The 221,043-nt window shown below is 68.3% G+C and carries 217 protein-coding genes, 2 tRNA genes, 3 pseudogenes and 1 riboswitch (2 of these 223 only partly in view); of the genes and pseudogenes, 120 read left to right on the top strand and 102 right to left on the bottom strand.

Going from position 1 to position 221,043, the window contains the following annotated elements; genetic code table 11:
* The 5 genes from ACSQ2B_RS17825 to ACSQ2B_RS17805 all read right to left on the bottom strand — a co-directional run.
* On the bottom strand, window positions 1–1,246 hold the 5' portion of the coding sequence (locus tag ACSQ2B_RS17825; RefSeq protein WP_436051887.1) for a 2-oxoglutarate dehydrogenase E1 component. Its footprint begins 1,706 nt before the window's first position; only the first 1,246 of its 2,952 coding nucleotides appear in the window; it begins with the start codon at window positions 1,244–1,246; its stop codon lies off the left edge, out of view.
* 83 nt (window positions 1,247–1,329) lie between these two features.
* A complete protein-coding gene (gene sucD / locus ACSQ2B_RS17820; protein ID WP_436051886.1) occupies window positions 1,330–2,208 on the bottom strand; it encodes a succinate--CoA ligase subunit alpha in 879 nt (292 codons plus the stop codon).
* Window positions 2,208–3,407: an ADP-forming succinate--CoA ligase subunit beta gene (gene sucC / locus ACSQ2B_RS17815; RefSeq protein WP_436051884.1), complete on the bottom strand. Its 1,200-nt coding sequence runs from the start codon at window positions 3,405–3,407 to the stop codon at window positions 2,208–2,210. Before sucC ends, sucD begins: the two co-directional genes overlap by 1 nt.
* Window positions 3,408–3,628: 221 nt before the next feature.
* Entirely contained in the window at window positions 3,629–6,982 is a 3,354-nt protein-coding gene (locus tag ACSQ2B_RS17810; protein WP_436051883.1) for a glycosyltransferase, read from the bottom strand.
* 83 nt (window positions 6,983–7,065) lie between these two features.
* Window positions 7,066–7,569 (bottom strand): DUF2306 domain-containing protein, encoded by a 504-nt coding sequence (locus tag ACSQ2B_RS17805; protein ID WP_436051881.1) that lies wholly within the window; start codon window positions 7,567–7,569, stop codon window positions 7,066–7,068.
* A 97-nt stretch (window positions 7,570–7,666) separates the two neighbouring features.
* On the opposite strand from ACSQ2B_RS17805, the gene ACSQ2B_RS17800 reads away from it, so the two are divergent.
* From ACSQ2B_RS17800 to ACSQ2B_RS17790, 3 genes are all read left to right on the top strand, one after another.
* Window positions 7,667–8,461 (top strand): LytTR family DNA-binding domain-containing protein, encoded by a 795-nt coding sequence (locus ACSQ2B_RS17800; RefSeq protein WP_436051880.1) that lies wholly within the window; start codon window positions 7,667–7,669, stop codon window positions 8,459–8,461.
* A 165-nt stretch (window positions 8,462–8,626) separates the two neighbouring features.
* On the top strand, window positions 8,627–9,826 hold the full coding sequence (locus tag ACSQ2B_RS17795) for a hypothetical protein (RefSeq protein WP_436051879.1): 1,200 nt from the start codon (window positions 8,627–8,629) through the stop codon (window positions 9,824–9,826).
* Between the two features lie 76 nt (window positions 9,827–9,902).
* The gene (locus ACSQ2B_RS17790; RefSeq protein ID WP_436051877.1) at window positions 9,903–10,640 is read left to right on the top strand and encodes a lysozyme inhibitor LprI family protein; all 738 of its coding nucleotides are present in this window, start codon (window positions 9,903–9,905) and stop codon (window positions 10,638–10,640) included.
* Window positions 10,641–10,732: 92 nt separating this feature from the next.
* On the opposite strand, the gene ACSQ2B_RS17785 is transcribed toward ACSQ2B_RS17790, so the two are convergent.
* A complete protein-coding gene (locus ACSQ2B_RS17785) occupies window positions 10,733–11,722 on the bottom strand; it encodes a malate dehydrogenase (RefSeq protein ID WP_436051875.1) in 990 nt (329 codons plus the stop codon).
* Window positions 11,723–11,867: 145 nt separating this feature from the next.
* Here ACSQ2B_RS17785 and ACSQ2B_RS17780 point away from each other — a divergent pair, with 145 nt between their 5' ends.
* Entirely contained in the window at window positions 11,868–12,287 is a 420-nt protein-coding gene (locus ACSQ2B_RS17780; RefSeq protein ID WP_436051873.1) for an HIT domain-containing protein, read from the top strand.
* Between the two features lie 16 nt (window positions 12,288–12,303).
* On the opposite strand, the gene opgC is transcribed toward ACSQ2B_RS17780, so the two are convergent.
* The 3 genes from opgC to ACSQ2B_RS17765 form a co-directional block, all read right to left on the bottom strand.
* On the bottom strand, window positions 12,304–13,518 hold the full coding sequence (gene opgC, locus ACSQ2B_RS17775; protein WP_436051871.1) for an OpgC domain-containing protein: 1,215 nt from the start codon (window positions 13,516–13,518) through the stop codon (window positions 12,304–12,306).
* A 295-nt stretch (window positions 13,519–13,813) separates the two neighbouring features.
* On the bottom strand, window positions 13,814–14,365 hold the full coding sequence (locus ACSQ2B_RS17770) for a hypothetical protein (RefSeq protein ID WP_436051869.1): 552 nt from the start codon (window positions 14,363–14,365) through the stop codon (window positions 13,814–13,816).
* Between the two features lie 18 nt (window positions 14,366–14,383).
* Complete coding sequence (locus ACSQ2B_RS17765) at window positions 14,384–15,247, bottom strand: HpcH/HpaI aldolase/citrate lyase family protein (protein ID WP_436051867.1); 864 nt, start codon at window positions 15,245–15,247, stop codon at window positions 14,384–14,386.
* Window positions 15,248–15,306: 59 nt separating this feature from the next.
* Here ACSQ2B_RS17765 and ACSQ2B_RS17760 point away from each other — a divergent pair, with 59 nt between their 5' ends.
* Entirely contained in the window at window positions 15,307–15,690 is a 384-nt protein-coding gene (locus ACSQ2B_RS17760) for a DUF2237 family protein (RefSeq protein ID WP_436051865.1), read from the top strand.
* A 29-nt stretch (window positions 15,691–15,719) separates the two neighbouring features.
* Here ACSQ2B_RS17760 and thpR read toward each other — a convergent pair whose 3' ends face one another.
* A complete protein-coding gene (thpR, locus tag ACSQ2B_RS17755; protein WP_436051863.1) occupies window positions 15,720–16,253 on the bottom strand; it encodes an RNA 2',3'-cyclic phosphodiesterase in 534 nt (177 codons plus the stop codon).
* 181 nt (window positions 16,254–16,434) lie between these two features.
* Here thpR and ACSQ2B_RS17750 point away from each other — a divergent pair, with 181 nt between their 5' ends.
* The gene (locus tag ACSQ2B_RS17750; RefSeq protein WP_436051861.1) at window positions 16,435–17,184 is read left to right on the top strand and encodes a Bax inhibitor-1/YccA family protein; all 750 of its coding nucleotides are present in this window, start codon (window positions 16,435–16,437) and stop codon (window positions 17,182–17,184) included.
* Window positions 17,185–17,270: 86 nt separating this feature from the next.
* Here ACSQ2B_RS17750 and ACSQ2B_RS17745 read toward each other — a convergent pair whose 3' ends face one another.
* From ACSQ2B_RS17745 to acnA, 3 genes are all read right to left on the bottom strand, one after another.
* Complete coding sequence (locus ACSQ2B_RS17745) at window positions 17,271–17,606, bottom strand: DUF2794 domain-containing protein (protein ID WP_436051859.1); 336 nt, start codon at window positions 17,604–17,606, stop codon at window positions 17,271–17,273.
* 332 nt (window positions 17,607–17,938) lie between these two features.
* Complete coding sequence (locus ACSQ2B_RS17740) at window positions 17,939–18,634, bottom strand: DUF1223 domain-containing protein (protein WP_436051857.1); 696 nt, start codon at window positions 18,632–18,634, stop codon at window positions 17,939–17,941.
* Window positions 18,635–18,810: 176 nt separating this feature from the next.
* Window positions 18,811–21,498 carry an aconitate hydratase AcnA gene (gene acnA, locus ACSQ2B_RS17735; RefSeq protein ID WP_436051855.1) on the bottom strand — a complete coding sequence of 896 codons (2,688 nt, stop codon included), beginning with the start codon at window positions 21,496–21,498 and terminating at the stop codon, window positions 18,811–18,813.
* Window positions 21,499–21,697: 199 nt separating this feature from the next.
* On the opposite strand from acnA, the gene ccmA reads away from it, so the two are divergent.
* From ccmA to ACSQ2B_RS17690, 9 genes are all read left to right on the top strand, one after another.
* The gene (ccmA, locus tag ACSQ2B_RS17730; RefSeq protein WP_436051853.1) at window positions 21,698–22,300 is read left to right on the top strand and encodes a heme ABC exporter ATP-binding protein CcmA; all 603 of its coding nucleotides are present in this window, start codon (window positions 21,698–21,700) and stop codon (window positions 22,298–22,300) included.
* A gap of 157 nt (window positions 22,301–22,457) precedes the next feature.
* Window positions 22,458–23,123, top strand: coding sequence for a heme exporter protein CcmB (ccmB, locus tag ACSQ2B_RS17725; protein ID WP_436051852.1), 666 nt, complete (start codon window positions 22,458–22,460; stop codon window positions 23,121–23,123).
* A 91-nt stretch (window positions 23,124–23,214) separates the two neighbouring features.
* Window positions 23,215–23,727 (top strand): Spy/CpxP family protein refolding chaperone, encoded by a 513-nt coding sequence (locus ACSQ2B_RS17720; RefSeq protein ID WP_436051850.1) that lies wholly within the window; start codon window positions 23,215–23,217, stop codon window positions 23,725–23,727.
* Between the two features lie 101 nt (window positions 23,728–23,828).
* Window positions 23,829–24,374 (top strand): Spy/CpxP family protein refolding chaperone, encoded by a 546-nt coding sequence (locus tag ACSQ2B_RS17715; protein ID WP_436051848.1) that lies wholly within the window; start codon window positions 23,829–23,831, stop codon window positions 24,372–24,374.
* Window positions 24,375–24,414: 40 nt separating this feature from the next.
* Entirely contained in the window at window positions 24,415–25,137 is a 723-nt protein-coding gene (gene ccmC / locus ACSQ2B_RS17710; protein ID WP_436051846.1) for a heme ABC transporter permease CcmC, read from the top strand.
* A gap of 7 nt (window positions 25,138–25,144) precedes the next feature.
* Window positions 25,145–25,291, top strand: a complete 147-nt coding sequence (gene ccmD, locus ACSQ2B_RS17705; protein WP_436051844.1) for a heme exporter protein CcmD — start codon at window positions 25,145–25,147, stop codon at window positions 25,289–25,291.
* A complete protein-coding gene (locus ACSQ2B_RS17700; RefSeq protein ID WP_436051842.1) occupies window positions 25,288–25,803 on the top strand; it encodes a DsbE family thiol:disulfide interchange protein in 516 nt (171 codons plus the stop codon). Before ccmD ends, ACSQ2B_RS17700 begins: the two co-directional genes overlap by 4 nt.
* A 62-nt stretch (window positions 25,804–25,865) precedes the next feature.
* Entirely contained in the window at window positions 25,866–26,129 is a 264-nt protein-coding gene (locus ACSQ2B_RS17695; protein WP_436051840.1) for a hypothetical protein, read from the top strand.
* A gap of 106 nt (window positions 26,130–26,235) precedes the next feature.
* On the top strand, window positions 26,236–26,436 hold the full coding sequence (locus tag ACSQ2B_RS17690) for a hypothetical protein (RefSeq protein ID WP_436051839.1): 201 nt from the start codon (window positions 26,236–26,238) through the stop codon (window positions 26,434–26,436).
* 9 nt (window positions 26,437–26,445) lie between these two features.
* Here ACSQ2B_RS17690 and ACSQ2B_RS17685 read toward each other — a convergent pair whose 3' ends face one another.
* The 3 genes from ACSQ2B_RS17685 to ftsY all read right to left on the bottom strand — a co-directional run bounded on the left by ACSQ2B_RS17685 (window position 26,446) and on the right by ftsY (window position 28,646).
* Window positions 26,446–27,012, bottom strand: coding sequence for a MarR family winged helix-turn-helix transcriptional regulator (locus ACSQ2B_RS17685; protein ID WP_436051837.1), 567 nt, complete (start codon window positions 27,010–27,012; stop codon window positions 26,446–26,448).
* 111 nt (window positions 27,013–27,123) lie between these two features.
* Window positions 27,124–27,705, bottom strand: a complete 582-nt coding sequence (locus tag ACSQ2B_RS17680; RefSeq protein ID WP_436051835.1) for an inner membrane-spanning protein YciB — start codon at window positions 27,703–27,705, stop codon at window positions 27,124–27,126.
* Window positions 27,702–28,646 carry a signal recognition particle-docking protein FtsY gene (ftsY, locus tag ACSQ2B_RS17675; protein WP_436051834.1) on the bottom strand — a complete coding sequence of 315 codons (945 nt, stop codon included), beginning with the start codon at window positions 28,644–28,646 and terminating at the stop codon, window positions 27,702–27,704. Before ftsY ends, ACSQ2B_RS17680 begins: the two co-directional genes overlap by 4 nt.
* A 57-nt stretch (window positions 28,647–28,703) precedes the next feature.
* On the opposite strand from ftsY, the gene ACSQ2B_RS17670 reads away from it, so the two are divergent.
* Window positions 28,704–29,330: a trimeric intracellular cation channel family protein gene (locus tag ACSQ2B_RS17670; RefSeq protein WP_436051833.1), complete on the top strand. Its 627-nt coding sequence runs from the start codon at window positions 28,704–28,706 to the stop codon at window positions 29,328–29,330.
* A gap of 5 nt (window positions 29,331–29,335) precedes the next feature.
* Here the strand turns inward: ACSQ2B_RS17670 and ACSQ2B_RS17665 are convergent, their stop codons facing one another.
* From ACSQ2B_RS17665 to dapF, 3 genes are read right to left on the bottom strand one after another with little or no spacing between them, the layout of a single operon-like run.
* Window positions 29,336–29,797, bottom strand: coding sequence for a GFA family protein (locus ACSQ2B_RS17665; protein ID WP_436051831.1), 462 nt, complete (start codon window positions 29,795–29,797; stop codon window positions 29,336–29,338).
* Entirely contained in the window at window positions 29,794–31,188 is a 1,395-nt protein-coding gene (gene mtaB, locus ACSQ2B_RS17660) for a tRNA (N(6)-L-threonylcarbamoyladenosine(37)-C(2))-methylthiotransferase MtaB (RefSeq protein ID WP_436051830.1), read from the bottom strand. The genes ACSQ2B_RS17665 and mtaB overlap by 4 nt, the downstream gene beginning before the upstream one ends.
* A complete protein-coding gene (dapF, locus tag ACSQ2B_RS17655) occupies window positions 31,185–32,006 on the bottom strand; it encodes a diaminopimelate epimerase (protein ID WP_436051829.1) in 822 nt (273 codons plus the stop codon). The genes mtaB and dapF overlap by 4 nt, the downstream gene beginning before the upstream one ends.
* A 139-nt stretch (window positions 32,007–32,145) precedes the next feature.
* Between dapF and ACSQ2B_RS17650 the strand changes: the two genes are divergently transcribed.
* Window positions 32,146–32,900 (top strand): IS5 family transposase gene (locus tag ACSQ2B_RS17650; RefSeq protein WP_436049019.1). Its coding sequence is split into 2 segments (ribosomal slippage): window positions 32,146–32,479 and window positions 32,479–32,900, totalling 756 coding nucleotides; the frame shifts between segments, so codons are not numbered across the junction.
* 13 nt (window positions 32,901–32,913) lie between these two features.
* Here ACSQ2B_RS17650 and ACSQ2B_RS17645 read toward each other — a convergent pair.
* From ACSQ2B_RS17645 to ACSQ2B_RS17635, 3 genes are all read right to left on the bottom strand, one after another.
* The gene (locus tag ACSQ2B_RS17645; RefSeq protein WP_436051828.1) at window positions 32,914–33,594 is read right to left on the bottom strand and encodes a hybrid sensor histidine kinase/response regulator; all 681 of its coding nucleotides are present in this window, start codon (window positions 33,592–33,594) and stop codon (window positions 32,914–32,916) included.
* Complete coding sequence (locus ACSQ2B_RS17640) at window positions 33,584–34,183, bottom strand: hypothetical protein (RefSeq protein WP_436051826.1); 600 nt, start codon at window positions 34,181–34,183, stop codon at window positions 33,584–33,586. Before ACSQ2B_RS17640 ends, ACSQ2B_RS17645 begins: the two co-directional genes overlap by 11 nt.
* Window positions 34,184–34,337: 154 nt before the next feature.
* Entirely contained in the window at window positions 34,338–35,234 is an 897-nt protein-coding gene (locus ACSQ2B_RS17635; protein WP_436052605.1) for a hydrogen peroxide-inducible genes activator, read from the bottom strand.
* Window positions 35,235–35,383: 149 nt separating this feature from the next.
* Here ACSQ2B_RS17635 and ACSQ2B_RS17630 point away from each other — a divergent pair, with 149 nt between their 5' ends.
* Entirely contained in the window at window positions 35,384–35,722 is a 339-nt protein-coding gene (locus tag ACSQ2B_RS17630) for a hypothetical protein (RefSeq protein WP_436051824.1), read from the top strand.
* A gap of 4 nt (window positions 35,723–35,726) precedes the next feature.
* Here the strand turns inward: ACSQ2B_RS17630 and ACSQ2B_RS17625 are convergent, their stop codons facing one another.
* From ACSQ2B_RS17625 to ACSQ2B_RS17615, 3 genes are read right to left on the bottom strand one after another with little or no spacing between them, the layout of a single operon-like run.
* Window positions 35,727–36,137 (bottom strand): EVE domain-containing protein, encoded by a 411-nt coding sequence (locus ACSQ2B_RS17625; RefSeq protein ID WP_436051822.1) that lies wholly within the window; start codon window positions 36,135–36,137, stop codon window positions 35,727–35,729.
* Window positions 36,138–36,197: 60 nt separating this feature from the next.
* Window positions 36,198–37,049: a glutamate racemase gene (locus tag ACSQ2B_RS17620; RefSeq protein ID WP_436051820.1), complete on the bottom strand. Its 852-nt coding sequence runs from the start codon at window positions 37,047–37,049 to the stop codon at window positions 36,198–36,200.
* Between the two features lie 48 nt (window positions 37,050–37,097).
* Entirely contained in the window at window positions 37,098–38,015 is a 918-nt protein-coding gene (locus ACSQ2B_RS17615) for a LysR substrate-binding domain-containing protein (RefSeq protein WP_436051818.1), read from the bottom strand.
* Between the two features lie 111 nt (window positions 38,016–38,126).
* On the opposite strand from ACSQ2B_RS17615, the gene ACSQ2B_RS17610 reads away from it, so the two are divergent.
* The gene (locus tag ACSQ2B_RS17610; protein ID WP_436051816.1) at window positions 38,127–38,714 is read left to right on the top strand and encodes an FMN-dependent NADH-azoreductase; all 588 of its coding nucleotides are present in this window, start codon (window positions 38,127–38,129) and stop codon (window positions 38,712–38,714) included.
* A gap of 6 nt (window positions 38,715–38,720) precedes the next feature.
* Here ACSQ2B_RS17610 and ACSQ2B_RS17605 read toward each other — a convergent pair whose 3' ends face one another.
* The 5 genes from ACSQ2B_RS17605 to ACSQ2B_RS17585 all read right to left on the bottom strand — a co-directional run bounded on the left by ACSQ2B_RS17605 (window position 38,721) and on the right by ACSQ2B_RS17585 (window position 45,086).
* Window positions 38,721–40,295 (bottom strand): tetratricopeptide repeat protein, encoded by a 1,575-nt coding sequence (locus tag ACSQ2B_RS17605; RefSeq protein WP_436051814.1) that lies wholly within the window; start codon window positions 40,293–40,295, stop codon window positions 38,721–38,723.
* Window positions 40,296–40,381: 86 nt separating this feature from the next.
* Window positions 40,382–41,434 carry a DNA polymerase III subunit delta gene (gene holA, locus ACSQ2B_RS17600; RefSeq protein ID WP_436051812.1) on the bottom strand — a complete coding sequence of 351 codons (1,053 nt, stop codon included), beginning with the start codon at window positions 41,432–41,434 and terminating at the stop codon, window positions 40,382–40,384.
* Window positions 41,435–41,444: 10 nt separating this feature from the next.
* A complete protein-coding gene (lptE, locus tag ACSQ2B_RS17595; protein ID WP_436051810.1) occupies window positions 41,445–41,957 on the bottom strand; it encodes an LPS assembly lipoprotein LptE in 513 nt (170 codons plus the stop codon).
* Between the two features lie 20 nt (window positions 41,958–41,977).
* Window positions 41,978–44,557, bottom strand: coding sequence for a leucine--tRNA ligase (gene leuS, locus ACSQ2B_RS17590; RefSeq protein WP_436051808.1), 2,580 nt, complete (start codon window positions 44,555–44,557; stop codon window positions 41,978–41,980).
* A gap of 85 nt (window positions 44,558–44,642) precedes the next feature.
* Complete coding sequence (locus tag ACSQ2B_RS17585; protein WP_436051807.1) at window positions 44,643–45,086, bottom strand: DUF3576 domain-containing protein; 444 nt, start codon at window positions 45,084–45,086, stop codon at window positions 44,643–44,645.
* Between the two features lie 289 nt (window positions 45,087–45,375).
* Between ACSQ2B_RS17585 and ACSQ2B_RS17580 the strand changes: the two genes are divergently transcribed.
* Complete coding sequence (locus ACSQ2B_RS17580) at window positions 45,376–45,762, top strand: NtrZ family periplasmic regulatory protein (RefSeq protein WP_436051805.1); 387 nt, start codon at window positions 45,376–45,378, stop codon at window positions 45,760–45,762.
* Between the two features lie 12 nt (window positions 45,763–45,774).
* Here ACSQ2B_RS17580 and ACSQ2B_RS17575 read toward each other — a convergent pair whose 3' ends face one another.
* Window positions 45,775–46,344 carry a thiamine phosphate synthase gene (locus ACSQ2B_RS17575; RefSeq protein WP_436051803.1) on the bottom strand — a complete coding sequence of 190 codons (570 nt, stop codon included), beginning with the start codon at window positions 46,342–46,344 and terminating at the stop codon, window positions 45,775–45,777.
* Between the two features lie 49 nt (window positions 46,345–46,393).
* Between ACSQ2B_RS17575 and ACSQ2B_RS17570 the strand changes: the two genes are divergently transcribed.
* Window positions 46,394–47,071: a YggS family pyridoxal phosphate-dependent enzyme gene (locus ACSQ2B_RS17570; protein ID WP_436051801.1), complete on the top strand. Its 678-nt coding sequence runs from the start codon at window positions 46,394–46,396 to the stop codon at window positions 47,069–47,071.
* 584 nt (window positions 47,072–47,655) lie between these two features.
* On the opposite strand, the gene ACSQ2B_RS17565 is transcribed toward ACSQ2B_RS17570, so the two are convergent.
* A complete protein-coding gene (locus ACSQ2B_RS17565) occupies window positions 47,656–48,159 on the bottom strand; it encodes a L,D-transpeptidase family protein (protein WP_436051799.1) in 504 nt (167 codons plus the stop codon).
* Window positions 48,160–48,214: 55 nt separating this feature from the next.
* Here ACSQ2B_RS17565 and ACSQ2B_RS17560 point away from each other — a divergent pair, with 55 nt between their 5' ends.
* Entirely contained in the window at window positions 48,215–48,898 is a 684-nt protein-coding gene (locus ACSQ2B_RS17560) for a response regulator transcription factor (RefSeq protein WP_436052603.1), read from the top strand.
* A 40-nt stretch (window positions 48,899–48,938) separates the two neighbouring features.
* Here the strand turns inward: ACSQ2B_RS17560 and ACSQ2B_RS17555 are convergent, their stop codons facing one another.
* Window positions 48,939–49,745 carry an exodeoxyribonuclease III gene (locus tag ACSQ2B_RS17555; RefSeq protein WP_436051797.1) on the bottom strand — a complete coding sequence of 269 codons (807 nt, stop codon included), beginning with the start codon at window positions 49,743–49,745 and terminating at the stop codon, window positions 48,939–48,941.
* 228 nt (window positions 49,746–49,973) lie between these two features.
* Window positions 49,974–50,609 (bottom strand): LolA family protein, encoded by a 636-nt coding sequence (locus tag ACSQ2B_RS17550; protein ID WP_436051796.1) that lies wholly within the window; start codon window positions 50,607–50,609, stop codon window positions 49,974–49,976.
* 152 nt (window positions 50,610–50,761) lie between these two features.
* Here ACSQ2B_RS17550 and ACSQ2B_RS17545 point away from each other — a divergent pair, with 152 nt between their 5' ends.
* From ACSQ2B_RS17545 to ACSQ2B_RS17515, 7 genes are all read left to right on the top strand, one after another.
* Window positions 50,762–51,091, top strand: coding sequence for an ArsR/SmtB family transcription factor (locus ACSQ2B_RS17545; RefSeq protein WP_436051794.1), 330 nt, complete (start codon window positions 50,762–50,764; stop codon window positions 51,089–51,091).
* Window positions 51,084–51,524, top strand: coding sequence for an SRPBCC family protein (locus tag ACSQ2B_RS17540; protein ID WP_436051792.1), 441 nt, complete (start codon window positions 51,084–51,086; stop codon window positions 51,522–51,524). The genes ACSQ2B_RS17545 and ACSQ2B_RS17540 overlap by 8 nt, the downstream gene beginning before the upstream one ends.
* Before the next feature lie 98 nt (window positions 51,525–51,622).
* Entirely contained in the window at window positions 51,623–52,309 is a 687-nt protein-coding gene (locus tag ACSQ2B_RS17535) for a DUF899 family protein (RefSeq protein WP_436051790.1), read from the top strand.
* Window positions 52,310–52,454: 145 nt separating this feature from the next.
* Window positions 52,455–53,057 (top strand): GbsR/MarR family transcriptional regulator, encoded by a 603-nt coding sequence (locus ACSQ2B_RS17530; RefSeq protein ID WP_436051789.1) that lies wholly within the window; start codon window positions 52,455–52,457, stop codon window positions 53,055–53,057.
* Entirely contained in the window at window positions 53,050–54,477 is a 1,428-nt protein-coding gene (locus tag ACSQ2B_RS17525) for a cytochrome ubiquinol oxidase subunit I (RefSeq protein WP_436051787.1), read from the top strand. Before ACSQ2B_RS17530 ends, ACSQ2B_RS17525 begins: the two co-directional genes overlap by 8 nt.
* Window positions 54,474–55,481 (top strand): cytochrome d ubiquinol oxidase subunit II, encoded by a 1,008-nt coding sequence (gene cydB, locus ACSQ2B_RS17520; RefSeq protein ID WP_436051786.1) that lies wholly within the window; start codon window positions 54,474–54,476, stop codon window positions 55,479–55,481. The genes ACSQ2B_RS17525 and cydB overlap by 4 nt, the downstream gene beginning before the upstream one ends.
* Entirely contained in the window at window positions 55,481–55,591 is a 111-nt protein-coding gene (locus ACSQ2B_RS17515) for a DUF2474 family protein (RefSeq protein ID WP_436051784.1), read from the top strand. The genes cydB and ACSQ2B_RS17515 overlap by 1 nt, the downstream gene beginning before the upstream one ends.
* Before the next feature lie 159 nt (window positions 55,592–55,750).
* On the opposite strand, the gene ACSQ2B_RS17510 is transcribed toward ACSQ2B_RS17515, so the two are convergent.
* On the bottom strand, window positions 55,751–58,111 hold the full coding sequence (locus ACSQ2B_RS17510; protein ID WP_436051782.1) for a DNA translocase FtsK 4TM domain-containing protein: 2,361 nt from the start codon (window positions 58,109–58,111) through the stop codon (window positions 55,751–55,753).
* Window positions 58,112–58,259: 148 nt separating this feature from the next.
* Between ACSQ2B_RS17510 and ACSQ2B_RS17505 the strand changes: the two genes are divergently transcribed.
* On the top strand, window positions 58,260–58,673 hold the full coding sequence (locus ACSQ2B_RS17505) for a hypothetical protein (protein WP_436051780.1): 414 nt from the start codon (window positions 58,260–58,262) through the stop codon (window positions 58,671–58,673).
* Window positions 58,674–58,756: 83 nt separating this feature from the next.
* Here the strand turns inward: ACSQ2B_RS17505 and ACSQ2B_RS17500 are convergent, their stop codons facing one another.
* Window positions 58,757–59,626, bottom strand: a complete 870-nt coding sequence (locus ACSQ2B_RS17500) for a dienelactone hydrolase family protein (RefSeq protein ID WP_436051778.1) — start codon at window positions 59,624–59,626, stop codon at window positions 58,757–58,759.
* A gap of 107 nt (window positions 59,627–59,733) precedes the next feature.
* Here ACSQ2B_RS17500 and ACSQ2B_RS17495 point away from each other — a divergent pair, with 107 nt between their 5' ends.
* The 8 genes from ACSQ2B_RS17495 to ACSQ2B_RS17460 all read left to right on the top strand — a co-directional run bounded on the left by ACSQ2B_RS17495 (window position 59,734) and on the right by ACSQ2B_RS17460 (window position 66,311).
* Complete coding sequence (locus tag ACSQ2B_RS17495) at window positions 59,734–60,198, top strand: hypothetical protein (RefSeq protein ID WP_436051776.1); 465 nt, start codon at window positions 59,734–59,736, stop codon at window positions 60,196–60,198.
* A 167-nt stretch (window positions 60,199–60,365) separates the two neighbouring features.
* Complete coding sequence (dnaK, locus tag ACSQ2B_RS17490; RefSeq protein WP_436051775.1) at window positions 60,366–62,309, top strand: molecular chaperone DnaK; 1,944 nt, start codon at window positions 60,366–60,368, stop codon at window positions 62,307–62,309.
* A 167-nt stretch (window positions 62,310–62,476) separates the two neighbouring features.
* The gene (gene dnaJ, locus ACSQ2B_RS17485; RefSeq protein WP_436051774.1) at window positions 62,477–63,646 is read left to right on the top strand and encodes a molecular chaperone DnaJ; all 1,170 of its coding nucleotides are present in this window, start codon (window positions 62,477–62,479) and stop codon (window positions 63,644–63,646) included.
* Window positions 63,647–63,836: 190 nt separating this feature from the next.
* Window positions 63,837–64,574: a sulfotransferase gene (locus tag ACSQ2B_RS17480; protein ID WP_436051773.1), complete on the top strand. Its 738-nt coding sequence runs from the start codon at window positions 63,837–63,839 to the stop codon at window positions 64,572–64,574.
* Between the two features lie 60 nt (window positions 64,575–64,634).
* Window positions 64,635–64,711, top strand: a tRNA-Arg gene (locus ACSQ2B_RS17475).
* A 654-nt stretch (window positions 64,712–65,365) separates the two neighbouring features.
* Entirely contained in the window at window positions 65,366–65,512 is a 147-nt protein-coding gene (locus ACSQ2B_RS17470) for an antitoxin Xre/MbcA/ParS-like domain-containing protein (protein WP_436051772.1), read from the top strand.
* Window positions 65,513–65,558: 46 nt separating this feature from the next.
* Window positions 65,559–65,984, top strand: a complete 426-nt coding sequence (tnpA, locus tag ACSQ2B_RS17465) for an IS66-like element accessory protein TnpA (RefSeq protein ID WP_436049130.1) — start codon at window positions 65,559–65,561, stop codon at window positions 65,982–65,984.
* Window positions 65,985–66,032: 48 nt separating this feature from the next.
* Window positions 66,033–66,311 (top strand): DUF6429 family protein, encoded by a 279-nt coding sequence (locus ACSQ2B_RS17460; RefSeq protein WP_436047505.1) that lies wholly within the window; start codon window positions 66,033–66,035, stop codon window positions 66,309–66,311.
* Here ACSQ2B_RS17460 and tnpC read toward each other — a convergent pair.
* The 3 genes from tnpC to tnpA (ACSQ2B_RS17445) form a co-directional block, all read right to left on the bottom strand.
* Window positions 66,266–67,858: an IS66 family transposase gene (gene tnpC / locus ACSQ2B_RS17455; RefSeq protein WP_436047503.1), complete on the bottom strand. Its 1,593-nt coding sequence runs from the start codon at window positions 67,856–67,858 to the stop codon at window positions 66,266–66,268. The two genes, ACSQ2B_RS17460 and tnpC, sit on opposite strands and share 46 nt — an antisense overlap.
* 91 nt (window positions 67,859–67,949) lie before the next feature.
* Window positions 67,950–68,315 (bottom strand): IS66 family insertion sequence element accessory protein TnpB, encoded by a 366-nt coding sequence (tnpB, locus tag ACSQ2B_RS17450; RefSeq protein ID WP_436047501.1) that lies wholly within the window; start codon window positions 68,313–68,315, stop codon window positions 67,950–67,952.
* Entirely contained in the window at window positions 68,312–68,776 is a 465-nt protein-coding gene (gene tnpA / locus ACSQ2B_RS17445; protein ID WP_436047500.1) for an IS66-like element accessory protein TnpA, read from the bottom strand. The genes tnpB and tnpA (ACSQ2B_RS17445) overlap by 4 nt, the downstream gene beginning before the upstream one ends.
* Here tnpA (ACSQ2B_RS17445) and ACSQ2B_RS17440 point away from each other — a divergent pair.
* On the top strand, window positions 68,711–68,896 hold the full coding sequence (locus ACSQ2B_RS17440) for an antitoxin Xre/MbcA/ParS-like domain-containing protein (protein WP_436051770.1): 186 nt from the start codon (window positions 68,711–68,713) through the stop codon (window positions 68,894–68,896). The genes tnpA (ACSQ2B_RS17445) and ACSQ2B_RS17440 overlap by 66 nt on opposite strands.
* A 274-nt stretch (window positions 68,897–69,170) precedes the next feature.
* On the opposite strand, the gene ACSQ2B_RS17435 is transcribed toward ACSQ2B_RS17440, so the two are convergent.
* Together ACSQ2B_RS17435 and ACSQ2B_RS17430 are read right to left on the bottom strand one after the other, a co-directional pair.
* Window positions 69,171–70,613, bottom strand: a complete 1,443-nt coding sequence (locus ACSQ2B_RS17435) for a UvrD-helicase domain-containing protein (protein WP_436051769.1) — start codon at window positions 70,611–70,613, stop codon at window positions 69,171–69,173.
* A complete protein-coding gene (locus tag ACSQ2B_RS17430; RefSeq protein ID WP_436051768.1) occupies window positions 70,606–72,357 on the bottom strand; it encodes an ATP-dependent nuclease in 1,752 nt (583 codons plus the stop codon). Before ACSQ2B_RS17430 ends, ACSQ2B_RS17435 begins: the two co-directional genes overlap by 8 nt.
* Window positions 72,358–72,545: 188 nt before the next feature.
* Between ACSQ2B_RS17430 and ACSQ2B_RS17425 the strand changes: the two genes are divergently transcribed.
* Together ACSQ2B_RS17425 and ACSQ2B_RS17420 are read left to right on the top strand one after the other, a co-directional pair.
* Window positions 72,546–73,808, top strand: a complete 1,263-nt coding sequence (locus ACSQ2B_RS17425; protein WP_436051766.1) for a metallophosphoesterase family protein — start codon at window positions 72,546–72,548, stop codon at window positions 73,806–73,808.
* Window positions 73,808–77,281, top strand: coding sequence for an AAA family ATPase (locus tag ACSQ2B_RS17420; protein WP_436051764.1), 3,474 nt, complete (start codon window positions 73,808–73,810; stop codon window positions 77,279–77,281). Before ACSQ2B_RS17425 ends, ACSQ2B_RS17420 begins: the two co-directional genes overlap by 1 nt.
* A gap of 16 nt (window positions 77,282–77,297) precedes the next feature.
* On the opposite strand, the gene ACSQ2B_RS17415 is transcribed toward ACSQ2B_RS17420, so the two are convergent.
* The 5 genes from ACSQ2B_RS17415 to ACSQ2B_RS17395 all read right to left on the bottom strand — a co-directional run bounded on the left by ACSQ2B_RS17415 (window position 77,298) and on the right by ACSQ2B_RS17395 (window position 81,337).
* Entirely contained in the window at window positions 77,298–77,729 is a 432-nt protein-coding gene (locus tag ACSQ2B_RS17415) for a hypothetical protein (protein WP_436051762.1), read from the bottom strand.
* Between the two features lie 389 nt (window positions 77,730–78,118).
* Window positions 78,119–78,733: a DUF3800 domain-containing protein gene (locus ACSQ2B_RS17410; RefSeq protein WP_436051760.1), complete on the bottom strand. Its 615-nt coding sequence runs from the start codon at window positions 78,731–78,733 to the stop codon at window positions 78,119–78,121.
* A gap of 37 nt (window positions 78,734–78,770) precedes the next feature.
* Complete coding sequence (locus tag ACSQ2B_RS17405; RefSeq protein WP_436051758.1) at window positions 78,771–79,286, bottom strand: helix-turn-helix domain-containing protein; 516 nt, start codon at window positions 79,284–79,286, stop codon at window positions 78,771–78,773.
* Between the two features lie 450 nt (window positions 79,287–79,736).
* Entirely contained in the window at window positions 79,737–80,423 is a 687-nt protein-coding gene (locus ACSQ2B_RS17400) for a hypothetical protein (protein WP_436051756.1), read from the bottom strand.
* Window positions 80,424–80,515: 92 nt separating this feature from the next.
* Window positions 80,516–81,337: a hypothetical protein gene (locus ACSQ2B_RS17395; RefSeq protein ID WP_436051754.1), complete on the bottom strand. Its 822-nt coding sequence runs from the start codon at window positions 81,335–81,337 to the stop codon at window positions 80,516–80,518.
* 276 nt (window positions 81,338–81,613) lie between these two features.
* Here ACSQ2B_RS17395 and qatA point away from each other — a divergent pair, with 276 nt between their 5' ends.
* Genes qatA through qatD form a run of 4 tightly spaced genes read left to right on the top strand, consistent with a single transcriptional unit; the run spans window position 81,614 to window position 86,538 of the window.
* The gene (gene qatA / locus ACSQ2B_RS17390) at window positions 81,614–83,542 is read left to right on the top strand and encodes a Qat anti-phage system ATPase QatA (RefSeq protein ID WP_436051752.1); all 1,929 of its coding nucleotides are present in this window, start codon (window positions 81,614–81,616) and stop codon (window positions 83,540–83,542) included.
* A complete protein-coding gene (gene qatB, locus ACSQ2B_RS17385) occupies window positions 83,542–84,402 on the top strand; it encodes a Qat anti-phage system associated protein QatB (protein ID WP_436051750.1) in 861 nt (286 codons plus the stop codon). Before qatA ends, qatB begins: the two co-directional genes overlap by 1 nt.
* The gene (gene qatC, locus ACSQ2B_RS17380; protein WP_436051749.1) at window positions 84,399–85,766 is read left to right on the top strand and encodes a Qat anti-phage system QueC-like protein QatC; all 1,368 of its coding nucleotides are present in this window, start codon (window positions 84,399–84,401) and stop codon (window positions 85,764–85,766) included. The genes qatB and qatC overlap by 4 nt, the downstream gene beginning before the upstream one ends.
* A 7-nt stretch (window positions 85,767–85,773) precedes the next feature.
* Entirely contained in the window at window positions 85,774–86,538 is a 765-nt protein-coding gene (qatD, locus tag ACSQ2B_RS17375) for a Qat anti-phage system TatD family nuclease QatD (protein WP_436051747.1), read from the top strand.
* 228 nt (window positions 86,539–86,766) lie between these two features.
* Here qatD and ACSQ2B_RS17370 read toward each other — a convergent pair whose 3' ends face one another.
* The 3 genes from ACSQ2B_RS17370 to ACSQ2B_RS17360 all read right to left on the bottom strand — a co-directional run bounded on the left by ACSQ2B_RS17370 (window position 86,767) and on the right by ACSQ2B_RS17360 (window position 89,770).
* The gene (locus ACSQ2B_RS17370; RefSeq protein WP_436051746.1) at window positions 86,767–87,300 is read right to left on the bottom strand and encodes a hypothetical protein; all 534 of its coding nucleotides are present in this window, start codon (window positions 87,298–87,300) and stop codon (window positions 86,767–86,769) included.
* Between the two features lie 411 nt (window positions 87,301–87,711).
* Window positions 87,712–88,143, bottom strand: a complete 432-nt coding sequence (crcB, locus tag ACSQ2B_RS17365) for a fluoride efflux transporter CrcB (protein ID WP_436051744.1) — start codon at window positions 88,141–88,143, stop codon at window positions 87,712–87,714.
* 72 nt (window positions 88,144–88,215) lie between these two features.
* Window positions 88,216–88,278: riboswitch (Fluoride riboswitch) on the bottom strand.
* A gap of 331 nt (window positions 88,279–88,609) precedes the next feature.
* Window positions 88,610–89,770: an IS110 family transposase gene (locus tag ACSQ2B_RS17360; RefSeq protein WP_436051743.1), complete on the bottom strand. Its 1,161-nt coding sequence runs from the start codon at window positions 89,768–89,770 to the stop codon at window positions 88,610–88,612.
* Between the two features lie 218 nt (window positions 89,771–89,988).
* Here ACSQ2B_RS17360 and ACSQ2B_RS17355 point away from each other — a divergent pair, with 218 nt between their 5' ends.
* Both ACSQ2B_RS17355 and ACSQ2B_RS17350 read left to right on the top strand, forming a co-directional pair.
* Window positions 89,989–91,092, top strand: coding sequence for an IS110 family transposase (locus tag ACSQ2B_RS17355; RefSeq protein WP_436051741.1), 1,104 nt, complete (start codon window positions 89,989–89,991; stop codon window positions 91,090–91,092).
* 479 nt (window positions 91,093–91,571) lie between these two features.
* Complete coding sequence (locus ACSQ2B_RS17350; protein ID WP_436051739.1) at window positions 91,572–93,560, top strand: ParB/RepB/Spo0J family partition protein; 1,989 nt, start codon at window positions 91,572–91,574, stop codon at window positions 93,558–93,560.
* A gap of 209 nt (window positions 93,561–93,769) precedes the next feature.
* On the opposite strand, the gene ACSQ2B_RS17345 is transcribed toward ACSQ2B_RS17350, so the two are convergent.
* Together ACSQ2B_RS17345 and ACSQ2B_RS17340 are read right to left on the bottom strand one after the other, a co-directional pair.
* A complete protein-coding gene (locus ACSQ2B_RS17345; protein WP_436051737.1) occupies window positions 93,770–94,993 on the bottom strand; it encodes an ATP-binding protein in 1,224 nt (407 codons plus the stop codon).
* A 146-nt stretch (window positions 94,994–95,139) separates the two neighbouring features.
* Window positions 95,140–95,547 (bottom strand): hypothetical protein, encoded by a 408-nt coding sequence (locus ACSQ2B_RS17340; protein ID WP_436051735.1) that lies wholly within the window; start codon window positions 95,545–95,547, stop codon window positions 95,140–95,142.
* A 91-nt stretch (window positions 95,548–95,638) separates the two neighbouring features.
* Here ACSQ2B_RS17340 and ACSQ2B_RS17335 point away from each other — a divergent pair, with 91 nt between their 5' ends.
* The 25 genes from ACSQ2B_RS17335 to ACSQ2B_RS17215 all read left to right on the top strand — a co-directional run bounded on the left by ACSQ2B_RS17335 (window position 95,639) and on the right by ACSQ2B_RS17215 (window position 115,874).
* Window positions 95,639–95,890, top strand: a complete 252-nt coding sequence (locus tag ACSQ2B_RS17335) for a helix-turn-helix domain-containing protein (RefSeq protein WP_436051733.1) — start codon at window positions 95,639–95,641, stop codon at window positions 95,888–95,890.
* Window positions 95,891–96,322: 432 nt separating this feature from the next.
* A complete protein-coding gene (locus ACSQ2B_RS17330) occupies window positions 96,323–96,634 on the top strand; it encodes a DUF736 domain-containing protein (RefSeq protein ID WP_436051731.1) in 312 nt (103 codons plus the stop codon).
* Between the two features lie 67 nt (window positions 96,635–96,701).
* A complete protein-coding gene (locus ACSQ2B_RS17325) occupies window positions 96,702–97,049 on the top strand; it encodes a DUF2958 domain-containing protein (protein WP_436051729.1) in 348 nt (115 codons plus the stop codon).
* Between the two features lie 154 nt (window positions 97,050–97,203).
* Window positions 97,204–97,365: a transcriptional regulator domain-containing protein gene (locus ACSQ2B_RS17320; protein ID WP_436051728.1), complete on the top strand. Its 162-nt coding sequence runs from the start codon at window positions 97,204–97,206 to the stop codon at window positions 97,363–97,365.
* On the top strand, window positions 97,304–97,891 hold the full coding sequence (locus tag ACSQ2B_RS17315; protein ID WP_436052602.1) for a DUF7011 domain-containing protein: 588 nt from the start codon (window positions 97,304–97,306) through the stop codon (window positions 97,889–97,891). Before ACSQ2B_RS17320 ends, ACSQ2B_RS17315 begins: the two co-directional genes overlap by 62 nt.
* Before the next feature lie 87 nt (window positions 97,892–97,978).
* A complete protein-coding gene (locus ACSQ2B_RS17310; protein ID WP_436051726.1) occupies window positions 97,979–98,206 on the top strand; it encodes a helix-turn-helix transcriptional regulator in 228 nt (75 codons plus the stop codon).
* Between the two features lie 7 nt (window positions 98,207–98,213).
* Window positions 98,214–99,152: a replication initiator protein A gene (locus ACSQ2B_RS17305; protein ID WP_436051724.1), complete on the top strand. Its 939-nt coding sequence runs from the start codon at window positions 98,214–98,216 to the stop codon at window positions 99,150–99,152.
* A 208-nt stretch (window positions 99,153–99,360) separates the two neighbouring features.
* Entirely contained in the window at window positions 99,361–99,999 is a 639-nt protein-coding gene (gene parA, locus ACSQ2B_RS17300) for a ParA family partition ATPase (RefSeq protein ID WP_436051722.1), read from the top strand.
* A complete protein-coding gene (locus ACSQ2B_RS17295; RefSeq protein ID WP_436051720.1) occupies window positions 99,996–100,262 on the top strand; it encodes a hypothetical protein in 267 nt (88 codons plus the stop codon). Before parA ends, ACSQ2B_RS17295 begins: the two co-directional genes overlap by 4 nt.
* Window positions 100,259–100,723: a DUF2840 domain-containing protein gene (locus ACSQ2B_RS17290; protein ID WP_436051719.1), complete on the top strand. Its 465-nt coding sequence runs from the start codon at window positions 100,259–100,261 to the stop codon at window positions 100,721–100,723. Before ACSQ2B_RS17295 ends, ACSQ2B_RS17290 begins: the two co-directional genes overlap by 4 nt.
* Window positions 100,720–101,226, top strand: coding sequence for a S26 family signal peptidase (locus ACSQ2B_RS17285; protein WP_436051718.1), 507 nt, complete (start codon window positions 100,720–100,722; stop codon window positions 101,224–101,226). Before ACSQ2B_RS17290 ends, ACSQ2B_RS17285 begins: the two co-directional genes overlap by 4 nt.
* Window positions 101,214–101,798, top strand: coding sequence for a lytic transglycosylase domain-containing protein (locus tag ACSQ2B_RS17280; protein ID WP_436051716.1), 585 nt, complete (start codon window positions 101,214–101,216; stop codon window positions 101,796–101,798). The genes ACSQ2B_RS17285 and ACSQ2B_RS17280 overlap by 13 nt, the downstream gene beginning before the upstream one ends.
* Window positions 101,799–102,018: 220 nt before the next feature.
* Entirely contained in the window at window positions 102,019–103,956 is a 1,938-nt protein-coding gene (locus ACSQ2B_RS17275) for a DUF3363 domain-containing protein (RefSeq protein ID WP_436051714.1), read from the top strand.
* Between the two features lie 187 nt (window positions 103,957–104,143).
* A complete protein-coding gene (locus ACSQ2B_RS17270; RefSeq protein ID WP_436051712.1) occupies window positions 104,144–106,138 on the top strand; it encodes a conjugal transfer protein TraG in 1,995 nt (664 codons plus the stop codon).
* A complete protein-coding gene (locus tag ACSQ2B_RS17265) occupies window positions 106,135–106,638 on the top strand; it encodes a CopG family transcriptional regulator (protein ID WP_436051711.1) in 504 nt (167 codons plus the stop codon). The genes ACSQ2B_RS17270 and ACSQ2B_RS17265 overlap by 4 nt, the downstream gene beginning before the upstream one ends.
* A gap of 35 nt (window positions 106,639–106,673) precedes the next feature.
* Window positions 106,674–107,606 (top strand): P-type conjugative transfer ATPase TrbB, encoded by a 933-nt coding sequence (gene trbB, locus ACSQ2B_RS17260; RefSeq protein WP_436052600.1) that lies wholly within the window; start codon window positions 106,674–106,676, stop codon window positions 107,604–107,606.
* Window positions 107,603–107,944 carry a TrbC/VirB2 family protein gene (locus ACSQ2B_RS17255; protein ID WP_436051710.1) on the top strand — a complete coding sequence of 114 codons (342 nt, stop codon included), beginning with the start codon at window positions 107,603–107,605 and terminating at the stop codon, window positions 107,942–107,944. The genes trbB and ACSQ2B_RS17255 overlap by 4 nt, the downstream gene beginning before the upstream one ends.
* Entirely contained in the window at window positions 107,944–108,204 is a 261-nt protein-coding gene (locus ACSQ2B_RS17250) for a VirB3 family type IV secretion system protein (protein WP_436051708.1), read from the top strand. Before ACSQ2B_RS17255 ends, ACSQ2B_RS17250 begins: the two co-directional genes overlap by 1 nt.
* A 4-nt stretch (window positions 108,205–108,208) precedes the next feature.
* The gene (gene trbE, locus ACSQ2B_RS17245; RefSeq protein WP_436051707.1) at window positions 108,209–110,632 is read left to right on the top strand and encodes a conjugal transfer protein TrbE; all 2,424 of its coding nucleotides are present in this window, start codon (window positions 108,209–108,211) and stop codon (window positions 110,630–110,632) included.
* Window positions 110,633–110,635: 3 nt separating this feature from the next.
* Window positions 110,636–111,361: a P-type conjugative transfer protein TrbJ gene (gene trbJ / locus ACSQ2B_RS17240; RefSeq protein ID WP_436051706.1), complete on the top strand. Its 726-nt coding sequence runs from the start codon at window positions 110,636–110,638 to the stop codon at window positions 111,359–111,361.
* A gap of 2 nt (window positions 111,362–111,363) precedes the next feature.
* On the top strand, window positions 111,364–111,678 hold the full coding sequence (locus tag ACSQ2B_RS17235) for a hypothetical protein (RefSeq protein WP_436051704.1): 315 nt from the start codon (window positions 111,364–111,366) through the stop codon (window positions 111,676–111,678).
* A 3-nt stretch (window positions 111,679–111,681) separates the two neighbouring features.
* The gene (gene trbL / locus ACSQ2B_RS17230) at window positions 111,682–113,031 is read left to right on the top strand and encodes a P-type conjugative transfer protein TrbL (protein ID WP_436051703.1); all 1,350 of its coding nucleotides are present in this window, start codon (window positions 111,682–111,684) and stop codon (window positions 113,029–113,031) included.
* Window positions 112,946–113,668: a conjugal transfer protein TrbF gene (gene trbF, locus ACSQ2B_RS17225; RefSeq protein ID WP_436051701.1), complete on the top strand. Its 723-nt coding sequence runs from the start codon at window positions 112,946–112,948 to the stop codon at window positions 113,666–113,668. Before trbL ends, trbF begins: the two co-directional genes overlap by 86 nt.
* Window positions 113,665–114,651, top strand: a complete 987-nt coding sequence (trbG, locus tag ACSQ2B_RS17220; protein WP_436051699.1) for a P-type conjugative transfer protein TrbG — start codon at window positions 113,665–113,667, stop codon at window positions 114,649–114,651. The genes trbF and trbG overlap by 4 nt, the downstream gene beginning before the upstream one ends.
* A 56-nt stretch (window positions 114,652–114,707) precedes the next feature.
* A complete protein-coding gene (locus ACSQ2B_RS17215; RefSeq protein ID WP_436051698.1) occupies window positions 114,708–115,874 on the top strand; it encodes a TrbI/VirB10 family protein in 1,167 nt (388 codons plus the stop codon).
* On the opposite strand, the gene ACSQ2B_RS17210 is transcribed toward ACSQ2B_RS17215, so the two are convergent.
* The 3 genes from ACSQ2B_RS17210 to ACSQ2B_RS17200 all read right to left on the bottom strand — a co-directional run bounded on the left by ACSQ2B_RS17210 (window position 115,853) and on the right by ACSQ2B_RS17200 (window position 118,729).
* Entirely contained in the window at window positions 115,853–116,743 is an 891-nt protein-coding gene (locus ACSQ2B_RS17210; RefSeq protein WP_436051696.1) for a LysR family transcriptional regulator, read from the bottom strand. The two genes, ACSQ2B_RS17215 and ACSQ2B_RS17210, sit on opposite strands and share 22 nt — an antisense overlap.
* Window positions 116,744–117,122: 379 nt before the next feature.
* Window positions 117,123–117,932 carry a hypothetical protein gene (locus ACSQ2B_RS17205; protein ID WP_436051694.1) on the bottom strand — a complete coding sequence of 270 codons (810 nt, stop codon included), beginning with the start codon at window positions 117,930–117,932 and terminating at the stop codon, window positions 117,123–117,125.
* Window positions 117,933–118,099: 167 nt separating this feature from the next.
* On the bottom strand, window positions 118,100–118,729 hold the full coding sequence (locus ACSQ2B_RS17200; RefSeq protein WP_436051692.1) for an FMN-binding negative transcriptional regulator: 630 nt from the start codon (window positions 118,727–118,729) through the stop codon (window positions 118,100–118,102).
* 83 nt (window positions 118,730–118,812) lie between these two features.
* On the opposite strand from ACSQ2B_RS17200, the gene ACSQ2B_RS17195 reads away from it, so the two are divergent.
* Entirely contained in the window at window positions 118,813–120,282 is a 1,470-nt protein-coding gene (locus tag ACSQ2B_RS17195; RefSeq protein WP_436051690.1) for a PLP-dependent aminotransferase family protein, read from the top strand.
* A gap of 68 nt (window positions 120,283–120,350) precedes the next feature.
* Window positions 120,351–120,449, top strand: a pseudogene (locus tag ACSQ2B_RS17190) (hypothetical protein); the annotation flags it as partial.
* A 5-nt stretch (window positions 120,450–120,454) separates the two neighbouring features.
* Here the strand turns inward: ACSQ2B_RS17190 and ACSQ2B_RS17185 are convergent.
* Window positions 120,455–120,601, bottom strand: coding sequence for a hypothetical protein (locus ACSQ2B_RS17185; protein WP_436051689.1), 147 nt, complete (start codon window positions 120,599–120,601; stop codon window positions 120,455–120,457).
* Between the two features lie 133 nt (window positions 120,602–120,734).
* Window positions 120,735–121,631, bottom strand: coding sequence for a LysR family transcriptional regulator ArgP (locus tag ACSQ2B_RS17180; RefSeq protein WP_436051687.1), 897 nt, complete (start codon window positions 121,629–121,631; stop codon window positions 120,735–120,737).
* 72 nt (window positions 121,632–121,703) lie between these two features.
* On the opposite strand from ACSQ2B_RS17180, the gene ACSQ2B_RS17175 reads away from it, so the two are divergent.
* The 3 genes from ACSQ2B_RS17175 to ACSQ2B_RS17165 all read left to right on the top strand — a co-directional run bounded on the left by ACSQ2B_RS17175 (window position 121,704) and on the right by ACSQ2B_RS17165 (window position 124,587).
* Window positions 121,704–122,330 carry a LysE/ArgO family amino acid transporter gene (locus ACSQ2B_RS17175; protein WP_436051685.1) on the top strand — a complete coding sequence of 209 codons (627 nt, stop codon included), beginning with the start codon at window positions 121,704–121,706 and terminating at the stop codon, window positions 122,328–122,330.
* A gap of 81 nt (window positions 122,331–122,411) precedes the next feature.
* Entirely contained in the window at window positions 122,412–123,554 is a 1,143-nt protein-coding gene (locus ACSQ2B_RS17170; RefSeq protein WP_436051683.1) for a trans-sulfuration enzyme family protein, read from the top strand.
* 166 nt (window positions 123,555–123,720) lie between these two features.
* Window positions 123,721–124,587, top strand: a complete 867-nt coding sequence (locus tag ACSQ2B_RS17165; RefSeq protein WP_436051681.1) for an MOSC N-terminal beta barrel domain-containing protein — start codon at window positions 123,721–123,723, stop codon at window positions 124,585–124,587.
* A gap of 46 nt (window positions 124,588–124,633) precedes the next feature.
* On the opposite strand, the gene ACSQ2B_RS17160 is transcribed toward ACSQ2B_RS17165, so the two are convergent.
* From ACSQ2B_RS17160 to ACSQ2B_RS17145, 4 genes are read right to left on the bottom strand one after another with little or no spacing between them, the layout of a single operon-like run.
* Complete coding sequence (locus ACSQ2B_RS17160) at window positions 124,634–125,446, bottom strand: NAD(P)-dependent oxidoreductase (RefSeq protein ID WP_436051680.1); 813 nt, start codon at window positions 125,444–125,446, stop codon at window positions 124,634–124,636.
* Window positions 125,443–126,270, bottom strand: coding sequence for an NAD(P)-dependent oxidoreductase (locus ACSQ2B_RS17155; RefSeq protein ID WP_436051678.1), 828 nt, complete (start codon window positions 126,268–126,270; stop codon window positions 125,443–125,445). The genes ACSQ2B_RS17160 and ACSQ2B_RS17155 overlap by 4 nt, the downstream gene beginning before the upstream one ends.
* Window positions 126,271–126,321: 51 nt before the next feature.
* A complete protein-coding gene (locus tag ACSQ2B_RS17150; RefSeq protein ID WP_436051676.1) occupies window positions 126,322–127,113 on the bottom strand; it encodes an SDR family NAD(P)-dependent oxidoreductase in 792 nt (263 codons plus the stop codon).
* Window positions 127,114–127,115: 2 nt separating this feature from the next.
* Window positions 127,116–128,267 (bottom strand): sulfotransferase family protein, encoded by a 1,152-nt coding sequence (locus ACSQ2B_RS17145; protein WP_436051674.1) that lies wholly within the window; start codon window positions 128,265–128,267, stop codon window positions 127,116–127,118.
* 259 nt (window positions 128,268–128,526) lie between these two features.
* Between ACSQ2B_RS17145 and ACSQ2B_RS17140 the strand changes: the two genes are divergently transcribed.
* Complete coding sequence (locus tag ACSQ2B_RS17140; protein ID WP_436051672.1) at window positions 128,527–129,780, top strand: alkyl sulfatase dimerization domain-containing protein; 1,254 nt, start codon at window positions 128,527–128,529, stop codon at window positions 129,778–129,780.
* Here ACSQ2B_RS17140 and ACSQ2B_RS17135 read toward each other — a convergent pair.
* Window positions 129,777–130,628, bottom strand: a complete 852-nt coding sequence (locus ACSQ2B_RS17135; RefSeq protein ID WP_436051670.1) for a helix-turn-helix transcriptional regulator — start codon at window positions 130,626–130,628, stop codon at window positions 129,777–129,779. The genes ACSQ2B_RS17140 and ACSQ2B_RS17135 overlap by 4 nt on opposite strands.
* 488 nt (window positions 130,629–131,116) lie before the next feature.
* Here ACSQ2B_RS17135 and ACSQ2B_RS17130 point away from each other — a divergent pair, with 488 nt between their 5' ends.
* The 4 genes from ACSQ2B_RS17130 to ACSQ2B_RS17115 all read left to right on the top strand — a co-directional run bounded on the left by ACSQ2B_RS17130 (window position 131,117) and on the right by ACSQ2B_RS17115 (window position 135,129).
* Complete coding sequence (locus ACSQ2B_RS17130; RefSeq protein ID WP_436051668.1) at window positions 131,117–132,604, top strand: hypothetical protein; 1,488 nt, start codon at window positions 131,117–131,119, stop codon at window positions 132,602–132,604.
* Between the two features lie 213 nt (window positions 132,605–132,817).
* The gene (locus ACSQ2B_RS17125) at window positions 132,818–133,342 is read left to right on the top strand and encodes a hypothetical protein (RefSeq protein ID WP_436051666.1); all 525 of its coding nucleotides are present in this window, start codon (window positions 132,818–132,820) and stop codon (window positions 133,340–133,342) included.
* A gap of 246 nt (window positions 133,343–133,588) precedes the next feature.
* On the top strand, window positions 133,589–134,788 hold the full coding sequence (locus ACSQ2B_RS17120; RefSeq protein ID WP_436051665.1) for an aromatic ring-hydroxylating oxygenase subunit alpha: 1,200 nt from the start codon (window positions 133,589–133,591) through the stop codon (window positions 134,786–134,788).
* A complete protein-coding gene (locus ACSQ2B_RS17115) occupies window positions 134,785–135,129 on the top strand; it encodes a hypothetical protein (protein WP_436051663.1) in 345 nt (114 codons plus the stop codon). Before ACSQ2B_RS17120 ends, ACSQ2B_RS17115 begins: the two co-directional genes overlap by 4 nt.
* A gap of 172 nt (window positions 135,130–135,301) precedes the next feature.
* On the opposite strand, the gene ACSQ2B_RS17110 is transcribed toward ACSQ2B_RS17115, so the two are convergent.
* Entirely contained in the window at window positions 135,302–136,198 is an 897-nt protein-coding gene (locus ACSQ2B_RS17110; RefSeq protein WP_436051661.1) for a LysR family transcriptional regulator, read from the bottom strand.
* A gap of 104 nt (window positions 136,199–136,302) precedes the next feature.
* On the opposite strand from ACSQ2B_RS17110, the gene ACSQ2B_RS17105 reads away from it, so the two are divergent.
* From ACSQ2B_RS17105 to ACSQ2B_RS17090, 4 genes and pseudogenes are all read left to right on the top strand, one after another.
* Window positions 136,303–138,429: an FAD-dependent oxidoreductase gene (locus tag ACSQ2B_RS17105; protein WP_436051659.1), complete on the top strand. Its 2,127-nt coding sequence runs from the start codon at window positions 136,303–136,305 to the stop codon at window positions 138,427–138,429.
* 20 nt (window positions 138,430–138,449) lie between these two features.
* Window positions 138,450–139,268 carry an SDR family oxidoreductase gene (locus tag ACSQ2B_RS17100; RefSeq protein WP_436051657.1) on the top strand — a complete coding sequence of 273 codons (819 nt, stop codon included), beginning with the start codon at window positions 138,450–138,452 and terminating at the stop codon, window positions 139,266–139,268.
* Between the two features lie 159 nt (window positions 139,269–139,427).
* Window positions 139,428–140,357, top strand: a pseudogene (locus tag ACSQ2B_RS17095) (TIGR03619 family F420-dependent LLM class oxidoreductase).
* Window positions 140,354–140,554: an SDR family NAD(P)-dependent oxidoreductase gene (locus ACSQ2B_RS17090; RefSeq protein WP_436051655.1), complete on the top strand. Its 201-nt coding sequence runs from the start codon at window positions 140,354–140,356 to the stop codon at window positions 140,552–140,554. The pseudogene ACSQ2B_RS17095 and the gene ACSQ2B_RS17090 overlap by 4 nt, the downstream one beginning before the upstream one ends.
* Before the next feature lie 104 nt (window positions 140,555–140,658).
* Here the strand turns inward: ACSQ2B_RS17090 and ACSQ2B_RS17085 are convergent, their stop codons facing one another.
* Window positions 140,659–142,458, bottom strand: coding sequence for an HWE histidine kinase domain-containing protein (locus ACSQ2B_RS17085; protein WP_436051653.1), 1,800 nt, complete (start codon window positions 142,456–142,458; stop codon window positions 140,659–140,661).
* A gap of 402 nt (window positions 142,459–142,860) precedes the next feature.
* Here ACSQ2B_RS17085 and ACSQ2B_RS17080 point away from each other — a divergent pair, with 402 nt between their 5' ends.
* The 6 genes from ACSQ2B_RS17080 (at window position 142,861) to ACSQ2B_RS17055 (ending at window position 156,005) form a co-directional block, all read left to right on the top strand.
* Entirely contained in the window at window positions 142,861–145,164 is a 2,304-nt protein-coding gene (locus ACSQ2B_RS17080) for a glycoside hydrolase family 3 N-terminal domain-containing protein (protein WP_436052599.1), read from the top strand.
* A 291-nt stretch (window positions 145,165–145,455) separates the two neighbouring features.
* Complete coding sequence (locus ACSQ2B_RS17075) at window positions 145,456–146,229, top strand: SGNH/GDSL hydrolase family protein (protein ID WP_436052597.1); 774 nt, start codon at window positions 145,456–145,458, stop codon at window positions 146,227–146,229.
* Window positions 146,230–146,635: 406 nt separating this feature from the next.
* Complete coding sequence (locus tag ACSQ2B_RS17070; protein ID WP_436051651.1) at window positions 146,636–147,250, top strand: TetR/AcrR family transcriptional regulator; 615 nt, start codon at window positions 146,636–146,638, stop codon at window positions 147,248–147,250.
* 162 nt (window positions 147,251–147,412) lie between these two features.
* Window positions 147,413–149,653, top strand: a complete 2,241-nt coding sequence (locus ACSQ2B_RS17065) for a glycoside hydrolase family 3 N-terminal domain-containing protein (protein WP_436051649.1) — start codon at window positions 147,413–147,415, stop codon at window positions 149,651–149,653.
* A complete protein-coding gene (locus tag ACSQ2B_RS17060) occupies window positions 149,574–152,333 on the top strand; it encodes a TonB-dependent receptor (protein ID WP_436051647.1) in 2,760 nt (919 codons plus the stop codon). The genes ACSQ2B_RS17065 and ACSQ2B_RS17060 overlap by 80 nt, the downstream gene beginning before the upstream one ends.
* 333 nt (window positions 152,334–152,666) lie before the next feature.
* Window positions 152,667–156,005 (top strand): glycosyl hydrolase, encoded by a 3,339-nt coding sequence (locus ACSQ2B_RS17055; RefSeq protein WP_436051645.1) that lies wholly within the window; start codon window positions 152,667–152,669, stop codon window positions 156,003–156,005.
* A gap of 685 nt (window positions 156,006–156,690) precedes the next feature.
* Here ACSQ2B_RS17055 and ACSQ2B_RS17050 read toward each other — a convergent pair.
* The 7 genes from ACSQ2B_RS17050 to ACSQ2B_RS17020 all read right to left on the bottom strand — a co-directional run bounded on the left by ACSQ2B_RS17050 (window position 156,691) and on the right by ACSQ2B_RS17020 (window position 168,340).
* Window positions 156,691–157,014, bottom strand: coding sequence for a DNA-binding protein (locus ACSQ2B_RS17050; RefSeq protein ID WP_436051643.1), 324 nt, complete (start codon window positions 157,012–157,014; stop codon window positions 156,691–156,693).
* A 1-nt stretch (window position 157,015) separates the two neighbouring features.
* A complete protein-coding gene (locus tag ACSQ2B_RS17045) occupies window positions 157,016–157,384 on the bottom strand; it encodes a type II toxin-antitoxin system RelE/ParE family toxin (protein ID WP_436051641.1) in 369 nt (122 codons plus the stop codon).
* A gap of 29 nt (window positions 157,385–157,413) precedes the next feature.
* A complete protein-coding gene (locus ACSQ2B_RS17040) occupies window positions 157,414–158,796 on the bottom strand; it encodes a tyrosine-type recombinase/integrase (RefSeq protein WP_436051639.1) in 1,383 nt (460 codons plus the stop codon).
* A 445-nt stretch (window positions 158,797–159,241) separates the two neighbouring features.
* Window positions 159,242–160,948: an N-acetylglucosamine-specific PTS transporter subunit IIBC gene (nagE, locus tag ACSQ2B_RS17035; protein ID WP_436051637.1), complete on the bottom strand. Its 1,707-nt coding sequence runs from the start codon at window positions 160,946–160,948 to the stop codon at window positions 159,242–159,244.
* Complete coding sequence (gene ptsP, locus ACSQ2B_RS17030) at window positions 160,948–163,455, bottom strand: phosphoenolpyruvate--protein phosphotransferase (protein ID WP_436051636.1); 2,508 nt, start codon at window positions 163,453–163,455, stop codon at window positions 160,948–160,950. Before ptsP ends, nagE begins: the two co-directional genes overlap by 1 nt.
* Window positions 163,445–165,535 (bottom strand): family 20 glycosylhydrolase, encoded by a 2,091-nt coding sequence (locus ACSQ2B_RS17025; protein ID WP_436051635.1) that lies wholly within the window; start codon window positions 165,533–165,535, stop codon window positions 163,445–163,447. The genes ptsP and ACSQ2B_RS17025 overlap by 11 nt, the downstream gene beginning before the upstream one ends.
* Window positions 165,536–165,667: 132 nt before the next feature.
* Window positions 165,668–168,340 (bottom strand): TonB-dependent receptor, encoded by a 2,673-nt coding sequence (locus ACSQ2B_RS17020; protein ID WP_436051633.1) that lies wholly within the window; start codon window positions 168,338–168,340, stop codon window positions 165,668–165,670.
* Window positions 168,341–168,561: 221 nt separating this feature from the next.
* Here ACSQ2B_RS17020 and ACSQ2B_RS17015 point away from each other — a divergent pair, with 221 nt between their 5' ends.
* From ACSQ2B_RS17015 to ACSQ2B_RS17000, 4 genes are all read left to right on the top strand, one after another.
* A complete protein-coding gene (locus ACSQ2B_RS17015) occupies window positions 168,562–169,308 on the top strand; it encodes a GntR family transcriptional regulator (protein ID WP_436051631.1) in 747 nt (248 codons plus the stop codon).
* 76 nt (window positions 169,309–169,384) lie between these two features.
* Entirely contained in the window at window positions 169,385–170,386 is a 1,002-nt protein-coding gene (locus ACSQ2B_RS17010; protein WP_436052595.1) for an SIS domain-containing protein, read from the top strand.
* Entirely contained in the window at window positions 170,386–171,522 is a 1,137-nt protein-coding gene (nagA, locus tag ACSQ2B_RS17005; protein ID WP_436051630.1) for an N-acetylglucosamine-6-phosphate deacetylase, read from the top strand. Before ACSQ2B_RS17010 ends, nagA begins: the two co-directional genes overlap by 1 nt.
* A gap of 55 nt (window positions 171,523–171,577) precedes the next feature.
* Complete coding sequence (locus ACSQ2B_RS17000) at window positions 171,578–172,840, top strand: acyltransferase family protein (protein ID WP_436051628.1); 1,263 nt, start codon at window positions 171,578–171,580, stop codon at window positions 172,838–172,840.
* Window positions 172,841–172,922: 82 nt separating this feature from the next.
* Here ACSQ2B_RS17000 and ACSQ2B_RS16995 read toward each other — a convergent pair whose 3' ends face one another.
* The 8 genes from ACSQ2B_RS16995 to ACSQ2B_RS16960 all read right to left on the bottom strand — a co-directional run bounded on the left by ACSQ2B_RS16995 (window position 172,923) and on the right by ACSQ2B_RS16960 (window position 179,257).
* On the bottom strand, window positions 172,923–173,792 hold the full coding sequence (locus ACSQ2B_RS16995) for an SDR family NAD(P)-dependent oxidoreductase (RefSeq protein ID WP_436051626.1): 870 nt from the start codon (window positions 173,790–173,792) through the stop codon (window positions 172,923–172,925).
* 56 nt (window positions 173,793–173,848) lie between these two features.
* Window positions 173,849–174,970, bottom strand: a complete 1,122-nt coding sequence (locus ACSQ2B_RS16990) for a CaiB/BaiF CoA transferase family protein (protein ID WP_436051624.1) — start codon at window positions 174,968–174,970, stop codon at window positions 173,849–173,851.
* A gap of 3 nt (window positions 174,971–174,973) precedes the next feature.
* Window positions 174,974–175,312 carry a nuclear transport factor 2 family protein gene (locus tag ACSQ2B_RS16985; RefSeq protein ID WP_436051623.1) on the bottom strand — a complete coding sequence of 113 codons (339 nt, stop codon included), beginning with the start codon at window positions 175,310–175,312 and terminating at the stop codon, window positions 174,974–174,976.
* A 28-nt stretch (window positions 175,313–175,340) separates the two neighbouring features.
* Window positions 175,341–176,168, bottom strand: a complete 828-nt coding sequence (locus ACSQ2B_RS16980) for a coniferyl-alcohol dehydrogenase (RefSeq protein WP_436051622.1) — start codon at window positions 176,166–176,168, stop codon at window positions 175,341–175,343.
* A gap of 13 nt (window positions 176,169–176,181) precedes the next feature.
* Entirely contained in the window at window positions 176,182–177,000 is an 819-nt protein-coding gene (locus ACSQ2B_RS16975) for an NAD(P)-dependent oxidoreductase (RefSeq protein ID WP_436051621.1), read from the bottom strand.
* Window positions 177,001–177,019: 19 nt separating this feature from the next.
* On the bottom strand, window positions 177,020–177,757 hold the full coding sequence (locus ACSQ2B_RS16970; RefSeq protein ID WP_436051620.1) for an SDR family oxidoreductase: 738 nt from the start codon (window positions 177,755–177,757) through the stop codon (window positions 177,020–177,022).
* A gap of 222 nt (window positions 177,758–177,979) precedes the next feature.
* Window positions 177,980–178,897, bottom strand: a complete 918-nt coding sequence (locus ACSQ2B_RS16965) for an MBL fold metallo-hydrolase (RefSeq protein WP_436051619.1) — start codon at window positions 178,895–178,897, stop codon at window positions 177,980–177,982.
* A 117-nt stretch (window positions 178,898–179,014) separates the two neighbouring features.
* Window positions 179,015–179,257: a hypothetical protein gene (locus ACSQ2B_RS16960; RefSeq protein ID WP_436051618.1), complete on the bottom strand. Its 243-nt coding sequence runs from the start codon at window positions 179,255–179,257 to the stop codon at window positions 179,015–179,017.
* A 179-nt stretch (window positions 179,258–179,436) separates the two neighbouring features.
* Here ACSQ2B_RS16960 and ACSQ2B_RS16955 point away from each other — a divergent pair, with 179 nt between their 5' ends.
* Complete coding sequence (locus ACSQ2B_RS16955; RefSeq protein WP_436051617.1) at window positions 179,437–179,928, top strand: flavodoxin family protein; 492 nt, start codon at window positions 179,437–179,439, stop codon at window positions 179,926–179,928.
* A gap of 130 nt (window positions 179,929–180,058) precedes the next feature.
* Window positions 180,059–180,520: a chemotaxis protein CheW gene (locus ACSQ2B_RS16950; RefSeq protein ID WP_436051616.1), complete on the top strand. Its 462-nt coding sequence runs from the start codon at window positions 180,059–180,061 to the stop codon at window positions 180,518–180,520.
* A gap of 23 nt (window positions 180,521–180,543) precedes the next feature.
* Here ACSQ2B_RS16950 and ACSQ2B_RS16945 read toward each other — a convergent pair whose 3' ends face one another.
* Window positions 180,544–180,921: a VanZ family protein gene (locus tag ACSQ2B_RS16945; RefSeq protein WP_436051615.1), complete on the bottom strand. Its 378-nt coding sequence runs from the start codon at window positions 180,919–180,921 to the stop codon at window positions 180,544–180,546.
* A gap of 238 nt (window positions 180,922–181,159) precedes the next feature.
* On the opposite strand from ACSQ2B_RS16945, the gene ACSQ2B_RS16940 reads away from it, so the two are divergent.
* Entirely contained in the window at window positions 181,160–181,462 is a 303-nt protein-coding gene (locus ACSQ2B_RS16940; protein ID WP_436051614.1) for a 4a-hydroxytetrahydrobiopterin dehydratase, read from the top strand.
* A gap of 1 nt (window position 181,463) precedes the next feature.
* Here the strand turns inward: ACSQ2B_RS16940 and ACSQ2B_RS16935 are convergent, their stop codons facing one another.
* Complete coding sequence (locus ACSQ2B_RS16935; RefSeq protein ID WP_436051613.1) at window positions 181,464–181,847, bottom strand: Tat pathway signal protein; 384 nt, start codon at window positions 181,845–181,847, stop codon at window positions 181,464–181,466.
* Window positions 181,848–181,956: 109 nt separating this feature from the next.
* Here ACSQ2B_RS16935 and pseB point away from each other — a divergent pair, with 109 nt between their 5' ends.
* The 3 genes from pseB to ACSQ2B_RS16920 all read left to right on the top strand — a co-directional run bounded on the left by pseB (window position 181,957) and on the right by ACSQ2B_RS16920 (window position 185,803).
* Entirely contained in the window at window positions 181,957–183,009 is a 1,053-nt protein-coding gene (gene pseB / locus ACSQ2B_RS16930) for a UDP-N-acetylglucosamine 4,6-dehydratase (inverting) (RefSeq protein ID WP_436051612.1), read from the top strand.
* Window positions 183,006–184,169, top strand: coding sequence for a UDP-4-amino-4,6-dideoxy-N-acetyl-beta-L-altrosamine transaminase (gene pseC, locus ACSQ2B_RS16925; RefSeq protein WP_436051611.1), 1,164 nt, complete (start codon window positions 183,006–183,008; stop codon window positions 184,167–184,169). The genes pseB and pseC overlap by 4 nt, the downstream gene beginning before the upstream one ends.
* A gap of 98 nt (window positions 184,170–184,267) precedes the next feature.
* Window positions 184,268–185,803 carry a glucan biosynthesis protein gene (locus ACSQ2B_RS16920; protein ID WP_436051610.1) on the top strand — a complete coding sequence of 512 codons (1,536 nt, stop codon included), beginning with the start codon at window positions 184,268–184,270 and terminating at the stop codon, window positions 185,801–185,803.
* Window positions 185,804–185,810: 7 nt separating this feature from the next.
* Here ACSQ2B_RS16920 and mdoH read toward each other — a convergent pair whose 3' ends face one another.
* Complete coding sequence (mdoH, locus tag ACSQ2B_RS16915) at window positions 185,811–187,811, bottom strand: glucans biosynthesis glucosyltransferase MdoH (RefSeq protein WP_436051609.1); 2,001 nt, start codon at window positions 187,809–187,811, stop codon at window positions 185,811–185,813.
* 316 nt (window positions 187,812–188,127) lie between these two features.
* The gene (locus ACSQ2B_RS16910) at window positions 188,128–189,771 is read right to left on the bottom strand and encodes a hypothetical protein (RefSeq protein WP_436051608.1); all 1,644 of its coding nucleotides are present in this window, start codon (window positions 189,769–189,771) and stop codon (window positions 188,128–188,130) included.
* Between the two features lie 202 nt (window positions 189,772–189,973).
* On the opposite strand from ACSQ2B_RS16910, the gene ACSQ2B_RS16905 reads away from it, so the two are divergent.
* The 5 genes from ACSQ2B_RS16905 to ACSQ2B_RS16885 are packed head-to-tail and all read left to right on the top strand — an operon-like array spanning window position 189,974 to window position 193,420.
* Window positions 189,974–190,690 (top strand): response regulator transcription factor, encoded by a 717-nt coding sequence (locus ACSQ2B_RS16905; protein ID WP_436051607.1) that lies wholly within the window; start codon window positions 189,974–189,976, stop codon window positions 190,688–190,690.
* Window positions 190,659–192,257 (top strand): stimulus-sensing domain-containing protein, encoded by a 1,599-nt coding sequence (locus tag ACSQ2B_RS16900; RefSeq protein WP_436051606.1) that lies wholly within the window; start codon window positions 190,659–190,661, stop codon window positions 192,255–192,257. Before ACSQ2B_RS16905 ends, ACSQ2B_RS16900 begins: the two co-directional genes overlap by 32 nt.
* A complete protein-coding gene (locus tag ACSQ2B_RS16895; RefSeq protein ID WP_436051605.1) occupies window positions 192,254–192,688 on the top strand; it encodes an HPr kinase/phosphorylase in 435 nt (144 codons plus the stop codon). Before ACSQ2B_RS16900 ends, ACSQ2B_RS16895 begins: the two co-directional genes overlap by 4 nt.
* Before the next feature lie 52 nt (window positions 192,689–192,740).
* A complete protein-coding gene (locus tag ACSQ2B_RS16890) occupies window positions 192,741–193,145 on the top strand; it encodes a PTS sugar transporter subunit IIA (RefSeq protein ID WP_436051604.1) in 405 nt (134 codons plus the stop codon).
* A complete protein-coding gene (locus ACSQ2B_RS16885) occupies window positions 193,142–193,420 on the top strand; it encodes an HPr family phosphocarrier protein (protein ID WP_436051603.1) in 279 nt (92 codons plus the stop codon). Before ACSQ2B_RS16890 ends, ACSQ2B_RS16885 begins: the two co-directional genes overlap by 4 nt.
* A 6-nt stretch (window positions 193,421–193,426) precedes the next feature.
* Here ACSQ2B_RS16885 and ACSQ2B_RS16880 read toward each other — a convergent pair whose 3' ends face one another.
* The 11 genes from ACSQ2B_RS16880 to nth form a co-directional block, all read right to left on the bottom strand.
* Entirely contained in the window at window positions 193,427–194,017 is a 591-nt protein-coding gene (locus tag ACSQ2B_RS16880) for a hypothetical protein (RefSeq protein WP_436051602.1), read from the bottom strand.
* Between the two features lie 188 nt (window positions 194,018–194,205).
* A complete protein-coding gene (locus ACSQ2B_RS16875; RefSeq protein ID WP_436051601.1) occupies window positions 194,206–195,600 on the bottom strand; it encodes an aromatic ring-hydroxylating oxygenase subunit alpha in 1,395 nt (464 codons plus the stop codon).
* Between the two features lie 165 nt (window positions 195,601–195,765).
* Window positions 195,766–196,089, bottom strand: coding sequence for a phosphoribosyl-ATP diphosphatase (locus tag ACSQ2B_RS16870; RefSeq protein ID WP_436051600.1), 324 nt, complete (start codon window positions 196,087–196,089; stop codon window positions 195,766–195,768).
* A complete protein-coding gene (hisF, locus tag ACSQ2B_RS16865; protein WP_436051599.1) occupies window positions 196,086–196,859 on the bottom strand; it encodes an imidazole glycerol phosphate synthase subunit HisF in 774 nt (257 codons plus the stop codon). Before hisF ends, ACSQ2B_RS16870 begins: the two co-directional genes overlap by 4 nt.
* Entirely contained in the window at window positions 196,859–197,581 is a 723-nt protein-coding gene (gene hisA / locus ACSQ2B_RS16860; protein WP_436051598.1) for a 1-(5-phosphoribosyl)-5-[(5-phosphoribosylamino)methylideneamino]imidazole-4-carboxamide isomerase, read from the bottom strand. Before hisA ends, hisF begins: the two co-directional genes overlap by 1 nt.
* Complete coding sequence (gene hisH, locus ACSQ2B_RS16855; RefSeq protein WP_436051597.1) at window positions 197,578–198,213, bottom strand: imidazole glycerol phosphate synthase subunit HisH; 636 nt, start codon at window positions 198,211–198,213, stop codon at window positions 197,578–197,580. The genes hisA and hisH overlap by 4 nt, the downstream gene beginning before the upstream one ends.
* Window positions 198,214–198,219: 6 nt before the next feature.
* Window positions 198,220–198,810: an imidazoleglycerol-phosphate dehydratase HisB gene (gene hisB / locus ACSQ2B_RS16850; protein WP_436051596.1), complete on the bottom strand. Its 591-nt coding sequence runs from the start codon at window positions 198,808–198,810 to the stop codon at window positions 198,220–198,222.
* 2 nt (window positions 198,811–198,812) lie between these two features.
* Window positions 198,813–199,802 (bottom strand): adenosine kinase, encoded by a 990-nt coding sequence (locus tag ACSQ2B_RS16845; RefSeq protein ID WP_436051594.1) that lies wholly within the window; start codon window positions 199,800–199,802, stop codon window positions 198,813–198,815.
* 67 nt (window positions 199,803–199,869) lie between these two features.
* Window positions 199,870–200,016 (bottom strand): hypothetical protein, encoded by a 147-nt coding sequence (locus ACSQ2B_RS16840; protein ID WP_436051592.1) that lies wholly within the window; start codon window positions 200,014–200,016, stop codon window positions 199,870–199,872.
* 89 nt (window positions 200,017–200,105) lie between these two features.
* A complete protein-coding gene (gcvA, locus tag ACSQ2B_RS16835; protein ID WP_436051590.1) occupies window positions 200,106–201,020 on the bottom strand; it encodes a transcriptional regulator GcvA in 915 nt (304 codons plus the stop codon).
* 1 nt (window position 201,021) lies between these two features.
* Complete coding sequence (nth, locus tag ACSQ2B_RS16830) at window positions 201,022–201,720, bottom strand: endonuclease III (protein ID WP_436051589.1); 699 nt, start codon at window positions 201,718–201,720, stop codon at window positions 201,022–201,024.
* A 240-nt stretch (window positions 201,721–201,960) separates the two neighbouring features.
* Between nth and ACSQ2B_RS16825 the strand changes: the two genes are divergently transcribed.
* On the top strand, window positions 201,961–202,434 hold the full coding sequence (locus ACSQ2B_RS16825; RefSeq protein WP_436051587.1) for a DUF2244 domain-containing protein: 474 nt from the start codon (window positions 201,961–201,963) through the stop codon (window positions 202,432–202,434).
* 124 nt (window positions 202,435–202,558) lie between these two features.
* Here ACSQ2B_RS16825 and hslU read toward each other — a convergent pair whose 3' ends face one another.
* Window positions 202,559–203,863: an ATP-dependent protease ATPase subunit HslU gene (gene hslU / locus ACSQ2B_RS16820; protein WP_436051585.1), complete on the bottom strand. Its 1,305-nt coding sequence runs from the start codon at window positions 203,861–203,863 to the stop codon at window positions 202,559–202,561.
* Between the two features lie 162 nt (window positions 203,864–204,025).
* Window positions 204,026–204,577 (bottom strand): ATP-dependent protease subunit HslV, encoded by a 552-nt coding sequence (hslV, locus tag ACSQ2B_RS16815; protein ID WP_436051584.1) that lies wholly within the window; start codon window positions 204,575–204,577, stop codon window positions 204,026–204,028.
* 85 nt (window positions 204,578–204,662) lie between these two features.
* On the opposite strand from hslV, the gene ACSQ2B_RS16810 reads away from it, so the two are divergent.
* Both ACSQ2B_RS16810 and ACSQ2B_RS16805 read left to right on the top strand, forming a co-directional pair.
* Window positions 204,663–205,409 carry a HesA/MoeB/ThiF family protein gene (locus tag ACSQ2B_RS16810; protein ID WP_436052594.1) on the top strand — a complete coding sequence of 249 codons (747 nt, stop codon included), beginning with the start codon at window positions 204,663–204,665 and terminating at the stop codon, window positions 205,407–205,409.
* A complete protein-coding gene (locus tag ACSQ2B_RS16805) occupies window positions 205,406–206,056 on the top strand; it encodes an O-methyltransferase (protein WP_436051583.1) in 651 nt (216 codons plus the stop codon). The genes ACSQ2B_RS16810 and ACSQ2B_RS16805 overlap by 4 nt, the downstream gene beginning before the upstream one ends.
* Before the next feature lie 37 nt (window positions 206,057–206,093).
* Here the strand turns inward: ACSQ2B_RS16805 and ACSQ2B_RS16800 are convergent, their stop codons facing one another.
* Complete coding sequence (locus ACSQ2B_RS16800; RefSeq protein WP_436051581.1) at window positions 206,094–207,080, bottom strand: 2-hydroxyacid dehydrogenase; 987 nt, start codon at window positions 207,078–207,080, stop codon at window positions 206,094–206,096.
* A gap of 108 nt (window positions 207,081–207,188) precedes the next feature.
* Here ACSQ2B_RS16800 and ACSQ2B_RS16795 point away from each other — a divergent pair, with 108 nt between their 5' ends.
* The 5 genes from ACSQ2B_RS16795 (at window position 207,189) to ACSQ2B_RS16775 (ending at window position 212,012) form a co-directional block, all read left to right on the top strand.
* Complete coding sequence (locus tag ACSQ2B_RS16795) at window positions 207,189–207,743, top strand: SH3 domain-containing protein (protein WP_436051579.1); 555 nt, start codon at window positions 207,189–207,191, stop codon at window positions 207,741–207,743.
* A gap of 56 nt (window positions 207,744–207,799) precedes the next feature.
* Entirely contained in the window at window positions 207,800–208,336 is a 537-nt protein-coding gene (gene fabA / locus ACSQ2B_RS16790) for a 3-hydroxyacyl-[acyl-carrier-protein] dehydratase FabA (protein ID WP_436051578.1), read from the top strand.
* A 34-nt stretch (window positions 208,337–208,370) separates the two neighbouring features.
* Window positions 208,371–209,582 (top strand): beta-ketoacyl-ACP synthase I, encoded by a 1,212-nt coding sequence (gene fabB / locus ACSQ2B_RS16785; protein WP_436051576.1) that lies wholly within the window; start codon window positions 208,371–208,373, stop codon window positions 209,580–209,582.
* A 247-nt stretch (window positions 209,583–209,829) separates the two neighbouring features.
* Entirely contained in the window at window positions 209,830–210,645 is an 816-nt protein-coding gene (locus ACSQ2B_RS16780; protein WP_436051575.1) for an enoyl-ACP reductase FabI, read from the top strand.
* 116 nt (window positions 210,646–210,761) lie between these two features.
* Window positions 210,762–212,012, top strand: a complete 1,251-nt coding sequence (locus ACSQ2B_RS16775) for a UbiH/UbiF/VisC/COQ6 family ubiquinone biosynthesis hydroxylase (protein ID WP_436052593.1) — start codon at window positions 210,762–210,764, stop codon at window positions 212,010–212,012.
* 123 nt (window positions 212,013–212,135) lie between these two features.
* Here ACSQ2B_RS16775 and ACSQ2B_RS16770 read toward each other — a convergent pair whose 3' ends face one another.
* From ACSQ2B_RS16770 to ACSQ2B_RS16755, 4 genes are all read right to left on the bottom strand, one after another.
* The gene (locus tag ACSQ2B_RS16770; RefSeq protein ID WP_436051573.1) at window positions 212,136–212,339 is read right to left on the bottom strand and encodes a Trm112 family protein; all 204 of its coding nucleotides are present in this window, start codon (window positions 212,337–212,339) and stop codon (window positions 212,136–212,138) included.
* A gap of 10 nt (window positions 212,340–212,349) precedes the next feature.
* Window positions 212,350–213,012: an LON peptidase substrate-binding domain-containing protein gene (locus tag ACSQ2B_RS16765; protein WP_436051571.1), complete on the bottom strand. Its 663-nt coding sequence runs from the start codon at window positions 213,010–213,012 to the stop codon at window positions 212,350–212,352.
* A gap of 19 nt (window positions 213,013–213,031) precedes the next feature.
* Window positions 213,032–213,937 carry a tetratricopeptide repeat protein gene (locus ACSQ2B_RS16760; protein WP_436051570.1) on the bottom strand — a complete coding sequence of 302 codons (906 nt, stop codon included), beginning with the start codon at window positions 213,935–213,937 and terminating at the stop codon, window positions 213,032–213,034.
* A gap of 67 nt (window positions 213,938–214,004) precedes the next feature.
* Entirely contained in the window at window positions 214,005–214,526 is a 522-nt protein-coding gene (locus ACSQ2B_RS16755) for a prolyl-tRNA synthetase associated domain-containing protein (RefSeq protein ID WP_436051569.1), read from the bottom strand.
* Between the two features lie 315 nt (window positions 214,527–214,841).
* Here ACSQ2B_RS16755 and ACSQ2B_RS16750 point away from each other — a divergent pair, with 315 nt between their 5' ends.
* Window positions 214,842–215,585, top strand: a complete 744-nt coding sequence (locus ACSQ2B_RS16750) for a DUF6065 family protein (protein WP_436051568.1) — start codon at window positions 214,842–214,844, stop codon at window positions 215,583–215,585.
* Window positions 215,586–215,668: 83 nt separating this feature from the next.
* Window positions 215,669–215,743, top strand: a tRNA-Gly gene (locus ACSQ2B_RS16745).
* A gap of 143 nt (window positions 215,744–215,886) precedes the next feature.
* On the opposite strand, the gene ACSQ2B_RS16740 is transcribed toward ACSQ2B_RS16745, so the two are convergent.
* Window positions 215,887–216,486, bottom strand: a complete 600-nt coding sequence (locus ACSQ2B_RS16740; protein ID WP_436052592.1) for a GFA family protein — start codon at window positions 216,484–216,486, stop codon at window positions 215,887–215,889.
* A 6-nt stretch (window positions 216,487–216,492) separates the two neighbouring features.
* Window positions 216,493–216,749 (bottom strand): annotated as a pseudogene (locus ACSQ2B_RS16735) (DUF3313 family protein); the annotation flags it as partial.
* A gap of 547 nt (window positions 216,750–217,296) precedes the next feature.
* Between ACSQ2B_RS16735 and ACSQ2B_RS16730 the strand changes: the two are divergent.
* The 3 genes in view from ACSQ2B_RS16730 to ACSQ2B_RS16720 are tightly spaced (at most 8 nt apart) and all read left to right on the top strand, a layout consistent with a single transcriptional unit that may run on beyond the window.
* The gene (locus ACSQ2B_RS16730) at window positions 217,297–219,426 is read left to right on the top strand and encodes a TonB-dependent siderophore receptor (protein WP_436051566.1); all 2,130 of its coding nucleotides are present in this window, start codon (window positions 217,297–217,299) and stop codon (window positions 219,424–219,426) included.
* A gap of 8 nt (window positions 219,427–219,434) precedes the next feature.
* A complete protein-coding gene (locus ACSQ2B_RS16725; protein WP_436051564.1) occupies window positions 219,435–219,755 on the top strand; it encodes a hypothetical protein in 321 nt (106 codons plus the stop codon).
* Window position 219,756: 1 nt separating this feature from the next.
* Window positions 219,757–221,043: the 5' portion of a PepSY-associated TM helix domain-containing protein gene (locus tag ACSQ2B_RS16720; protein WP_436051563.1), read on the top strand. 273 nt of this gene lie beyond the right edge of the window; only the first 1,287 of its 1,560 coding nucleotides appear in the window; its start codon is at window positions 219,757–219,759; its stop codon lies off the right edge, out of view.

The following is a 221,043-nucleotide window of genomic DNA, read 5'->3' as shown; positions in this document are numbered from 1 at the left end:
CGTAGCCCTTCAGGCCGGACAGGGCGAAGCACTCGGCCACCACGCCCTGGCCGGCGAAGGCCGCGTCGCCGTGCATCAAGAGCGGCAGCACATGGCCGCGGCCCGCGGTCGGGGTCTCACGCAGGGTGAAGGCCTGTTTGGCGCGGGCCTTGCCGATCACCACCGGATTGACGATCTCGAGGTGCGAGGGGTTGGCGGTGAGCGACAGGTGGACGCTGTTGCCGTCGAACTCGCGGTCCGACGAGGCGCCCAGGTGGTACTTCACGTCGCCGGACCCTTCCACGTCCGACGGAAGCGACGAGCCGCCCTGGAACTCGTGGAAGATCACCTGGTAGGGCTTGCCCATGACGGCGGCCAGCACGTTCAGCCGGCCGCGGTGCGGCATGCCGACGACGATGTCCTTCACGCCCATCGCGCCGCCGCGCTTGATGATCTGCTCCAGCGCCGGGACCATCGACTCGCCGCCGTCCAGGCCGAAGCGCTTGGTGCCGGGGAACCGTCGGTGGAGGAAGCGTTCGAAGCCCTCGGTCTCGATCAGCTTCTTGAGGATGGCGACCTTGCCGTCCTTGGTGAAGGTGATTTCCTTGTCGCGGCCCTCGATCCGCTCCTGCAGCCACGACTTCTCCTTGGGATCGGAGATGTGCATGTACTGCACGCCGATGTTGCCGCAGTAGGTGCGGCGCAGGATCGCCAGGATCTCGCGAAGCGTCGAGGTCTCGAGACCCAATACATAGTCGAGGAAGATCGGCCGGTCGTAGTCGGCTTCCGAGAAGCCGTAGGTCGCCGGGTCGAGCTCGGAGGCGTCGCCGGGCGTGGTGGCGATGCCGAGCGGGTCGAGGTTGGCCTTCAGATGCCCGCGCATCCGGTAGGCGCGGATCATCATGATCGCGCGCAGGGAATCCAGGGTGGCGGCGCGCACCGCGTCGCCGGTGACTTCAGGCTGGCGCTCGGCGATCTTGGCGCCGACCTTGGCCTGCACCGCCGGCCACAGGCCGTCGAGCGCGGGAAGCCATTCGGGCCGGGGCAGCGGGACGCTCGGCCGGATCCAGGCCGGCTCGGCGACGGCGCGCGTCGCATCCTCGGCGCGGTCGCCCAGCGTCGAGAAAAAGGCGCGCCAGGACGGCTCGACCGAATTCGGATCGGCCGCCCACTGCGCGTAGAGGTCCTCTACGAAGGCTGCATTGCCGCCGTAGAGGAATGAGGTCTCGGCGAGAACCTCGTTGATCAGGCCTGCGTCGTCCGCCATCTCATCCGCCTTCCGGGATCCGGCCGCGGAGCTTCTGATGAAAGGAGCCGAGGCGCGGACCGCCCTTTACGCTAAATTACCGTTCAGGCGCCTTTCAGCACCTCAAGCAGGGTCTCGCCCAGCTTCGCGGGCGACGGAGACACGCGGATACCCGCCGCTTCCATCGCCGCAATCTTATCTTCAGCCCCGCCCTTGCCGCCGGAGATGATCGCGCCAGCGTGACCCATCTGGCGGCCCGGAGGCGCCGTACGGCCCGCAATAAAGCCGACCATAGGCTTCTTGATGGGTGAATTCTTGATGAATTCCGCTGCGGCTTCCTCGGCCGAGCCGCCGATTTCACCGATCATGATGATCGACTCAGTCTCCGGGTCGTCCAGGAACATCTGCAGGACATCGATGAACTCAGTCCCCTTCACCGGGTCGCCGCCGATGCCGACAGCCGTCGTCTGGCCGAGGCCGACGTTGGTGGTCTGGAAGACCGCTTCGTAGGTAAGCGTGCCGGAGCGCGAAACAACACCCACCGAGCCGCGCTTGAAGATATTTCCCGGCATGATGCCGATCTTGCACTCGTTCGGCGTCAGCACGCCCGGGCAGTTCGGGCCGATCAGGCGCGACTTGGAGCCGGACAGCGAGCGCTTCACCTTGACCATGTCGGCCACCGGGATGCCCTCGGTGATGCAGATGATCAGCGGGACCTCGGCGTCGATGGCCTCGAGGATGGCGTCGGCCGCGAAGGGCGGCGGCACATAGATCACGCTGGCGTCGGCGCCGGTCTCGTTGACGGCTTCCTGGACGGTGTCGAACACCGGCAGGCCGATGTGCTTCGTCCCGGATTTGCCCGGCGAGGTTCCGCCGACCATCTTGGTCCCGTAGGCGATCGCCTGTTCGGAGTGGAAGGTGCCCTGCTTGCCAGTGAAGCCCTGGCAGATGACCCTGGTGTCTTTACCGATCAGAACTGACATTAGGCGGCCCCCTGCACGGCCTTGACGATTTTTTCCGCGCCATCGGAGAGGTCGTTGGCGGCGATGACGTTCAGGCCGCTCTGATTGATGATGTCCTTGCCGAGCTGGGCGTTGGTGCCTTCCAGCCGGACCACGAGCGGGACCGACAGCCCCGTCTCCTTGACCGCCTCGACCACGCCCGTGGCGAGCACGTCGCAGCGCGCGATGCCGCCGAAGATGTTGACCAGGATGCCCTTCACGTTCGGGTCGGCCATGATGATCTTGAAGGCCGCGGTCACCTTCTCCTGCGAGGCGCTGCCGCCGACGTCGAGGAAGTTGGCCGGCTCGGCGCCGTAGAGCTTGATGATGTCCATGGTCGCCATGGCCAGGCCGGCGCCGTTGACCATGCAGCCGATGGTGCCGTCGAGGGCGATGTAGGAGAGGTCGTACTTGGACGCCTCGATCTCCTTGGAGTCCTCTTCGCTCTCGTCGCGAAGCTCCTTGATGTCCGGATGGCGGTAGAGGGCGTTGCCGTCGAACGACACCTTGGCGTCCAGCACGCGCAGCTGGTCGTCGGCGGTGACGATCAGCGGATTGATCTCCAGCATGGCCATGTCCTTGGCCAGGAAGGCTTCGTAGAGCTGGCCAAGCAGCTTGGTCGCCTGCTTCTTCAGATCACCCGTCAGGCCCAGCGCCTTGGCCAGCGCCTGGCCGTGGTGCGGCCACACGCCGGTCGCCGGATCGATGGTGAAGGTGATGATCTTCTCGGGCGTCGCGTGGGCGACGTCCTCGATGTCCATGCCGCCTTCGGTCGAGGCCACGACCGAGACCCGGCTCGAGTCACGGTCGACCAGCAGCGACAGGTAGAATTCCTTGGCGATCGCGGCGCCTTCCTCGATGTAGAGGCGGTTCACCTGCTTGCCGACGGGGCCGGTCTGGTGCGTGACCAGCACGCGGCCGAGCATCTCGGCGGCGTTGGTCTTCACGTCTTCGACCGTCTTCAGGACGCGAACGCCGCCCTTGGCGTCGGGGCCGAGACCCTCGAACTTGCCCTTACCGCGGCCGCCCGCATGGATCTGGGACTTCACGACGAACACCGGGCCACCGAGCTGCTCGGCGGCCTTGACGGCTTCATCGACAGTGAACGCGGGATATCCGCGCGGGACGGCTACGCCGAACTCTTTGAGGACGGCTTTGGCTTGGTGTTCGTGAATGTTCATGGGGCGCGGGCGCTTGCCTATTGACATCGCCGGGTCGGCGAGTGGCGCGCGTTATAGGCGCCATGCCTGAGGCTGGCAACCGCGTGAGCTGCGGTTTTTGACGCTCTGCGCATGATCATTTTGCGCTGCAGCGACTCAGGGCCCCAAGCACGACTTCAGGGCGCCGCGCAATCGGGCGCCCGCCGGTCGCGATCGGGATTCTGCGCAGTCTTGAGGCGCCGCTAGCCGGCCCCCTCGACCGCCGCCGTCGCCCGCCGTTCCAGCTTTCCCCAGCCGACGCGGACGCCATGCAGGGCCGCGCGGATCGACTTCACCACCACGTAGTACATCAGCTGGCGGTAGCCGAACCGCTGGACCGGCATCCACACCAGATCCCCCCAGGGCGCGCGTCGCTCCAGCGCCATGCCGATGGCGCCCGCCGAGAGATCCAGGAAGATGAAGGCCGCCCAGTAGAAGAGCGGCCGCATGAGGTCGTCCGCCGACCACTCGATCGGATGGAAGGTCCAGCTGTAGAGCGCCGAAAGCGCGCTCCAGACGATGGCCAGGTCGACCACCGGGGCGAGGGCCGTGAGGAAGATCTGGAACAGCCAGATCTGCGGCAGCGCCACAAAACCAAGCACCGGCCGTTGCGGGTTGAAGAGGGCGGCGCGATGCTTCCATAGGCACTGCAGGGTGCCGAAGGACCAGCGGAAGCGCTGTTTCAGCAGGCCCGCGACGGTTTCCGGAGCCTCGGTGTAGGCCCGCGCCTCGGGGTCGAACTCGACCCTCCAGCCGGCGCGCTGCACGGCGATCGTCAGGTCCTGGTCCTCGGCCAGGGTGTCCGCCGGATAGCCGCCCAGCGCCTCCAGCGCGGACCGGCGCCAGGCGCCCACCGCGCCGGGCACCACGGTCACCGCGCCCAGGGCCGCCAGCGCCCGGCGCTCCAGGTTCTGGGCGGTGACATACTCCAGCGCCTGCCAGCGGGTGATCAGGTTGCGGCGGTTGCCGACGATGGCGTTGCCGGCGACGGCGCCCACCTGCGGGTCGGCGAACCAGCGCACCAGCGCCGGAATGGTGTCCGGCGGGAACAGAGTGTCGGCGTCGAGGGCGACGACGATCTCGCCCCTGGCCTCGGTGAGGCCGCGGTTGAGGGCCCGGGCCTTGCCGCCGTTCTCGAAACGCCGCAGCCGCACCCGCGGCTCGCACGCGAAGGCCTCGGCGACCACCTTCGCAGTGCCGTCCGACGAGCCGTCGTCCAGCACCAGGACGTCCAGCCTTGGCCAGTCCGAGGCGAGGATGCGGCGCACCGAGGCGACGATCACCTTCTCCTCGTTGAAGCAGGGGATCAGCACACTGACCGTCGGGCCCCGGGCGGGATCGGGCATCGGCGGGGTGCGACGCTCGATCTTCATCCGGTGCGCCAGGGCCAGGGCGGCCAGGAACACCAGCCTGAGAACGCCCAGCACGATGGCGGTGATGAACAGCGCCTGCAGCACCACCTCGGCGCCGTGCAGGAAGCCGAAGCCTATCCGGTCGAGCAGCAGCTCGACGGAATTGCGCGAGGTCGGCGGCATCGCCTGGGCGGCGGTCATCCCGGCGAGCTGAGCGACGGTGACCAGGGTGTAGCCATGGGCGCGGATCTCGTCGATCAGCTGCGGCAGGGCCGCGACGGTGCGGCTGCGGTCGCCGCCGGAGTCGTGCAGCAGCACGATCTGGCCCGGGCGGTTGGCGTCCTGCAGCCGGGCGATGGTGGTGTCGACGATGTGGTCCGGGTCCGGCTTCTTCCAGTCGTCCGGATCGATGCGCAGGCCGACGGTCAGATAGCCCTGCTGCTGGGCGGCCAGAAGCGGCGCCACCTCGCGCGGGGTCGAGGGCTCGGCGTCGCCGAAATAGGGCGGGCGGAAGAGGCGCTGGGAGCGGCCGGTGATGGTCTCGAACAGCCGCTGAGTGGCGTTCAGCTCGACCACCGTCTGGGCGGTCGGCGTCTCGCCGATGTTGGGGTGGGTCCAGGTGTGATTGCCGACGTCGTGGCCTTCGCGCACCTCGCGGGCCACCAGCTCAGGCTCGCGCGACATGTTCTTGCCGATGACGAAGAAGGTCGCCGGCGCGTGCTTCTGCTTGAGGATGTCGAGGATCTGCGGCGTCCAGCGGGCGTCCGGCCCGTCGTCGAAGGTCAGCGCCACCCAGCCGGGTCGCCAACCGTAGCGCTGCACCACATAAGAGGTCGGCAGCACGTCGTAGAGCTCGCCGGAGATCAGGCCGGTGTCCGGATCGATCTCCAGCTTGCGGTGACCGGGCTTGGGCGTGTCCTCCACCCGCAGGACCTCGCCTTCGCCGTCGAACTCCACGTCCTGGCCCGGCCTCAGCTCTTCCAGCCCCGCTGCGCTGGCCTGGCCGAAGTCATGGCGCATCAGCTTCCAGACCAGCTGGTCCTCGCCGCCCATGCGCCACAGCGCATAGCCCATCGGCCGGAAGCCGTCGGCGACCCGCATCTGGTTGAACAGGGTGGCGGCGTCCAGATACCAGACCGAATGCTTGCGCCCGACGTCGTCGACATAGCCGTAGCTGGGATTGAGGCTGGCTTCGTCCATCTGCGGCTGGGCGCCGGAATCGTGCGCCGTCTGGGTCGCCTCGATGAAGGTCACCGCGTCCGCCGAGCCCGGCTTGCCCTTCTGCGGCAGGGTCCAGTCGTAGCCGTAGGAGCCGAGCGCGATGACCGTGCGCGCCGGGTCCAGCTGCTCCATGTCCTTGGCGAGCCAGGTCTCGAACCAGTCCTGGCCGGCGGCGGGGCCTGGGTCGCCCGTGCCGTAGTGCTGGTCGTAGGCCATGACCACGACGGCGTCCGCGGCGGCCTGCATGCGCTTCAGCGGCCAGTGCTCGTCGAACGGCACGGTCACCCACACTTCCCGTCCGCTCGGCGCCAGCGCCGCGCGCGCCTTGGCGATGAAGTCGGGGTAACGCTGGACCGAGGCGGCCGAGAGATTCTCCAGGTCGAAGACATAGCCGGCGTAGCCGCGCTTCTGCGCCTGGTCGACCAGGGTGGCGATCAGGGTCTGCTGGGCGGCCGCATTGGCCAGCAGGGCGTCGGCGGCGCGACCGTTCCAGACGCCGTCACGGGCGTTGAACACGCCGGGCAGGATCGACGGCGGCTTCTTGGCCGCGGCGATGATGGCGCGGGCCTCAGGGTCGGCGGTGAAGTCGACCTTCCCGCTTGCGCCGTTCAGCTGCACCCACTGTGGCGAGACCACGTCCAGCTCGTTGACGTGCTCGGCCAACGATCCCCGCGAGGTCTCGTCCCAGGACACGTAGAAGCCGACCGACAGCGGCTTGGCGACCCCGCCCGGCGCCGCCGCGGTCCGCGGGTGCGGAATCTTGGTCCAGTGCTGATGGCCCTTGATCTTGTGGGCGGTCTCCACGTGCAGCGCCTGCAGCGCCCTCGGATCCTTCAGGGAGACGCCCGGCAGGCGCGGCGCGATGGCCAGGGTGGCGAAGAAGGCCGCGAGAAGCAGCGCGCCCAGCGCGACCAGCAATCCCGAGAAAAGCCGCACCTTGCGGGCCCGTCGCCCCGTGGGATCGTGGAAAACCAGATCGTGCATCGGCCCTCAGGCTCGGAAACATTCTGCTGGCAGCGTGCACGCCGAACGTGACGGAAGTTGGCTCCAGCTCAAGCTTGATTAGCTCAACCGAAGACCAGCATCCACAGCGTCCTGCCGGGCATGAAGGCGATGAACAGGTTGAAGGCGAACCCCCCGTAGAACAGCCCCATCATCGTGCGCCGGTGCCGGACCACGTCATGCCGCCTGGCCCAGAACACCGCGAGCGGCAGGACGATCAGGGTCCACCCCGTGAGCAGATGAAGGACCGAGTAGCGGCCCGGTGTGATGCTGGTGATGAACAGCGACGAGCCCGCGACGAGGGCGACCAGGCCTGCCCAGGCCCAGCCGGCGATCCGGTGAAACGTCCGCCCCTTGCGGATCAGCATCAGCGCGGCGCCCAGCGCCAGGGCCGCCAGGGCGGCGGCGAGATGGACCGCGATCACCGGCGGGATCCGCGCGATCGCTTCAGCCGTCGGCAGGTGCGGGCGCGCGCCGGCGGCCATCCCCAGGATCGCGACGACGGCCAGGCCGACGAGGATGGCGGCGCGTGGCCTGGCGCGCGCCGGGGTTTGCGGGGTCGAGGGCATCAACGTATCTCCAGCTTGTCAGCCGCGGCGGCCGTTCGCCGGCGGCGGAGCCAGGGCTGAGGGTTCGGCTTTCGATGCGCCAGCGCCGATACGTGCAATGACGCGCCCACTTCGTGAAGCGCCGCCGGCCGCCGTTCGCGCTTCGCCGACGGCCTGGCCCGGCCGGGCCGCCGTCGGGCGCACCGCTCTGGCCGGCGCCGTCGTCGGCCTTTTCCTGGGCCTGGTCGGGGCCTACGGCAGCGAGGCCGTGCCGATCGTTCCGCGCACGCTGGAGATGGTGGCGATCGCGGTGACCGCGAGCCTGATGGGCATGGCCGTCTTTGTCCTGACGGGGCGCCATCCGGCGATCGCCGCCCGCTGGTGGCTGCATGGTCTCGCAGCGGCCCTGGTGATGACGGCGCCCATGGCGGTGGTGGTCTGGATCGCGCTCCAGGCGGTCATGCGTCCGGGCCCGCCGGCGACGACCATCCCGGGCTTCCTGCCGACCTCCGCCGTGACCTCGGCCTTCTTCTGCCTCTGGGTGGCCTACCAGCGGCGGCGGCGCATGGCGCCGAACGCCGCGGCGGCCGCGCCGGCGGCCCCGAAGATCCTCGACCGGCTGCCGCCAAGGCTGCGCGGCGCAGAGCTCTGGGCGGTGGAGGCGGAGGATCACTACCTGCGTCTGCACACCTCGCTGGGCCAGGACCTGATCCTGCTGCGCTTCTCCGACGCGCTCGGCGAGCTCGAGGGGTTGGAGGGGACCCAGGTCCACCGGTCGTGGTGGGTCGCGCGCGGCGCCATCCTCGAGGCGAGGCGCGCCGACGGCCGCGCGGTGCTGAAGCTGAAGGGCGGCGTGCAGGCGCCGGTCAGCCGCACCTTCGCGCGCGGCCTGCGCAGCCGCGGCTGGATCTAGGGTGACCTGAGACGATCTGCCCATGGCGCTGCTCTGGCGCGCGCGCCAAGATTATGCCTCAATCGCACCCGGGAGAGCGCGAGACGGGAGCAGGTTCGGCCAGGGGCGTGGCCGGGCCGGATCTTGTCGCGCGTCGAGGGATCTTTCGAAGTTTCGGGATCCGTCATGCCGTTCGATCGCCGCCTCTCAGACCGCACCCGGGACCCTGCCGCCGACCCGCTGGTCAGCCGGCCGCACCGGGTCTCGCCGCCGCTGATGCTGGCGGGGGTGGCGGGCGCCTGCCTGCTGGGCGCAGGCCTGGGCCTCTGGGCCCGTCCCTCCGCCGCCGAACGGGAGCTGGCGCCGCGCCGCTTCCCCGCCGCCCCGGCCCAGGCGAGCGCCCCGCGCCAGATCGAGATCCGCGTCGATCATCCGCCGGCCCCGCCCGTTCTGGCGGAGCCGGCCGCAGCGCCGGTCGCGCCGCAGCCGCCCGCCCCGGCGCAGACGCCGGCCGCCCCGGCCGAGCTGCTGGCGCCCAAGGCGCCCCCAGAGGGGCTGATGCGGGTGCACGCCGTCGCGCCTGAGCGTCTGGCCGAGGCGTCGCGCCCGGTGCGATCGACCAAGCCCGCCCCCACCGCCGAGGCCGTCACGGAGAGCCGCAAGGCCGCCGACCTGGCCGCGCGGAAGGCGGCCGAGGCCCATGCTCGGGCCGATGCGGCGCGCAAGGCCGAGGCCGAGCGAAAGGCCGCGGAGGCGCGGGAAGCCCGCGCCGAGGCCAAGGCGGCCGCCGCCCGCAAGGCCCGGCGCGAAACGGCCCGCATCGCCGCCGCGGCGGAAGCCAAGGCTCACGACAAGGCCGAGCGTCGTCTCGCCGAACTCAAGGCGACGGAGCGTCGGCTCGCAGACCAGAAGGCCGAGGTGCGCAAGCGGACCCAGCTCGCCGAGGCCAAGGCCGCCAAGCTCGCCAAGGCGGCGGCGGCCACGCGACTGGCCGAGGCGAAGGCCGCCAAGACCGCGAAAGTCGCGGCCGCGCGCCGGGCCGAAGACAAGTCCGCTCGCCTGCTGCAGGCGAAAGCCGCCGCGTCCCGTCCCGCCAAGCCGGTGCGGCTGGCCCAGGCCGCCCCGCGCTGCGCCTCGTCCGATCCCGGCGCCGCGCTCGCCTGCGCCGATCCGGCGCTGGGCGCGGCGGATCGCCAGCTGGGACGCGCCTATCGTCAGGCCCAGGCCGCCGGCGTGTCGCAGGAACGGCTTGAACGCCAGCAGCAGCGCTGGTTGGCGGCGCGCGCCAACGCGGCGCGCCAGGCGCCCTGGGCCGTGCACGACATCTACCTCGCCCGCATCGCCGAACTGCAGGACCAGACGCGCCAGGCCTCGGACGGCGACTGAAAGCGCGGACCATGCAACCGACGGGGAAAGCCGGGGATTAGATCGGCCGAGGGATTGTCCTTGCGAGACCTGTTTCATGCCGATCGACCGCACCGGGGATCCCTGGCCCAGGACCGCCGACAAGGACTTCTCCGGCGGCCCTCCGCGCCGAAGGGCGCTGCTGATCGGCGGCGTGGCCGCAGCCCTCCTGCTGGGCCTGCTGTTCGGCCTCTGGGCCCGGCCGCAGCTGACCGGTTCGAAGCCGACGTCCGGGGCCGCCCCGTCGGCCGCCGATCTCGCCACGCCCAGCGCCAGCCAGGTGCCGATCACCGTCAATCCACCGCCCGCGCCGGAGCCCCTGCCCCGGGCGCCGGGCCGGCTCGAGACCCTGCCGCCGGAGATGGCGGCCGCCGCCCGCGAGCAGGCCGAGGCGCTCGCGCCGAGCCTGCCGCCCCTTGCAAACGTGGCGCCGGGCGCGCCTGACGCGTCCCTGCCGGCCCCGCCGGAGATCGCCCCCGTCCCGCCGGCGGCGAGCGAGCCCGCCCCGGTCCCCGGCGTGCGGGCCAGCTTCGACTGCGCGACGGCCGGGCCGGGCGCCGAACAGATGGTCTGTGCGGATCCGGCGCTGGCCTCGGCCGACCGGCAGATGGCGCGGACCTATCGGCGCGCCCTGCGCGCCGGCGCCGAGCCTGACGTCCTGCGCCAGGAGCAGCGCGACTGGGCAGCGATCCGCGAGGACGCCGCCCGTCATTCGCCTCGCGCCCTGGCCCAGGTCTATGACCAGCGCATCCGGGAGCTGAACCAGATCGCCGACGAGGCGCCGGGCGGGGAGTAGGGCCGGAAAACAAAAGGGGCGCCCGCTTTGCTGCGAACGCCCCTTCAAGCTGCCAGCTCCCCCTGCAAGCGGGGGAGCAGTTCGCCCAGGCCTTAGCCCAGCATGTCCTTCACGGTGTCGCGCTCGCCGACCAGCTCGTCATTGGTGATGGCGATCTTGCTCTTGGCGAAGTCGTCCATCTCGTAGCTGGTGATGACTTCATACGCGCCCGGCGCGGTGGTCTTCACCGGCATGCCGGCCCAGACCCCTTCGGAGAAGCCGTAGCGGCCTTCCGAGTTGATCCCCACCGAGTGGATCGCGCCCGGGGTGACCAGGTCGCGGACGTGGTCGACCAGGGCGTTGGCCGCCGAGGCCGCCGAGCTCTGGCCGCGGGCGTCGATGATCGCCGCGCCGCGCTTGCCGACCGTCGGCAGGTAGTCGTTCTTCAACCAGGCTTCGTCGCCGATCACCTCGGCGGCCGACTTGCCGCCGATCTTGGCGTGGGTGAAGTCGGCGAACATCGTCGGCGAGTGGTTGCCGTAGATGAACAGCTCGCTGACGTCGTTGATCGAGACGCCGGCCTTCTTCGCCAGCTGGGCGCGGCCGCGGTTCTCGTCCAGGCGCACCATGGCGGTGAACCGGTCGGGGGCCAGGCGCTTGGCCTGGCTGGCGGCGATCATCACATTCGTGTTGCAGGGGTTGCCGACCACCGCGACGCGGGCGTCGTCAGCGGCCACGGCGTCGATCGCCCGGCCCTGGGCGATGAAGATCTTGCCGTTATCCTTCAAGAGGTCGGCGCGCTCCATGCCGGGGCCGCGCGGCTTGGAGCCGACCAGCACGCACCAGTTGGCGTCCTTGAAGGCGACGTTGGCGTCGTCGGTCAGGATCATGTCCTGCAGCAGCGGGAAGGCGCAGTCCTCCAGCTCCATCGCCACGCCCTTCAGCGCCTTCTGGGCGCCTTCGGTCGGGATTTCGAGCAGCTGCAGGATGATCGGCTGGTCGGCGCCCAGCATGGCGCCCGACGCGATACGGAAGAGAAGGGCGTAACCGATGTTGCCGGCGGGGCCGGTCACCGCGACGCGGATCGGCTTCTTGGTCGCCATGGGTGCTGCTCCAGTAGCTTGAATGGATGGGCCGCCGATGCGGTCGGCGGGTCCCGTAGCTCACACGCGGCCATGCCGCAATGCCGCAGGCGGGTGATTCGCAAGGCTGCTTGGCTCTTCTGCATAAGCGTGGTGAGAGCGAGGCATGTTCCAGCTCGATCCCGCCTTCCTCGCCACCTCCGAAGCGCTCGGCGATCTGGCGCTCTGTCACGCCCGGCTGCAGGCCGACGCGCGCTATGCCTGGATCGTGCTGCTGCCCCGGATGGCGGACGCCCGCGAGCTGGAGGACCTGGCCCCGGACCAGCGCGTCCGGCTGATGGACGAGATCCTCGCCGCCGGGGCGGCGGTGCGCGCGGCAGGCGCCGCCCTCGGCCGGCCCGTCGCCAAGCTCAACGTCGGCCAGCTCGGCAACGTCACCCCGCAGCTGCATGTCCACGTGGTCGGCCGCCGCCCGGACGACGCGGCCTGGCCAGGGCCGGTCTGGGGGCATGGGACGGCGCAGCCCTATGCGGCCAACGCGCTGGCGACGGCCGTCGGAGCGGCGAAAACCGCCCTTGGCCTCTAACGAGACAGGGCGCCGTTCAATCAACCGAAGCAAGCGGCGCCGTCGCCAGCGCTCCCGCCTGTTTGGCTGCGGCTTTTTTCGCCTTCTCGCGACGCTGGACCTGAGCATGCAGCCACGCGGGAATGTAGAGTGAAAGAACGCACAGGATGAGCAGGCCGTTCGCAAGCAGGGGAGCGGGCGGGCGCCCCTTGAACGCAATGTCGATGCCGTAGACCACCAGCATGTGAAAGGCGAACACCTGCAGCGAATGCTGCCCCAGGAACACCAGCGCCTTATGGCTGAAGACCGAATGAACCACGCGTGCAGCGCCCCGGATGAGCCGCACGGGCGAATTGATCCCGGCGACCAGAAGCCAGGTCACGACGAAGAGGTCCGCCAGGAACGCCACGAAGTAGATGTCGGCGAACACCCCCCGGTCGGTCCGCGCCAGGAAGGCCGCCGAAAAGCCCGGCGAAATCAGTTCGTTGAAGATGATCCGGTCGAAAATCCCGAGTGCGACGATGGTCGCCATGCCGATATAGGCCGCAAACGTCCATTGCGGCTGCTTAAGCCAGTCGAGGTTCAGTTTTCCATTCGCGAGCCTGTAGCCGACAAACAGACCCATTGTGAATAGGACTTGCCAGCCAAAGATGTTGAAGAAGATCGAGAACTTCATCTTGACGCCGTAGTGGGCGACGAAGGCCTCCAAGGCGCGCTGGATCGTCTCCAGCATCCCCGTCTGGGCGAAGATCCACAGACTCAAGGACACAATCACGACAGGGGCGATGTATCCGCGCTTGAACGCCATGAGGAAGAGAGGCGTCGCCATAAAAAAGTAGATGTACATTGGCAGAATGCCCATGTGCATAGAGGCGCTGATCAGCGTGGCGCTAGCAAGCGTAAAATACGCCGGCTCCGTAGCGTAGCTCTTGAGAACATCGGCATTAGAGAAGACCGTTAGAGCCCCGAGTAAAAACAGCAATATCAATGCAATGTGGTATTTGTATATCTCACCACATCGCTTGAATACCGCCTTCCATAGAGCGGATGGGCCTTTTTTGTCGAGGATCCCGCCGTAGACAAGCCCGACGACGAGACCGGATAGAAATATGAATCCCTGAGCGTCCTCTACCCAGCCGAAATAGTGATGATTGAACCTACCGAGGGCCGCATTCAGCGTCAGGTTGGAATGGACGATGACCATGAAAACTAGGAAAAATCCTCGAAAGCCGTCTAGAATTCTGTAACGCATGGCCTTACCCATCCCCTAGTGACTGACTATCCGGATTGCGAGAAGCTACAAACACTCGCAACCGCGCCGTTGGGCTCCTGGGCTGAGCCCTGACCCAAGGCGAAGCGCGCCGACGCAAGGCTCGAACGGCGGCCCCTCGGAACCTTCGGCCCGCAACGACGACTCCGGGCCCGAGGACACGAGGTTGCGCGAAGCTCGAATGACTCCGTAGCACGCCCTCCCCCCCGATTTCATCGCTCCGCGAGGTCGGCGAAGCCTGATCTGCGACGGCGACGCGATTCGAGGCGCCTTCGCCTCAGGGGAGGGACCTCGCCGCTGCGACCTTCGGCATCCGCCGCAGCGTCACCTTCGTCCGCTTTCCGTCCTGCTCCAGCTCGCCATGGAGGTCGGGACGCAGCCTGACGGTCACCGGGGCCTGGCCGGTCGGCGTGAAACGGATCAACAATCCTGGCGGCGCCCGCTGGACCATCTCGAGCACCCCGGAGGCCGACGGGTCGCCAGATCTGCGCGGGTCGCGCCAGGCGCCCTCCACAGCGGTCTGCTTGTCGACCAGCTGGAGGGCGTAGAGATCCTTCTTCTTCCTCGCCAGCGTCCAGCCGCCGTCGAGCGGGCCCTGGAACTGCTCGGCCGAAGCCGCGGAGGAGATGATCCGGGAATCGTAGGCCAGGTCCGGCACGGTCTTCGGCGGCTCGGGCAGCTTCCCGGGGGACTCGACATGCGGGCCGGGCGGGCCCGGAACCACGACCGGCAGGGGCGGAATGGCTGACGGGGGATTGGTCTGGGCGAAGGCTGCAGGCCCTCCCGCAACCGCCAGAGCCAGCCAGATCCCCGCGAACGCTCGCTTCATCGCTTCACTCTTGCCCCGTCACCCTTGCAAAGCGGCGATCGCCTCCGAAATGGCGATCAGCCGCTCGGCCTCGGCCAGGTGAAGACGCTCCACCATCTTGCCGTCCACCTTAAGAACGCCCTTGCCAGTGTTTTCGGGCGCCGCAAACGCCGATGCGACCGTGCGCGCCCAGGCCACACCCTCAGCAGTGGGCGTGAAGGCGCGGTTGGCGGCCTCCAGATGCGTCGGATGGATCAGGCTCTTGCCGTCCATGCCGAGGTCGAGGCCCTGCTCGCACTCGCGCGCCAGGCCCTCGAGGTTGGGGATGTCGTTGTAGACGCCGTCGAGGATGGCCACGCCGTTGGCGTGGGCGGCCATCACCGCCAGCGACAGGGCCGGGACGAGCGGCGCCCGGTCAGGCCGCGCCCGGCAGCGCATCTCCTTGACCAGGTCGTTGGAGCCGACGATCCAGACGTCGTTCTTCGCCGAGGGCGCGGCGCGGCCCAGCGCATCCAGGGCGAAGATGGCGGCGCAGGTCTCGATCATCGCCCAGAGCCGGGTCTTCCCCTGCAACGGCGCGGCGTAGTGGGCGAGGTCGTCGGGGCTCGCCACCTTGGGGACCAGCACCGCGTCGGCGCCAGCCGCGGCCGCGGCGCCCAGGTCGGCGGCGCCCCAGGGCGTGTCGCGGCCGTTGATCCGGATCACCACCTCGCGCGCGCCAAAGCCGCCGGCCTTCACCGCCTCGACCGCCAGCTGGCGGGCTTCGGCCTTGGCCTCGGGCGCGACCGCGTCCTCCAGGTCGAGGATCACGACGTCGCAGGCCAGCGTCTTGGCCTTCTCGATGGCGCGCGCGTTGGAAGCGGGCATATAAAGGGCGCTACGGCGCGGACGGTTGGCGGTCATCGGGACGGGCCCTCCTGGGCAGGTGGCGGACGCCCCCTCTTAGCGATTAGAATGAGACCATGACCACCCGTTATGATGCCGGCGCGAAGAACGTCCTTGGCGGCGAGCTGCAGGCCTGCTCCCTCGAACCGATCACCGGCTTCTTTCGCAACGGCTGTTGCGAGACCAGCCACGAGGATCTCGGCATGCACACCGTCTGCGCGGTGATGACGGCCGAGTTCCTCGCCTACTCCAAGTTGGCCGGCAACGACCTGTCGACGCCCATGCCCGAATATGGCTTCGCGGGCCTGAAGCCCGGCGACCGCTGGTGCCTGTGCGCCCCGCGCTGGAAGGAAGCTCTCGACGCCGGCGCCGCGCCCCAGCTGGTGCTGGAGGCCACCCACGAGGAGACCCTGGCCATCGTCCCGCTGGGCGTCCTCAAGGATTACGCCGTGGAGGCTTGAGCGCCCTCCCTCCCCATTAAGGGAGGGAGTTATAAGGCATACTCCGCCTCCAGCCGGTACAGCGCGCCCTCGCCGCCCAGGAAGCTGGAGTAGAGGCCGAAGCGGTCGACCCAGACCGGCGGAGACTTCAGGAGGTTGTTGGCCTGGATCCAGGCGGCGACCTCGGCCGGCGCCGGATGGCGCAGATAGGCCAGGGTGACGTGGGGCCGGTAGTGGCGCTTGTCGGGCTTCAGGCCGACGCGCCGGGCGGCGGCCTCGCAGGCCTTGGCCAGCCGCCGCAGCTGCGCGTTCTCGGCGACGCCGGCCCAGATCGTGTTGACGTCGCCGCCTTCGCCGAAGGCCCCCACGCCCTCCAGCACGATCTCGAACGGCCCGCCGCCGAGGGTCGATAGCTCGAGGTCGAGGTCGCGGGCCAGATCCTCCCGCACCTCGCCGAAGAACCGCAGGGTCAGGTGCAGCTGGGCGGCCGTGCGCCAGCGCGCGCCCTCCAGGCCGGTCTGACGGCGCGCCAGGGCGGGGACGATCTCGTCGGGCACGGGAACGGCGGCGAACAGGCGGATCATGTCGCGAACCTAGCGCGCGCCGTCGCGGCTCGCCACGGTCGGCGGCCGCAGGCGCGGCCGCCGACACCTCGCGCCGCGAGGGTTAATTCCCCTTAATCTGTAGGGCCTTGCGTCGGCCGCTCGGGCGCACGATATTTCGGGGGCGTCCAACAGGGGGCGCCAGCCAAGGGCTTTGCCTCAGATGAGCGACTTCAACCGCGGCTACACGCGCACGATCCCGGTCGATCGCGCCGACATGTCGGTGGACGCGGGACTTCGCAGCTTCATGCTCGGCGTCTACAACAAGATGGCGCTGGGCCTCGTCCTTTCCGCAGCTCTGGCCTGGGTGACGGCCGACTTCGCCCCGGTCCAGCAACTGCTCTACGTCATGACGCCCGAGGGGCGCTTGGCCGGCTTCACCCCGCTCGGCACGATCATCCGCTTCGCCCCGCTGGCGGTGCTGCTGGGGGCCATGTTCATCCGCAACCCGAGCCCGCGCGCGGCCGGCATCGTCTACTGGTCGGTGGTTTCGGGCATCGGCGCGGGCCTGGGCGTCTGGCTCCTGGCCTACACCGGCGTCTCGGTGGCGACGACCTTCCTGATCACCGCCGCCTCGTTCGGCGCGCTGAGCCTGGTGGGCTACACCACCAAGAAGGACCTGACCGGCTTCGGCAGCTTCCTGACCATGGGCCTGTTCGGCCTGATCCTCGCGTCGCTGGTCGGCATGTTCCTGAAACTGCCCGGCCTGACCTTCATCATCAACGTGGCGGGCGTGCTGATCTTCGCCGGCCTCATCGCCTACGACACCCAGCGCCTGAAGATGACCTACTACGAGCTGGGCGGCGACCAGGGTTCGATGGCGGTGGCCACCAACTACGGCGCGCTCAACCTCTATCTGAACTTCATCAACCTCTTCCAATTCCTCCTGCAGTTCACCGGCAGCCGCCGCTAACCGCACCAGGATCGCAGACACGGAAACCCCGGCGGGAAACCGCCGGGGTTTTTTGTACCTCCCGCCGCTACGCGGGGGAGGTAGGGCTAATCCACCACCCGGAACCGGCCCTTGTCGAAGACGCGCAGCACCTGCTCCAGCTCTTGGCCGCGCCGCAGGATGACGCCGCCCTGGCCGATGACCGCCCAGGCGCCCTGGCGCCGCGCCAGCGCCGGCCGCTTCTCGATGCGATAGAGGGGCTGTTCGGACGCCCTGCGGAAAACCGAGAAGACCGCGACGTCGCGCAGCCCATCGATCGCATAGTCACGCCACTCGCCCGCCGCCACCATTCGCCCGTAGAGGCTGAGCAGCCGCACCAGTTCGCGACGCTCGAAGAAGGTGCGGGCCCCGCCGGGCGCGGCATAGGACGGATCGAAAGCCATCGACGTCGAGCCTAAACCGAATCCGCGCGTTAAGGCGAGACCCGGCCCCGGGGCGCCTCAGGTTAAGAGAGATTAATCTCGCGCCCTGAAATGACCTTATTTCGGTCCCCTGCGCGCCTGATGCGGAGGGCCTTATGCTGCCTGTCGGTTGGCCACATTCGTTGGTCCCGGATCCTGAACAGCCCCCCCAGCCCCCCTGGACCTGCGGGTTGGTCGACCGACACACAGATCGCCCAATACCTGAGCCCGCGCGGACCTCTCCAGCCGCGCGGGTTCTTGTATTTTCGGCCTGTGCGAACGGAGGCTGGGCTAGCCGGGACGGGCGCCCGGGTTCAGTTCTTGGCGCGAGCGACGGCGAGGATGCGCCCGCCGCGGGCCCCCTGCAGGATGATGGCGGTCTCCAGCCCCTCTTCCGAGGCCTCGGGCAGGCGGTAGGCCACAGCCCGGCCGCGCCAGCCGCCCAACCGCTTCATCTCCCGCACGACGTTCTTCTGCACCACTGTCTGGCCGCGGTTGTCGCCGCTCTTGATGACGACCTCCTGGTCGCGCGGATCGTAGCGCACCAGCCAGACCTCGGCGGAGCTGCGCTGGGCGCGGCCGGTGCCCACGTCGACGCGGCGCTGGTTGACGAAGCGGATCTGCGGCGGGTCGGCCGGGGCGCGGATCGCCTCGCGCACCAGCTTGTCCACCCGGTCCGGCTTCAGGCCCGGCGCCTGGGCGCGGCCGTCGACGATGACCTGGGGGGTGTAGGGTTCGCGCAGGGCGAGCTTGGCCACATAGGCCTTCTGGCGCTCGGCGTACTCGGGCTTGGCGAAGGTGTCGGACCAGCCGAGGTAGTCCCAGTAGTCGACCGGGAAGGTCAGGACCAGGACGCCCGGGCGCTCGGCCAGCTTGGCGGCGTAGGCGTTGGCCTCGCCACAGGAGGCGCAGCCCTGGGCGGTGTACAGCTCCACCACCACCGGCGGCTTCGCCGCCGCGGCCGCCGGGAGGGCAAGCAGAACAAGACTGAAGACCGCGCCCTTCCGCATCGTGGCGAGGCTTAAGCGGAGTTCCCCGCGCTGTAAATCACAAGAAGGCGTGAGAGCGAGCACGGCAGGCCCCCTCCGCCGCTTCGCGGTCCCCCTCCCCCAATGGGGGAGGAGAATCGCAGCTTCAACTTCACCCTCTCCTCCCCCTCAGGGGGAGGAGGCCGCAGAGGCTCGGATCAGGCCTGGCGCGCGAGGTTGCGCAGGACGTAGTTCAGGACGCCGCCGTTCTTGAAGTATTCAAGCTCGGTCGGGGTGTCGATCCGGCAACGGACCGGGAAGCGGGCGATGCGGCCGTCGGTCGGACGGTACATCTCGACGATCAGCTGCTTGCGGGGCGCGAGCTCCGTCAGACCACGGATGGTGACGATCTCTTCGCCCGTCAGGCCGAGTTTATGCCACCCCTCTTGCGTGAACTGTAAGGGCAGCACGCCCATGCCGACCAGGTTCGAGCGGTGGATGCGCTCGAAGCTCTCGGCCACGACCGCGCGGACGCCCAGCAGCTTGGTGCCCTTGGCCGCCCAGTCGCGCGACGAACCGGTGCCGTATTCCTTGCCCGCAAAGACCACCAGCGGCCGGCCTTCCGCCTGGTAGCGCATGGCCGCGTCGTAGATCGACATGGAGTCGCCCGAGGGGAAGTGCTTGGTCACGCCGCCTTCGATCTCCGGCGTGATCTTGTTGCGGATCCGGATGTTGGCGAAGGTGCCGCGCATCATGATCTCGTGGTTGCCGCGACGCGCGCCGTAGGAGTTGAACTCCGAGGTCGGCACCTGGTGGTCACGCAGATAGACGCCCGCCGGGGAGGTCGACTTGATCGAGCCGGCCGGGGAGATGTGGTCGGTGGTGATCGAGTCGCCGAAGACGCCCAGCACCCGGGCCTCGACGATGTCCGTCACCGCCGCCGGCTCCATCTGCATGTCCTGGAAGTAGGGCGGGTTCTGAACGTAGGTCGAACCCATGTCCCAGGCGTAGGTCTGGCCGCCGGCGACCTTGATGCCCTGCCAGTTCTTGTCGCCCTTGAAGACGTCGGCGTAGCGGGTGGCGAACATCTTGTTCGTCACGTGCTTGCGCTGAAGGGTCGCGACCTCTTCGCTCGTCGGCCAGATGTCCTTCAGGAAGACCGGCTCGCCGTCCTTGCCCACGCCGAGCGGCTCGTTGACCAGGTCGATCTGCATCGAGCCGGCCAGCGCATAGGCGACCACCAGCGGCGGCGAGGCCAGGTAGTTGGCGCGCACGTCGGGGTTCACCCGGCCTTCGAAGTTGCGGTTGCCGGAGAGAACGCTGACCGCGACGAGGTCATTCTTCTGGACCGAGTCCGAGATCGCCTCGGGCAGCGGGCCGGAGTTGCCGATGCAGGTGGTGCAGCCGTAGCCGACCAGGTTGAAGCCGAGCGCGTCGAGCGACTTCGTCAGGCCGGCGGCCTTCAGATAGTCGGTGACCACCTGCGATCCGGGGGCCAGCGAGGGCTTCACCCACGGCTTCACGGTCAGGCCCTTTTCGACCGCCTTCTTGGCGACCAGGCCCGCGGCGATCAGCACGCTGGGGTTGGACGTGTTGGTGCAGGAGGTGATGGCCGCGATGACCACGTCGCCGTGGCCGACGTCGAAGGTCTCGCCCTCGACCACATAGCGCTGGCTGGCGGTGTCGGCCTTGCCGAAGTCGCCGGCCAGGGCCTGCTTGAACTCGACGGCGGCGTTCGACAGCAGCACCCGGTCCTGGGGACGCTTCGGGCCGGCCAGCGACGGCAGAACCCCGGCGAGGTCGAGCTCGAGGGTGTCGGTGAACACCGGCTCCGGATCGGTCGGCTCGCGCCACAGACCCTGTTCCTTGGCGTAGGCCTCGACCAGGGCGACGCGGTCGGCGTCACGGCCGGTGGCGGTCAAGAAGTCGATGGTGGCGCGGGTGACCGGGAAGAAGCCGCAGGTGGCGCCGTATTCCGGGGCCATGTTGGCGATCGTCGCCTGGTCTTCCAGGGTCAGGTAGGCGAGGCCCTCGCCGTAGAACTCGACGAACTTGCCGACCACGCCCTTCTTGCGCAGCATCTGGGTGACGGTGAGCACCAGGTCGGTGGCGGTGGCGCCTTCCGGCAGCTTGCCGTCCAGGCGGAAGCCGATGACTTCCGGGATCAGCATCGGGATCGGCTGGCCGAGCATGGCCGCTTCCGCCTCGATGCCGCCCACGCCCCAGCCCAGCACGGCCAGGCCGTTGATCATGGTGGTGTGGCTGTCGGTGCCGACGACGGTGTCCGGATAGGCCACGGTCGGGCCTTCATCCGAATTCGTCCAGACGGTCTGGGCGAGATACTCGAGGTTCACCTGGTGGCAGATGCCGGTGCCCGGGGGCACCACGCGGAAGTTGTTGAACGCCGAGGAGCCCCAGCGCAGGAAGCGGTAACGCTCCATGTTGCGCTCGTACTCGCGCTCGACGTTCTCGCCGAAGGCCTTGGAGGTGCCGAAGTAGTCGACCATCACCGAGTGGTCGATGACCAGGTCGACCGGGTTCAGCGGGTTGATCTTCTCGGGGTTGGCGCCCAGCGCCACCATGGCGTCGCGCATGGCGGCGAGGTCGACCACCGCCGGAACGCCGGTGAAGTCCTGCATCAGCACCCGCGCCGGGCGGAAGCTGATCTCGTGCTCGACGGAGCCCTTGTTGTCGATCCAGGCGGCGATCGCCTTCAGGTCATCGGGGCCGACCGAGTCGCCGTCCTCGTTGCGCAGCAGGTTCTCCAGTAGAACCTTCATCGAGATCGGCAGGCGCGAGACGCCCGAAAGTCCAGCTTCCTCCGCCGCGCGAAGGCTGTAGTAAGCGTAGGTCTTATCGCCCACCACGAGCTCGCGGCGGGTGTTCAGGCTGTCGGCAGACGCCATAATGGGGGATCCTCTCTCTGTTCCCAGCCGTCCAAAGACGCCTTCGGGGATCGCGCGCTTTTGAAGGCGGACTCACAGGTTCCGCCCCCGCGCGGCGTACGCCCCCCGGGGCGACGACGGCCGCGGGCTTCATAGACCTGAGTCCCCCGCCCGTCCATGCACGCGCGATTCATAGTCAGGCTGGAAGCAGGATCTGGCCGTGATCGGGCAGTTGGACCTCACCGACGTCGCCATCCGCCGCGGGGGCCGGCGCCTGTTCGCCGACGTCTCCCTGACGCTCAGGGCCGGCGAGGCCTGCGCGCTGACCGGACCGAACGGAGTCGGCAAGACCAGCCTGCTGCGGGCGGTCGCCGGCCTGGTGGGCCTCGAGGCCGGCGAGATCGGCTTCGGCGGGACCGAGCCGGCCCAGGCGCGGGCGGAGGGGCTGCATTTCCAGGGTTACCAGGACGGGCTGAAACCGGCGCGGACGGCGCGCGAAGAACTCGCCTTCTGGAGCCGCTGGAACGGCGCCGACGCGGCCTGGACGGCCGAGGCGGCCGAGACCCTGTCGCTGGAGCCCCTGCTCGACCTGGAGATCCGCCGGCTCTCGGCGGGCCAGCGGCGACGCCTCGCCCTCGCCCGCCTCTTGACCGCGCCGCGGCCGCTCTGGCTGCTGGACGAGCCGCTCAGCCCGCTCGACGCCGGCTGGCGCGCCCGCTTCGGCGAGATCATGCGCCGGCACCTCGACACCGGCGGCCTGATCCTGGCGGCGGTCCACGACCCCCTGCCGGTCGCCTCGCGCGCCCTGGAGCTGGCGTCGTGATCGCGGCCGGCGCCCGAACGCCCCCTCCGTCTCGCTGCGCGAGCCACCTCCCCCGCTGCGCGGTGGAGGATCTGGGCCGAAGATGCTCCACCGCTTGCGGGGGAGCTGTCGCGAAGCGACTGAGGGGGCGTTCGGGCGCCGGCTCGGAGGCGCTCCGATGAGCCGCCTCTCCGCCCTCGTCGCGCGCGAGACCGCCCTGGCCTGGGGCCGGGGCGGCGGGCCGCTGGTCAGCGTCGGCTTCTATACGGGCGTGGCGACCCTGATGCCGCTGGCCATCGGCCCGGAGGCGCAGCGGCTGGCCGCCGTGGCCGCCGGCGTCGCCTGGGTGGCGCTGGCGCTCGCCAGCTTGCTGTCGCTCGAACGGCTGTTCGAGCGTGATTACGAGGACGGGGCGCTCGATTTGCTGGTCCTCTCGCCGGCGCCGCTGGAGCTGAGCTGCGCGGCCAAGTGCCTGGGCCAGTGGCTGGCCGCCGGCGCCCCCTTGGCCCTGGCCGCGCCGATCGCGGCGCTTGGCCTGGGCGCGAAGGTCGAGCTGGCCCCGATGATCTTCGCCTGCGCCCTCCTTGGCGGGCTGGCCTTCGCCTTTCTCGGCGGAATCGGGGCGGCGCTGAGCCTGGGCGCGCGGCGCGGCGGCCTGCTCACGGCGGTGATCGTCCTGCCGCTCTTCGTGCCGCCGGTGATCTTCGGCGGCGGCGCGCTCGACGCCCTGGCCGCCGGCCTGCCCTGGAAGGCCGGCTTCGCCCTCCTGGGCGCCTATGCCGCCGCCGCGGTGGCGCTGGGGCCGCTGGCGATGGCCGCGGCCTGCCGCAACGCCCTGTCCTGAGGCGTCTGTCCTGAGGCGCCCCTCGGGCCGCGACGGATCTTCGCCGCGCCCGCGTGCAAGGGGGTGAGGGACGACGAACAAGGACTTCTCAATGAAACTCTCCACGCTGGCGCTCGCGGGCGCGATCGCCCTTTCCGCCGCGGGGGCCAGCCTCGCCCAGCCGGCTCCGCCGCCCGGCGGCCCCGCGCCGGCCGACGCGCGCCGGCACGACCCGGCGAAGATGGCCGAGCAACACGCCCAGCGACTGCGCGCGGTGCTGCAGCTGCGCCCCGACCAGGAGCCCGCCCTGCGCGCCCTGGTCGACTCGATGAAGCCCGCTCCAGGGACGAGGGAACGCCGCCGCGACGAACACGATGAGATGCGCAACCTGCCGACGCCCCAGCGGCTCGACCGCATGCAGGCCAGGATGAGCGAGCGCCAGACGCGGTTCGCCCGGCGCGCCGACGCCGTCAAACGCTTCTACGCCCAGCTGACGCCGACCCAGCAGCGCGCCTTCGACGCCCTGCACGACGGCCCCGGCGGCATGCGCGGCGGCAAGGGCCATGGCCACGGGCGCGGTCACGGGCCCGAGCGCGGTCCGGGCGGACCCCACGGCAAAGGCTAGGCTTACCAAAGCTTAAGGCGCGGCGCCCCGCCTCGGGCGCCGTTTCGCCACAATTGGGGACGCCCGTGGCGGTCTCGACAAGAAAAAAATGGAGGAACGCCATGCGTCAGCGAATTCAGGGTCTTTTCGCGGGCGGGGCCTTCGCCCTCTACCTCGCCATGGGCGCCGCCGCCTTCGCCCAGCCGATGGCGGGCATGCCGGGGATGGCCGGCGACGGGCGGGGCGACATGGCCCACGGCAAGATGATGACGGCGCACGCCCCAAGCCCGGCGGAACGGGCCGGGAGGCTGCGCGACCTCCTGCAGCTGCGTCCCGCCCAGGAACCGGCGCTGCAGAGCTTCGTGGCGGCGCTCGACGCGGCCCACAAGGGCGTGAGCGGGGGCGGCATGGACAAGTCCGCGCCGATGCCGCGCACCACGCCTGAGCGGCTGGCGCGAATGCAGCAGATGATGGCCCAGCACCAGACCGCCGCGACCGCGATGATGGACGCCGTCCGCAAGTTCTACGACCAGCTCGACGCCGGCCAGAAGCGGGCCTTCGACGCCTTGCCGATGATGATGCACGGCGGCATGGGCATGAGGGTCCACATGGGTTCGATGAGGGGTCCGATGGGTGAGCCGCCGCCGCCGCCTCCGACTGGGCGCTAGGCCGCTTGCTCGCCCGAGGCCGGGGAGCTAAGCCCGCCACATGATCCCGGCGCCCGCCTTCCTGGCCAATCCCGAGCGGTTCATGGCGTTTTCGCGCTGGGCCGCGCCGCTGTTGGGCGCCGTGGCGGTGGCCCTGGCGGTGGCGGGTCTGTGGCTCGGCTTCTCCGCGCCCGAGGACTACCAGCAGGGCGCGACGGTCCGGATCATGTTCATCCATGTGCCGGCCGCGATCATGGCGATGTTCGTCTATGTCTGCCTCGGGATCGCCAGCCTGCTGGCGCTGGTCTTCCGCCACGTCCTGGCCGACGCCGCCGCCCAGGCCGCCGCCCCGCTGGGCGCCGGCGTGACCTTCCTGGCCCTGGTCACCGGCTCGCTGTGGGGCCGGCCGATGTGGGGCGCCTGGTGGGTCTGGGACGCGCGCCTGACCTCGGTGCTGGTCCTCTTCCTCTTCTACATCGCCTATCTGGCGCTCCGGGCCTCGATCGACGACGAGACCAAGGGTGCGCGCGCCGCGGCGATCCTGGCGCTGGTGGGCCTGGTCAACCTGCCGATTGTCCATTTCAGCGTTTACTGGTGGAACACCCTGCACCAGGGCTCCTCGATGTTCACCAAGGGCGCGCTGGCGCCAGTCTATGCGACCCCGCTCTATCTGATGATGCTCGCCTATCTGACGGGCTTCGGCTCGCTGTGGCTGGTGCGGATCCGCGGCGAGGTGTGGCGCCGGCGCGCCGAGGCCGCGGCGCTCCGCGCGGCGAGGGCTTGAGCTGCACATGCCGGATCTGAATTTCGGAAAGTACGCCGCCTACATCTGGCCGGCCTACCTCATCACCGCCGCGGTGTTCGGCGGCCTGATCATCGAATCCCTGCGCCACGCCCGCATCTGGCGCCGGCGCGCGGAGGCGGCGCGGCGCCCGTGAGCCGCTGGCTGTCCCTTGCGCCGCTGGTGGTGCTGGCCGCGCTCGCCGCCCTGTTCGGCCTCTACGCCCTGAACCACGACCCGCAGGTCCAGCCGCGGGCCCTGGTCGGCCGGCCGATGCCCGACCTGACCCTGCCCGCCCTGGAGGACGGCCAGCCGGTGCGGCTGCGCGAACTGACCGCCAAGGGGCCGGTGATCGTCAACTTCTTCGCCTCCTGGTGCGCCCCCTGCGAGGTCGAGGCCCCGCAGCTCAATGCGCTGGCCGCCAAGGGCGTCCGCATCGTCGGGATCGCCTACAAGGACGCTCCGGAGAAGACGCAAGCCTTCCTGGCCCGACTGGGCGACCCCTACGTCCAGCGGCTGACCGACCGCGACGGCCGCGCCGGCGTCGAGTTCGGGACGACCGGCGTGCCCGAGACCTATCTGGTCGGCCGCGACGGGGTGATCCTCGACAAGCACACCGGCCCGATCGAGGCCGCCGACGTCGAAGACCTGGCCCTGCGCGCGCGTTAACCTTTTACTAACCGTGTCAGCCGGACGGTAAGCCCTGGTTAACCACGTTGCGGGGACCGCCGGTGAACCCGATCCGCCCGAGCCTGCCGCCTGCGGCTTCGCCGAACGCCGCACCAAATGCGTCGGAGACTACGCGCAGCGCGGCCCAGAAGGCCTTCTTCGACCTCGCCCTGGGCAAGACCCCGGCGCCCGCCGCCGCCGCTCAGGCCAGCGCGCCGACAGCGCCGAAGCGCGCCGCCCCGCCCGTGCAAGGCGCCGCGCAAATGCCGGCGGAACCGGGCGCGCGCCCGCTGCGGCCGGGCTCGATTCTCGACATCCGAGTCTGAACCTCGGCGCAAGCCGCGCCTAAGCCTTTCAAACTTAACTTTGTTTTATCGGGAACGGGTTTTCATGGCGGGAGTTTGCCTGCCCATGACGCAAGAGACGGTTCCCATGAGCACCCGCAAGAAGCGGATCGAATCCGAGGCGGCCGCCCTCTGGCGCCAGCTTTACCACGAGCCGCCGCCCACGCTGGACGCCAGCGAAATGCTCGATCAGATGCTGAGCCGGCTGCCGACCCCCTCGTACGACAGGCTGAACTCGCCGTTCCTGCGTCGTTCGGACATGAGCTGGCCGAAGCGCAGCGCACGCTGAGCCAGGCCGCTAAGCGGCCTGCTTCTTCGGCTTCTTCTTTTTCTTCTTCAGCAGGGTTTCGACGGAGACCACGCGCGCGGTCTTGGCCGGCTTGGCGACCGCCTTCTCGCGCTTGCGCTCCTGCGCCTCGGCGCCGGCGATCAGGTCCTGCAGCAGACCGACGAAGGTCTGACGGCGGCCCCCGCCGGAGATCAGCTTGAGCAGCCGGGCGTCGGCCGCGGTCATCTTCGGCCGGACATCCTCCAGCATGGCGCGGCCGGCCTCGGTCAGGCTGACTGCATTCGCCCGCGCGTCGAACGGCGAGCGCCGGCGTTCCAACAGCCCCTTGGCGATCAGGCGCGCCGCCATTTCCGCCATGGTCGAGCGGTCGATGCCGGTGATCCGCACCAGATCCGTCTGGGTGGCTCCGTCATGCTCGGCGGCTGCGGCCAGGACGGCGAACTGGCGCTGGGTGATCGACCCCGAGCCGAGCTCCTCGGCGTAGACGTCGAGCGCCAGTTGCACCGCCCGGTGCAGCAGATGGCTCGGCGAGCGGTCGAGCGCCGCGGCGCTCTTGGGGGACTTGCTCTTGGCCATGCAGCAGCCCTTCGGTGATGACGCGGCGGAAATTAGTGCGCCAATGCGTCTGTTTGACGACAGACGATATCGGCCCCGCAATTCGACGCCGCCCGGAGCCTGTTCGACAGCCTATTCGACCGGCGGCGGCGGCAGTTCATCGCCCTTCATGTACTTCATCAGGAGCGGCGCCTGGGCGACGCTGAAGACGAGGGTGATGAGCACCAGTCCGGGGAAGCGGAACAGCACCCAGGTCTGTTCGCTCTGGGTGCGCCAGACGACCTCGTTCAGCCCCGCCAGGGCGGCGAAGAAGATACCGTAGCGCAGGGTGAGCTTGCGCCAGGCGTCGTCCGGCATCTCGAAGGCCTCGCCCAGCAGCAGCTTCAGCGGATGCTTGCGCAGGATCAGGCCGCCGAACATCAGGACGGCGAAGATCAGGTTCATCACCGTCGGCTTCACCTTCAGGAAGCGGGCGTCATGGAAGGCCAGCGTCAGGCCGCCGAACACCAGGGCCGCACCGCCGGCGATCGCCGGGAAGGGGGCGAGCCTGCGCTCCACCGCGAACCCGACGACCAGGGCGATGGCCGAGCCGCCGACCAGGGCCCAGGTCGCCTGCTGCAGGTCCTTGCCCGAGATGAAATAGCCGATCAGCCAGGCGGCGAGCGCGAAATAGTCGACGAACCAGGTGACCCACTTGCGGCCCTGCTCGCTCATTGCGCCGGCTCCTCGAGCCCCACCAGCGAGCGGGCGAAGGCGCGGGCGTCGAAGGGCTGCAGGTCCTCGATCCCCTCGCCCACCCCGATCAGCTTGATCGGCGAGTCCGAGGCCTGGGCGACCGGCACCAGCACCCCGCCGCGCGCGGTGCCGTCCAGCTTGGTCATGACGATGCCGGAGACCCCGATCTGGTTGCCGAAGATGTTCTCCTGGGCCAGCGCATTGCGGCCGACGGTGGCGTCCAGCACCAGCAGGGTCTCGTGCGGCGCCTCCGGATCCAGCTTCTTCACCACCCGGATGATTTTCAGGAGCTCGTCCATCAGCCCCTGCTTGTTCTGCAGCCGGCCGGCGGTGTCGATCAGGACGACGTCGTAGCCCTCCGCCTTGCCGCGGGCGACCGCGTCATAGGCCAGGCCCGCGGCGTCCGATCCGGTCGGCCGCGACATGAAGTCGGCCTGGGCGCGGTCGGCCCAGACCTTCAGCTGCTCCACGGCGGCGGCGCGGAAGGTGTCGCCGGCGGCGATCAGCACCTTGGCCCCGCGGCCGGTCAGGTCGGCGGCGATCTTGCCGAGCGTCGTGGTCTTGCCCGAGCCGTTCACCCCGATGAACAGGACGATGTAGGGCTTGGGCCCGGTGAGCGGGGTGAAGTCGCCCTGCCGTTTGGACAGCTCGTCGCCGATCGCCTGGGCCAGGGACTCCTTGATCTCCTGCTCGTCGACGTTCTTGCCGAACTTCTCGGCGGCGAACTGGGCTGTGATGCGGGCGGCGGAGTGCGGGCCGAGATCGGCCTCGATCAGCATCTCTTCCAGCTCGTCCAGCTTGGCCTGGTCGAGCGGCGCCTTGGCGACGAAGACACTGGTGATCTGCTCGCCCATCTGTTTGGACGAGCGCGACAGCCCTTGCGTAAGCCGCTGGAACCAGCCGCGTTTGGGTTCGGTCATGGGCGCCTTCTAACCGGCCCCTTGCGCCACGTCACGCGCGCTTCCAGGCTGCCGCATATGGATGGGCTCGCCGACCTGCTCTCGCTGCTGGACTACGCCGCCGTCGCCGTGTTCGGCGCGTCGGGCGCGCTGGCGGCGGCGCGGCGCAAGCACGACATCGTCACCTTCAGCTTCTTCGCCGCCGTCACCGGCGTCGGCGGCGGCACCCTGCGCGACCTGTTGATCGGCGCGCCGGTCTTCTGGGTGGCGCGGCCGGCCTATCTCGGCGTCTGCGTCGCCGCGGCGGGCGCGGTATGGATCTTCGGCTGGGGCCGGGGGCGCGAGCGGGTGCTGACCTGGCTCGACGCCGTGGGCATGGCCGCCTACGCCGTGGTCGGCGCGCTGAAGGCGGTGTCCCTGGGCGCGCCGCCGCTTTCGGCCATCGTCATGGGCGTGCTGACCGCGACCTTCGGCGGGATCATCCGCGACGTGCTGGCGGAGGAGCCGTCCGTCCTGCTCCGCCGCGAGCTGTACGTCACCGCCGCCCTGGCCGGCGCGAGCGGCTTCGTGCTGTTGCAGTTGCTGGGCGCGCCGCTCATGGCCGCCGGCCTGGCGGGCTTCGCCCTGGCCTTCGCCGTGCGCGCCGGCGCGATCCTGTTCGGCTGGAGCCTGCCGGCCTTTCCAGGGCGAGCGCCGCCGAACTAGGGGAGCTAGGCCCGCGGCGGCCACTCGGCCGTGTCGTGGTCCGGGTGCTGGCAGGAGACGATGCCGGCGTCGTGGGCTTCGACCTGCGGGCCGCCGGCGATCGGCAGGTCGGAGACGTCGCGGGTCCAGGGCAGAGCCTGGTCCGCGCGCAGCTGGACGGCCGGCGCGAGCTCGGCCGCGCGGTCGAAGGCGCAGATCGCGAGGTCGATCTTGGCCGCGTCCCACTCAAAGGTCAGCGGCGTGCCGCAGGCGTTGCAGAAGCCGCGCGAGACCTTGTTCGAGCTCTGGAAACGGCTGCGCACGCCGCGGGTCCAGACCAGCTGGTCGATCGGCACGGTCACCAGGGCGCCATAGGGCGCGGCGAAGGCCTTCTGGCACATGCGGCAATGGCAGACGCTGGGTCGGCCGAGTTCGCCCTCGACGCGGAAGCGGACCGCCCCGCACTGGCAACCGCCGGTCCAGCTCACGCGGCGGCCTCGCGCAGCGCCGGCCGGGCGAGCGCGCGCTTGCCGTCGTGGCCGGTCACCGTGAGGTCGATGATCTCGCCGGGCGCGCCGTCGCCCTCGAAGGCGATCTCAGTGAAGTCCTCGGCGCGCGCGACGCCCGCACGCTCGACCAGGGCCTGGAGCGTGCGGCCGACCTGGCGCGCCAGATGCCGCTGCAAGCCTGCCTCGCCGGCCGCGCGGAGCCGCGCGGCGCGCGCCTTCACCACGGCCTTGGCCAGCTGCGGCATGCGCGCCGCCGGCGTGCCGGGCCTCGGGCTGAAGGGGAAGACGTGCAGGAAGGCGAGGCCCGCCGCCTCGACCAGGGCGAGGGTGTTTTCGAACATCTCCTCGGTCTCGGTCGGGAAACCGGCGATCAGGTCGGCGCCGAAGGCCGTGTCGGGGCGAACGGCGCGGACCTCGGCGACGAGCTTCAGCGCGTCGGCGCGGGTATGCCGCCGCTTCATCCGCTTGAGGATCATGTCGTCGCCCGCCTGCAGCGACAGATGCAGATAGGGCGTCAGCCGCGGCTCCTCGGCGAAACAGCGCAGCAGGTCCGGGTCGATCTCGGCGGCGTCGATCGACGACAGCCTGAGCCTCGGCAACTCCGGGACCAGCTTGAGGATCCGCGCCACCAGCTGGCCCAGCGTCGGCTGGCCCGGCAGGTCGGCGCCCCAGCTGGTGACGTCGACGCCGGTGAGCACCACTTCCTTGTAGCCTTGGGCCGTCAGCCGGCGGACCTGTTCGACCACCTCGCCCGCGGCCGCCGAGCGCGAGTTCCCGCGGCCGTAGGGGATGATGCAGAAGGTGCAGCGGTGGTCGCAGCCGTTCTGCACCTCGACATAGGCCCGCGCCCGGTCCTTCAGCCCGTCGATCAGGTGGCCGGCGGTCTCGCGCACGCTCATGATGTCGTTGACGCGGACGCGGGGCGCCTCGGGCTGGTCGACATAGGCGCCGGCCTGGCTCTTCTCGGCATTGCCGAGCACCAGGTCGACCTCGGCCATGCCGGCGAAGGCGGCGGGATCGATCTGGGCGGCGCAGCCGGTGACGATCAGCCTGGCGTCGGGACGTTCGCGCCGAGCCTTGCGGATCGCCTGGCGCGCCTGGCGCACCGCCTCGCCGGTGACGGCGCAGGTGTTGAAGACCACCGCGTCGGACAGCCCGTCCTCGGCCGCGCGCTTGCGGATGACCTCGCTCTCGTAGGCGTTCAGCCGGCAGCCGAAGGTGACGATCTCGACCGTAGAGGCCCCCTCCGTCTCGGCGCCTTGCGCCGATCCACCTCCCCCGCTTCGCAGGGGAGGAGCGAGGTCCGCTGCTCCCCTGCCTGCGGGGGAGCTGTCCGCGAAGCGGACTGAGGGGGCGTCCGGCCGGCTCACTTGAGCTCGCCCGCGAAATCGACCGCCGCCGGGCCGGTCATGATCACGTGGCCGTCTTCGCGCCATTCGATGAACAGCTCGCCGCCGTCCAGCTCCAGGGTCGCGGCGCGGTCGATGAGATCGCGGCGGGCGGCGGCGACCATGGCCGCGCAGGCGCCGGTGCCGCAGGCCTTGGTCAGGCCCGCGCCCCGCTCCCACACCCGAAGCCGGATGCGGCCGCGGTCCTTCACCTGGGCGAAGCCGACGTTGACGTGCTCGGGAAACAGCGGATGCCGCTCGATCACCGGTCCGGCCTCGGCGATCGGCGCGGTCTCGATGTCCGAAACGAAGAAGACCACGTGCGGATTGCCCATGGAGACGCAGCCCGGCGCGAGGCTCAGCGCCGGATGGTCGTAGAGGCCGACGTCGAGCGCGCGGGTGTCCTGCGCCTGGGCCAACGGGATCTGCGACCAATCCAGGCCCGGCGGGCCCATGTCGACGCTGACCAGCCGCTCGCCGGCGCGGGTGGCGAGCAGCCGGCCGGCCTTGGTCTCGATGACGATCTCGTCCTTGCCGCTCGACTGCATCAAGAGCCAGCCGACGCAGCGGGAGCCGTTGCCGCAGGCCGACACCTCTTCGCCGTCGGCGTTCCAGAAGCGCACGAACGCGTCGGCGTCTTCCGCAGGCCCGACGGAGATCAGCTGGTCGCAGCCGACGCCGCTCGCCCGATCGGCGATGGCGCGCACCTCCGCCGCCGTGGGGGCGAAGGGTGCGGAGCGGGCCTCGACGACGACGAAATCGTTGCCGAGCCCATTCATCTTGAGGAACGGGCGGGTCATGGCCGCGGACATATAGTCGAGAACGGCCTGGAAGGCACGTCGGGCCGGCGAACGGCCTCTAGGAGCTGTGGACTCTTAGGATTCCCTGCGACTCCGAAGCGTGATTCAAGACTGCTTTTTGGGGGCAGTCTTGGGGGTGATGGACCGCTTGGTGCTTAGCGACGACCAGTGGGAGCGGATCGCCCCGCTGGTCATCGGCCGTCCGGATCAGAAGGGCTCGACGGGCCGGGACAACCGGATGTTCGTCGAAGGCGTGCTGTGGGTGGTGCGCACCGGTTCGCCGTGGCGGGATCTTCCGGAGGTGTTCGGCGACTGGAACAGCGTCTGGCGGCGGTTCAGCCGCTGGAGCGCCAAGGGGATCTGGTGGCGCATCTTCGAGGCGCTCTCGAATGATCCCGACTTCGAGTACCTGATCGTCGACTCGACCATCGTCCGCGCTCACCAGCACGCGGCGGGGGCGAAAAAGGGGGGCCTGAAGATCAGGCCATTGGCCGCTCCCGCGGGGGCTTGAGCACCAAGATCCACATGGCCGTGCGAGGGTTGGGCTGTCCCGTGCGGTTCACGCTCACCGCTGGCCAGCGCGGCGACGCGCCCCAGGCCGGCCCGCTGATCGAAGGCCTGCCAGCCCAGGCCGTAATGGCCGACACCGCCTACGACTCCGACCGCCTGCGCCAGGCGATCGCCGAGAAGGGCGCGGTCGCGGTGATCCCCAACAACCCGTCCCGATCCCGCAAGCACCCGCTCGACAAGCACCTCTACGCCCAGCGCCACCTGGTCGAGTGCTGCTTCAGCAGGCTCAAGCAGTTCCGGCGCGTCGCTACACGCTTCGAGAAGACCGCCAGGAACTATCTCGCCATCGTCACCCTCGCAGCCATCGTCCTCTGGCTACGCTAAGTGTCCACAGCTCCTAGGCCGCGGATCGGCCCTGCCCGCGGACGCCGTCGGCCGGTCCGCAGACCAGCACGGCGTCGATGACCTTCGCCAGCTGGGCCAGCTGGATCGGCTTGGGCGCCAGCCCGTCCATGCCGGCGTCCATATAGTCGGAGACCTGCTGGCTGGTGGCGTCGGCGGTCACCGCGATGATCGGCGTCCGCGGACGCCCTTCGGCGGCCTCGGCCGCGCGGATGGCGCGCGTGGCGGCGAAGCCGTCCATTCCCGGCATGCGGATGTCCATCAACACCAGGTCCCACGGCGCGGAGGCCCAGGCGCAGACCGCCTCCTCGCCGTCTCCGACGATGTGCACGTCGATGCCGAGCTGCTCCAGCAAGGTCCTCAGGACGAGCTGGTTGATGGGATTGTCCTCGGCCGCGAGGACCCGCAGACGGGCCTCGCCAACGGCGAGCGGGCCGGACGCGTCCTGCGCCTGCCCGATGAGGGGCGGGACGTCCACGTCCTCGCAGCCCAGGTCGACCTTGACCTTCTCGCTCTGACAGATGTCGAGCACGTCGTTCAGCAGACGGAGGAGAAGCTCGCCGGAGTGGCGGAGCACATCCAGGCGCTCGCGCTGCTCGGCGGTCAGCTCGTGCCCCTCCATCGCCTGCGCCATGCCCAGCACGCCGTTCAGCGGCGTCCTCAGCTCATGGGTCATGGCGCCCAGAAAGTCGCTCTTGGCCTGGCTGGCGACCTCGGCGAAGGCGTTCGCCGTGCGCCTCCTGCAGGGCGCGCTCGACCCGCCGCGCGCTCGCAACGCTATGCCGGCCGGCGGCGACGAGATGGAGGACGAACAGGGTGGCGGCGACGGCGGTCATGCCCATGACCCCGCGCTCGGGCCCCGTGCTCATGAAGAATGAAATCAGCGGCAGAGCCTGCAGCAGCACCATGAAGGGGGCGCAGCCAACCCACAGCAGCCGCGACGAGGCGCCGGCCTGCAGGGCGACGTTCACCGCTCCGCCCGCCAGGATGATGACGGCGACGAGCCGCTCGCCCCAGCCGCCGTGCAGCCAGAACAGGATCCCGCAGGAGGCGAAGACCGCAGCGCTCACGGCGACGCTGGCGAAGAACAGGCGCTCGCGCCGGCGCGACACGGGAAAGTCCGGATCGCGGCGCATCGGCTCGGTGATCAGCAGGCTGAGGAACTGGGAGGCCGCCGTCGCGGCGAGCCAGAGCCCCGGCCAGGCGGAGCCGGGCTCTACGAACTGACCCGCCAGGGCGACGAAGATGGAGAAGACCATCCGCATCCGCACGTCTCGCGCGCGCAGCGCGGCGATGTCATGCCAACTGGCGACGCGGGCTGAATTCTTCCTCCCCATATTGGGTAGGCTGCCGAGTCATTCGTTAAAAATGGCTGATCTTGTGTCGGCCGCCGGACAGACGCGGCTCGCGGCTTGGGCGTCAGGGCCTGCGCAGAGTCTCGGCCAGCAGCTTTCCCTCGACCCCGCGGTTCGAGCCGGCGCGCCAGGCGACGACGATCTCCCGGCTGGGGTTGGCGGCGTCGATCCGCCGCACCGCGACCGGCGCGGCCTTGGCGAGGCCCGCCTCCACCGCCATGGCCGGAAGGAAGGTGACGCCCAGGCCCGAGCCCACCATCTGCACCAGGGTCGGCAGCGAGGTGGCCGCGAAATTTTCCTCGTCCGCGGCCTTCGGCGGCTTCAGCCCGCAGGCGGCGAGCGCGTGCTCGCGCAGGCAGTGGCCGTCCTCCAGCAGGATCAGGCCCTCGCGCTCCAACTCCTCGGGCGTGGCGGACTCCTGACGGGCGAGGAAATGGTCGGCCGGCACCGCCGCGAACAGCTCGTCGTCGCTGACATGGGCCCAGTTGAGCCCGCTCATGTCGTAGGGCAGGGCGATCAGGGCGGCGTCCAGCTGGCCGGCCTTCAGCGAGGCGATCAGGCGCTGGGTCAGGTCCTCGCGCAGGAACATCCGCAGCTTGGGGAAGCGTTCGCGCAGCAGCGGCAAGGCCACCGGCAGCAGAAAGGGGGCGATGGTCGGAATGACCCCCAGCCGGAACCGGCCGGTGAGCGGCTGGCCGGCGTTCTTGGCGGCCTCCACCAGCTCTTCCGCCTCGTTGAGGATGACGGTGGCGCGCCGGAGCGCCTCTTCGCCGACGGCGGTCAGGATGACGCCGGAGCGGGCGCGATCGACCACCGGCGCGCCGAGGGTGCGCTCCAGCTCCTGGATGCCCGCCGACAGCGTCGGCTGGGTGACGTGGGCGGACTCGGCGGCGCGGCCGAAGCTGCCCTGTTCGGCGAGAAGCTTGAGGTACTGGAGCTGACGCAGGGTGGGCAGGAGCATGTCGGAGATATAGGCGTTCTCTATCGATCCGGCAAAAGCCAGTGGCCGACCCTGCAGGGCGCAGGCCGGCGCGCGCATTTCCGATTGCCGCTTCCATGCGAACATGGATGAACACTCCGGGGCGCCGCTACGGGTAGTTTGAGGTGACAATGACCAGCGGTCGTTTCCGGCGCCGGCTGTGGCCAGCCCTGCTGACATCCGGACTGTTGCTCTCCGGCGCCTCGGCGACGGCGGACAGTGCGCCGCCCGCGATCCCCGAAGCCGCGCGCAAGAAGCTGGTCGGCCTGCCGCTCGATTGCCAGCAGGCCTATGCGAAGATGCGGGCGTGCATGGAAAAGACCATGGCCGCCGGCGCGCCCGCTTCCTTGCGCCCCCAGTGGGAAAGTCAGTTGGATGATGTGCTGACCAGCTGGCAGGCCCTGAGGGGTCAACCGGCCGTGCTGCAGCTGTGCCGGGAAATCGCCGCCGACCCCGAGTGCGCCAATTAGCCCCCTAGGCTTCGCCCGCCAGCTTGAGGATCGTCCTCCATTCCTCGGGCCGCACCGGCGAGACCGACAGGCGCGACTGGCGGATCATCTCCATGGCGGCGAGCTTCGGCTCGGCCTTCATCTCGGCCAGGATGACGGGGCGTTTCAGCGGCCGCACGGGCGCCAGCTCGACGGCGACGAAGCGGCCGGAGGGGTCGCTCGCGTCGGGAAACGCCTCCTTGGCGACCTTGGCGACGCCCACCACCGCCTTGCCCTCCTGCGAGTGGTAGTACAGCACCTCGTCGCCGGTCTTCATGGCCTTGAGATGGAGGGCCGCCGCATTGTTGCGCACGCCGTCCCAGACCGTGCGGCCGTCGCGCTCCAGGTCGGCGTAGGCGTAGGTCGTGGGCTCGGACTTCACCAACCAGTAGGCCATCGGCTCCTCCGCGTTCCGCTCACGACCCTGCCATCGATCCAGGCAGAATACAGCCTAAGTCTAGGCCGCCTCGAAAGTCAGCGCCGCGCCCCAGAAGGTCTCGACCAGGCTGTGCTGAACGCCTGGATTGCCCGTCGTGAGGAAGCGCCGCTCGCCGCTTGTGCCGGGCCTGAGGTCCGGATGGCGCTCCAGATAGCGGGCCAGCGCGTCGGCGGTGGCGTCCGGCTGGTGGATCAGCGGCGTGCCCGGCGGCAGGGCCGCGCGGAACATGTCGGCGATGATCTCATAGTGGGTGCAGCCCAGGATCGCCCGGTCCGGCGCCCGGCCGATGCGTTTCGACAGGGCCGAGACGTGGCCTTCGACGGCGGCGGCCAGCTCGACCACGCCGGCGCCGGCCTCGATCATTCGCGCCAGGTCCGGGCAGGGCTCGGCGAAGACCGCGACGTCCTGCCGGCGCTTGTCGATCTCGATCTCATAGACCCGGCTCGCCGCCGTCGCCGGGGTGCAGAAGACCCCCAGGACGTCGAGCTTCTCGACCTTGTCGCCGCGCCGTTCGGCCTCGTGCTCCCAGGGCAGGCCGGTCGCCGCCTCGATGGTCGGCACGATGATGCCCAGGACGTTCACCGGCCGGCCGAGTTCGCGCCGATAGCCGGGCAGCCAGGTCTGCTGCAGCCGCCGCAGCGCCACCGACGCGGCCGTGTTGCAGGCCAGCACCACCAGGTCGCAACCTACGTCGAACAGCCGCTCGCAACCCGCCCGGGTGAGGTTGACGATCTCCTCGCCAGGCTTGCCGCCGTAGGGCGCGTTCTCCTGGTCCGCGAGATAGACGAGATCAGCGGTCGGAAACCGCTCCACCAGCCGGTGGTGGACGGTCAGCCCGCCCACGCCGGAATCGAAGACGCCAATGGCCATGTCCTGGTGTTAGCCGGCGCGCGCTGCGTCGCCTAGGCCTGAGCAGGCTCAGATGTCGATCTCCCATGTCGCACCGCACGGCCGCAGCGCCTCGGCCGCAAACTCGATCACGGCGCGCACGCCGGGGAGCTGAGCGCGCCCCGCGGTGAACACCAGGTGCAGGACGCCCTGGCGCGAGCCCCAGTCCGGAAGGATTCGCACGAGCCGGCCGTCCTCAAGCGCCTCGCGGCAGGACAGCTCCGGCAGCAGGGCGAGGCCCACGCTGTCGATCGCCGCCTGCCTGAGGATCGGGAAGGTGCTGGCCGACAGCCGCGGTTCGTGCAGGACCGTCGCCTCCTCCCCCGCCGGGTTCACCAGGGTCCAACGTTCGACGCCGGGCCGGTCCGTGTGGCCGAGCGTCGGCAAGGCCGCGATCTCAGCCGGCGTCGCGGGCTCGCCGTGCGCGTCCAGGAAGCCCGGGCTGGCGACCAGCAGCGATCCGACGCGCGCGATGATCCTCAGCTGGAGGTCCGGGTCCGTGTCGAGCGTCTCGCGCACGCGGATGGCGATGTCGACGTTCTCCTCGACCAGGTCGATCCTGCGGTTGGTGACGATCACCTGCACGCGAAGCCGCGGGTGCCGCGCGAGGAATTCCGGCAAGGCGGCGCCCACGATCCGGTCGGCGTCCAGCGGACAGCTGATCCGCACCAACCCCTGGGGTTCGGCGGTCAGGCGCGCGACGACGTGATCGATCGCCTCGGCCTCGGTCAGCGCCGCCCGGGCGTGCCGATAGACCTCCTCGCCGACCTCCGTGACCTTGAAGCGGCGGGTGGAGCGCTCGACCAACCGCACGCCGAGCTGCCCCTCGAGAGCCGCCACGCGACGGCTGATCCTGGACTTCGGAACCCCCGTCGCCCGGGCGGCCGCCGAGAAGCCGCCGTTGGCGACCACCGCGGCGAAGAAGCTCAGGTCGTTGAGGTCGCGCATCGATCCATCGTTCTAAACTTGCAACGATCTGTCGCAAATTAAACCTCTACCGGCGCCATTGTCGCAGCACCAGCTTCACTTCCGTCATTCAACTCCGTTCGGAGACGCAAGATGAAGTTGCTGCACATCGACGCCGGGATCACCGGGGAAGGCTCTGTCAGCCGGCAGGTTTCGGCCGCGGTGGTCCAGGCCGCCCGCGACGCGATCCCGGCCCTGGAGGTCGTCCGGCGCGACCTCGACGCCGACGCCATCCCCCACCTCGGCAGCCAGCACCTCGGCACCGCCGAGGGCGCCGGCGTGCTTCAGGAATTCCTCGACGCCGACGTGATCGTCATCGGCGCGCCGATGTATAACTTCACCATTCCCTCCCAGCTGAAGGCCTGGTTCGACCGCATCGTCGTCGCCGGCAAGACCTTCCGCTACACCGAGGCTGGGCCCGAAGGGCTGGCGGGCGGCAAGAAGATCATCGTCGCCTCGGCCCGCGGCAATCTCTACGCGCCCGGCACGCCCCTGGCGGTGAACGACTTCCACGAACCCTACCTGCGAGCCGTCTTCAAGTTCATCGGCATCGACGACGTCACCATCCTGCGGGCGGAAGGCGTCGCCTTCGGACCCGAACAACGTGAAGCCGCGGTGCAAGTCGCCCTGGCGGCGGCCCCGGCGGTGGTGGCGGAGCTGCGGACGGCGCTCGCCGCCTGATGCGGCTCAGGCTGCGGTCATGGCCGGCAGATCCGCTGCGAGCTTTTGCAGCGGGTCGCGCCAGTCGCCGCGGCGAGTCTGCCGATAGATCTGCATGCCCTCGTACCAGGGCGTGCTCGCCGCGTTGAGGCCCCAGCGCCAATCCGGCTCGGTGGGCAGCAGCAGCGACGTCGGCCGGCCGATCGCGCCGGCCAGGTGCGCCACGCTGGTGTCGACGCTCACCACCCGGTCCATCAGCTGGGCCAGGGCGGCGGTGTCGGCGAAGTCGTGGATGGCCTCGGCCCAGACCCGCACGTCCGGGCGCGCCGCCAGGGCGTCGCGGTCGGCCGGGCGCAGCTCCTTCTGCAGGAGATGATACTCCAGGCCCGCCGGCAGGTGCGGGGCGAGGGTCTCGAACGACAGGCTGCGTTGCAGGTCGTTGCCGTGCGTCGGGCTGCCGCTCGCCACAAGGCCGATGCGCGGGGCCGCCTTCGGACCCAGGCGTTCGGTCCAGGCCGCCAGGCGCCCGGCGTCGGCGCGCAGATAGGGCTGGGGTTCCGGCGCGGGCGCCGGCTGGCCGAGCGCCAGGGGCAGGCTCATCAACGGGCAATGGAGCTCGAACGGCGGCGTCGGATCGCCGCGGCGCACCAGCTGGCTTACGCCGGCCAGGCCTTCGAACAGCGGCGCCAGCGTCGCGTAGACTTCGAGGATCACGATCGCGCCGCGGTCGGCGACCTGGCGCGCGTAGCGGGCGAACTGGATGCAGTCGCCCAACCCCTGTTCGCCGTGCAGCAGGATGGTGCGGCCGGCGAGGTCCTCGGCGCCGAGCCAGAGCGGCTCGACGCAACCCCGGGGCTGGGTCTCTCGCACCCCGCGCCGCCAGCGCCATTCATAGCCCTGCCAGCCGGCCGCATAGTCGCCGATCAGCAGGTGGCAGAGACCGCGGTTCCAGTGGGCGTCGATCGACCCCGAATCCAGGGCGATGGCCTCGTCATAGGCGGCCAGGGCCTCGACGTGCCGGTCGACGCGCTGCAGCACATTGCCCCGATTGACGTGCGCCGTCGCCAGCCGCGGCGCGAGCGCCAGCGCCCGGTCCAGGCTCCGCAGGGCCTCGGCCGGCCGCTCCAGGGCGTTGAGCACGTTGGCGAGGTTGACGTGCACGTCGGCGTCGCGCGGGGTCAGCATCAAGGCGGCCTTGAAGGCCTCCAGCCCCTCGCTGGGCCGCCCGAGGCGCAGCAGGGCGTTTCCGCGGTTGTTGTGCGCTTCCGAATAGGTCCGCCGCAAACGCAGGGCCTGGTCGGCGTTGACCAGGGCGGCTTCGTAGTCGCCGGTCTCGAAGGCGCAGGCGCTGAGCACGTTGAAGACGACGGGGTCGCTGTCGTCGAGCAGGGCTGCGTCCTCCAGCGGCGCCCGCGCCTCCTGGTAGGCGCCCCGGGTCGCCAGGAGCAGGCCAAGCTGGGTGTTGACCTCGACGTTCGTCTTGGTGATCGCGCGCAGGCCGCGGAAGATCTCCTCGGCGTCGCCGGGGCGCCCGGCGTCGAAGGCTTCCTTGCCCATCGTCACCAGCTCGGCGATCTGCGCCTGAACCTCCGCAACTTCCATCGCCGCCGCTCCGCCCTACCCTTGCGGGCGTGAGTCTACGTGAGTCGCCTTAGGGGCGGCATCTGTGGCCCAAAGCCCCAGGCCGCTCAAAGACCGAGGCGGCGCGCCCTGGACGCGATGGTCAGCGCCAGGCGCTCGGCGATCAGGTGGTCGGGGGAGCCGGTGGTCTTGCAGGCGCGGTCGGCGGCCAGGACCTCCGGCTGGACGCGGTCGAGCTCCTCGAGATTCCAGCTGCGCGCCTGGCGCAGGAATTCCCGCTCCTGCTTCCAGAAGACGCCGGAGGCCTTGGCGGCCTCCTGCAGGCCCGCGCCGGCCTTGTGCAAGGTCAGCACGCGGCGCAGCCGGCCCAGGTGCTGGCCGATGGCGCGCACAGCGGCGGGACCGGCCTCGCCCTCCTGGCGCGCGCGGCGAATGCCGGCCTGGGCCTCGGCGATCCGGCCGCCGAAGGCGTCCACCGCGGCGTCGAACAAGGAGGCTTCGGGCTCGACGCCGAGGAAGGTCTCGAGGTCGGCGGGGGTGGCGGTCAGGCCGCTACCCGGGCCGAGGAACATCGCCAGCCGCTCGATCTCCTGGCGCGCGACGCCGCGCTCCTTGGGCATGCGGGCGACGAACAGGGCCAGGGCGTCGGCGTTGAGCGAGACGTTGTCCCGGGCGAGCGTCTCGCGGACCAGCCGCGCCACGTCGCCGGGCTCGTCTTCGTAGCAGGGGATGACGGCCGCGCCGGCCGCCTTCTCGGCGGCCTTGCGCAGGCCGGACTCGCGCCCCAGGGCGCCGGCCTCGATGAGGAAGAAGGCGTCGGGGTTGAGCTCGCCGGCGGCGTGGCGGACCAGGGCCTCGGCCGCCACCTTGTCGGCGCTGGCCTTTTCGCCGCCGAAGCGCAGCCGCACCAGCCGGCGGCCGCCCATCAGCGACTGCGAGGCGAGTTCGCCTTCCAGCCGGGCGGGGTCGTCCCCGAGGTCGCCGTCGGTCAGCTGGGCCACGTCGAAGGGATCGTCGGTCCGGTCCACCATCTTGGCGGCCAGCTGGTCAGCGCGGTCGTGAACCACGCCCATGTCGCGGCCGTAGATCAGGGCCGCACGGATCTGCGGATCCGGTCGGGAGAGGAAGCGCTCGATGTCGGGGCGTTTCGAGAGAATCACCCGCCTGGCCTCAAGACGTGGACTTGCCCCCCGCGGCGAGCCAGGCGGCCAGCTCCAGCTGGATCCGACGGGCGGCCTCCTGGGCGGCGCGGTCCTGGGCGTCCTGCTGGGCGGAGATGGCCGAATAGGGCTGGTCGGCGGAGTCGTAGGTCAGCTCGACCTTCACCTGGCCGGTCTTGGCGACGGCGCCGGACGGCAGGGCGTTCAGCACATAGCTGGCGATCAGCACGTATTCGTAGCGGGTCGCGACGTTGTCGATCCGCACGCCGCGCGGGTAGCGGTTCTCGCTGATCGTCAGGTTGATCCGGTAGGCGGGGGCGGCGTCGCGGTTGCGGCCGAGCGCGTCGTCCAGATGCTCGCGCATCAGGAAGCCGGTGCGGCCCTGCGGCACCGACACGTCCACCGCCGCCAGGTTCGAGACCACGCCCTGCTGGGCGTAGAGCGGGGTGAAGCCGCAGCCGGAGAGGGCGACAGACGCCGCAAGCAGCAGCCCCACCGCCAGAACCTTGGTATCCCTCAGCACAATCTCGCCCCTCATCCGCATCAGGCCGCCACGATGTTGACGATGCGGTCCTTGACCACGATCACCTTGCGGATCGTCAGACCCTCAAGGCGCCGTGCGATCTCGGGATCGTCAAGCAAGATCTTCTCGACCTCGGCGGGCTCGGCGCCGGCCGGCGCCGTGATCTCGAACCGCCGCTTGCCGTTGACCTGCACCGGCAGCACCTTGACCGCGTCCTCGGTGAGCGCCGGATCGAATTCCGGCCACGGGGCCTCGACGACCATGCCCTGGCCGCCGATGCGGACCCAGCACTCCTCGGCAAGGTGCGGGACAAAGGGCCCGATCAGCCGGGCGAAGGCCGACAGGGCCTCATGCCGGGCGGCCGCCAGCGCCGGCGAGGCGCCCTGGGCCGGGTTGGCCTTCAGGAGGTTCAGGAACTCGTAGAGCCGGGCGATGCCAGAGTTGAAGCGGAAGCTCTCGATCGCCTCGGTGACCTGCTTCACCAGCTTGTGGGTGGCGCGCCGCAGGGCGGTCGAGGCCTCGTCGTCTCCCCCCTCGCTCGTCCGCGCGGGCTGGCTGTCGAACTCTTCCCAGACCCGGTTGACGAAGCGCCAGGCGCCCTGGACCCCGCCGCTGGTCCACTGGGTGTCGCGCTCGGGCGGGCTGTCGGAGAGCACGAAGAGGCGCGCGGCGTCGACGCCGTAGACGTCGAAGATCTCGCCGGGCGCGACGGTGTTCTTCTTGGACTTCGACATCTTCTCGACGTCGCCGATGACCAGGGGTTCGCCGGTGTCGACCAGGATGGCGCGGCGCGCCGCGCCTTCGGCCGACAGCTCGACGGCGCCCGGCTCGACCCATTCGCCGCTCTGCCGGCGGTAGGTCTCGTGCGTCACCATGCCCTGGGTGAACAGGCCGGCGAACGGCTCGCGCACCGAGACCATGTTCTCGTCCGCCAGCGCCTTGGTGACGAAGCGGGCGTAGAGCAGGTGCAGCACCGCGTGCTCGACGCCGCCGATGTACTGGTCGACCGGCAGCCAGTAATCGGCCGCGGCCTTGTCGATCGGGTCCGCCGCGTCCGGATTGGCGAAGCGGGCGAAGTACCAGGAGCTGTCGACGAAGGTGTCCAGCGTGTCGGTCTCGCGCAGCGCCGGCCCCCCGCAGGTCGGGCAGCTGGCGCGCTTCCAGGTCGGGTGGCGGTCGAGCGCATTGCCCGGCTTGCCGAATTCCAGGTCGTCGGGCAGGGCCACCGGCAGAGCGCTGCGCGGCAGCGGCACGACGCCGTGGGTCTCGCAGTGGACCACCGGGATCGGGCAGCCCCAGCCGCGCTGGCGGGCGACGCCCCAGTCGCGCAGGCGGAACACCGTCGCGCCCTTGCCGTCGCCCTGGGCCTCGATGCGCGCGACGGCGGCGGCCTTGGCCTCCTCGATCGGCAGGCCGTTCAGGAAGTCCGAATTGAAGATGGTCCCGGGGCCGACATAGGCCTCGTCGGCGACCGTGAAGGTCACAGGGTCCTCGCTCGGCGGCAGCACCACCGGCGTCACCGGCAGGGCGTACTTGCGCGCGAAGTCGAGATCGCGCTGGTCATGCGCCGGGCAGCCGAAGATGGCGCCAGTCCCATAGTCCAGCAGGATGAAGTTGGCGATCCAGACCGGCAGCTCCCGGCTCGGATCGAACGGATGCTTCACCTTCAGGCCGGTGTCGTAGCCGATCTTCTCGGCGGTCTCGATCTCGGCCTCGGACGACCCGCCGCGGCGGCACTCGGCGACGAAGGCGGCCACCTTCGGATCGGCGGCGGCCAGCTGCTCGGCCAGCGGATGGTCGGCGGCGACGCCGACGAAGGCCGCGCCGAACAGGGTGTCCGGGCGGGTGGTGTAGACCTCCAGCCCCGCCTCGAAGCCCTGCGGCGAGGCCTCGGCGAAGTGGAACCGCAGACGCGCGCCCTTCGAGCGGCCGATCCAGTTCTCCTGCATGGTCCGGACTTTTTCGGGCCAGCGATCCAGGGTTCCAAGATCGTCCACCAGCTGGTCGGCGTAGTCGGTGATGCGCAGGAACCACTGGTTCAGCTTGCGCTTCTCGACCACCGCGCCGGAGCGCCAGCCGCGGCCGTCGACCACCTGCTCGTTGGCCAGCACCGTCTGGTCGACCGGGTCCCAGTTGACCGTGGCTTCGCGGCGATAGACCAGACCGCGCTTGTAGAGCTCCAGGAACCAGGCCTGCTGCTGGCCATAGTAGGCGACGTCGCAGGTGGCGAACTCGCGCGACCAGTCGATCGACAGGCCGAGCTCCTTCAGCTCTTCGCGCATCCTGGCGATGTTGTCGTAGGTCCAGGCCTTGGGATCGACGCCGCGCTCCATGGCGGCGTTCTCCGCCGGCAGGCCGAAGGCGTCCCAGCCCATCGGATGCAGCACCGAGAAGCCGCGCGCGCGCTTGAAGCGGGCGATGACGTCGCCCAGCGAATAGTTGCGCACGTGACCCATGTGCAGCCGTCCCGACGGATACGGGAACATCTCCAGCACATAGTATTTGGGCCGGGCGGGATCCTGCACGGCGCGGAAGGAGTCGGCGTCAGCCCACGCCTCGCGCCACTTGGGTTCGGTTTCTTTCGGATTGTAGCGGGCCATGACAGGCGGCCTTTGGACTGGAGTGGGAGTTCCGGTCAACGGGCCATAGCACAAAGCCTCGCCGACAATCGAAAGGTCCGGGGGATTAGCCCCGGACGTTCGAAAGTCGAAGCTGCCGAGCGCGCGTCAGGATGGCGTTCTCGATATCGGTCTCGGTCTGCGCGGCGGTGGGCGAGTCGATCCAGGCGCCGGCCGCATCGCGGGTCTGCTTGAACACCGAGACCTTCAGCCCGTCGGCGCGCAGGCGCGCATCCAGGATGTAGACGGTGCACTTGAAGCGCTCGTCGGCCTTCTCCGGATTGGAATACCAATCGGTGATCACCGTGCCGCCGTACGGATCGGCCGAGGCCAGCGGCATGAAGGCCAGGGTGTCGAGGGTCGCGCGCCACAGATAGCCGTTGACGCCCAGGCTGCCCGTCGCCGAAGCCGGCGGCGCCGGCGCCTTGTTGCGGCCCACCAGGGGAAGGTGCGAACAGCCGGCTAGGCCCGCGAGCGCCAGCGCCATAGCGCCGGTCGAAACGCGCCGCATCCAAACTCCGCGCACAAACGGCATATCTGTCCGTCTCCTAGTGAATTCCGTGCGCCCGAGCGCCACGACGCCGCCCCGCGCCGCGCCCTCTATAACAATGCCCATCCCGGCGCCAAACAGGAATCGCGTGACCCGTCCGCCACAGCGACCGAGGAAGTCACGCCCCCGGACGGCCTGCGACGACGGAGTCGGTTGACCTCTCTACAAGCAGGTCTCTAATCGACCTCGACCATTCGCAAAACGGTCGCACCGTGATGCGAATGGGGGGTGCAGGGGTTATATGTTTCTTATGTTGGGCCGTCGTATCAGCCTGGTGATCGCCGCGACCGCGCTGTTTTGCGCGGCGTCTGGCTTTGCCCAGGCGGCCGATCGGTCCAAGGGCCTCGACATCACCGTCCGCAGCGACGCCTCCTCGATCCCCAACGCCGGCATGAAGTCGCTCAAGTGGGACGCCCGCAAGGGTCGCTGGGGCGTGACCCTGAACATGGAGCAGTCGGACGTCCGGCCCTCGACGCTGAACGACGTCCAGGCGGGCGCTTACTACCACATCACGCCGTCGCTGCGTGTCGGCGGCGCCGTCGCCCTGCGCGACGAACAGGTCAACGCAGGCCCGCGCAAGATCGGCTCGGAAGAAAGCCAGCCCCGCGTGCGGCTGGAATCCTCCTTCAAGTTCTAGGACCGGCAGGTTCTAGAAGCCTTCCACCGCCGCCAGGCCCGCCAGCCGGATGTCCTTGAGGCGCCCCGCCGTGCGATCGTTCACGCCCCCCAGGGCGTAGACCGGAACCCCGGCCAAACGCGCGATCTGCGCCAGCCGAAGCGGCCCGATCGGCGCGCCCGCCGAGGCGCTGCGGCTCAGGAAGATCGCCGAAACCACCACCGCATCGACGCCGGCCGCCTGCGCGCGGCGCGCCGCGCGCGGCGAATGGGCCGCCGCCGTGACGATCCAACCCGGTCGGCCGGCCTTCAAGGCCCGGGCCCGCGCCGCCGACCGCTCCGGCAGATGCACCCCGTCCGCCCCGATCCGCGCGGCGAGGCCGGCGTCAGCGCCGATCAGCAGCTTGCCGCCCTTGGCGTGGACCTGGGCCAGCAGCCGCCGGGCGACCTCTTCCGCGTCGCGCGCGCCGAAGGCGCGATAAACTAGGGCTGCGCCCGCCGGCAGCCGCGCAGCGAGCGCCGCTACGTCGGGGGTGCGCTGCGGGTCGGTGAACACCAAAAGCCACGGCGCCGCCGTCCGTCCGGCCCCCTTCCTTTGGGGCATGGGGCGCTTTAAGAGCCCGGCCGTACGCCGCAAGGTCCAGAACCCCGAAATGGCCGCTTCCCCCCTCGATTCCGCCGCAGATTCGGCCAAGGCCTACCACGAGGTGGTGGCCCGGATCGCGCACGCCGCGCAAGCCTGCGGCCGCGCCCCGGCCGACGTCACCCTGGTCGCGGTCTCCAAGCAGCAGCCCTGGGAAGCGATCGAACCCGTGCTGGCCGCGGGCCAGACGGTGTTCGGCGAAAACCGCGTCCAGGAGGCCATGGGCCGCTGGGAAGGCCGCGCCGAGGGCCTCACCCTTCATCTGATCGGGCCGCTGCAAAGCAACAAGGCGCGCGAGGCGGTGACCTTCTTCGACGTGATCGAGACCCTCGACCGCGAGAAGCTCGCCCGGGCGCTCGCCGAGGAAATCCAGAAGCAGGGCCGGCGCCCCCGGCTCTATGTCCAGGTCAACACCGGCGAGGAGCCGCAGAAGGCCGGCGTCACGCCGCAGGCGGCCGACGCCTTCATCGCCGCCTGCCGCCGGGACTACGGCCTCGAGCCGGAGGGCCTGATGTGCATCCCGCCGATGGGCGAGCCCGCCGGGCCGCATTTCGCCCTGCTGGCCAAGATCGCCGCGCGCAACGGCCTCGCCCGGCTGTCGATGGGCATGAGCGGCGACTTCGAGACCGCGATCGCCTTCGGCGCCACCAGCGTGCGCGTCGGCTCCGCGGTGTTCGGGGCGCGCTAGACCCTTCCCGGTTCAGGTGGGACCGCCTGAACAGGATAAGAAGGGTATATCTTCAAAAGTTTAGCGCGTGACGGCCGCCGCAACCGGCATCCACTTGCGGCTGTCACGCGCTAGCCGCCGTGAACCAGCCTGGCGACTCGCAGCGGCGTGTCATTGGGCACAAAGCGCACCCAGCCGCCCGGCGGCAGGTCCTGAAGGACCTGGAGACTGACGTGAACCCCCAGCCGCTCGAGCACACGCTGTTGCGCCGCAGCGTCATGCAATCGACGACCGCGACCTGACCGAACGCCTTGCTGGCGTGTATTTAGCTCAACCATCACCGACCTCCCCTGGGCGGGAGCGGACAGGCGCGAAAGCTCGCGCGCCGGCGGCGGCTAGCCGACCGCCGGAACCTTGCTTCCTCCCTGTGCGCCAGCCGCCGCGGACCCAAACTCTTGCGGTGTAGCGTCGCAACGATCCGTCTTCGTTCGCGTCCGGATCTGCTGCAAAGTCCATCATCTGCTAAGAATGTGACATCCGTCAAACACCCCTAGGGCGGCGCCGCCCCGGTCGTTTGCTCAACTTAGGCGCGCAATCCGCAGCGCTCAGGGGCGGATCTCCACCGCGTCGCCGGGCTTGGCCGTGCGCAGCAGGGCCTCCAGATCCTCGCGCCGCACGGCGACGCAGCCGTGGGTCGGGGCGTAGTCGGGCTTGGCCAGGTGCAGAAAGATGGCCGAGCCCATGCCCGCGGCCGGCGGATCGTCGTTATGGCCCAGGACCAAGACCAGGTCGTAGAGGTGGTCATCGCGCCACATCCGTTCGGCGCTCGCCGGATAGGGCAGCTTCACAGGCCGGTTGTAGGCCAGGTCCTGCGGCGCGTCGCACCAGCCGTCGTCCTCGGCGATGGCGAAGACCGGCAGGGCGGTCTGCGGCTCAGGTCCACGGTCAGAACGATAGAGCACCCGCCGAATCGGCCACACCCCGGCGGGGGACGCCCCGTCGCCCTCGCGCTTGGCGTTGGCGGCGACGACGCCTGCGGGACCGAGCGCGCAGCGCACCCTCGCCTCGCCCAGATCCAGGAAACCATCGGCCGTGGCGACGTAGATCACACGCGCTCCTGAATTTTTTTGCCCCCGGCGGGCGTTACGGTGCATGTTCAACAGTATGGCTCAACGCAAGACCCTCCTCATCGTCGACGATGACGCGGACCTGCGCGGCGCGGTCGCAGAACAACTCGAAACTGAAGGCTTCGCTACTCTGGAAGCATCCACCGCCGGCGACGGCGTGGCGGCGGCCCTGGAGCAGAAGCCGGATCTCATCCTGCTCGATGTCGATCTTCCCGACATGGACGGGCGCGAGGCCTGCCGCCAGATGCGTCGTAACGGCGTCGCCGCCCCGATCATCATGCTGACCGCCGCGGCGGCCGACGAAGACACCGTCGAAGGCCTCGAGGCCGGGGCGAACGACTACGTCACCAAGCCCTACAAGTTCGCCGTGCTCCTGGCCCGCATCCGCGCCCAGCTGCGAAGTCACGAGCACTCCGAGGGCGCGGTCTTCCGGCTGGGGACCTACGAGTTCCGTCCCTCCGCCAAGGTCCTGGTCGATTCCCAGCAGCGAAAGATCCGGCTGACGGAGAAGGAGACCAACATCTTGAAGTACCTCTACCGCGCCGGCGAGAAGCCGGTCAGCCGCGAGGAGCTTCTGGCCGAGGTCTGGGGCTACAACGCCGGCGTCACCACCCACACGCTGGAGACCCACGTCTACCGCCTGCGGCAGAAGATCGAGGCCGACCCGGCCAACGCGCGGCTGCTGCTGACGGAAGCGGGCGGCTACCGGCTGCAGCCGTAAGGGCAGCGCACCCTCTCCCCGCAGACGGGGAGAGGGATAGCTACAACACCAGATCCGCGCTGACCGGCGCATGGTCGCTGGGGCGCTCCCACTCGCGCACGTCGTCGTGGATGCGGCTCGCGGCCGAGCCCAGGCGGAAGGCGGCGTCGCGCAGCCCCGGCGTCACCAGGATGTGGTCGAGGCGCAGGCCGCGGTTGGACTTGCGGAAGTCGGCGGCCCGGTAGCTCCACCAGGAGGCCAGCTTCTCCGGCTCGGGCGCGGCCGAGCGCGGCAGGTCGATGAAGCCCAGCGAATCCACCATCTTGCCGAAGGCCTCGATTTCAACAGGCGTGTGGCTGACGATCTTCGACATGTAGCGGTGGTTCCAGACGTCGAACTCGCTGGGCGCGACGTTGAGGTCGCCGACGATGGCCAAGGGCGCGTTCGGATCGCGGCGCGCGAGCTCGGCGGTGAGCGTCTCATAGAAGTCGAGCTTGTGGTCGAACTTCGGGTTCAGCTCGCGATCGGGCACGTCGCCGCCGGCCGGGATGTAGAAGTTGTGGATCTCGACGCCCTCGACGATCGCGCCGACGCAGCGGGCGTGGCCCTCGCGGCAGGCTTGCAGCGGCGGGGCGTCTGCAAGCGGCAGGCGCGAGGCGATGGCCACCCCGTGCCACCCCTTCTGGCCGGCGATCTTCAGGTGCGGCAGGCCCATCTCGACGAAGGCCTCGCGGGGGAACTCGCCCTCGCGGCACTTGATCTCCTGCAGGCAGAGCACGTCCGGCGCCTGTTCGGCGACGAAGCGGGCGACCTGCTCATGGCGCAGGCGGACGGAGTTGATGTTCCAGGTGCAGAGGCGAAGGCGCATGGCGCTGACTTAGGCCTGCACCGACCGCTCGCCAAGTTTTGGAAAAAAAGAACGCCCGGGCACTGGAGAAGCCCGGGCGTCTAGGTCGTCTCTCATGCCGCCGCCGGGAGGGGATAGGTTCCGGCTCGGCCCGTCGTCGCAACCGCGCCGACGAGATGATGCATAGTGGTCACAGGCGGCGAGAAAGTCAATACGGAACCCTATTCTTCCTTGATCGTGCCATTTTGGTCACATTCGAGCCCGACCGACGCCGACCGGCCGGGTGTCCTTCAAATAGAAGAGATCCGGATCCAGGCCCCTGGCCGGCGCAAGCCCGACGAGCTGCACGTGCGTCGCCCGGCGTTGGGCGTCGGTGACCGTCCAGCCGACCAGGGTCAGGGGGGCGTCGCGGAAGGTCAGCGAGATCTGGCCGGCGGTCTGCTTGCGCCCGTCACGGGCGGTGATGGTGAAGCCGTCGGCGGCGCGGCTGACGCCGGTCACCTGGACCCCACGGTCGAACCGGATGGTCTTGGCCAGGAACAGCGACAGCGGCGTGGCCATCAGGGGATATTTGTCGAAGGTCTTCAGCCGGCTGTCGGCGACCGAGACGGTCCCGCCGTCGGACACGACCAGGAGCCCGGACGGCGGATCGTAGGCGAAGCGCGCCTTGCCCGGCCGCTTCAGATAGACGACGCCCCGGCTGGTCTGGCCGCGCGCGTCGGTCTGGATGAAGCGCGCCTTCGCCTGGGTCAGCCCCTCCAGATAGGCCGTGGCGCGGGCGACCAGCGCCTGATCGGCGCCGCTGAGGCCGCTTTGCGCCAGGGCGGGGCCGGCGACGGCGCCAGCGGCGAGCGCCAGGACCAGGCTGCGGCGGGTCGTGGACATCGAAAACTCCATCTTGGGCGCAGATTATCCCGCGGACCCGGCGGCAATAGGGCTGGATCGCGGCGCGCCTGCAACGCCCAAGCTTACACCGCCGTTCCGCGGCCCATCGGAGCGCAGGTTGACATGCAAGTAAATACTTGCATATTAAACCCGTGACCGACGACATGGACCTCGTCTTCAAGGCGCTGGCGGACGCGAGCCGGCGGCGCCTGCTGGACTCCCTGCACGCGACGCCCGGGCAGACCCTGGGAGCGCTGACCGAGGGCCACGAGATGACGCGCCAGGCCGTCAGCCAACACCTCGCCCTGCTGGAGGCCGCCAACCTGGTGACCACGGTGCGGCGGGGGCGCGAGAAGCTGCACTACCTCAACCCCGTGCCGATCCACGCCCTGCAGGCCCGGTGGATCGCCAAGTTCGAGCGGCCCCGGCTCGACGCCCTGGCCGCGCTAAAGGACCAACTCGAAGGAGACGACGATGGATAAGCCGCAGTTCGTTTACGTGACCTACATCCTGACCACGCCGGAGAAGGTGTGGGCTGCGCTCACCGACGCGGAGCTCACCGCCAGGTATTGGGAACGCTCCAATGTCTCCGACTGGAAGGTCGGCTCGAAGTGGACGCACGGATTCGCCGGCCAGGAGCCGGACGTGGTCGGCGAAGTGCTGGAGGTCGATCCGCCGCGCCGGCTGGTCACCAGCTGGTCGCCGGCGTCGAAGGCGGACGATCCCAGTCGGCGCTCGCGCGTCACCTATCAGATCGAGGCGTTGGGCGAGAAGGTCCGCCTCACCGTCACCCACACCGAGCTCACCGAGGAGGGCCTGCGTAGCATCTCCCAGGGCTGGCCCGCGGTGTTGTCGAACCTGAAGACCTTCCTGGAGACCGGGAAGACGATCCCGGAACCGTTCACCAGGGCCTAGGATTCGCACGCGCAGAGCGCGTCGGCTTAAGCGAGAGCAAGTCGCTCGCCGATGCGCTGGAGCCCCTCCGCCTGGCCTGACCAAAGGAGGCCAAGACCATGTCCGAAACCACCGCGCGTACGCTCCACACCATCCGCTTCCCAGGCGAGAGCGCCCAGTACCGCGCCGCCCGCGACAACCTGCTGCAAGCCGAGATGGCGCTGCGCCGCCAGATCGAGGCCGTGGCGGCGCAACGCCGCGCGCTGCCGCCGGGCGGCCTGGTCCCGCAGGACTATGTGTTCGAGGGCGAGGCGGGCCCGGTGAAGCTCTCGGAGCTGTTCGGCGACAAGGACGTCCTGCTGCTTTACGGCTTCATGCTCGGTCCGGAGATGGCGCAGGCCTGCCCCTCCTGCACCTCGATCATCGACGCCCTGGACGGCGAGATGAAGCATATCCGGCAGCGGGCGGCGATCGCGATCGTCGCCCGCTCCCCCCTGCCCCGGCTCGCGGCGCACGCGCGCGACCGCGGCTGGCGGGACACGCGGCTGCTGTCCTCCGCTGGGAACAGCTTCCAGCGCGATTATCACGCCGAGGACGATCAGGGCCGCCAGCGGCCGACCATGAACGTCTTCCGGCGCAAGGACGGCGAGATCCGCCACGCCTGGGCCACGGAGCTGGACTTCGTGCCCCCAGACCCCGGCGAAGATCCCCGCAATGTGGACCTGATCTGGCCGCTCTGGGGCGTGCTCGACATGTCGCCGGAAGGTCGCGGCGCCGAGTTCCGCCCTCAGCTCAGGTACGACTGAGGGCGAACGCCCCCTCAGCCCGCTTCGCTGACAGCTTCCCCGCGTTGCCGGGGAGCACCGCACGTTGCGGCATCTCCGATCAGGGCGCGTTGACGACCTGCGTCGCCTTCGGTACTTTCAGGAATTCCTGAAAGTACCGGAACCCATGAACCTGCCACCCCTCACCCAGGCCTTCGTCCTGCACTTCGGCGAGATGGGCGGCCACTGGGGCATCAGCCGCACCGTCGGCCAGATCTACGCCCTGCTGTTCCTCGCCGAGGCGCCGCTGAACGCCGACGAGATCACCGAGAAGCTCGGCTTTTCGCGCTCCAACGTCAGCATGGGCCTGAAGGAGCTGTCGTCCTGGCGGCTGGTGAAGCTGCAGCACAAGCCGGGCGACCGGCGGGAGTATTTCTCCACGCCGGAAGACATCTGGGAGATCGTCCGCATCCTGGCGGAAGAGCGCCGAAAGCGGGAGATCGACCCGACCCTGTCGATGCTGCGCCACGCCCTGGTGGAGACACCGGCGACGCCCGACGAGCGCCACGCCCAGGCGCGCATGGCCGAGATGCACGACCTGATCGAGCTGGTCACGCGTTGGTCGCAGGACATCCAGAAGTTGGAGACCGACACTTTGATCCAACTTCTGGAGGTGGGGTCGAAGGTGCAGAAGGTGTTCCAGATGAAGGACCAGCTGAAGGTCGTCGTCGGCGGCAAGGCCAGGCGGACGAAGGCGCCTCCCAAGGGGGATGGGGCTCAAGATGCTTGATCACCTCAGCGCCCTGACCCTGGCGCGGATGCAGTTCGCCTTCACCGTCTCGTTTCACTTCATCTTCCCGGCCTTCTCGATCGGCCTGGCCAGCTATCTGGCGGTGCTCGAGGGACTGTGGCTGGCGACCAAGAAGCCGGTCTATCTCAACCTTTTCAAATACTGGCTGAAGATCTTCGCGCTCGCGTTCGGCATGGGCGTGGTCTCCGGCATCACCCTCTCCTACCAGTTCGGCACCAACTGGTCGGTGTTCTCCGACAAGGTCGGGCCGGTGATCGGGCCCTTGATGGCCTATGAGGTGCTGACCGCCTTCTTCCTCGAGGCCGGCTTCCTCGGGGTGATGCTGTTCGGCATGACCCGGGTCGGGCCCAGGCTGCATTTCGTCGCCACCGTGGCGGTCGCCGTCGGCACCTTCATCTCCGCCTTCTGGATCCTCTCGGCCAACAGCTGGATGCAGACGCCCCAGGGCTTCGCCCTCAACGCCGCCGGCCAGTTCGTCCCGGCCGACTGGCTGAAGATCATCTTCAATCCGTCCTTCCCCTTCCGCCTGGCCCACACCGTGCTGGCGGCCTACCTCACCACCGCCCTGGCCGTCGGCGCGGTCGGGGGCTTTCATCTGCTGAAGGATCGGACCAACGCCGGCGCGCGGGTGATGTTCAACATGGCCATGGGGATGGTCGCGGTGACCGCGCCGATCCAGATCTTCGCCGGCGACGCCCACGGCCTGAACACGCTCGAACACCAGCCGGCCAAGGTGATGGCTATGGAAGGCCACTATCAGAGCCATCCGGCGGGGGCGCCGCTGATCCTGTTCGGCCTGCCCGACCAGAAGGCCGGCGAGGTGCGCGCGGAGATCGCCATTCCCAAGGCCTCCTCGCTGATCCTCAAGCATGACCTGAACGCGGGCCTGAACGGCCTCGACACCATCCCGCGCGCCGACTGGCCCTATGTGCCGATCGTCTTCTGGTCGTTCCGGATCATGGTCGGCCTGGGCCTGCTCATGCTGCTGCTGGGGGTCGTCAGCGTCGCCGCCCGGGCGCGGGGCAAGCTCTATGACTGGAGCCTGCTGCACCGCTTCGCCGTGGCCATGGGCCCGGCCGGCTTCGTCGCCGTCCTGGCCGGCTGGGTGACCACCGAGGTCGGGCGTCAGCCCTTCACGGTCTATGGCCTGCTGCGCACGGCGCAGTCCGCAGCGCCGCTGGACGCGCCAGCCGTCGCCGCCTCGCTGCTCGCCTTCGTGGCGGTCTATTTCACCGTCTTCACCGCCGGGGCCGGCTATATCCTGGTGTTGATGCGCAAAGCCCCCGCCGCTCACGAGTCGGGACTGGAAAGCGCCGCCGACCACCCGATCCGCACGGCCGGCATCACGCCGGGGCTGGCGATCGATCCGGGCCCGCCCGTCGCGGGAGACCCCTCATGACCCCCGCCTTCGACCTGCCGACCATCTGGGCCGGCCTGATCGCCTTCGCCGTCTTCGCCTATGTGGTGATGGACGGCTTCGACCTCGGCATCGGCATCCTGTTCCCGACACTGAAGCCGGGGCCGGAGCGGGATGGAGCGATGAATTCAGTCGCCCCGGTGTGGGACGGCAACGAGACCTGGCTGGTGCTGGGCGGCGGCGGCCTGATGGCGGCCTTCCCGCTGGCCTACGCCATCATCCTGCCGGCCCTCTACGCGCCGATCATCGCCATGCTGCTGGGGCTGATCTTCCGCGGCGTGGCCTTCGAGTTCCGCTGGCGCGACCCCAGCCACAGGGCCTTCTGGGACTTCGCCTTCACCGCCGGCTCGGTGGCCGGGACCCTGGCCCAGGGGATCACCCTGGGCGCCCTGCTTCAGGGCGTGACGGTCGTCGGCCGCGGCTACGGCGGCGGCTGGTGGGACTGGCTGACCCCGTTCAGCCTGCTGACCGGCGTCAGCCTGGTGATCGGCTACGGCCTGCTCGGCTCGACCTGGCTGGTGATGAAGACCGAAGGCGAGGCCCAGGCCCACGCGCGCCGCATGGCCGGATGGCTGGGCGCCGGCACGATCGCCTGCATCGTCCTGGTCAGCGCCGCGACGCCCTTCCTCAAGGGCCGCTACGCCGACCACTGGTTCGCCATGCCCAATGTGCTGTTCACGGCGCAGATCCCGCTGCTGGTCGCCGTCGGCTCAGTGCTGTTCTTCCGCAGCCTGCGCAAGCGCCACGAGCGCGCCCCCTTCCTGCTGGCGCTCGGCCTGTTCGCCCTCAGCTTCGCCGGCCTCGGCGTCAGCATCTTCCCCGACATCGTGCCCGGCGCCGTGACCATCTGGGCGGCGGCCTCCCCAACCTCCAGCCAGGGCTTCATGCTGGTGGGGGCGGCGATCATGATCCCGATCATCCTGGCCTACACCGGCTACGCCTACTGGGTGTTCCGCGGCAAGGTCGGCACGGACGGCTACCACTGATGGCCCAGCCGCCGCTGCATCGCAGGCTCTTGTGGTTCGTCGGCCTCTGGGCCGCGGGCGTGGCCGCCGTCGGCGCGGTCGGCCTGCTGATCCGGATGTGGCTGAGGTGAGCGGCAAATCATATCCGTCCGTCATTACCGGCTGCAGCGCGAAGCGCGGAATGCCGGTAACCCATGAACGTCGAACTCTCCGGACCTAGCTAAGCGACGCCGTGTTCATGGGTGGCCGGAACAAGTCCGGCCATGACGGACGGTAAGGGGTTGAAGCCCCTAAGGCGCCGCGCTGACCAGGATCTCGCGCTTGCCGGCGTGGTTGGCGGGCCCGACCACGCCCTCCTGCTCCATCCGCTCGATCAAGGAGGCGGCGCGGTTGTAGCCGATCTGCAGGCGGCGCTGGATGTAGCTGGTCGAGGCCTTGCCGTCGCGGGTGACCACGGCCACCGCGCGGTCGTAGAGGTCGTTGCCCTCGCCGTCCCCGCCGAGACCCAGGTCGCCGCCCTCGCCCTCCTCGTCGCCGCCGGCGGTGACTTCCTCGAGATACTGCGGCTGACCCTGGTCGCGCAGGAACTTGGCCACCGCCTCGACCTCGCCGTCGGAGACGAACGGACCGTGCAGGCGGGTCACGCGGCCGCCGCCGGCCATGTAGAGCATGTCGCCCTGGCCCAGCAGCTGCTCGGCGCCCTGTTCGCCCAGGATGGTGCGGCTGTCGATCTTGGAGGTGACCTGGAAGGAGATCCGGGTCGGGAAGTTGGCCTTGATGGTGCCGGTGATCACGTCCACCGACGGCCGCTGGGTGGCCATGATCACGTGGATCCCGGCGGCGCGCGCCATCTGCGCCAGCCGCTGGACGGCGCCTTCGATGTCCTTGCCGGCGACCATCATCAGGTCGGCCACCTCGTCGATGATGACGACGAGATAGGCCATGGGTTCGGGCTCGATCTTCTCGCTCTCGTAGATCGGCCGGCCGCCGTCATCGAACCCGGTCTGCACCGTGCGTTCAAAGTGCTCGCCCTTGTCGGCCGCCTCCTTGGCGCGCTCGTTGTAGGAGGCGATGTTGCGCACGCCGATCTTGGACATCCGCCGGTAGCGGTCCTCCATCTCGCGCACCGCCCATTTCAGGGCGACGATGGCCTTCTTCGGATCGGTGACCACCGGCGTGAGCAGGTGCGGGATGCCGTCGTAGACGGAAAGCTCCAGCATCTTCGGGTCGATCATGATCATCCGGCACTGCTCGGGCGCCAGCCGATAGAGGATCGACAGGATCATGGCGTTGACGCCCACCGACTTGCCCGAGCCGGTGGTGCCGGCGATCAGCAGGTGGGGCATCTTGGAGAGGTCGGCGATATAGCTCTCGCCGCCGATCGTCTCGCCGAGCGCCATCGGCAGCACCTGGCCGCCGCGCTCGTACTCCGGCGAGGCCAGCAGGTCGCGCAGATAGACGGTCTCGCGAGTCTGGTTCGGCAGCTCGATGCCGATGGCGTTGCGGCCCTGCACCACCGAGACGCGGCAGGCGGCGACGCTCATCGAGCGGGCGATGTCGTCGGACAGCGCCACCACGCGCGCCGACTTCACCCCGGCGGCCGGCACCAGTTCATAGAGGGTGACGACCGGGCCCGGGCGGATCTGGTCGACCTGGCCGCGGACGCCGAACTCGGCCAGCACGCTCTCCAGCAGCTGGGCGTTCTGGCGCAGCGAGGCCTCGTCGAAGGCGGCCGACCGCGGCTTGGGCTTGGCCAGCATGCCGAGCTCGGGCAGCACGAAGCCCGAGGCGGGCTTGGCGAACTCGAAGGTCGCCTGGGCCTCGCGCTGTTCGCGCGGACTTTCCTTGGGCGGCGACTTGGGCGGCTTGACCTTCAGCTGAGGACCCTGGCCCTCGCGTTCGGCGACCGGCGGCGGCGCGGCGGGATCGACGCCGGTTTCGGCGGCGGCCGCGGCCTGTTTGCGCTTGGCGACGCGGGCCGCACGGGCGGAATGCTCGGGCGGCGGGGCGATATCCGGCTTGGCCTGCAGGCGCAGCATGATCCAGTCGACCGCGCCGCGCAGCTCGGCGCGCGACAGGCCCAGGCCATAGCCCACGCCCAGGACGGCGAACGGGCTCAGGAACACCGCGGCGAAGACGGCGGCGAACGGCAGGTGGGCGAAGGTGAAGACGCTGGCCAACCCCTGCAGCAAGGCGTCGCCCCAGAAGCCGCCGAGGCCGCGGGCCAGCGGCCAGGCCGCCGGCGGGCTGGGCGCGGCCAGGAGGCCCGCAAGCGCCAGCACCCCGCCCAGGCCGGCGCCGGCGCGCAGGCGCAGGTGCAGCCGGCTGGCGTCGGGATCGCTGGCGGCGGCCCGCGAGAGGCCCAGCACCACCAGGATCAGGGCGGCGACGCCCCCCGCCAGACCCAGCGACTGGACGCCGAGGTCGGCCAGCACCGCCCCTGGACCGCCCAGGGCGTTCTGCACGGCGACGCTGCTGGCGGCGTTCAGGCTGGGGTCGCCGGCGTTGTAGGTGGCGAAGGCGACGGCGAGGGCGACGCCGAACGCCGCCGTCGCACCGCCGCGCAGACGCGCGGCGCTGGGATGCGCCCAGGCGAGGCCGACAATGTGCCAGACCAGCTCCAGGCCAGTCTTCCGCGCTGCGCGCGCCATTCGAAGCCGCTCCATCTTCCCGACGAAACCCCTGTTTGCGCCGAGACGGTTAAGAGCCGTTTACTTTGACGACCGTTTGACCGCGGCCGGACGCCGCGTCCGCCATGCCGCTTTCACTCTGGGGCGCCGCACATTAGGGTCGCGCGCCATGCAGTGGACCATGCCGCACCGCGTCTTGCAGATCGTCGCCGCCCTGATCGGGCTGGCCGCCGTGACCTCGTTCGTCCTGGGGATCATCAACGCCCCCCTGCGCAGCGCCCGCCTGCCGGGAGAAAAACTGGGCGGCGTCGCGGGCTCGGCGACGGCGATCGACGCGCCTGACGCCACGCCGCTGAGCAATGAGCGCATCGAGGGCCCAGCGCCTCCCACCGCCGAGGAAATCGCCAAGGCCGAGGCGAAAAAAGCCGAAGCCGAGGCGGGAAACACCGATGCGGATGATGACGCGGCCCCGACGGTGAACGTCCCCGCCCCGCCCCTCGTCCGGTCGATTCCCCCGGCGACTGGAAACACTGCCGACCAGACCCTGGGCGGCCCGCCCGCCCCGGACGAACCGCCGCACTGATCAGGTCCTTGGCTGGAGGGGGCAGGGGATCGCATATGGCGAGCGGCACGACCCACCCCAGGGACGAGCATCTCTCACGCTGCTCACTTCACCCCGTGCGCCGCGAAGAAGGCCAGCATGCGCTTCCAGCCGTCCTGGCTGGCGGCGGCGTCGTAGCTCGGGCGGTAATCGGCGAGGAAGCCGTGCTGGGCCTCGGGATAGACGACAATCTCCGAGCCGGTCTTGCCGGCCGCCTTCAGCGCCGCGCGCATCTCTTCGATGTCGGCGGCCGGTATGCCCTGGTCCTTGCCGCCATAGAGGCCGAGCACGGGGGCGTGCAGGTCCTTCACCAGCTGCAGGGGCGCGACCGCGCTCGGCAGGCGCGCATTGGCCTTCAGCGGGCCGTACCAGGCGGCGCCGGCCTTCAACTCGGCGAACCGCTCGGCCGCGAGCCAGACCTTGCTGCCGCCCCAGCAGAAGCCGACGACGCCCAGGCGCGCAGGGTCGACGAAGGCCTGAGCCTTGAGGAACTTCAGCGCCGCCGCCGTGTCGGCGGTGACCTGCGGATCCGTGGCCTGGACGACGATCTGCCGGATCGCATTGAAATCGGTGAGCTTGGAGGGATCGCCATGGCGCACGAAGAAGTCCGGGGCCAGCGCAACATAGCCGGCGTGGGCCAGCCGGCGGCAGATGTCCTTCACCCATTCGTGGATCCCGAAGATCTCGGAATAGACCAGGACCGTGGCGTGACGGCCCTGGCCGGCAGGCCGGGCGAGGTAGCCGGGGATCTTGCGATCGGCCGTCGGGAACTCGACCGCGCCCGCCGTCAGCCCCTGTTCACCGGTGTGGATCGGCGCGGCCTCCGCCGAGAAGGCCGCAACCGCATAGCCGCCGGCCAGGGCCAGCGCCAGACGCCGCCGCGAGATGTCCAGATCGCCGACCCAGTTTCCGTGAGGACGGGTAAGAGTGACCACGTAAAAACCTCCCTGCGAAGACGCCGCGCGATCCTGCGCTGGCCAAGCATCGCGGTCAAAGGCCCGGTTGGAGCTTCGCGCGCCGGCCGGGCGTTTCCTGGAGCGCCATGATCGTGCGTCCATTCCAGCTGCGCCGCCTGACCTGCGCCGAGCGCGCGCTGGGGGCGGAGATGTTCGGCGACGGCCTGGACCTTGGCCGCGTGCGCATCCTGGCGGTCCCGCTGTGGCGGCGGGCCTTCGTCGCCGGCGGGCGGCTGATCATCTGGCCGGCCGCCGGACTGCCCGCGGACTTCGGCGCCGCGCCGCTCGCCCTCCAGGCGACCCTGGTCCATGAGCTCACCCATGTCTGGCAGGCGCAGAACGGGATCCGCCTGCTGTTCGCCAAGCTGAAGGCCGGTGATTCCGCCCGGGCCTACGCCTACGACCTGACCGCCGGGTGCGATTTCGCCGCCCTGAACATCGAACAGCAGGCGATGGTGGTTGAGCACGCCTTCCTCGCCGCGCGCGGCGGCCTTGCGCCGCATCCGCCTGACCTCTATGCGCAAGCGAGCTTGGGCTGGCGGCGCATTTGAGCGAATGTCCTTGTCGTGATTAGGGACTTTCGCTCTTGCAGGGCCCCCAAATTTTCCCATATCCGCTGCGACGCTGGTGTCGGGAACATGTTTCCGGCCTGGCCGGGACTTAATCGAACCGGGGACGTCCGCACACTGAAGGCGCTTCGATCGAAGGCTTCCCCGCGGTGTCCGCCAACAAGGAGCGAGAAAGACTCTCTATGAGCAAGATCATCGGCATCGACCTCGGCACGACCAATTCGTGCGTCGCCATCATGGACGGCAAGCAGCCGAAAGTGATCGAGAACGCCGAGGGCGCGCGCACCACCCCGTCCGTGGTCGGCTTCCTGGAAGACGGCGAACGCGTCATCGGCCAGCCCGCCCGCCGGCAAGCGGTCACCAACCCCTCCAACACCTTCTTCGCGATCAAGCGCCTGATCGGTCGCCAGTGGAACGACCCGCTGGTGGAGAAGGACAAGGGCATGGTGCCCTACGAGATCGTCAAGGGCCCGAACGGCGACGCCTGGGTGCGCGCCCACGGCAAGGATTATTCGCCCCAGCAGATCTCCGCCTTCATCCTGGAAAAGATGAAGGACGCCGCCGAGCAGCACCTCGGCGAAAAAGTCACCAAGGCGGTGATCACCGTCCCGGCCTATTTCAACGACGCCCAGCGCCAGGCGACCAAGGACGCCGGCAAGATAGCCGGCCTTGAAGTCCTGCGGATCATCAACGAGCCGACCGCTGCGGCGCTCGCCTACGGCCTCGAGAAGAACGAGGGCAAGAAGATCGCCGTCTACGACCTGGGCGGCGGCACCTTCGACGTCTCCATTCTCGAAATCGGGGATGGCGTCTTCGAGGTGAAGTCGACCAACGGCGACACCTTCCTGGGCGGCGAGGACTTCGACCTGCGGATCGTCGACTACCTGGCCGACGAGTTCAAGAAGGAGCAGGGCGTCGACCTGCGCAAGGACAAGCTCGCGCTGCAACGCCTCAAGGAAGAGGCGGAAAAGGCCAAGAAGGAGCTGTCGAGCGTCGCCCAGTACGAGGTCAACCTGCCGTTCATCTCGATGAACGCGAACGGCCCGCTGCACCTCAACGTCAAACTCTCCCGCGCCAAGCTGGAAGCCCTGGTCGAGGACCTGATCGCCAAGACGGTCGGCCCCTGCGAACAGGCGCTGAAGGACGCCGGCCTGAAGAAGTCCGACATCGACGAAGTGATCCTGGTCGGCGGCATGACCCGCATGCCCAAGGTCGTCGACACGGTGAAGGAATTCTTCGGCCGCGAGCCCCACAAGGGCGTGAACCCCGACGAAGTCGTGGCCCTGGGCGCCGCGGTCCAGGCGGGCGTCTTGCAGGGCGACGTCAAGGACGTGCTGCTGCTCGACGTGACGCCGCTGACCCTGGGCATCGAGACCCTGGGCGGCGTCTTCACTCCGCTGATCGAGCGCAACACCACCATCCCGACCAAGCGCAGCCAGACCTTCTCCACCGCGGACGACAGCCAGTCGGCCGTGACCATCCGGGTCTTCCAGGGCGAACGCCCGATGGCGCAGGACAACAAGATGCTCGGCCAGTTCGACCTGGTGGGCATCCCGCCGGCGCCGCGCGGCGTGCCGCAGATCGAGGTCACCTTCGACATCGACGCCAACGGCATCGTCAACGTCCAGGCCCGCGACAAGGCGACCTCCAAGGAACAGTCGATCCGCATCCAGGCCAACGGCGGCCTCTCGGACGCGGACATCGACGCCATGGTCAAGGAAGCCGAGTCCAACAAGGCCGAGGACGAGAAGCGCAAGGCGGCCGTCGAGGCCAAGAACCAGGCCGACGCGGTCATCCACTCGACCGAGAAGGCGCTCGCCGACCATGGCGACAAGGTCGGCCAGGCGGAACGCGACGCCATCCAGGGCGCGCTGGACGACCTGAAGGGCGTGATCGACGGCGGTGACGCCGAAGTCATCGCCGCCAAGACCCAGACCCTGATCCAGGCGTCGATGAAGCTCGGCGAGGCGATGTACAACGCCCAGAACGCCCAGGGCCAGGAGGGCGCCGGCGACGACGCCCAGGCCCATGGGGACGACGTGGTCGACGCCGAGTTCGAAGAAGTCGACGGCGACGAGAAGAAGTCGGCGTGACAACGCGCCCCATGGCGACTTTGACCGGCCTGGGCCACAAAGTCGCCACGGGGAACGTCGCCGCCGCTTCGCGGAAGCAGCTCCCGCCCGTCTCGGCCCATAAAGCCTTGCAGCCGGGCGGGAGCGATCCCACCTCCACCCCTAAGATGTTGAGCGCCTGACGGTCTATGCGGGACTATTACGAGATCCTGGGCGTCACCCGCGGTTGTGACGACGCGGCCCTGAAGGCCGCCTACCGCAAGCTCGCGATGGAGCACCATCCCGACCGCAACGGCGGCTGCGAGGACGCCGCCGGCCGGTTCAAGGAAATCAACGAGGCCTATTCCATCCTCGCGGACGGCCAGAAGCGCGCGGCCTACGACCGCTTCGGCCACGACGGCGTGAACGGCATGGGCGGCGGCCCCGGCGGCATGGGGGGCGGCGCCCAGTTCCACGACGTCGGCGACATCTTCAACGAGGTGTTCGGCGACGTCTTCGGCGACATGTTCGGCGGCGGCGCCCGCCAGCGGCAGCGCTCCGGCCCAGCCCGCGGCCAGGACCTGCGCTACGACCTGGAGATCACCCTCGGCCAGGCCTACGCCGGCGCCGAGGTCGAGATCACCGTGCCGGCGGCCATGACCTGCGAGGCCTGCGAAGGCTCAGGCGCCAAGCCGGGCACCAGCCCCACCACCTGCACCACCTGCGGCGGCGTCGGCCGGGTGCGGGCCACCCAGGGCTTCTTCTCCATCGAGCGCGCCTGCCCCCGCTGCGGCGGCTCGGGCCAGATGATCATGGACCCCTGCGGCGAATGCCACGGCCAGGGCATGATGCGGAAGGAGCGCGTGCTCTCGGTCCGCATCCCCGCCGGCGTCGACGACGGCGCGCGCATCCGGCTGGCCGGCGAAGGCGACGCGGGCTCCCGCCGCGGCCCGCGCGGAGACCTCTACATCTTCCTGTCGGTGGCCCCCCACGAGCTCTTTGAAAGAGATGGGCTCGATCTGCTCTGCACCGTGCCCGTGCCGATGGCGATCGCCGCCCTGGGCGGCGAGATCGACGCCCCCTGCCTGCTGGGCGGCGAGAACTGCGACGGCGCCAACAAGCTGAAGGTCCGGGTGCCCGAAGGCGCCCAGACCGGCCGCACCGTGCGCCTGAAGGGCCGCGGCATGCCCTCGCTGCGCTCGCGCGAGCGCGGCGACCTGGTGGTCGAGCTGTTCGTCGAGACCCCGACCCGCCTGACGGCGCGCCAGAAGGAGCTGCTGGCCGAATTCGCCCAGGGCTGCGGCGAGCAGCAGCACCCGAAGTCGGCCAGCTTCCTCGGCAAGGCCAAGCGCTTCTGGAACGAAGTCACCGGCGCCTGACGTCCTCGCTGAGCCGCTGCACGCAGAAAATTATTACCCAGTATTCCAATAGACTTTATGGAACACTTGCGGATAGCGTCAAATGATCCGTCGAATTGCGCGCATGCGTCAATAAAGCTTCACCGTGCTCTTGCTTTGGCCCTAAGAAACCAACAACATTTCGGTCGTGAAATGAACTGGTGCGGGGGCCATGACTCAAGCAGAGGTAGAGTTCAGGACGGATTCACCGACTGAGACCGAGGCGGGCCGCAGGGTCAGGCAGAAGAAGCCCGTACGCTACATCTTCATCGTCACCTACGGTCGTTCAGGCTCGACTCTTCTCCAGAAAATCCTCGCGGAAATCCCAGGCTGTCACATGTCTGGTGAGAACGACGATGCTCTCGCTGGTCTCTTCAAGAGCTGGCGGTCGGCGGTCGTCACCCGCACCGTTCACGGTCAACGCAGGCGATCGGATCCCGGCGAACCGTGGCGCGGCGCCCACCTCGTCGATCCGGACCGCTACAACCGCCGCCTGGCCCGCATCTTCTTGAAGGAGATCGTCAGGCCGCCGTTGGGCGCCAGGTGGATCGGCTTCAAGGAGATCCGCTACTTCCGGCTGCACGACGAGGACCTGGTCCCCTACCTGGACTACATTCGCATGACCTTCCCGCCGGCGCTCCTGGTGTTCAACCGCAGACGCGCAGACGACGTCGCCCAGTCCGCCTGGTGGAAGACCCACCCGACGGACAAGATCGTATCCGGTCTGCAGCGGATGGACGAGGCGATGGAGGATTACGCTCGCGCACATCCCGACGATTCCATCGTGCTCGACTACGACGCCTGGAGCGTCGATCCCGAACTGCTGAGGCCGCTGCACGACCGACTGGGCGCCTCCTTCAGCCTGGCGCGGATCCAGAAGGTGCTCGCCCGGCGCCTGACGCACATCTGATCGCAGCTTGAGGTTTGCGGAGCCGGGCCCTTTCGGCTAGAGGAGCCTTCCGCGGAACACGCACCCGTAGCTCAGCTGGATAGAGCGTTGCCCTCCGAAGGCAAAGGTCACACGTTCGAATCGTGTCGGGTGCGCCAGCTTCTCTAATGATTTCAAGATTCTGGCCGTAGCGCCGAGCCGGCCGGGGGCGGCTGGCTGCGACACTGCAACCATACTGCAACCACGGGGCCACCCAGCGTGATGGTCGATGGACCGGACATGGTTGCAGAAAAAATCGAAGCTTAGGCGAACCGACCGCCTAGGGAGTGGGTTGGCTGTTGCCGTCGCGTCGCCCGATCGGGCGCGCCGACCTTCAGCACCACAACCCGGTCAACACCATCGATTGAAGGTCGGGTCATTGACCTCGGCGAGGGCCGGCTACCAGGTCTGGGCGGATGCGCCCCCAGGCGGCGGAGGTGTCGGAGATCGACATCCACATCCTGATGAATCACTCCCTCCAGGGGGTGAACGCCGGCTACATCACTAGAAGCGCCCCGTTGGAAGATCACCTCCGTGGGCAACAGGAAAGGATTTCCCAGGCGGTCTTGCGTGGTGTGGCGGTTGGCCAGGGCCAGCGACGGGGCCCCGTTGTCGCTTGGCTGCGCTCCTGCAAGGCGGGCGCCTTCCTCGCGGACGGCGCCGAGCTGCCGCTCCACCATATGAACGCCTTTGGCGATGGGGATGTCTCGGTAGCTCAGCGCTCTTTGCGACCCGACCCCCTTCCATGACGCGCACCGTCGGCGCCGCCGAGGTTGGCGAACTGGGCGGGCGATGCGGTCGGCTCCACCAAGCTCGATCGCGACTACGGTATTCCGCCGACGACGCTGCATGGCTGGCAGAAACAGCATCGTGTCGTGGCCCTTCTTAGTAAGCGCTGTTCTGACCCCACCTTCCGCTGACGCTGCGGGCCGGTGAAGGTGACGATCCCCTTGGGCGGATCGTTTCATGTCTGGATTTGACCCTACGCTTGACCCTAAGCCGGTGCAGGTACGCCGGCTGGAGGTGCTGACGGGCGTGGGCGGCCGGCGGCGCTGGTCGCCGGACGACAAGGCGCGGATCGTCGAGGAGAGCCTGGCGCCGGGTGCGACGGTGTCGGAGGTGGCGCGTCGCCATGACATCCGCCCGCAGCAACTCTTCGGATGGCGTCGCGGGATGCGGATCCCTGAGCCTGAGCCCCCGATGAGCTTTGTGCCGGCGCTGGTCGAGGCTCCTCAGAAGTCGGAGCGCACGCGTCCGAAACCGGTGCGCGCCGGACGCGGTGACATCGAGTTGGAGATCGACGGTGTGGTGGTCCGCGTCTGTCGCGGCGCGGAGGCCAAGACCGTGGCGGCGGTGATCAAGGCGGTAAGCGGCGCGCCGAGACCACGGTGATCGTCGGTCTGCCCGATCGGACGTAGGGTATGGGGGGCGGAGGCCTCCATGCATCCAGAGCCAGCGATAGACTCCGATCGGATCGACGACGCCGTGCTGGCGCTGCTTTTCTTGGGGCTGTGCGAGCGAGATCGGTTTACGGGCGCGGCGCGCGCCTGGAAGACGTTTGATTGGGGCGCGATGGACCGGCTCTATGAGAAGGGGCTCATTGATAGCCCGCGGGGCAAGGCCAAGTCGGTGTGGTTCACGGACGAGGGCCTCAAGCGGGCCGAGGCGCTGTTCTACAAGCTCTTCGCGAGAGCCGAGGCGCCGGCGTCCGAGGCGTAGGCCCACGGCAGCAGCTCGTCGAGACGGCTCTGCAGATGGCCGTTGATCAGCTTGGTGATGACGTCTTCGAGATAGGCCTGAGGCTCGACGCTGATGAGCTTGCAGGTGGCGATCAGCGACGCCAGCACCGCCCAGTGTTCAGCTCCGCCTTCGCTGCCCGCGAAGAGGCTATTTTTCCGCGTCAGAGCCAGCGGTCGGATCGCGCGTTCGACGGTGTTGGTGTCCAGCTCGATGCGGCCGTCGTCGACGAAGCGGGTCAGCCCGTCCCAGTGGGTCAGGACGTAGCGGATGGCCTTGGCGAGATCGCCCTTCTGGCTGATCAGTTCGAGGCGAGCGCTCAGCCAGGTCTTCAGGTCGGCCAGGATCGGCGCGCTCTTCTCCTGACGCACGGCGCGGCGTTCTTCCGCCGATCGGCCGCGGATCTCGGCCTCGACGGCGTAGAGCTGTTGGATGCGGGCGATGGTCTCGGCGGCGATGGGCGTCTTCGCCGGGCTCTTCTCATCGAGCAGCTTGTGGAAGTAGCGGCGGGTGTGGACCCAGCAGAAGGCGAGCTCGACAGCTCCCTGCTTGGCCAGGGCCTTGTAGGCGCTGTAGCCGTCGGTCTGCAGGACGCCGCGGTAGCCAGCCAGATGTTTCGCCGGCGACGAGGTCGCCCGGTCACCGGCGTAGACGAAGGCCACGCCCGGCGGCGCGGGCCCACCCCACGGGCGGTCGTCGCGAGCGTAGGCCCACAGCTGTCCGAGTTTGGTTCGGCCACGCCCAGGGTCCAGCACCGGCGCTCGGGTCTCGTCGGCGAAGAGCTTTCCCGAGCTCTTCAGCTTTTCCAGCATCCGTGCGTGCAACGGCTTCAGCAGCTCGGCGGCGGTCCCGGTCCAGTGCGCCAGGGTCGAGCGGTCGAGCACGACGCCGCGGCGGGCGTACATCTGCGCCTGACGATACAGCGGGGTGTGGTCGGCGTACTTGGCGACGACGACGTGGGCGATAGTGGCTTCCGTCGGCAGCCCGCCCTCGATCAGACGCGTCGGCGCGGGGGCCTGCACCACCACTTCCTCGCAGCTCCGGCAGCCGTACTTGGGCCGGCGGATCACCAGGGCCCGGAAGGTCGCCGGGATCACGTCCAGCCGCTCAGCCACGTCCTCGCCGATCCGGTGCAGGGCGCCGGCGCAGCACGGACAGGTCTTGTCCTCGATGTCGATCAGTTGTTCGACGCGCGGCAGGTGAGCCGGCAGGGATCCGCGGTTGGCCCGCCGCTTGGCGGCGCTCGCCGCCTTCTCGGCCGGTGACGACAGACGCAGCTCAGCGCCGGCCAGCTCCTGCTCGAGCTCCTCCAGCGCCAGCGCGAGCTGATCGGGATCAAGCTTCTCCGAGCGAGCCCCGAAGGTGGTGCGCTGGAGGTCCCGGATGATCCGGCTCAGTCGCGCGATCAGGTCGTGGTCGGCGGCGCGGGCGTCCTCATGGGCGGCGATCTTGCGGTCACGCTCCGCGAGCTCGGCGGCGTGGCGCGCGCGCTCCGCCTGGAGCAGTTCCCAGAGGGCCTCAGCGTCCATGTCGCGCGGCGTTTCCACGAGGCCAAGCAGACCATATTCCGAGGCCGTTGAGGCGCCCCCACGTGCGCCCTGAGTCATCTCGCCGCAGTGATCAGGACACCTCCTGCGGCGCCCGTGTCCGCCGCGGCGCCATCACCCGCGTCCACTCCATTCCGGCAACGAGGGCGGACAGCTGCACCGCGCTCAGCCGCATGACGCCGTCGGTGATCTGCGGCCACCGGAAGCCGCCTTGTTCCAGGCGTTTGGCGTAGAGCACCAGGCCGGATCCGTCCCAGTAGAGCAGCTTGATCCGATCGGCCCGTTTCGCTCGGAAGACGTAGATCACGCCCGAGTACGGATCGGCCTTCAGATCCTCCTTCACGGCCCGCGCCAAGCCATCCATGCCGCGCCGGAAGTCCACCGGTCTGGTCGCCACCAGCACCTTCACGCCCGCTGGCGGCCCCGATCCCGGGATCACTGGCCGGCCTTCAGCGCCTGGATCACTGCCGCGATCGTCTTGGCCTCCGCTCCGCGGTCGATCCGCACCACCACGCCGTCGATCTCAATTTCGATGCCGCCGCCCGCCCGCGGTTTGCGGCGCTTCTTCGGGGTGGGCGCCGCCGGCGCTTCCGGCTCGACCACCACGGACACGAACGCCGGCGCCGGCGCCGGCTGGCCGGCCTTGCGCGCTTCGCGCAGCCAGCCGAACACCTGCTGGGGCCGCAGATCGTGGCGGCGCGCGACCTCCGACACCGTCGCGCCGGGCGCCAGCGCCTCCAACATGATCTCGGCCTTCGCGTCGACCGACCACTTCCGCCGCCCGCCGATGCCTGTGATCACCTCCAGCCGTCGGACCACGGTCGGCTTGGGTTCGTGCGTAAGGTCGTGCGTAGGGTCAAAACTAGACATGCGGATCTCGTCCCCGAGCGAGATCGCCATTGTCATTGCTTCGATTCAGGCCTGGAAGGTGCCCTCGGAGCGCCGCTTACCCTTCTTACGGGCGCGCGAAAGCACGTTTTCCCCCTAGCGCAGTTCGTTCGTGGACAGCCGGCCCGTTGAAGGTCTAGCGGAAGTTATAGCGGCGGCGGGTTCACCGCGAGCGGCCTGGCTGTGGCTCGTGCAAGCGCATGTAGCGTTCGACGCCCAAGCACCGCTCGATCGGCTGAAGGCTGGCGACGTTCCCTCCGGCTGAGAGAGACTTCCGTCAAATCGCCAACGCTGCCTAGCGGCCTAATGGGCGGCTAGCTGATGTGCCATTCTGCATCAGGCGCTCACCCTGATGCAGAATCCGATATCAAACTGCGCCTTACCTTGGAGCACCGGCGGCTCCGCCTTACGCTGGCGGGACGAACGCGCGTTGGGGTGAAAGTACTGTAAGTGTTTGTGTGGCCCGAGTGAGGGCGACGTACCAGTCGCGGACGCTCATGTTGGGGGAATAGACGACGACGGCGTGCTCGAACTCGAGGCCCTTCACAAGCAGGGTACTGCCGACGCTGCGGTGGGGAATATACCGCCCGGCGTGACGCACTCGATTTTGCACATGCCACAGGGCGTCCGCCAAAGTCGTCGCCTCCCCTGCAATGCGCATCTTCAACGCCGACTTCATCGCAAACAGCATTTCGCGGCGAAACACATGCACGCCAGCACGAACGCTGAAGGCCTCGATCAGGGCCAGGCAGTCGGCATCGGTTGCGGATTGACCAAGCGCCACGCCAAGCGTGATCAAGGCGCCAAAGCGCGTCGTTCCCAACTTCCCGCCGATCTTCCGGGACTCAACAGCTTTCACGAAATCCTTGCTCCCCACGTCTGAGACGCAGGCGCTGAGAAAATCCATGGTGGCATTCAGCCGCTGGGAGCCGCCGAGCGCTTCCAGCTTCTTTGCTGCGCTGAACACCGACTTACAGTCGACCGGTTCGATGTTGGAAAACCCACGCTTCGCCAGCTTCTTCGCCATCAAGGCTCGACCGTTCAGGTTCACGGGGTCATCGATCAGCACCAGCCTGCCAGGCCGTGACATGACCGTCAGACAGGTCGCGATGATCTTGCCCTGACGCATCCCGGGACTGGTCGGAAGCGACGCCCATTTCACGCAGGCGGGCACTGTCCCGAAATCGAGAGAACCACCCGCCTCCAAAATTGGACGGGTTTTGGCGAGCCAGTCAGCCATGTCGGAGTTGTTCGACTTCACCCAACGCCACGGCTTGGTCAGCGTGCCTGCCAGCGGAAACCTCGGAAACACCTCACCCTGCCAATCGACGGGCTTCTGTCCATTGAAGTCGAAGATGGCCTGGAGCGGGTCGCCGAACACGCATGTTGGCAACACGGCCGAGATGGCCTCTACGACCTGGTGCTGCGCCCCGCCACAATCCTGGTACTCGTCGACCAGCAGGCCGCAATAGGACGCCGTCAGGACCCGGTCGACAGCCCCAGATTTCAGCAACCGCAGCGCGGCTGCGTAGACGGCGTCCCAGTCCCTGCTGGATCTCGGTTCGGCGACCGCCAGCCCCGATCGCAACGGAAAGGCGGCGGCGTACCGCAGGCACCAGCCCGCGATCGTATCGATATGGAAGCTGTTGGCCGCAACGCCCTTGTCCTTCAGGCGTGCCCGCAAGGCATCCACCCCCGCATGCGTGTGCGTAAGTAGCAGCCGGCGCCCGCCGCCGTGCTGGGCGGCTTTCATGATCTGCTCAGTCTTACCGCAGCCTGCGGCGGCGATCACGCTGGCGAGCGGCAGTGTGACGACGACATCGGCTATGTCGCTCTCGGCGTCAGCCATCAATCCACGCGCGGACAGCGGCAAGGTGAAGGGCCAAAGGTTTGTCGGCGATGCTCGCAAGCGACGGATAGATGATCTCCGCGACCCGCTCAGCGCGCTCGATGTCCTTGAACCAGTCTTTCGCCTTGGCCGTTTTTCCGATTGCGCCGCGCATGGTGGGAGTGTCCTGCGAAGCGGGCAAGGAGAGGTCGGAAACCTCCGGCAGGCTAGCTTGCTTGCAGGTCGCGTTGAGCGTCGTCAGCACACTTTCCGCGGATTTCACGGTTGAGGCGTAGGCGACCAGCTCGCGCACCGTGTCCCAGGGCACCTCATTGAAGATCTGCTCATCTGTCGCGACGGCGCCGGGCCATTGGATCACCGTACAGCCGGCCGCCTTGAGATCGCTCAGCGAAGCGGCGTCTATAGGTTGGTCGGAATCGAGCAGCGCAAGCGTCTCATATTTGAGATCCGCGAGATGGCGCGCCGCGGTGACAGCGGCCGGAACGCCATTTCCCGACACAGCGATCACGCCTCTCAGCGCGAAGGAATCCTTGCCATTTTTAGTCCAACAGCCATCCAGGCCGCGGAGCAGGCCGCACTCGGTCTTGCCTTCCCCCACCAGGACACGCCGAGCCAGAAAGCCGTCGGGAAAGGCCCTAAGGTGGCGCTGCGCCGCGTCCGGCGACTCCGCGATCGCCGCCACAGACCGCACCGTGGTTTCCCCGTTGTCGGATCTTACGGCCTGGATGTCGTGGGCCTGCAGTTCGCGGATCACCACCACGGAATGGGTTGTTAGGAAGATTTGCGGCGCGACGCCCGCTGCCTTTCCCGTTGGGGGATTGCCCTGGGCGTCTACGGGCGGCGTGCAAAGATATTTCAGCAGGCGTGCGATCCGATGCGGCTCCAGGCCGTGTTCGATCTCATCCACCAGCGCAATGTGGGAACCGTTGGCGTTGTGTTGGAGGGCGGAAACGATCAATCGCGCCGACCCCGTGCCAAGGGTGCGAAGCGGGAGATCGCCATCATGAAGCGTGACGCCGCCTGACGAGATCACCGCCCCGTGAATGTCCAGCTCTGCTGTGAACGCGGTGCGGACACGCACGGAGAACTGCTTGCTGAGCTCTTCGGCTCGAGCCGTCGGGAAGGCGAAAACAGCCTTGTCGCTCTTGCTGAAGGCGGTTCTGGCAGCTCTGCTCGCGGCAGCTAGCTGCTCTGTCATTTTGCCGCCATCGCCGATGCGATTGAGGATCGACTGTCGTCCCCAGCCCAGGTGTCGTTCAGCAAAGGGACCAAGCCGCGTGGTCGCAAGCTCGCGGGCATCCTTGAATCGTAGCGACGGCGGATCGTCGTCATCCGCTAAGCGGTCGTTGTAGATGCCCCACTGGCACTCAAGCGACGTGGGGTCGATTTTGACGCGTATCGAGAGCGCGTCGATCAGACCCGCGCCAGGTTCATCGACGACCGCGTGGCCAGCCTCATCCCATCCTCGCAGATGCAAGCCGTACCGTGTGTCGGTGCAGAACTCGGTCGGCATACCGACGATCGTGACGGTGATCGCGACCGGCACGCTCAGGTCGAGATTATAGAAATCGGAATCGCTTCCGAGGAAGTTGGCTCGCGGGGTGAGCGCAAATTCGATCGCATCGAGAATCGTCGTCTTGGTCGAATCTCCGGGGCCGATGAGGCAATTGATGCCCGGCGCCGGGCACCAATCGAGCTTCGCGATTCCGCGAAAATTTCGGATGACGACCTGAACGATCCGCACATTTCTCTCCCCAACCACCGCCACCATAGCGCCCCACTGAAGACAGGCGTCAACGCGCTGTTCCGATAACTCCAGCAGGGGATGCCAGCCACCAAGCTCACAAGCACTGGGGCGACTTCCGACAGTTGCGGCCTAGTAAGGTGTCGCCGCCTGTGGAACTCTGGTCCTCTCGACAGCGCGGGGGCGCCGTGACGACCCTCAAGTTTCTGCATGCGGCCGACATTCATCTCGACAGCCCCCTTCGGGGCTTGGCGCGCTACGAGGGCGTGCCTGCAGACGACGTCCGTCTCGCCACCCGCACGGCGCTCAACAACCTTGTCGACGCCGCCATCGAGGAAGAGGTCGCATTCGTCGTCATCGCCGGCGATCTCTACGACGGTGAGTGGCCGCATTTCGGCACCGGCCTATTCTTCTGCGCCGCCATGGGCCGGCTGGAGAAAGCCGGCATTTCTGTCTTCCTGCTGTACGGAAACCACGATGCTGAGTCGGTGCTGACAAAGAAGCTGCCGCTGCCGGCGAACGTCCAGCACTTTGGAACTCGCAAGGCGGTGACCTTCATCTATGAGGCCACCCAGGTCGCCCTGCATGGTTGGAGCTATCGCGACAAGGACACGCGCGACAATCTCGCGGCGGCCTATCCAGCGCCGCTAGCTAACCACTTCAACATCGGCGTGCTGCACACCGCGCTGACGGGGCGGCCACCGCACGCACCCTATGCGCCATGCACGCTCCAGGAACTTGTCGCGAAGGGCTACGACTACTGGGCGCTCGGCCACGCGCACGAATTTGAGATGGTCTCAGAACGTCCCATGATCGTCTTCCCCGGCAATCTGCAGGGCCGAAATATACGCGAAGTGGGCCCAAAAGGCGCCGTCCTGGTCACCGTCGTAGACGGCGCCATCGCCGCGGCACCGCAACGCCTCACCCTGGACGCCGTACGCTGGGCTCGCGTCGATGTGGATGTGGCGGGCGTGGAGACCGAAGGCGACGTCCACGGGCGCGTGAGAAGCGCCCTGGCGCAAGCCTTTGAGGACCAAGCGGACGGGCGGCCATTGATGGCGCGTGTCACCGTTAACGGCCAGACGTCGATGCATGGCGATCTCAATGGTCGGCGCGAGATCCTGCGGGAGGAAGTCCGGGGGATCGCCGTGGCCATCTCTGAGCGCCTCTGGATTGAGAAAATCGACCTCCGCACGACGGCGCCTGTGACGTCACTTGCCCAGGCGGCTGACCAACGGAACGAGCTAAGCGAACTTCTCGCGCAAGGCGCCGAGGATGACGGATTGGCCGCCGCGCTGAATGCGGAGTTCGCGGAGTTCCTCGCCAAAATCCCGCCGGATGTCGGTCGGGACGACGATCTCCTTTCTGCAGTTCGGCGAGGCGATGTGAAGGCGGTGATCAAAGCGGCCGCCGACGCGCTGGACTCACGCCTAGCCGCAGATGTCGGCTGATGCGTTTCGCCCAGCTGGAGCTCATCAGATATGGCCGCTTCGAAGATTGCCACCTGAGGTTTCCGCGCAACGCGAGTGACCTGCACGTCGTCTTTGGCGGCAATGAGGCCGGCAAATCCACGACGATGGCGGCCATCAACGACCTGCTGTTTGGCTTCCCACACATCACGACGAATGATTTCCGCTTCGACAAACAATTGCTGCGGGTCGGAGCAGTGATTGAGGCCAGCGACGTTGAACTGACGTGCCGGCGGAAGAAGGGACGTGTTGGAACGCTACTCGATTCCGAGGAGCGCGTTCTCGATGAAGGTCGCTTGGCCGGACTGCTGTCTGGCCACACGTCAGACAGCTATCAGCGCATGTTCAGCCTTGATCATTCGCGGTTGGAAGAGGGTGGCCGTGCGATCCTAGCGGCGCAGGATGACATCGGTCAGGCGATTTTCGCCGCCGGTGCCGGCTTGGTTAGCGTCGCGGCCGTTCTTGAAGGACTTGAGGCCGACTCCAAGGAAATCTGGACGAAGCGCGCCGGTGATCGCCGCTACTACGTCGCGCAGCACGCCTACGACGACGCGAGAGCCCGGCAAAAGGCGGGGCAGATAAAACCCGCAGCTTGGGATGAATTGCGCCAAGAACTCGTGCGGCTTGACGCAGAGATCGAGGATCATAGGCGCAGGCGGAGTGAGCTCGAACGAGAACGCGAAGAGGTGGAGCGCCGTCGGCGGGTGCTGCCGCACGCCGCGCTGTACGCTCGCGCGCAGGTAGAGCTTGAACCTCTTGCCGGCGCCCCCGACCTTCCCGCCGATGCGGGCGAGGTTCTCCGGCAGGTCGCGACCGATCTGGCCGCCGCCGATACCGAAGCCACCCTCGCCGAAGCCGAGCGCGATAGAATTCAGGCTTTGCTCGTTTCCTTGGTTGTCGATGTGGCCACCATCGAGCGGCGAGACGAGATCGAGGCCCTGCGTGAGACCAAGGGGGCCGTCGATAAGAGCCTGAGCGATTTGCCACGGCGGCGCGCCGAATTGACCACGCGTGGTCGGCGGCTCGCGGAATTGCAGCGTGAACTGGGCTGGTCGACGGATGTGGCATCGGTGGTAAAGACGCAGTTGCCGCAACGGGTCCTTCTCGCCGAGCTTCGAAGCCTGCTCGAGACTCGGAGCGCCCTGGACGCGACGCTCCTGGGCGCAGAGACCGACGACACCGCAGCGAGCGAGGCTTTGGCGCGCCTAAAGACCCGCCTCGAAGCGCTACCCGAAGCGCGTGACCTCGGAGCGGTATCCGCTGCGCTGAAATTCGCCCGAGGTCTCGGCGACGTTGACGCGGCGATCCGTGCATCGCGCCGTGAGGTCGAACGCCGGTCCGCCGCACTCACGACAAGCCTCGCCCAGCTTAGTCCTTGGTTGGGGACCGTGGGCGCCCTTCGCGGTTTGATCGTGCCAGACGACAATGACACTGCGGCGGCGATTTCTGAAGCGACCCGGACGGCGACGGCGGTAGCCGAACTGCGCCGCGACCACCAAGCTGCGCTTGATCGCAAGGGAACGCTTGAGCTGCAGCGCACGCACCTTGTTCGCGACGACAGGGCCATTCCTCAGGATGCGATTATCACCGTTCGTGACCAGCGCGACGCCTTATGGCTTGAGGTTCGTGCACACGTCGCTGGCGGGACGGTTCTGCATGATCCCGGCGCCACGGCTGAAGAGTTTGGGCGTCGAACGGCCGCGGCGGATGACGTCGCTGATCGGCGGTACACGGCCGCTGAGCAGTCCGCTCGCCTTGCAGGGTTGCAGGAGGATCTTGAGCGCAACGAACTGAGCCGCAGCCAGCTTGAGCAACGTATTGGTCGTGCCGAAGCGGAGGTCGCGGCCACCAGCGCTGCCTGGCAAGGGCGCCTGGCCGCGTCGTGCCTTCAACTCGATCCCAAGGGGTTTAGCGGTTGGTCCGAGCGGCGGCGGCGCACGCTGGAGGCCGCTGACGAACTCAGCTTAGCCGAAGCCGCAGAGCAGGAGATCTTGCGTCAGCGCGACGACGGCATAGCTCGCGTCGTCGCGGCGCTCACTGCAGCGGGTGCGCCGCCAATCGGTGACGAGGCGTTTGAGCTGTTGCTTGAAACAGCGGAGCGGCTTGAGACATCTGCGGTTGAAGCCGGGCAGAACCGTCGTGACCTTGCCGCAGAAATCGCACTCGCAGGGGAGGCCCGACAAAGGGCTGAGACCAAGGCGATCGCAGCGCGCGGGGGGCTTAAGGGATGGGACGCTCGCTGGACGCCTGCGGTAGCCACGGCGGGTTTGAACACAGAGAGGCCGCACGCGGTGATCCGAGCCCAACTTGATCTGCTCGAAGACTTGCGAAGCGAAGTGGACGAAATCCTCAGCCTCCAGCAGCGCGTCACCGCGATTGAGGCCGATATCGATACTTTTGGCGAACAGGTTAACGCTCTTGGCCTGGCCTGCGGCCTGCCGATCGCCGGGCGTGCGCCGGACAAGTTGCTGACTGAGCTGGCCGCTGCGGCCCGAGATGCCGTGGCGGCGCACACACGCCGTACCGATTTGGCCGATCAGCTCGCTATCGCCGAGCGTCGCGTTGCTGATGCCGCCACCGCAAAAGCCCAGGCATTGGCTCGGCTTCGACCGCTTTTAGAAGCCGCAGGTGCATCCGATTGCGCCGTTCTGGGCGAAGCCATCCAGCGCGCAGACCGCGCGAGGCATCTTCGTCAAGAAACGGAGCGGTTGGCGGCTGAGATCCTTGGCGCTGCAGGCGGTCTTTCTCTCGACGCTTCGCTTGCGGAGAGCGTTGATGTCGATGCGACCGCCTTGGGGGTTCGCAGTGGTGAGTTACAGGAGGCGCTCACCGAACTTTCCGAAACGGTGGCCCGCCTGACGGGGGACCGAGCGACCGCAAACGCCGCTTTCGCGCAGATAGATGATGGCCCGGACGCCGCCATTGCCGCCGCCGATGCCGAGCAAGCTCGAGCCGAGATGGCCGCCCAAGCCGAGGCCTACGTCCGAAAACGGGCCGAAGCAGCTCTGCTACGGTGGACCATATCGAGGTATCGCGCCCAGAGGCAGACGCCCCTGTTGAAGCGGGCTTCGAACCTCTTTTCGAAGCTTACCCTGGGTCGGTATGTGGAACTGCTGGTTGATGTCGATGGTGACAAGGCACGCCTCGCGGGACTCGCGAAAGATCAGAGCGTCGTGCCGGTCGAAGTCATGAGCGAAGGCACGGTCGATCAGCTGTTCATGGCCTTACGAATCGCAGCGGTGGAAGACGCGGTTCGCGCGGGCGCCGTGCTGCCCTTTATCGCCGATGATCTCTTCGTCAATTACGATGATCGCCGGGCGCGCGCTGGGTTCCAAGTGTTAGCGGAGTTGGCGCAGACCACGCAGGTGCTGTTCTTCACCCATCATCAGCATCTGGTCATGGTCGCCGAAGAGGCCTTGGCGCCCCTCAACGTGTCGAAGTGCGAATTGGCATGACATGGCGCTGAGCCTCCTAAACGTGGAGGCCGTCCGTTTCGTCCTTGAGAAATCGCGTCATCGCCGCAAAGGCGTCGGCCTCATCGGCTTGCAACGCTTGCATCGCTGCTGGGTCCGGCGGCGGTCGGAAAGTCACCGTGGCGGTCTCGACCGCCCGTCGCGCCGCAAGCCATGCTGCGACAAAGGGTTTCCATTGCCGATCCCAGTAGGTGAAGGGGCGGCTGTCAGGCGACGGAACCTTCGTCAAGGCCCAATGAGCGACACGCGTCGGTTGGCGCTCCACGTCATCCCATCGCACCGGCACGCTCCAGCCCGCGTCTCGAACGCCGCCGCGGCCCCCAAGATCGGGGCCTACCGTTGCCATGGGTGGACCGTCGACCGTTCCAGAGCCGAACTTCTTGTGATCGATCCGGTCGCCTTCCTCCAGAGGACACACGCCACGTTCCATCGACGAATCCCACCTTCCGAACCAGTATCGGCTACTTCCCTAGCTTCACCCCGCGTCAAGATCGGTCGTAGCCAGGCGATTTTGCCTGGTGGGTGCGGACATCGACGCCCCGTCCTATATTGGGGGGACGGAATTGAAACCCGATCGCTTCAGCGCCCGTTAAAGCCTCTCTGAGATGGTCGCCCAGGGTCCCCCACCGGTCATCCGCGTCTCGTTTCCCTTGATGTTTTTGTCTGGTCAGGGTACATAAGGAATGCAGGAAGTCCTGCAGACGACTTGTCCGGCCGCGTGTTTGGCAAGCGTCGTGGTTACCCGAGGTCAAAAGCCCCGGTTGCCGACCACAGACTTCCTCCACCTTCAAGAGCCGCCTTCGGGCGGCTCTTTTCGTTTCAGGGCATCTGGATCCCATACTGCGCGCGCAGCCCCGTGGCGTTAATGTCACCGGCCACGACCCACTTGCGGGAATAGGCGACGACGTCTGCGAGCTGAAGCAGCCGGGACGCTGCGGAGTCGATAGTGACCACGCGATTGACGCCCTTAAAGCGGCCATCGTGGGCGCGCGAGCGATCCATCTCGGCTCGGAAATCGGCGTGGTCGTTCTGGTGGTTCTGATCGGTGATCACCTCGACATTGCCAATCGTCTCCCGTCCCAGGACATCCTTCTGGAACCGCTTGAGGCCGACTTTGACCGTCTCGACCACGGCTTGGGCGTAGAGCACCGGCGCCGGGCCGGCGCGGGCGGCGATCTTCTGATTGATCAGCACCATCCGTTCCGGCGGCGCCGCCTCGGCGAACCGCCGGAGCAGGCCCTGCAGGTAGCCATCGTCCATATCGGCGGCGTGGATTTCGTTAGCATTGGCCTCAAGCAGGCCGGTGAAGCAGCGGTCCACGCGCCCCGCATCTCGCGCCAGCACCAGGACGGCGCCGAGATAGAGGTCCCCCACCCCCGCCGTCCCGTACTCGTCGATGAAGCACAGCACCTTCTTGTTCAGGCTCGCGGTCATGGGCGCGCACGTCCCCGCCAGCCGACTTGCACGACGATCACTGCGAGGGCGCCTCCGGCTTGGCCGCCGGCTTGTAATTCGGCTTGGCGACCGCCTTCTTGCGCGCCTTGGCCTCGTCGGCGATCTCGCGGAACTGAGGCTCTAGCTCCTTCAGCTTTTCCACTAGGCCCGACAGGTCATACTCGTTCGAGATCTTGCCGCGGTGGCTGGCACGGCGCTCAATGCGCTGCACAAAGCCCTGGGCTTCCAAGTCGGCGATGTGGCGCTGTACCTGTCGATCGCTCAAGCTGAGGCGATCGGCGAGGTCGGCCTTCTTGGGGAAGGGCTTGCGGCCAGCGTCCCACCAGTAGTCCGCCAACTGCAGCAGCACAGCGAGTTGGGTCGGATTGAGCCCCAGGCGGCGTTGGGCGCGGAAGATCAGAGACGGCAGGACGCAGAAGCCCATGGCCATCACCTCCACGCCCCACTTGTCCTCCGAGGACTTCGTGGACTTGGGTTTGCCCGCCTTCTTCGGCGTGACTTCCTCGTCCTCTGTGATAGATTCAATTGTCATAAGCGCTCCTTGTCCGCAGAGAATGTTCTCGCGCGACAAGCAATTCAATGACCCCCCATAGGGTGCCACTGTCCGGTAGGACCAGACATATATGACGCCAGGGCACCGGGCGTCAACGTCCGTTCCTAAATAGGACGCAGCGGGTAACCGGGATAACGTGGAAGCGCGGATAACGTAGTATCCCAGGAAGTACCGGTCGCGCGTGTCCGGTCGCTCTCCAGAAAAATCCATTGGATAAGTCGCAGTCGCTCCGAACTGCACCAGGCCCCCGGCACTCCTGTCCGAAATCTGTAGGCATTTTTCAAACAGACCCGGCAGGGCCTTCGCGTTCGCAAAATGTCCCGAACGGGACATTTCTTGATGGCAGGCCTTTTGGCCCCGGGAATTATCCCGATCGGGACAATTCGGCCTCGGGGTGCTGAAGCCCGGGAACGACATGGACTACCGGCTCTAGGCGGTTCGATCACCGCCGTGCCGGGCGCAATAGCCACCTCGATCCTTCGCCGCCTTCCAGGCCTTGATGTTCAGCTGGCTCGACCGGCCCGCAACTCCGGCCCGACACCGCGTTCCCTTTTGGGTTTTGCCGTCGCACTGTACCGAACCCGCGCTGGAGAGGTACTCGGCGAACTCCTCTCGGCTGAGACCCACGCCTCTGGCGAGGCCGCTTGTTGGGTCTTCAAGAAAGATGGCGGCTGCCGGGGGGTCGAGCGACACCGTCAAGCGCCCCCAGCCCAACCCCTGATCAACACGATACGGCGTCTGGTGGGCGATGTGCGATCGGATGACGTCCTGTTCGAGGGCGTCGGGCGCTGGCCATTCGGTCATCGGCTCCGATGGCGTGAACGACCCGGACCCATGCCCTTTCGGTTGGTTCTCCCGTCTTCCAGCCCGCTCCAAGAAGGTCGATTGAGCGCGCCGCCCTGGAAGGCCGGTGGCCGCCTCGGCCAAGGCGAGGCTCAGGCCTTTGCCAAACTCACGATAGGCTAAGAGGGCCGCTTGCCAGCGCTCGCCATCATCGTCGATCTCGGCCAAGCTAAGAGCGCATTGGCGACGTTGGTCGTGCGCCGCCTCCAAGGCGGCTTGCGCGCGATTAAGCTCGGCGTTCGCGTCGATCAGGCGCTTGAGGGCGGGATGCATGGTCGTCGTCCATCGGGCGCAGGAGAAGGCGGGGATTCAGATCGAACACTGATTCGGTTTCGTGGACGCGCCGGCCGCGCCGCCCTGACGGCTTAGCCAACGAAACGAATCCAGCGACGGCGGCGGAGGCTCGCCGCTCGATCAGAAAGGAAGAACGGGAAAAACTCGTAGAGTTCCGGCACCGTGGTCTGCGGCCGCCCATGGGCGTCATCCATAGCGTGCAGAACCTGGCATTGGCGTCGGAGCAGGGCGTGAAAGGGCCGCAAGATTCGGATCACCGTCCAAACACAATAGCCAGAGGAGCGGAGGAACAGCTCGTGAAGAAAGACGCCGTCGACCTGCGGTCGAAATTGACCATCCAGCCCCCGTTCCCAACCAAAGAGACCGTGGCTGTCGCAGTGCCGAATCGCCAGGGCGTTGATCGCCGCCTGACGGGAATGGGAGATGTAGTGGTTGGCGATTTCGGTGTGGACGCCGTACCAACCGGTGAGAGGGTCTTCGTGCCGACCCGCACCGGCCAACTGGTCGAGGTTGTAGTAACGCGATCCCGCTGCGAACTCGGCGAGCAAGCCGAGGAGTCGGCCTTCTAGGCTGTCCGGCTCAAACCATTGAGACACCTTCGAATCCTGGGCACCCGCAATCGTTCGACATGCTTGATAGGCGCCGACCAACTCGTGGCCCACGGCGCGCAACTGCCGGTCGGTCGGATTCTGTCGGTCGTGGCGCGCCTTGTGATCGAGGATGATCACTAGCTTGAACAACCGCTCCAGGCCGATGGAGAGTTGGAAAAAGGCGGCGTAAAAACTGCCTGGCTGATCGTAATCGGCCTTCCGCAGAAACTCGAGGCCGGATAGCAGCGACGCCTGTGTCAGCCTGGCCTCTTGGATCAACATCCGGAATTCATGGCTGAACACGCCGATACCCCCACGCCGTCGATGGCGCACCTGTCCGAAGCTTGCATACAGATTTCGGACAGACGAAGCCGAGGAAAGTCTGGATAACGGCCCGAGTTTTTTAGGTGGCGACTTCGGCCAGCGGGCGTGGTCAGGAACTCGCGCTCGCACGGATGCCTTCATCCGGAAAACGCCACTCATAGGCGAGCAGATTCGATGATAGCGTCACCGTAGGGATGACATCGGCCGGGGCTATCGGACGACGAAAGATCACCCGGGGGGACTGCCGAGATGTTGTTGACGGACAACGAGACCCGCGTCGACCTGCTGAACAACGAACCGCTGGCAGCCACCATCATCCAGTTGCTGCGGGATCGCCCTGAACAGCCCGTGACCATCGGGGTCCACGGCGATTGGGGGGCCGGCAAGTCCAGCATCCTGGAGATGATCGAAGCCGGCTTGGACGGCGACGAACGGGTTCTCTGCCTGAAATTCAACGGCTGGCGTTTTCAGGGCTTCGAAGACGCCAAGATCGCGCTGATCGAGGGGATTGTCACAGGCCTCATCGAGAAGCGGCCTGCCCTGGCGAAAGCCGGCGCCGCGGTCCAGGATATCTTCAAACGGATCGACTGGTTGAAGGTCGCCAAGAAGGCTGGCGGCCTCGCTTTGACTGCCTACACCGGCATCCCCTCGCCCGACCTGATTCAGACGGCGATCGGCGCGCTACGCGGCTTCGCGGCCGACCCGACAAAGCTGGCGACCAAGGACAATCTGAACAGCGCCATCGAAGGTTTGGGTGGGCTGCTGAAAGCGGGGGAGAGCAAGAATGTCCCCGAAGAGATCACCGAGTTCCGTAAGGCGTTCGACAAGCTCCTGAAGGACGCTGGCGTCGATCAACTGGTGGTTCTTATCGACGATCTGGATCGATGCCTCCCCGACACCGCCATCGAGACTCTCGAGGCCGTTCGACTGTTCGTGTTCACTTCCCGCACGGCCTTCGTGGTCGCTGCCGACGAAGCAATGATCGAGTACTCGGTCCGAAAGCATTTCCCGGATCTGCCGGACACCACCGGCCCGCTGACCTACGCGCGCAACTACCTCGAAAAACTGATCCAGGTGCCGATCCGAATTCCGGCGCTCGGCGAAACCGAAACCCGCATCTACGTCACCTTGCTGTTGGTCGGCGCCGAGCTCGGTGAAGGCGACCCCCAGTTCGAGGCCCTGATCGCCGCCGCGCGCGAGAAGCTCAAGAAGCCTTGGGCGGAAGGCACGCTTGATGCGGCGACTGTTCGAACGGCCCTGGGCGCCAAAGCCGCCAAGGCCCAGAACGCCTTGGCTCTTAGCGACCAGATCGGGCCGATCCTTGCCTCCGGCACCAAGGGTAATCCGCGCCAGATCAAGCGTTTCCTGAACACATTGGTCCTGCGCGAGCGGATGGCGGCGGCGCGTGGATTCGGCGACGACGTCCACCTCCCCGTTCTCGCAAAACTGATGTTGGCCGAACGCTTCCTGCCGATCCTGTTCGACCAGGTCGCCGCGGCGGCGGCCGGCGCTGCTGACGGCCGGTGTCCCGGGCTTGCGACCCTGGAGGCCGCGACGAGTTCGAAGCCTACGCCCAAGGTGGCGGCGGGCAAAGGCGCCAAGGCCTCGGAGATACCTTCCGCCCCAGAAGGGCTGGCGGCGGAATGGATGACCTCGAAAGCCTACATGGCCTGGGCGGCCGTGCAGCCGGAAATCGGCACCGAGGATCTCAGGCCATACCTCTTCGTGGCCAAGGATCGGAAGGACTACTTCGGAGCGACCTCCGTTCTCGGCCACCTGTCGTCGGTGGTGGAACAACTCCTCGGCCCGAAGATCGCCGTCCAAGCCATGGACGGCGATCTTCGCAAACTGGCCCCGCCGGAAGCGGCGCAGGTTTTCGAATTGCTGCGCGCCCGGATCATGTCCGCCGGCGTCTTCGACAAAGAACCTCCCGGCGTCGCAGGGATGACGGTGCTGGTGAAGGCCAAACCGACCTTGCAGACCGACCTGATCGCCTTTCTGGAAGCACTCCCTGTCGATCGCCTGGGCAGCTGGCCCGTAAGCGGGTGGGAAGGCGTCCTAAAGGACGCCGCCATTGTCACCCGCTTCACGGCGCTCCGGGAACGCTGGGCCGCCGACGGCAAAGGCGTGCTGAAGACCACGGCCGCCATGGCCCTGCGAACCAGTAAGGCGGGACCGCGCTGATGGGAACGTCCAACGCCTACGGCGGGCCTGGTGGCGGGACGCCGTTGATCCCGAGCTGGCTCGAGCCGGACCCGCCTACGGCATCGCCCGCCGCGCCCGCCGATGGCAATCCGCCTCTGCCGGATGGCGCGCCCCCGACCATGCCCGCGCTACCAGCCGCCGCGGCCGCTGGCCGCTTCACGGCGCCACGAACGAGCTTCACCAAGTTCGCGGCATCGGGCGGCCGCGACCGAGTCAATCTCGGCCGCGCGGTATCGGGATATGTGTCGGGATCGTCTGGCGGCGCCCGACAGGCCGCGCGTCGAATGGGCTCTTCACGGGGGGCTACGGCAGGCCTTGTGAACTTCCTGTCGGACGCCGCCAACCGCGGCGTCCGCGAAGCCCTTCGGTCCCTGAACCTGGAGGCTCTAGCCGGCCGCCCGATCGAGGAGGTCTTCACCGGCTTGATGGAGCATATCTGTCCACAAGGTGGTTCTGTCGACGAAGGGATCGCCCGCGACGCCTTCATCGAGACGATCGCGGAGCTGGCCGAGCACGGTGTCACAGATCTCGACAGCTTGACCACTGACCAGGTCCAGACCGTGTTCGAACTCTATGCGACCCACGGCATCGAAGCGCGGCTCTGTAACGATGTTGGGACTAAGGCGATCACCATGCCGGCCGACGCCGCCGAGGCCCAGTCTGTGCAGGACCAGCTTCACGATTTCATTCAACGGGGTGTTGCCGACGCGCTGGCGGGAGTGGGCGAGGCGCTTCGCGACCTGACGCCGGATCGGACCCAGGCCTTGGTCGACACCGTCTACCAGTCTGCGTTCGAGATTCTGCAGACTATGGGCGAGGGCGAGGCGGCACAGCGATGAATCGACATCTGCTCATCGGACGTATCGGCGCGGACGATCAAGCCATCATATCCGCTGGTCGCGACGAAACGGCTACCGAGGTCCGGCTCCTCACGCCCACACGCCGCCTCGGTCACGGTATCGGTCAGGCCCTAGGCGATCTCAACCGCCTGAATGTCTACCCCACGGAAGTCGGGCTCGATCTCGCCCTTGTAGCCGCGATGGTGCATGCGGCGGACACGCGGATATCAAGGGCGTCAGAATCCCAGGATTCTTGGACTCGCGAAATCCGCCTGGCGATCCCGGTGAGTGACCCCACACTCTGGACATCCGCCGGACCCATCCTGGATAGACTCCTCAACTTCCTTACCGGCGATCGGTGGAAGCTCGTCTTCCGCGCCCGGCCGCAGGCGTCGACGACACTGGCGACGCCCGTCCCGGCCCGCTTGATCGGCCCCCCATTCGATGGCGTCGCCTTGTTTTCCGGCGGGATGGACAGCTTGATCGGTGCCATCGATGCCCTCCACGCAGGTAACACGCCACTCTTGGTCAGCCATGCTGGTGAAGGAGCGGTCAGCAAATCTCAAGACGACTGTTTCGAGTTCCTCAAGGCAAAATACCCCAGCCGGCCGTTCGATCGCCTCCGGGTATGGATGAGCTTCCAGGATGGTCTGATCGACGGCGTCGCCTCTGAGAACACGACACGGGGCCGCTCGTTCTTGTTCTTCGCCCTCGGCGTATTCGCTGCCACCGGCCTGGAGGCGCCGTTCACGCTGAAGGTTCCGGAGAACGGATTGATCGCCCTCAACGTCCCGTTGGACCCACTACGCCTCGGGGCGCTGAGCACGCGGACAACTCACCCCTTTTACATCGCCCGCTGGAACGACTTGTTGGCCGCACTCGGTCTAAACGGTCAGATCGTGAATCCCTATTGGGATAAGACCAAAGGCGAGATGGCGCTGGCCTGCGCCGACCCTGACCTGTTGAAAGCCGCCGCACCGAAATCCCTGTCCTGCTCGTCGCCCAGCAAGGGGCGCTGGAATGGCCGCCCCACAGAGCATTGCGGCTACTGCCTGCCCTGCCTGATCCGTCGCGCGTCGCTCCTGACGGCATGGGGACCGGGAGCTGATGTGACGCCATACACCTTGGCCGATCTCACGGCCCGCGTGCTGGATACCCGCCAAGCCGAAGGCCAACAGATCCGCTCCTTCCAGTTGGCCGCCGCACGGCTCAAGGCGCGGCCAAACTTGGCGAGGCTTCTGATCCACAAGCCGGGACCACTCGATGACGACCCGACAATCTTGGACGACCTGGCGGGCGTCTATAGCCGCGGGCTTGGCGAAGTCGACGCGCTCTTGACCGGTGTGCAGACCAAGCCGAGTTGATGCGGGCATGTCTCAGGGTCTCGTCGACTTCCATTGCCATCTAGATCTCTATCCGGACCATCCCGCTCTGGTGGAGGAATGCGAAAGGCTGGGCGTCCATACGCTGACGGTCACCACGACCCCGAAGGCCTGGCCGCGAAATCATGCCCTTGCATCGCAGACTCGCCATGTACGGGCGGCCCTAGGCCTCCATCCGCAACTCGTCGCCGACCGCTCCGCCGAAGTCTCTCTGTGGGAGTCCTATCTCGATGAGACCCGCTATGTGGGTGAAGTCGGCCTGGACGCCGGTCCACGCTTCTTCCGTTCGCTCGATCAACAAAAACAGGTCTTCGATCATGTGCTGAGGACTTGTGGGCGGCGCGGCGGAAAGATTCTCACGGTCCACAGCATCCGCGCGGCGAAGGGGGTTTTGGATGCGATCGAAGCCCATCTTCCCTCATCGCGAGGTCGCGTCGTGCTCCACTGGTTCACCGGCTCGGCGTCAGAAGCTCGGCGCGCCGTCGACCTCGGCTGTTATTTCTCCCTCAACGCCGAAATGCTCCGCAACGAGCGGGCAAAGGGCATGATCGTGGGGCTGCCGATCGAGCGGGTTCTTACCGAAACGGATGGACCTTTCACGCGCACCGGCGATCGCCCCGCACATCCCGCCGATGTCGCAATCGCGATCAATCTATTGGCAGACCTGCGCGGCTCAAATCGAGAGGCGACAGGTCGTCAAGTGACGAAAAACCTCCGCACCCTCCTAATGGCGGCCGACATCGACCCGGGCTAGGTCGCACGGGTCCAACAAGGAATGCAGGAGTTTCGGATGGTCAAGCCTGAACCGGTTGGCGTGATCGAACGTGTGGAACGCGCCTTTGGCGCTGATCGCCAGAACGACGACAAGGTCATCGTCGCGACCGAATTCGTGCTCGAATGATGCCGGCTGAACGTCGCCAACTCGACCAGGATCGGCTGGAAGCGCGCGAACGCCGGCTCGCCGCCGGCTAAAACCTCACCGCTACAGATCGTCTTCCATCTCGTCCTCGTCGAGGTCGAAATCATCCGCCTCGTCATCAGGATGGAATGAAGGGTCGGCAGCGCTAAGGGCGCCGTTGATAACCGGATCCAGCGCATCGGCTTCAGATCGCGCCCAGCCCGCCCAATCCGAGAGCTCAGCATAGCCTTCCGGTCGAGTTGCGAGCACTTCCTCCACGAAGCCACGGATGTCACGCGCAGTTCGCCAATCCGCCGCTTCGCCGAACAGCCGATCGCGGTGCGCCTTCTCCTCACGCTCACGCTTCTCCCGGTCGCGGCGTTCGGATTCCAGTCGGCGCCGGACGACCCTGGCCTCATTCTCCTCGCGGCGCTTCAGGAGATAGGCGTGGTGGGCGACCTGGCCTTGCCGATAGTCGGCCTCGGCGACGACGCCGAAGGCGATGAGGATCTCGGTGAGCTGGTCCTCGAGCTTGCCGTCCTCGCCGTCGATCCAGACCAGCTTGGGGATGTCCTCGGCATGCCGAGGCTTGAGCTCCAGCTTCAGGGCGTCGGCCATCCGCCCCAATGGTTCGGCGTCGCGCTCGGATGGTCCAGCACCAGGCCCATGGTCTATCCGAGACGCCATAGGTCGCGGCCACGGTGCGGATGGGGTCGGTCCAGACAAGCTCGTAGAGTTCCTGCCGACTCAGGGTCGTCTTCAACATCGCGCGTTTTCTAGTTCAGATGATTGGGGAAGGCATTCCCCTGCGACCGAGCCGAAGTCGTCTCGCCCGACCCCTTCGAGCGGGGGATCCCGCAACGCCCGATGTGGTCTGGAGAGCAGCCGGCGGTCGTGCTCGGTCCCGTCGCTGGCGCGGCTCCTACGGGTCCGACCCTGCGGGCGCTTTCGCGCCGCCGGCCGCTCGACGGCGCGTCCCGCCTGGCCTGGCGACCAGGCTCTTTGCAGCCTCACATGGGAATTTCTAGGTCAAGCCTCTTCCTCGATCGCGAACTGGGCGATTTGGGTGGCGCCGCCGTTGAGGTGGGCGGCGATGTAGTGGCCTGCAGCAACAGCGGCGACGCAGAGCACGACGGACGCCACGACGTTGATCGACGCTCGAGCCACGCCGCCTGACCGCATCAGGTCCAGCGTCTGCAGGCTGAATGACGAGAAGGTGGTGTAGCCGCCACAGAGGCCGATCATCACGAAGAGACGCACGCCATCGGAGGCCGGGTGGCGGCCTCCGGCCAGCGTCAGAGTCCCGAAGAAGCCGATCACCAACGATCCGGTGATGTTGATGATGATAGTGCCCCAGGGCAGGCGCTCACTGATCGGCAGCGCCAACACGGAGACAACATAGCGCGCCAGCGTCCCCAGGGCCCCGCCGGCCATCACGATAAGACAGTTCATGAACGACATGCTCGATCCTCTTTGAGGCGAGCACGGGCCCGCCGTCGTGGCGGCGGCGCCCAGACGGACTCCCACCGCGGTTTCGCGGTAGGAGTCATCAGCCCTCACGGGCGGTTTCGGGAGAACTCCATTCCCATCGGCCCCAAGGTGCGCGAACTCCGGCGCGGAGACAAGGTCCGCCGTCCAACCCCGCAAATCCGCCACCATGATCGCGCCTCAACGCTGCGAGGCGCACCGGCATCCAAGTCCGAGCCCGTTCCGACAACCTGGCCACAAGGCCAGATCAACCTCACATCCGGTCGCCGCGTGGCCGCGGCTGCACCAATTTCCCGCGTTCGACGGGCGTTGGGCTCAGGAGGACGAGACCATTCTTCATCTGCGGCTGCTTGAGGCCATGGCTGCAACCGGTTCGTCCGCCTGGATCCGTCAGGGCTGATCAGGCCCTGGGGATTGGGAGATAGGGGCAGGTGTAGCGTCAGGCCGCCTGGGTCACGGCGCCTTCGATGACGACGCCACTCGTGACGTATTTCCAGAACGCCACCAGCAGCTTCCGCGCCAGCGCGACGATCGTGCTCTTCCGCATCCGCCCGCCATTGCGCTGCACGCGCTCGTGGAACCACAGCGTGAGCGCCGAGGCCGGCTGATGTCGTGTCCACAGCCAAGCCACCTGGATCATCGTCGTGCGCAGGCGCGGATTGCCGGCCTTGGACACGCCCTGTTCGTGATCGATCGATCCGCTTTTCCAAGGTGTCGGCGCCAGCCCGGCGTAGGCGGCGACCTGTCTTCGGTTCCCGAACGGTCGGTATAGGGCCTCAGACCAGAGGATGGCGGCGATCTGCGGGCCGATCCCCCTCAACTGCGCCAGCATCACCGCCGGCGTAGGCGCCTGGTCGTCCACGGGCGCGATCAGGGTGTCGCGCTCCGCCTCCACCGCCTTCAGCTGGGCCTGCAGAATATCAAGGCGGTCGAGTTCGCGACCGATCTGCGCTTTCAAGCGAGCCGGTAGCGCCCGGCCGTCGCCGGTCTCCAGCTCGTCGAGCCGCGCGCGGGCGTTACGCCGCAGGGGGTCGTAGTCAAATATCCCCTGAGCGCAGAGCAGGCCCTTGATGCGGTTGGTGTGCTCGATCCGCTCGCCGACGAGCGTCTTGCGCTCGCGACAGATGCGACGGCGATCTTCCTCCTCCGGTGTCGGCGGCCGGACCATCGAGCACACGCGAGGTTCCCCACGCTTGTAGGCCATCAGCGTGCGCACAAGCGTCTCACCGTCGATCCTGTCCGTCTTGGCCCGCCGTCGACGGCGGGAGGTCAGCACCGATGCGGCGTCGACCACGTGGCTCTCGATGCCTTCCCCCTTCAAGACCCGGTGAATCCAGAAGCCGTCCAGGCCCGCCTCCTGGACGACGATGATCGGAAAGGCCCGGTCCAGCCGTGCGGCCGCCCTCTGCTGGAGCTGCGCGAACCGTCCCAGCAAGCCTGAGACATCACCGGCCGATACGGAATGCTTGGACAGTTTCTCGCCGGCGCCCGGCGATAGGGACGTGATCAGCCAATTCGATCGGCTGAGCTCCAGCGAGACGAATACTGCGCCAAGATCCGTGCGGATGGCGCTCTGCTCCTGCGGTTGATGGTCGAGCATGGGTCGGCTCCAGAGGGGTGGGTGGGTTGGACGCCGCACTCTGCTGGATACCGAGCGGAGCGCTATCCACGCCCCATGGGATCTTCTCCCTGTCTCGCCGCGATCCGAGCGGGATCGCGGCTCGGGTGGGCTTAGTCCGTATGTCCTTCCTGCCGGCGGCGCGCTGCCCGGCCGTGGGTGCTGCATCTTGATCCGATGCAGCACCATCGGAGGAAGACATGGGCACGCTCTACGTCGGTCTGGATGTTCATAGGGTCGGCATTTCGGTCAGTATCGCCGAGGAGGGCCGCGATGGCCCGGTGCGGTTTCTGGGCGAGATTCCCAACACCCCGACAGATATCGCCAAGCTGGCCAAGCGGCTTGCCCGGGAGGGCGAGCTTGAGTTCTGCTACGAGGCGGGCCCCTGCGGCTATGGCGTCTATCGCCAGCTCACCCAGCTGGGCCATGGCTGCATGGTGGTCGCCCCGTCGTTGATCCCGAGGAAGCCCGGCGAGCGCGTCAAGACGGACCGGCGCGACGCCCAGAAGCTGGCGATCCTTCATCGGTCAGGCGATCTCACCCGGGTCTGGGTGCCGGATCCGGTCCATGAGGCGATGCGCGATCTGGTGCGGGCGCGGCTCGCGGCGATGATGGCGTTGATGCGGGCGCGCCAGCAGTTGCTGTCTTTCTTGCTCAGACACGGCCGGACCTACGAGAAGGGTAAGCCCTGGACCCAGCGCCATCGTGTCTGGCTGGCCGAGCAGGTGTTCGAGCAGCCGGTCCACCAGATTGTCTTCCAAGACTATGTGGAGGCGATCTTCACTGCCCAGGATCGTCGCGACCAGCTGATCGCCCGGATCAAGTCGCTGGTGCCGAGCTGGTCAATGGGGCCAGTAGTCGAGGCGTTGCGCGGGCTTCGCGGCATGGAGATGCTGTCGGCCGTCACCTTCGTGGCCGGTATCGGCGATCTCGGGCGGTTCGAGACCCCCAGCCAGCTGATGGCCTATCTGGGCCTGGTGCCCTCTGAGTACTCCAGCGGCGAGCGGACCCGTCGCGGCGGGATCACCAAGACGGGCAATAGCGAGGCCCGTCGCATGCTGGTCGAGGCGGCCTGGAGTTATCGCTACCCGCCGCGGGTCGCCGGCGAGAAGGTCGAGGTGCTGGTGCGCCTGCCCAAGCCGGTGCGCGACATCGCTTGGAAGGCCCAGGTCAGGCTCTGCGAGCGGTACAAGAAGCTGAGCCATTCAGGGAAGAAGCCGACCGTCGTGGTCACCGCAATCGCCCGTGAGCTCGCCGGCTTCGTCTGGGCGATCGGACAGCAGGTCAAGCCGGCCGCGCCCTGAGGCGCATCGCCACCCGGCCTGTTCGGCTGGGGGCGGGATGGAGGTCAGGGTGATCCTCGAGAGCCCATTGGGCAGGCTTAAGGCCCACGCCCGAGCTTAGTGAGAGGCTGCCCGCGACGACACGCGTTCATGCGGTACCCAACCCGCGCATAGAAGTCTGATCGACCGTCGCCTTCGCCATCCCGCCCCCAACCCAACGGCATGACCCGACGGCCTCAATCTCCGCGCCTACGGCGCGGAGGGGTTTTCGCACGTCTAGGCACTTGCAGAAGGACATAGAAGGGCTCCGCCCTCGGCGCACTTCGGAGCGCCTTCCGCCCAGCTTCGGTCCGCGCACGAGTCTCATGCTGGTCTGGGTTTGAAAGCCCTGCAGCCGGGGCCCCGCGAAGGCGCCCGCTCCGCTTGCACACCCGGTCTCGCCGACGGGCAAGGCTGCAGGCGCGCCTTGCGCCTGCCAGCCATGCCCCAAGGAGGCAGACATGAACGCTCACATCGAAACCCCCGCCGCCGCGTCGGTCGCCATCGAGAGCGGAACGGTGCTCGACATCCCGCTCAACAAGCTCAAGGCCTCGCCGAAGAACGTGCGGAAGGCGCCCCACACCGAGGCGGCCATCGAGGCGTTGGCCGCCAGCATCGGCGCCAAGACCATGCTGCAGGCGCCGGTGGTGGAGCCGGAACTGGACGCGGAAGGCGGCCCCACCGGCTTCTATTTGGTGACCATCGGCGAGGGGCGGCGGCTCGCCCAGCTTCTCCGCGCGAAGCGCAAGGAGATCAAGAAGACCGAATCCGTCCGCTGCGTGGTGGACGTGATCCATGACCCCCACGAGATCAGCCTGGATGAAAACGTCACCCGCAGCGACTTGCACCCCGCCGACCAGTTTGAAGCGTTCCGCGACCTTGGCGAGCGCATGGGCTGGGGTCCGGAGGAGATCGGCGCCCGGTTCGGCGTCTCAGCCCAGGTGGTGCGCCAGCGGCTGCGCCTCGGCGCGGTCAGCCCTAAGCTGCTGGCCGTCTACCGCGAGGACGGCCTGACCCTGGACCAGCTGATGGCCTTCGGCGTGACCGAGGACCACGCCCGCCAGGAGCAGGTCTATGAGAACCTGTCCTTCAACCGCAGCCCTCACCTCATCCGCCGGGCCATGACCGAGGCCAAGGTGCCGGCCGACGACCGCCGCGCGGTGTTTGTCGGGGTGGAGGCCTATGCCGAGGCGGGCGGCGCGATCCTGCGCGATCTCTTCACTGAGGATCGCGGTGGCTGGCTGGAGGACGTGGCCCTGCTGGATCGGCTGGTCGCCGAGAAGCTGGCGGCCATCGCGACCGAGCTTCGGGAAACCGAGGGCTGGAAGTGGGCGCAGGCTCACCTGGACTACCCCACCGGCCACGGCCTGACGACGCGGGTCTATCCGCACCGGATCGAGCGCACCGCCGAGAACGAGGCGCAGATCACCGCCCTCTCCGAGGCCTATGACGCCCTGACTGAACAGTGGGGCGAGGTCGAAGACCTGCCGCCCGACGTGGAGGCCAAGCTCGCCGAGATGGACGCCGAGCTTCAAGCCCATGGCGATGGCTACGGCTTCGATCCGGAAGAGATCGCGCGCGGCGGTGTCTTCGTGGTGCTGGGCCATGACGGCCAAGCCCGGATCGAACGCGGCTGGGTGCGGGCGGAAGACCTGCCACCGCCCGCGGAACCCGAAGCCGGCGAGGACGACGGCGGGCTCGGCGCGATCCAGGCCGAGGCGGCGGACGATCCGGCCGCGGGCGGGGAGGATGACGAGGCTGAGGATGAGCTTGCCCCGCTCTCGGATCGCCTGATCGCCGACCTGACCGCGCACCGTACCGCAGGCCTTCGCGACGCCCTGTCGGAGAACCCGGACGTCGCCCTGCTCTGCGTCGTCCACGCCCTGACCTTGCGGACCTTCTACGCCGGCCACACGCCCGCCACCTGCGTCGATGTCCGCGGCGCCTCGGTGAGCCTTGGCCAGTACGCGCCGGGGATCGAGGACGTCCCGGCCAGCCGCGCCATCGATCAGCGGCATGAGGCCTGGGCGCGGCAACTTCCCCAGGAGGCCGCGGAGGTCTGGGCCTTCGTCGTCGGGCTCGACGCCGACAGCCGCGCGAGCCTTCTGGCCCACTGCGTGGCGCTGAGCGTCAACGCCGTGCGGGCGTGGGAGCGGCGTCCCGCCGCGCTCGCTCACGCCGACCAGCTGGCGGCGGCGGTCGGCCTCGACATGGGCGCCTACTGGACCCCCACAGCATCAACCTACTTCTCCCGCGTGACCAAGGCGCGGATTGGCGAAGCCATCCGCGAGGCGGTCTCGGCGGAGGCGGCAGATCGGCTCACCGGACTGAAAAAGCCGGAGATGGCCGAGGCCGCTGAGCGGTTGGTGGTCGGGACGGGCTGGCTGCCGACGCTGCTTCGCACATCGGCGCCCGAGTCCACGGCGGGCTTCGCCGTGGCCGCCGGCTAGGCGTCGCCGGGGACCGTCGGTCGGCGGTCCCCGGCCTTTGTGGTTGCGGGGAGCGGCCTGCCGTCGCACTTGTTTCCATCGTTTTGCCGCTCCTGCGGGCTCGCCCCTTCGGGCGGCCTTTGAGCCGCCGCCGGCCGTTCGTCGGCGCTTCCCGCCACGCGCCGTGGGCGGGCTCTTGGGGGCCTTCGAAAATTGCATCGCAATGCCTGTTAAGCCCAAAGGCCGGACAGAGGTGCGGCGATCAGGCGGTCGCCAAAGGGCACGCTTCGATCGTGGTCATAGAGCACGGCGCCGAACGCGAACCGGGGGCCTGCAGCCTCCGCGAGCTTTCGCAGTCCGGCGAAATCCGCGTTGCGCACGGTCGCCGCAGCCTTCACCTCCAGGCCGACAATCCGCCCTTGCCGATCTTCCAAGACGATATCGACCTCGTTCTGCTCTTTGTCGCGGAAGTGGCTGAGCGAAAACCGATCGTCGCTCCAGCTTGCCAGTTTGAGCACCTCGGCGAACACGAACGTCTCCAGCACGGCGCCGAAATTGGACCGGTCCGCCGCCACGCGCTCTGGGGTGAGCCCCCGCAGAGCCGCGAGCAGGCCCGAGTCGAGAAAGTGAAGTTTCGGCTTCTTGGTCAGGCGCTTGAGGGCGTTGTTATGCCAGGGCGACAGGGTCCGTACGAGGAACAGTTGTTCGAAGACACCGGTGTATTTCTGCGTCGTCACGTGGTTGAGGTCCAGGCTGGCGCCAACGCCCGCGTGATTGACGAGCTGCCCCGAGTGTTCGGCAAGCGCGCGGAGCAGACGGGGCATACGATCGAGTTGGTCGATGTTGGCGACATCGCGGACGTCGCGGCCGACCACGGCCTCGACGTAGTTGACATACCAATCCTGCCGGCGAGGCCAGCTTCGACGCGCCAGCGCCTCCGGGTAGCCGCCGGCCAGGACAAGGTCGATCAGGTCGGGTCCAAGCCGGACCGGTCCTGCCGTCGGCGCCTGACCTGCAAACAGGGACGTCAGGAACTGGGGCGCCGGTCGCCGCAAAATCTCCGACTGGGCCAGGGGCAACAGGCGGATTGTCTCCATGCGGCCCGCTAGGGAGTCCGCAACGCGTGGCAGGGTCATCAGATTGGCCGAGCCGGTGAGCAAGAAGCGTCCTGGTCGCGTGTCCCTGTCCACGCTTTCCTTGATCGCCAGCAACAGATCCGGCGCCCGCTGCACCTCATCGATGATGGCCCGGTCAAGTCCTCGGATCAGACCGGCCGGATCCGCCTGGGCGGCGGAGAGCGTGGTCGCGTCATCGAGCGTGAGATAGCTTCGGCCCTCCTCGGCAAGCGAACGGGCGAGGGTTGTCTTCCCCGCCTGGCGAGGCCCTGCCAGCAACACCACCCTGGTGTCGATCAAAGCCTCCCGGATTCGGTCGGTCGAATGGCGGCTGAACATGACTGCCTGAAGCGCCTTGGGCGTCTGAATGAAGCCAAATTGGCGTCTATCTGAAATTCATGTGGCGTCCAAATGAAAATCCCGCTGGCGAGATCATGCGCCTGTCATCGTCCTTCCCGAAATCCGCAGATCCGCATTTGCGGCTTTCAGTCGATGCGGATCACCGCACAGGCCACCGCCGGTGGCGCTTCGTCCAGCGGCAGGTAGAGCCGCGCCACCCGCCGTCCGCCGATGGCATCCTCCGCGGTGAACGGCTCGCCCAGGGCTCGCGCCTGGCTGGCCTCTTCCACCGCATCTCTTCGTCCCGACGTCAGCGCCTGCACCGGCTCACCGGTGAGAGGTGAGCCATAGGCGAGGACCGCCTGAGCGCCAGCCTCAGCAATCACGGCGTCGCCATCGGCGCCCGGCCAGCGGATCAGGCACAGAGACTCCCCGAGGCCACCCGCGCTCGCACGCAACGCCTCCCACGTCGGCGGCTCCCCACCCACGCGCCAAGCCTGCAGCAACTGCCCGAGCAGAGCCGTCCGTCCCGTCGTCTTTCCACCCTCGTCCATTGTCGCCTCATCGGGCTCAACCAGATTTTCTGATTATCAGAATATCCGGTTACTGGACCTGTCGACCTTCATTTTCCGTCGACGCGGGCGAATGCCCAAGACCCTTCGTTCACCACGGCAACAACGGCTGATCGAACTACTGGTCGCGCACCGGAAAAATGCGGGCATGAGTCAGGCTGCCTTGGCGACGGCCCTGGGTCGCTACCAATCGGTGATTGCCGCGATGGAATCCGGCAGCCGCCGGATCGACGCCATCGAACTGATCGACATCGCCGACGCGGTCGGATTCGACATCCACGAGCTGATCGACGCGCTCCGCGCGACGCCTTCCGCAGCGCCCTGATTTGCCGGCCGACGGGGTAGCCCTGCGCCCGTCAGCGTCCTTCGCGAAATCCGCATGGGCGGTCTCCCCGACGTCGTAACGCGCAAAACGCCCCTCGGGAGTCGTCGTCCTGAACTGAAGCCGCCGAGGCGGACAGGATCCATGCCCGCCCTCCGGCAGCGTCCGATCTCGCCTCTCCTGGCTTGATCTGGCCGAAGTCCGGCCGCCCTCCGCAACGCCGGTCGGCGACTTTCTTCCCCTGCCGTCGACCACCCCACGCGACCGGTCGCCTGGGGACCCCGATCGGCCGTCATTCCTCGCGCCCCAAGAAACTCGCCACCCGCCGTCCTGCGCTGACGCTCCGGGGCTGCGCCTGCGAGGGCGTCCGTCTCTCGTCCTCTTGATCGCCATCGAGGCCGCGATTGGCGCGGCCCGAGAGCAGGAGCAAGTCCCATGGCCACCATCGGTTCTTTCAGCATGCAAGACGACGGCTCGTACGCGGGCTCGATCAAGACCCTCACACTCAACGTCAAGACCGCCCAACTGCGGCCCGCCGACAAGGACAACGACAAGGCGCCCGACTTCCGCATCTTCACCGGCCAGACCGAGTTCGGCGCCGCCTGGAAGAAGGTCTCCCGCGAGAACCGCGACTACCTCTCGGTCAAGCTGGACGATCCGAGCTTCCCGGCTCCGATCTACGCTTCCTTGGTCGATGCGGACGACGGCTACGCCTTGATCTGGTCGCGCAGCCGCACCGCCGACTGAGCCGCAGAGCGCCCCGCCGCTCGCGGCGGGGCGCCACCCTCAAACCCGCAAATCCGGAAACACGGCTATGACCGTCATCATCACCGCCGAGCAGCGTGCACAAATGCTCGCCAACGGCGCCCGCACCGCCGCCGGCGAAGACATCGACCCCTTTCCGATCGTCAAACTCTTCACGCCAGACGCCGGCGCCACCTGGCTCCTCACGGAACTCGATCCGGAGGATCCCGACATCGCCTTCGGTCTCTGTGACTTGGGGCTCGGCTTTCCCGAACTGGGGTCGGTGAGCCTGTCGGAGATCACCTCCGTGCGCGGCGCCCTGGGCCTGCCTGTGGAACGCGACCTCTACTTCAAGGCCGACCGACCGCTCAGCCGGTACGCCGACGACGCACGCCACACCGGCAGCGTTCGAGCCTGAGGCCAACAAACGAGCGCCTCCGCATCCGTGCGGAGGCGCTTCCGCGCTTTTGCAGAAATGCGCCCAAGCGGCGACACCGGCGCGCCATCTTGCAACCACAACGGGTGCCTAGAGGTTTCACCGCTGGGTGGGCGCGTGCTGGTGAGCATGACGCATGGCCGAATCCGCGCCCCAGACCCTGCTCGCTTCCTATCTCTACATCCTCGCACTCGACCCGCCGGACCTGGCCTGGGAGTACCTCCGCCGTCGGACCGATTACCGGCAGGAATGGCGAGACCGAGGCGCGGCGGCGCGGTTCGGCCTCTACTTTTGTTGAACACCCCGACCGCGACGCCCGTGAGGCGGAGCCGTCCTGGCTGCCGACATCGTGGCCCACGCCTCATCTCGTCGACGTTCCCGACCCCGATGCGCCGATCTTCGACCTCTGGTCGATGCCCGGCGCCAAGCGGTTGACCCACGATGGCCGCACCCTCGCGCTCACCCGCCGAACTGCCGGGAAGATCGAGCGCGCCACGCTCGGCCGAGGCCTGGAACACGGCCAGCCCTTCGGCGTCGCCGACTCTGGTTTGCGCCCGAGCTCCACGGGCCTGGCCGCCGGTGCGATCCGAGCAGCGCTCGCTCATATGCGCGCGCTGCTCGCCGTCGACGCCAAGGCCGCCGGGGCCAGTGATTCCCAGATCTCGCGCGCGCTCGTCCCTGGGTCACAGCTCAGGAACACTTGGTCCTCCGACAGCGCCGAGCGGGCGCTGGTGCGCGACGCGCTCAAGCGCGGCCGGGCGTTCCGCGACGGCCGCTGGACCGAGCTCGTCTGGGGCGCAGGGAGACGCCCCTCGCCCACCTAATCTCCCTGCGACGTGCGCCTTGGCCCGCTCACCCTGTCTCCAATCCGCCGCGCCCCGATCGGCTGCGGCCAGCCCGGAGACCCGACCATGGCCGAAGCCGCCGCCCGCGAGCGCCGCTACCTAACCAATTCCGAAGCCGCCGATTTCCTGAAGCTGTCGCCGCGGACGCTGGAGAAGCAGCGGGTGATCGGCGGCGGCCCGCGCTTTCGCAAGTTCGGCCGCCGTGTCGTCTACGCCCTGGACGACCTGGTGACCTGGGCCGAGGCGCGGGGGTGCGACTCCACCTCGGACCACAACTACGTCGCGGCGCGGTGATCGACCCATGGTTCGCCGCCCGACCGTCGAGCGCCAGCCGCTCGCGCTCTTCCGCGCGCTGAGCGGCGACCTCGCCCCACGCGACGCCCAGGACCTGATGGCCTATCCCTTCTTCAGCCTGGCCAAGACGCCGCGGATCGCGCCGATCGACTTCAAGGCGGGCGAGATCGCCATCCGGGTGGAAGCCACCGCCGAACACGGCATGGCGACCATCTGGGACGCCGATGTGCTGATCTGGGCGGCCAGCCAGATCGTCGAAGCGCGCGATGCGGGGCTGCGGCCGTCTCGGCTGATGGCCGCCACCCCCTATGAGATCCTGACCTTCATCGGCCGCGGTGTGGGCGCCCGAGACTACCAGCGTCTCAAGGCGGCGCTCGATCGCCTACAGTCGACGACGGTGGCCACCACCATCCGCCAGCCACCCCTGAGCGCGCCCCGGCGCGCTCAGTCTTCAGGCCAGACAAGCCCGCCTCCGGCGGGCGGCCGACGGATGCACCGCTTCTCGTGGATCAACGAGTGGAAGGAGACCGCCGACGCCGCCGGTCGGCCCTACGGCCTGGAGCTGATCCTGCCAGACTGGTTCTTCGCCGGCGTCGTCGACCACGCCCTCGTGCTGACCATCGACCGGGCTTATTTCGACCTGACCGGCGGGCTCGAGCGCTGGCTCTATCGCCTGGTGCGCAAGCATGGCGGCCGCCAGCGCGGCGGCTGGGTGTTCGACTTTCGCCACCTGCACGCCAAGTCCGGCAGCCTCTCACGCTTCTCCGATTTCGCCCTCGACCTTCGCCGCCTCGCCGGTCGCCAACCCCTGCCCGGCTACGCCCTGCGCGTCCGTCGGCTGAGAGGCGGCGGCGAGGCGCTCGTCTTCACCCCAACCGCGGCCGACCCGCTGGCGCGCCTTGCCGCGCAGCTGGACGCGCTGGCCTATGCGGAGGACAGCCTGTGAATCCCCTCGTGCTATCAGGCGCACGGACTATCGTGCCATCAGGCGCAGCGGACACGTGCTATCAGGCGCACGAACGGGTCACAACACCTTGGACTCGCTGCGAAATTCGCGCCCGTAACGAGTCTAACAAAGACTCCTACGGAGTCTTTCTAACGGATCGCGCCTGTGGATTGCGCGATCTGGACCGGCTTGGCGAGGGCGCACGGCGATGATCGTCGCCCTCCTCAACCAGAAGGGCGGGGTCGGAAAGACCACACTCGCTCTGCACCTCGCCGGCGCCTTCGCCGCCCACGGTCGCCGCAGCGTCGTCATCGACGCCGACCCGCAAGGCTCGGCGCTCGACTGGTCCCAGGCCCGCGCGGCGTCGAGCGCCCCAAGGCTCTTCGGGGTGGTGGGCCTGGCCCGCGAGACCCTGCATCGCGAAGTCCCGGAGATCGCCCGCAGCGTCGACCATGTGGTGATCGACGGCCCGCCGCGGGTCACGGCCCTGGCGCGCTCGGCGCTGCTGGCCGCCGACCTGGTGCTGATCCCGGTGCAGCCCTCGGCGCTGGACGGCTGGGCCTCTGCCGAGATGCTGCGGCTGCTCGACGACGCGCGCATCTTCCGCCCGGAGCTACGCGCCCGCTTTGTCCTCAACCGCTGCGCCGCGCGCACGATTATCGCTCGGGAGACGGCGGCGAGCCTCGAACAGTCGGAGCACCGCGTGTTGGCCGCGCGGATCGGTCAGCGGGTCGCCTATCCGGAGGCCGCCGCCGAAGGGCGCCTGGCCTTCGAGCGGGATCCGGACGGTCCGGCGGCGGTTGAGATCGCCGCCTTCGCCGCTGAAGTGCTGGAGGTGGGCGCATGACGGCGCCCACCTCGAAGAACGCTGCGTCCGGCTTTGCGCGTCGGCCCGGCGATCCCGAAGCCTGGATTCGCGCTGCCGACCGGCCGCCAGCACCCATCGCGCCGACCAAGGCCGAGGTCTACGACGCCCGCCTAACCCTCGACATCACCAAGGCGCTGCGGGGCCGCATTAAGGTCGCGGCTTTCCAGCGCGGCGAGACCGTCGCCGACATGCTGCGGGTGATGCTGGAGGCCGCCTTCCCCGACGAGGGCGCGGCGTCATGAGTGCGCTGACCCGCGTGGCCCTCTGGCATGTCCCAGATCTGGCCGACGACTGGCTGCGATTCGGCAGTCCAACGGCGGAAGGGGAGCTCGATCGCAGGCGGTCCTGGGCGGGGTTCGCCGCCGGGGCGCTATTCGCCTACGTCCGTTGGCGCGGCGGCGATTACGGCACGCTGCGTTGGTCGCTGGCGGTGTTGCGGGCGGCAGCGCCCGGCGAACCGGTCGACACCGTCGCCGGCGTCTTGCCGGGAGCGGAGATTCTGCTGGAGGCGTTCGGCGCCGGACCGGTGCGCCGGGCCTTCGCGGTAATCGACGCCGTCGAGGCGGCAGGGTTCGATCCTTGCGGGATCTCCGCAAACTATTGGCGGGTGGCCCGCAACCGACTTGCCGCCCACCAGGTCCCGCGCCCCTACGGCCAGGCCGAGCACGCCGCCTGGCTGGCCCGCCGGGAGATCGCCGCGTGAACCCCGGCGGCGTCGCCATCCTGACGACGAGCCTCGCCGCCGCCTGCAGCCTGGCGCTGGCTGGTATCGGCCATCTGCCGACGCGCGTGGTCTACAACCCGACCGCCAGCGCCCCGCTCGGCTTCTACGCCGTAGAACCCGCATGGCCTCTGCACGCCGGAGACCTGGTGGTCTCGCACCTGCCGACCACCGCGGCCGCCTTGGCGGATCGGCGGCTTTACGTGCCGGCCAGCGTGCCGGTCGTGAAGACCGTGGCGGCGATCGCCGCCGCGCGGGTCTGCCGGAACGGTCTGATGGTGACGGTCGATGGAAGGGCCATCGCCCTGGCGCGGGTCCGCGATCGCGCCGGCCGTCCGCTGCCCGCTTGGTCAGGCTGCCGGACGCTACGGCCCGGCCAGGTGCTGCTGCTCAGCCACCATCCGGCTTCGTTCGACGGGCGATACTTTGGGCCCACCCAGACGGCTCTGATCCTGGGCCGAGCGAGGCCCCTATGGACTTGGTGAAGCCGCTTCTGGCCGGCGTCCTGGCGCTCGCCCTGCCTGCAGCGGCCCGGGCCGAGGAACCCTGGGCCGCGGAGGTCCGCCAGGCCGCCGGGCGCGTCGGCCTGCCAGAGCCGCTGATCCACGCCGTGCTGCGCGCGGAGAGTGGCGGCGATCCGCGGGCCGTCTCCCGCGCCGGCGCCATGGGTCTCATGCAACTGATGCCGGCGACCTGGGCCGATCTGCGCCGCGAGCTCGGCCTTGGCGCGGATCCTTTCCAGCCCGCCGACAACCTCCAGGCCGGCGCGGCCTACCTTCGTCGGCTCTACGACCGCTATGGCCTGCCGGGCGCACTTGCCGCCTACAACGCCGGGCCAAGCCGCTTCGAAGCCTATCTCAACGGACGGCCCTTGCCGCCGGAGACCCGCCGCTATGTGGCGGGCCTCGCCGCCTCGACCGCCAGCGTCGCGTCTCCGGCGGGACGGTTCCAGTCGATCCCGCCGCAGGGTCTTTTCGCCGTCCGTTACGACACCCGGGCCGCGGAGGTCCCGCCTGCTGCCCCGTCGGATCGCGGCCTGTTCGTGTCACGCCCCTAAATCCCGGAAGCTATCGATATGCCCAAGAGGGGTCGTTCAGAGCTGGGGATCTGTGAGGGCAAGATAGAAGGGCGAACCTCGTCCACGGCCTCAGGGCTTTGTCTGCACATCGGTTTCGGTGGCGCCACGGCGCTGAGCGCCTGCGCCGCGATCCAGGCCAGCGCATTGTCGCTGCTCGAACTCCTACGGGGTTCGCCCGCCAGGGCGCGCTGGAACGTCCATGCCGCGCCGTCCTGACGAGGGGCGGTTTCGGCCGCGACCAGGCAAGCCGCGCTCCGGCCAGGCCGGCGGCCGGCGCTTCACCAGCCAGGTGCTGAAGGCGACCCAGAAGGCGGCGAGCGGGGTCCGCCCACGGTTCGCCCGGCGTTCGAAACGCGGAGCCGAGTCGGGCCGCGGACGGACAGTCGCCAGGCTGCTGGCCGGCGCATCCAGCGCACGAGACCGCCGCGTCGTGATCAAGGCGCGCCTGGTGGTCCTCGCCCAGGCGACGCCCGGGTCGACGGCGGCGCACCTGCGCTACATCCAGCGCGACGGTGTCACGGTTGAGGGCGAGCCGGGCCACGCCTATGGCCGGACGACCGACCAGGCGGACGTCGAGGCCTTCGAGGCGCGTGGGCGAAGCGACCGACACCAGTTCCGCTTCATCGTCTCCCCGGAGGATGCGACGGAGCTCGGCGACCTGCGCAGCTTCACCCGCGACCTGATGGGGCGGATGGAGGCCGATCTGGGCACGCGGCTGGACTGGGTGGCGGTCGATCACTTCGACACCGACAACCCGCACAGCCACGTGGTTCTGCGCGGCGTCGACGACCGGGGCCGCGATCTGATCATCGCCCGCGACTACATCGCCCATGGGATGCGCCGGCGCGCTTCATTGCTGGCCACCGAACTGCTCGGGCCGCAGACCGAGCAGGAGCTGCGCGACCGAATGGCCCGCGAGATCCAGGCCGAGCGATGGACTGGCCTCGACCGGCGTCTTCAGGATTTGGCGCGGGACGGCGTCGTGACGCTTGGGCCCGGCGCAGATCCCGTCCTCGCCGGCCGCGCCGAGATCCTCGAACGCCTCGGCCTGGCGGAGCGGGTGGATGGCAGTTTGCGGTTGCGGGAGAACCTCGAGCCGACGCTGCGGGCCATGGGCGAGCGCGGCGACATCGTGCGCACCTTGCAGCGGGCGTTCGCTGGGGAACCGCGCCCACTGGAGATCCTCCATGCCGGTGGCGCGCCTGGAACAATCATCGGCCGGATCTTCCGCAAGGGCTTGGCCGACGAGCTGAACGATCGCGGGTTCCTCGTCATCGACAGCCTGGACGGCAAAGGGCGCTATGTGACCCTGCCGCCGGGCGCGCCGCTGGCCGACTATCCGCAGGGCGCCACCGTCAGCGTCCGCACGGTCGCGGCCGGACCCCGGCCGGCGGACCGCGCCATTGCGGGCGTCGCGGAGGACAACCTCTATCGCCCCGATCGTCATCTCACCCTGGCCCGCGCCGAGGCCGGTCCGAACGACGATCCCGAGGGTTTCGTGGGCGCGCATGTTCGCCGGCTCGAGGCGCTGCGGCGGGCAGGCGTCGTCGAACGGCTGGATGACGGCCGGTGGCACCTGCCGGCGGATTTCCTGAAGCGTGCGGCGGCCCATGAGGCCGGTCGGTTCGGCGGTGTGCAGGTGGAGATGCTGGGGGACGGGTCGCCCTCGCGACACGCGCGCCTACTGGGTGTCACCTGGCTCGACAGGACCTTGATCGAGGAGGCTCGTCCCGCACTGACGGGCTTCGGCGGCGAAGTGCGTCAAGCCTTGGACGCACGACGGACCTTTCTCGCCGAACAGGGCTTGGCGACGCAACGCAGCGCCGGCTGGAAGCTGGCGTGCGATCTCCTGGGCGCGCTGCGCCGGCGAGAACTCGAGGCGGTCGGCGTGCGTCTCGCCGCTGAGACCGGACTGGCGCATCGCCCAACGATCGACGGCGAGATCGTCCGCGGGACCTATCGCCGTCAGCTCGAGCTGGTCAGCGGCCGCTTCGCCATGATCGACGCCGGGATGGGCTTCAGCCTCGTTCCCTGGCGACCGGTTCTGGAAAACCGTCTGGGCCAGGAGGTCAGCGGTCAGGTGCAGGGTGCGGGCGTGCAATGGACCTTCGGTCGATCCCGCGGAGTCGGCGTCTAGAAAAAATTCGCGGGCCAAATCTGCGCGCCGCGCTGCGCCTAGGCGCGACCGGCTTACTCGCGGTTTTCAACGCGCCCTTCTTCGTCTCGCCACATACCCGGATGGTCTTTGACCGGACGTGTGTTCGACAGGCGAACTCACCCTAGGCGTGCACATCGGTGCGTCGCATCGGTGCGGGAGCCGTCGGATGTCGCCGACCAAGGTGCTCATCGGGCAGATCCTGGTGGTGTTCGCCGTGGCCGGCCTCGCCGTCTGGGGCGCGACCCAGTGGGCCGCCCACACCCTGGCTTATCAGGCCCAGCTCGGGCCGCCGTGGTTCATCGCCTTCGCCCATCCGATCTACCGACCCTGGCTGCTGTTCCCCTGGTGGTTCGCCTACTACGCCTACGCGCCGGACGTCTTCGACCGCGCCGGCGCCATCGCCGCCACCGGCGGCCTGCTCGGCACGGCCTCCGCCATCGTCGGCTCGGTCTGGCGGGCGCGGCAATCGCGGCTGGTCACCACCTACGGCTCGGCCCGCTGGGCGAAACCTAAGGACCTGCGTCGCGCCGGCCTGGTGCGGCCTGCCGGCGTCTTCCTGGGTCGCGCCGACGCGGACTACCTACGGCACGAGGGCCCCGAGCACGTCATGGCCTTCGCGCCGACGCGGTCCGGCAAGGGCGTCGGCCTGGTCGTGCCAACCTTGCTGAGCTGGCCGGGCAGTTGCGTCGTTCACGACATCAAGGGCGAGAACTGGCAGCTCACCGCGGGCTTTCGCTCCCGCTTCTCCCACTGCCTGCTGTTCAATCCCACCGACCCGCGCTCAGCCGCCTACAATCCGCTCCTGGAGGTTCGGCGCGGGCAACAGGAAGTCCGCGACGTCCAGAACATCGCCGACATCCTGGTCGATCCCGAGGGCTCGATCGAGAAGCGCAACCATTGGGAGAAGACCAGCCACGCCCTGCTGGTCGGCGCGATCCTGCACGTCCTCTACGCCGAGCCGGACAAGACGCTGCGCGGCGTCGCCAACTTCCTCTCCGATCCGGCCCGGGCCTTCGACCGCACCTTGAAGGTGATGATGACCACGGCTCATCTGGGTCCGCAGGGCGTCCATCCGGTCGTCGCCAGCGCCGCGCGCGAAGTACTGAACAAGTCGGAGAACGAACGCTCCGGCGTGCTGTCGACGGCAATGAGCTTCCTGGGTCTCTACCGAGACCCGACGGTCGCCGAGGTCACGGCCCGCTGCGACTGGCGGATCGACGATCTGGTCGAGGCCGACCATGCGGTCAGCCTCTATCTGGTGGTCCCGCCGTCGGACATCTCACGGACCAAGCCGCTGATCCGCCTAGTCCTGAACCAGATCGGCCGCCGACTGACAGAGCGTCTGGAGGACGCCGAGCGTCCGCGCCGCAAGCTGCTGCTGATGCTGGACGAGTTCCCGGCGCTCGGACGGCTCGACTTCTTCGAGTCGGCCCTGGCCTTCATGGCCGGCTACGGCCTGCGGGCCTTCCTGATCGCCCAGTCGCTCAACCAGATTGAGAAGGCCTACGGCCCCAACAACGCGATCCTCGACAACTGCCATGTCCGGGTCACGTTCGCGACCAACGACGAGCGCACCGCCAAGCGGATCTCCGACGCGCTCGGGACGGCGACGGAGCTGCGGGCGCAGCGCAACTATGCCGGTCACCGCCTCTCGCCCTGGCTCGGCCACCTGATGGTCAGCCGCCAGGAGACCGCCCGCCAGCTCCTCACCCCCGGCGAGGTGATGCAGCTGCCGCCGGACGAGGAGATCGTCATGGTCTCCGGTCACCCGCCGACCCGGGCCAAGAAGCTCCGCTACTACGAAGACGCCAACTTCAAGGACCGCGTGCTGCCGCCTCCTGCCCTGGCCGCCGAGGGCTACGCCGATCGTCCCACGCCGCGGACCGATGACTGGACCGGGCGGATCGCAGCCCCGGCGGCGTCTTCGACCCCGGCGATTGACGGCGTCGACGACGAAGGCGGACCCCGCCGTCAGCCCGAGCTCGACACTCCGGAGGCGGCGCCCATGGCCGCGGCCGCCGACGAGATCACCCGGCTCGACGACGACTTCGACGACGACTTCGACGACGAGGCGGCCGCCGACCGCTTCCGGCCCGACCGCCGACTGCAGACGGCCGCCCGCCTGGCGGCGCTCGATCCCGATGATGGGATCGCCTTATGAGCCGTTCTCCTGGGAGCCGGGCGCCGATCTCCCGCGCGCGCCTTAGCGTCTATCTCGAGCCCGAAGCCGAGAAGCGACTGGCCGAGGTGGCGGCGCTGAAGGGCCTCTCCAAGTCCTCGATCGTCGCCGCGGCGCTGTGGTCGTTCCTGTCGCCGGACGGCGGCGATCGGCGCGAAGCCGCGATCGCCAAGCGCCTGGACAAGCTCACCCGGCAATACGACCGGCTGGAGCGCGACCAGACCATCCTCATCGAGACGGTGGCGCTCTTCGTTCGCCACACCCTGACCGTCACCTCGCCGATCCCGGCCGCCCATCAAGAGGCTGCCGTCGCCCAGGGGCGCGAGCGCATGCGGCAGTTCGTCGACCAGCTCGCGCGCCGGCTCCAGCAAGGGCGCAGCCTGGTCAAGGAAGTCCACGAGGAGATTTTCCCCGACGAGAGCCGGTTCTTCCATCTCGACGACGTTCCTCGTGACAGCGCCGAGGCGGAGGCCGCGCCGTGAGCCTCCATGAGCTTTCCGCCGCCCGCCAGGTGCGGATGCTGCGCACCGCGCTGGGGCCGGTCATCGCCGCGGCGCTGGAAGACCCCGACGTCGTCGAGGTGCTGCTCAATCCGGACGGATCGCTCTGGACCGATCGGCTGTCGTGCGGACGCACGCCGACCGGCGAGCATCTGTCGGCCGCGGACGCCGAACGGATCATCCGCCTGATCGCCACCCATGTGGGCGTGGAAGCCAGCCGCAAGGCGCCGATCGTCTCGGCCGAATTGCCGGAGACCGGCGAGCGGTTCGAAGGCCTTCTGCCGCCCGTCGCGCCGACGCCTGCCTTCGCCATCCGCAAGCGCGCCAGCCTCGTCTACACCCTGGACCGCTATGTCGCCGACGCGGTGATGACGGCCGAGGAAGCCGAAGCTCTGCGGACGGCGGTCAGGCAGCGCCTGAACATTGTCATCGCCGGCCCGACCTCCTCGGGCAAGACGACGCTGGCCAACGCCCTGCTCGAGGAAGTCGCCAAGACCGGCGACCGGGTGATCATCCTCGAGGACACCCGCGAGCTGCAGTCGCTCTCCAACGACCAGGTGCCGCTGCGCACCAAGCCGGGCGTCGCGACCATGGCCGACCTGGTCCGCTCGACGCTTCGCCTGAGACCTGACCGCATCGTCATCGGCGAGGTCCGCGGCGCCGAGGCGCTGGATCTCTTGAAGGCCTGGGGCACCGGCCATCCCGGCGGGATCGCCACCCTTCACGCCGGCTCCTCAGTGGGCGCGCTGAACCGGCTCGAACAGCTGATCGCCGAGGGCGTGGTCAACGTGCCCCGCGCCCTGATCGCCGAAGCCGTCGATGTCGTCGTGCTGATCGACGGCCGCGGCCAGGCCCGACGCGTGCGCGAACTGGTCCGCGTCACCGGCCTGCTGGCCGCAGGCTACCGCCTCGAACCTCTCGTCCCCCTGGAAACCGGAGAAGCGCCATGACGGCGAAACGGATTTACGCAAACCCTCAAACCCGGATCGCCGCCTCGGCGGGTTGGCTGATCTGCGCCTTTGCGGCTTTGCAGGGCCGCGCCGACGCGGCCGGCTCCTCCATGCCCTGGGAGCAGCCGCTGCAGCAGATCCTCAACTCGATCGAAGGCCCGGTCGCCAAGATCATCGCGGTGATCATCATCATCTCGACCGGCCTGACGCTGGCCTTCGGCGACAGCTCGGGCGGCATGCGCAAGCTGGTGCAGATCGTCTTTGGCCTCTCGATCGCCTTTGCCGCCTCCAGCTTCTTTCTCTCCTTCTTCTCCTTCGGCGGCGGGGCGCTGGTCTGATGGCCACCGCCGACGGCTACGAAGTCCCGCTGCACCGGTCGCTCACCGAGCCGATCCTGTTGGGCGGCGCGCCGCGGGCCGTCGCGATCGCCGTCGGCACGCTCGCCGCAGCACTCGGTATCGGGCTCCGCCTCTGGCTGGCCGGGGCGCTCGTCTGGCTGGTCGGCCATGCGCTCGCCGTCTGGGGCGCTCGTATCGACGCCCAGTTCGTCGAGGTCTTCACCCGCCACGTGAAGCACCGCCCACACCTGGACCCGTGAGCCGATGCTGAACCTCGCCGAATACCGCAAGCGACCCGCCAGCCTCGCCGACTGGCTGCCCTGGGCCGGCCTGGTCGCGCCGGGCGTCGTGCTGAACAAGGACGGCTCCTTCCAGCGCACCGCCCGGTTCCGCGGGCCCGACCTCGACAGCGCCACCGAGTCCGAACTGGTCGCCGCCGCGGCCCGGCTCAACAACGCCCTGAAGCGGCTGGGTTCGGGCTGGGCGCTGTTCGTGGAGGCCGAGCGGCGGCCGGCCGCGCCCTATCCCCACACCGACTTCCCCGATCCACTCTCCTGGTTGGTGGACCAGGAACGGCGCGCGCGCTTCGACGACGGTCAGGACCTCTTCGAGAGCGTCTACCACCTGAGCTTCGTCTTCCTCCCCGCTGACGAAGCGAAGGCCCGCGCCGGCTCGGTGCTCTTCGAGAGCGCCGAGCCGCGCGGTGTCGATTGGCGGGCTCAACTCGGCCGCTTCGTCGACCTGACGGAGCGGCTCGCCGGCCTGTTCGAGGGCGTGCTGCCGGAGTTCGACTGGTTGGACGACGCCGAGACCTTGGCCTTCCTGCATGGGACGATCTCGACCCGGCGCCATCCGGTCGCCGTCCCCGAAGTGCCGATGCACCTGGACGCCTTGCTGGCCGATGAGCCGCTGAGCACCGGCCTCGCACCGATGCTGGGCGCGGCCCACCTGCGAACCCTGACGGTCCACGGCTTCCCGACCTCGACTTGGCCCGGTCTGCTCGACGAGCTCAACCGCCTGGCCTTTCCCTACCGCTGGACCGTCCGCTTCCTTTGCCTGGACCGAGCCGAGGCCGAGAAGGAGCTCGGCAAGCGCCGGCGCCAATGGTTCGCCAAGCGCAAGGGCATCGCCACCTTGCTGCGGGAAACCATCTTCCAGCAGGAAAGCCCGCTGGTGGACAGCGACGCCGCCAACAAGGCCCTCGACGCCGACGACGCCCTACAGGCGCTGGGCTCCGACGCCGTGGGGTTCGGCTACCTGACCGCCACGGTGACGGTCTGGGACGAGGAGGCCCAACTGGCCGACGAACGGCTGCGCATGGTCGAGCGCACCATCCAGGGCCGCGGGTTCGTCGCCACCCCGGAGACCCTGAACGCGGTCGAGGCCTGGCTGTCGTCGCTGCCCGGCCACGTCTATGCCAACGTGCGCACGCCGGTCGTCTCGACCCTCAACCTCGCCCATCTCATGCCGATCTCGGCGGTCTGGGCGGGCCCGGAGCGCAACGCGCATCTGGACGGCCCGCCGCTGCTGGTCACCCGCACGGAGGGCGCGACGCCGTTCCGGCTCGACCTGCATGTCGGTGATGTCGGCCACACGCTGGTGGTGGGGCCAACGGGCGCCGGCAAGTCGGTCCTGCTGACCACCCTGGTCCTGCAATTTCGCAAATACGCCGATGCGCAGATCAGCATCTTCGACAAGGGCGGCTCGATCCGCGCCACCACGCTGGGGCTCGGCGGCGCCTTCCACGATCTCGGCCTCGACGGGGTCTTAAGCTTCCAGCCCCTGCGCGACATCGACAAGGCCGCTGAACGCGCCTGGGCGTCCGAGTGGGTCCAAGGCTTGCTGCTGCGCGAGGGCCTCGATCTGACGCCCGAGGCCAAGGACATCCTCTGGGCGGGGCTGACCAGCCTCGCCTCGGCACCGGCGCCGGAACGGACCCTGACCGGCTTGTCGGTGCTGCTGCAGTCGGCAGCGCTGCGCCAGGCGCTGCAGCCCTACACCGTTGCCGGACCCTTCGGCCGGCTGCTGGACGCCGACGAGGAGACGCTGTCGCTCGCCGACCTCCAGGCCTTCGAAATGGAGGACCTGATGCGCTCGCCGGCGCTGACGGCCGCGGTGCTGGGCTATCTCTTTCACCGGCTGGAGGCCAGGTTCGACGGACGGCCCGCCCTGCTGGTGCTCGACGAGGCCTGGGTCTTTCTCGACGACCCGCTGTTTGCGGCCCGGATCCGCGAATGGCTGAAGACCCTGCGCAAAAAGAACGTCGCCGTGGTCTTCGCCACCCAGTCGCTGGCCGACATCCAGCGCTCGACCATTGCGCCCGCCATCGTCGAGAGCTGCCCCTCGCGGATCTTCCTACCCTCGCCCCAGGCGACCGAACCGCAGCTTCGGACCATCTATGAGGGCTTCGGCCTCAACACCCGGCAGATCGACATTGTCGCCCGCGCGACGCCCAAGCGCGACTACTACCTGCAGAGCCGGCTCGGCAATCGGCTGTTCGAGCTGGACCTCGGCCCGGTCGCCCTGGTCTTCGCCGGCGCCTCGGCGCCCGCCGACCATCTCGCCATGGACCAGCTGCCTGACCCTGCCGGCGCGGCCTTCGCCGCGGCCTGGCTGCGCCGCCGCGACCTCGCCTGGGCCGCCGAGTTGATCGACGGCCAAACCCCTGCCGCCAAAGAGGAGACCTGACGGATGTCCAGGAAGTCCTGGCTCGCGGTGACCGCCGCAGCCCTCATCTTGACCGCGCCGCTGCAGGCCAGCGCGTTCGTCGTGTTCGACCCGTCGAACTACGCCCAGAACGTCATGACCGCGGCGCGCAGCCTGCAGCAGATCACCAACCAGATCACCATGTTGCAGAACCAGGCCCAGATGCTGCTGAACGGGGCCAGGAACCTCACCAGCCTCAACTTCAGCGCGCTCGCCCAGCTCAAGGCCAACCTCGCCCGCACACAGTCGCTGATCACGCAGGCTCGAGGCTTGGCCTTCGACGTCGCCAGCCTCGACCAGAAGTTCAAGCAGCTCTATCCGAGCGGCTATGCGGCCGGCACGACCGGCGCGACCCTGGCCGGCGACGCCCAGAGCCGCTGGACAGCCTCGCTGGAGGCGCTTCGCACCACCATGCAGGTGCAGGCCCAGGTCTCTGACCAGATCACCGCCGACCAGGGCACGCTCTCGGACATCAGCAGCCGTAGCGCCTCGGCGATCGGCGTGCTGCAGGCAGTGCAGGCCACCAACGAACTCCTCGCCCTACAGGCCAAACAGGCGATGCAGGGCCAGCAGCTGGCGCTCGCCCAAGATCGCGCCGCGGCGTCCGAGGCCGCCCGCGGGCTGGCGGCCGACGCGCGGGCCCAGGCGGTACGGTCGCAGTTCGTCGGCACGCCGTCGGCCTACGCGCCGCTGCCGGTGAAGGCGTTCTGACCATGTCGGTGAACACCAAGATCGTCTGGCTGGCGGTGGCGTTGGCCTTGACCGCCTGCAATCGCCAGCCAGCCCAGGCGCCGAGCGCTGACGCGCAACCCGCGGCCCATGTCGCCCCGCCCTCGGTCGATGTCACGCGCCTCGCCGCCGATCGCGCCGCGCTCGACGACGCCCACGCCCGCTGCAAGGCCCGGGAGGCCGACGCCACGCCAGAACTCTGCGCCGCCGCCGCCGAGGCGACGCGGCGTCGGTTCACCGGGTCCGCGCCCGCCTATGCCCCCACTCCAGTCGACGCCTTCCCCTCCCAGCCGCGCTGACCGATGAACAACGTCAACGTCATCGACCAATTCACCGACACCTTCGCCCGCTATATTGACAGCGGGTTCGGCCTGGTCGGCGGCGATGTGCGCCACTTGGCGGCGATCCTGATCGCCATCGACATGACCCTGGCGGGCCTGTTCTGGGCGCTCGGCGGCGCGGACGACGTGATCGCCCGTCTAATCAAGAAGGTCCTCTACGTGGGGACCTTCGCCTTCATCATCTCCAACTTCAACAGCCTCGCCGGGATGATCTTCCGCTCGTTCGCGACCCTGGGCCTCACGGCTTCGGGCGGCGGCCTCGGCCAGGCGCAGCTGCTGCAGCCGGGACGCCTGGCCACCGTCGGGGTCGACGCTGGCCGGCCGCTCTATGAGGCGATTGGCAAGCTGGCCGGCTTCCCCGACGTTTTCACCAACCTCGACACCATCGCCATCCTGCTGCTGGCCTTCCTGATCGTGGTGCTGAGCTTCTTCATCCTGGCCGTCCAGGTGTTCGTCGCCATCATCGAGTTCAAGCTGACGACGCTGGCCGGCTTCGTGCTCGTGCCCTTCGCGCTCTGGAACAAGACCAGCTTCCTGGCCGAGAAGGTGCTGGGCAATGTCGTCTCGTCCGGGGTGAAGATCCTGGTGCTGGCGGTGATCGTCGGCATCGGCACGGGGCTCTTTTCCCAGTTCCAGGCGCCGGCCGGATCGGAGCCGACCTTCGACCAGGCGCTGGCCTTGATCCTCGCCTCGATCAGCTTCCTTGGCCTTGGCATCTTCGGTCCGGGCATCGCCGGCGGCCTGCTCTCCGGCGCGCCGCAACTCGGCGCCGGCGCGGCTGTCGGCGCCGCGGCGGCCGCCACCGGCGTGGTGATCGCGGGCGGCGCCGGGCGATGGCGGCGGGGCGTTTGGCGGCGCGGTCGGCGGCGGCGGCCTGCGGGCCGCCACCAGCCTCGCGGCTGGCGCTCGCTCGGCTTACGCCGCCGGCGCGGCGGGGCAGACCGGCGCCCGCTCTGTAGGTGGCGGTCTTGCTGGCGTGGCGCGAGCGGGCGCGCAAGGGCTTGGCGATCAGCTGCGCGCGCGGTTCGGATCCGCCGGTGCGGCGACAGCCGACAGCTCGGGCGGCGGCGCGGCGGCCTCCGAGAAACCGCCGGCCTGGGCCTCAAAGCTCAAGCGCGACCAAAGCTTCCACCAGGGCGTTTCGGCCGCCACCCACGCCGTCCGGTCCGGCGACCACGGCGGCGGCAGCATGTCGCCTTCCCTGCACGATCCGGAGACCTGACCCATGCTCTTCCGGCGCTCGTCCGTCAGCTATGGGATCACGCCCGAGCCGGTGACGCCTTACCAGAAGGCCGCCCAGGTCTGGGATGAGCGGCTGGGCTCGGCGCGCGTCCAGGCCCGGAACTGGCGGCTGATGGCCTTCGGCTCCCTGGGCCTGGCTTTCGCCGCCAGCGCCGGTGTGGTCTGGCAGGCCGGTCGCTCGACGGTCACGCCCTACGTGGTCGAGGTCGATCGAGCGGGCGAGGTGCGCAATCTGGCGCGCGCCACCGAGCGCTACGAACCGACCGACGCCCAGATCGCCTTCCACCTCGCGCGCTTCATCAGCGATGTCCGGGCTCTGCCCACCGACCCAATCGTGGTCCGTCGGAGCTGGCTCGAGGCCTACGACTTCACGACCGACCGCGGCGCCCAGGTCCTCAATCAGTATGCCCGTGAAAACGACCCCTTCGCCAAGGTCGGCAAGGCCTCCGTTACAGTGGATGTCGCCAGCGTGGTGCGGGCCTCGCCGACCTCATTCCAGATCCGCTGGACCGAGCAAACCTATGAGGACGGCGCCTTGACCGCGACGACCCGCTGGACCGCCATCGCCGCCGTCGTCCTGCAGCCGCCGCGAACCGAAGAGCGCCTACGCAAGAACCCGCTCGGCATCTACGTCAACGGCCTGAGCTGGAGCCAGGACCTGGCCCAGCCGGCCCCGCCCGCAACCGTACAGGGGACCGTCCCATGAGCCGCCGCGCCCTCGTCCTTCTGTCGTCACTATCGCTCGCCGGCTGCGTGAGCCATGGGCCGCCGGCGCCCCAGATCAGCTTGGACGCGATTTCGATCCCGGCCCGGGTGACGTCGGAGCCGCCAAGGCCGATGCAGGTCGTCGCGATCCCACAGCCACTGCCCTTGCCGGGGCAGCTGAAACCGCTCTCGCCTCCGCCGGCGTCGCAACCCGTCGCTGATCCGAAGCGCCGCGTGTTGCAGGCCAGCGCCGAGGCGCGCGTCCAACCCGCACGCGACGGCTTCATCAACGCCGTGCAGGTCTGGCCTTTCTCGCCCGGCGCGCTCTACCAACTCTACGCCAGTCCCGGTCGGGTGACCGACATTGCGCTGCAGCCGGGCGAGAAGCTCACCTCGGTGTCCGCCGGCGATACCCTGCGCTGGGTGATCGGCGACACCACCAGCGGCGCGGGCGCCACGAGCCAGGTGCATGTGCTGGTCAAGCCGACCCTGGCCAACTTGAAGACCAACCTGCTGATCTATACCGACCACCGACTCTACCAGCTCGAAATGACCGCCAGCCCCAGCGCCTGGATGGCGTCCCTGGCTTGGAGCTATCCGCAAGATGAGTTGACCGCCTTGCGGGCCCAGAACGCAGCCGCCGAGGCCGAAGCGCCGATCGCCAGCGGCGTCCAACTGGAGCGCCTGCAGTTCCGCTACGCGATCAGCGGTGACAAACCCGCCTGGCGTCCAGTGAACGCCTTCGACGACGGCGAGAAGGTCTACATCCAGTTCCCGGCCGGCATCGCGCAGGCCGAGCTGCCGCCGCTGTTCGTCGTCGGCGGCGCGGGCGAGGCCCAGCTCGTTAACTACCGGGTCCAGGCGCCCTATTATGTCGTCGACGGCTTGTTCGGCGCGGCGGAACTGCGGCTCGGCGGCAAGCGTCAGGCGATCGTCCGCATCGAACGCACCGATGGGCGTAGGGCTGGCGGACTCTTCCGATGACCGCACCTGCCAAGGAGCCGCCGGAGGCGCTTGCGATCCGCGCGAAGCCTCGGCCGGTGACCCGCCTGTCGCGCAAGACGATCGCCGGACTGCTCGCCGTCTCGGCGGTCGTGATCATGGCCGGGACCCTCTGGGCCCTGCGGCCGATGGAGAAGAAACCCTCGCCGGATGAGCTCTATTCCACGGAGCATCGCGCTGTGGCCGAGGGCGTCACCCGTCTGCCTCGAGACTACTCCAGTGTGGCGAGCGCCGCCGGGGCGCCAAAGCTCGGTCCGCCGTTGCCGGGGGATCTCGGCTTGCCGATCGTCGCGGCGCAGGCCGGCGGCCGGATGGCCGCGGGCGCCACACCGGCCATGGGTCCCACCGTCCCAGGTGCATCGGCTGTCGCCGACCAGGCCCGTGACCAGCGCCTGAAGGCGGCGCAGGACGCGGTCGGCTCGCCGTTGTTCTCGGTCTCGGACCGGGGCCGAGCCGCACCCGCGACGGGCGAGGTGGCTGCCGACGGCGGAAGCTCTCTGATCGTGCCGACAGCTGCGGAGACGCCGGGTCCGAGCGGCTCCACGCCGTCTCGGCACGAGGCCTTCGCGAACACCGTCGGCGACCAGCAGAGCGTTTCCGCACATCGTCTCGAGGCTCCGGCGTCACCCTATTCGGTGCTCGCCGGCACGGTGATTTCAGCCGCCCTGGTGACGGGTCTGAACTCCCATCTTCCCGGGCAGGTGATCGCGACCGTCACCGCGCCCGTCTACGACACAGTGAGTGGAAGAATTCTCCTCATTCCGCAGGGCGCACGCCTGCTCGGGACCTATGACAGTCAAACGGCCTTCGGCGACAGCCGCGCCCTGGTGGTCTGGACGCGGTTGATCCTGCCAAACGGCAGATCCGTCATTCTCGACCGTCTGTCTGGCGTCGATGCCCAGGGGTTCGCCGGTGTCGCGGACAGTGTCGATCATCACTGGCGCCGGCTGATCGGCGGCGCTGCGGTGTCGAGCCTGCTGGGCGTCGGGGCCGAACTTGCGACGCCCCAGACGAGCGGAGGCGATGGCCAGATCGTCATCGCCACCCGCAACGGCGTGCAAGACACCGTCAACCAGGTCGGCCAGGAGCTGACCCGGCGCAACCTGGACATCAAGCCGACCATCAAGGTGCGACCGGGCTTCCCGCTACGGGTTCTCGTGAGCCGCGATTTGGTCTTGGAGCCTTACTCCAGTCCACGGGACTGAGGTTCCGCCGACGCAGCTTGCACGAGGCCGTGCAGCGGTTCCCAGGCTCCCTCGCGGCGAACGGTAAGCCAAGTCGATATAGCTGCGTCGGTATCCCTGAGCGGGCGCAGAGCCACGTCGCTCGCCATCGGCGTTAGCGAAGCCGGCAGCAATCCCACGCCCGCTCCCGATGCGACCAGACGCGTGAGGGTTGCCGGGGTGGCGGCCGTGACATCTGAAGCCGTCGATAGTCCCTTCGCCTTCAACAGGGCTTCAATCTGACGGGAGCAGCCAGGGAACGCCCGTGCATCGGGAAGTATAAAGACCTCATCCGCGCAGGCCTTCAGCCAGATCGGGCTGGTAGATTCGTCCTGCGAGGCTTGTGCGACCAGGGTGAGTTGCTCCGTCCAGGCTGGTGTCGACTTGAGTTCCGGTGCGACAGCCGCCTCGGGGGCGAGGAAAGCGTCCAGGCCGCCACCGCTCGTCAACTTCGCCAGATCAGCAACGCCGCCCTCGATGAGCACGACGGTGATCGAGGGATCGGCGTCCTTGCAAAGGCGCAACAGCCGGCCGAACGCAGCGCCGGCCAGTCCCTCCGCCAACCCGAGCCGCAAAGGTTGATCAGCCATGGTGAGAGCCCGCAGCGAGCGGACAGAACTATCCACGTCGATAAGGATGCGGCGGGCGTCCGCCTCGAAGCGAGCCCCCGCCTTTGTCAGCATCGTGGATCGCCGCGTCCGTTCGAATAGCCTTACCTTGAGATCAGCCTCGAGATCGTGGATCTGCCGACTGAGCGGCGACTGCTCGATACCCAACCGCGCCGCGGCACGCCCGAAATGCAGTTCCTCGGCGACGGCGAGGAAATATCGCAGATGCCGAAGTTCGATCATGACGCGGCGCCAGTCATGATCTTCGAAGAGAGCCGGCGATGGTCGCCGCGAAGCTCGCCGGCGTGTCTCGGTAGGGATCGAGACTTTCCGGCCGTCGCCCCCAAATCACCGTTGGAAGGCCGCCGTCGATCATTCGCCGCGCGATCGAGCCGCCCTGGTCGCCTAAACCGATGAAGCCGCAGGTGATGCTCAAGTCGTTTCCTCCCCAGTTGTTGTCGCTGCGCTCGCGAGCGCGACTGGCCGACCAGCACCGGCAGCTCGAACAACTGCTAGACGCTGTCTCGAATCGAAGGTCCGTCGCTTGGTTGCGCCGGACCTTCCTCGCGAATGGTCTTCTGCATAGCCCCGCCGTTGGCAGCAAGACGTCGCACCCGGCCGCCTAGGTTTGAGAAGTCTTTTTAGTCACCACGAAGAACGTCTTCACGAAGGGCGTTTGATTAGTCCAGGAGATGGGGAGTCCTTCCGAGAGCCCGATGACGTCCCCCGATTTGAATTCGTGCGTATCGCCGGTTTCGTGGTTCTCGACCTTCGCTCGTCCTTCAAGGAGGAAGATGGAGGTATCGCCTCGCCCGCCGCTATAGAGGACCGGCTCTGGGTTCCGTGAGCTGGCGCCGGCGATTCCGCAGCCGCCGCGCCAGACACCGACGAGCGCGGTGTCAGGGGCGCCATCTTGCCGGATCAGATAAGCCTCGCCGTACTTTTGAATACCCTTGGACGGCTCGGTCCATTCGCTGCGCTTCCAGCTATCCGGGTTATCGGTGACGTGGGCGATGTGAACGTCGCCGATGTTCTTCGGAGCGTCGGACCTGTCCCATTCGATGAACAGCTTCTTGAGGTACGGGGCATCGATATCCCATTGCACCTTGATGCCTTGCGGGTGACTGACAATCAGACCCGGCTCAATCTGGATTTGCCTGCCCGTCGAGGGGATGGTGATCGTTCCGGAGCCTTCAAGCACGAGGACGGCGTCATGACTGGGAGCGTTCCCGGCGGCCAGGCACGATCCGTTAGGTTGACACCGGTACGCCAATGCGTGCGTGCGCCAAAAGCCGATCTTGAGGGGGCCGGTCGTGCCCTCGCTCCTGATGCGACTAGATTCAGCCAATCCGCCCGGTTTCCACGTGTTGGCGCCTGGGCTCGCCGAGCCAACGTAGATCTTTCGGCCGGTTTTCGTATCAGTTGTAGGCATAGTCGACTCCGCCTTTTCTCCAATCACACGCGCACTCGCGCCCGAAGTCGCTGACATTGAGATTGTCGACCCCGCGAACACCAACGCGTTACGTCTCGTAATCACGCTATTCCCCTCCCTATCTTTGATTGCCTGCTTAGGAAACTCTGGAAAGCCGAGTACAGCGGTCAGTCAGTTTTCTGCATTAGCTCGGCGACTCTGCGATCCATGTCGCAATCGCTGGCTGCGAGAGCAGACACGACGCCCGCGCGATCTTCAGAACTGCGGTTCTGACTTAGCTTGCGCTTGCCGAGCAGTCTGGTGATCAGCAGCCGCAGGCCAACGATGCCGCCGAGTTCGGTCCGAATATACGCTTTCGGAGCGTCGCTCACCCGCCAGCGGTCTGGTCGGTGCGCCTCGTGTCGATCCGTGAGGCGCGTAACGACATTAAGCAGTCTGTCGGAAGCGTCGAAGAACTCGACGGGTCCGTAGGCGTGAACTGCTTCGTAATTCCAGGTCGGAACGACCTTTCCATGCGCCTGCTTGGACGGATACCAGCCTGGGCTGACATAGGCGTCAGCGCCCATAAAGATCGCGAGCGCCTCGCCAATCACAGGTTCCTGCCACTGCGGATTGGCCCTTGCGACGTGACCGTAGAGGACGCCCAATTCCCCCTCGTCCGGCGCGAGGATCATCGGGATCGGGGTGGCTATCGGTCCCGCGGCGGTCGCGGTGACAAACTGGCAGAGCCGCGCCTCACGCATGATGGCGCGCAGAGCGTCGGGTGCCTCTTCCCGGAAAACTGGTGGAATGTGCACTCGGCGTCCCATTGGCTTTCGACCATGATCGCGCCAGACTGGCTCTGATGAAACGTCCAGTTTCGCGCAGAATAGGCAGGCCAGTGGCCGCCGCCCCGCGCCAGGAGACGACTGAGACGAGGCTCGGCGCTCGCCGCATCTACGAGGCGCTCAAGGGGCAGATTGAAGCCGGCGTCTACGCGCCCGGCTCGGCCATGCCGTCGACGCGAATGCTCGCCGCCGAGCTGGGTGTGGCGCGCTCGACGGTGACTGCGGCTTATGATCAGCTGTTGTCGGAGGGGTTCGTCGAAGGTCGCCAGGGGGCGCGAACGGTCGTCGCCCCGCTCCGCCCGATCGAAGCGGTCGCGGAGATCATTCCGAATGCGCCTCGAACGCGGCAGCTGTCGGCTTACGGAGAGCGGATTAAGGGGTTGGCGCACTCAGCGCCACGGCCGGCAGGGCGGACAGCCGATTTCCGCTACGGCGACCTCGCCGTAGACGATTTCCCGGTGATGGCTTGGAGGCGAGCCGTAGTCGCGGCGGCAATGCAGCGGCCAGAACATCTCTCCTATGGCGACCCGTGCGGGTCGCCACGGTTGCGCGCGGCGTTGCAGACCTACCTCTGGCGCGCGCGCGGAATACGGTGCGATCCCAGCCAGATCGTGATTGTGAGCGGCTCTCAGCAGGGTCTCGATCTGTGCGCCCGCCTGTTGCTCGATCCGGGCAATCGCTTCGTCATCGAGAACCCCTGCTATGCGATGGCGCGACAAGTCTTTTCGGCCGGCGGGGCTTTGCCGATTTCAATTCCGGTCGACCGCGATGGCCTGAAGACGGAGTTGCTCCCGAACCTGGAAGCCAAGCTCGCCTACGTTACGCCCTCACACCAATTTCCGCTCGGTGGCGTGATGCCGATCGCCCGTCGTCGGCAGCTGGTGAACTGGGCTCTGACTGCCGGCGCCTACGTGATCGAAGACGACTACGACAGCGAGTACCGCTACGATATCAAGCCGGTGTCCCCACTCTATGCGCTCGAGGGCGCGGCGAACGTCATCTACCTAGGCACGGTATCGAAGACGCTCTCGCCGGCGCTGCGCTTGGGTTATCTAGTCGTTCCGCCAGAGCTGCAGGCAGCCTTCGCCACCGCAAAGCGCCTGGCCGATCGCCATACGCCCTTGCTCGAGCAAGAGGCGCTCGCCACGCTCCTCGATAGCGGCGTCTACGACCGCCATGTGCGCAAGGTTCGTCGCCGAAACGCTGAGCGGCGAATGTTGCTGCTCGAGGCTCTGCACCAAACGTTTGGACCTGCCGTTATGGTCGAAGGCGAGCAGGCCGGCCTCCATGTCGTCGTCTGGTTCCGCCAACTACGCCGGTCGGACGAAGCCAGGTTGGTGGATTCCGCGCGATCGTTCGGCGTCGGCGTCCACCCGGTCTCACCGCTGTTCGATCCCCAGATCTCAACCGCACAGCCCGATCGGATTGGTCTGGTGATGGGCTATGCTTCCCTCGACGCACAGAGCATTAGGGATGGCGTGCGCCTGCTCGGTCAGGCGGTGGGTAGCGTCACTGCGACTTAGAGCCAGCGCTTCGACTCCCGTGGCGTCCCAAGCTCGCCAGAGCTCGTAGCCTCCCAGTTCCCGCTCGCATCGACCACGAAGTTTGGCATGCTTCTCACCAAATCAACGAACTGACCACGAGCCAGGAAAGCGGCCGCCGCAACCCGTGGGCGGTCACCGCTGCGCCGGAAGACTATGTCGCCGCCCAGATCCGGGCGATCGCCGGTCCGGAAATCCCGGTCAGCCGGATCGAGGGCAAATGGAAGGCGAGCCAGATCCAGCCCCAGGCGAACCGGCAGGGCGTGGTCCAGGGACTTCGGGAGAGCGCGGCTGACGACATGGCGAGGATCGTCGAGGAACGCGCCGGCGGAGACTGACGGGTCAAGCGGAGGCTGACGGGTCAAGCTTGGCGGCCCCAAACCCCAGACTGTGCGCGTGACTGGTCAGTTCTCTGGGGCCGCGCTCGCGATTTTCTAAGGAGCCGCCAGAGCCTCGGCCGCAGCCGCTCGCACCGCAAGCGTAAGGCGGTCGAGCAATCGCGCTGCAAGCCGCGTGCGTTGCCAATAGAGCGCGACGGCGATGCGCCGGCGCGGCGACAACTCAATCAAGCGCCCGGTGCCGAGATGTGGCTGGGCCAGGGCAAGCGGCGTCATCGCCCAGCCCAGGCCGGCCAGGGTCATGTCGAGCATCACTTGGGTCGCTGGGGTCCAGTGCACTGGCGCCGAAACCTGCAGGCCCAGCGCCTCCTGCGCCCATCGCGCCTGGAGGCCGTCGTGGCGATCAAAGCGCAGCATGGGCGCGCCCTGGAGGCTCGCCGCATCGACGCCGTTGGCGAAGTAGCGGGACATGAAGCCGGGACTCGCGGTCGCGACATAATCGATCGCGCCGAGAGGATAGGTCCGGCAGCCCGACACCGGAGCGGGCTCGGCCGTTACGGCCGCCAGCACGTCGCCTGTGCGCAGGCGGTCGGCGGTGTGAGCCTCGTCCTCCATGACCAGATCGAGCATGGCCCCGGTCTCGGCTGCAAACTGGGCCGCCGCCCGGGGAAACCAGGTGCTTGCGCTGTCGGCGTTGACAGCGACTCTGATCACGGCAGGCCCGGAAGCTTCATCGGCGAGCTTCGGCAGGTCGGTGATGACATCGCGTTCGAGCAGGCGGACTTGCTCGACATGGGCGCAGAGTTTAGCGCCGACGGCCGTCGGGCGGCACGGCTGGCCTCTCGTCAGCAGGACCGCGCCAAGCCTCTCCTCGAGCCCCTTCACGCGCTGAGACACGGCTGAAGGCGTCACGCCCAGCACAGCCGCCGCCTTGTCGAAGCTGCCTTCTCGTACGACGGCGGCGACGGCCGCGAGCGACCGATAGTCGAGCATCTTTAGCCGCCCTAATTTGGATGTAGCTAGTTGAATTAGACTACAGAGACCGCTCGCTCCATCAAGCGCGACATGACCGGCTTCTTCCTGCCCGCCTTCATCAAGGGTTTCGCCCTCTCCGCCAGCCTGATCATCGCCATCGGCGCGCAGAACATGTTCGTTCTTCGCCAGGGCCTGAAGGGCGAACATGTCTGGCCGATCGTGCTGTTTTGCGCGATGGCCGACGCTGGGCTTATCGTGGCGGGGGTGAACGGCCTCGGCGGAGTGCTCGCCCTGTTTCCAGGGCTGTCACGCGCCCTGAGCTTGGGCGGCGCGGCGTTTCTGAGCTGGTATGGGATCGCCGCCTTGCGGCGCGCGGCCCACCCCTCGGCAGCTATGGTCGAGGATCAGCCAGGGATGACCCTGGGAGCCGCCTTGGCCGGGACCGCAGCCTTCACGTTCCTGAACCCGCACGTCTACATCGACACCGTCCTGCTGATGGGTGCGGTCGGGACAAGTCTCCCACCCATCGAGCGGCCCTTGTTCATGACGGGCGCGGCGATGGCCAGCCTTACATGGTTCTCCGCCCTGGGCTTCGGCGCTCGCCTTATGGCTCCGCTCTTCACCCGACCGGCGGCCTGGCGCGTGCTCGATCGTGGCGTCGGCCTGATGATGTTGGCCCTCGCTGCAACCCTGGCCCAGAGGGCCGCGACCGTCTGATCCGCGGCTGCGCACGGGGCCGTCTGCCCGCGCCAGCCGGTCAAATTTCGATCACCGCCAATCGACGCCCCAGGAGGCTTCATGCACCCCGAAACGCTCGCCATTCATGCAGGACGGAAATCCGATCAGGCCACCGGCGCGGTGACCGCGCCGATCCATCTGTCGACGACCTTCGAGCGTGCTGCGGACGGTTCCTTCCCGAGCGGGTTTGAATACAGCCGCGACGACAACCCCAATCGGCGCATGCTGGAGACATGTCTTGCAGCCCTCGAGGGCGGGGAAGAAGCGATCGTCTTCTCGTCTGGGATGGCGGCCATCACAGCGGTGATCGAAAGCCTCCCGCCTGAGCATCCGCGCCGCTTGCTCCTGCCAGACGACATGTATTTCGGAATTCGATCCTTGTTGAACGAGACCGATCTCGGCGCTCGGTTCGACCGGGCGGTCGTCGACATGACAGACCTCGACGCGGTCGAAGCGGCATGCGCCGCGCCAACCGGCATAGTCTGGATCGAGACGCCTTCGAATCCGCTCCTCAAAATCGTCGATATCTCCACCGTAGCGGACATCGCCCACCGCGCAGGGGCGGTCGTGGTGGTCGACAACACCTGGGCGACGCCGTTGCTGCAGCGGCCGTTCGAACTTGGCGCCGACCTTATCGTGCACGCGCTCACGAAGTATATCGGCGGCCATAGCGATCTCATGATCGGTGGCGTCGTTGCGCGTCACGCGGGCCGTCATGGCGCCGCCCTTCGCGCCGCGCAGAAGCACAAGGGCGCCATCCCGTCGCCGTTCGAATGCTGGCTGGCGCTGAGAGGCATGCAGTCCCTGGCGCCGAGAATGAACGCGCATTGCTCCAACGCCATGGCGATCGCCAAATTCCTGTCCGGTCATCCTGCCGTGAGCGCGGTCCATTACCCCGGGCTGCCCGATCATCCGGGGTTCGGCATCGCCTCGGAGCAAATGACGGCCTTTGGCGGGATGCTCTCGTTCGAGGTGAAGGGCGGACGGGCGGAGGCCATGAAGGTCGCCGCCTCGCTCAAATTGATCACCCGGGCCACCAGCCTCGGCGGCACGCACAGCCTGATCGAGCATCGGGCTTCGGTCGAGGGACCTGAAACGCGGGCGCCGGAGAACCTCCTTCGCCTCTCGGTCGGGCTTGAGCATGCACAGGACCTGGTGGCTGATCTCCAAGAGGCGCTCGAATGCATCCCGCGGCCTTCGTGATCATGCAGAGGCGCAGTCAGCTGCATCACGCCGGGAGGCCGCCCTCGCACGGTAGGACTTGGTCATCTGGCCACGCGGAGCAGTCGCGGCGGCGCCCTTATGCGGGAAAGCCCCCGAAGGGCATGACCTGAACACTACTAGATTCCGCTGGGAGAAGGCCCCCGTCATGCCATCGAAGCTAGGCGAAGTTGCGCAGATCTGGCGCTATCCCATCAAGTCTCTCGCAGGCGAGCGCTGCACGATCGCGACTTTGGACGAGCAGGGCGTCACGGGCGATCGGATCTGGGCGATCTGGGATCAAACCTGGAACCAGATCGCGAGCGGCAAGCAATATCCCGACCTGATGCGGCTGAGCGGGCGCTATTGCGCCCCGGATGGCGGGTTCGACACCGTTTGCATCACAGACGAGGACGGCCGCGAATACCGTTCGGACGACCCTTGGGCCTGCGCGCGTCTTTCGGCGCGGCTCGGCATGTCGGTCGGGCTGAGGCGCCGCCCGGATTCGGGCGAGGGCGAGGATCGTCCCTTGTTCCGCGCGCGCAGACCAATGAATGCGGCCCTATTCCTCGAAATGCTCGGGCGGAAGGATGTCGCCGACACCCCGGTCTCGACGACCTTTCCAGGGGATATGGACGAGCTCTATAAGCTCTACCTCACCGCCCCGGGGCTCTTCGCGGACTGCAGCCCGCTGCATCTTTGTCTCGCGCCCGTCACTTGCGGCGCTGGGCGGCGGCGATCTCGGCGATCCCCGCCGATACCGACCCAACCTGCTCCTCGATCTGCCCAAAGCGGCCGCGCCATTTCCGGAAATCGCCTGGATCGGCAAGCAGGTCGAGGTCGGCGGCGCAGTGTTGGAGATCCTGTCCGGCACACCGCGGTGTTCGATGCCATCACGCGCCCAACCCGGCGTCGAGCAGAACTGGGCGGTCGGGGCCGCCATAGCCAAGGCGCCTGGCAAGGCCCTGGGCAGGATGGGGGCGGACTCCTGTTGATCTCAGCTGGACCTCGAGGGCGAGACCGGCGCAGCCCATGAGGGCGCGCGACACCGCCCGGCCATTCTCAATTTCGGTCTGATCGCCCTACGAAGGGAACGCGGAGGCCACCGCTCGCTGGAGCCCTGTGACCGCCGACGAGCCGTCACCCGCCGCCTCGCTTAACAGCCGCACCTTGTCCGCCAGGGCGTCGGCGTTGGAGAAGGCCTCCAGGCTGGGCTGACGCGCCAGGACGTCGAGCCCGAAGCTGCGCCCGCTGCTGGCCTGCAGCAGTTCGACGAGCGCGCGACGCTCGAGCCCAAGCGTTGCGCCGGCTGACAACGCCTGGTGCGCCATCGCCAGCTTGGCCGCCAGCAGCGAGTTGTTGACCAGCTTCGCCGTCTGAGCGGCGCCATAGTCCCCAAGGTGGAAGATGCGGCGGCTGAAGGTTTCGAGCACGGGCCGCGCCTGCTCGAGGATGGCCAGGTCGCCGGCCGTCATCACCGTGAGCGCTCCGGCCTCAGCGGCGGGCGCGCCGCCGCTTACCGGCGCTTCGAGCACGGAGACGCCGCGCGCTCGCGCGTCACGCGCGACGATCCGGCAGGTCTGCGGGAGCGTGGTGGAGTGGATGACGATGCGCCCGCCTGGCCGCATGGCTGCGATCAATTGCCCGCAGACCTCCAGGACGGCGGCGTCGTCGATGACGCAGATTCCGACATGCTCCACCTGGGCGCCCAGCTCGGCGATGCTCGCGGCGATCCGGGCGGGCGCGCCGCGGAACGGCTCGAGCGTCTGCGCCCGCCGGGCCCAGAGCACCGTCGGAAGGCCGGCGTCGATCATCCGCCTCGCCATGGGCGCCCCCTGGCTGCCAAGGCCGATGAAGCCGCAGGCCGGCCCCTCGGAGACGGCGACCTCGCTCACGTGGCCGCCGCGGCGGTCTCGCCGGCCAGCGCCTTCGACAGGAAGTCGTCCGCTGCATCGCGGAGCGCGACGAAGGGCGGCGCTTCAGATCCGAGCACCTCGCCGAGCAGCCGCACGTCCTTTTTCAGCAACGCCGCGCCGTGGGCGAAGCTCGTCGGCGCAGGCATCCGCGCCCGAACCTCCAGGCCGAAACTGCGTCCGCTGCTCGCCAGCAGGAGCTCGACCAGCGCATCCTTGGCGATTCCCAGCTCGGCGCCGGCCGCCAAAGCCATGTCGGTGAGGCCGATGTTGGCGGCCAGGAGGCTGTTGTTGATCAGCTTGGCGTGCTGACCGGCGCCGACGCCGCCGAGGCGCACGATCAGGCGCCCGAAGGTCTCGAAGACCGGACGCGCAGCTTCGATCACATCGGGCTCGCCGCCCAGCATGAGCGTGAGCGCGCCGGCCTTGGCCGCGGGCGAGCCGCCGCTCACCGGGGCGTCGATGACGAACACGCCGCGCTCGGCCGCATCGTGCTCGAGCGAGCGGCAGGTGTCCGGGTGGACGGTGGAGTGGATAGCGATCCGTGCGCCCGGCCGCATGGCCGGAATGAGGTCGGCGCAAACCTGCCGGACGTCGTCGTCGTCGACGACGCAGATTCCGACGTGGTCAGCCTTCCTCCCGAGTTCGGCGATGGTCGCCGCGAAGCTCGCCGGCGTGTCTCGGTAGGGATCGAGACTTTCCGGCCGTCGCGCCCAAAGCACCGTCGGAAGGCCGCCGTCGATCATTCGCCGCGCGATCGGGCCGCCCTGGTCGCCTAAACCGATGAAGCCGCAGGTGATGCTCAAGTCGTTTCCTCCCCAGTTGTTGTCGCTGCGCTCGCGAGCGCGACGGCGCCGTCAGAGCGACTTCACGGTGCGGCCGCCGTCCACGATGAGGATGTCGCCCGTGTGGAACCGGGACGCGTCGGACGCCAGGTAGGCGGCCGGCCCCTCGATGTCCTCTGGGTAGCCCGGTCGTCCGAGCGGCGTGATCGAGGAGAAGTGCTTGATGACCCCTTCGGCCTGCGGGCTTCCCTGGGTCATCTCGGTCATGATGAAGCCGGGCGCGATCATGTTGGCGCGCACTCCGTACTGCCCCATCTCCACGGCGAGGCCTTTCACCATCGCGGCCAGGGCGCCCTTGGCGCCTGCGTAGTGCTCCATCCCCTGCAGCCCGTGGAAGATCGACAGGCTGCCGCACACCACGATGGACCCGCCGGGGTCCCCGGTTTGCGCGCGCTCGCGCATGTGACGGGTCGCTTCGCGAAGGGTATAGAAGGCGCCGTGCAGGTTCACATTGAGCAGCTCGTGGTACATCTCCGTCGTCATGTCGGGGAACGAGGGCGCCCGCGACGAGAAGCCCGCGTTCACGAACACGCAGTCCACGCGGTCCATGACTTTCAGCGACGAAGCGAACGCCGCCTGCACCGCGGCCTCGTCGGCGACATCCACCGGCTCGTGGTGCACACGCCCGGCGCCCGCCGCGCTGAGCTTCTCGAGCGCTTCGATATTGCGGTCAGCGCGGCGCCCCCAGACGACGACGTCGGCGCCTTGCTTGGCGCAGCCCATCAGGAAGCCGAGGCCGATGCCGCTGTTGGCGCCCGCGGCGAGGACCACGCGGCCGGTCAGGTCGAAGAGATTGCGCGCCATCTTCAAGCCTCCACGCCGGAGGCGACCGGGTGCGCCCGCAGGTAGTCGGAGAAGTAGGGCTCGAGGTCCTTCTTCGAGAGGCCCCACTCGGCCAGGGAATAGCTGTGCTTGCCGCGCTTGTTCTGCGGGTTGTCCTGCAGCCAGGCCCGCATGCCGGCTTCACCCGCGCCGGTCCATTCGTCGCCGAGCCAGCGATAGATCTTCTTCAGTTGCCCCAGCGGGTCGGCGACGAGATCGTCGTAATAGCAGTGGAAGATGTCCTGCGGCCGCTCGCGGCTGACTTCGAGCGGGCGCGTGGCGTGCAGCGCGAGCTGCAGCGGGAAGCGCTGGCGCATGTAGTCGCGCCCTTCGTCCACCTCGAACATCGGACGTGACCCGCCGCGCATGCCGAACGACGAGCCGACGGCGGCGTAAGGGTCGCGGTGGGTCCAGATCACCTTCGCGTCCGGGAAGGTCTTGAACAGCTGGCGTATGAAGAGGGAGTCCGACGGCATCTTCAGCACCCAGCGGCCGGAGTTGGTGCTCTGCAGGATCTGCAGCACCCGCTTACGGTGCTCGAAGGCGCTCTCCATGTCCGTGAAGAGGATCCAGTCGTGGTAGGTCGGGACAGTCGTCGTGACCGCCAGCATCAGCGACCGGAAATCCTGGGCCAGCAGGTGGACGCATTCCGTGGGCCCGTCGCCCGGCTCGAAGTGGGCGGCGGCCACCTTCGGCGCCATCTTCAGCATGGCCTCGTCCTTGGCGACCTCGGCCAAGCAGCGCGGATCAGTCTTCAGCGCGCCAGGCGCCGCAGGCGGCGCTGCATTGTAGGCCTCCCAGCGGAGCATCGAGCGGTTCGCCGGATCGGCGTCGAGCATGTAGCTGAGCATGGTGGTGCCGGTTCTCGGCAGCCCGAGGATGAAGACCGGCCGCTGGATCGGCGCTTCGACGACCGCCGGGTTCTTGCGGATGTAATCGTCGACCTGCATCCGCGCCGCCAGCGCCTCGACGTAGCGGTTCTTGACGATCGCCCAGCCGCGCTCCGTGAGCCTGCCCTCGCGTTCGTGGTCGCGCAGCAGGATCTCCAGCCCTTCCTTCCAGGTATCGGTGTCGGGATCGGGCGCGCGGACCTTTTCACGCGCAGCGTTCACGATGTCTTCGAAGGTCAGGGTCATCCGGCGCTTCCGCAAAAACGAGCCAAGTCGAAGCGGCCGGCCGCGCTTGGGCTGACCGACGGCTTGGGCGAGGCCCCTGTTGTGTTGCGGGACCTTCGGCCTTGGCGCTTGCTGATCAAAGCCGGGTGTTTGTGGCTGCGCGGCCAATTTGTCGTCGGCCGGCCAGGAGTTCGTCGCGAGCAGCCCCAAACCTCGACGCAGCGATTGCATGACCGCGCCGCGGCGTCGGATCAATCGGATAGGTTCAAGGAAGCCTTAGATGACTGACCAAGAGCGCCGAGCGGACGACCGCCTCCGGGTCGCAGAGCTCGTGAAGTCCGGTGAAGGCCAAGCCGCGGCGATTGAACGCGCGCCTGGGGTCTGGGAGTCCCGTGGCGTCGGGAACAGCTATCTCGTCACCACGCCGGAGGGCGATGTGCTCGTGAACGCCGGGACGTTGGCCGATGCGCGCCGCGGCCGCGAGCTGTTCGCCCAAGTCTCGAACAACCCCGTCCGCTACATCGTGCTGACCCAGAGCCACGCCAATCAGTACGGCGGCCTGGAGGTCTACAAGACGTCCGAAAACACCGTGATCGCCCACCGGACTTATGCCGACGATCGCGGCTACGCCGAGGCTCTGTCAGCGCACTACCGGCGCGGCTCGCGCCGCATCTTCGGCACGATCACAGGCAGGACGGAGGCGATGATCCCCACGAGGGAGGTCCAGCCTGACCTGCTGATCAGCGACGAAGGCCACGCCTTCGAGCTCGGCGGCCGCCGGTTCGAGATCATCTGGACGCCCGGCGGCGAGACCCGCTCGGCGGTGATCGTCTGGCTCCCGCACGAAAAGATCGCCATCGTCGGCAATCTGTTCGGGCCTCTGTTCGGCAACCACCCGAACCTGAACACGCTCCGCGGGGACAAGCCGCGGTCAGCTTCGCAGTTCATCGCCTCGGTGACGACGCTGCGCGCGCTTGGGCCGGAGCTGGTTCTCACCGGCCACGAGGCGATCAGCGGGGCCGATCACATCCGTTGCGAGATCAGTCGCATCATCGACTCCGTTCAATGGGTGCATGACCGCACCGTCGAGGGGATGAACGCGGGCGTCGACCTGCGCACTCTCATGCGTGAGATCCAGACGCCTCCCGAACTCACGCTCACCGAGGAGTACGGCAAGGTCGCTTGGAACGTGCGCGCTATCTGGCACGAATACACCGGCTGGTTCGATCCGGCCCGGGGCACGACCGAGCTCTATGGGGTTCCGCCGTCGAACGTCGCGCCCGCAATCGCGGAGCTGGCCGGCGGCGCAGACCGGCTTGCCGAGCGCGCCTCCGCGTTCGTCCGCGAGGGCAAGCCTCTGGAAGCCCTGCATCTCCTCGACGTCGCGCTTGCGGCCCAGCCGGACTCGGCGCTCGGCCGCGCCACCAAGCGCGACGCGCTGAAGCTTCTCACCGAGCAGACCGGCGGGGCCAATCTCTGGGAGCGAATGTGGATTGCGGCGGAGCTCCGCGAGCTTGACGACGACCGCGCCTAGATCCGCCTCAGGCGCGGCTCAAGGGCGCGGAGAATGCGCTTGCGAAACTCGCTGGGGCCCACGCCGGTCGCCCGCCGAAACGCGTAGGTGAACGTCGACTGTGATGAGAAGCCCAGCTCCGTGGCTATGGACTTGATGCTTTCCTCGGTCGCGAGCCGTCGCTTCGCTGCATCGATCCGGGCTTGAGCCATGTAGTCGCCCACGGAACATCCGCGGCTTGCGCGAAACCCGCGTGTGAGCTGGCGGACTGAGATGTCGCAGAGCTTCGCCAGCTCGAGGAGCGATGGCGGCTCTCCGGCCATCGCGAGGCGCTTTTCAATTATGCGAAGCCGCCAGCCTGCCAACCCGCCGTGTTCGGTGGACTCGCCCACGTCCGAAAGGAAGCGCGCAAGCTCGATCGAGAGCTGGACGACAAGAGCCTCGCACATGGGCTGGCGAGCCAGGCCAGTTCGCCGGACCTCTTCAGCGAGCCTGAGCAGGAGCGCGCGGATCTCCGAGCTGGAGATGTCGAGCACGGCTTCCAGTCGTCGGTCCGTCCACTCGAACTCCGAACCCAACCACTGGTGCACCGCCTCGGCTTTGAGCGAGCAGATCAGCGAGATGTGTCGCCCGCCTTCATGCTTCATGTGCAGGTTGAAGCCGGGGGGGAGCGCGATGACCGAGCCCATCGGGTGAAAGCGGTGCGGACCCCACTGGTCGACGTATCTGGCTCGCGCCTCGGGGCGGCGCGGCGTCATGCACAGATCGATCCAATAGCGGTCGTCACGGAAGAACAGGTGCTCGTCCGGCCCCTCGTGGTTGAGGCGCAGCAGCAGGAGGTGAGCGGTCGGAAGCTCGAGCTCCGCCACCTTTGACAGCTTCGCCGCAGCCGCGGCGCCGTTGCGGTTCGTGGCCATCATGAGATCAGGTGGTCTTCGAAGCCCGGCATGGAAAATCAGGTCCGGAAGATTCTTGCAGCACGCTTGTAAAGCATGGATGCCGCGTGGCTTCTTGTGCCCACCGGGCCATTTTACGCCGGCCGGGACAAACTTGTCTCGTCCGTCTCGGCGCCTGGGCTGCAGTCAGTTGCAAACCCTCAGATCCGGCAAGCATCTCACCCCAGCAGCAATGCAGAGCCACGTCAGCTCATTCGACGTTGGCGCGGTCGTCACCTGATGCACCGCCCAACGAGTGATGCCGCCGTCTTCGCCTGTCGTGGCTATGCATCTCATAAGTACGGGTCAGGACGATGATCACCGCCATGAAGGTCTTCCGTAAACGCCTCCTGGCAGGTTGCTGTCTTGGCTTGGTGAGTCTCGCCACCGCTACCGCTGAGGAGGCCCCCGGGGCGGCCCCGATGGTGACGGTCGACGTCGCCGCCCTGAAGCCGGTGGGCCGCGTGGACGAACGCTTCCAGTCCTACAACGTCGAGAGCGTCGAGGTGACTGGCGGCAACTTCTGGGCTCCGTTCTTGCCGCCCGGCGCCGCTCCGCCGAAGCCGGTCGCCGGCCCCCACGGCGTGGAGTTCGCCTCCGGCGCCTACCGCCGTCGCGAGCCCCTGGACCTTCGAGGCAATCAGCGTCTTCGCATGCTGGCCAAAGCGCTGGGCCCGGCCTATGTGCGGGTCAGCGGCAGCTGGGCCAACAACGTCTATTTTCAGGATGATGATGCGCCTGCGCCCGCCACCGCTCCCACCGGCTATCAGAGCGTTCTCACGCGCGGGGAGTGGGCCGGCGTCGTCGACTTCGCCAAAGCGGTCGACGGCAGGATTCTCACCTCCTTCGCCGTCAGCGCGGGCGCCCGGACAGCGGACGGCGCCTGGAACCCCGATCAAGCGCGACGCCTGATCGACTACACGCACACGATAGGCGGACGCATCGACGCGGTCGAATTGAGCAACGAACCCAACGTGGGGAGGCCGCCCTACGCACCGGACAAGTTCGCGCGCGACCTGGCGAGCTTGCGGGACCTCCTGAAGGCGCGCTCGCCAGAGACCAAGGTCGTAGGCCCAGGCTCCACCGGCGAGGCGGGCTTCAAATTGTTCGCAGCGCCGCCGAAGGAGATCAGCACGGCCACGCTGCTGAGCGGCGAGCCAACGCCCAGGTTCGACGTCTTCTCCTACCACTTCTACGGCGCGGTCTCGGAGCGCTGCGCCGCGCTCGGGAAGAACGTGACGACGTCCGCGGATGAGGCGCTTTCCGAAGCGTGGCTGTCACGGGCTGACGCCGCGCAGCGCTACTACGCGGGCGTGCGCGACCGTTTCGCGCCAGGGGCGCCGATCTGGGTCACCGAAGCTTCGCAGACGGCCTGCGGCGGCGACCGCTGGTCGTCGGCCTTCCTCGACACCTTCCGCTATGTCGACCAGCTCGGACGTTTCGCCAAGGGTGGCGTTTCCGTAGTGTTTCACAACACCTTGGCGGCCAGCGACTACGCCCTGATCGACGACAGAACCTGGCTTCCTCGCCCCAACTATTGGGCGGCGCTTCTGTGGCATCGGCTGATGGGCGAAGTTGTGCTGGACGCCGGATCACCTGAGCCGGGCGTCCACCTCTACGCGCAATGTCTGCGCGGGCGCCCCGGCGGCGTGGCCCTCGTGGCGATCAACCTCAACAAGGCAGGTCGGGCGAGCTTGCAACTGCCGGTCGGCGCGGAGCGCTACACGCTTACCGCCGACGCCTTGCAGAGCGGATCCGTGAAGCTGAATGCGAGCACGCTCCAGCTGACCGCGAGCGACCAGATCCCGACGCTGACGCCCCGTCCCGCCCCGGCCGGCCGGCTCACCCTCCCACCGACCAGCATCAACTTTTTTGCAATTCCGAAGGCCGGCAATCCCGCCTGTGCGTGAGGTGCTGGCGCACGTTCTGGCGAGCTCGCCGCGGCTCTGCTCTGAACGTGCTCTGCGCGTTTTCCATATGTGAGTTTGCGCGGTGATCTAACGCCAAACCCGCTGCAGCTGATCGTCCTTGAGCCGGTCGGAGGGCGCCCGAACGAGTAGATCGCGGCGGTCACGCATCCGACGCGCGGCGACCGCGCTTTCGCAAGATAAAGGAGCAGGTGATTGGAGACGAAGCCTCAGGCGTCCACGCGGCCAAGCGTCGGCGCGACGCTACTGCTGCTCGTGGGCGTCGTGCCGTTCATGGCCGGCCTCTTTGGCCTCTACCATGTGCTGGGCGTGGGCTTGCCCGTCTTCGGCCTGCTGTTCCTTGTCTACTGGGCCGCCATCCTGCGCCAAGACCCGAAGGCTTTTCTGCCAACCGTGCTCGGCGCATTGAGCGGGATCATTCTGGGCTGGCTGCTGGTCGGTAAGCCGCCGCTGCCGGAACCGGCCGGCATGATCATCGCCTTCGCGGCGCTCGTGGCGGCACTGTTTTGCTTCATGCGCGGCCAGGCAAACTTGCTCGTTAATAACGCCACCATGCTGTTCCTGACCGTCGCGACGGTCTCGGAGATGAAGGTTGCGGACAACGTCGTCGCGATGGCGGAGTCATTGCTTCTTGCCGCCAGCTACATGGGAGTCATCTCTGTCGTCGCGCACGCTGTGACTAAGCGCTTTTTCGCGAAAGGCGGGGCCGTCAGGGGCTGAGCGGTTGTTTGAAGGTCCGCCGCCTCGTCTAGGGCGAAGCGTTCGTGTTGCACCTCCCCAGGCGCAGCCGAGCCCGACCATCGCCGACAGGGCGGCCGCTGTTGAATTTGTCTAAGGCGGTTGTAGCGGTGCGCGTGGGCTACTTTTCTCGCGAGAACCGGTGGACCCGTCGCGATGGCATGCAATTTTTAAGGGGCGGTCGGGTGAGGGCCCCGGGTTGGCGGAAGGCGAGCGGAGGAAAGCGCGATGAATGGCCAACAGATCTTCAAGATGTTGCCCGTCGAGGAAGCCGCGAAGCTTCTCGGCCGTGGCCCGGTTTCCTCCCTTCCCTACTACGACCCAGGTCGGTGGGAGCTCGAGCGCCAAGCCATCTTCATGCGCAGTTGGCTCCATGTCGGCCACATTTGCGAAATCCCCGAATCTGGCAGCTTCATTCGTCGCGAGATTGAGTTCGCCCACGCATCGCTGCTGATCATCCGCGGTAAGGACGGTGAAATCCGGGCATTTCACAACGCCTGCACGCACCGCGGCACGCAGCTCGCCGACGAGGTCTCGGGCAAGCGCAGCCGGTTCAGCTGCCGTTACCATATGTGGACCTTCGGCCTCGACGGCGCGCTGGTCTCCGCACCTGACTTCGAACGGTTCCACGTGGCGAAGGAAGACTGCTCGCTGAAGCAGGTGCAGGCGCAGGTGCTCGCCGGCATGATCTTCATCAACTTCGACCCGGCGCCGAAACAGTCAATCCGCGAATTCCTGGGGCCGATCGCAGACGCTTTAGAGCTTACCCCTGTCGCCCGGGCGGTGGACTTCACCGAATGGACTTACGAGATCGAGGCCAACTGGAAGACAAGCTTCGACAATTACCAGGAGAACTATCACCTGCGGGTGATCCACCCGCGGACCGGCCGGCCGGTCCTGGGGCCGGAGAACCCGTTCGGCTATCCCACCCACTATGGGTTCTGTGGGCCGCACCGCAGCCAGACCTTGTGGAAGAACCCCTCCCCGCCCCCGACGCCGCCCATACAGCTGATGTCCTTCCTGCGGGGCGCAGCTCTGGCGGAGAAGGACGACGTCGCCTTTCCAAAGAGCGACTTCAAGCTGTTCCCCTGCCTGCACATCGTCGGTTTACCGCCCAACCAATTCACCCATACCCACATGCCGCTCGGTCCGACTCGAACTCGCGGCCAGATCCGCATGTACTGGACGTCGAAGGCCGACTCGGCGTCTCGGCAGTTCGTCCGGGAAATGGCGGCGATGTCGGTCCGGGACGTGCTGGCAGAGGACCGCGTCGCCATCGAAGCTTGCCAGCGCGGCGTTGGCAGTGGCGCGATCGACAGGTTCCATTTCCAGGATCACGAGATCCTGCTGCGCCACCTCTATGAGGAGGTGGAGGCGCGTGTCGAAGCCTACGTCTCCGAGCGAGCGAGGACCGGAGGTTCGCAATGAGCGTCACTGAGCGACAGTTGCCCGAGGGCTTCGAGGTCCTGGAGCCCTTCGTCATGACGTGGGCGATCTCCGGGACGGCGGAGCGCGCGCAACGGCGCAACGATAGTTCGCCGCAAGAGCGCATCGCCTTCTATGAGGCCTTCAAGGATCTTGCGGAGGGCGCGCTGGAGCGGCTCGATGAAAAGCCGCTGGAGCGGCTCGACGTCCAGGAGCAGCGCCTGCGCGACCTGCTGCTGAGCTTCGCGCAGGTCGCGCTCGCTGTTGAGATACAGGGCGACGCAGAGCCCGAACATGCGAAGCTCCGACGAGAGCTTCGCATCACCCACGCGCCGGCGGACTGACAGGCGAAACGCCAATGGGGCCTTTGCGGCTTGCCCGCGAAAGGCCCCCCGGACCTGATTACAGGATAGGCAGCAGGCGAGCGGGGTTGGTGCTGACCATACGGGTGAGCTTGGCTTCCGAGACCCCGACCCCTGGACGGGGAAGCACCTCGCGATAAGCTTCCAGCCTTGGCTATCCTGCGGACGCACACCCCAACCTTCTGATCTCCTGGCGGAACGCCTGCTTGAGCTCGAGCGCCGCCGGCGATTGTGGGCGTCGGTCGAGCGAATACATGAGGACCGAAAAGCGCCGGGCGGCGCTCGCCTTCCAGGGCAGTTCGCAGAAGGTTCCCGCCTCCAGCTCCCGAGCCACGGCATAGGCCGAGGTCAACCAGATCGCGTCCGTGGTCCGAACGATGTCGGACAGCGAGCCGAAGTCCTCGAAGACGTGGATGCTGCTCGCGGTGCGTTTCAGAAGTTCGGATGGAAGCTGGCCGGTCACGCTGCCCGCCGCGGAGACCAATAGGGGAAATCCGGTGGCCTCCGGCCCCGTGAGCAGCGGATGGCCCTCGCGGACAATGACACTGATCGGGAAGCTCCCGAGCGTCTCGATGCGCACCGGCAGCACGTGCGGCAATGGCCATTCCGCGCTGACGAAGAATTCGATTTCGCGCGCGGTGAGAAGGTACCAGAGCGCCTCGGCCTCGCGCACCATCACCTCGTGCGCAAAGCCCGGCGCAGCCTCGAGCCGCGCGGGAATCGTCCAGGGCAGCAGGGTCCGCGCGACGATCGGCGTCATCCCGAAGCGGATGCGTCCCTCGGTGCGGCTCGAGGTCTGCATCACCTGATGTTCGAAGTCCTTGGCGGTGGCCAGGACGACCTCCGCTTTTTCCACCACGCGCCGTCCCTCCTCCGTCAGGCTCACGCCGGCTGGGTCGCGGTCGAAGAGACGTAGGTTCATTTCCTGCTCGAGCGACTGGATCGCCCGCGTCAGCGCCGACTGCGAGATGCCAAGCTCCTCGGCGGCCCGCGAATAGCTGAGCCGCATGGCGAGGGTAACGAGATAGCGGAGCCGGCGGAGCTCGATCATTATGCATCCAGATCATCGATTTCGCATCGATCATTCATTGGACGCTTTCGCTCGTCCCTGCCACCCAATTCCGGCGCGGGAAAACTTGCGACGGATCTCTCCACATGGCCCACCACCCCCACCTGCTCTCCCCCGGCCGCATCGGGACGCTTGAGCTAAAGAACCGGCTGTTCCAGACGGCCATGGGCACCAATCTCGCCCATCACGACGGCTCGATCAGCGAGGAGAGCATCGCCTTCTATGCTGCGCGCGCCGCCGGCGGCGCGGCCCTCCTGACCATGGGCGCGGTGGGCGTCGCCTACCCGCGCGGCCAGGTACAGGCCGGCCAGGTGGGGATCTCCGACGACCGCTTCCTGCCTGGCCTGAAGCGGCTGACCGACGCCGTGCATCGCGCCGGCGGGCGCGTTTCGGCGCAGCTCCATCACGGCGGCACGTCGGCGGTCTGCGATATGGCCGCCAGCCGGCCCATCCCCGTCCCCTCGACGCCGCTGCCGCAGGGCGGCGGCAAGAGCCTCAAGGACTTCATGTTCCCGGAGGAGAAGGCGCTTTCGCCGCTGCCGCAGATCCTATCCCCGCCCACCTTCAAGGAGATGGACAAGGCGGACATCGGGCAGCTGATCGAGGATTTCGCGAGCGGCGCGGCGCGTGCGGTCGAGGCGGGCTTCGACGCGATCGAGATCCACGGCGCGCACACCTACATCCTCAACTCCTTCATCTCGCCGGCCGAGAACCGCCGGACCGACGAATACGGCGGCTCGGCCGAGAACCGGGCGCGCCTCCTGAAGGAGGTGATCGAGGCGATCCGCAACCGCGTCGGGCGGGATTTTCCGATGCTCTGCAAGCTCAACGCCGCGGAGTTCTTCATCGACGGCGGCCTGACGCTGGACGATGTGCGCGCCACGGCCCGCATCGCCGAGACGGCCGGCGCCGACGCCATCACCGTCAGTGCGCAGCACAACTACGCGATCCCGCGCGCCCTCTTCAGTTCGTACCTGCCGCAGGAGCCGGGCAAGCTGATCCCGCTCGCCGCGGCCGTGAAGGCGGCGGTCTCAATCCCGGTCGTCACCGTCGGGCGCATCGACCCCGCGGTCGCCGACCGGGCGATCGCCGAGGGAAAGTTCGATTTCATGGCGATGGGCCGCAAGCAGATCGCCGACGACCAGTTCGCCAATCACCTCGCGCGCGGCGGCGCGGCGGCGGTCCGGCCGTGCATCTACTGTTACGCCTGCCTCAGCCAGGCGATGCTCCACCTGCCGCTGCGCTGCGCCGTGAACGCCGACGTCGGCTTCGAGAAGGACAATCTCCTCGCACCCGCGGAGACTCCGCGTCGCGTGGTCGTGGTGGGCGGCGGCCCCGGCGGGATGGAGGCCGCGCGCCGGCTGACGCTGCGAGGCCACCAGGTGATCCTGCTCGAGGCGAGCAGACAGCTTGGCGGGACGGCGCGCATCGCAGCGATCGCCTATGCGCCCAATGGCGATTTCGTGGACTGGCTGAAGGCCCGGTTGGACGAACTCGGCGTGGACGTTCGGCTGAACACCTGCGGCACGGTCGAGACGATTCGGGCGCTCGAGCCCGACGCGGTCATCGTCGCCACCGGCGCCGTTCGCCGAGCGCCGCCGATCGAGGGCAAGGATCTGCCGCATGTGCATGACCGCGCCTCGTTGCGGGCCCTGTTGCTGGGCGAAGGCGGCGATGGCGAGGTCTCCAAGGCTCCGCTCGCCCAACGCGTCGCCATGGGCGCCGCGCGGACGCTCGGCCTGACGAACAGCCCAGAGGCGGTGCGCAAGGCGAGCAAGCTCTGGATGCCGGTCGGCGAGCGGGTCGTCATCATCGGCGGCGACCTGGTGGGCCTGGAGCTTGCCGAGTTCCTCCACGAGCGCGGCCGGCATGTGACGGTCGTCGACGAGCCGAGGCAGTTCGGCCGCGGGCTGTCGGCGGCCCGCCGCTCGGTCATGTTGGACGAGATGCCGCTGGCCGGGATCGTGCTGCAGCCGGGCGCCCGCGACATCCGCATCAGCCAAAAGGCGGTCAGTTTCGTCAACGCGGTCGGCGAAGCGTGCGAGGCCCGGGCCGACACCGTGATCATCGCCAAGGGCGCCGAACCCGACACCCGCCTGTACGACGAAATCGTCGCCGCCGACCTGCCAGCGCACATGGTCGGGGACTGCGCTGAGGTTGGCTACATCATCGGCGCCGTACGCACAGCCGCTGACGTCGCCGCAAAGATCTGAAAACCCGGGAGAAGCCGAAAATGAGCAAGCAAGCGCCCGCAGACGGGGTCGCCGTCGTCACAGGGGCGGCCGGCAGCATGGGAAAGGCGACCGCCAAGGCGCTGTTCGAGGCGGGATGGACCGAACTGCTCCTGTGCGATCTCGACGCGGCCGCGCTTAAAACCGTCGCCGAGCCGCTGCGCGCCCTGGGAGCGAACACGACCATCTATGCCGGCGACGTCTCGGCCCCCGGTTACCCGGCCGGGCTGGTCGCCGCGCTCGAGGGACGCCCGATCGGCGCATTGGCGCACATGGCGGGGCTGTCCCCAAAGATGGCGGAGCCGGCCCGGGTGATCGAGGTCAACTTCTGCGCGACCGCCCGGCTCGTCGAGGCGATCCGCGATCGCATGGCCGCCGGCTCGGCCGCAATCCTGATCGCCTCGAACTCGGCCTATTTCCCGAAGAAGCCCGAGGCCGCCGAGGTGTTCACACGTCCCCTGCCGCCCGAAGGAGTCGCGGCTCTCGCACCGTTCGCGCCCACCCCGGAAGAGGCTTACCCGCTCTCGAAGCTCGGCGTTATGGCGCTGGTAAAGCGCGAGGCGAAGTCCTTCGGCTTGCGCGGGGCGCGGCTCGTCTCGCTCTCACCGGGCGCTACGGACACCAACATGTTCCGCTTCGAGACGGACAAGAGCACCGCCGGCGTCGTTGGGCCCGTGCTTGAGAAGGCCGCGGTCCCGCGCGCCGGGCGGCCGGAGGAGATTGCCTCGGTCGTCGTCTTCCTCTGCTCACCGGCGGCGAGCTTCATCGCCGGGACCGACATCCTGGTCGACGGCGGTCAGGTCGCCGGCCTGGGCTTTTGACGGAACGCCTCGCAATCGCGAGGGAGAGAGGAGAAAGGGCGGCCATGGCCAGCAGCGACGCTTCCGCCACCGCGATTACAGCCTCCACGACATGTCCGGCGCTATGAGCCGGCACTCGCGCAACCGGGCGGCCGCGGCGGTCAATCGACAGGAGCCACTATGAAACTCGGATTCGCCATGCCGCACCTGATGCGTCTGAAGGCCCTGGCGCAGCCCTGGGAGGCGGCGGTGACGGGCGCAGACCAGACGCGCTTCGCCAAATGGGCCGAAAAGCTCGGCTATGCGATGATCAGCGTGCCCGAGCACCACATCATGCCGAGTTCGCATGTCGAGCTGTCGGGGCCGCACCACCTCAGCGCCTATCCCACGATGGCCTACTGGGCCGGCGCGACGGAGACCATCCGGGTCAACTCCTGCATCGCACTGCTGCCGGCGCAGCACCCGATCGTCACCGCCAAGGCTCTCGCCACCATCGACCGGCTATCAAGCGGGCGCGTGACCATCACCGTCGGCGCGGGCTGACTGAAGGAGGAATTCGACCTCCTCGGCGTCCCGTTTCACGAGCGTGGCGCGATCAGCGAGGAGTACATCCAAGCCATTCTGGAGCTCTGGACTCAGGAGCGGCCGGAGTTCGAAGGGAAATACGTCTCCTTCCGCGATGTCGCGTTCGAGCCCAAGCCGGTCCAGACGCCGCACCCGCCCGTGTGGTTCGGCGGCGACGCCGATCCCGTGCTGAAGCGGATCGCGCGCTACGCCTCTGGCTGGTGGCCGTTCCTCACCAAGCCGGAGCACCTGCCGGCGAAGATCGATTTCATCAAGTCGCAGACCGACTACAACGGCCGGCTGACCGAGGTCTTCTACGGTATGGCGACCAGCCGGGTCGGCGAAGGCCACGTCGTGCAAGAAGACCCCAAGGCACGGCCGGGCATGACCAAGCAGCAGATTATCGACCGGCTGGGCTGGTTCAGGGAGCTCGGCGTCACGATGAGCGCAATCCCGATCCCCAAGGTTCAGCAGATCGAGGACTACTTCGACTACACCCAGTGGGTCGCCGAAGAGATCATGCCGGTCGTGGAGAAGCTCGGATGAACGCCCCGCTCTTTTCGCTCGCCGGAAAGGTCGCGCTGGTAACCGGCGGGGCGAGCGGCATCGGAGCCGGTATCGCCGAAACGCTGGGCCGCGCGGGCGCGCTCGTGGTCGTCGCCGACCGCGACGAGGCCGGCGGCAGGGGTAGAGCTGAGGCGCTGCGCGCCGGGGGAGCTCAGGCCGACGCCACCCGAACCTAAGATACCGAAGGAGCGCCAGCCGAACCTCCCGGCGATCCGGGCCATCCTGTTGGACTGCCTCGCACTCGCAGCGTTGACCGTGGCCGGGCGACAGCGGGTTAAGTTTAATCGCCGTCCCTATTGCCGTCCGTCAGACGCAGACGAGCGCTCAGTTGGACTTCGATTTTGCAGATCATCCCCTCTGGGGGGAACTCGATCAAGACCTGCCCGCCGAGCTCGCCGCCCACTCCGCGTTCGAGCAGTCGGGAGCCGAAGCCGCGACGCGCTGGCGGGGACACGACAGGACCGCCGCGCTCCTGCCAGGTGATGTGAGCTTGGCCATGCTCGACCGTCGTTGCGATTTCGACCTGACCGCCGCCGCGCCAAGCGCCGTGCTTGATCGCATTGGTGGCGAGCTCGTGCACGACCATTCCCAGGGTCACGGCGAAGTTAGGGTCGAGCTGAAGGTCTGGGCCCTGGAATCGCCAGGCGTAGCCGTAGGGCTGGAGCGTGGCCGTCACGAGTTCACGGAAAGACGCACTGGCCCAAGCGTGCTTGACGAGCAGGTTGTGGGTGCTGGAGAGCGCCAGCAGCCGCTCGATGAAGAGATCGCGCGCCTCCTGCAGATCGCGCGCGCCACCCAGCGTCTGCACGGCCACCGCCTGGACCGACGCGAGCGTGTTCTTTACGCGGTGATTGAGCTCGTCGAGGAGCAGCTTTTGTTGCGCCTCATGCTCGCGCATTTGCGCCATGGTCTTGAGGATTTCGAGCTCGCGGTTCTTGTGTTCGGTGATGTCGAGCAAGGCGGCCACCGCGCGCTTTGGCCGACCCCCTTCCTGCAAGATCTCAGCCGCGCAATAGACCCACGCCTCCTGGCCGTCTCGCCCGTGGATGCGGAATTCGCAGCGAAAGGGCGTTTGGGTTTCCAGCGCCTTGATCCATGCTGCGTGGACCTGCGCCTGGTCATGCGGATCCACCGTCAGAAACGGGTCCGGCCAGATGTCTTCCTCGCGCAGCGGGTCTCGGAGGATCGTCTCCCAGGAGCCGGCGGGGATCAGCTTCTGCTGGTCGAAATCGAGTTCGAAGACCTCTATGCCCGCCAGCTCGATGGCCAGCTGAAGTCGCTGTTCGGCGCGTTGGATGGACTCCCGCGCCGCGACCTCTTCGGAGATGTCCATCGCGGCTCCCCGAACTCCGACGCACACGCCCGCCTCGAAAATTGGCTCGCAAAATTCCCGATACCAGCCCCGCACGTCATCTGTGCGCGTATATTGCACGTCATGCTTGTAGGACTCGCCGGACAGCCGCAGGCGCTCCGCACGCTCGCGGAACTGGGTCCTTGTCTCCGGAGTATAGCGGTTCATCACCTCCTCCAGGGGGATCTCGCGAATCCCGCCGGCGTCTGCCCTCCGCACGATATTCCGGCGAAAATCGGTCTCCCAGCTGGTGAGAGAGACCATCGCCGCGACCGAGCGCTGGCGTGCGGCCTCATCAGCCGCTGCGCGTTCGCGCGCCTCGGTGGCGAGCCGCGCAATCTCGAGCTCAGTCACGTCCCTGGAAACGACCAGCACGCCGTCTGGCTGCCCCGCCACGTCCCGCTGCGCAGATAAGACCATGTCCAGGCGCCGCGGCTCCGAGGCCTGCGTCTGCGCGGGCGCGATGAAGCGCCCGATCGCCCCGCCGGCAGCGGCGTCAAGCGCGACCCTCGCCGCGGCTCGACCCTCCTCGCCCCACAGGCTCACCCAGGCAGCGCCCAGCAGGGCGCGCTGGTCGCCGGCGCCAAGCATTGCAACCGCGCTCGTGTTCGCAAACTGCACGGTCCCGGCGAGATCCAGGATCAGGAAACCGTCCGGACTATTCTCAACCGCGCGTACAATGCGTTCCGTGGCCAACTCCGTGAAAGCCCAATCGCCGCTGGAATCCATTATGCGCGCATTCGGCCTGGCGGCCAGATGCCTCCCGAAATTTCCGACATATTCTCAGGTCTTTACGCAAAGCGAAGGATCTGGGTTGCGTCGCCTTTGGCGGAGTTTCGGACACCTTGCGCGTTGGCCGAAACGCCGGATTGCCGGCGCTCGGGACTACGAAGTAGGTGGTTCTGGTCTGAGCGCGCGCGAGGTGAGCCCTGCGCGCCGCATTCTGCTTGGTCAGTCCTCCTCCAACTCCCCCCTCACACAAGTTGCCAGGCCGACTGCGGCAGGTTACTTAGCGATCGGTCGGTCGGGCGCTGGGCGGGGGCGCGCGCCTTTCACAGTGGAGCTCCCTGGAAGCTCCCTCCCTTCCTGAGTGTTTTGCGGGATATGATGAGAGCCACGTCTTTGCGTCTGGTGAAAGCCCTCCTTGCCGGCAGCTGCGCCTTAGCGATCTCGGCTGTCGCGGCCATTGCGGGCGAGGCCGCACAGCCGCCCAGCGACGCCGTCGTCCGGGCGGGCGCAGACAAGCTCCTCTCCCAGATGACGCCGGAAGAAAAAGCCGCGCAGCTGAGCCAATTCTTCTACTTCCAGATGATGCCGCCGCAGATGATGAAGCCGGCGCTTAGCCTGCTGAACACGACCGGCGTCGGTTCGCTGCTGATGGTCACGGATCCGGCCGAGATCAATCGGCTGCAGAAGATCGCGCTTGAAAAGTCCCGGCTGAAGATCCCGATCCTCTTCGGCTTCGACGTGATCCACGGACTGCACACGATCTTCCCCGTCCCGATCGGCATGGCAGCCTCCTGGGACCCGCAATTGGTCGAGCAGGCGCAGGGTGTCGCGGCGGCGGAAGCCCGGGCGGTCGGCCTGCACTGGACCTTCGCCCCGATGGTCGACATCGCGCGAGATCCGCGTTGGGGGCGCATCGTCGAGGGCGCCGGCGAGGATCCTTACCTGGGCTCCGCCATCGCCGCGGCCCAGGTTCGCGGATTCCAAGGCGATCATATCGGCGCACCGGGCCACATCATCGCCGGACCGAAGCACTTCGCAGGCTACGGCGCAGCCCTGGGCGGCCGCGACTACGACGAAGCCAACATCGCCGACGAAGAGCTGTGGAACGTCTACTTCCCGCCGTTCAAGGCCGCTGTGGACGCCGGAGCCGGGAACATCATGGCCGCTTACATGCCGTTGAACGGCGTACCGGCGTCCGCCAACAAGTGGTTGCTGACGACGGTCCTTCGGGACACCTGGGGCTTCAAGGGCTTCGTCGTCAGCGATTCCGGGACCGTCGGCTCCCTGGTGACGCAGCACTTCGCCATGGACCGCGCGGACGCCGCGGCGCGCGCATTGAACGCCGGGCTCGACATGGAGATGACGCCGCCCTTCTCGGAGCCGGCGGCCGGAACCCTCCCGGCCTCGATTGCGGCGGGCAAGGCTTCTGAGGCGAGGCTCGACGACGCCGTGCGCCATGTTCTCGAAGCCAAGATCCGGATGGGCCTCTTCGAGAACCCATTCGTCGACGAGAAGAAAGCCCAAGCGGTTTTCAAAGATCCGGCCCACCTCAAGCTTGCGCGGCTCGCCGCAGAGCGCTCGGCCGTGCTTCTGAAGAACGAGAACGCCCTCCTCCCGCTCGACCGCAAGGCGTTGAAGTCGGTCGCCGTTATTGGGCCGCTCGCGGACTCCTGGCGCGACACGATGGGGCCCTGGGTATTCCCGATGAACCGGCCGGAGAGCGACAGCGTGCTCTCGGCGATCCGGGCGAAAGTCGGATCCTCGGTGCGCGTCGACTACTCGGAAGGCGTCCGCATGCCCGCGCGGACCATCCCTTCTCCCTTCATCAAGATGGAGCAGATGTACGGTTGGGCGAAGCCCAAGCCGCCTTTGGATGAGACTGCCGAAATCGGCCGGGCCGTGGCGCTGGCGAACAAGGCGGACGTGGCCGTTCTCGTGCTTGGGGAAGCGCAGGACATGATCGGCGAGAACGCATCGCGCGACTCGCTTGATCTGCCGGGGCGCCAACAGGAACTCCTCGACGCGGTGACCGCCACCGGCAAGCCGGTGATCGTGTTGCTGATGAGCGCGCGGCCGCTCGACCTGAAGCAGACGAAGGCACAAGCGATCCTGGACATCTGGTATCCCGGGTCCGCGGGCGGTGCGGCCACCACCGACCTGCTGTTCGGTGACGCCGCACCAGGCGGCAAGCTGCCTTTCACCTGGATCCGCAGCGCCGCACAGGCGCCCAATCCCTATGCCCACCTTACCTCTCACCAGCCGACCGAAGAGCACAAACGCTACTGGGGCGGCGTTAGCGAGCCGACTTACCCGTTCGGTTACGGCCTGAGCTACACGAGATTCCAGTACTCCAATCTGCGGATCGACCGCCCAAGCTATCGCCGCGGCGAGCCCGTCAGCGTCAGCGTCGACCTCAAGAACACCGGCTCGCGCCCAGGCGACGAGGTCGCTCAGCTCTACATCCACCAGCGATACGGAACCTCGGAGCGACCGGTGCGTGAGTTGAAGGGATTCCAGCGTGTCAGTCTCAAGCCCGGAGAGACGCGAACCCTGCGCTTCACGCTGCGGCCGGATGATCTGCGCTACTGGAGCGCGGTCACGCGCGACTGGACCCAGGACGAGGCTGCGTTCGACGTCTGGGCGGGTGGCAGCTCAAAGGCAGATCTGGCGGCTGGTTTCACAGTCGACGACGCTTCGCACCGCTGACCCATCCGGTCGACAAACCTCGGCTCCCAGATCTTCGCAGGCTAGCCAATGATCACCCGCAGGACCCTTCGCGTCTCGGCCACCGCGACCGCCACGCGCACGGCGTCAGCAGCCCCTTTCGACCTCAGCTTCCCGTCAGGCTCCGCTGGGGGGCGCTACGGCGTCCTATCAGATCGAATACGCTGGGCTAGGCGGGCCTTCGCCGCCGCAACGCTTGCGACCGCGCTCACGCCGCTGAGCACCCAAGCCGCGTCCCCGCATGGGCTGCCGGCGGGGAGCATCTATGTGGCGATGGGAAGCTCCTTCGCCGCCGGGCCGGGCGTCGCTCAGCCCGCCGAAGCGGCGCCGGCGCGGTGCGGCCGTTCGGCCGACAACTACGCCCGTCAACTCGCACGCAAGCGCAACCTGCGTCTCGTGGACGTCACCTGCGGCGGGGCGACGACGGCCCATATCCTCGGGCCCTGGAGCGAGCTCCCGCCGCAGCTGGACGCCGTGACGCCCGAGGCGCGGCTGGTCACCCTGACAATCGGGGGCAACGATGTGAACTACATCGGCAGGCTGTACATGGCCTCCTGCACGGCGGAGCACCCGGCGCAGCAGCCAGGCTTCTGCCGGGTGCTCGCCGGGAGGGCGCCGCCGAGCGGCGCTGTCCTTGCGCCTGCGCCATCCGAGCAAGACTGGAACAAGGTCGAAGCGGGACTGGAGCAGGTTGCGCGCGAGATCCGCCGGCGCGCGCCGCAGGCCCGCATAGTCTTCGTCGACTACTTAACCGTTCTTCCGGAGCGCCATCTGTGCGCCCAGACACCACTCGACGAGGCCGAGGCGATCGGGGCACGCCAGACGGCGCGCCGGCTCGCTGAGCTCACCGCGGCCGTGGCTGCGCGCAATGGCGCGGAGGACCTTCACGTGTCCGAGCTGTCGCGCGGCCACGATGCGTGCTCGAAGACGCCGTGGGTGACCGGGTTCATCCCCCCGTCCGGCAGCGAGCGCTTCGCGCCGTACCATCCGAACCTTGCGGGCATGACCACGGTCGCTGATGCGCTCGACAGGAAGCTGCGGCGCTGAGCAGAGCCTCGGCAGCTCATCTTCAGTCCACTCCACGCGACCGTCCCGAAGTCTGCATCCTGCTCTGGACGCCAATGCGTCAGCCCCTAGGACCACCTGAGCAAGATTGGCCGCGCGAGTTTCGCGATCCTGGTCCGTCGGCCGAGACGCCGGCGAGTGGCCCGCGCCGCCTCCGTCCACATGGTTACGACTCGCGGCGCGTTCACCTCTATGGGCGTGGACCTCGCGAGTGCCGCGGAGCCGAGCTGCTGCCTGGTGAACGAGCGGGACCCATGGCGGTCAACTCGACATGATCAATTTGACGGCTGTGGCGCGCCCAGCTACCGCAGGTCCGATCAGCTGTAAGCGTGGCCGAGCTCATTTGCGACGCCGAGGGTAGGCAGCGGGACGGCGAGGGGGCGGTGAGGTGAGCAAGGGCCGCAAGCCGGGAACCGTTCCGCCGGAAAATCGACGCGAACAAATACTGGAAGAAGCGACGCGTTTGTTTGGCGAACGAGGGTATTATGGATTTGGCATCCGGGAACTGGCCGAGCGCTGTCAGCTCAGCAACCCGGGGTTGTTCCATCATTTCGCATCGAAGGAGGCCCTGCTCCTAACCCTGCTTGAGGACCGAGATCGGGCGACCCGAGACGCGTTGGCGGCGCAACTCGGGGCGAACGCTGGCAAAGGTGGCGCCGGGATCGGCCTTGAGCGCGCCCACGCGATGTTTGGAGCATCTGCGCGTTGGAACAGCGCCCGTCCTGAGCTCATGCGGCTCTTCACGGTCATCCAAGCCGAAGCGCTGAACGACGCCCATCCTGCGCACGACTACTTTCTCGCCCGCCAGTCCGCAGTCATCAAGTCGTACGCAGAGTTCATCTCTCCTTTCGTCTCGGACGCCGGTTCTGCAGCGTTGCATCTCGTCGTCACTTTCGACGGCCTGCAGCGAGAGTGGCTGCGCTCGGCTCAAGCCTTCGATTTTGTTGCCGAGGTAGAGCGTGCGGTTGCAAGGATCCTTCCGCTTCCGCTCTCAGAGGCCTGATCGCCCGCAGCGGAGCCGCGTCCGCCCCCTAGAGTGTCAATAACGCCACAGTCCATGCCTGAGCTATGCCGAAGCATGGTCTCCGCCATTAGGCCCCTTTCCTGCCGACCGACCGATCGCTAGGTGGCCAATTGAGCTTGGACTTGGAGCATCGGAGAAGTCATGAGCCAGTCCGAAGGCATCAACCGCCGCCGCGTGCTCAGCTCAACCAGCGCGCTCGTGTGCGGGCTGGCGCTGACGCCGAGGGCGGTGGCTCGATCTGAACGGGTCGAAAGCCTGATCGCGAGCATGACTCTCGCAGAGAAGGCGGGTCAGCTCTCCTGCTTTTCGGACCAGATCCGGATGCGGGGCGCACCGTTCAATCCAGGCCTGCCACCCAAAGGTGACGCGGCGGCTCAGCTGGCGCGGATCCGCACTGGCGCGGTCGGCATGCTGTTCAATGGCGCGGGCTATGAAGGCGCCAAGGCGGCACAGGACGCCGCCCAGGCGACCCGGTTGAAGATCCCTCTGATCTTCGCCGCGGACGTGATCCACGGAGCCAAGACCGTCTTTCCGGTACCGCTTGCGGAGGCCTGCAGCTTCGACCCCGATCTGTGCGAGCAGACGGCGCGAGCCGCGGCGCTGGAGATGACGGCGCTAGGAATCCACTGGACCTTCGCCCCCATGGTCGATGTCGCGCGTGATCAACGCTGGGGCCGCGTGGTTGAAGGGGCAGGAGAGGACCCCTATCTCGCGGCGCAGCTTGGGCTGGCTCGCGTCCGAGGATTTCAGGGTGGCGACCTGAGGGACCCGACCCGTGTCGCCGCCTGTGCAAAGCATTTCGCCGCTTATGGCGCCGTGTCGGGCGGCATGGAGTACAACTCTACAGAAATCAGCCCCGCCACCCTGCATGAGGTGCACTTGGCTCCGTTTCAAGCCTGTGTGGAAGCGGGTGTCGCAACGCTGATGAGCGCCTTCAACGACATTGACGGTGTTCCAGCCTCCGCAAACCGCTGGCTCCTGACTGATCTGCTGCGGGCAGACTGGAAGTTCCGGGGGATGGTGGTGGGCGACTACACCGCCGACGAGGAGCTCATCGCGCACGGCTACGCCGCCGATGAGCGCGACGCGGCCAAAAAGGCGTTTCTCGCAGGCATGGACATGTCCATGCAGTCCGACCTGTTCAACAAATGGCTGCCGGATCTCGTCGAGAAGAATGAGGTTCCGCTTGGGCGGCTCGACGAGGCCGTTCGGCGGGTTCTTCACCTGAAGGAGTCCGTCGGGCTGTTCGACGATCCCTACCGCTCCGTCAACGAACGTGCAGAGCGGACCAGCGTCGCCACACCAGCGATGCTGGAGCTCAGCCGGGAAGCCGGCGCGCGCTCGATCGTCCTGCTCAAGAACGAGGGAGATCTGCTCCCGCTGCCCGGCCACCCTGGAAAGATTGCCCTGATCGGACCCTTCGGTGCGGACCGGCTTCATCTTGTGGGGCCATGGTCGCCGTTCGCGGATAAGAGCCTCAGTCGCTCGCTCGCCCAGGCGCTGAGTGAGCGCAAGCTAGACGTGACTGTCGTTAAGGGGTCGGACATCGAGGCGCCGCTCGCCGCCGGGATCGAGGAAGCCGTTGCAGCGGCCATGCAGGCGGACGTCGTGCTGCTATTCGTCGGCGAGTCCCTGTTGATGTCGGGAGAAGCACAGTCTCGCACCGACATCGGCCTTCCGGCCCCCCAATTGGCCCTAGCAGAAGCTGTGGCCCAGACCGGCAAGCCGATGGTGGTCCTGCTCCGTCACGGACGGGCTCTGGCGCTTAAGGGAGCGATCAAGGACGCCCGCGCAATCCTCGCCACCTGGTTCCTCGGCAGCCGGGATGGAGAAGCGATCGCGGACGTTCTGTTTGGTGACGTCAACCCTTCTGCCAAGCTCGCGATCAGCTTTCCTCACGAGAGTGGACAGCAGCCCTGGTATTACAATCACAAGGCGACAGGGCGACCGGCGCCCGCCACGGGCGCAGCACCCTATAAGGCGCGGTACCGGGAGACGAGAAACGAGGCCTTTTACCCATTCGGCCACGGTCTTAGTTACACCCGCTTCGAGATCACGGATGTCACGGTTCCGGCTCGGATGACCGACCGGATGGAGGTGAGTGCGACCGTGCGCAACACGGGCCGGCGGCTTGGGGCGGAAGTCGTGCAGCTTTATGTCCATGACGTGGTCGCAAGCAGGACCCGCCCGATCCGGGAATTGAAGAGGTTCCAGCGTGTAAGCCTCAGACCAGGCGAAGCGCGGCGAGTAAAGTTTACGCTTACTCGAAGCGACCTGCACTTCTGGGGTGATGGCGGGTGGATTGTCGAAACCGGCGCATTCGACCTCTGGATCGCGAACAGTTCGACGGGCGGAGAGGCGCGCCGCTTCGATCTCGTTTGATATTTTGCTGAGTGCAGAACGTCTCTCATCGCCAGTGCTGCGCATCGGACTGCTGTCGCTCGATGCCACGCCGGCCGGTGAGGGCATTCCCGGAGTTCTTTGTTCGTTCAACCTTAGCGTTGCTGGAGGCCTGATCGCCGCCAGCGGAGCCGCGTCCGCCCCCGAGAGTGTCAATAACGCAACACTCCATGCCCGAGCGATGCCGAAGCTTGCTCTTCACCATGAGGCCCCCTTTTCGACCGACCGACTGATCGCTAAGGTACGTCGGTACGCCGAAACGGCGACCGCAGTCACTGGGCTGCAGATTGGCTCTCTGGGGGGAAATATGAAGCGTTTCATCTGCCTTGCGCTAGCGAGCGCGAGCGTCACCGCAATCTCGAGCGTCGCCGTGGCGCAACCTGCGGCGACGTCGTCAGGCGACAATCAGCTCAGCGAGATCGTCGTCACTGCGCGTCGGCGGGAGGAAAGCCTGCAGACGGTTCCGCAGACCGTGAATGCTGTGACGGGCTCAACCCTCGAGCGATTGAACATCCGACAGTTCGATGAAGTGCAGACCGTCGTGCCGGGTCTGAACCTGACGAACAACGGGAACGGCTTCTCGACCGCCGCGACGATCCGCGGCGCGCCGTTCCAAGCGGAATCCGGAGCGCAGCCGACGGTCGCCTTCTACCTGAACGACGCGACCATCCAGTCGGTCTACGCCTTCCAGTCGATGTTCGATGTCGGCCAGATCGAGGTGCTGCGCGGGCCGCAGGGCACCTTGCGCGGCCAGTCGGCGCCCTCGGGCTCGATCACCCTGGCGACCCGCCGCCCGACGCTCGGGGACTTCGGCGCCTACGGCAATTTGACCGTGACCGACCAGCATGCCCGCAACCTGAACGGCGCCGTGAACGTGCCCGTCGTCCGGGACGTGCTGGCGTTCCGCCTCGCCGGAATCATCGACGACAATCGGGGAGACGGCGTCAACAGTATCAACAGCACCATCCAGCCGTCGTCGAAGACCTGGGCCGTGCGTCCGAGCGTGAGCCTAGAACTCGGCGGCCTGACCGTCGACGCCATGTACCAGCACCTCGACAAGAGGGTGATTTCCTATGCACAGGTCGTCTCGGTTTCCGAGCTCGACCCGAGCCTGCCCGCCGCTCAGGCCCTCATCGACGCCGGTGATCGGGTGGGGCTGACGAACGACGACAACCACTTCAGGCAGAAGCAGGACCTGGTGACCGTGAACGCGGCCTACCGCTTCGCCGGTCAGAAGCTCAGCTACGTGGGTTCGTACTCCAAGAGCAATCTGCTGACGTTTGGCTCGCAGGATAACGCCAACATCTTCACGACCGGGGCGTTCGGTCAGTTGACGCACAGCCTGGCCACGCAGACGACCAATGAAATCCGCCTGTCCTCTGACGACCGGCTGTTCGGTTTCGTCGACTATACCGTCGGCGGCTACGCTCAGGATTTCCACACGCCGACGGACGTGACTCAGCAAACGGCCGTGACTCTGTTCGGCGCTTTGAGAGCCGTCGTGGAGACGCCGATCTTCAAGACCGGGAAGACGCACGAACGGTCGATCTTCGGCAACGCCACGGTTCACATCGGTGACGCGACCGAACTCTCCGGCGGCCTTCGCAAGCTCTGGTACCGCGACGTCAACGACCTGACGGTCAACGGAGCGAGGCTGATGAACGACCAGAGGTCGAAGGCCGAGGCGACGCTCTACAATATCTCGCTGTCGCATCGCTTCACGTCGGACTTCATGGTCTACGCGAACACCGGCAGCGCCTTCCGTCCGGGCCCGTTCGTCACGGGCGTCTTCCGGCCGCTGACGCCTGCGCTTCTCGGCCACATCGACCTCGAGAACGAGAAGTCCAAGTCCTATGAGCTCGGCTTCAAATCGACTTTCTTCGACAAGCGGGTCCTCCTGAACGCGGCGGTGTTCCACCAGGATTTCAAGAACTTCATCAATCGTGGTCCGTCGGTCTACTACGTCAACGTCAACCAGGTCGGCCCGTCGGTCAGCAGCTTCAACTTCGGCAACAGCGTCGACGCCAAGATCGACGGCATTGATGTCGACGCATCGTGGCAGGTGATGCGGGGCCTCAACATCAGCGGCGCGGTCAGCTATGCGAAGAGCAAGATCAAGAACCAGTTGGTCGCCTGTAACGACCTGAACGGCGACGGCGTACCCGACGTCCTCACTCAGGCGCCGACCCTCGCCCAGCTGCAGGCGGCGACCGGGGCGGGCGCGCTATCCGAGTGCCTCTCCAACGACGCCCTTCAGTACACGCCGAAGTGGAACCTGACGCTGCAGAGCGAATATTCGCGCCCGGTTCGCGAGGACACCGACGCCTTCGTGCGCGGGCTATTCACCTACCGTCCGAAGACGCAGGGCGATCCCGGGAACAAGTTTGACAGCGTCGACGCCTTCGGCCTGCTGAACCTCTACGGCGGCGTGCGCGCTCAGGATGGCGCCTGGGAACTGTCGCTGTTCGTCAAGAACATCTTCAACACCGGCAAGGTGTTGACGGCGGAGAACGGCATCGTCGGAACCTCGATTCAGGCCCTCCAGCCGCCGACGTTCCGCACGACCGCGTCGAGCACCGTGACCGCGCCCTATGTGAAGGTGACGACGACGGCCCCTCGCGAAATCGGCGTGAACCTCCGGTACGCCTTCGGCTCTCGCTAGCTCCGGTGCCCCTCCTCCCCTTGGCCGGACAGTTGGGAGCTGTCCGGCCGCTTTTTTGGATCGTTGAGGCGTCCACGCATGTAGCCGGCGTAGTCCGCGAACGCTTGCGCCGTATCGCGTGATCACCAGCCGTCGCGCAGGCCGGCCGGCAGAACCCAATGGAAGAGGCAGGACGGCGGACGGCGCCGCCGCGACGACACTCGCCGCGGCGGCTTTTGGGATTAGGAGCGGCCCGGGGTCGTCCCGGCCGCATATTAGAACGGATCGGATCCTTCTAATGGGCCGTGGAACATCACTCTCGTGAACTCAAGCGCTCGATCCTACGCACGACGCATGCTCATCGCGCTTTGCGCCTCGGCCGTGACATCCAATCTCGGCGCGCCTGTCTCCGCGGCTGAACCCGACGCGCTGGCGCCCGGCTTTATGGACCCGCCGAACAGCGCCAAGCCGCGAGTGTGGTGGCACTGGATGAGCGGCAACGTCTCCGCGGAAGGCGCCGAGCTCGATCTGGAATGGATGCGGCGCGTGGGCGTCGGCGGGGTGCACGTCTTTTCCGGCGACTTGCCGCCGGCACCGTCCGTCATCAAGCCGCCAAAGGCCTTCATGAGCCCGGGCTGGCAAGAGGTCTTCCGCCGCTCAGTGGATCAGGCGCACGCCGCCGGGATGGAAGTCGCCATCGCCGGCTCGCCCGGCTGGAGCGAGACTGGCGGCCCGTGGGTCGCCCCGGCCGACGGGATGAAGAAATATGTCTGGAGCGAGACCGCCATCAAGGGCGGCAGGCCCTTCCAGGGCCAGCTCGCCGCACCGCCGCGCGTCACCGGTCCGTTCCAGGCGAATGCGCTAAAGGACGCCAAGGGCTCGGCCTACGGTGACGCGGCGGTGTTCGCCTTCCCGACCCCGGAGCGGGAGCACCCTCTCCCCCTCGCCAAGTGGCAAAGCAGCGCCGGCGCGTTCGCAGCCTCTGCGGTCACGCTAGAGGGTCTAACAGGAACGCCCGTGAAGCTCGCCCGGCCACCCGCCGCGCCGGACGTCTGGCTCGAAGCCACCTTCCCGCGCCCAACTTCTATCGGCGCGGTGACGCTGAGCATTGCGGACACCGCGAACCTGCTGATTCAGGCCGAGGAAGCGCCGGGCGTCTTCCGGACCGTCGCTGAGGGCCTGATCGAGGCGGCGACGACGCCCGGCGTGCATCCCGCCCCCCAGGAGACTGTGGCGCTACCGGACGTTTCCGCCCGGCGCTTCCGCTTCGTGTTCAAGCCCATGGTCGTCGACGCGGGCGTGGGATTGAGCGCGATGCTGCCGAAGCCGTCGACCGCTGCGATCACCATCAAGATGCTGCGACTGACCGCGGGCGCACGGCTCAACGGCTTCGAGGCGAAGGCCGGGTTCGAACCCAGCGTTCAGCCGGATGCGGTGGGATCGCCGCCCGCGCCGCAGGGCGGGGTCGTCCAGCCCGCGAAAGTGATTGATCTGACCGCGCGACTTCGGCCGGACGGAACATTGGATTGGACCCCGCCTCGCGGACGCTGGACCGTCGTCCGCCTCGGCTGGTCGCTGACCGGCAGGCTGAACAGCCCGGCGGAGCCCTCCGCGAGCGGGCTGGAGGTCGACAAGTTCGACGCCGCGGCGGTGCGGCGCTACCTCGCCACCTACCTCGAAATGTACCAGCAGGCGAGCGGCCACAGGCTGGGCCCGGCTGGGGTGCAGATGCTGTTGACCGACAGCTGGGAGGCCGGCGTACAGAACTGGACGCTGGCGATGATGTCCGAATTCCGGGCGCGCCGTGGCTACGACCCCACGCCCTTCCTGCCTGTGCTGACCGGCCGGGTCGTCGAGAGCAGCGAAGCCTCGGAACGCTTTCTGTTCGATTTCCGCCAGACGTTGAAGGACTTGGTCGTGGCCAACCACCACGGCGTGCTCGCGGCCGAGCTTAAGGCGCGCGGGATGGGGTACTATTCGGAAGCTCAGGGAGATAATCCACGGGCGATCGCCGATGGAATGACCCTGAAGGCCCGGGCCGACATCCCCACGGCCGAATATTGGTACCGCCCCTTCGCCACTACTGCGGGCCAGCCGGCCCTCAAGGCCGATCTCGAGGAAGCCGCCTCCGTCGCCCACGTCTACGGCAAGCCCTTCGCCGCCGCCGAGGCGCTCACGGTCGCAGCGCCGAACGATCCCTGGGCTTTTTCGCCCCGAATGCTGAAGCCAGTTGCGGACGAAATCTTCGCCAGGGGCATCAATCGGCTCCTGATCCACGACTCGCACCACCAGCCGCTCGTCGAGGCCAAGCCCGGACTCCGCCTCTTCACCTTCGGCCAGTATTTCAACCGGAATGACACCTGGGCGGAGCAGGCCGCTCCCTGGATGACCTACCTCGCGCGCAGCTCCTACATGCTGCAGCAGGGGCGGTTCGTCGCCGATGTCGCCTACTTCTATGGCGAGGAGCGGAACCTCACCGAACTGTTCCAGCACCGCTTCAACACCGACGTGCCAAAAGGCTACGCCTACGACTACATCAACCCCGAAGCCCTGCTGACGTTGCTGTCCGTGAAGGACGGACGCCTCGTGACGCCCAGCGGCATGAGCTACCGTGTACTGTTCATGCCGGACCACGTTCATCGGCTGAGCCTCCCGGCGATGCGGAAGCTGCGCGACCTGGTCGTTAACGGCGCCGTGGTCGTCGGCCGCAAGCCGCTCGGCGGACTTGGGCTGAACGATCCGGACGCCGAGATCCGGCGGATCGCCGACGAACTCTGGGGAGATGGCCAGACCGAGGGCCAAACCGTCGGCAAGGGCCGGGTCTACGCCAGCCTGCCGGCTGCACTCGCCGGCGAGCGGATCGCGGCGGACGTCGCGTTCGAGGGGAGTACGCCCGGCGCCGAGATCCTGACCTCGCATCGGCGTACTGATGACGCCGACATCTACTTCGTCTCGAACCAAAGCGACCAGCCACAGTCGCTGCAGGCGCGCTTCCGGGTGCGGGGCAAGGCGCCGGAGGTCTGGCGCGCGGAGACAGGCCAGGCGGAGGCCATCAGTTACCAGCAGCTTCCTGACGCGACGGGCGCGCCGCTCGATCTTGCGCCGCATGACGCCGTGTTCGTTGTCTTGCGCAAGCCTACGACTTTGCGCAGCTGGACCGCGCCCGCGCTGGACCGCCGGCCGCTCTCGACGCTGCGGGGACCGTGGAAGGTGACGTTCCAACCGGGTCGCGGCGCGCCGCCGGCGGCGATCTTCGAGCGCCTGACCTCCTGGACCGAATCTGCAGACCCGGGCGTCAGATTCTTCTCCGGCGTCGCAACCTATTCCGTCGACCTGCAGGCCTCGCGCGACTGGCTGAGGGCCGGGCGGCGCATCGAGCTGGATCTGGGCGAGGTCCGCGAACTCGCAACGGTGTCGCTCAACGGCCGCCGGATCGCCACCACCTGGCATGCCCCCTACAAGGTCGACGTCACGAGCGCGCTGAAGCCCGGCAAGAACCGTCTCGACATCGAGGTCGTGAACCTCTGGCCGAACCGGCTGATAGGCGACAAGCAGCCCGACGCCAAGCCGATCGCCTTTGCGCCGCTGTCCCCCTATCGAGCGAGTTCTCCGCTCCTGCCTTCGGGACTGCTCGGGCCCGTCCGCGTGTTTGCGGTCGACGCACGCACGGCTGCACCTGAAGCGCTCCGCTAAGCGGAGGCGGGGGGACAATGCCGTAGCTAAGGTTGGTGTTGTTAGAGCCGTCAGGAGGGTCACTTAACTGAGTTGACGATGGCTCGTTTCGTCAACGACTCTGGGGGAACGAGATCGCAGGGGGCGAATTTGCCAACGTCGCTGCTCCATTCCATCAACGGATCGGCTTAGCCCGCAACGTCGCCGAGCCTCCGGCACTAGGTTCCCAGACCGGCCGGCGCTTCAAATAGGCAGACCAAACCGCGCGACTAACGCGGCCAGGATCAGAGCGCCAACGGATGCGAGAGCTACCAAAGCCTTCAACGCCGACCTGCGGCGATAGCGACTGGATCGGCTGCTCGGCAGAATCTGGATCAGCATTTCGACAGTATGGGCTCGCTCGGGGCGTTCTCTACGACCAGAAACGCTTCGATTGGCTGACATCAGATACCCTTCGCTGGGGTATCGATGGCCAATATCCCGACCTAAAACCCGACCTAATTGAAATTCTAGGTCGGGGCGCGCCGCAAGGCCGCGCCCAAATTAATGAAATATCGGGAAAAATTGGCGCGCCCGGAACGATTCGAACGTCCGACCCTCAGATTCGTAGCTTGTTGGGGCGTGGGTCAGCGCAGTCCGGCAATTCGGATCGTAGCCCGGCGGGCCTGAGCGGGCATCGCGACGAGCCATCGGCGCCCGGTCCCAACTATGCGGCTTTGACAGCGTGAGCTTCGATCTGCACGCCCAGTTGCCGACGGACGGCGCCAAAGATGGCCGACAGATTGTCCATGCTCGGATTGCCGTGACTCGACAACATCCGGTGCAGGCTCTTGCTGGGGCGGGCGGTTTCCCTGGCCAACCCTTCGAACCCGACCGTCGCGTTCACCAGGTCGCGCAGGATCAGGCGCGCCGTTTCCGGCTCGCCGTTGAGGAACAACGTGGCGGCCTCGTCGAGCAGCGCCTTGGCGAACTCGGGCTCACGCGCCACCCGTTCGCTGACCGTCAGCTTGAAATCCCGGGTCAGCGCCATCTCATCTTCCCTTCCCGGGCTTCGCCTGCTGGCTGGCCGCCGCGGCGACCGCCCTCTTACGCGCCTTGTATTCCTCGTGCAGCGCCTTGGCCCGATCGTTGTCGGCTTGCTGCCCTTTCTTCGTGCCGCCGCCGAACAGCACGATCAACGCAGGGCCGTCCTTCGCCAGGTAGATCCGGTAGCCCGGTCCCCAGTCGATGACGTACTCCCCGATACCGCCGAACCACTTGACGTTCGAGGTGTTGCCCAGCTCCAGACGCAGTTTCGCCGTGACGACCTTGGCCGCCGCCTGCGCGTCGAGGGCGTCGAACCAGACCTGGTAGGGGCTGGTGTCGTCCTCGCGCACATATTCGACAACGGTGGTCGCCATTAAGATAGTACCTTATATGTTACCTTCGTTCAAGCCGCTGGCGCTTGGCGGCGGTCGCCTCGGCCGGAGCGTCTGGTCGCCGGAGAGCGCGGCTCGAACCGCAGGATCTCGGCGCCAAAGTCGCCGCCCCGCAGCGCCCGGTCGATCATCTCCGAGGCCTTGTCGGCGGCGTCCAGCAGGTAGCGGTCCGGGCGCTTGAGGATATAGCCGCCCGTCACGCCGTTCAGGCGATGGCCGAGCAGGGCGGCGATCGTCGGGATCGAGGCGCCACAGTCCTCGGCGATGCCGGCGAAGCTGTGGCGGAGCTGGTGTATGGTCAGGCCTTCGAGGGGGCCGTCGCCCTTCGCGCGGCCGGCCAGGCGGGCGGCCTCGGCTTTCACCGTGCGCCAGAGCTGCGCCAAGCCCGCATATCCGGCCTCGGCGGTGGCGTTGGGGAATACGAACTCACAGTCCGGCTCCAGCATGTCGAGGAGGCGGGTTGCAGCGCTGCCGATCGGCCGCAACGACGGCCCGGTCTTGGTCATGGTCAGCGCCAGGCAGGTGCCGGTCTTGTCCACCTCGCACCAGCGCAGTCCCTCGCCCTCGCCGCGCCGGACGCCAGTGAGCGCGATGAAGCGCAGCAGCTTCAGGCCGATGGCGTTGTGCCGCGGTTCGTTATGGCGATCCCGGCGTTCGGCGAGCGCCTCCAGGGCCGCGCCGAGGCTGCGGTACTGATAGGCGGTGAGCAGCGCCTTGCGCTGGTTGCTCGCGAACCGGCGGACGCGCCTGACGGGATTCTCGTCGAGATAGCCGCACTCGACGCCCCAGTTACAGATCGAGCCCAGGAGACCAAGCACCCGGGTCGAGGCGCCGCGGCCACCACGTACGATCGAACGCCCGCGGCGCCGGGTCTTGACGTTCCGCGCCGCCTTGCCCTCGACGATGCTGACCTTCAGCTTCTCCACGTCGGCCCGGGTGAGCTCGGCGGCCTTTATGACTCCGATGAGGGGTTTGATCTGGGCGCTGATGCGGCTCTTGTCAGTGGCTACCGTGGACGGGCGCTTGCACTGGCCGCCCCGCCCGGCGATCAGCCCGTTCTCAGCCGCCTCGATGTAGAGATCGCAGAGTTCGCTCACGGTGATGGCGTCACGCGCCTCCTGGCGCAGGGCGGCCGGATCGTCCCCTTCGATCACGGCAGCCATCTCCAACTTCGCCAGCTCGCGGGCGCGCTCGACGGTCAGAGGACCGAAGGCGCCTAGGTTGAGCCAGCGTTGGCGGCCCCCGCGGGTGCGGTACTTGAGGACGAACTTCTTGGCCCCGGAGGGATAGACCCGGACGCCGAAGCCCGTGAGATGGGTGTCCCAGTGCACGGTCCCCGACGGATTGACGGGGGGCTCCAGCGCCTCGACGATAGTTTTCGTGAGCTTCGGCATCGGTCTGCACAGGTGGCTACTGCAACCACATTGCAACCACGCGGAGGAAGACCGCAACCTGCCCCAGCGAACTCAGGCGTAGGCAAGTTTTTGAAATCTATAAGCTAATCGTAGTCCGTCGCAGCCGGTCCAAGTCCAGAAAACGGACGAAAATCGGCTCCGAAGGCAAAGGTCACACGTTCGAATCGTGTCGGGTGCGCCACCGGTTTCAATGATTTCAAAGCCCTGCTGAGAACCCAGACCCGACCGGGGGCGGCTGGCTGCGATACTGCAACCATATTGCAACCACGCGGCCGGCCGTCGCGATGAAGGACGCCCCAGGGCTAGCGCCAACCGGAAGGCGATCCACCACAAGGAAATTTCTCTGCGGCCATGGCCGCATGACCAGTCGACCGCGGCTGCTCGCCACAGCCACGGCCCGGATCGCACCTTGCGGAATTCGGCTCTAGGCCAGGGCGGCCGCGACCGCGAAGGCTTCCGGTCCTAGGATGACGTGCAGGCTCCGGTCGGAGGGTTTGGCGAGCGCCCGCACGCCGAGCGAAGCGAGCTGATCGGGATCCACCGCGGCGACCGAGACGACGTCCAGCACCAGACGGCTGTCGCACAGGCGCACCGCCCGCAGGTTGGCGCCTCCGCCCAGCGCCGCGATCCAGCGGTCACGGTCGATGGACGAGCCTGCCCTCGCGGCGGGCGCGGTCGACACTATCGGCGCGCCGGAGAGGCAGGAGCGGATCTCGCTCGCGACCTGGTCGGCTTGCGGCCCCAGCACCACCTGCAGCGCCTTGGCCGAAGGCCGCACCAGGCCGCGCGCGCCCAGCGCCCGCAGCGCCGGCTCGTCCGCCTTGGCGGGGTCGGCCAGCACCAGCCTCAGCCGCGTCGTGCAGGCGTCCACCGTCTCGAGATTGGCGGTCCCGCCGAGCGCCATCACGAAGTCGCGCCCCCGGTCGCCGGTCGGGAGCGCCGCGCTCCCGGCCTGCCCCGTCTCGGCCTCTCGCCCGGGTGTCTTCAGGTCGAAGCGGGCGATGGCCCAGCGGAACACGCCGTAATAGAGGGCGAAATAGACCAGCCCCACAGGCGCCAACAGCAGCGGCCGGGTCGCCTTGCCGAAGTTCAGCACATAGTCGAACAGGCCGGCCGAGAAACCGAAGCCGAGCTTCACGCCGAGCAGGCTCATGACGATGAAGGCGAGCCCCGTCAGCAGGGCGTGGAGCGCGTAGAGCACCGGCGCCAGGAACATGAAGCTGAACTCGATCGGCTCGGTCACCCCGGTCAAAAACGAGGTGAGCCCCATCGACAGCAACATGCCGCCCACCGCGGCGCGGCGGTCCTTGGCCGCGGCGTGGTACATGGCCAGGCAGGCGGCGGGCAGGCCGAACATCATCACCGGGAAGAAGCCGGCCATGAAGGTCCCGGCCGTCGGGTCGCCGGCGAAGAAGCGCTTCAGGTCGCCGGTCGCGCCGTGGAAGTCGCCGACGATGAACCAGGCCAGGTTGTTGAGGATGTGGTGCAGGCCGGTGACGATCAACAGCCGGTTCAGCACGCCAAAGACGAAGAGACCGATCGGGCCGGAACCGATGACCCCACGGCTGGCGGCGTCCATCGCCGCATTGATCCCGGCGTAGGCGCCGCCCACCGCCACGGCGAGCGCCAGGCCCGCCAGGCCGCTGACGATCGGCACGAACCGCCGCCCGCCGAAGAAGGCGAGGTACTCCGGCAGCTTGATGTTGGCGAAGCGGTTGTAGAGCAGGCCTCCCGCGAGGCCCGAAAGAATGCCGATGGGCACGCCGAGCTTGGCCATGCCCTTGGCCTTGAAGGCGGCGCCGGCCAGGTCGGCCGCTTCGCCGGTCATGCCGCGCAGCGCGTCCGGCGGGACCTGCATCAGGGTCTGGCCCGCCTGGGTGGCGATCAGGAAGCAGACCACGCCCGCCAGGCCGGCCGCCCCGTGGTTGTCCCGCGCCAGCCCGACCGCGACGCCTCCGGCGAACAGCAGGCCGAGGTTGGCGAACACCGCCTCCCCGGCCGCGGCGAGGAAGGGGATGTCCAGCAGGTCCGCCTGGCCCAGCCGCAGCAGCAGGGCCGCCGCCGGCAAGACGGCGATCGGCAGCATGAGGGCGCGGCCGAGCGACTGCAGGGCTTCCAGTGGCGAGCGCATCAGCAGGCTCCGTTGCGGAAGGCGTCGGCCAGGGCGCGCACGGCCTCGCGGTCGGGCTGGCGCAGCGCCTCGGCGGCGTGAGCACGACAAGCGGCGAGATCGAGGCCGCGAATCTGCGCCTTGGTCTCGGGCACGGCGCCGGCGATCATAGACAGGCGCTGCGCGCCAAGCCCCAGCAGGATCGGGACGGCGGCCGGATCGGCGGCCAGCCCGCCACAGACGCTGACCGGCCGGCCGTAGGATGCAGCCCCCTGACAGGACGCGGCGATCAGCCCCAGCACCGCCGGGTCGAGCCCGTCGACCTCGGCGGCCAGCTCCGGCTCGCCGCGGTCCATGGCCAGGCCGTACTGGGTCAGGTCGTTGGTGCCGATCGAGAAGAAGCCCGCCTCGGCGGCGAGTTGGCCTGCGATCATCGCCGCAGCCGGCGTCTCGATCATCACCCCGAGCTCCGGGAGGGCGCCTGCGCCCAGATCGCGGGCGGCTTCCTCCAGCGCGGCGCGCACCGCCCGAAGTTCGCCCAACCGCGCCACCATGGGAACCATGATGCTGCACGGGCCGGCGTCGGCGGCCCGCAGGATGGCGCGCAGCTGGGCCTGCAGCAGCTGGGGCCTGCGAAGCAGCAGGCGGACGCCGCGCACGCCCAGCGCCGGGTTCTCCTCGTCGGTCTGGGGCAGATAGGGCGCGGCCTTGTCGCCGCCGACGTCCAGCAGGCGGATGACCACCGGCCGGCCCTGGAGCTCTTCGAGGACAGCGCGGTACTGGGCCGCCTGCTCGTCCTCGTCCGGGGCCGTATCGCGATCGAGAAACAGGAATTCGGTGCGCAGCAAGCCCGAACCGTCGGCGCCGGCCGCGGCTGCGGCGCGCGCGTCGGCCACGGAGCCGATGTTGGCCAGCACCGGCACGCCGACGCCGTCGCGGGTCACGGCGGGCTCGGCCGCCACCGCCTGGGCGGCCGCCCTGCGGTCCGCCCGCGTCGCCAGCCGCAGCTGCGCCGCCTCCAGCGCCTTGGCGTCGGGCCCGACCGACATCAGGCCCGCGTCGGCGTCGAGGATCAGCGGCGCGCCGTCGGGAATGGCCAGGACGCCGGGCCCCGCCGCGACCAGGGCGGGCGCGCCCATGGCGGCGGCGAGGATGGCCACGTGGCTGGTGGGGCCGCCGCGAGCGGTGCACAGGCCGGCGATGCGGCCGGCCTCCAGACCCATGAGCTGGGAGGGCAAGAGGTCGTCGGCCAGCAGGATCGATCCTTCGGCGATCTGCGGCCCGACGTCGACCTCGCCGGTCAGCGCGACCAGCACCCGGCGCTCGAGGTCAAGCAGGTCGTCGACGCGTTCGGCCATGCGCGGGTCGCCCAGGCTGCGCAGCGCCTCGGCGAAGCCGTTCACCGCCGCGCGCCAGGCGAAGGCGCCGCTCTTGCCTTCGCCGATCAGCCGCTCGGCCTGGGCGAAGAGCTCCGGGTCCTCGGCGAAGCTGGCATGGGCGGCGAGGATGGCGCGGCGCGTGGCGTTGACCTCGCCGGCGGCGGCCTCGGCGATCTCCGCGCGCACGGCCGCCACGGCCGCGCTCAGGACCGCCTGTTCGTGGGCGATCCCCTGGCCGGCTTCCGTCACGGCGATCTCCCGACGAACGAGCCGCGCGGCGCGGCCGATCGCCAGGCCGGGCGCCGCCGTCACCCCGCGCAGCACGCCGCTCGACAAGGGCGGGGACGGAGCCGCGGCCGCCGGTTCGCTCGAGGTCGCGAAGGGCTTGCCCTCTCCCATGCCGCTCTCGATCAGGGCCGCCACGGCCTCGAGGGCGGCCTCGGCGTCGGGGCCGGCGGCGGTGAGCGTCGCCTCGTCGCCATGGCGCAGGCCGAGCGACATCAGGGCCACTGGGCTGCGCGCGCTGACGCTGCGGCCGCCGCGTCCAAGGGAGACCTCGGCGGCGAAGCCCTTGGCGCAATCGGCGACGCGCCCCGCCGGGCGGGCGTGCAGCCCGTGCGCCAGCGGTACGCGCAGCTGGCGGCTGAACTGCGGCCCGATCGCCGCAAGGCTCCGGGACGCGACGCCGCCGCCCGTCAGCTGCAGGATCGGCTCCCCGGCGCGCACCGCGCGGCCGGTGAAGTGTCGGGTGATGGCGAACCCCTCCGCGCCGGTCAGCACCACCGGCGTGATCAGGCTGCGGGCGCGCGCCGCCAGCAGGTCGAGGTCGAAGGAGATCAGCCGCTCGCCCTGGCGCACCGACTGGCCGTCGGCGACATGGACCTCGAAACCCTCGCCGCCCAGGCTGACGGTCTCCAGCCCGATGTGCAGCAAGAGCTCCAGGCCGCCGGCGGCGCGCAGGCTGATGGCGTGGCGCGCCGCGTGGACGCCCACGACCACGGCGTCGCAGGGCGCGTGCAGCACCGAGCCGCTCGGATCGATGGCGACGCCGTCGCCCAGCATGGCCTCGGCGAACACCGGGTCGGGCGCCTCCGCCAGCGGCGCGCACCAGCCGTCGAGCGGCGAGACGAGGATCAGCTCAGCGTCCACGCGGCGACTCTCCGAGGGTGATCCGGTCCAGGACCCAGAAGGGATCCAGCTTCGGCCGGGTGAAGGCGATGCACAGATCATGCCGGCCCTCGGTCATCGTCAGCGCTCCGCTCAGCACGGTCGTCGCCTGGGAGCGTGTCGCCGGCGCGAGCGGCAGGGTCGCCACGACCGGGCCGGCGCAACTGTCCAGGCGGACGACGAGCTCGCCCTCCGGCGTCGCGGGCGCAAGCAGCTGGATCTGCTTTGCGGCCTCGCCGATCTGGAAGTTGAAGGGCAGCTGGCCGACCGAGGCGGCGATGCGCCTGACGCCGGTGAGGTCCGCGCCCTCCCAGATCCAGCAGGGCTTCATGAGGTCGACCAGGAAGACCGCCCGCTCGCCACGCGCCGGGGCGTCGTCTTCGAGATTGAGCGCGAACGCGTCGCTGCAGAGCTTCAGCTCCTGGCTGCGACGGCTATGCGGATCGAGGGCGGCGGGCGGCGCCGGAACGTCGGAGATCACCGCGCCAAGCGCGCGCTCGCGGGCGATCTCGGGGCCCAGCCGCTCGGAGAAATCCGTCCAGTTCCGGCGGCTGGCCGGCGTCCAGCCCGTCTCGGCGATGGCGTAGGCGCGCGGGAAGACCATCTTCGAGGCCCGGTCCTCGGTGCGAACATGCTCGGTCCAGAGCTGAGCCTGGACGCCGAGCACATGTTTGGCCTGTTCGGCGGTAAGCGCCGCAGGGATGGGCTCGAAGTCGTAGACCTGCTTGAGATCGACGACGAGGCCGCGGCCCGGCGGCTGGTCGGGGTCGGCGGACTGGCGGTTGTCAAAATAGTAGGTCGGCGCAGCGGCCAGCACGGTGTCGTGGCCCATCTTGGCGGCGACGATCGCCCCGTCGGTCCCGCGCCAGGACATCACCGTGGCGCCCCGCGCGACGCCGCCTTCGAGGATCTCGTCCCAGCCGACCAGCCGACGTCCATGGGCGTTCAGGTACTGCTCCATGCGGGCCGTGAACCAGCCCTGCAGCTGGTCCTCGCTGGCGATGTGCAGCTCGCGCATGCGGGCCTGGACCACGGGGCTCGCCTTCCACTGGGGCTTTACCGCCTCGTCCCCGCCGACGTGGATGTAGCGGCCGGGGAACAGGGCCATCACCTCGTCGAGCACGTCTTGCAGGAAGCCGAAGGTCGCCTCGTCGACATTGAACAGGTTGTCGAACACGCCCCAGTCCGAGGACGCGCCGGACGGCGGCGGCTGAACGGCGCCCAGCTGCGGATAGGCGGCGATGGCCGCGGTGGCGTGGCCGGGCATCTCGATCTCCGGCACGATGGTGATGCGCCGGGCGGCGGCGTAGGCGACGATCTCCCGGACCTCGGCCTGGGTGTAGAAGCCGCCGATCCGCCGGGGCTTGCCGGTCTTCCGGTCGATGTCCTGGGCCGGCCCCGCGCCGGCCGGGACGCGCCAGGCGCCGATCTCGGTCAGGCGCGGATACTTGGCGATTTCCAGCCGCCAGCCCTGGTCGTCGGTCAGGTGCCAGTGGAAGGTGTTCAGCTTGGCCCGGGCCATCTGGTCGAGCAGGGCCTTGATGTAGGCCGGGCTCTGGAAATGCCGGGCGGAGTCCAGCATCAGCCCGCGCCAGGCGAAGCGCGGCGCGTCCTCGATATGGACGCCCTCGATGATCGCAGGTCCCTGCCCCGCCCGCGCGGTGGCGAGCTGCCAGGCGGTGACGCCGCCGTAGAAGAGGCCCGCATCGTCGGCGGCCGTCACCACGAGACCGTCGGGTCCGGCGTCGAGACGATAGCCCTCGCCCGAAGGCCCGCCGCGCCGGAAGCTCACCGCCGGCGCTTTCGGGGCGGCCGCCTCGGTGATCCGCAGGTCGAGGCCGCGGCTGCGCGAGATCAGCTGGGTGAAATAGTCGGCCGCCGCCCGGGCGCCGGGGTCGGCCGCCGGGACCACCACGGGCGTGCGCGCCGAGAGCCGGAAGACGCCGTCGGCCGGCGTCTCCACCGCCGGCGCCGGAACCAGCCCTGACGATCCCGCGGCGGCCGGTCCGGCCAGCAGGGCGGCGCCGGCGGCGAGGACGAACAGCAGGGGTGAACGCATCATTCTCACGGCGCCCGGAAAAAAAGCGGGAGGCGGCGCGGGACCGCCTCCCTGAGTCGAGGGGATTAGACTGCAGGGACCTCGCCCTTAGCGAGCTTGAAGCGACGGCCGCAGGCGCGGCCGATCGCTCCGCCCTCAGAAGGTCAGGTTGATGGTGGCCAGGAACTTGCGGCCGGTCTTGTAGACCCCGCGCGGCAGGGCCGTGGTGTTGGCGTAGGCGTAGTATTCGGAGTCCGTCAGGTTCATGCCGGCCAGCGTCAGGGCGACCTGGTTGGTGAACTTGTAAGTCGCCGAGGCGTCCACCGTGGAGATGGCCCGCACGAACATGGCGTCGCCGCGGTCGATGCCGGTGAAGTACTTCGAGCGCCAGCTGTAGGTCGCCCGCAGCGAGATCGGCCCCTGCTCGTAGAACGGGCTGATGTTGACCTGGTGCTTGGAGTTGTAGGGCAGCGGCGCGCCGTCCTGCCCCTGGCCATCGGCGTAGGTGTAGTTGGTCAGCAGCCCCAGGCCATGGGCGTAGTTCTGCTGATAGGCCAGGGAGACGCCCTTCACCGACGCCGATCCCGCGTTGTGGGGGCGGCTGATCTGGTAGGTCGTGACCACATGCTGGCTCTGGTTGAAGTACTGCTCAGGCGCAGTCTGCTGCAGGATGTAGTTGCTGATGTCCTTGTAGAAGAACTCGGCCGCCAGGATCGCCTGGGGCTGGAAGTACCATTCGACCGAGACATCGAAGTTGGAGGACTTGTAAGGGTCCAGGTCCGGGTTGCCGCCGCCGCCGTTGAGGATGCTGTCGGACAGCCAGAAATAGTTGGTCATGTCGGCATAGTTCGGCCGCGCGATCACCTGGGCCGCGGCGAAGCGCAGCAGCAGGTCGTCGCGCACCGAATAGACCAGGTTCACGCTCGGCAGCACATTGGTGTAGTGCTTCTTGGTGGTCTGCCAGGTCCAGTCGGCCTCGCCGTTGCAGGCGGCGCCGGGATTGCAGACATAGCCGGCGCTGTCGACGTCGGTCCGGACGATGCGGACCCCGACGTTGCCGCGCAGCTTGCCGGCGTCGATGTCCGCCTGCGCGTAGGCGGCGTTGATGTCCTCCTGGATCGCCCAGTTGCCGGAGGTGAACTCCGCCGCGGCGAAGATCGAAGGCGTCGGCAGCTGGCCGCCGGACGGAAGCCAGGCGCCGCTCTCGACGTACTGCACCATGGCGTCGCCGTTGATGCGGAAGCGGTCCCGCATCTGGTCGTTCACCCCGTCGAAGCCCTTGAGGTAGTTGCCAGGCGCCGTGCTGGGCGAGAACAGGCTGGCCGGGGCCGAGACGCCGTTGATGGAGATGCCGGCGTACGACTGGCTGGTCTCGTGGCGGCGGAACTTGTAGCCGACCTGCACGCGCTTGATCACGTCGTTCAGGTCATAGCCGAAGTCGGCCTGGGCGTACTTCTCCTCGTCGTGGGTCGGCTTGGAGACGAGGTTGCCGCTCCAGCCCGGATCGGTGACGAAGCTGCCCGGGTTCCCCTGGGTGTCCGACGCATAGGTGAGGCTGCCCGGCTTGCCCGGCGCGCCGCTGATGTCGACCGTGTAGTCGCCCCAGTTGAGGAATTCGAGGAAGACCTGCCGCTTGGTGCCGCCGTCGGCCTTGGAGATGCCGGCCGCGCCGGACAGGTCCCAGGTGTCGCCCGTCCACTTGCCCCGGAAGTCGTAGGTGTCCGAGTTCATCTCGGCTTCGCGGTACTGGACGTCGAAGACGCTCAGCGCATTGCGGAAGCTGGCGCTGGTGACGACGCCGTCGTCGACCGTCAGGCCGGTGAGCGCGCCCAGGCTGTTCCAGGTGTTGCCCTGGAAGGCGTACATCGACTGGTTGGTGTTGTCGTAGGTCGCCTTGATCTTCAGCCAGTTGAAGCCGAGCTCCAGCCGGTCGTTGGGCTTGTACTGCAGGGCCGTGGTGTAGGTGGTGCGGTCCCGCTCCTGCTCGAAGAAGGAGGTGCCGAAGGCGTTGGGGCTGCGGGCGTCGAGGTTGGCGCTCAGCGTCGTGGCGCAGGCGCCGGTGCAGCCGAAGTTGCGCGAGTCGACCGGGTTATCGGCGTTGGCGCCCGCCCACTGGCTGGCGGCGATGGTGCCGTAGCTCTCCAACCCGTCGCGGCGCAGCTGGTCGGTCGCCTTGGAGACGGAGAAGGCGGCGCCGAAGGTCTCCGACTTGTTCTTCCAGCTCAGCATGCCGGAGCCTTGCAGGTCGCCCTTCTTGGACCGGTCATTGTAGAGGTAGCCGAACTGGGCCGCGATCGTCGGCGACTTCAGGTCCAGGGGCTGGCGGGTGTTGACGATCACCGTGCCGCCGATGCTGCCCTCGTCAATGCGGGCTTCCGGCGACTTGTAGACGTCGACCCGGCCGACGATCTGCGGCGCCAACAGCCCGTAGTTGAAGGTGCGGCCGGGCGCGTCCAGGATGAACCAGTCCGCCGAGGCCACGGTCTGGCCGTTCAGCAAGGTGCGGTTGAGCGCCGGATCGGTGCCCAGGATGCTGACCTTCTCGCCCTGCCCGAACTGGCGGTCGACGGTGACGCCGGGGATCATGGTGATCGCCTCGGCCACATTGGTGCTCGGGAACTTGCCCACGTCCTCGGCGGTGACGGAGTCGACGATCGCCACGGCGGTGCGCTTGGTCTCCAGCGACTGCTGGAGCGAGGCGCGGATGCCGGTGACGACGACCTCGGCGACCGAGGCCTCCCCGGCCGCTTCTGCGGCGGCGGCGCCATGGGCGAGGCTGAGCGCCAACAAGCTGGCCCCACCGGTCATCATCAGTCTGCGACGCATCATATTATCCCCTCTGATCCGAGCGTCGCCCGGAGTTTTCCCAAGCCCAATGTGATACCACTCAGGGGTCCCCCGACCCGGCATCACAGCGGTCGATGAGTGGACTGTGCCGCGTTTCAGTTTTTTGACAAGCCCAAATTGAGACCAATTGCATCTTGCGCATAAATTGGTATCTAAGTGGCTATAGGGTGCTCGCTGCGTTGGCGCCGGGCCTGGAGGTTGTCTTGACGAGCTTCGCTGAACGGATCGCGCGCCTGGATACGGATGATCACGCGCCGCTCTATCGCCAGCTGCAGCGCGCCATCCGCGAGGCGATCCAGAAGCAGGTGCTGGCGCCCGACGACGCCCTGCCGGCGGAACGCGACATGGCCGACGAGCTCGGCGTGTCACGGATCACCGTGCGCAAGGCGCTGGAGGGATTGGTCAGCGAGGGGCTGCTGACGCGCCGCCAGGGCGCCGGGACCTTCGTGGCCTCGCGCGTCGAGAAGAGCTTCTCCAAGCTCTCGTCCTTCAGCGAGGACATGATCTCCCGCGGGCGCAAGCCGCATTCGAAGTTCCTGAGCCGCGCCTCGGGCCAGGTGACGCCAGAGGAATCGCTGACCCTGGGCTTGAGCCCGGGCGCGCCGGTCTACCGCTTCCACCGGATCCGCTACGCCGACGATGCGCCGATGGCGCTGGAGTACTCCACCCTGCCCGCCTTCACCCTGCCCGGGCCGGACGCCGTGAAGGTCTCGCTCTACGAGGCCCTGGAGGCCACCGGCCATCGGCCGGTCCGGGCCCTGCAGCGCCTGCGTGCGGTCCTGTTCACCCGCGACCAGGCCGAACTGCTGGGCATTCAGGCCGGCGACCCCGGCCTCCTGATCGAGCGGCGCGGCTTCCTGCCGGACGGTCGCATCGTTGAGGTCACCCAGTCCTACTATCGCGGCGACGCCTACGACTTCGTCGCCGAACTGAACGCCGTCTCGGCCTGACGGCCGGCCCAACGACCTTCCTTCCTGAAAGACCTTGCTCGTGCCCGACCCCGCCCCCCGCCCCGACTCCACGCGCATGTTTCACGAGGCCGCGGAAGCGGGCGAGGCCGTCGCGCGCCTGCTGGACGCCAACCGGACGGCGGTCGGCAAGCTGGCCGCAGACCTGCGGGCGAACTCGCCGCGCGCCGTCGTCACCTGCGCCCGCGGCAGCTCGGACCACGCCGCGACCTACGCCAAATACCTGATCGAAACCGGCGCAGGGGTGCTCACCTCCTCGGCGGCGATGTCGGTGAGCTCGGTCTACGAGGCGCGCCAGGACCTGCAGGGCGTGTTGTTCCTGGCGATCTCGCAGTCCGGCCGCAGTCCCGACCTGCTGGCGTCCGCGAGCGCGGCGCGCGCGGCCGGCGCGCGTATCGTGGCCTTGGTCAACGACGAGACCGCGCCGCTCGCCGACCTGGCCGACGTGACGCTCCCCCTGCATGCCGGGCCTGAACGCAGCGTGGCCGCCACCAAGTCCTTCATCACCGCCCTGGCCGCCATCGCCCAGCTGGTCGCCGCCTGGACTAAGGACGTCGCGCTGGAGGAGGCGCTGGAGGCCTTGCCGGCTCAGCTGGCCGAGGCCTGGGCGCTCGACTGGAGCTCCGCCGTCCCGCGGCTTCTGACCGCCCAGAGCCTCTATGTGCTCGGCCGCGGCGTCGGCTTCGCCGCTGCTCAGGAGGCTGCGCTCAAGTTCAAGGAGACCTGCGGCCTGCACGCCGAAGGATTCAGCGCCGCAGAGGTGCTGCACGGCCCGATGGCGCTGGTGGACGAGAACTTCCCGGTGCTGATGTTCGCGCAGGAGGACGCGACGGCGGAGAGCGTCGTCGCCCTGGCGGACCAGCTCCAGGGGCGTGGCGCGGAGGTGCTGCTGGCGGGAGCCCGGAGGCCAGACGCCCTGCCCGCGATCGCCGCCCACCCGATCCTGCAGCCGCTGCTGCTGATCCAGAGCTTCTACCGGCTGGCCAATGCGCTTTCGCTGGCGCGCGGGTTCGACCCAGACAATCCGCCCCACCTGCGCAAGGTGACCGAGACCGTCTGATGGCCCGCGCCCTGGTCAACGCCCGCGTCCTGACGCCCGGCGGCCTGGAGCCGCTGACCGTCCGCCTCGACGGCGATCGTATCGTCTCCGTCGGCCTGGAGGCCGAAGCCGGCGAGGAACGGATCGAACTCGGCGGCCGGCTGCTGCTGCCCGGCTTCGTCGACACCCAGGTGAACGGCGGCGGCGGAGTGCTGTTCAACGACTCGCCGACCGTGGAAGCCGTCGCGGCGATCGGCGCGGCCCACCGCCGCTTCGGCACGACCGGCTTCCTGCCGACCCTGATCAGCGACGAGCTGTCGACGGTGGCGGCGGCGATCGCCGCCGTGGACGAGGCCATCGCCCGGGGCGTCCCGGGCGTGCTCGGCATCCACATCGAAGGCCCGTTCCTCAGCGCCGCGCGCAAGGGCATCCACGACGCCTCCAAGTTCCGCGCGCTCGACGACGAGGCGATCGCCCTGGTGTCGTCGCTGAAGCGCGGGCGCACGCTCGTGACCCTGGCGCCGGAGACGACCACGCCGGCGATGATCCGACGGCTCGTCGACACCGGGGTGATCGTCGCCGCCGGCCACACCAACGCCGACTATGCGACGGTCCGCGCCGCGCTCGAGGCCGGCGCCACCGGCTTCACCCATCTGTTCAACGCCATGTCGCCCCTCACATCCCGTCGACCCGGGGCGGTCGGCGCGGCTCTGGAGGATGCCGACAGCTGGTGCGGCGTGATCATCGACGGCCACCATGTGCATCCAGCCACCCTGCGGATCGCCATGGCCGCCAAGCGTCGCGACCGCTTCATGCTGGTCACCGACGCCATGCCGAGCGTCGGCATGGCGCAGAAAGACTTCACCCTTCAGGGCCGGTCCATCCGGGTGGTCGATGGCGTCTGCCTGGACGAGGCCGGCGTCCTGGCCGGCTCGGACCTCGACATGGCCCAGGCCGTGCGCAACGCGATCCAGCTCTGCGGCCTGGACCTGGCCGCCGCCTCGGCCATGGCCAGCCGCACCCCCGCCGCCTTCCTCGGGCTCGAAGGCGAGCTGGGCGCGATCGCCCCCGGCAAGCGCGCAGACCTGGTGGTGGCCGACGACGAGCTGCAGGTGCTGCAGACCTGGATCGGCGGCGAGCCCGACCGACCGCTCTGAACGGCGGCCGCCGGCGGGATTGGATCACCACGAAAATCCGCTCAGGGAGGCCTTGTTGAACAGCACTGCGACCTGCGCCGAGGCCGTCCCGCCCGCCCCATCGGCGTCCACCGGCGCGCCCCAGCGCCGCGAGCGCCTCGTTTCGCTGGATGTGTTCCGCGGCCTGACCGTGGCCGGCATGCTGTTGGTCAACGATCCCGGCAAGTTCGACGCCGTCTATGCGCCGCTCAGCCACGCCGCCTGGCACGGCTGGACGCCCGCAGACCTGGTGTTCCCCTCCTTCCTCTTCATCGTCGGGATCACCACCCACCTGTCGCTGAGCGCGCGCCAGGCGCGGGGCGACGCACCGCAGGTCATGCTTCGCCAGATCGTCCGCCGGGCCGCCCTCATCTTCCTGATAGGGCTAGGCCTCCACTGGTTCCCCTTCCACACCTACGGCCCGATGCCGGGCGCCGCTCCCGCCGGACTCCCGGCCAGGATCGGCGACAGCCTGCTGCATCTGCGTATTCCCGGCGTGCTGCAGCGGATCGCGCTCTGCTACCTCGCCGGGGGCCTTCTCACCCTGTCCGCGGGATGGCGCACGCAGATCGCGGTTCTGGGCGCCATCCTCCTCGGCTACTGGGCCATGCTGATGGGCGTTCCCGTCCCCGGCTCCGGCGCGACGGGTCTGGCCGCGATCGCCGAGCCTTCGGCGACCTTGGGCGCCTGGATCGACCGGCGTCTTTTCGACTGGGGGCCGTGGGGCGTCCATCTCTGGAAGTACAGCCGGACCTGGGATCCGGAGGGCGCGCTCTCGACGCTCCCGGCTGTCGGCACCGTCATCCTGGGCCTGCTGGCAGGGCGCTGGATCGGCCAGGACCGGCCGCTCGATCAGCGGGTCCGGCTCCTGCTTGCGGCCGGCGCGGCAGGGATCCTGCTGGGCCTTGTGTGGGGCGTCGCCTTCCCCATCAACAAGAACCTCTGGACCAGCTCGTACGTGCTCTTCGCCGGCGGCGTGGGAGCAGCCCTGCTCGCCCTGCTGATGCTGACGATCGAACTCAAGGGCCGGCGGCGCTGGGCCGCGCCCTTCCTCGTCTTCGGCGTGAACCCGATCCTCGCCTACGCCCTCTCCGAGGCGACAGCCACGGTGATCTACAGCTGGTGGACGGCGCCGCACCAGGGCCGCCAGGTCGGTGTCGAGCTCTGGTTCACCGACCTCGTCTTCAGCCCCTGGCTGCCGCCCAAACTGGCTTCGCTCGCCTTCGCTCTCACCTACGTCGCAGCCTTCTACCTGCTGCTGCGCGCATTCTATACGCGCGGACTGATCCTCAAGATCTGACGGGCGCCAAGATCTCGGTGAAACGAGCGGCAGGTCCGTCGTCCGCTCAGGCCGCCGTGGCTAAGCTCGGCGTCGGGGCACGTCAGACGCCGGCCTTCGCCACCAACCTCTCGCTCTCAAGCCACAGCCTGTCGACGACGGCGTCGTCATTGATGAGCGGATTGGGCGCGCGGGGCTCGCGCAGGTAGAAATAGCCGCCGCTGGTCTCGCCCGCTTCCTTGGCGGTGGCGAGCCAGATGAGCGTATCCGCGCCCTGCTCCGGCGTCAGGACGTCACGCGTCGCCATGAACGCCTGGGTCTGCGCGTCAGGGAGGATGAAGAAGTTGGAAGCGATCGTGCCCGGATGCATGGCGTGGGCGACGATCCCGTCCTTCGCGAGGCGCTTTGAAAGGCCACGGGCGAACAGGACGTTCGCAAGCTTGGCGTTGCAATAGGCGGCGCCGGGGCGAAAATTATCGAACATCTGGAGATCATCCCACGGCAGTCCCGTGATCATCTCGCTGCCGTCGGACGACGTGTTGATGATGCGGACACTGCCCTTCGGCGCATCGACGGCGGCGCGACGGATCAGCGGCAGCAGGCGATTGGTCAGCAGGAACGGACCGAGATGATTGCCCGCGAAACTCTCCTCATAGCCTTCGAAGGTGACGACCATATCCTTCGCCATGCCGCCGGCATTGTTGATCAGGACATCGATCCGATCGACGAGCGTCGCGATTTCGCGCGCCGCCCGCGCGGCGTCGGCCATCAGTGCGAGGTCGGCCCGGATCATGTCCACCGCGCCTCCGCTTGAGACGGCGCGGATCTCAGCCTCCGCCGCGGCGCTACGCGCCGGGTCACGGCCGACGGCGATCACCCGCCAGCCTTGCTTCGCCAGAGCCTTCGCCGTCTCCTTGCCGATGCCGGAGCTTGCGCCGGTGACGACCGCCACGCGCTGAAAATCTCCGGTCATTTCAATCCCTTCATCGGCATGCCCTCTCTCCTGCGATCCTTGCTGATGGACGACAACTAGACGAGGCCAGCCGCAACCAGGTCTCGAACCTGATCCAGCGAATATCCAACGGAGGTCAGAACCTCTTCGGTGTCATCGCCGACCCTTGCCGGCGGCGAGACCGACGTCTCGGTGACGTCTCCGTTCGGCGCCTTAAGCCGGATCGGATTGGCAGGCACAGAAGCGCCCGCGCATTCGACGGTCGATCCGCGCGCCTGGACGTGCGGATCCTCGAGCAGCTGGCTCCCATGATTGACGATCGTCACCGCCGCTCCGGCAGGCGCCAGCCGATTGACCCACTCGAGTGCGCCGCGAGTCAGGAAGATATCTGAGAGGGTTTGCGCGGCGCGCTCAGCCTCCTGCGGCTGATGCAGGGCGCCTTTCAGGTCGGGAGCCTCCAGGCCGTCGCAGAGCGCGTCCCAGGTCCGGCGCTCGGCGCAGGCCACCGCGACGAACCGGCCGTCCGCGCAGGCGTAGAGCCGACGATCGGGCGTGGCGGGAATGGCGAACGGTCGGTCTGACAACGGGTTGATCCCGCAGGTCAGCAGCCAGGTCGCCGCCTCGGACAGGCTGATGTCCAAAAAGGCCCCTTCGCCGGATTGCGCCCGCTGCAGAAGCGCGGCCTGGATTCCGACGACCGCGGCGAGCGCGCCGGCCTGCAGGCTGAGCGAGATCTCGGGCTGCCACGCCAGCTTCGAGGTGAGGGCCCCGAGAAGGCCCGAGTGCGCGAGGTAGGAGAGATCGTGTCCCGCCCACTCCGCGTAAGGGCCGGTCTGACCGAAGCCGGTGATGGCGCACCAGATGATCTTCGGATTTTCGGCGCGCGCGTGGCCGTAGCCGAAGCCTCGGGCCTCCATGGCCCCCGGCTTGGCGTTCTCCACGACCACGTCGACGCCCGCCGCCAGGCGGCGCAGGACGTCGCTGGACGCCGGGTTGCGCAGGTCCAGCGTCATCGAGCGCTTGCCGCGGCTGAGCGCCACCTGCCCGATCACCAGGCTCGGCTTGCCCTTCTGGGCGGGCGGCTCGACGCGGATCACCTCGGCGCCGAGGTCGGCCAGCACCACGGTGCAGAACCCGCCCGGCGGCAGGGCCGTGAGGTCCAGAACGCGGACGCCGGAGAGCGGCTTGAGCGCCATCATCGGTCACCAGTCGCCGCGCTTGTAGATGCTGAGGCGGACGATCTGTCCGTCCGCATCGAGGTGGAAGAAGTTCGCCGTACGCCGGCTCACGCCGTCGCCCAGCCGGGCTTCGATCTCGACGGCGACGGCGTTGGGCCCGGTGATGGTCGCCTGGGGCTGCGGCGTCGGCGCATTGGCGCCCATGATGTATTGGTACATGCCCTGGATGGAGGCGACGCCGGCCACCTCCTTGCCGTCGGGCAGGACGATCACCGCGTCCTTCGTGAAGAGGGCGACCATCCCTTCGAGGTCGCGACCGCGCATGCAGTCGAAGTAGCGATCCGCCAGTTGGTTCGGGTTCAAGGCTGTCTCCGGTTCGGCTGTGCGAGCGTCATTTGACCTTGGGATTGGCCGAGAACAGCTTCGCAAGGTCGATCTCGCCGGTGGCCACCCCGCCCATGAAGCCGCCGTCGACAGGCAGGGCCACGCCGTTGATGTAGCTGGCCGCGTCGCTGTTCAGGAAGACCAGCGGGGCGGCCTGTTCCTCAGGACTGGAGCGACGGTTGATCGGCTGGGTGAAGGCGTCGATCGCCGCATCGGGGGTGACCTTCACCTGCGCCTCCATGAAGGGCGTCTGGGTCGGCCCTGGCAGGATGCAGTTCATGCGTACGCCGCGCTTGATCAGCGAGGTCGCGGCGATCTGCGTCCAGATGATGATCGTCGCCTTCGACAGCGAATAGGCGTCGCCGGCGCCCTTTAGGCGCTCCTCGCACCAGGCCACGGCAGCGTCGTAGGTCGTTATCTCGATCAGTGGCCTGAGCTCGGCGATGTGGCGCTGCCAGGCGAAGCCCGCGGTCGAGGCGATGCAGGCGATCGCTCCGCCCTCGGAGATCCGCGGGGCCAGCAGATCGGTAAGGCGGCGCGGGCCGATGTAGTTGACCTTGAAGACGTCGATCGGCGCGAAGGTCCCGGACACGCCGGCGCAGTTGAACAGGGCGTCGATCTTGCCGTCGATGCGCGCGACCGCGGCGTCGATCGAGGCGGGATCGCGCAGGTCCAGTTGGTTGAACGAAGCGAGATCAAGCTTGGAGACTTGATAGTCGAGGCCGTGCACCTCGGCGCCCAGGCTGAGCAGCAGTCGGGCGGTCGCCTCGCCCATGCCGGAGAAGCAGCCGGTGATGACGACGCGCTTGTTCTTGTAGCTGATGAGATCGGACATCGGGTCTTCCTATCTAGGCGTTCGCCGCGAGGCGGGTCAGGCGGTCCAGCATGGATTGCGCGGCATCGAGCAGGGCGGCCATCGAAGGGTCGGCGGCCGGCGCCAGCTCGCGGGCGTGATCGACATCCTTGCCCAGCAATTGGCGCATGGCCACAGCGCCTTCCGGCCGGAGCAGCCCCGGAACCGCCTTAAGGGCGAAACTCTCGGCGGAACCTGCCATCAGCGCCTGCCGCAGCGCTTCGCGCTCGAAGCCCAGCTTCTGTCCGAGGTCGAGGATGGCGGCGGACATGCCGTAGTTGGCGATGCTGACGAGGTTGTTCAGCAGCTTGCCCTCCATCCCGCGTCCGACAGGGCCCAGGACGAGCATGGATTTGGCGTAGGACTGCAGCAGCGGCCGTGCGCGCTCGATCGCCTGGTCCTCGCCGCCGATGTAGATCGACAGCTCGCCCTTCAACGCGGCCGGAGACCCGCCCGAGACGCCTGCGTCGATCACGTCGACGCCGAAGCCCTTCGCCTGCTCCGCCACGGCGCGCGCCAACGGCGGCGAGACGGTCGAGTGGATGATCAGCAGGCCGCCGTCGCCCAGCGCCCGGAACAGGGCTCCGTCCGCGGTCAGCGCCTCCAGATCGGCGTCCATCCGTACACAGACGCAGAGCACGTCCACGCGTTCGGCGGTGGCGATCGCGTCCGAGGTCAGCTCGACGCCCGGCTCCTCGAACGCCGCGAGCGCGGCTGCACTGACGTCGCAAGCCACGAGGTCAAAGCCGGACTGGGCGATCCGGTGCGCGATCCCCGCCCCCAGGCTTCCCAGGCCGATGAAGCCAACTTTCATTCTTCCCTCTCCCATGGAGTTACGACGCCGCGCGGCCAAAGAGGCTGACGCTCGCGGCGTGAAGGTCGGCGGGCAGGTCAATCAATGAGCGGAAGACTTGCGTGACCGACGAGACGTGGCTGGTCGCCCGCTCACGCGGGTTAAGACCCGCGGCGGCCGAGGCCGCCAGGAATCGCGCGGCGACGCCCGGGTCGATGTCCCAGCGCTTGTCCTCGTCCATCATCTGTCCCGCTCGAACGAAACTCACCCGAACGCCGCGCGGGTCCAGCTCGCGATAGAGGCCCATGGAAAAACGCTCCAGGCCGGCCTTCGTCGCCTGGTAGACGATCATGTGCGGGAACGGCAGGTCGACGGATTCGCTGCTGACGTTGATGATGTGCGCGCCGGCGCCCATCATCGGGATCGCGGAGCGCGCGCACAGCATGGCGCCCGTCAGGTTCGTGCCGATGCTCGAGAGGATCTGATCGTCGGTGGCCTCCTCCATGAGGAAGGGCTCGTAGACCGCAGCGTTGTTGATGAGCACGTCGATCGCCGGGAAGCATTCGGCGATCTGCGCGAAGGCGGCGCGGACCGAGTCCGGAGACGCCACATCGCAGCCGATCGCCAAGGCGCTGTCGCCGATCTCCGCCGCGACAGCCTCGACCTTGGTCAGCGTTCGGCCGAGCAAGACGACGGTTTCGCCCTCCCCGCCAAAGCGCCGGGCCAAGGCGCGTCCAAGACCGCCTCCGGCGCCGGTGATGACAATGACTTTCGACATACGGCCCCTGGATCTCGTCGTCCGGCCCTGGCCGCCAACAGTCGCACGAGCGACGCCGCCCAGCCTTCAACCGGCGTGAAAAAGCACGCCGTCGCCCAGCGGACCATCACCCTCGGACACTGCGTGGCGCGCTCGCGATGTTATGGCCGCCTCGCGAAACTCCTTCCCAGGCGGGGCAGCCGAACCGACGGCCAGATCCCCGCCAAACTTCCTGCTGCAATCTCAGCGCTCGGGGACCCAGATGAAGCCGTCGCCCTGGGAACGCACCCGTCCGAGGCCGGGAAACGGGAAATGGCCGGCGTACAGCCTCAGGTTCTGATCCGCCGCCCGCTGCAGCAGCGCCCGACGGCTGGCCTTGGCCGCGACGTCGTCGGCGGGGTCGAACTCGATCGTCCAATCCGGCTTCTGCAGCGAGATCACCGAGTGATGGGCCGCGTCGCCGATGACCAGCAGCCGCTGGCCGGCGGAGACGACCTCATAGGCGCTGTGGCCCGGCGTATGCCCCGGAACGGCGATGGCGTTCACGACCCCGGGCAGGATCACGGCGCCCGGCGGAAAAGCCGCCACCTTCGGGGCGATCACCGCGACCAGCCGGCCCAGCTCGGGATTGGCCTTCATCGCCGCCCATTCCGGCGCCGACAGATGAATCACGGCGTTGGGGAAGGCCAGGCCGCCTTGAGCGCCGACCAGGCCGCCCACATGGTCCGGATGGCCGTGCGAAATGAAGATGTCCGTGACCTGCGAGGGGGTGAAGCCCGCGGCGCGCAACGACGCCGGCAGCCGTCCGGCCTTGGCGAAGGACGCATCCGCCGCGCCGGCGTCGAACAACAGCAGGCGCTGTGCGTCCTTCACCAGCAGCGGCTGGATGCTGATGCTGATGCGGTCCGACGGCAGGCCGGCGGCGGCGAGCACCTCCGCTGCTCGGGCCGGCGGCTGACCGACGCCATAGGTCTTGCCGTCGTTCGGCGTCTCGATGTCGCCGTCCTTCAGGGCGACCGCGTCCAGGGCGCCGATCTTGAACCGGAAGGTCTCTGCGGCTGGCGCGATGGCCTGGGCGAGCGCTGGCAGGCTATGGACGGCGACCGCGGCGGTCCCGAACAGAAGACCCGCCAGGATCGCGGCGGACCAGCGTAATCTCATGACAGCGCTCCGTCGCGAGGCGTGGCGGCCGTCTCGATATAGGATCCGGCGCGGCGTCGCGCCAACGCCCGTGGCGAGGCGCAGACCTGGCCGGCGGCAGCGGACCTGAACGGCGCTCTACGAGCCTGCGGCCCGCCGCCCCGCCTCAAAGGCGCGCAGCGAGGTGAGGGTCATCTCCTCGTCGAGCGGGCGTTCGCCGGCCCAGCGTTCGCCCCGCAGTAGAGCTTCGCGACTGGCGGCCAGCTCCAGCCATTCCTGACGCTCGCGTCGCAACCTCGCACGTACACGGAGATCCTCGGCCTTTTCGAGCAGCAGCTCGCACTGGCGCGCATGGTCTCGATATTCTTGAACTCTATCCATAGCGAAACCTCCCTGTTTTCCTCAGGTGGGTAGGCGCCGGCGAGAATGCGCCCCCTCAATCGCAAGACGGCGGCCGACCACGGATGATCTGCCCGTATGCTGGACGCTCGCGGCGGTCGGGCGCCTTCGTCCTGTGCAACCGATGGCGCCCAGGCCCCGGTCGCGGCTAGGGTCGGGCCATGAAGACCCTGCTGATCGTCTGGCACTCGCGCACCGGCTGCGCACGGCGGATGGCCCAGGCCGCCGCCGAGGGCGCCGGCCTGGAGGCCGCCGTCCGCACCCGCCTGGTCCCGGCCGAGACGGCCCAGCCCGACGACCTGCGTGAGGCCTCCGGCTACATCTTCGCCGCGCCGGAGAACCTCGCCTCCCTCTCTGGGGCGATGAAGGAATTCTTCGACCGCAACTATTACCCGGTGCTCGACCAGCTCCAGGGCCGGCCCTATGCGGCGATGATCTGCGCCGGCAGCGACGGGAGCGGCGCGGCCCGACAGGTTGCGCGGATCGCCACCGGCTGGCGGCTGCGGGCGGTGGCCGAGCCGCTGATCATCTGCACCCACGCCCAGACGCCGGAAGCGATCCTGGCGGAGAAACACCTGACCCCGGACCAGCTCGCGCCGTGCGCCGAACTCGGCCAGGCCCTGGCCGCCGGCCTGGCGCTCGGCGTCTTTTAGGCGTCCGCGCCGATTCCAGGTCGATTTCGCCGGTCTTAAGGGCCGTTTTACCGGATCGCGCCAAGACTGATGCTGATCGCGATCGTTCCTCGGCCATCCGGCTGGGGCGGCAGCGGCTGGGGACTGCGCGATGTCAGGGACAAACAAGCTGCCGGCGGTCGGAGCGGAGCTGATCTGCGTCTCGATCGGCGAGCACCTCTACGCCATCGACATCATGCAGGTTCGCGAGATCCGCGGCTGGACCGTCTCCACCCCGCTGCCGCACGCCCCGCCCCACGTGCTGGGCATGATCAACCTGCGCGGCTCCATCCTGCCGGTGATCGATCTCGGCTCCCTGCTGGGCATCGGCCAGACCGCGGCGGTCGCCTCCTCGGTGGTGATGGTGGCGCAGATCGGCGAGAATCAGGTCGGCCTGCTCGTCGACGCGGTCTGCGACATCCTGATGGTCACCGAGAACATGCTGCAGGAGCCGCCGAACGTCGGCGACCGCGTACGCGACTTCGTGGCCGGCGTGATGACCACCGATCAGGGCATCGTCACCCTTCTCTCGCTCACCCACGTCATGCCCGAAAGCCTGGCGAACGCGGCTTAAGGCGCGCGCCTCAAGATACCTCCTCAAGCCCGAAGCGGACGACCTCCCGCAAGCCGGCGGAGGACCGCCCAGATGACCAGGGCCGCAAGGATGCCGACACTGTCGGCGATCAGGTCACGCGCGTCGCCGTCGCGGCCGAACGGCAGGGTCGACTGCAGCACCTCCACCAGCCCACCGAAGCCGAAGGCGAAGGCCGCGATCCGGCCGGGACGCTGCGGCCAGAAGGTCAGGCCGATCCCGGCCAGCACCAGCCAGGCGAGCCCGTGCTCGGCCTTGTCCCAGAGCGACTCCCGCGGCAGATCCTGCGTCGGCGCCTGGGTCAGGTAGAGCAGCACCGCCACCGCCACGCCGTAGGCGGCGACGCGCAGGACCGTGGGAAGGCGGTCCGGCCGCAGGGTCAAGTCTCCAACCCCCGCTTCCGACCGGTCCGGACGATGGTCGGGGCGCAGCCCGACACAGCCGGCTTAACGATGAGGTTCAGCATGCAGGTCCCTGCATAGCAGACCGGCGGATGCTTGCACCCGTCGCCGCCGCTCTCTAGCGTCGGGCGGCGCCGAGGTCTGGAAATCGGGCGCAAAGGGAGCTGGCCATGGCCATCGACGCGGTGATCCTTCACCTCTCGCCCCTCGAGGCCCTGGCGTGAGCCGGCCCGCCAGGATCGGCGCGGCCGCGGCGCTCGCGGGCCTGCCGGGCTGGGAGGCTGTCGACGGGCGCGACGCCATCCGCCGGGCCTATCGCTTCGAAGACTTCAACGCGGCCTTCGGCTTCATGACCCGCGTCGCCCTGATGGCCGACAAGCTCGACCACCATCCGGAATGGTCCAACGTCTACAACAGGGTCGAGGTGCTGCTCACCACCCACGACGCCCACGGCGTGACCGCGCTCGACGTGCAGCTCGCCACCTTCATGGACGCCGCCGCCGGCGCGCTCGGCGCGCAGTAAGCTAGTTCACCACCACCGAGCCCATCAGCACCCGGGCGCCAGCGCGGCCGAGCACGGTGTCGGTCGAGCGCTGCAGGTTGCGGGCGAGAAAGTCGGGATTGGGCGCGACGCCGCTGGGCAGTCCGCCGGCGTAGATCTGCACCACCTGGACATAGGCCGCCCGAAGCCTCGGCAGCATCAGGTCGGCGCGTTCGCGCAGCGCCTCGTCGGGGATGTCCAGGCCGCATTCCACCGTCAGCACGCCGCGCCGCGCGCCCGGACGCACGGTGTAGGCGGTGATGTTGTTGATCGGCAGATAGCTGTCGCCGCCGGTCTTCTTCTTTTCCTCGGCGGCGAACGCCACGGCAGGCGACGCGGCGCAGAGCGTTGCAAGCGCGAGAAGCATGCGGCGGTTCATCACCGCTGCAGCCTCGCAGACTATGGTTAGCGGTCTCTTTACGAGCGCGGCCGACAGTGGCGGCTACAGCCGATTCGCTGAGCTTCTGGAGCGCGCCTTGGGCCGATTTGCGCCGACCACCCTGGACCTGGACGGCAAGGTCATCCTGGTCACCGGCGCCACCGGCTCCTTCGGCCGCCGCTTCATCGAGACGGTCCTGCAGCGGTCCAGGGCGCGCAAGCTGATCATCTATTCGCGCGACGAGCTGAAGCAGAGCGAGATGCAGATCGATCTCGCCGAGCGTTTCACGCCGGAGCAGATGGCCTCGCTGCGCTTCTTCCTGGGCGACGTGCGCGACCGCGAGCGGCTGACGCTGGCCATGCGCGGGGTGGACATCGTCATCCACGCCGCGGCCCTGAAGCAGGTGCCGGCGGCCGAGTACAATCCGTCGGAATGCATCCACACCAATGTGCTGGGCGCCGAGAACGTGGTCTGGGCCTGCCTGTCCAACCGGGTGAAGCAGGTGGTGGCGCTGTCCACCGACAAGGCCTGCAACCCGATCAACCTCTACGGCGCAACCAAGCTCGCCTCGGACAAGACCTTCGTCGCGGCCAACAACCTTTCCGGCGACATCGGCACGCGGTTCTCGGTGGTGCGCTACGGCAACGTGGTCGGCTCCCGCGGATCGGTCGCCCCCTTCTTCCAGCGGCTGATCGCCAAGGGCGCGACCGAGCTGCCGATCACTGACCCGCGGATGACCCGGTTCTGGATCACCCTGAACGAGGGCGTGGACTTCGTGCTGTCGTCGCTGTCGCTGATGCGGGGCGGCGAAATCTTCGTGCCGAAGATCCCCTCGATGAAGGTGGTCGACCTGGCCGTCGCCATGGCCCCGACGGCCACCCTGAAGATGGTAGGAATTCGCCCGGGCGAAAAGCTGCACGAGATCATGATCTCGGCGGACGACGCGCGCACCACCGTCGACCTCGGCGACCGCTACGCCATCGAGCCCGCCTTCGCCGAATACACCCGCCAGGCCTTCGACGCGCCGGGATTGCCGGAAGACTTCTCCTACGCCTCGGACACCAATGACGACTGGCTCACCGGCGACGGCCTGCTGGCCCTGCTGAACGACGGCGCGCCCGGGCCCCGGCGGCGGGCGAGCGACGCATGAGCGAGGCCTTCCTCCCCTACGGCCGCCAGACCATCGAGGAGGACGACATCGCCGCCGTGGTCGAGGCGCTGCGGGCGGATTTCCTGACCACCGGACCTACGGTCGGGCGGTTTGAGGCGGCTTTCGCCGAGCGGGTGGGCGCGAGCCACGCCGTGGCCTGCGCCAACGGCACCGCGGCCCTGCACCTGGCCATGCTGGCCCTGGGCGTGCAGCCCGGCGAGGTGGTGATCGCGCCTTCGACCACCTTCCTGGCCACCGCCAACTGCGCCCGCTACGTCGGCGCCGAGGTGGTGTTCGCCGACATCGACCCCGCCAGCGGGCTGATGACGCCGGAAACCTTGGGCGAAGCACTGATGCGGGTGGGCGACCGGCGGCTGCGCGCCGTGCTGCCGGTGCACCTGCGCGGCGACGCCGTGGACCTGCCGGCGCTGGCGGCGCTGGCGCGGGACGCCGGCGCGGTGCTGGTCGAGGACGCCGCCCACGCGCTCGGGACCACCATGGACTTCGGCGACGGCGCGGAGACCGTCGGCGACGGGCGCCATTCGGCGATGACCACCTTCTCCTTCCACCCGGTGAAGACCATCGCCACCGGCGAGGGCGGCATGGTCACGACCAACGATCCCGACCTGGCCGAGCGGCTGCGGACCTTCCGGAGCCACGGGATGGTGCGCCCGGAGCACGGCCCGGCCTGGTGGTACGAGATGCCGGAGATCGGCTTCAACTACCGCCTGCCCGACATCCTCTGCGCGCTCGGCCTGTCGCAGCTGGCCAAGCTCGACCGTTTCGCCGAGGGCCGCCGCAGGCTGGCCGCCGCCTACGGCGACGCCCTGGCCGGCCTAGCCCCGCTCGTGCAGGCAGCGGCTTCGCCGCCCTGGAGCCGGCCCGTCCCGCACCTGATGACCGTGCTGATCGACTTCGAGGCGGCGGGACGCGACCGCAGCCAGGTGATCGAGGCGCTGCGCGCCCGCGGCGCCGGCAGCCAGGTCCACTACATCCCGGTCCACCGCCAGCCCTACTATGCGGACCGCTACGGCGTCGCCATGCTGCCGGGCGCCGAGGCCTGGTACGCGCGTTGCCTGTCGCTGCCCCTCTATCCGGCGATGACCGAGGCCGACGTGGCGCGGGCAGCCGGGGCGCTTGGCGAAGCTTTAGGTCTCTAGGCGGCGCCGGCTCCGCTTTCCGGGCGTTAAATGGGCGCCGTCGCCTGCCTAGTTGACGGCCGCCGCCCAGCTTCGCGGCGGCCAGGAGAACCCGACCCGTGCATGTGAACCGCCGATGGACGCTGTCCGCCCTGCTCGCCGTCGCCGCTCAGGCGAGCGCGGCGCAGGCGCAAGGCCCGGCCTGGCCCGGAGAGGCGCCCCTCGGCCCGGCGGAGCCCTTCTCGTTCGAGGGCCTGAAGGCCCGGGCCCGGGCGCTCGCCGCCAGGCCCTATCAGCCGCGGCCCGCCCCGCCCGTCGAATTGGCGCGCGCGATCGACTACGACGCCTTCGGCCATGCGGTCTATCGGCCCGAGGCGACGCTCTGGCGCGGCGCGCACGGGGTGCGCCTCTTCCCGCTGAGCGGCGGCGCCCGCGCGCCGGTGATCGTCCACGTGGTGGCCGGCGGCCAGGCGCGGCCGGTGCTCTATTCGCCCGCGCTCTTCGACATGCCCGCGGACTCGCCGGTCCGCCGGCTGGGGGAGCATGCGGGGTTCGGCGGCTTTCGCCTGATGAACGCCGACGACAAGACCGACTGGGCGGCCTTCCTCGCCGCCAGCTACTTCCGCGCCGCCGACCCCTTCAACCAGTACGGCCTCTCCGCCCGCGGCCTGGCGATCGACACGGCGACGCCGGGTCCCGAAGAATTCCCGGCCTTCACCAGCTTCTGGATCGAGCACCCGCCCGCCGGCGAGCCCACCGTCTACGCCCTGCTCGACGGGCCGAGCGTCGCCGGCGCCTACCGTATCGCCCACGAGCGCGGCCGCGCCGGGCTGAAGCAGCGGATCACCGCCCAGCTGACCTTCCGCAAATCCGTCGCGCGGCTGGGGATCGCCCCGCTCACCAGCATGTACTGGTACGGCCAGGACGAACGCTCGCCCCGACATGACTGGCGACCGCAGATCCACGATTCCGACGGCCTGGCCATCTGGACCGGGACGGGCGAGCGCCTCTGGCGGCCGCTGCGAAATCCTGCGCGGGTGACGACCAGCAGCTTTCTAGACCGCACGCCGCGGGGCTTTGGCCTGATGCAGCGCGACCGCGACTTCGCCGACTATCAGGACGACGGCGTCTTCTACGAAAAGCGGCCGAGCCTCTGGGTCGAGCCTCTGGGCGACTGGGGCGCCGGCTCGGTGCAGCTGGTGGAGATCCCGACGACGGGCGAGACGGAGGACAATATCGTCGCCTTCTGGACCCCGGCGCGCGCCCCGGGCCGGGGCAGGCGGCTTGACCTCGACTATCGCCTGCACTGGACAAGCCAGGAGCCGACGCCGGTCGGCGTCGCCCGGGTGGTCGCGACCCGTTCGGGCCTGGCCGGACGCCCGGGCGCTCCGGCGCCGGCGGGCCGCCGCAAGTTCGTGATCGACTTCGCCGGCGGGCCGCTGGGCCAGTTCACCCGCCGCGGCGACGCCGAGGCCGTGGTGACCTCCAGCCGCGGCGCGGCGATCGAGGCCGCCGCCTATCCGATCGTCGGCCAGGACGCCTGGCGGCTGATGTTCGACATCGACCTTCCCCAGGGCTCGATCGACCTGCGCGCCTATCTGCGCCGGGGCGCGGAAGCCCTCACCGAGACCTGGGTCTACCCGTTCGAGGCCTGACGACGGTTCAGGCCGCCGCCGCGAGCGGGCAAGGCGCCGCCGGCGGTGTGATCACCATGCGGTCCACCTCGTAGACCGCAGCCGGCGTCCGCATCAGCGCCTCGACCCTCCGCCGCACGTCGGTCTCCGCCGCATAGGCGCTGCGCAGCGCCCGCGCCCGTTGCAGCACCGGCGGCGGATCGGTGTCTTCCGGCGTCTGGAACAGCCGCTCGCGCGAGGCGGGCTTGCCGGTCGGCGCCCGCGAGGTCTTCACGGACAGCAGAGCCGAGAGCGTCAGGCTGAGAAACACCGGGCTGGTCCAGAGCAGGACCTCGTGGCTGATGAAGAAGGCGCCCACGGCGCCCAGCGCGCCGAGCAGCACGTGGCCGCCGTGCGCGCGCCAGGCTTCCCGGCGGCTCAGCGCAACGCCCTGGCGATGTTGAGCGGCCCAGCCGCTGTCGCGGCCGATCAGGACCTCGACCACCGCCACGCTCTGCATGACCATCATCACCGGCGTCATCAGCAGGGCCCCGACGATCTCGGCGGCGACGCCCAGCCCCAGCCGCGAGGCGCCGCCGAAGCCGCGCCGGGTCTCGCCGTCGCGCAGGGCGAGGACGAGGGCCATCGCCTTGGGCGCGGCGAGCAGCGCCAGGGACATGGCGAACAGGCCGACGATGCAGGCGTAGGCCTGCGAGCCCACCGTGACGTGCTGGGCGGGCCAGACCATCGCCCCGCTCACCAGCAAGGCCAGCCACAGCAGCGGCGCGACATAGGCGAGCACGCCGCAAAGCAGGTGCAGGCGGCTGACCCAGTGCAGGCCCGCGCTCCGCAAGACCCGGATGTGCTGCATGTTGCCCTGGCACCAGCGGCGGTCGCGCGCGGCGGTGTCGAGCAGGGTCGGCGGGCTTTCCTCGTAGCTGCCGGGCAGGCTGGTCACGGTGCGCACCGCCCAGCCGCCCCGGCGCAGCAGGGCCGCCTCCACGAAGTCGTGGCTCATGATGTGGCCGCCGAACGGCCGCGGTCCGCTCAGATGCGGCAGGCGCGCGCAGGCCGCGAAGGCGGCGGTCCGGATGATGGCGTTGTGGCCCCAGTAGTTGCCCTCGGCGCCCGACCACCATTCCTGGCCGCGCGCGAAGATCGGCCCGTAGAGTCGGTTGGCGAACTGCTGCAGCCGGGCGAAGGGCGTCGCGGCGTTGACGATGCTGGGCACGCTCTGCAGCAGGCCCAGGCCCGGATCGGCGTCCATCCGCAGGATCAGCTCGGCGACGGTTTCGCCGCTCATCAGGCTGTCGGCGTCCAGCACCAGCATGTGGTCGTAGGCGCCGCCGTAGGTCTCCACCCATTCGCCGATGTTCCCGGCCTTGCGGTCGGTGTTGTGTTCGCGCCGGCGATAGTAGACCTGGGGGCCGTCGACCAGCCGCCCGCGGACGCGCAGCAGCCCGACCGCCTCAGCCCGGGCGATCTCCTCCTCGCGGGTGTCGCTGAGGATGAAGAAGTCGCACCGCTCGGCGAGGCCGACGTCGCGCACGTCCTCCGCCATCGCCTGGATGCCGGCGAGCACCAGGCCCGGGTCCTCGTTGTAGACCGGCAGGAGGATCGCCGTGCGGCTCTGGGTTGCGCCGGCCGGCGCGCGGGCCTGCGACCGGCCCCCGGCGAAGGCCACCAGGAAACCCGCCGTCGCGCTCAGGAAGCCGAAGGCGAGCCACGCGCCCAGCAGGGTCGAGAGCACGATCACGGCCAGCTCCCAGCCGTTCAGCATCCCGTCCCGCCCCAGCACGCGCGTCAGCGCCGCGCCGTTGAGCAGGCCGAAGGCGCAGGCGCCGATGATCAGCATGACCCGGGCGCGGGCGATGCCGGGGGCGACGTCCAGCCGGGGCGCGCGGTCGGGCGCGGACGGGTCCAGCTGCTGCTGCGGCATGTCGAGAGGCGCCCGGGCCGGCATGGAGCGGAACGCCGGATAGGCGGGCCGCCTCGGCGCTGCGGATGACTTCGCCGCGGGCGCCGGGCGCTCCGCCGCAGGCTGAGCCATGGCGATGCGACGGCGCCTGTGGCGCGTCTTCGGACCAGCGAACGCAAGGCGGAATTCTCCCGCCACATTGCGGCGCGCCCGCTCCCGGCGTCGCTCTTCCTGATTGAACATCATGCCTCGTCTTGGTCGGCCGCAGGCTGAGTGCCGATAGCCTGCCCCTACCGCAACGGTGCTGATCGGGCGATTTGAGGGCGAAGCCGTGGAGCAGATGGGGCGCCACTACCTGCAAGAGTGGTTTTAAGTCATCCACAGGGTCGGTTTGCGCCTGGGCGCCCAACTTGCAGGCGGAGCATCACGACCCGCGCCCAACCGGTCTCTAGGCGGCGAGGCCGGCCTGCTGCAGCAGGTTGCGCACTGTCGAGACTTGTTCGGGCGCATCGGACAGGGCGGCGCGGGTTTCCGGCAGGCGGACCAGCTTCAGCGCCTCGGCGCGCGCCCGGTCGGCGGCGAGGCCAAGCGGAGCGGTTTCGCCGGCGGCGAGGCGGAGCAGAAGGGTCAGGCGATGGAGCGGCGGCGCCTTGGCGCGGGCCACGGAGGCGGCAAGCTTGGTCTCGCCCTCGACCATGCCGCCCAGCTCGCCGAGCCGGCCCTGGACGGTGGCGGAATCCTCCGGCGCCAGCCCGCAACGGCCGACCTTGCGCTGCAGGACGGCGAGCTTGCCGAGGCGCGCGGTGGGCGGCTCCTCGCTGTTGCGGATTTCGGTCTCGAAGCGCAGCGCCCCGACCGCGCCGGCGAGCCAGCGGCTGGCCTGGCGCTTGTTGGCCGCGCCGATGATGTTCTCGGCCAGCCAGACGAGCGCCTCGGTCTCCTCGTAGGCGGTCTTGCCCTTGCCCAGGTAGGCGTCGACGAAATCGCCCGTCACCAGCATCTTCGACCGGGCGGAGAAGGCCGTCTGCACGTCCTCGAGCGGCAGCAGCCGGCCGGCGGCGGCCGTCAGGGTCATGGCCAGGCTGCGCAGGACGTCGATCTCGGCCACGGCGTCGTCCGGCCGCAGGCGGCGCGGGCCGTTGAGCTCGCGCAGGATGCGCTTGCCGAGACCCGTGCGGACCTCTTCGAAGGCTTCCGCCGACAGCCAGCCGCCCAGGCGCGCGGCCGCCCCGGTCAACGGCGGCATGAAGTTGGCGAGCTTGGAGTCGTGCTTCACCATCATGTCGACGGCGGCGTTGGCGATCAGGCGGGTCAGGGCGGCCAGCTCGCCGCCCAGGTCCAGGCCCTTGCCGATCAGGTCCTCGAGGCCCGGCTTGACGCCGAGGATCTCGGCGAGCGGCTGTTCGAGCACGGAGAGCGCGAGGGTGCGGCCTGGGCCGGATTCCGGCGCGGCGTCGGCCAGGTCGAGCAGGCGATTGACCTTTTCGCTCCAGGTGGGGGCCTGGGCGATGGCGCCGGCGATGCCGGAGCCCAGCAGATAGCTCGGATCACCGTCCTTGAGGGCCCGCTGCGCGGCGGCGGCGAAGCTCTCCTTCGAGAGGTCGATCAGGACGCCTTTGCGCCAGTCGCGCATCAGGCGCTCCACCGTGCGCTCGATCAGGCTGTTGTAGGTGCGGATCAGCTCGTGCACCGACATGCCGCGCTCGGTGGCCTCCGGCACGGCGAGCTTCTGGACCGCGTGCTGCAAATCTCCGCCGGAGGCCTCCAGGGTCTCCACCAGGTCCGGCCGGTGCAAAAGCTCGAAGGGGGTCGCCCGATTGCGTTCGAGCCAGTCGTCCAGCAGCCGGCCGATGCGCTCGCGCGCATGCAGGGTGTAGAGGTCTTGCGGGGTGACGCAGAGCGGCTCGAATTCCTTCGGCGCCTCTTTTTTCTTGGCGGTGTCGGGAGCGCCGAGATTGAGGATGGATACAGTCGCGAATTCGCGAGTTTCCTCGTTGAGCGTTTCCTTGGTGACCTTGGCGGAGACGAAACCGTCGACGGCGATCAGGTGTTCAGCCGTACGAATGGCGCCGGCGCGATCTTCGGTCGCCATTTCGAGAACCCAGCCGCCGCCGGGCTTCCTTCGTCCGAAGACCTCGTAATGTACCCGCGCGCCAACCATCTGCGTCCCCCGCGCGGTAACTTGGCCCCATTCGCCTTAAGGCGGAGTTGATCCTGAGAGGCAGGCGCCCCATTGAGGCCACAACGGCCGACGACTAGCTTCGCCAGACGTACGCAGGAGACGTAAACCTACGATGGCTAAAATCACCCTGGTGGACGACGACGAGAACATCGTCGCCTCGGTCAGCCTGGCGCTGGAAAGCCATGGCCACACCGTGAAGGCTTACTACGACGGTGCGACCGGACTGGCGGCGCTGGAGAACGAGCCCCCCGACCTGGCGATCCTCGATGTGAAGATGCCCAGGATGGACGGCATGGAGGTGCTGCGGCGACTGCGCCGCAGCTCGGACATGCCGGTCATCATCCTCACCTCCAAGGACGAGGAGATCGACGAGATCCTGGGCTTCAACCTCGGGGCCGACGACTACATGCACAAGCCGTTCAGCCAGCGCCTGCTGATCGAGCGGGTGAAGGCGGTGCTGCGCCGCGCCGGCGTCGAGACCGAAGAGCCCTCGACGAGCCCGGCGGCCATCGCCGAGGGCGCGGCGCGGGCGATCAAGCGCGGCAAGCTGACCCTCGACCCGGCGCGTCACGACTGCCTGTGGGAAGACAAGCCGGTGAAGCTGACGGTCACCGAGTTCCTGCTGCTGCAGTCGCTGGCGCAACGGCCGGGATTCGTAAAAAGCCGCGACAACCTGATGGACGCCGCCTACGACGATCAGGTGTACGTCGACGACCGGACCATCGACAGCCACATCAAGCGCATGCGCAAGAAGTTCCGCGACGTGGATCCGGAGTTTGACGCGATCGAAACCCTATATGGCGTCGGCTACCGGTACCGCGAAACCTGAGCGGAAGCGGCGTTCGTACCGCTCCCGCTGGCTGCCGGGTTCCCGCCTCGGACGGCTGATCATCGCGCTCAACCTGTTGGGCCTGGCGATCCTGATCACCGGGGCCCTGGTGCTGAACGAGCTGCGGCGCGGGCTCGTCAACGCCCGCATCGACAGTCTCACCACCCAGGGTGAGCTGATGGCGACCATCATCGACCAGGCCGCCACCGTGGGCGAGCCGACGCCGGCGATGGATCCCGACTACGCCGGCCGGGTGCTGCAGCTGCTCGCCAACCCCAAGGCGCAGCGCGCCCGGCTGTTCGACGTCAACGGCAAGCTGATCGCCGACTCCGACTGGGTGGCGGATCGGGTGGAGTCGCGCCAGCTGCCGCCCGCTCGGTCCCGCGACTCCGCCCAGGGCTTCGACCTCGACTTCGCAAGTCCCCGCCGCAAGCCGCTGACGCCGGAGGAACGCGAGGCCCTGCAAAAGGAGATCACCGCCGCGCTCACCGGCCGCCACGTCGCCGAGCTGCGCAAGGCCGAAGGCGGCCAGCGGGTGGTCTCGGTCTCGATCCCGATCCAGCACGTCCGTGCGGTGCTGGGCGTCCTGACCCTGGAGGCCAATGACGTCGACGAGATCATCGCCCGCGAGCGGATGGCGCTGATCCCCTTCATCCTGATCGCCATCACGGTGATGCTGATCTCCTCGCTGCTGCTGAACAGCCTGGTCGCCCAGCCGGTGCTCAGGCTGGCCCGGGCGGCCGACCGCGTGCGCCTGGCCGGGGCGCGGGCGATCTCGCTGCCCGACCTGGCCGGGCGCGACGACGAGCTCGGCGACCTGACCCGCTCGCTGGAGGCGATGACCCACTCGCTGTCCGAACGGATGGATGCGATCGAGAGCTTCGCGGCCGACGTGGCCCACGAGATCCGCAACCCGCTCACCTCCCTGCGCTCGGCGGTGGAGACCCTCGACCTGGTGCGCGATCCCGCCGCGCGAACCCGCCTGCTGGCGATCCTGCAGAACGACGTCCAGCGGCTGGACCGGCTCGTCACCGACATCTCCAACGCCTCGCGGCTCGACGCCGAGCTGTCGCGCGACCAGCCGAAGGTCATCGATCTCGACCGGCTGATCCGGGAGATCGTCGGCACCTACGAGGCCCGCACGCGGGCCGGCGAGGCCACCGTCGGCTACCAGCGCCCGAACCCGCCCAGGCCCATGAAGGTGATCGGACGCGAAGTTCCGCTCGGCCAGATTTTCCGCAACCTGATCGACAACGCCCGCTCCTTCAGCCCCCCGGGCACGGAAGTGCTGGTCACCCTCGCGTCCGTGCGCGACACCCTGGTGGCGGCGGTCACCGACTGCGGTCCCGGGATTCCGCCGGAAAACCTGGATACCGTCTTTCAGCGCTTCTACACCTCCCGGCCCAAGGGCCAGGCGTTCGGCGGCAATTCCGGCCTCGGCCTCTCCATCGCCCGCCAGATCGCCGAGGCGCACGGCGGCGCCCTCGTGGCCAAGAACCGGGTCACCGACGACGGCGAGGTGCTGGGCGCAATGTTCATCCTGACCCTGCCGGAGGCCAAGCCGTGATCCTCCACGCCGGCCTGATCGCGCGGCGGATCGACGGCTATTGGCGCGGCGCCCTGATCGAAGGCCCATCCGGCGGCGGCAAGAGCGATCTGGCGCTTCGGGCGCTCGACCTCGGCTTCCGGCTGGTCGCCGACGACCGGGTGATCCTGTGGATGTGCCAGGGCCGGCTGTTCGGCCGCGCGCCGGCGCCCCTGGCCGGCCTGATCGAGGTGCGCGGACAGGGCGTGACGGGCGAGCCCGCCCTTTTGTTCTGCGAGGTGGCCCTGGTGGTTACGCCCGGCGTCCCGGAGCGCCTGCCGGGCCCCGAAACCGTCGAACGCCTGGCCTTGCAGCTTCCGTGTCTGACCCTGCCCTACGCTGAGGCCTCCGCCCCTGCGAAACTGGGTCGCGCGCTCACTGCTCTTTACGTCGCCAGCCAGAGGCGTATGTAGCACGGCTCGCGATGCGGGCGGAGCGGTCGGGGAACCCCTTGAGAGAACTGGCATGATCGGGCTCGTGATCGTGACCCACGGGCGGCTCGCCGAGGAATTCGTTCTCGCCATGGAGCACGTTGTCGGTCCACAGTCGGCGGTCGAGGCCATCTGTATTGGCCCGGAAGACGACATGGAAAAGCGCCGACAGGACATCCTCAACGCCTGCAACCGGGTCAACACCGGCTCCGGCGTCATCCTGCTGACCGACATGTTCGGCGGCACGCCCTCGAACCTGGCCATCTCCGTCATGGAGCAGACCAAGGCCGAGGTCATCGCCGGCCTGAACCTGCCGATGCTGATCAAGCTCGCCAGCGTACGCACCCGCCAGAGCCTCGAAGAGGCCGTCGCCTGCGCCCAGGAGGCTGGCCGCAAGTATATCTCCGTCGCGTCCTACGTCCTGGCCGGGGAAAAGTGAGCGACGCGGCGACACGCACGGTCGAGATCATCAACAAGCGGGGGCTGCACGCTCGCGCCTCGGCGAAATTCGTCAAGCTCGCCACGGAGTTCGACGCCGAGGTCCGCGTCGCCCGCGACGGCACGGTCGTCGACGCCCGCTCGATCATGGGCCTGATGATGCTGGCCGCCGGTCCCGGCTGCTGCATCGACATCGAGGCCGAAGGCCCCGAAGCCGCCAAGGCCGTCGAGGCCCTGGCCGAACTGGTCGCCGACCGCTTCCAGGAAGACGAATAGCGAGGCTCAGGCGCGACCGGGCGGCTCCACGCCGAACGCCGGCTTGCGAGCGGTCATGGTGATCCGGGTTTCCTCGATGACGTTCAGCCTCTCGGCCGCATAGCGATAGAAGGTCGCCTCATCGAGTTCGCCGGCGTTCAGCAGCTCCCGATACTCGAACGCAGGAACCTGGACGACCGAGGTGATCTGGAAATCGACGCCGGTGTAGTGAGCCAGCGGCGAGTTGGACACGCCGGCCGCCTTCCACTGGTCGTTCAACTCTCTGTCGAACAGCATCAGCATGTTCGGCGTGATCGCGCGGACGTGCGTCGGATCATTCAGGAAAAAGTCGTGATGCGGGTGTGGGACGTAGATCTCGATCCGACAGCCGGGCGCTGAGATCCGGTAGAGCTCCTGCATGATGGCGAGGAACACCTTGGGGTCCCCGCCCATGTGCTCGAGCGAATGAATGAAGCGAACCTCGTCGGCGCAATTGTCGGGCCAGGGCCACGGCGTCTGGTCGAGATTGCACACCTCGTCCGGGGCGGCCTCCGCAAAGGCGTCGACATTCACCCAGCCGGGCGCATGGTTGTGGCCGCAGCCCATGTTGAACTTCATGAGCGAGGCATACCGCCGGCCCGGATGCTTCGGCAAGGCAGGGGGCCGGGTGGCTCGCCCAGCTCGCGCTCGAGCGGCTGGACGCCATCGACCGCCGCGCGGACAAATAAAAAGCCTGCCGCGACCAGGGTCGCGGCAGGCGATTTCGTCTTGAGACGGGACAGCCGGACGCGGACGCGCCTGCCTGCCTACAGGTCGAGGTTCTTGATCGGGCCGTCGAAGCCGCTGCCCAGCTCGTGCTGCGCCTTCGCCAGCTTCTCGGGCGCGGCGCCCTTGAGGTAGCCGTCGATGAGTTGCTGATAGTTGCTGATCAGCCCCTCGATGGTCTTCGACAGGCGCATGAATTCGAAGCCCTCCGCATGCAGGCCGATCTGCTGCTCGGGAATATTCGAATAGTCCTGCTGCGGGATCGGCGGGAACTCCTTGCTGTCGTAGGGCAGCATGATCGTATCCATCACCGGCTCCGGCTCCTGGCCCTCGGGGAAGAGGGTCAGCGACCAGATCTCGAACAGGCAGCTTTCGGGGCCCAGGGGCCGGATCCGGTAGGCCGAGACGCTGGAAAGGAACGGCAGGAGGAAATAGTGCGGGAAGATGAACTCCACCGCCTTGATCGGATGGCTAACGGCCAGCGCATTCAGGTCCGGCGTCGGCTCGCCGCGTTCGCGGCCCTGGCGGGTGACCTCGGCGTTGACCATGCCGTACCAGGTCATCATCCCCTGGAGCTGATCCGCCGGCAGATCGACGTTCATCAGGCCGCGCGCGGTCTCGACGTCCTTGGCGTGGCACATGCCCGCCATGCCCTCGCTCAGCAGCTCCATATGCCGTAGCTGCGCCTTGATGTTCTCCTGGGTGGAGACCTTCGGATTGATCGGCGCGGCGTGGCCGGCCGGCTCCTGGTACATCGACTGATAGAGCGGACCGGCGGCTTCGTGCAGCTGCGGGTGGGTGCGCATCACGTGGTAGCCTTCCATGAAGGCTTCCATGGCGACTTTCCAGTTCGCCGGCAGGACGGCGCCGTAGCACCATTCCGCGCGCATCTTGTCGATGTTGTACTGGTCCAGGCGGTCGGCGAGCGGTCCGATGCAGTCCCGCACGGACGGCGCATTGTCGTCGTAATTGATGAAGGCGCAGCCGAGCCATTCCTCGACCCGGCAGGCCGGCAGGGCCAAGTCTTCCTGGTCGAGCTGCTGCTCGCTGAACAGGTGCTTGCCGTAGACGAAGGTGTTCTTGCCTTCGATGTTCCAGCGCCAACCGTGGAACGGGCAGGTGAAGCCCTGGATCTCGCAGCTGCCGTGGCCCTTGACGAGCTGCACGCCGCGGTGACGACAGGCGTTGTGAAAAGCCTTCACGCCGTCCTTGGTGCGGACGACGATCACCGACTTGCCGAGGTTCGAATATTCGATCCAGTCGCCGACGTTCGGGATCTGCTCAAGCCGGCAGGCCATCTGCCACGTATGCGCCCAGAGACGCTCGTTCTCGAGCCTGTAGAACTCCTCGTCGTAGTAGCGCGGCGTGGGGATGCGTTCCGGATCGACGATCTGGAACGGCACTGGCCGGAATGGGGCGTCAACACCCTCTGCCATCGGACACCTCGTAATTTCGCTTACTGAGGCATGGTATAATTAGCGCCGGTTCGCAACGGCCATCGCATCGAAGTGATGGCGCCATCGCGGCGGCGAAGGTAAATTGTTCGGGTCTGTCAAAAAACCTGTTCGCCCAGAGGGACCGGAACGCCGTCGGTCGGACCGTCAGGTCTTCCGCGCAGCCTTCTCGGCGAGACCGGAGGTCCCCTCGCGCGCTTCCAGCTTTGCAGCCACCTCGTCCAACGAGACGCCGCAGGCCGCCAGCGCGACCAGCCAGTGGTAGATCAGGTCGGCGCTCTCCGAGGCCACGCCTGCCTTGTCGCCCTGAGCCGCGGCGATGACCGTTTCGACAGCCTCCTCGCCCAGCTTCTTGGCGGCGCGGGCCGGCTCGGCGAGCAGTTGGGCCGTATAGGAGGTCGAGGCGTCCGCGCCCTTGCGGGCTTCGATGGTGGCGGCCAGCCGCCCGAGCACCTCGGCGAACCGACTCACGCCGCGCGCTCCGTCAGCCGGACCGGCAGGCCGGCGTCGGCCATGGCCTGTTTGACGTCGGAGATCGAGACTTCGCCGAAGTGGAAGATGGAGGCGGCCAGCACCGCGTCGGCCCCGCCCTGCACCACCGCATCGACCATATGCTGGGCGTTTCCGGCGCCGCCCGAGGCGATCACCGGCACGCCGACGGCCGCAGTCACCGACTTCAGCAGCTCGAGGTCGTAGCCGATCTTGGCGCCGTCCCGGTCCATCGAGGTCAGCAGGATCTCGCCCGCCCCGCGCGCCACCACCTCGGCGGCGTAGTCGACCACGTTCAGGCCGGTGTCCCGGCGACCGCCGTAGGTGAAGACCCGCCAGCCGCCGTCTTCGGTGCGCTTGGCGTCGATCGCCACCACCGTCGCCTGGCTGCCGAAGGCGTCGGCGCAGGCGCTGATCAGGTCGCGGTTCTCCACCGCGGCGGTGTTGATCGAGATCTTGTCGGCGCCGGCCAGCAGCAGGCGGCGCGCATCCTCGACCGTGCGGATCCCCCCGCCGACCGACAGCGGCATGAAACAGACATCGGCGGTGCGGGCGACCACGTCGAGGATGGTGCCGCGGTTCTCGTGGCTGGCGGTGATGTCGAGGAACATCAGCTCGTCGGCGCCGGCGGCGTCATAGGCCCTCGCCTGCTCCACCGGATCGCCGGCGTCGCGCAGGGAGACGAACTGCACGCCCTTGACGACGCGACCGTCCTTCACGTCCAGGCAGGGGATGACCCGGACCTTGAGCATCAGGCGGCGACCTCGAGGGCTTCGGCCGGGACGATGTCGCCGTTGTAGAGGGCGCGGCCCAGCACGGCGCCGGCGATCGGCGTGCCCTTGCGGGCCTTCAGGTTGATGATGTCCTGGATGCTGGCCAGGCCGCCGGCGGCGATGACCGGGATCGCCACGACGTCGGCGATCGCCCCGAACGCGTCGACGTTGAAGCCCATGGTGGTGCCGTCGCGATCGATGTCCGTGATGATCAGGGCGCCGACCCCGGCGTCCTCGAACCGCTTGGCGACGGTGATGGCGTCGAGGTCGGAGTCCTCGGTCCAGCCCTGCACCGCGACCTTGCCGGCGCGCACGTCGACGCTGACGGCGATCTGCTCGGGCCACAGCCGCGCGGCCGCGCGAACCACGTCCGGCTCAGTGACGGCGACGGTGCCCAGGATCACCCGGCTGACGCCGGCCTCGATCCAGCGCTCGACGTCCGCCAGGCTGCGGATGCCGCCGCCCAGCTGCACAGGGGTCGAGGTCGCGCCGAGGATGGCTTCGACGGCCGGGACGTTGACCGCCTTGCCCTCGACGGCGCCGTTCAGGTCGACGACGTGAATCCAGTGGAAGCCGGCGTCGGCCCAGGCCCGGGCCTGGTCGGCGGGACTCGAATTGAAGACCGTCGCCTGATCCAGGTCGCCGCGGATCACGCGCACGCACTGGCCATTCTTGAGGTCGATGGCGGGGTAGAGGATCACGGTCGCCACTCCAGGAAGCGCGCCAATAGGGAAAGCCCGGCGTCTTGCGACTTTTCGGGGTGGAACTGGACGCCGACGACGTTGCCGTGCGCGACAGCCGCGGGAAAACGGCCGCCATGGTCAACCCAGGCCGCCACATCCCGCTCGTCCTTCGGCCATATGGCGAAGGAGTGGGTGAAATACACCGCCCGGCCGTCTTTTAAGTCGGCCAGCACCGGCAGGTCGGAGACGCCCGTCAGCGCGTTCCAGCCCATGTGCGGCACCTTGGCGTGCGGATCGTTCGGCTCGAGCTTGCGCACCTCGCCCTGGATCCAGTCCAGGCCGGCGGTCTCGCCGAACTCCAGGCCGCGGGTGGCCAGGAGCTGCATGCCGACGCAGACGCCGAGGAAGGGCGCGCCCCTCTTCTGCACCGCTTCGGTCATGCCCTCGACCAGGCCGGGGCGCGCCTGCAGCGCCGCCATGCAGGCGGCGAAGGCGCCCACGCCGGGCAGCACGACCCGGTCGGCGGAAGCCACCGTCGCCGGATCGTCAGTGACGACGATGTGCGCGCGTCCGTCGGCCGCCTTCACCAGCGCCTTTTCGGCGGAGCGAAGGTTGCCCGACCCATAGTTGATCAGGGCGACGTTTTGCATCTGGCTCTAGAGGACGCCCTTGGTGGAGGGCGCCTGGCCTTGCGTCTTGGGATCGAGCTCGACCGCCTGGCGCAGCGCCCGGGCCAGGGCCTTGAAGCCGCTCTCGGCGATATGGTGCGAATTTTCGCCGTAGAGGGTCTCCAGGTGCACGCAGGCGCCCAGGTTCATGGCGAAGGCGTGGTGGAATTCCTTGAACAGCTCGGTGTCCATCTCGCCGACCTTCGGCCGCACGAAATTGACCCGCCAGATCAGGTAGGCGCGGTTGGAGAGGTCGAGCGCGCAGCGCGTCAGGGTCTCGTCCATCGGGATATAGGCGTGGCCGAAGCGGCGAATGCCCTTGAAGCCGTCGAGCGCCTTGGCGATCGCCTGGCCGAGCACGATCCCGGTGTCCTCCACCGTGTGGTGCATGTCGATGTGCAGATCGCCCTTGGTCTCGATCTCGACGTCGATCCCCCCGTGCCGGGCGAAGCTTTCCAGCATGTGGTCGTAGAAGCCGATTCCGGTCGAGATCTTGGACGCACCGGTCCCGTCGAGATCCACGCGCACGCGGATCTGCGTCTCCTTGGTGTTGCGGACGACCTCCGCCTGGCGGGTCATGATCAATATCCCTTGGCGGCCGCCAGGTCCTTCAGCGGGACCTGCGGGCGCGGACCGTAGTGCGAAATCACCTCGGCCGCCGCCAGGGACGCCAGCCGACCGCAGGCCTGCAGCGGCCGGCCCCGGGAGAGGCCAAACATAAATCCGGCTGCGTATTGGTCGCCCGCGCCGGTCGTGTCCACGACTTTCTCAACAGGCTCGGCTGCGACCGTAAGTCTCTCGCCCTGCGATATGATCACCGAGCCCTTGTCGCTGCGCGTCACGGCGGCGAGCTTGACCCGCTCGCGCAGGGCCTGGGTCGCGGCGTCGAAGCTGTCGGTCTGAAACAGCGCCGTCGCCTCGACCTCGTTGGCGAACAGGAGGTCGACCTGGGTCTCGATGAAGCCGAGCAGGGCCTCGCGATGGCGCTCGACGACGAAGCCGTCGGACAGCGTCAGCGCCAGCATCCGGCCCGAGGCGCGGGCCAGGCCTGCGGCCTTGGCGAAGGCGCGCCGCGCCGCATCGGCGTCGAACAGATAGCCTTCGAGATAGACGATCTTGGCGCCCTCGATCACCGCGACGTCGACGTCGGCCTCGGTGAAGGCCGTCGAGGCGCCCAGGTAGGTGCACATGGTGCGCTGGCCGTCGGGCGTGACGTTGATCATGCAGGCCGCCGTCGCCGGCCCGCCGACCAGGGGGGCGTTCTCGAACCGCGCCCCGATCGCGCGCATGTCGTGGGCGAAGACCCGGCCGAGCTGGTCGTCGGCGACCTTGCCCAGGAAGGCGCCCGCGCCGCCGAAGCTGGCGAGACCCGCGACGGTGTTGGCCGCCGAGCCCCCGGAGGTCTCGACGCCCGCCGCCATCTTGCCGTAGAGCGCCTGGGACTGGACCTCGTCGACCAGCATCATGCCGCCCTTCGCTAGGCCGTTCGCCTCAAGGAAGGCGTCCTGCGCCGGAGCGATCACGTCGACGATGGCGTTGCCGATCGCGGCGACGTCGTAGAGGTCTGTCATGCTTGGGCTTTCCGGGAATTCGCGTGCGCGGCTTACAGGGAAAGCCCCGACGGGGCAACGCGACAGCTTAGCCTTGCAAGAGGATCAGGGCGCTGAGAATCGCCGGTGACACGATCACAAGCAGGATGAAGCCCCAGAAGACGCCGCCGCGGATCAGATCCCACTTGCTGGGCCGTGACAGGTTGAATTCAGATTCGATGGCCAGGCAGGTCATGACGCGCCTCCAGTTGCGTTCCGGACAGCTGAATGCGCCTGCAAAGCTCCCCTGACAAAGGAGAAGAACACCGTTCAGGTGATCTCAAATCACTCGGGATAGAGGCCGTCCCGCTTCGCCTGCTCGATCAGCCAACGGCGGAAGCGGCGGATCGCCGGAAGCTCGGCCTTTTCCGGCAGGGTTACGATCCAGTGGCTGTGGGGCCCCGAGATGGCGACGTCGAAAGGCCGCACCAGCCGCCCCGCCGCAAGGTCGTCGACCACCATGGCCTCCTGGGCCAGCGCCACGCCGCGCCCCGCCAGCGCCGCCTCGATCGCCAGGTAGATGTTGCTGAACTGCAACCCCTGGGTCGTATCGACCTCGGGCGCGCCGGCGGCGTCCAGCCAGTGCCGCCAGGTGGCCTCCGTGGGCATGATGTAAACATCCGACAGCAGCTGGGCGTGGGCCTGGGCCAGGTCGCGCGGCTCCTTCAGCGGCTGAACCTGCAACAGCTTCGGACTACAGACCGGGAACATCCGGGTGGCGATCAGGCGGGTGGCGGCCAGGCCCGGCGGAGGCTCCACGGAGTAGCGGATGGCGATGTCGATACGGTCGCGCACCAGGTCGGCCGCCAGGTCCGAGGCGGCGATCATCACCTGGATGTCGGGATAGCGCTGCTGGAAATCATGCAGCCGCGGCACCAGCCAGCGCGCCGCCAGCGAATGCATGACGCTGACCGTCAGCGGTCCCGCCCGGGCGCCCTGGGCCTCGGCGACAGCGGTCTGCATCATCGCCAGTCCCTGGCGCACGCCCTCCGCCTGCTGCTCGCCGGCGGCGGTGAGCCGCACCGCGCGGTTGAAGCGCTCGAAGAGCCTTAAGCCCAGCTCGGTCTCCAGCGCCTTGATCTGCCGGCTGACCGCGCCCGGCGTCACCGCCAGCTCGTCGGCGGCCTTGAGGAAGCTCTGGAAGCGCGCGGCGGCCTCGAAGGTGCGCAGCGCGTTCAGCGGCAGCCGCGACGTGGTCACCTCACCGCCCGTTGACGAAAAGGTGGCGCGACGGACAGAGGTCGGCCACCGAACATTCCTCGCACTTCGGCCGCCGGGCCACGCAGACGTAGCGTCCGTGCAGGATCAGCCAGTGGTGGGCCCGCGTCAGGTAGGGCTCGGGCACGATCGCCATCAGCTGGGCCTCGACCTGGTCCGGCGTCTTGCCGTCGGCCAGCCCCAGCCGGTGCGAAACGCGGAAGACGTGGGTGTCGACGGCGATGGCCGGCTCGATGCGCAGCTCGTTCAGCACCACCGAGGCGGTCTTGCGCCCGACGCCCGGCAGCGCCTGCAGCTTCTCGCGGTCCAGCGGCACCTCGCCGGCGTACTGCTGGATGAGGATGCGCGAGAGCGCGATGACGTTCTTGGCCTTGGTGTTGTAGAGCCCGATCGAGGAGATGAAGGGCTTCAGCCCCGCCTCCCCCAGCGCCAGCATCGCCTGCGGCGTGTCGGCGACCTCGAACAGCTTGCGCGTCGCCTTGTTGACCGAGACGTCGGTCGCCTGGGCCGAGAGCGCCACCGCCACCACCAGGGTGTAGGGGCTGTCATAGTCGAGCTCGGTGCGCGGATCGCTTTCCTGGCTCTCGAAACGCTCGAACAGGGCCGCGACCCTCGCCTGCTCTGCGGGGCTGACGCGCTTGGCGCGGGATGGGGCGCGGGGTTTGGCTGCGGGCTTGGCCATGGGCGGCGGAAGATGGCGCGAGGCGGCTCGGTTGTCACGCGTCTGAACCCCTAACCTCAACCTAGACTGTCATCCCGGCCGAAGCGCAGCGGAGAGCCGGGACCCAGGGCCCCACGCACTGCAGAACCCCCTGGGTCCCGGCTCGGCCTGCCGTCCGTCCGGGATGACGGGCATTTTGTAGAAGCCCATCTGCCTTCGCGGCGCTGGAGCGTCGCCGCGCGGAGGATTATTCTCTCCGCCATGGCCTCGCCCCTCTACATGGACGCGGAGATCCGGCCGAACCGTTCGTTGTCCGAGCGGGGATTCATCGTGCTGATCGGCATCGTCACGCTCGCCAACTGCCTCTCGGCGGCGGTTTTCCTGGCGATGGGGGCGGTCCTCGTGCCCTTCTTCCTCGGCTTTGACGTCCTGGCGGTGATTGTCGCCTTCCTGGTCAGCTTCAGCGCCGCCAAGCGCATCGAGCGCGTGCAGGTCTCCGCCAGCGAAATCCGCGTCACGCACGAGACCCCGAAATGGACCCGGCTGGTCTGGGAATCCCCCACCGCCTTCACCCGCGTGCGCGTCGAGACGGAAGACGAGCGCACGGTGGCGCTGAAGCTCGCCCTCTCCGGCCGCGAGGCCGAGGTGGCCGCAGCGCTAAGCCCGCGCGAACGCGCCGACTTCGCCAAGGCCCTGGAGCGGGCGATCTGGCGCGCCAAGCGGGAGCGGAGCTGAAACGAACGCCCCCTCCGTCTCGCTGCGCGAGCCACCTCCCCCGTTGCACGGGGGAGGAGCGAAGCCCGCTGCTCCCCCGCGAGCGGGGGAGCTGTCGCGAAGCGACTGAGGGGGCGCTCGGCCCCTACAGAATGAACCGCGACAGGTCGGCGTTCTGGGCCAGCTCGCCGACCCGGACGCGGACGTATTCGGCGTCGATCGAGAGGCTCTCGCCGGAGCGGTCGCCGGCGGTGAAGCTGATCTCCTCCAGCACCTTCTCGAGGATCGTCTGCAGCCGGCGCGCGCCGATGTTCTCGACCGAGCTGTTCACCGTGACGGCGGCGTCGGCCAGGGCGTCGATCGCCTCTTCCGTGAAGCTCAGCGTCACGCCTTCGGTGGCCAGCAGCGCCTGGTGCTGGCGGATCAGGTTGGCCTCAGGCTCGGTGAGGATGCGGCGCAGGTCGTCGCGGGTCAGGGCCTTGAGCTCCACCCGGATCGGCAGCCGGCCCTGCAGCTCGGGCAGCAGGTCCGAGGGCTTGGCGACGTGGAAGGCGCCCGAGGCGATGAACAGGATGTGGTCGGTCTTCACCGGCCCGTACTTGGTGGAGACCGTCGTGCCCTCGATCAGCGGCAGCAGGTCGCGCTGCACGCCCTCGCGGCTGACGTCGGCGCCGGCGCGATCGGACCGGCTGGCCACCTTGTCGATCTCGTCGATGAAGACGATGCCCTGGTTCTCGGCCAGCTCCAGCGCCTCCTGGGTGAGCGCCTCCTGGTCGAGCAGCTTGTCGCTCTCCTCGGCGATCAGCGGCGTCCAGGCGGCGGAGACGGTGGTCTTGTGCACCTTGGTGCGCTGGCCGAACGCCTTGCCGAACATGTCCGAGAGATTGAGCATGCCCATCTGGGCGCCCGGCTGGCCGGGGATGTCGAAGGCGGGGATGGCCGGGCCGGAGTCGGCGACGGTCAGTTCGACCTCCTTCTCGTCCAGCTCGCCGGCGCGCAGCTTGCGGCGGAACGACTCCCGCGCGGCCGTCGAGCCGGGGCCCGTCAGGGCGTCGAGGATGCGTTCTTCCGCGGCGGCCTCGGCCCTGGCGCGCACCCCGGCGCGGCGCTTCTCGCGAACCATGGCGATGGCGCTCTCCACCAGGTCGCGGACGATCTGGTCGACGTCGCGGCCGACATAGCCGACCTCGGTGAACTTGGTGGCCTCGACCTTGAGGAAGGGCGCCTGGGCCAGGCGCGCGAGCCTGCGGGCGATCTCGGTCTTGCCGACGCCGGTGGGGCCGATCATCAGGATGTTCTTCGGCGTAATCTCGTCTTGCAGGTCGGCGGGCGCCCGCCGGCGCCGCCAGCGGTTGCGCATCGCCACGGCGACGGCGCGCTTGGCCTCCTGATGGCCGACGATGAAGCGGTCGAGCTCGGAGACGATCTCGCGGGGGGAAAATTCGGTCATTGGGTCAGTTCGCCTGAGTTGATGGCGGCCGCCGAACGCCCCCTCAGTCGCTTCGCGACAGCTCCCCCGCGTTGCGGTGGAGCATCTTCGGCCCAGATCCTCCACCGCGACGCGGGGGAGGTGGCTCGCGCAGCGAGACGGAGGGGGCGTTCGGCCACGGCCCTACAACGTCTCAACCGTGAGCTCACGGTTGGTGTAGACGCAGATGTCGGCGGCGATGCTCATCGCCTTGCGGGCGATGGCCTCGGCGTCGAGGTCGGTGTCCATCAGCGCCCGGGCCGCCGCCAGGGCGTAGTTGCCGCCCGACCCGATGGCGGCGACCCCGCTCTCCGGCTCCAGGACGTCGCCGACGCCCGTCACGGTCAGGATGGTCGAGGCGTCGGCGACGATCAGCATCGCCTCCAGCCTGCGCAGGTAGCGGTCTGTCCGCCAGTCCTTGGCCAGGTCGACGCAGGCGCGGGTGAGCTGCTCGGGATATTGTTCGAGCTTGGTCTCCAGCCGTTCGATCAGGGTGAAGGCGTCCGCGGTCGCCCCGGCGAAACCCGCCACCACCCGGCCGCCCGCCAGCCTGCGGACCTTGCGGGCGTTGCCCTTGACGATGGTCTGGCCCATGGAGACTTGGCCGTCGCCCGCGATGACGGTGGAGCCGCCCTTGCGGACGGCTAGAATGGTGGTCCCATGCCAGTCAGGGAAGGTCGTGGAAGCTTGGCCCATGGTCGGGCATGTGGCCAGGGCGTGTGGCGAGGTCAAGGCGAGGCGAGCATTCGCGCATGAGTTTCCCCCGATGAGTTTCACCCCAATGAGCTTCACCGACGAGGAAGTCGAACGTTACGCCCGGCACCTGGTGCTGCGCGAGGTCGGCGGCCCAGGGCAACAGAAGCTCAAGGCCGCCCGCGTGCTGATCGTCGGCGCCGGCGGGCTGGGCTCTCCCGCCGCCCTCTATCTCGCCGCGGCGGGGGTCGGGACGGTGCTGCTGGCCGACCCGGACGTGGTCGACCGCTCCAACCTGCAGCGTCAGATCATCTACGCCGAGAGCGACGTTGGACGGCCGAAGGCCGGAAGCGCCGCCGACCGGCTCGCGGCGCTCAACCCGCACATCTTCGTCGCCGGCTTCGAAGGGGCCTTCGACGAGACCACCGCCGACAAGCTGGTCGCCGGCGTCGACCTGGTGCTCGACGGCACGGACGACTTCGCCACGCGGATGTGCGTCAACGCCGCCTGCGTGCGCCACGGCAGGACCCTGGTGTCCGGGGCCATCGGCCGCTGGACCGGCCAGGTCGGCGTGTTCCAGGGCCAGCCCTGCTACCAGTGCCTGGTGCCGGAGATCCCGCCGGACGCGGAGACCTGCGTCGCCGTCGGCGTGGTCGGCGCATTGGCCGGCGTGGTCGGCTCGATGATGGCGCTGGAGGCGATCAAGCTGATCGTCAACGCCGGAGAATCCCTCGCCGGCCGTTTGATGATCTACGACGCGCTCGCCGCCGAGACCCGCACCGTCCGGGTGGGCGCGGACCCGGATTGCCCCATCTGCGGAGGGAAGACGCCATGAGCCAGGAGGCCTGGACCGAGGTCGACCACTATCTGACCGAGGCGCTGCTTGCGCCCGACCCGACGCTCGACGCGGCCTTGGCGGACAGCCAGGCGGCCGGCCTGCCGGCCATCAATGTCGCGCCCAACCAGGGCAAGCTCCTGATGCTGCTGGCGCAGATGACCGGCGCCAGGCGCATCCTCGAGATCGGCACGCTCGGCGGCTATTCGACCATCTGGCTCGCCCGCGCCCTGCCCGCGGACGGGCGGCTGGTCACCCTGGAATACGAGCCGAAACATGCGGAGGTCGCCCGCAAGAACCTCGCCCGCGCCGGCTTCGCCGACCAGGTCGAGGTCAAGGTGGGCGCGGCGATCGCTGCCCTGCCGAGCCTCGAAGGCCCCTTCGACTTCATCTTCATCGACGCCGACAAGAGCGGCTATCCGGACTATTTCCTCTGGTCGCTGAAGCTCGCCCGCCCGGGGACCGTGATCGTCGCCGACAATGTGGTGCGCGCCGGCAAGGTCCTGCAGCCGGGGAACGACGCCAATGCGCTGGGCGTGCGGCGCATGAACGAGCTGATCGCCGCCGAACCGCGGGTCGCGGCCACGGCGGTCCAGACCGTCGGCTCGAAGGGCTGGGACGGCTTCTGCCTGATCCGGGTCAAATAGAGCCCTCTTCCCGCTTCCGGGGAGAGGGCTTTGACTTCTAAAGCATCGCCGGGATCACCCGGTCCGGCGGACGGTGGCCGTCCATCCAGGTGCGGATGTTGATGATCACCTTCTCGCCCATGTCGATCCGCCCCTCGATCGTCGCCGAGCCCATGTGCGGCAGCAGCACGGCGTTGGGCAGCTTGAGCAGCTTCGGATTGATCGCCGGCTCGAACTCGAAGACATCCAGCCCCACGCCGGCGATCGCGCCGGCGGCCAGGAGATCGGCCAGGGCGTTCTCGTCGATGATCTCGCCGCGGGCGGTGTTGATGACGATGGCGTGCGGCTGAAGCAGCTTCAGCCGCCGGGCCGACAGCAGGTGGTAGGTGGCGGGCGTGTGCGGCGAGTGGACCGAGATGATGTCCATCCGCGCCAGCATCTGGTCGAGGCTCTCCCAGTAGGTGGCCTCCAGCTCCTCGGCGATGCGCACCGAGACCGGCTTTCTGTTGTGGTAGTGGATCTGCAGGCCGAAGGCCTTGGCGCGCCGCGCCACCGCCTGGCCGATCCGGCCCATGCCGATGATGCCAAGGCGCTTGCCGGTGATTCGCCGCCCCAGCATCCAGGTGGGCGACCAGCCCTTGAAACCGCCCGTCTCGACGACGTTGGCGCCCTCCACGATCCGGCGGGCCACCGTCATGATCAGCGCGAGCGTCAGGTCGGCGGTGTCCTCGGTCAGCACGCCAGGCGTGTTGGTCACGGTGATCCCGCGCTCGGTGGCCGCGGTCACGTCGATATGATCGACGCCGGCGCCGAAGTTGGCGATCAGCTTCAGCTGCGGACCGGCCTTCTCCAGCAGGGCGGCGTCGATCTTGTCGGTGATGGTGGGGGCCAGCACGTCGGCGCGCGCGACGGCGGCCTCGAGCGCCGCGCGGCCCATCTGCTCGTCCGTCAGATTGAGCTCAGTATCGAAAAGCTCCCGCATCCGGGTCTCGACCGGGTCCGGCAGTTTGCGCGTGACGATGACTTTCGGCTTGCGGGCGGCCATGTGCGAACTGAAAAGGGGACCTTGAGGGACGCCGCGTCGCCGGCGCAATCGATCTCTACGGACCACCTCTAGCAAAGGGGCCCTGTGCGGCCAAGGCGAGGCGAACGGATGGCGGTGATGATGCGGGCGCTGCTTGCGGCGGCGACGCTGGGGGCGGCCCTTGTCGCAGGCGCGGCAGAAGCGGCCGACCGGGCGACGCCCTCGGGCCTGCCGGTGCCGCGCTATGTCTCGCTGAAGTTCGACAAGGTGAACGCTCGCGCGGGGCCGGGCGACGATCACCGGCTGCTCTGGGTCTATCGCGTCCGCGGCCTGCCGGTGCAGGTCGTCGCCGAAACCGCCGAATGGCGGCGGATCTGCGATCCCGAGGGCGAGCTGGTCTGGGTCCACAAGCGCACCACCGACGGCCGCCGCACGGCGATGAACATGCAAGCGACCCCCCTGCCGCTCCGCCGGCGGCCGAAAGACGTCTCCCACGTCGTCGCCTATCTGAACCCGCGAGCCCTCGCCGCCCTGGTCCGTTGCGAGGAGGGCTGGTGCCGCGTGAAGGCCGACGATGTCTCGGGCTGGATGCCCGAAAGCAAGCTCTGGGGCACGTCCGAGGCCATCCAATGCCGCCCCGGCCGAACTCACGGCCAGACACACGGAACGACAGGCGCCCGTTGAGCCTGTCGTGCGCATCATGTTAGGGCCTGACGCTCATTCTGATTGAGCCCATCGCCATGAGCATCGAAATCGCCGCCGAGGTCCGCCCCTCGAGCTTCACCAAGGAAGACCTCCTTGCCTGCGCCCGGGGTGAAATGTTCGGGCCAGGCAATGCCCAGCTGCCGGCGCCGCCGATGCTGATGTTCGACCGCATCGTGAAAATTACCTCCGATGGCGGCGTCAACGGCAAGGGCTTCATCGAGGCCGAGCTCGACATCACCGACGACCTTTGGTTCTTCGCCTGCCACTTCATCGGCGACCCGGTGATGCCGGGCTGCCTGGGGCTGGACGCCATGTGGCAGCTGGTCGGCTTCTTCCTCGGCTGGTCGGGCGCGCAGGGCCGCGGCCGGGCGCTCGGCGTCGGCGAGGTCAAGTTCACCGGCCAGGTCACCCCCAAGGTCGAGAAGCTCGTCTACAAGATCGATTTGAAGCGTGTGATCATGCGCAAACTCGTCATGGGCGTGGGCGATGGCCTTCTGCTCGCCGATGGAAAACCCATCTATGAAGCCAAGGACCTGCGGGTCGGCCTGTTCGCCGCCCAGGACCTGAGCTGATCGAACGACCACCAGGGACGGAGGAAATCAGCTGATGCGCCGTGTGGCCGTCACCGGACTGGGTATCGTCTCATCCATCGGCGTGAGCGCCGACGAGGTGCTGACGTCGTTGCGCGAAGCCAAGAGCGGCGTTGTCGCCGCGCCGGAGTATGCGGAGCTCGGCTTCCGCTGCCAGGTGCACGCCCCGCCGCAGATCGACTGGGAGTCCCTGGTCGACCGGCGCGCCGCGCGCTTCCTGGCTCAAGGCACCGCCTTCGGCCACATCGCCATGGAGCAGGCGATTCGGGATTCCGGCCTCGAGGAGGCCGAGGTCTCCAACGAGCGGACCGGCCTGATCGTCGGCGCCGGCGGCTCGTCGACCCGCACCATCGTCGAGGCCGCCGAGATCACCCGCACCAAGGGCCCGAAGCGAATCGGCCCCTTCGCCGTGCCCAAGGCGATGAGCTCGGGCCCTTCGGCCACCCTGTCGACCTGGTTCAAGATCCGCGGCCTGAACTTCTCCATCTCCTCGGCCTGCGCCACCTCGGCCCACTGCATCGGCGTCGGTTTCGAGCAGATCGCCATGGGCAAGCAGGACATCGTCTTCGCCGGCGGCTGCGAGGAGCTCGACTGGACGCTCTCCAACCTGTTCGACGCCATGGGCGCGATGAGCTCCAACTTCAACGACCGGCCGAGCGTCGCCAGCCGCGCCTATGACCGCGACCGCGACGGCTTCGTCATCGCCGGCGGCGGCGGCATCGTCGTGCTGGAAGAGCTGGAGCACGCCAGGGCGCGCGGGGCCAAGATCTACGGCGAGATCGTCGGCTACGCCGCCAACTCCGACGGCTACGACATGGTCGCCCCCTCAGGCGAAGGCGCGGCGCGCTGCATGCGCCTGGCCCTGGAGCAGGCCGGGAACCCCACCATCGACTATCTGAACCCGCACGGCACCTCGACGCCGGTGGGGGACTCCAAGGAAATGGAAGCTGTGCGCCAGGTCTTCGGCGACAAGCCCCCCCTGATCTCCTCGACCAAGTCGCTGACCGGCCACAGCCTCGGCGCGGCCGGCGCGCAGGAGGCGATCTACAGCCTCCTGATGCTCAACAACGGCTTCGCCGCCGAGAGCGCCAACATCGAAAACCTCGACCCGGCCTTCGCCGACCTGCCGATCCTGCGCCAGCGCGCCGACCGCGAGCTGACCACGGTGATGTCCAACAGCTTCGGCTTCGGCGGCACCAACGGCTGTTTGGTGATGCGCCGCATTTGACGCGCCCCTTCTCCCCTTGTGGGAGAAGGTGTCGGGCGCCAGCCCGACGGATGAGGGGTCGAAGATGACCTCCGCTTCGACAGCGGCGTCGCCGCCGACCCGGGACGTCTGAGAGACCCCTCATCCGACCCGCTTCGCGGCCCACCTTCTCCCACAAGGGGAGAAGGACCGCCCGTGTCCGGGATGACACAGCATGGCAGGCGCATTAAACCGCCCCCAAGCACGATCGTGGATTGGAGAAAACCCCGTGGCCGATGACTACCAGATGCCCAAGGGCGAGCTGATGAAGGGCAAGCGGGGCGTGGTGACCGGGGTCGCCAACCACCAGTCGATCGCCTGGGGCATCGCCTCGCAGCTGGCCGCCCAGGGCGCGGAGATGGCCTTCCTGCACCTGCCGGGCATGGAGCGTCGCGTCCAGCCGCTGGCCGACAGCATCGGCGTCAAGACCCTGGCCGCCGTCGACGTCACCGACGACGCCTCGATGGACGCCGCCTTCGCCACGGTGAAGGAGGCCTTCGGAACGATCGACTTCTTCGTCCACGCCATCGCCTTCGCCAACAAGGACGAGCTGAAGGGCTCCTTCGTCGAGAACACCACCCGCGACGGCTTCCTGCGGGCGATGAACATCTCCGCCTTCAGCTTCGTCGACTGCGCCCGGCGCGCGGCCGAGCTGATGCCGGACGGCGGCTCGATCATCACCCTCACCTACATGGGCTCGGAGCGGGCGATCCCGAACTACAACACCATGGGCGTGGCCAAGGCGGCGCTGGAGAGCGCCACCCGCTACGCCGCGCGCGACCTCGGGCCCAAGGGCATCCGCGTCAACGCCGTCTCGCCGGGCGCCATGCGCACCCTGTCGCTGGCGGGCATCCAGGGCGGCCGCGGCATGCTGGCCAAGGGCCGCTCGCTCTCGGCCATGAAGGAAGACACCTCGATGGAAGGCGTCGCCGGCTGCGCCCTGTGGCTGCTGTCGGACCTCGGCCAGTCGACCACCGGCGAGGTGATCCACGTCGACGCCGGCTTCCACATCATGGGCTTCTCCGACGACGAGGGTGGCGAATAAAACTCCGCTCATCCCGGCGAAAGCCGGGACCCAAGCGGCCGCGCCATCGCCCGCGCCGCATCAGGTCTGCTATTCAGCTTGGGTCCCGGCTTTCGCCGGGATGAGCGGTGGATGATATGGACACCTTCGACGCCGACGTGATCATCGCGGGCGCCGGCATGGCCGGGGCGACGCTCGGCCTGGCGCTGGCAAAGGCCGGGCTGAAGCCGCTGCTGATCGATCCGGTGGTGTTCAGCGCCCAGCTGGCGCCGACCTTCGACGGCCGCTCCTCGGCGATCGCCTACGCCGCCTTTCGCCAGTGGCGGGCGCTGGGCCTGGCGCCGATGCTGGAGCCCTATGCCGAGCGGATCGAGCACATCCTGGTCACCGACGGCCGCGCCCCCGGCCCGCTGACGCGCGGCCCCGGCCCCTTCTTCCTGCAATTCGACGCCGAAGAGATCGCCGACCGCTGCGACGGCGAGCCGCTCGGCTACATGCTGGAGAACCGCCGCACCCGCGCCGCCCTCGCCCAGGCGCTGGAAGACGCCGGCGTCGCGGTCCTGGCGCCGGCGCGCGTGGTCGCCGCGACCTTCGGCCCGCGCGCGGCGAGCGTCACCCTGGCCGACGGCCGCGTCCTGCACGCCCCGCTGGTGGTGGGCGCCGAAGGACGGGGCTCGGTGATCCGCGAGGCGGCGGGCATCGGCGCCCTCGGCTGGGACTATCGCCAGACCGGCGTCGTCGCGACCGTCAAGCTGGAGCGGCCGCACGGCGGGACCGCGCACGAGTTCTTCCTGCCGTCCGGCCCCTTCGCCATCCTGCCCCTCACCGAACAGCGCGCCAGCCTGGTCTGGACCGAGAGCGTCCGCCGCGGCGCCGCCCTCAAGGCCGCCCGCCCCGAGGTCTTCCACGCCCATCTTCAGCGCCGCATCGGCGAGCACCTCGGGACGGCTGAGGTCCAGGGGCCGGTCTTCACCTATCCGCTGACCCTGCAGCTGGCGGAGCGGCTCTCAGGTCCGCGCGTGGCCCTGCTGGGCGACGCGGCGCACGGGGTGCACCCGATCGCCGGCCAGGGGCTGAACCTCGGCCTGAAGGGCGCAGCGGCCCTGGCCGAAACCATCGTCGACGCCGGGCGGCTCGGCGAGGATATCGGCTCCGAGGCGGTGCTGGCCCGCTACGCCGCCTGGCGACGGTTCGACACCGTCACCCTCTCGGCCGGCATGGACGCCTTCGTGCGGCTGTTCTCGAACGACAATCCGCTGCTGCGGCTGGTCCGCGGCGCGGGCATGGCCGCGGTCAACCGGATCGGCCCCGCCCGGCGCTTCTTCATGCAGGAGGCCGGCGGCGGCGTCGGCGACCTGCCGCGCCTGCTGAAGGGCGAGGCGCTTTAGCGCCCCCTCCGTCTCGCTACGCGAGCCACCTCCCCCGCTTCGCGGTGGAGGAGCGAGGCGCTGCTGCTCCCCCGCGTGCGGGGGAGCTGTCGCGAAGCGACTGAGGGGGCGTTCCGCGCCGCCCTACTCCCCCTCGGCCAGCTCCCTCGCCTCTTCCGGCAGCATGATCGGCACGCCGTCGCGGATCGGGTAGGCCAGCTTGGCGCTGCGGCTGATCAGCTCGCCCTTGGCGCGGTCGAGTTCGAGCGGCCCCCGGGTCACCGGACAGACCAGGATTTCCAGGAGGCGCGGGTCGACATCGACCTCGGAGACGGCGGGTTCGCTCATGGGCAGACCCTTACTGCACCGAATGGTTCTCGTCATCGCCGTCGTCGACGGAGTCGATCTCCAGCAGGGTGGTCAACACGTCGAAGCGGCCGGTGAGGTCCGGCGCCTGCAGCAGCGCCTGCTTCTCCTGCGGGTCGAACGGCAGGCCCATGGCCAGGCTGTTGACCAGGGCCTCCAGCGGCGCGCCGCTGGCGGTCTCCCAGTCGATGTCGAGGTCGCGGCGGTTCAGATAGCGCTTCAGGGCGTGGGCGAAGCGGTCGCGGGCGTCGGCCGGCACCGGCGTCTTCTCGTTCTCCGACAGGTCCGCCTCGAAGGGGGCGTAGATGGCGCGCGCCTGGCGATAGGGCAGCCGCATGGCCATCTCCTCGCCCGGCTCGAACCGGCAGAGGCCGGTGAGGGTGATCAGATAGCGGCCGTCCGAGGTCTCGGCGAAGCTGGTGATCCGCCCGGCGCAGCCGACCGCCGCCAGGCGCGGCCGCTCGCGGTCGCCGCCCGGCAGGGTCTGGATCATGCCGATGATCCGGTCCCCCCCCATGACGTCGTCGACCATGTTGAGATAGCGCGGCTCGAAGATCTGCAACGGCAGCTCGCCGCCCGGCAACAGCAGGGCGCCGTCGAGCGGAAAGACCGGGATCACCTGCGGCAGGTCCGCGGTCCGTCTGAATCCGGCCATGGGCGCTCTCCGAGAAAGCCTAACTGAACAGTATCGCAGACAGTCGCCGGCGTCCCTGTTTGGCGAGCTCCGACATCTGGCCGGCCGCCTCGAAGACGACGAGCAGCTGCTTGCGCGCCGCCTGCTCGTTCCACTCGCGGTCCGCCTCGATGATCGTCAGCAGGTGGTCCATCGCCTCGTCCAGCCGCCCGTGGGCGCCCAGGGCCTTGGCCAGCTCGAACCGGGCCTCGTGGTCGGCCGGGTCGCGCGTCAGCCGCTCCTGGAACTCGCGCACGTCGGCCGGCGCGTCGGCCGCCAGCGCCAGGGCCGCGCGGACGCTGTCGAGGTCGGGATCCTTGGCGTCGGCGGGCGCCATCTCCAGGATCTGCTGCGCGCGGTCCATTTCACCGCCGGCGAGATAGACCCGCGCCAATCCGCCCAGCGCCTTCACGTTCTCGGGGTCGTGCTGCAGCACCTGGGCGTAGGCCTGGGCCGCGCCGCCGAGATCGCCCAGCTCGAGCGATTCCCGCGCCATGGCCAGGGCGTCTTCGATCCCGTCGTCCGCGCCGCCGGCGCCCGACTTCGCCAGCCGCTCGACGAAGGTCTTCAGCTGGCTCTCCGGAACCGCGCCCATGAAGCCGTCCACCGGCTGGCCGCCCACGAAGGCGAACACCGCCGGGATCGACTGCACGCGCAACTGGCCCGCGAAGGCGGGGTTCTTGTCGATGTCGATCTTCACCAGCTTGACCGCGCCCTTGGCCGCCTTGACGACGCGTTCCAGGGCGGGGCCCAGCTGCTTGCACGGCCCGCACCAGGGCGCCCAGAAGTCGACGATCACCGGCTGCACGCGGCTGGCTTCGATCACATCGACCACGAAGCTGGCGTCGGTCGCATCCTTGATGATGTCGCCGGCCGGCTTGCCGGTGGTCTCGCCAATCAGGGTCATCTCTCCGCCCTCAACTCTCGTGGTCTAAACTCTTGCGGCCCCAAGATGGTCGCACCTTGGCCGCGGTTCAACGCGCCTCAGCGCATTCCACCCGCGCCAACGTCTGGAAATCGACGATCATCGGCTCCACGCCGAGCGCCTGGAAGAAGCGCCGCAGGCCCGCCTGGTCCACGCGGGTGGTCGCCGTATTGGTCAGCGGATGGAAGTTGACCGCCGCCGCCTCGGCGAGCGCGCGATCGAGCACGAAGCGCACCCGGCGTTCGGCGTCGTTGATCAGGCCGAAGGCGGTGACCGAGCCTGGGGTCACGCCGAGCGTCTCCACCATCAGCGCCTCGGCGCCGAACGACAGGCGCGCCGAACCGATCACTGCAGGAAGCCGCTTCAGGTCGATCACGCTGCGGTCCTCGGCCGAGATCAGCCAGAGCTGGCCCTTGGCGTCCTTCAGGAACAGGTTCTTGGTGTGGGCGCCCGGAAGCGCCGCCTTGATCTCCTCGCCCTCCCCCACCCGGAAGACGGCGGGATGCTCGTGGGTCGTCGCGGCGACCCCGATCTCGTCGAGGAAGGCCAGCAGGTCGGCTTTGGTCTTCATGGGCGGGGTTCATAGCCGACTTCAGCGCGCCCGTTCAGGCGCCGTGGGTCGGTTTCTTGTCCACGAAATACACGAAATACACGAAAGGAGCGGAGCAACCCGAACGGCCGCGCCCCTCGATCGACCGGCCAGAGGCCGGTCCATTCGTGGCCCTCCGGCTCCGCAAACCGCGCACTCTGAGCGCCGCCGCTTTCGTGTATTTCGTGGACAAATCCTCTTCGGTGTTTTCCGTGCCTTCCGTGGTTCCCTTGACGGCGCTGGACGCCACCCCTCCCGGTGCCTAGAGGTCGACGACCCCGAGACGTCGAGAGCGCCATGGAACTCGAGTGCTACCCCACCACCGAACGGCCGCCGGAGCTGGTGCCGGGCCGGCCGCAGCGGGACTGGATGGACCGCTTCACTGAGCGCCACCCCTACCGCTGCCTGCCGCTCAGCATGGCCAACACCTCGGGCTGGGAGCTGCTCTGCCCGACGGGCTTCACCGCCGAATGGACCGGGGGCCTGCATCAGAGCGACATCAAGCTGACGCCCGACCGCCCGAACCCTGATTTCCATCGTTTCGCCACCAGCCACTTCAGCCACGGCGTCGTGACCTTCCACCCGGGCTATCTGTTCCGCACCCCGCCGGGCTGGTCGATGTGGGTGATGGGACCGCCCAACCAGATCAAGGACGGGCTCCAGCCCCTGGCCGGCGTGGTCGAGACCGACTGGCTGCCCTTCCCCTTCACGATGAACTGGGTCTTCACCCGGCCGGGCAAGGTCCACTTCGACAAGGGCGAGCCCTTCTGCTTCATCACCCTCACCCAGGACCACCCCCTGCACGAGATCCAGCCGGTGATCCGGCGGATGGATTCCAACGCGGAGCTGCGCCACCAGTACGACGTCTGGGAGAAGCACCGCAGCGAGTTCAATCAGAAGATTTTCCGCCAGGACCCCGAGGCCACCAAGGCGGCGTGGCAGCGCTATTACTTCAAGGGCGAGTTCCCCGAGGAGGTCGCGCCGGCCCCGGAAGGGCACGTGAACAAGCGCCGCCTGAAGTCCCCAAAATTCCGCGGCTGAGGCGCTTGCCAACCGCCGGACCCTCTGCCATAAGCCGGCCTCTCGAAATTGGGGGCCGCACAGCGGATCTGGTTTCAAGAAGCGCGGGCGTAGCTCAGTGGTAGAGCACAACCTTGCCAAGGTTGGGGTCGAGAGTTCGAATCTCTTCGCCCGCTCCAATTTCTTCCAACGGAAATTGAGCGACAGCGCCTCCCGAAAGGGAGGCGTTCTGCGTTTGGGGACGACGCCCGACTAGCGATCGGAAGGGAACGCGCCATAGCTCTGCGCGCCACGTCCGGATACGCCGTGGCGCCTATTCAATTCAGAGCGCGTCGACGTTGTCGGGCTCTCGGTCGAAGTGGTCGTGCCGGCCATCGACATAGCGGATCGACTTCGCGAGCATGTCAGGGTCGGCTCCTTCGAGCGTGGCGACCTGAACCGCGACGGTCGCGGCGCCCCGCGGGTCCATCCCTTCCGCATGGGTGCGCACGCCGCAGGTGCTGCAGATATGATAGGTAAGGTTGGGGCGCGGCTTGCCGGGCGGCGTCCAGCGATAGTGGATTTGATCGCCGCCGCCGCGCATCAGCCGGAACCTGTCGGCGGGCGCGAAAGCGAACCAGGCGCGGCTCTTGCTGCACAGCGAGCAGTTGCAGCGCAGCGTGCCTTTTTCGAGGTCGATGTCGACGGCGTAGCGGACGGCGCCGCAGTGGCATCCGCCCTCATAATGCTGCTCGGCCACGGCGCTCGCTTCCGCATGATCATCCAACGGGAGTAAGCGGCGGCGCGCGCGCCGGTTCCCGCCTGCCAGAAGCGGCGGCGTCGAACTTGCGCCGCAGCCAGATGCATCAGTCGCTGCGAAGCCGTTTGACGAGATCGTCCGCACCGCGTTGTAGGAGCCGCCGGCGAGATCGAAATGCAGCATCGGCGCCAGCACCCGGTTCGACGCCTTTGCGCCGGTCAGGGTGAGGCGGACGCGCAGGGTGTTTGGGTCGGGTCGGGACACGAGCTTGAACGACCGGCCGAGCGCCGCGGTGAATTCTTGTCGCCCATCTTGCCGAACTGGGCGTCGGCGCCGCGATAGATCGCGACCGGCTCGACCATCACCTTGTCGTACCGGCTCCAGTCGACGGGCGCGACGTAGCGAAACGGCGTGCGCCCGGACTTGTCGCCGCTGTTGGGGAGCAGCTGCGGCGAGGACTCCAGACCGGTATCGGCGACCGGAGGGGCGCTGGCGCATCCGGCAAGGACGGCGCCGGCGGCCAGGACGGCGATCAGGCCGCCACGGTTGCGGGGCGAACGCGCCGGTCTTCGAAAGCGTCTCGATCAAGGTCAATCTCCTGTCGGCCCTGGGGGTGGGGCGATCGGTCGGCGGCGCGAGGCCTCGGACCGCAGGCGATCTCTGTCGGTCATCGATTGAGGTTTGATGGGGACCGCATGTCCCGTCGATGAAGGCCTGGCGGCCCGGTTCCGGCAGGCGCGCAACCTCCAGCGGGCCTCCATCATCCCTCTGCGGCGGCCAGACCAAGAACCAGACGCCCGAAAGGCAGGCGCCGAACGGTCCGGCCGCCAGAATGTGTTGCTAATGCGAATGCGTCGCAATATTAGCAAGCGGCGCCGTGTCGGGCAGGTCGGGCTGCGGACGTCAGCGGTCGGCCCGAAGCGGGTCGGCCCTTCGGAACGGACCGATCCGGCCCCGAAGGGTGCGGCGAGGCTTGGGGGTAGGATGAGAGATGTGCGGGCGGTTTCCGGCGTGGCCGCCAAGGGTCGAAATGGGGCGGCGCTCGCGGTCCTCGCCTCGGCGATCCTGTCGGCTCCTCCAGCCTGGGCGGAGGAGTCGGAAGAACAGGTCTTCGCAGAGGCGGACGCCATCGTCGTCAACGGCGCCCGCCCAGTGAAGGACGGGGCGATGAAGGTCGGGGCGGCGAAGGTCGACGCGCCGTTGCGCGACATTCCCCAATCGATCCAGGTCGTCTCGGGCGAGTTCATCCGCGACCTGGTGGCGCTTCGCGTCGAAGACGTCGTCCAGCAGGTCAGCGGCGTGGCGCGCGGCAACACCAGCCTGAACGGCGACAGCTTCATCTTCCGCGGCTTCTCGACGAGCGACTTCCTGCGCAACGGCTATCCGGACCGGCGCGCGTCTCTGCGCGACCTCGCCGCGATCGAACGGATCGAGGTCATCAAGGGGCCCGCCTCGGCCCTCTACGGCCGCTCCGAGCCGGGCGGCACGCTCAACTATGTGACCAAGGAGCCGCTGGCCGCCCCCTTCCGTGAGGTGAGCCTGCTGGTCGACAGCTTCGGCTACGTCAATCCGGCGGTCGATCTTTCGACGATGACGGCCGACGGCAAGCTGGGCGCGCGGGTGGTCGGCGCGTTCCAGGACGGCGGCAACTTCCGCGACCACTCGTTCGCCAAGCGAAACTTCGGCTCGGCGGCGATCAGCTGGCGGCCGGGCGAAAACACCCGGATCCTCTTCAACTTCGAGGCGCTGGACGACAACCGGTCCTGGGATCGCGGCCTGCCGTCCACCGCCGCCGGCCCCGCGCCCGTATCGATCACCACCCTGGTCAGCGAGCCGACCGACTTCCGCAAGGTGCGGGAACAGCTCGTCAGCTACACCCTCGACCATGCGTTCAGCCCGACCTGGCGGGTGCGTCAGGCGGTGCTGTTCTCCAGGTCCGACAGCAACAACGTCCGCACCCGTTTCGTGAACACCACCCTCGACCTGGCCACCGGCCTGATCGACCGCGACCGGCTGGGGCCGCGCACCGGGTTCGACGAGCAGGTGAGCGCGCAACTGGAGCTGGCGGGAGAGTTCACCGGCCCGGCCGGCGTCCGGCACAAGGTGCTGATCGGCGGAGACCTCGATCGCTACAAGAGCGGCGACCACACCTTCCAGGGCAACACTCTGGTCGCCTCCAACCGGATCAACATCTATGCGCCGGTCTACGGGAATTTCGTGGCCCGGGGGTTCCGCGAGAGCAGCAACACCGTCTCGACGATCAACGCCGACGGCGTCTACATCCAGGACCTGATCGAGCTCAGCCCGAAGGTGAAGGCCATGGCGAGCCTCCGCTACGACCGCTCGGAAAGCATCTCGGACAACCTGATGCGAAACACGACGTCCAAGGCGACGACCGACGGCTACTCGCCGCGCGTGGGGCTCGTCTGGCAGCCGAACGACAAGGTGTCGCTCTACGGCAGCTTCAGCCAGTCCTTCGTCCCGGTGGTGGGCCAGGATTTCGCAGGCGAGCTCTTTAAGCCGACGATCGGCAAGCAGTACGAGGTCGGCGTGAAGACCGAGCTGTTCGACAACCGCCTGTTCCTCACCATGGCGGCGTTCCAGATCCGCAAGCGCAACATGAGCGTCCCGGATCTGGACCACGAGGGCTTCAACATCCAGACCGGCGAGGTCACCAGCGAAGGGGTCGAGGTCGACGCGCGCGTCCGGCCGGCGCCTGGCTTCGACATCACCGGCAGCCTCTCGCTGATGGATGTCCGCATCACCCGCGACACCCGCGCCGGGGCGGTGGGCCGCAGGCCTGCGAACGTGCCGAACACCAGCGCCGGCCTCTGGGCGAGCTACGCCCTGCAGAACGAGCGGCTCGCCGGCTGGAGCGTGGCCATGGGCGGCGCCTATGTCGGCCGGCGCGAAGTGAACGACCTCGGCGGCGCCTTCACCCTCGCCCCCTACGTGCGGGTCGACGCTTCGCTGCGGTACGAGGCGGAGACATGGCGCGTCGCCGTCAAGGTCAACAACCTCTTCGACAAGCGGCACTTCGTGAACGGCAGTGACGGGCGGATCGACGGGGTCTATCCCGGCGCGCCGCGCAATGTCGCGCTCACCACCTCGATCCAGTTCTGATCCGCCCGATGCCAAGCAAGCTCTCGCCAGCAGTCCAGGCCACATCCCGGACCATCGCCACGGTCGTCGTGGGCTACGCCGCGACCGTCGGAACGGTGGCGCTGCTCAGCCTGCTGCTGGTGCTGCTGCTGGGAATGGTGCGCAGCGAGGCGATCGTGCTGATGAGCATGATCGGTTTTCTCGGCTATGTGGGGATCGTCGTGTGGGGCTTCGCCGAGCCTCGGCTGGTCCGGGTCTGGACCGTGCTCGGCGGCGTGGCGGTGGTCGGCAATGGGATGGCGATCGCTCTGACGCCGCTGCTGCCGCCGATTTCGGTCGGAGGAGGCTGAGATGGAGGACGGCGAGACCGCCGCGCCGAACGGGTTTCGCGCGTCGATGAACTGGCTCCACACCTGGGCCGGCGTGGTGATCGGCGGCGTGCTGTTCGCCATCTTCTGGATGGGCTCGCTCTCGGTGTTCGACCGCGAGATTGATCGCTGGACGATGCCCATGACGCGCATCGACCAGAGCGAGCTGCGCTCGCTGGACGCGCTGAAGCCCATCGTCGAGCGCCTGGTCGACAAGCCCGAGCAGTGGTCGATCGTCCTGCCGTCCGAGCGCGTCCCGACAGTCCAGGTGCGCGCGCGGGAGAGGGGCGGCGAGGAGGTGCGTCGCCATGTCGATCCGGCTTCCGGCGCCCTGCTCGACCCGCCAGGCACGCTGGGAGGGACGCGCTTCTTCTATCCGTTCCACTACCGGCTGCACATTCGGCTGTTCAATCTCGGCGAATGGCTGGTCGGCGTCGCGGCGATGACCATGCTGGTCATGTGCGTATCGGGCGTCGTCATCCACAAGAAGATCTTCGCCGACTTCTTCACCCTGCGCATCGTCAAGAAGCCCCAGCGCACGACGCTCGACCTGCACAACCTGACCGGCGTGTTCGGCCTGCCGTTCAACTTCATCATCGCCCTGTCGGGGCTGATCATCTTCTTTTCGGTCTATATGCCGACGCCGCAGATGATCGCCTACGGCGGGGGAAAGGCGACCCTGGCGGACGAGGCCTACGGCCGCTTCAAGCGCAAGGCGGCCGACCGGCCCGCCCCGCTGGCCTCGCTCGACGCCATGCAGGCCGAGGCCATGCGGCGCTGGAACGGCGAGCGTCCCGAGCAGCTGCGCGTCTATCATCCCGGCGACGCCAAATCCTACGTCGAGCTGCGCCGGTCGTCCGAGCATGGCGTCACCGACAGGATCGATGCGATCTATTTCGACGGACCGACCGGGGCCGTCATCAAGGCTGCCTCGGCGCGGCCGATCGCCAGCGTCCAGCGCTTCGTCGCGGGCCTGCACCTGATCCAGTTCCGCCACTGGACGCTGCGCTGGCTCTATTTCATCTGCGGCCTCTCGGGCTGCGTTCTGATCGGCACGGGGTTCCTGTTCTGGGTGCAGTCGCGCCGCAAGCGCCATGAGAAGCTAGGCCTGCGCGGCGTCGGCGTGGTCGAGGGCCTGTCGGTCGGCGCCACGACGGGCATCCTCATCGCGACGCTGGGCTTCCTGATCGCCAACCGGCTGCTGCCGCTGACGATTCCCGGACGCGAGGCCCTGGAGGTGTGGACCTTCTATCTCGTCTGGGTCGCGTCC

The organism is Phenylobacterium sp. LjRoot225, from assembly GCF_964252855.1.
Lineage (GTDB): Bacteria > Pseudomonadota > Alphaproteobacteria > Caulobacterales > Caulobacteraceae > Phenylobacterium.
Note: the sequence above shows the minus strand (reverse complement) of the source record. Positions and strands in the feature narration are given on the sequence as shown.

Excerpts from the sequence above, each read along its gene's own strand:
- sucD (WP_436051886.1), bottom strand. The coding sequence starts at position 2,208 with ATGTCAGTTCTGATCGGTAAAGACACCAGGGTCATCTGCCAGGGCTTC.
- sucC (WP_436051884.1), bottom strand. The coding sequence starts at position 3,407 with ATGAACATTCACGAACACCAAGCCAAAGCCGTCCTCAAAGAGTTCGGC.
- ACSQ2B_RS17810 (WP_436051883.1), bottom strand. The coding sequence starts at position 6,982 with ATGCACGATCTGGTTTTCCACGATCCCACGGGGCGACGGGCCCGCAAG.
- ACSQ2B_RS17805 (WP_436051881.1), bottom strand. The coding sequence starts at position 7,569 with ATGCCCTCGACCCCGCAAACCCCGGCGCGCGCCAGGCCACGCGCCGCC.
- ACSQ2B_RS17800 (WP_436051880.1), top strand. The coding sequence starts at position 7,667 with ATGACGCGCCCACTTCGTGAAGCGCCGCCGGCCGCCGTTCGCGCTTCG.
- ACSQ2B_RS17795 (WP_436051879.1), top strand. The coding sequence starts at position 8,627 with ATGCCGTTCGATCGCCGCCTCTCAGACCGCACCCGGGACCCTGCCGCC.
- ACSQ2B_RS17790 (WP_436051877.1), top strand. The coding sequence starts at position 9,903 with ATGCCGATCGACCGCACCGGGGATCCCTGGCCCAGGACCGCCGACAAG.
- ACSQ2B_RS17785 (WP_436051875.1), bottom strand. The coding sequence starts at position 11,722 with ATGGCGACCAAGAAGCCGATCCGCGTCGCGGTGACCGGCCCCGCCGGC.
- ACSQ2B_RS17780 (WP_436051873.1), top strand. The coding sequence starts at position 11,868 with ATGTTCCAGCTCGATCCCGCCTTCCTCGCCACCTCCGAAGCGCTCGGC.
- opgC (WP_436051871.1), bottom strand. The coding sequence starts at position 13,518 with ATGCGTTACAGAATTCTAGACGGCTTTCGAGGATTTTTCCTAGTTTTC.
- ACSQ2B_RS17770 (WP_436051869.1), bottom strand. The coding sequence starts at position 14,365 with ATGAAGCGAGCGTTCGCGGGGATCTGGCTGGCTCTGGCGGTTGCGGGA.
- ACSQ2B_RS17765 (WP_436051867.1), bottom strand. The coding sequence starts at position 15,247 with ATGACCGCCAACCGTCCGCGCCGTAGCGCCCTTTATATGCCCGCTTCC.
- ACSQ2B_RS17760 (WP_436051865.1), top strand. The coding sequence starts at position 15,307 with ATGACCACCCGTTATGATGCCGGCGCGAAGAACGTCCTTGGCGGCGAG.
- thpR (WP_436051863.1), bottom strand. The coding sequence starts at position 16,253 with ATGATCCGCCTGTTCGCCGCCGTTCCCGTGCCCGACGAGATCGTCCCC.
- ACSQ2B_RS17750 (WP_436051861.1), top strand. The coding sequence starts at position 16,435 with ATGAGCGACTTCAACCGCGGCTACACGCGCACGATCCCGGTCGATCGC.
- ACSQ2B_RS17745 (WP_436051859.1), bottom strand. The coding sequence starts at position 17,606 with ATGGCTTTCGATCCGTCCTATGCCGCGCCCGGCGGGGCCCGCACCTTC.
- ACSQ2B_RS17740 (WP_436051857.1), bottom strand. The coding sequence starts at position 18,634 with ATGCGGAAGGGCGCGGTCTTCAGTCTTGTTCTGCTTGCCCTCCCGGCG.
- acnA (WP_436051855.1), bottom strand. The coding sequence starts at position 21,498 with ATGGCGTCTGCCGACAGCCTGAACACCCGCCGCGAGCTCGTGGTGGGC.
- ccmB (WP_436051852.1), top strand. The coding sequence starts at position 22,458 with ATGAGCCGCCTCTCCGCCCTCGTCGCGCGCGAGACCGCCCTGGCCTGG.
- ACSQ2B_RS17720 (WP_436051850.1), top strand. The coding sequence starts at position 23,215 with ATGAAACTCTCCACGCTGGCGCTCGCGGGCGCGATCGCCCTTTCCGCC.
- ACSQ2B_RS17715 (WP_436051848.1), top strand. The coding sequence starts at position 23,829 with ATGCGTCAGCGAATTCAGGGTCTTTTCGCGGGCGGGGCCTTCGCCCTC.
- ccmC (WP_436051846.1), top strand. The coding sequence starts at position 24,415 with ATGATCCCGGCGCCCGCCTTCCTGGCCAATCCCGAGCGGTTCATGGCG.
- ccmD (WP_436051844.1), top strand. The coding sequence starts at position 25,145 with ATGCCGGATCTGAATTTCGGAAAGTACGCCGCCTACATCTGGCCGGCC.
- ACSQ2B_RS17690 (WP_436051839.1), top strand. The coding sequence starts at position 26,236 with ATGAGCACCCGCAAGAAGCGGATCGAATCCGAGGCGGCCGCCCTCTGG.
- ACSQ2B_RS17685 (WP_436051837.1), bottom strand. The coding sequence starts at position 27,012 with ATGGCCAAGAGCAAGTCCCCCAAGAGCGCCGCGGCGCTCGACCGCTCG.
- ACSQ2B_RS17680 (WP_436051835.1), bottom strand. The coding sequence starts at position 27,705 with ATGAGCGAGCAGGGCCGCAAGTGGGTCACCTGGTTCGTCGACTATTTC.
- ftsY (WP_436051834.1), bottom strand. The coding sequence starts at position 28,646 with ATGACCGAACCCAAACGCGGCTGGTTCCAGCGGCTTACGCAAGGGCTG.
- ACSQ2B_RS17670 (WP_436051833.1), top strand. The coding sequence starts at position 28,704 with ATGGATGGGCTCGCCGACCTGCTCTCGCTGCTGGACTACGCCGCCGTC.
- dapF (WP_436051829.1), bottom strand. The coding sequence starts at position 32,006 with ATGACCCGCCCGTTCCTCAAGATGAATGGGCTCGGCAACGATTTCGTC.
- ACSQ2B_RS17645 (WP_436051828.1), bottom strand. The coding sequence starts at position 33,594 with ATGACCCATGAGCTGAGGACGCCGCTGAACGGCGTGCTGGGCATGGCG.
- ACSQ2B_RS17640 (WP_436051826.1), bottom strand. The coding sequence starts at position 34,183 with ATGCGGATGGTCTTCTCCATCTTCGTCGCCCTGGCGGGTCAGTTCGTA.
- ACSQ2B_RS17635 (WP_436052605.1), bottom strand. The coding sequence starts at position 35,234 with ATGCTCCTGCCCACCCTGCGTCAGCTCCAGTACCTCAAGCTTCTCGCC.
- ACSQ2B_RS17630 (WP_436051824.1), top strand. The coding sequence starts at position 35,384 with ATGACCAGCGGTCGTTTCCGGCGCCGGCTGTGGCCAGCCCTGCTGACA.
- ACSQ2B_RS17625 (WP_436051822.1), bottom strand. The coding sequence starts at position 36,137 with ATGGCCTACTGGTTGGTGAAGTCCGAGCCCACGACCTACGCCTACGCC.
- ACSQ2B_RS17620 (WP_436051820.1), bottom strand. The coding sequence starts at position 37,049 with ATGGCCATTGGCGTCTTCGATTCCGGCGTGGGCGGGCTGACCGTCCAC.
- ACSQ2B_RS17615 (WP_436051818.1), bottom strand. The coding sequence starts at position 38,015 with ATGCGCGACCTCAACGACCTGAGCTTCTTCGCCGCGGTGGTCGCCAAC.
- ACSQ2B_RS17610 (WP_436051816.1), top strand. The coding sequence starts at position 38,127 with ATGAAGTTGCTGCACATCGACGCCGGGATCACCGGGGAAGGCTCTGTC.
- ACSQ2B_RS17605 (WP_436051814.1), bottom strand. The coding sequence starts at position 40,295 with ATGGAAGTTGCGGAGGTTCAGGCGCAGATCGCCGAGCTGGTGACGATG.
- leuS (WP_436051808.1), bottom strand. The coding sequence starts at position 44,557 with ATGGCCCGCTACAATCCGAAAGAAACCGAACCCAAGTGGCGCGAGGCG.
- ACSQ2B_RS17585 (WP_436051807.1), bottom strand. The coding sequence starts at position 45,086 with ATGCGGCGCGTTTCGACCGGCGCTATGGCGCTGGCGCTCGCGGGCCTA.
- ACSQ2B_RS17580 (WP_436051805.1), top strand. The coding sequence starts at position 45,376 with ATGTTGGGCCGTCGTATCAGCCTGGTGATCGCCGCGACCGCGCTGTTT.
- ACSQ2B_RS17575 (WP_436051803.1), bottom strand. The coding sequence starts at position 46,344 with ATGCCCCAAAGGAAGGGGGCCGGACGGACGGCGGCGCCGTGGCTTTTG.
- ACSQ2B_RS17570 (WP_436051801.1), top strand. The coding sequence starts at position 46,394 with ATGGCCGCTTCCCCCCTCGATTCCGCCGCAGATTCGGCCAAGGCCTAC.
- ACSQ2B_RS17560 (WP_436052603.1), top strand. The coding sequence starts at position 48,215 with ATGGCTCAACGCAAGACCCTCCTCATCGTCGACGATGACGCGGACCTG.
- ACSQ2B_RS17555 (WP_436051797.1), bottom strand. The coding sequence starts at position 49,745 with ATGCGCCTTCGCCTCTGCACCTGGAACATCAACTCCGTCCGCCTGCGC.
- ACSQ2B_RS17550 (WP_436051796.1), bottom strand. The coding sequence starts at position 50,609 with ATGTCCACGACCCGCCGCAGCCTGGTCCTGGCGCTCGCCGCTGGCGCC.
- ACSQ2B_RS17540 (WP_436051792.1), top strand. The coding sequence starts at position 51,084 with ATGGATAAGCCGCAGTTCGTTTACGTGACCTACATCCTGACCACGCCG.
- ACSQ2B_RS17535 (WP_436051790.1), top strand. The coding sequence starts at position 51,623 with ATGTCCGAAACCACCGCGCGTACGCTCCACACCATCCGCTTCCCAGGC.
- ACSQ2B_RS17530 (WP_436051789.1), top strand. The coding sequence starts at position 52,455 with ATGAACCTGCCACCCCTCACCCAGGCCTTCGTCCTGCACTTCGGCGAG.
- ACSQ2B_RS17525 (WP_436051787.1), top strand. The coding sequence starts at position 53,050 with ATGCTTGATCACCTCAGCGCCCTGACCCTGGCGCGGATGCAGTTCGCC.
- cydB (WP_436051786.1), top strand. The coding sequence starts at position 54,474 with ATGACCCCCGCCTTCGACCTGCCGACCATCTGGGCCGGCCTGATCGCC.
- ACSQ2B_RS17515 (WP_436051784.1), top strand. The coding sequence starts at position 55,481 with ATGGCCCAGCCGCCGCTGCATCGCAGGCTCTTGTGGTTCGTCGGCCTC.
- ACSQ2B_RS17510 (WP_436051782.1), bottom strand. The coding sequence starts at position 58,111 with ATGGCGCGCGCAGCGCGGAAGACTGGCCTGGAGCTGGTCTGGCACATT.
- ACSQ2B_RS17505 (WP_436051780.1), top strand. The coding sequence starts at position 58,260 with ATGCAGTGGACCATGCCGCACCGCGTCTTGCAGATCGTCGCCGCCCTG.
- ACSQ2B_RS17495 (WP_436051776.1), top strand. The coding sequence starts at position 59,734 with ATGATCGTGCGTCCATTCCAGCTGCGCCGCCTGACCTGCGCCGAGCGC.
- dnaJ (WP_436051774.1), top strand. The coding sequence starts at position 62,477 with ATGCGGGACTATTACGAGATCCTGGGCGTCACCCGCGGTTGTGACGAC.
- ACSQ2B_RS17480 (WP_436051773.1), top strand. The coding sequence starts at position 63,837 with ATGACTCAAGCAGAGGTAGAGTTCAGGACGGATTCACCGACTGAGACC.
- tnpA (WP_436049130.1), top strand. The coding sequence starts at position 65,559 with ATGTCTGGATTTGACCCTACGCTTGACCCTAAGCCGGTGCAGGTACGC.
- ACSQ2B_RS17460 (WP_436047505.1), top strand. The coding sequence starts at position 66,033 with ATGCATCCAGAGCCAGCGATAGACTCCGATCGGATCGACGACGCCGTG.
- tnpC (WP_436047503.1), bottom strand. The coding sequence starts at position 67,858 with ATGGACGCTGAGGCCCTCTGGGAACTGCTCCAGGCGGAGCGCGCGCGC.
- tnpA (WP_436047500.1), bottom strand. The coding sequence starts at position 68,776 with ATGGCGATCTCGCTCGGGGACGAGATCCGCATGTCTAGTTTTGACCCT.
- ACSQ2B_RS17435 (WP_436051769.1), bottom strand. The coding sequence starts at position 70,613 with ATGGCTGACGCCGAGAGCGACATAGCCGATGTCGTCGTCACACTGCCG.
- ACSQ2B_RS17420 (WP_436051764.1), top strand. The coding sequence starts at position 73,808 with ATGCGTTTCGCCCAGCTGGAGCTCATCAGATATGGCCGCTTCGAAGAT.
- ACSQ2B_RS17415 (WP_436051762.1), bottom strand. The coding sequence starts at position 77,729 with ATGGAACGTGGCGTGTGTCCTCTGGAGGAAGGCGACCGGATCGATCAC.
- ACSQ2B_RS17410 (WP_436051760.1), bottom strand. The coding sequence starts at position 78,733 with ATGACCGCGAGCCTGAACAAGAAGGTGCTGTGCTTCATCGACGAGTAC.
- ACSQ2B_RS17405 (WP_436051758.1), bottom strand. The coding sequence starts at position 79,286 with ATGACAATTGAATCTATCACAGAGGACGAGGAAGTCACGCCGAAGAAG.
- ACSQ2B_RS17400 (WP_436051756.1), bottom strand. The coding sequence starts at position 80,423 with ATGCATCCCGCCCTCAAGCGCCTGATCGACGCGAACGCCGAGCTTAAT.
- qatB (WP_436051750.1), top strand. The coding sequence starts at position 83,542 with ATGGGAACGTCCAACGCCTACGGCGGGCCTGGTGGCGGGACGCCGTTG.
- qatC (WP_436051749.1), top strand. The coding sequence starts at position 84,399 with ATGAATCGACATCTGCTCATCGGACGTATCGGCGCGGACGATCAAGCC.
- qatD (WP_436051747.1), top strand. The coding sequence starts at position 85,774 with ATGTCTCAGGGTCTCGTCGACTTCCATTGCCATCTAGATCTCTATCCG.
- ACSQ2B_RS17370 (WP_436051746.1), bottom strand. The coding sequence starts at position 87,300 with ATGGCCGACGCCCTGAAGCTGGAGCTCAAGCCTCGGCATGCCGAGGAC.
- crcB (WP_436051744.1), bottom strand. The coding sequence starts at position 88,143 with ATGTCGTTCATGAACTGTCTTATCGTGATGGCCGGCGGGGCCCTGGGG.
- ACSQ2B_RS17360 (WP_436051743.1), bottom strand. The coding sequence starts at position 89,770 with ATGCTCGACCATCAACCGCAGGAGCAGAGCGCCATCCGCACGGATCTT.
- ACSQ2B_RS17355 (WP_436051741.1), top strand. The coding sequence starts at position 89,989 with ATGGGCACGCTCTACGTCGGTCTGGATGTTCATAGGGTCGGCATTTCG.
- ACSQ2B_RS17350 (WP_436051739.1), top strand. The coding sequence starts at position 91,572 with ATGAACGCTCACATCGAAACCCCCGCCGCCGCGTCGGTCGCCATCGAG.
- ACSQ2B_RS17345 (WP_436051737.1), bottom strand. The coding sequence starts at position 94,993 with ATGTTCAGCCGCCATTCGACCGACCGAATCCGGGAGGCTTTGATCGAC.
- ACSQ2B_RS17340 (WP_436051735.1), bottom strand. The coding sequence starts at position 95,547 with ATGGACGAGGGTGGAAAGACGACGGGACGGACGGCTCTGCTCGGGCAG.
- ACSQ2B_RS17335 (WP_436051733.1), top strand. The coding sequence starts at position 95,639 with ATGCCCAAGACCCTTCGTTCACCACGGCAACAACGGCTGATCGAACTA.
- ACSQ2B_RS17330 (WP_436051731.1), top strand. The coding sequence starts at position 96,323 with ATGGCCACCATCGGTTCTTTCAGCATGCAAGACGACGGCTCGTACGCG.
- ACSQ2B_RS17325 (WP_436051729.1), top strand. The coding sequence starts at position 96,702 with ATGACCGTCATCATCACCGCCGAGCAGCGTGCACAAATGCTCGCCAAC.
- ACSQ2B_RS17320 (WP_436051728.1), top strand. The coding sequence starts at position 97,204 with ATGGCCGAATCCGCGCCCCAGACCCTGCTCGCTTCCTATCTCTACATC.
- ACSQ2B_RS17310 (WP_436051726.1), top strand. The coding sequence starts at position 97,979 with ATGGCCGAAGCCGCCGCCCGCGAGCGCCGCTACCTAACCAATTCCGAA.
- ACSQ2B_RS17305 (WP_436051724.1), top strand. The coding sequence starts at position 98,214 with ATGGTTCGCCGCCCGACCGTCGAGCGCCAGCCGCTCGCGCTCTTCCGC.
- parA (WP_436051722.1), top strand. The coding sequence starts at position 99,361 with ATGATCGTCGCCCTCCTCAACCAGAAGGGCGGGGTCGGAAAGACCACA.
- ACSQ2B_RS17295 (WP_436051720.1), top strand. The coding sequence starts at position 99,996 with ATGACGGCGCCCACCTCGAAGAACGCTGCGTCCGGCTTTGCGCGTCGG.
- ACSQ2B_RS17290 (WP_436051719.1), top strand. The coding sequence starts at position 100,259 with ATGAGTGCGCTGACCCGCGTGGCCCTCTGGCATGTCCCAGATCTGGCC.
- ACSQ2B_RS17280 (WP_436051716.1), top strand. The coding sequence starts at position 101,214 with ATGGACTTGGTGAAGCCGCTTCTGGCCGGCGTCCTGGCGCTCGCCCTG.
- ACSQ2B_RS17275 (WP_436051714.1), top strand. The coding sequence starts at position 102,019 with ATGCCGCGCCGTCCTGACGAGGGGCGGTTTCGGCCGCGACCAGGCAAG.
- ACSQ2B_RS17270 (WP_436051712.1), top strand. The coding sequence starts at position 104,144 with ATGTCGCCGACCAAGGTGCTCATCGGGCAGATCCTGGTGGTGTTCGCC.
- ACSQ2B_RS17265 (WP_436051711.1), top strand. The coding sequence starts at position 106,135 with ATGAGCCGTTCTCCTGGGAGCCGGGCGCCGATCTCCCGCGCGCGCCTT.
- trbB (WP_436052600.1), top strand. The coding sequence starts at position 106,674 with ATGCTGCGCACCGCGCTGGGGCCGGTCATCGCCGCGGCGCTGGAAGAC.
- ACSQ2B_RS17255 (WP_436051710.1), top strand. The coding sequence starts at position 107,603 with ATGACGGCGAAACGGATTTACGCAAACCCTCAAACCCGGATCGCCGCC.
- ACSQ2B_RS17250 (WP_436051708.1), top strand. The coding sequence starts at position 107,944 with ATGGCCACCGCCGACGGCTACGAAGTCCCGCTGCACCGGTCGCTCACC.
- trbE (WP_436051707.1), top strand. The coding sequence starts at position 108,209 with ATGCTGAACCTCGCCGAATACCGCAAGCGACCCGCCAGCCTCGCCGAC.
- trbJ (WP_436051706.1), top strand. The coding sequence starts at position 110,636 with ATGTCCAGGAAGTCCTGGCTCGCGGTGACCGCCGCAGCCCTCATCTTG.
- ACSQ2B_RS17235 (WP_436051704.1), top strand. The coding sequence starts at position 111,364 with ATGTCGGTGAACACCAAGATCGTCTGGCTGGCGGTGGCGTTGGCCTTG.
- trbL (WP_436051703.1), top strand. The coding sequence starts at position 111,682 with ATGAACAACGTCAACGTCATCGACCAATTCACCGACACCTTCGCCCGC.
- trbF (WP_436051701.1), top strand. The coding sequence starts at position 112,946 with ATGCTCTTCCGGCGCTCGTCCGTCAGCTATGGGATCACGCCCGAGCCG.
- trbG (WP_436051699.1), top strand. The coding sequence starts at position 113,665 with ATGAGCCGCCGCGCCCTCGTCCTTCTGTCGTCACTATCGCTCGCCGGC.
- ACSQ2B_RS17210 (WP_436051696.1), bottom strand. The coding sequence starts at position 116,743 with ATGATCGAACTTCGGCATCTGCGATATTTCCTCGCCGTCGCCGAGGAA.
- ACSQ2B_RS17205 (WP_436051694.1), bottom strand. The coding sequence starts at position 117,932 with ATGCCTACAACTGATACGAAAACCGGCCGAAAGATCTACGTTGGCTCG.
- ACSQ2B_RS17185 (WP_436051689.1), bottom strand. The coding sequence starts at position 120,601 with ATGTCGTCAGCCGCGCTCTCCCGAAGTCCCTGGACCACGCCCTGCCGG.
- ACSQ2B_RS17180 (WP_436051687.1), bottom strand. The coding sequence starts at position 121,631 with ATGCTCGACTATCGGTCGCTCGCGGCCGTCGCCGCCGTCGTACGAGAA.
- ACSQ2B_RS17175 (WP_436051685.1), top strand. The coding sequence starts at position 121,704 with ATGACCGGCTTCTTCCTGCCCGCCTTCATCAAGGGTTTCGCCCTCTCC.
- ACSQ2B_RS17170 (WP_436051683.1), top strand. The coding sequence starts at position 122,412 with ATGCACCCCGAAACGCTCGCCATTCATGCAGGACGGAAATCCGATCAG.
- ACSQ2B_RS17165 (WP_436051681.1), top strand. The coding sequence starts at position 123,721 with ATGCCATCGAAGCTAGGCGAAGTTGCGCAGATCTGGCGCTATCCCATC.
- ACSQ2B_RS17150 (WP_436051676.1), bottom strand. The coding sequence starts at position 127,113 with ATGGCGCGCAATCTCTTCGACCTGACCGGCCGCGTGGTCCTCGCCGCG.
- ACSQ2B_RS17145 (WP_436051674.1), bottom strand. The coding sequence starts at position 128,267 with ATGACCCTGACCTTCGAAGACATCGTGAACGCTGCGCGTGAAAAGGTC.
- ACSQ2B_RS17140 (WP_436051672.1), top strand. The coding sequence starts at position 128,527 with ATGACTGACCAAGAGCGCCGAGCGGACGACCGCCTCCGGGTCGCAGAG.
- ACSQ2B_RS17130 (WP_436051668.1), top strand. The coding sequence starts at position 131,117 with ATGGTGACGGTCGACGTCGCCGCCCTGAAGCCGGTGGGCCGCGTGGAC.
- ACSQ2B_RS17120 (WP_436051665.1), top strand. The coding sequence starts at position 133,589 with ATGAATGGCCAACAGATCTTCAAGATGTTGCCCGTCGAGGAAGCCGCG.
- ACSQ2B_RS17115 (WP_436051663.1), top strand. The coding sequence starts at position 134,785 with ATGAGCGTCACTGAGCGACAGTTGCCCGAGGGCTTCGAGGTCCTGGAG.
- ACSQ2B_RS17110 (WP_436051661.1), bottom strand. The coding sequence starts at position 136,198 with ATGATCGAGCTCCGCCGGCTCCGCTATCTCGTTACCCTCGCCATGCGG.
- ACSQ2B_RS17105 (WP_436051659.1), top strand. The coding sequence starts at position 136,303 with ATGGCCCACCACCCCCACCTGCTCTCCCCCGGCCGCATCGGGACGCTT.
- ACSQ2B_RS17100 (WP_436051657.1), top strand. The coding sequence starts at position 138,450 with ATGAGCAAGCAAGCGCCCGCAGACGGGGTCGCCGTCGTCACAGGGGCG.
- ACSQ2B_RS17090 (WP_436051655.1), top strand. The coding sequence starts at position 140,354 with ATGAACGCCCCGCTCTTTTCGCTCGCCGGAAAGGTCGCGCTGGTAACC.
- ACSQ2B_RS17085 (WP_436051653.1), bottom strand. The coding sequence starts at position 142,458 with ATGGATTCCAGCGGCGATTGGGCTTTCACGGAGTTGGCCACGGAACGC.
- ACSQ2B_RS17075 (WP_436052597.1), top strand. The coding sequence starts at position 145,456 with ATGGGAAGCTCCTTCGCCGCCGGGCCGGGCGTCGCTCAGCCCGCCGAA.
- ACSQ2B_RS17065 (WP_436051649.1), top strand. The coding sequence starts at position 147,413 with ATGAGCCAGTCCGAAGGCATCAACCGCCGCCGCGTGCTCAGCTCAACC.
- ACSQ2B_RS17055 (WP_436051645.1), top strand. The coding sequence starts at position 152,667 with ATGCTCATCGCGCTTTGCGCCTCGGCCGTGACATCCAATCTCGGCGCG.
- ACSQ2B_RS17050 (WP_436051643.1), bottom strand. The coding sequence starts at position 157,014 with ATGGCGCTGACCCGGGATTTCAAGCTGACGGTCAGCGAACGGGTGGCG.
- ACSQ2B_RS17045 (WP_436051641.1), bottom strand. The coding sequence starts at position 157,384 with ATGGCGACCACCGTTGTCGAATATGTGCGCGAGGACGACACCAGCCCC.
- ACSQ2B_RS17040 (WP_436051639.1), bottom strand. The coding sequence starts at position 158,796 with ATGCCGAAGCTCACGAAAACTATCGTCGAGGCGCTGGAGCCCCCCGTC.
- nagE (WP_436051637.1), bottom strand. The coding sequence starts at position 160,948 with ATGCGCTCGCCACTGGAAGCCCTGCAGTCGCTCGGCCGCGCCCTCATG.
- ACSQ2B_RS17025 (WP_436051635.1), bottom strand. The coding sequence starts at position 165,535 with ATGATGCGTTCACCCCTGCTGTTCGTCCTCGCCGCCGGCGCCGCCCTG.
- ACSQ2B_RS17020 (WP_436051633.1), bottom strand. The coding sequence starts at position 168,340 with ATGATGCGTCGCAGACTGATGATGACCGGTGGGGCCAGCTTGTTGGCG.
- ACSQ2B_RS17010 (WP_436052595.1), top strand. The coding sequence starts at position 169,385 with ATGTTTCACGAGGCCGCGGAAGCGGGCGAGGCCGTCGCGCGCCTGCTG.
- nagA (WP_436051630.1), top strand. The coding sequence starts at position 170,386 with ATGGCCCGCGCCCTGGTCAACGCCCGCGTCCTGACGCCCGGCGGCCTG.
- ACSQ2B_RS16995 (WP_436051626.1), bottom strand. The coding sequence starts at position 173,792 with ATGACCGGAGATTTTCAGCGCGTGGCGGTCGTCACCGGCGCAAGCTCC.
- ACSQ2B_RS16990 (WP_436051624.1), bottom strand. The coding sequence starts at position 174,970 with ATGATGGCGCTCAAGCCGCTCTCCGGCGTCCGCGTTCTGGACCTCACG.
- ACSQ2B_RS16980 (WP_436051622.1), bottom strand. The coding sequence starts at position 176,168 with ATGTCCGATCTCATCAGCTACAAGAACAAGCGCGTCGTCATCACCGGC.
- ACSQ2B_RS16975 (WP_436051621.1), bottom strand. The coding sequence starts at position 177,000 with ATGAAAGTTGGCTTCATCGGCCTGGGAAGCCTGGGGGCGGGGATCGCG.
- ACSQ2B_RS16970 (WP_436051620.1), bottom strand. The coding sequence starts at position 177,757 with ATGTCGAAAGTCATTGTCATCACCGGCGCCGGAGGCGGTCTTGGACGC.
- ACSQ2B_RS16965 (WP_436051619.1), bottom strand. The coding sequence starts at position 178,897 with ATGAGATTACGCTGGTCCGCCGCGATCCTGGCGGGTCTTCTGTTCGGG.
- ACSQ2B_RS16960 (WP_436051618.1), bottom strand. The coding sequence starts at position 179,257 with ATGGATAGAGTTCAAGAATATCGAGACCATGCGCGCCAGTGCGAGCTG.
- ACSQ2B_RS16955 (WP_436051617.1), top strand. The coding sequence starts at position 179,437 with ATGAAGACCCTGCTGATCGTCTGGCACTCGCGCACCGGCTGCGCACGG.
- ACSQ2B_RS16950 (WP_436051616.1), top strand. The coding sequence starts at position 180,059 with ATGTCAGGGACAAACAAGCTGCCGGCGGTCGGAGCGGAGCTGATCTGC.
- ACSQ2B_RS16935 (WP_436051613.1), bottom strand. The coding sequence starts at position 181,847 with ATGCTTCTCGCGCTTGCAACGCTCTGCGCCGCGTCGCCTGCCGTGGCG.
- pseC (WP_436051611.1), top strand. The coding sequence starts at position 183,006 with ATGAGCGAGGCCTTCCTCCCCTACGGCCGCCAGACCATCGAGGAGGAC.
- mdoH (WP_436051609.1), bottom strand. The coding sequence starts at position 187,811 with ATGGCTCAGCCTGCGGCGGAGCGCCCGGCGCCCGCGGCGAAGTCATCC.
- ACSQ2B_RS16910 (WP_436051608.1), bottom strand. The coding sequence starts at position 189,771 with ATGGCGACCGAAGATCGCGCCGGCGCCATTCGTACGGCTGAACACCTG.
- ACSQ2B_RS16905 (WP_436051607.1), top strand. The coding sequence starts at position 189,974 with ATGGCTAAAATCACCCTGGTGGACGACGACGAGAACATCGTCGCCTCG.
- ACSQ2B_RS16900 (WP_436051606.1), top strand. The coding sequence starts at position 190,659 with ATGGCGTCGGCTACCGGTACCGCGAAACCTGAGCGGAAGCGGCGTTCG.
- ACSQ2B_RS16890 (WP_436051604.1), top strand. The coding sequence starts at position 192,741 with ATGATCGGGCTCGTGATCGTGACCCACGGGCGGCTCGCCGAGGAATTC.
- ACSQ2B_RS16880 (WP_436051602.1), bottom strand. The coding sequence starts at position 194,017 with ATGAAGTTCAACATGGGCTGCGGCCACAACCATGCGCCCGGCTGGGTG.
- ACSQ2B_RS16875 (WP_436051601.1), bottom strand. The coding sequence starts at position 195,600 with ATGGCAGAGGGTGTTGACGCCCCATTCCGGCCAGTGCCGTTCCAGATC.
- hisF (WP_436051599.1), bottom strand. The coding sequence starts at position 196,859 with ATGCTCAAGGTCCGGGTCATCCCCTGCCTGGACGTGAAGGACGGTCGC.
- hisH (WP_436051597.1), bottom strand. The coding sequence starts at position 198,213 with ATGCAAAACGTCGCCCTGATCAACTATGGGTCGGGCAACCTTCGCTCC.
- hisB (WP_436051596.1), bottom strand. The coding sequence starts at position 198,810 with ATGACCCGCCAGGCGGAGGTCGTCCGCAACACCAAGGAGACGCAGATC.
- ACSQ2B_RS16845 (WP_436051594.1), bottom strand. The coding sequence starts at position 199,802 with ATGACAGACCTCTACGACGTCGCCGCGATCGGCAACGCCATCGTCGAC.
- ACSQ2B_RS16840 (WP_436051592.1), bottom strand. The coding sequence starts at position 200,016 with ATGACCTGCCTGGCCATCGAATCTGAATTCAACCTGTCACGGCCCAGC.
- nth (WP_436051589.1), bottom strand. The coding sequence starts at position 201,720 with ATGGCCAAGCCCGCAGCCAAACCCCGCGCCCCATCCCGCGCCAAGCGC.
- ACSQ2B_RS16825 (WP_436051587.1), top strand. The coding sequence starts at position 201,961 with ATGGCCTCGCCCCTCTACATGGACGCGGAGATCCGGCCGAACCGTTCG.
- hslU (WP_436051585.1), bottom strand. The coding sequence starts at position 203,863 with ATGACCGAATTTTCCCCCCGCGAGATCGTCTCCGAGCTCGACCGCTTC.
- hslV (WP_436051584.1), bottom strand. The coding sequence starts at position 204,577 with ATGGGCCAAGCTTCCACGACCTTCCCTGACTGGCATGGGACCACCATT.
- ACSQ2B_RS16810 (WP_436052594.1), top strand. The coding sequence starts at position 204,663 with ATGAGCTTCACCGACGAGGAAGTCGAACGTTACGCCCGGCACCTGGTG.
- ACSQ2B_RS16805 (WP_436051583.1), top strand. The coding sequence starts at position 205,406 with ATGAGCCAGGAGGCCTGGACCGAGGTCGACCACTATCTGACCGAGGCG.
- ACSQ2B_RS16800 (WP_436051581.1), bottom strand. The coding sequence starts at position 207,080 with ATGGCCGCCCGCAAGCCGAAAGTCATCGTCACGCGCAAACTGCCGGAC.
- ACSQ2B_RS16795 (WP_436051579.1), top strand. The coding sequence starts at position 207,189 with ATGGCGGTGATGATGCGGGCGCTGCTTGCGGCGGCGACGCTGGGGGCG.
- fabA (WP_436051578.1), top strand. The coding sequence starts at position 207,800 with ATGAGCATCGAAATCGCCGCCGAGGTCCGCCCCTCGAGCTTCACCAAG.
- fabB (WP_436051576.1), top strand. The coding sequence starts at position 208,371 with ATGCGCCGTGTGGCCGTCACCGGACTGGGTATCGTCTCATCCATCGGC.
- ACSQ2B_RS16775 (WP_436052593.1), top strand. The coding sequence starts at position 210,762 with ATGGACACCTTCGACGCCGACGTGATCATCGCGGGCGCCGGCATGGCC.
- ACSQ2B_RS16770 (WP_436051573.1), bottom strand. The coding sequence starts at position 212,339 with ATGAGCGAACCCGCCGTCTCCGAGGTCGATGTCGACCCGCGCCTCCTG.
- ACSQ2B_RS16765 (WP_436051571.1), bottom strand. The coding sequence starts at position 213,012 with ATGGCCGGATTCAGACGGACCGCGGACCTGCCGCAGGTGATCCCGGTC.
- ACSQ2B_RS16760 (WP_436051570.1), bottom strand. The coding sequence starts at position 213,937 with ATGACCCTGATTGGCGAGACCACCGGCAAGCCGGCCGGCGACATCATC.
- ACSQ2B_RS16755 (WP_436051569.1), bottom strand. The coding sequence starts at position 214,526 with ATGAAGACCAAAGCCGACCTGCTGGCCTTCCTCGACGAGATCGGGGTC.
- ACSQ2B_RS16750 (WP_436051568.1), top strand. The coding sequence starts at position 214,842 with ATGGAACTCGAGTGCTACCCCACCACCGAACGGCCGCCGGAGCTGGTG.
- ACSQ2B_RS16740 (WP_436052592.1), bottom strand. The coding sequence starts at position 216,486 with ATGCTGCATTTCGATCTCGCCGGCGGCTCCTACAACGCGGTGCGGACG.
- ACSQ2B_RS16725 (WP_436051564.1), top strand. The coding sequence starts at position 219,435 with ATGCCAAGCAAGCTCTCGCCAGCAGTCCAGGCCACATCCCGGACCATC.